This is a genomic window from Bizionia myxarmorum, assembly GCF_008086205.1.
GTDB lineage: Bacteria > Bacteroidota > Bacteroidia > Flavobacteriales > Flavobacteriaceae > Algorimicrobium > Algorimicrobium myxarmorum.
In genome coordinates, this window is the sequence record NZ_VSKK01000004.1 from 56,809 (window position 1) to 222,071 (window position 165,263).

Genomic DNA, 165,263 nt, shown 5'->3' on the forward strand with positions numbered 1-165,263 from the left:
TTAATTCGAATAAACCCGAATAACGTTTACGTTCTTTTAAAAACAAAGAGTGATCGCGATATGAATATTTGGCATCATTATACTTTCGGAAACATTCTTGATCTGCATCGTCGTCATGATAAATTTTAGCACCCGTCCATTCATGACATTTTATCCCAAAATGATTATTAGCCTCTACAGACAATCGTCCCTTTCCAGAACTAGATTCCAAAATCCCTTGTGCCAATGTAATACTAGCCGGAATATGATACAAACGCATTTCTTCTTGAGCAATACCGCTGTAAGTAGCAATGTAAGCATCTATGGGATTGCTATGAACTACAACGGGTTCCTTAACGGGTTTATCCGTTTTTGTTTCCAATATAGGTGCTTTTACCTCTGGTCTTTTTACAACACGTTCCGTTTTATCGCGTTTTTTAGCTTTAGAAGCCGCTCGTTTTTTAGAACCGCAACTAACCACTATTAATACCATACAAATTAATACTACTACTCGCTTCATGATTACTGAATTTTTGCCCTATTTTTCTTTTCCAAAAACTGATTCATCCCGGCAATACCTTGTAAACCTCCGGTGTGAATCATCAATATTTTTGCGTCTTTTGGAAAATACCCATTTTTTAATAAATCGAAAACTCCAAACACCATTTTCCCTGTGTAAACGGGATCTAATGGCATTTGAAATTGTCGTTTAAACTCATTAATAAAACTGATTAACTCCGTATTTATTTTAGCATAGCCACCAAAATGATAATCCGTAATTAAATCCCAGTTGTCATTTCGTGCAAATTTACTAATATCTTTCCATAAAAAATCACCTTTCAGTGCGGGAAAACCAAGAATCTTTTGGTGACTTTTAGAAGCGTTTATTAATCCTGAAATAGTTCCGCCGGTTCCTACGGGACAGGTTATAAAATCGAATTCGGCATCCTGCTCGGTTAAAATCTCTTCGCAGCCTTTAATGGCTAAATCATTCGTTCCACCTTCGGGAATGAGATAAAAATCACCAAATTGGTTTTTTAAATTTTCTATGAATGTAACTGACTCTTTTAAGCGATACGTTTCGCGGGAAACAAAATGAAATTGCATGCCTTGATTTTGGGCATATAACAAGGTAGGATTTTCGGTTATTTTATCAGCTAATTCTTCACCACGAATAATGCCAATAGTTTGAAAACCGAACCGATTTCCCGCAGCTGCAACAGCGGCTATATGATTGGAATACGCGCCACCAAAGGTTAAAAGCAATTTACAACCTTGCTTTTTAGCTTCAAATATGTTGTATTTTAATTTTCGGTATTTGTTTCCAGAAATGAAAGGATCTATCAAATAATCAGGTTTTATAGACAACTGATTATCAATCTGAATATTTAATTTTTCTGCTATAACGAACATGAATAATATTTAATAAATATTTATGATATTAATTTTGGTAGACTATAATTTTTACTATATTTCCCAATAATATATGGAATTATCGACAATTTAACATTTAAACGACTAATTCCGTTATTTAAACCCCAATACCTACCCTACATAGCCTATTTGCAATGGTGAAAATACAACATGTATTTAACAACCTCTAATAGCGACGTATGATTAGAAAATTACTCCTACTGACAAGCATCCTATGCTTTTCAGTTTTTACAGATATTTTTGCTCAAGCACCAATAAATGATAATCCTTGTAATGCTGTAGGTTTAACTGTAAATTCAGATTTTAATTGTGGCGTAATTACAGCAGGAACTACTATTAACGCAACAGCTTCTGCACATCCAGATGATGTTTCAGGAGCACCTAATAATGATGTATGGTACTCTTTCGTTGCAACTAGTACTCAACATAGAGTTCAACTTCGTAATATTATAAATCAGGGTGGAGGAACATCAACAAGTACTGACATGGGAATTGGTGTTTATGATGGTACTTCTGGTTGTAGCTCATTAATTCTTGAAGGTTCTAGTGATCCAGAAACATATGATATTGGTGGATTGACAATTGGCACATTATATTATGTAAGAGTTTATGGTTGGTATTCTTCCATTCAAAATAACAATTTTAATATTTGTATTGGAACTCCTCCTCCACCTCAAGGAAACGATGATCCTTGTGGTGCAGTTAGTTTAACAGTAAACTCCGACTTATCTTGTACAAACACAACTTCTAGTACAGTAGTAGGAGCTACTAACTCTGGCATCAATGCTTGTTTAGGTACTGAAAACAATGATGTTTGGTTTAGTTTTGTAGCTACTAATACAAACCATTCAATAAACCTATTAAATATTACTGGAAGTACTACAGATATGGTTCATGCTGTTTATGGGGGATTTATTGATCCTGATTGCAGTGTAGCTGTTGGTGATAATATTAGTTGTTCTGATCCTAATAGTAGCGCTATTGGTGGATTAACTGTTGGTCAAACTTATTTTGTCCAAGTATATACCTATTACACTGGATCTGCAACTACAACTTTTGATATATGTATTGGTACACCTCCTCCAGGACCCGCAAATGATGATCCATGTGGAGCCGTAAGTTTAACAGTTAATCCAGATTATTCGTGTGCAAATACTACATCAGGAACCGTTGCTAGTGCAACAAATTCTGGACTAAACCCATGTTATGGAACAGCTAATAATGACGTTTGGTATAGTTTCGTTGCTACTAATACTAGTCATACAGTAGATATATTAAATGTCTCTGGTTTTACAGATATGTATCATGCAGTTTATGGTGGCTTTATTACACCAGATTGCTCTGTTGATGCTTCAGATAACATTGGTTGTTCTGATGCTAATAGTAGTTCTATTGGCGGTTTAACTGTAGGTCAAACTTATTTTGTTCAAGTATACACCTATTCTAATGGGGCTTCAACCGCTACTTTTGATATATGCATCGGAACCCCTCCTCCACCTCCAGCTAACGATGACCCTTGTGGTTCTATAGCTTTAACAGTTAATCCAAATTATTCGTGTGCAAGCACAACCCCTGGAACTATTGCTAGCGCTACAAATTCTGGTGTTAATGTCTGTGGTGGAACTGAAGATGATGATGTATGGTATCATTTTGTTGCTACTGGCCCAAGTCATACCGTTGATTTAATAAATATTGCAGGAAGTACAACCGATTTATACCATGCTTTATATGGTCCATTTACCAATGCTAATCCACCAAACTGTACGAATGCTGCGGTTGCTGGTTCAAATATTAGTTGTTCAGACCCGAACTCTAGTACACTAACTGGATTAATAGCTGGTAGAACCTATTTTGTGCAAGCATATTCTTGGACCTCTACTCCTGGTCAAACTACAACTTTTGATATTTGCATAGGAACCCCTCCTCCTCCTCCAAGTAATGATGAACCTTGCGAAGCAATTTCATTAACACCAAATTCAATATGTAATTATTCTTTTTATACGAATGCATCTGCTACAGCCAGTACTGGAGTTACTGCTCCAGGTTGTGGTAGTTACTCTGGTGGTGATGTCTGGTTTTCAGTTTTAGTAGATTCGACTGGCGAAATGACAATTGACACAGAAACAGCAGCCATAACAGATAGTGGGATGGCTGCTTATTCAGGAACCTGCGGCGCATTAACTTTGATAGAATGTGATGATGACGATAGTGCCAATGGCGCCATGTCTCAAATCATTCTAACAGGTCGTACACCCGGCGAGACCATATATATTCGTTTTTGGGAATATGGAAATGATAATCAAGGTACTTTCGGCATATGTGCTACATCTCCTATTCCTCCAGATGTATATGGAGTGTATTTGCCTTGTCCTGGCGAGCCAAGCGAGCCATTAACATCCACCATTGAATGTCAGGGAGCTTTAAGTATTGGTAACACCATTAATGGTAATCTTAATGCCGCAACTAACAATGTCGCTTTGCAACCATTAATCTTTATTTCAAGTGCAGACCCTTGCCAGTTTGACGCTACAGATACCTCAAATTATACCTCAGTTAATTTCACTGTTGATGCCACAGGAACATATGTATTTGCAGCAGAAACCCCTATTCCTTATTTTGATTCTATGGGTTATATCTATGAAACAGCCTCTGGGTTTACACCTGGAACATGTTCCCCAGGATATATTGCAGGTGATGATGATGATGGCCCTAATCTAGATCCATTAATAACAGCAAATCTGACTGTTGGTGTGACCTATACTTTAGTAACTACTAAATTTGCATTTGGTAGCACGACACATACAGGTGCATTCACATGGAATGTTACTGGTCCACCAAGGGGTATAGACTGGTATACAACTCCTACTGGAGGCACACCTATTGGTTCTGGCTCAACTTTTGACCCTGTTGGCGTAGCTGGATCACCTTTGGCAGATACTAATACGGCTGGATTATATTCATTTTGGGGCGCATGTCCAAGTACGCCTGGAGTTAGATTTCAAGCAGATTACATTATAGGGAAAATGTGGAACGGCTCTCAAAGCACAGATTGGTATAACGCAAACAACTGGACTCCATTAGGAATTCCTACATCTGCAGATTGCGTAGTTATTCCTAACATTACTAATTCAAACAATTTATCTCCAATAGTTTTAGGTTTAACCCCACCAATCCCGCCACTTCCTGGATTAGGAAAATCCTTGCGTGTAGATAATAATGGCCACTTGGAACTGCTCCAATATGCCAACTTAATAATTGCAGATGGCATTGACGTGGCTAACAATGGGAGAATTGTTTTAAGAAGCGGTTCTAATCTTATTCAAGTTACCAATACAGGCATTACCAATTCGGGTACAATAAACATGCAAAGAACCGTTAACAATCTTCTACCACAAGATTATGTGTATTGGTCTTCGCCCGTAGATGGCTTTAATATTACGCAAGTTTCACCAAACTCTAACTTAAGATATAAATGGATACCTACTATTTCAGGAAATGGCGCTGGTAATTACGGTAATTGGGAAGCCACTTCTGAAATCATGCAATCAGGAAAAGGCTACATTGTTCGTGGAGTTTCAGGAGCTTTAACATTTCCTACAACACCTGCAAATACAGTTGAATTTAGAGGAACTCCTAGAAATGGCGCCACTCAAATTCCAGTTTCTCGTGGAACTTACACTGGAGGGCCTTATACTGGAGCGGGAAATACGCAAGCAACCGCATTGGACGACAACTGGAACCTTATAGGCAACCCCTATCCCTCTGCTATTTCAGCCGATGCCTTTATTGCACAAAACGCAGGTAATATGAGCTCACCAATTATTGCGGGTACCGTTTATTTATGGACTCACGTTTCTGCACCAATTTCGGCAACGGATCCTTTTTACGGTAATTATGTTTATAATTATAACGCTAATGATTATATAGCATATAATGGCACGGGCTCCAATCCTCCTAATTTTAATGGAAATATTGGAGCTGGTCAAGCATTTTTTGTCCTCATGAATGATGGTGCATCCACACCTTCTAACGTTGAGTTTAATAATTCCATGCGCTTTGACTCTGCACTAGCACCTTACGATAATAATGAGTTTTTTAGAGATGGCGAAAACACCAATCGGAGTCCTTTAGAAAAACACCGCATTTGGATAGATCTTGTGGCTTCAAACAATAAAGCCAATTCCATTCTAGTCGGCTATATAGAAAACGCAACCAATTATGTTGATATACTTTTTGATGGTCATGAATTAAGCGAAACAAGTAACCGTTTCTACTCGCTAGTTAGCTCGGAAGAAATGGCTATACAAGGAAGAGCATTGCCGTTTGTTGATTCCGATTTGGTACCATTAGGCGTTAAAATTGCTACTAATGGTAATTACAAAATAGCATTAAATACGCTTGACGGATTATTTTCAGAAACCGATCAAACTATATATATTGAAGATATATACACGAATACCATTCACAACATCCGTATGTCGCCTTATAGTTTCCATTCGGAAACCGGAATATTCAATGACAGATTCATTTTAAGATATACAGATAACGCATTGTCCCTTGATGATTTTAATGCCAACTCTGGCATAACAATCAGCGCGCCAAATAGCAATTATATTAAGGTGTCATCTAAAAACAGTGCTATTAAATCAGTTTATGTTTATGATATGTTAGGGCGCCAATTAATTCAGAAACTAAACATTAATTCACAAGAAATAGTTATAGATAACATGAGTTTTTCTGAAGGCACTTATATCGTTAAAGCCATCACGACTAATAATATAACGCGCATTGAAAAAGTGGTTTTAAAACATTAATCTTTTAATATAATTCTTAAAATTCCAAAACGACCTTGGTTTTAAATAATTAAGGTCGTTTTTTTATGGCATAAACTGAAATACGACATCACAAACCCACCACCCAACGATTTCAATCATTAATGTAATTAGTGTCAATCACATCCTCCCTGTAATTCGTGTCTAAATATGCAATCCCTCCGCGAAACTTTGCGTGACTCCGTAAATCTCTGTGTAACAACCAAAAAAAAACAATCTAAAACTAATACCTCACCTATAGATACCCTATAGATACCCTATGGATACCCTATGGATACCCTATGAAAAACAGAATGGATACAAAACAACCTAAAACAGGAACATATGTAACTAATTCAAACAAAAGTGGAATTTTCCGACTTCAAACAGAAAATAAGGAAATAAAGTGACATAAAAAGAAACACTAAAAATGTCATCAAAAAATAAACCAGAACTTTAAAGCAGCAAGTTTTAATATTAAAAACAACCTCAATTTAACGTTTTAGGTATCTCGCAAAACTCCAAAACGATCGGGTTTTTAAATAATTAAAATCGTTTTCATGTAAATAAGCTTCGCGCTCAAAAGATATATTACAGTAAGCCAGTTTCCAAGATCTATATTGAATGAAACGAAATAAGAATTCAAATAAATACAAAATAAAAAAAGGGAGAATCAGCAGTTCTATTTGCTGTCTAATATGAATGCGCTCATGATTTATCAAGACGACATCATCTTTTAAAAATGCATACTTTAAAAATATAAAAGGCCAAATGGTTAAACCCAAATACCGTTTAGGCATCAGATATTTCGAAACGATAATCATAACTAACTGCATTCAAAAATTAGTCCAATTTACGTTATATTTGTAAAATGAAGAAGATTATACCCATTGAAGAAGGCGATTTTTACTGGACTCCAGAAGGCTATCGCTGTTTTACAGAACAATACCACCTAAAACGTGGTTATTGCTGTGAAAGTGGTTGCCGCCATTGCCCGTATGGGTTTAATTCAAAAAAGCATTAGCCATTTAAAAAAAATACAGAGTTTAGTGTAGAGAGTAGAGAATAGAGAATATAAGAAAATAAATGCTGAGTACTGAAAACCGATTACCGAACACTGAACACTGAACACTGAACACTGAATACTGAATACTGAATACTGAACATATGACATTTCAAGAACACATACTACAAGGGATTCCAGATAATTTACCAGAACCAAAAGCATACAACCCTGATATAAATCACGCGCCAAAACGAAAATCTATTCTAACGGACGAGGAGAAAAAACTCGCCTTAAGAAATGCCTTACGCTATTTTGATTCCAAACATCATGAAACCTTGCTTGCCGAGTTTAAAAATGAATTGGAAAGCTATGGCAGAATATATATGTATCGATTCCGTCCTGATTATAAAATGTATGCGCGGTCAATAGATGACTATCCTTCGCAAACAAAACAAGCTGCTGCCATTATGCTTATGATTCAAAATAATTTGGATTATGCTGTGGCGCAACATCCACATGAACTTATTACTTATGGTGGAAACGGTGGTGTTTTTTCCAATTGGGCACAGTATTTATTAACCATGAAATATTTGGCAGAAATGACCGAGGAGCAAACGCTTGCCATGTATTCTGGGCATCCTATGGGTTTATTTCCATCTCATAAAGAGGCACCACGCGTGGTTGTAACCAATGGCATGATGATTCCTAATTATTCCAAACCGGATGATTATGAAAAATTTAACGCGCTTGGGGTTACGCAATATGGCCAAATGACGGCTGGTAGTTTTATGTATATTGGTCCTCAAGGCATTGTTCATGGCACAACGATTACCGTTTTGAATGGCTTTAGAAAAATTAATAAATCACCAAAAGGAAATCTTTTTGTTACTTCTGGATTAGGTGGCATGAGTGGCGCGCAACCAAAAGCAGGAAATATTGCGGGCTGTATTACCGTTTGCGCAGAAGTAAATCCTAAAATAACTCAAGTACGACTGGATCAAGGTTGGATTGACGAAAAAATAACCGATTTAGATGTATTAGTGTCTCGTGTTGAAAAAGCGAAAAAGAATCATGAAACCATCTCCATTGCGTATTTAGGAAATATAGTGGATGTTTGGGAAAAATTTGATGAAGCCCAAGTTAAAATCGATTTGGGAAGTGATCAAACGTCCTTACACAATCCTTGGGCTGGTGGTTATTATCCTGTAGGAATGAGTTTTGAAGAAGCTAACGACATGATGGCTAATAATCCTAAATTATTTAAAGAAAAAGTTCAGGAAACGCTTCGTCGTCACGCCAGAGCTATCAATAAACATACAGATAAAGGCACATATTTCTTTGATTATGGAAATGCATTTCTATTGGAAGCTTCACGTGCGGGCGCTGATGTTATGGCTAAAAATCCTACTATTGGACGTGAGTTTAAATTCCCTAGTTATGTACAAGATATTATGGGACCTATGTGTTTTGATTATGGTTTTGGGCCATTCCGTTGGGTTTGTGCTTCCGGAAAACCAGAAGATTTAGCTAAAACGGATGCTATTGCATGTCAGGTTTTAGAAGAAATTAAGAAGCATTCACCTGAAGAAATTCAGCAACAAATGACGGATAACATCCAATGGATTCAAGGCGCTCAAGATAATAAATTGGTTGTGGGCTCGCAGGCTAGAATATTATATGCAGATGCAGAAGGCCGGATGAAAATAGCCCAAGCTTTTAATGATGCCATTGAAGCAGGAGAAATTGGTCAAATAATTTTAGGACGTGATCATCATGATGTTTCTGGAACAGACTCACCATATCGTGAAACCAGTAATATATATGATGGATCGCGCTACACAGCAGATATGGCCATACAAAATGTAATAGGTGATAGTTTTAGAGGTGCTACTTGGGTAAGTATTCATAATGGCGGCGGTGTAGGCTGGGGTGAAGTTATAAATGGTGGTTTTGGTATGGTTCTTGATGGTACTAAAGATGCCGAAAGACGCTTAAAATCAATGCTTTTCTGGGATGTTACCAATGGTATTTCTAGGAGAAGTTGGGCTCGAAATGACGAGGCCATTTGTGCTATTAAGCGCGCTATGAAAGCTGAGCCAAATTTAAAAGTAACCCTTCCGAATTTGGTTGACGATAAATTGATAGACTCGTTATAACCTAATTTAAAATTCACACTATGAAAAAGACACTTTTAACATCCTTGTTAGCCCTAATTATTATGGTTACACTAACTTCTTGTGGTTCTGTGCAAGTTGTTGCCGATTATGACAAAGCAGTAAATTTTGACAATTTCAAAACATTTGCATTTTACAAACCTGGTATTGATAAGGCCGAAATTAATGATTTAGATAAACGTCGAATTTTGCGCGCTATAGAAAATGAACTTACATCCAAAGGTTTTATAAAATCTGAAAATCCAGATCTATTGGTAAGTATTATTGCATCTTCTCGTGAAAAGATTGATGTTTATAATAATTACTATGGTGGTTATGGAGCTGGATGGGGTTGGAATCCGTATTACTACGGAAACTACAACAATAACGTTTCCTCTACAACAGAAGGTGCCTTATACATTGATTTAATTGATGCCAAAAAAAAGGAATTGGTTTGGCAAGGTCAAGGCGTTGGCTATTTAAATTCTAACATGGAACAGAAAGAAGAACGTATAAAACAATTTGTAAAGGAAATTATGGCGGTCTATCCCCCAACTCCTAAAAAATAAAACATAAAAAAAAGGACTCAAAATTGAGTCCTTTTTTTTATTCAAAAATTCTAGTTACTTCTTTGCTTTCAAAGAAGCTTCATAAATTTCGTATTGACTTGGTGTTAAAATCTTTTTATAACCTTCAGTAATTCTAGAGTTTACAGTTTTAATACCTTCTTGTCTTAAATTATCTGTAGCATCTCTTTTCATTAATTCACCCATATTCTGTTCAGCATCAACTAAAACTTTAAAGATACCGCTTTGCTGTTCCCCTGTTAAGGTAACAAGATTGTGCAATTCTAAAGTTTTTTGTTTCGCTATAGATTCTGCGCTTTGCTGTCTGTCTGATGATTGAGCTGCTGAAAATTGCATGCCCACAAAAAACAATGCCATAAAACTAAAAAGTGAAATGTATTTTTTCATAATAAGATTAAATTAATGTGTGTGATTAATAAGGGTTCAATATACAAAATATATCTAAATATTTTAATAGTGTGTTTATTTATTCAAGGAAACAGAAACAAGAATACCCAAATTTAAACCGTAAATCATTTATTTTTCATAAATATTGAAATTAATCTATAAAAAGTCTTTGACATCCAATTTATTAAGCTATATTTGCAGCTTAATTAAATAAATTATTATTATTATGAGTACTGGTACAGTAAAATTTTTTAATGACTCTAAAGGTTTTGGATTCATCACGGAAGAAGGAAACAATAAAGAGCATTTTGTGCACATTTCTGGCTTAATCGACGAAGTAAGAGAAGGCGATCAAGTTGAATTTGATTTAACAGAAGGTAAAAAAGGATTAAACGCGATTAACGTAAAAGTTATCTAATTATATACTTTTAAAACGTCTAAAAGAGCCTATCATAACGATAGGCTCTTTTTTTTATCTTTTATTTACATATTTAAAACAAAAAAACCAGATTTAAAAATCTGGCTTTTTCTATTTGTAAAGATTACGTATTAGTTATCTTCTTTGATTTTTATTTTGGTTTCGCCGTCGTCGCTTTCTTTAATTTTGACCTTCTTATCGTCGGTTTCCATCTTGATTTTAGTATCATTAGCGCGTTCTTTCACTTCGATGTCAGCACCCTCATTTTGCATTTCCTCAATTAATTCTTCTTTTTGCGTTTTGTCCTCTTCTCTACAAGATGAAAAAGCAATCATAAAAACTAATAAGAAGGTTGCCTTGTACATTAAATTTTTCATAATATTAAATTTTAGTTTATTAGTGTTGTGTAAAACTAATCATTAACAGGCAACTAATTTAACTCGAATCAATAATTTAATAACTCATTTATCTTATCCTTCACTTTGCTGGTTGAAGGAATCATGGTTTCTTCCAAGGTTGAATTCAACGGAATAGCTGGCATATTTTCACTACCAATGGTCATGACTGGTGCATCTAAATATTTAAAACATTCCTCTTGAATTTTTCCAGATAATGCTCTGGCAAAACTATTATTACTAGGTTCCTCAGTAACTACAAGGCATTTCCCTGTTTTTTTAACCGATTTCATTATCGTTTCTTCATCCAAAGGAAATAAGGTTCTTAAATCAATTATTTCAATTTGATCTTTCATACCCATTTCCTCCGATGCATTCATGGCCCAATGCACACCCATTCCGTAGGACACGATGGTGAGCGTTTCAACGTTTTCCTGCTTCCAAATTTCTTGTAAAACCCATGCTTTTCCAAAGGGTAACACATAATCTTCAGATGGCTCAACGGATGTAGCACCTTTTGTACCGGGAACTTTAGACCAATATAATCCTTTGTGTTCTAAAATAACTACCGGATTTGGGTCATAATAAGCCGCTTTCATTAAGCCTTTTAAATCGGCTCCATTACTAGGATAAGCAATTTTTATCCCTCGAATATTGGTTATAACACTTTCAACAGATGATGAATGATAGGGACCACCACTTCCATAGGCACCAATAGGCACTCGTAAAATCATACTAACCGGCCATTTGCCATTACTTAAATAACAGCTTCTACTGACTTCCGTAAATAATTGATTTAAACCTGGCCAGATATAATCGGCAAATTGAACCTCAACAATTGGTTTTAATCCAACGGCACTCATTCCAACCGTAGAACCCACAATAAACGCCTCTTGAATGGGGGTATTAAATACACGAGCATCGCCAAATTTCTGGGCTAATGTTGCCGCTTCACGAAAAACGCCGCCTAATCTGCCACCAACATCTTGACCATATAATAAGCATTCCTTGTGTTTTCTCATCAATTCTTCAACGGCAAACAAAGCACAATCCACCATCACCACTTTTTCGGCACCTTTTGGAGAACGCTCGCCTTTTTCCTCTGTAATTGGAGTTGGTGCAAAATCGTTGGTAAATAAATCTTCAGGTTTTGGATCTTCAGCTTCTAATGCTTTTTCGAAATCGGCTTGAACATTTGCTTTAGCAGCAGCTTCAATTTCATCAATATCTTTTTGTGAAAATCCATTATCTAGCAATTGCTTTTTTAAAACTGGATAAGGATCACGTGATCGCGCTTCTTCTAAATCATCACGATACCATTCCATTCTAACACCCGAAGTATGGTGATTTAATAGAGGAACTTTGGCATGAACCAAAAATGGGCGGCGTTCTTCACGGATTGTTTTAATCACTTTTTCCAAGGCCTCATAACTTTCTGTGAAATTGGCACCATCTATAGTAATCGCTTCTAGGCCATTAAAACCTTGAGCATATTCAAAAGCATTTTGGGCGCGCGTTTCCGCAGCATTAGCCGAAATATCCCAGCCATTGTCCTGAATTAAAAACAGAATAGGTAATTGTTTTAAAGCAGCCATTTGAAAAGCTTCGGCAACTTCACCTTCCGTTACGGAGGCATCACCTAAAGAACAAACACTGATGGGTGCATTTCCGCGAAGGCGGGAATCTTCTGAATGAACAGAAGCATCATAATTGTTTGTGAAATTTTCTACCGGGTTTTGCTCATTACCCTTTGCTTTGTTCTCTTCCGCAAAGAGATTACCGCTTTCGCGATAATGGAACCCCATTGCAACCCCAGTAGCCGGAATTGCCTGCATTCCTGTTGCAGACGATTGATGCGGGATTTTAGGTTTATCAGCATCTCTTAAACTTGGATGCGCATAATAAGTTCTTCCTCCAGAAAATGGATCGTCTTTTTTTGCCAATAACTGCAGCATTAAATCGTAAGGCTTTAAACCAAATGATAATAACATGGCATCATCTCTATAATATGGAAATGCGTAATCCTGCGGTAATAACTGCATGCCTAAAGCAATTTGAATAGCTTCATGCCCTCTAGATGTAGCGTGCACATATTTAGAAACTTGCTTGAAATTCGCTTCGTACAATTCTGCCATAGACTTGGCAGTACACATGTTTAAAAATGCTTTTTTTAGTATGTCTTTATTTAAAGAACTCATATTTTATTTTTTTTTGGCGTTACCCTAAAAGGGTCGGGCTTTTCGCTATATCTTTTTTGTAAAAAACAAAAAAGGAAGTCGCTTCAATCCCTAACGCGAAATATTTTTAATGGCCTCAACAGTTTTAAAAACGTTTAAGATCTTGAGGATTACTAAATTTTCCGATTCACATCAAATTGCTCAAAATAATCAGCAACACGACGTACAAAACTACCTCCTAAAAACCCATCCACTACTCGATGGTCGAACGATAAAGACAAATACATCATACTTCTTATTGCAATTTCATCGCCTTTTTCAGTTTCAATTACTTCAGGGCGTTTTTTAATAATTCCTAATGCTAGAATGGCTACTTCAGGCTGATTAATAATTGGTGTTCCCATAACACTTCCAAAGGTTCCAACGTTGGATATTGTAAAAGTGCCTCCTTTAATATCGTCACCTCCTAAATTGTTTTCTCTAGCCTTATTTGCTAAATCATTGACGGTTTCAGCCAAAATTTTTAAATCTTTAGTATCGGCATTTTTAACAACTGGAACAATTAGATTTCCGCTAGGTAAAGCGGTTGCCATTCCAATATTTATATCCTCTTTTACTATAATATTATTACCATCAACAGATGCGTTAATATTTGGAAAATCTTTTACTGCTTTTGCTACCGCTTCCACAAACAAAGGTGTAAATGTTAGGCGCTCACCATATTTTTCCTGAAAGGCTTTTTTATGAGCGTTTCGCCAGTTAACCATATTGGTCATATCCGCTTCCACATAAGCGGTTACGTGAGGAGACGTATGTTTGGAAAACACCATATGATCTGCAATCATTTGACGCATTCTATCCATCTCTATAATTTTCCCCTTACCTTTATTAAAAGTCAATTGCGGAATTCTATATGCAGTTGGATCTTGGGTGACCGTTTGTGAATATTGATAAGGTCTGCCCTCTTCTATATAACTAAAGACATCACTTTTACGAAGTCGACCCTCATGTCCAGTAGCTGGAATTCGTGCTAACTCTTCGAAACTAATATGTTGTTCCCTAGCAATTTTGATGATTAGTGGAGAAAAGAACGTGTTTGAATTTGATGTTGAAAATGAATTCGAAGATGAAGCTACCTGAACTAGTTTTGGTTTACTAACTTTTTTCTGCTTTTGAGATTCTTCGCTAGCGCTCTGAATGACAGGCTCGCTTTTTGATGTCGTGTGAGCTTCTTCCGAAACTTCTAAAACAGCAATTACTTGTCCTACTGGAACCACATCTTTAGCTTGAAACATTGTTTTAACTAAAGTTCCTGAAGCTGGCGCAGGCACTTCATTATCTACTTTATCGGTGGCGACTTCTAGAATAATATCACCTTCTTCAAACGTGTCGCCTTCAGAAATTAGCCAATTGATGATGGTTCCTTCTGTGATACTTTCGCCCATTTTGGGCATTTTTAAATCGAATTTTGACATTTTTTTATATTTTCTACCATTGCGAGGACGAAGGACGTGGCAATCTCTTTATGAGATTCATCGCTTTGCTCTGAATGACAACTCTTATTTATTTTTAAAGGTTTCCCTTAATGTTTTGTATGCTTCTTCTTGAGTTGGTAAATTTTTTGGCACTTCTCGTAAAGGCTCCACTTCTTTTAAACTCTCATGGCAATCAGCTGGTAATTGTTGATATAATTTAGTGCCTTTGGTCTTCCAAGCAATCATATCATCAGAAACTTCCTTAATCACTTTTGCTGGATTGCCGACTACCAAACTCCGATTCGGGATTTTAGTTTCGGCTTTAATGAATGCCATAGCACCAACAATGCTTTCATCGCCAATTTCAGCATCATCCATGATAACGGAGTTCATACCAATCAAACAATTTCTTCCTAAATTGGCACCATGAATTATAGCACCATGACCAACATGAGCACTTTCTTTTAAGGTTATGGATTTACCAGGAAACATATGAACTGTACAGTTTTCTTGAACATTCACGCCATCTTCCAAGATAATTTGTCCCCAATCACCACGAATAGCAGCTCCTGGACCAATGTAGCAGTTTTTTCCAATGATAACATTTCCTGTTACTGCAGCTAGTGGATGAACAAAACTGGATTCATGAACAACTGGTGTGTAGCCTTTGAATGAATAAATCATACTTTTTTATTATGTCATTGCGAGGATAAAGGACGAGCCCATTTTTTTGTGAGATTCTTCCCTTTGCCCTGAATGACCATTTATTTATAAGTTTTTAATTTCTCCTTCGTAAAATCAGACAATACTAAACGTCCACTAGTAGCAGCGCGTTCTGCTAGCAAGGCATCCCAATCTTCAGTTCCGCTCCAGAATACTTTTTTCATTTCTATCATAGCTTCTGGATTGTAGGTGCATAAATGTTCAGCTGTTGCTTTAACGGCTTCATCTAATGCTTCAGTGTCATCATAAACTTGCGTGAATAAACCCTTTTGTTTTGCCCAATCTGCTGAATAAAATGTATTGGCATCAATCGCAATTTGCGACATAGCGCTTAAACCCATTTTACGCTCAATAGCTGGTCCGACAACAAATGGTCCAATGCCAATGTTTAATTCACTTAATTTGATAGCTGCGAATTTGGTTGCCATGCAGTAATCAGTTGAAGCGGCTAAACCAACTCCTCCTCCAACAGTTTTACCTTGAATACGACCGATTATAAATTTTGGACATTTGCGCATGGCATTAATCACATTTGCGAAACCTGAAAAGAATACTTTTCCAGTTGCAGCATCATTGATATTTATAAGTTCCTCAAAACTAGCACCTGCACAGAAGGTTCTATCGCCTCCACTTTTAAGTACGATGACTTTTATATCCTTGTTTTTACCAGCAGCAGTAATGGTTTGTGCTAATTCCGCCAACACATCACCAGGTAAGGAATTATGTGCTGGATGAAAAAACTCGATGTATGCTACCGCGTTTTCTATGTTTTGTTTTACGTATGGTTTCATGTTTTTAAATTGTCAATGCGAACTTGATACGCATTCGTTTTAATATTTAAATTTTACTTTAATGAATCTTGACAGGTTTTTTCGTTATTAAATTAATCCAAACTGTTCAAAGTGATGGCCTAAATGTTTTCTCTCTAATAAATAAGACTCATATTTATTCAATTCTCCAAAGATCAAGTTCTTCAATTTAGCATCTGGGTTTTCTTTAAAATACACCAAATACTTTTCGCGTTGTACTTTGAATTTTTCAATAGCTGTCTCTAAATCCGGATGCTTTAAAGGCGCTAATTTATCTTTTTCTAATAAAGGGAAATTGGTTCCCATTGGGAATTTCTCATAATTATAAAGACTATGATGTACTTTTTCTAAAATCTTTTCTGGGGTTGCTACTTCAAAATCCTGAATTTCTCCAGCTGCTATTTTATAAGTATACTCTAAATGTTCCAACATGTGTTGTGGTGTCATAACACCCCATTTTGGTTTGGTATTTTCTTTTAATTTTGAAAGGCATTCTGCAATTTTATCTTCAGTCATTTCTACAAAAAATTCTTGCTTCTTTTCAACCATAGTTAAAACGGTAGCAAAAGCAACTTTTTCATCTGTTAATGCATCAAAAACCTCAACATACCATTTTACAATTCCACTAGGATGCTCCGCTGTAACTACATCACGATCTGTTTTTTGCTGACAGGTTAATCGTACATAAACAGTGTCGTTATGATATAACGGACGAAGGAAACGACATTCCTCCAAGCCATAATTTGCAGCAACAGGCCCTTTATTTGGATAGACGAATAGTCCAGCTGCTGCCGAAATGATGAAATATCCATGAGCGGTTCGTTTTTCAAAAATACTACCATCTAGAGATGTAATATCAGTATGGGCATAAAAATGATCCCATGTTAGATTCGCAAAATTGATAATATCGGTATCTGTAAAAGTACGGTTGTGGGTTTTAAGCGACATTCCTGGTTGAATATCTTCCCAGTGGTATTTAAATGGATGCTGTTCTGCTTCCTTATATTCCGCATTTTGCTGATAGATTCCTGTAATTTCTGTCAAAGTCGTTGGTGAACCTTGAATAGCTGTACGTTGTAAATAGTGCTTAATTCCACGCATGCCTCCCATTTCTTCGCCTCCTCCAGCACGTCCTGGACCACCATGCACTAAATTTGGCAATGGCGAACCGTGACCTGTACTTTCTTTAGCCATATCGCGATTAATAACCAAAATACGACCATGATGACTGGCTGCATTTACGACATAATCTTTGGCAATTTTATTATCATAAGTCGCAATTGATGACACTAACGAGCCTTTACCCATTTGAGCTAACATAATCGCTTCATCTAAATTTTTATAGGGCACAATAGTACTTACAGGCCCAAAAGCTTCTGTTTCATGAACGGCTAAATTCTCAAATGGATGGTCTTCACGAAGTACAATTGGTGCTAAAAAAGCCCCTTTTTTCGAATCGGCTCCAATGGTTTCAATTTTATCTAAATCGCCATAAACAATACTTGCTGTTTTAGACAATTGCTGAACACGCTCTCTAACTTCGTTGACTTGATCTTTACTCACCAAAGCACCCATTCGTACTTCTTTTAGTCTTGGGTCACCGATTGTAATTTTATCTAAAGCTTTTCCTAGGGCCATTTGAACGTCTTCAACTAAATTTTGTGGCACAATAATTCTACGAATAGCCGTACATTTCTGTCCACATTTTACCGTCATTTCATTTCTGACTTCTTTAATAAATAAGTCGAATTCTGGTGTTCCTGGAATAGCATCTTCCCCTAATACTGATGCATTTAAAGAATCGGCTTCCATATTAAATGGCACAGATTCTTCAAGAATCCGTTTATGAGATTTTAGAAGTCTTCCCGTTGTTGCTGAACCTGTAAAAGTTACAACATCTTGAGATTCTACCGTATCCAAAATAGTTCTTGCCGAACCTGCAATTAACTGTAAAGCACCTTCCGGCAATATTTTAGATGCGATAATTTCACGAACAACTGCTTCCGTTAAAAAAGACGTATTTGTTGCTGGCTTAACAACAGCTGGAACACCAGCCATCCAATTACTTGCACATTTTTCTAACATACCCCAAACTGGAAAGTTAAAGGCGTTAATATGAACCGCTACACCACGTTTTGGCACCATAATATGATGTGCCATAAAACGACCACCACGTGATAAATCAATAGCATCACCTTCTACATGATAGGATTGATTTGGAAATAGTTTTCGTAAAGACGCATTAGCGAATAAGTTTCCGAATCCACCTTCAATATCTATCCAACTATCAATTTTGGTTGCTCCTGTACGGTAACTTAATTCGTAGAAAGATGCTTTCTTTTTCATGAGATAAAGCGCTAGACTTTTCAGCATATTTCCACGTTCTTGAAACGTCATTTTACGAAGTTTCTCGCCACCTTTGGTTCTTCCGTATTGAAGGATTTCGCCAAAATCTAACCCTTGGGTATCTGATAAAGCTACAATTTCTCCTGTAATAGCGTCAAACATAGGAACGCCTTCGCCTTTACCTTCTAGCCATTGTCCAGTGACGTAATTTTGTGTTTTTTTCATCGATAATTTTATTTATCGTTTCCGTGAAAAACGGAAAACTATTATGTTCATTTCTATAAAACTCCTACAAAATTAGATTCTTTAGAAACAACGTTAAACTTTTATTTTTTTTGGCGTTACCTAAAGGTCAGGCTTTCCGCTATATCTTTTGCGAAAAAGCAAAAGGATGCCGCTTCAATCCTTAACGCACTTGTTTGCTGACTTTATTCACTAATCCAATAATTTTTCCACTATTTACAAATAGATTCCTGCCTTCGCAGGAATTAAACTCTTTCAATTATTGCTGCATAACCTTGTCCAACGCCAATACACATGGTAATTAATGCATATTTTTTATTCTGCTCTTTTAACTCTAAAGCCGCAGAATAGGCTAATCTGGTTCCTGTAACACCCAGTGGATGACCAATGGCAATGGAACCGCCATTTGGATTCAGTCGTGGATCGTTATCGGCAATTCCCCAAGCGCGCGTGCATGCTAAGGCTTGCGCTGCAAAGGCTTCGTTGAGTTCTATTATATCCATATCAGCCATGGTTAAACCCGCTTTTTTCAAAGCTTTATTGGAAGCTTCAACGGGTCCTATACCCATTATTCTAGGTTCTACACCCACTACTGCCGAACTAACTATGCGCGCTAATGGTTTTAAATTATATTTTTTTACCGCATCTTCCGAAGCTATAATAGTTGCAGCTGCGCCATCATTTAATCCAGATGAATTACCTGCTGTAACACTGCCTCCTTCTGCTTTAAAAGCGCCTCTTAATTTTCCTAAAACTTCTAATGAGGTATTTGGTTTTACAAATTCATCTTTAATGAATTGTATTGGATCTTTTTTGCGCTGTGGAATTTCGACAGTCATAATTTCTTTAGCCAAACGACCGTTTTCTTGAGCTTTGGTAGCCTTCATCTGACTCCAATAGGCAAAGGTGTCTTGATCTTCGCGAGAGATATTATATTTTTCGACAAGATTTTCAGCAGTTTGTCCCATCCCATCCGTTCCGAACATTTTTTGCATTTTCGGATTGATAAAACGCCAGCCAAAACTAGAATCATACATTTTCGCATCGGTTCCAAATCCTTTAGAAGGTTTTGCTATTACATATGGTCCACGTGTCATGTTTTCTACTCCTCCTGAAATAAACAAATCACCATCGCCAGCTTTAATCGCTCGGTTTGCATGAATAATGGCTGATAATCCAGAACTACATAATCTATTAACGGTTTCTCCAGGAACAGTAAATGGCAATCCTGCTAAAAGTGATGCCATTCTAGCTACATTACGATTGTCTTCGCCTGCTTGATTGGCACAGCCCAAAATAACATCGTCATAAGCTTCTTTTGGAATGTTTGGATTTCGTTTTACGAGTTCTTCAATAACCATAGCAGCTAAATCGTCTGTTCTGACAGCTGATAAAGTACCTTGGTAACTTCCTATTGGTGTTCTGATTCCGTCTATTATATATGCTTCCATTTTTTGAAATTGAAATTGAAATTGAAGTCGAAAATTGAAACTCCTATTTCAAATTATTATTCTTGTTTTTTAATGATGAGTTTCCTACGTTCGTCTTCTTAACGGCAGGCAGGAATTTGGTTAATTTAACAATGCCGAGAACGTATCGCCTTGTTTAATATCACCTGTTTTAAAACCTTTCATAAACCAAAACATACGTTGTTCTGATGTTCCATGGGTAAATGAATCGGGCGTTACATTTCCTTGAATTTTTCGCTGAATAGCATCATCTCCAACTGCATTAGCGGCACTTAAAGCCTCTTGAATGTCACCTTCTTCTAAATATTTTTGGTTATAATGTGCCCAAACACCTGCGTAAAAATCGGCTTGAAGTTCTTGTGCTACTGATAATTTATTACCTTCAGTTTTATTAGATTGCTGCTGTAATTGCCTTACTTTATTGGAGGTTCCTAGCAATGTTTGAATGTGATGGCCAATTTCATGAGCCATTACGTATGCTATAGCAAAATCGCCTCCTTCAGCTCCAAAACGCGTCTTTAACTCATCAAAAAACACCATATCCATATACAATTTATGGTCGGCTGGACAATAAAACGGGCCAGATGCCGCAGTAGCATTTCCACAACCTGTACTTACTGCATCGGTAAATAAAACCATTCCAGGTTCTTCATAATTACCCAAATTATTTTCTTGGAAAATCTGACTCCATGTATCTTCGGTATAGGCTAAAAGTGTAGATGCAAATGCACCCATTTCTTTTTCTTGAGCGGTTAATTCTCGTTGCTCTCTGGGTTGCGAAGCAGATTGCGATTGGGTGACTTGCTCCAAGATTGGTGCTAATGTTTGCCCTGTATCACCGCCAAAAAGCTGCAGCAAAACTACAATTACAGCAACGATTCCACCACCTGCGGCTAATTTCCCTTTGGAACTCATTCCACGACGATCCTCCAAGTTGCTGCTTTGTCTATTACCTTTCCATTTCATAATACAGTTATTCGTTTTTATTAGATTATGTTTATTATTCTTTCCACTCTTTATGCGTTCGATATACGACACCTTTGAAAAGTGCAACTAGTTCATCACCGCGTTTGACTTCTATTATATTAAATCCTAATTTATTCTTTACGCTCTCTATAACCGATTCGGCCACAATATAATCACCTTCATTTAAAGCTTCAATATGATTGATGCTTGTTTCAATAGAAACGGCATATTTCCCATGTGAATTGGCAGCAAAACCACAAGCTGTATCCACCAATGCATAACTGATTCCGCCATGTGCTTTATTCATACAATTCAGCATATCTTTTCTAATGGTCATGCCAACTTTACAGCGCCCAACTTCACTTTCAATGATTTCTATTCCTAGCCAGGTGCTGTAGGCGTCTTGACTTAACATTCTATGTGAAATTTGCTCTCCTTTCAATTTTTCAATCTTTATTACTTCAAACCTTTCGACTGCACTCAAGGTGAACGTATATTTACAATTTATTCCAGAATTAACATTGTACAAATGCAATTCCACTCCAATTGATTACCTAGCTAAAAAATGTTTTATTTTCTACTTTTAGTTTACGAAGTAAAGGACTGCAACGGTAGCGATCTTCACGATATTCATCATACAATGCCTCCATTTGTTCTACGCACCAATCAATTCCTTTTTCGTTTGCCCAAGCTAATAATCCTTTTGGATAATTAACACCTTTGGTCATGGCATTATCTAAATCTTCTGCTGATGCAATATTTAGGAATAAGGCATCGGCTGCTTCATTGATGAGCATGATTAGGATTCTATCGAAGATTTGTTCTTTAATGGACCTTTCGACTGCGCTCAACGTGACATCTTCATTCTCTATTTTCTTTCCATTTTCATCATATTCATAGTATCCAATACCTGATTTTCGACCTAAATAACCTGCTTCAGCAAATCGTTTTTGCGTAAATGACGGCTTGTATCTGGGATCGAAATAGAAAGCTGTAAAAACGGTTTCAGTAACGGTATAATTAACATCATTACCTATAAAATCCATCAGTTCAAAAGGCCCCATTCTGAAACCTCCCAAATCTTTCATGGCGGAATCGATAGTTTCAAAATCGGCAACGCCTTCTTCATAAATACGCAACGCTTCACCATAAAAAGGACGCGCTACACGATTCACGATAAATCCGGGCGTATCTTTAGCTACTGCTACAATTTTTTTCCAACTGGCAATAATATCGATTGATTTTTCTAACGTTTCATAAGATGTTTGAATGGCTGGAATAACTTCAACCAACTTCATTAAAGGTGCTGGATTGAAAAAATGAATTCCAACACAACGTTTTGGGTTTTTTAACGATGCGGCAATGGATGCTATTGATAAGCTGGATGTGTTTGAGGCGATAATACAATCGTCAGATACATAACTTTCCAATTCTGAAAATACTTTTTTCTTGATATCTAGATTTTCAATAATCGCTTCAATTGTGAGGTTTGAATCTGATAAATCTTTTAGTTTATCAACGTATGTGATATTATTTTCGATACGATATTTTTCGGCTTCGTCTATTCGACCCTTTTCTATGAGTCGTAATAGAATTTTTTCTAAAGATGCTTTTGCTTTATCTAAAGCTGCTTGATTGGTATCGTATAATTTAACTTGACAACCTGAAGTAGCAGCTACTTGCGCAATACCGCTTCCCATTGTTCCACTTCCTATTACTCCTATATTCATATTAAATATTTCCGTATTGATGAGATTCTTCGTTTTGGTCTGAATGACAATTATCGTCCTTTAAATTCTGGTTTTCTTTTTTCCATAAACGCGGAAACACCTTCGGCATAATCTTCGGTACTTGCTGCTTCAATCTGATATTTAGATTCTAAAGCTAATTGCTGTTCTAAATTGTTAGTAAGCGATTGATTCAAACTTTTCTTGATTAATCCCAATGCCTTGGTTGGCATATTAGCCATTTTCAAAGCTAATTTATTGACTTCTTCTTCAAAATTGTCAAAAGGCAATACCTTATAAATCATTCCTATTCGTTCCGCTTCTTCGGCAGATACTTTATCGCCCAACATAGCTAATGCGGATGCTTTTTGGAATCCGATAAGTCTTGGCAAAAAGAAGGTTCCAGCACTGTCAGGAATAAGGCCGATTAAACTAAACGCTTGAATAAAACTTACTTTTTCATGGGCCACAACAACGTCGCAAGCCAATGCAATATTTGCACCTGCTCCAGCAGCAACACCATTGATAGCACCAATTACAGGTTTTTCAATATGTCGGATTCGTGTGATGATGGGATTGTAATGTTCTTCTAGAATTTTTTTAAATCCAGGGTTTAATTCTGGCGAAGTCACTTCCTTCAAATCTTGTCCTGCGCAAAATGCTTTCCCATTTCCAGTTAAAACAATGGCACGAACGCTATCATTCTTTTCACAGGCATCTAAAGTGTCTTGAAGTTGCAATGCCATTTCACGATTAAAACTATTGAAGACTTCTGGTCTGTTTAGCGTGATGGTTGCTACTTGATTTTCTATTTTGAGTTGTATACTTTTGTTCATGTTTTTTTCATTTAATGAGATTGCCAGGTCCTTCGTCCTCGCAATGACGTCTATTTGAGACACTTGAAGTAATCAAATGGTTCTTGGCAATCGTTACACTGAAATTGCGCTTTGCAAGCTGTTGATCCAAACTGACTAATCATTTTTGTATTTGTTGATCCACATTGCGGACATTTCACAAGGCGTTTTCCATGTAATAAAACGTCTTTATCGGCTTCTTCACCCAAAGGCGCTGCTATACCATAATCTTCCAAGGCTTTTCTACCTCTTGGTGTTATCCAATCGGTTGTCCAAGCTGGAGCCAGAATTAATTCAACTTCTGATTCGAATCCAGCTAATTTTAAAGCCGCTTTGATATCATCACCAATCACATCCATTGCTGGGCAACCACTGTAGGTTGGCGTTATTTGAACCTTTACAACACCGTTTTCAATAAAAGCGGAACGTACAACACCCATATCCATAATAGATAATACAGGGATTTCTGGATCGGATACTTTTTCAAGTATCGCTATCAGTTTTACGTCTATATTTTGCTCTGCTTCAATCATGATTTAATAAAATGAGATTCTTCGCTTTGCTCTGAATGACATTCTGCAAATTATATGAGATTTCATTTTCAAAGAAATTAGTTACCATTCCATATTTGGATAAGCACGTTGCATGTATTGCAATTCAGCTAAAATATAGCCCATATGTTCGGTATGAATACCTTGCTTTCCGCCTTTTTGAAAATATTTGGATTCTGGAACTTCTAATGTCGATTCTTCTAATATATCAGATACTTTTTTATAATAAGCTTCTTTCAATTTGCTAACATCTACGCCAATTCCTTCTGAAATCATTGCTTTATCAGCATCCGTTTGATGAAATAATTCATCAGTGTAAGTCCATAAATCATTTATTGCCGTTTGCATACGTTTATGACTTTCCTCGGTTCCATCACCAAGACGTTTTATCCAATCGGATGAAAAACGCTGATGGTAACTCACTTCCTTAATCGACTTATTAGCAATTGCTGACAACGTTAAATCCGTGCTTTTTTGGAGTTCTGTTAAAAACAGAAAATGATACACATCAAATAAAAACTGTCGTGCCATAGTGTAAGCAAAATCCGTATCAGGTTGCTCAACCAAAAGTACATTTAGGTATTCACGTTCTTGACGCAACATGGCGATATCATCTTCTGTGCGTTTATCTCCAGCAATTTTAGCTGCATATTGGTAATAGCTTCGCACTTGTCCGAATAAATCCAAAGAGATATTGGTGCAAGCGATATCGGTTTCTAGACTTGGCCCATGACCTGTTAATGCACCCATTCTTTGTCCAAGAATTAGTGAATTGTCGGCTATACCTAGAATGTATTTATATAGATTTTCTTTCATGTTTACTTCCCACGAAAGTGGGTATCTTTTTATTTTTCCTTAATAAACTTTTATGCTTGAAGAGCTTAAGAAAACAATTCATAAAAACTTAATGAGATTAGCTTCGCTGAATCTTCGATTTCCTGTCTTCACAGGAATTCTACATATATTTCACTTCGTCCGGTAATTCGTAAAAAGTGGGATGACGATAGACTTTATCTTGAGCTGGCTCAAACATTTCGCCATTATGTTCTGGATTTGAAGCTGTAATATTTTTTGATTCTACAACCCAAATACTTACACCTTCATTTCTTCTTGTATAAACATCACGCGCATTTTCCAGTGCCATTTCAGCATCTGCAGCATGAAGACTTCCAAAATGACGATGTTCTAATCCGTTTTTACTTCTTACGAAGACTTCCCAAAGAGGCCAGTTTTTTTTTGTTGACATGATTATTGTTGATTGTTGATTGTTGATTGTTGATTGTTGATTCTAAAATCACCACTCGTTAATCTTCAATCATAAATTATTAAATTGCTTCTTTTTCTTTACGCTCCTGTTGCTTTTCGGAATACGCCATGGCTGCATCACGCACCCATTCGCCGCCTTCCCAAGCACCAACTCGCGCTTTCATGCGCTCTTTGTTCATGGGTCCGTGACCTTTGACAACTTGCCAAAATTCATCCCAATTAATTTCACCAAAATCATGGCTTCCGCGTTCTTCATTCCATTTTAAATCCGGATCAGGAATAACCAACCCAATTAGGTCGGCTTGAGGAACCGTTTGATCAATAAATTGTTGGCGTAAATCATCATTGGATTTACGTTTCAATTTCCACTTCATAGATTGTTCGGTATGAACGGATTCAGCATCTGTTGGTCCTAACATCATTAAAGATGGCCACCACCAACGATTCAAGGCATCTTGCGCCATGTCTTTCTGCTCTTGTGTGCCATTCATTAATTTAATCATTATTTCATAGCCTTGACGTTGATGAAAACTTTCTTCTTTACAAACACGAACCATAGCGCGTGCATAAGGTCCAAAAGAGGTGTTACACAATGGCACTTGATTTATGATGGCGGCACCATCTACCAACCAGCCAATAGCGCCCATATCTGCCCAAGTTACTGTTGGGTAATTGAATATAGATGAGTATTTTGCTTTTCCTGAATGTAATTGCTCATAAAGTTCATCACGAGAAATTCCCAAAGTTTCACAAGCTGAATATAAATACAATCCGTGTCCCGCTTCATCCTGAACTTTCGCCAATAAAGCTACTTTTCTTCGTAAAGAAGGTGCTCGTGTTATCCAATTTCCTTCCGGTAACATACCAACTATTTCAGAATGTGCATGCTGAGACATTTGCCTAATATGGGTTTGTCTATATTTTTCTGGCATCCAATCTTTTGGTTCAATTTTTTCGTCACGTGCAATACGTTCTTCAAATTGTTTTTCTAGATTTTTAACTTGTTCCTCACTCATAGCTTTTTCTTTTTATTATTAAACATCAAAATCCACAACCACTTTATCAGTTGTTGGCACGGCTTGACAGCTCAATACATAATTTTGTGCCACTTCTTTTTCTTCCAGCGCATAATTGACTTTCATTTTCACAGCTCCTTCAATTACTCGGCACTTGCATGTACTACAAACGCCACCTTTACAGGCAAAAGGCAAATCAGCACCTGCAGCCAAAGCACCATCTAGGATTGTATCAAAATCATCATCCATGATGAAGTGAAATTCTTTTCCTCCATCAATAATGGTTACTTGAGTTCCATCTACTTTTTCGTCAAGTACTTCTGCAATATGTCTATTTTCTTCTTCAGAACTTCCTGAAAAGAATAATTCATAATGAATATTCTCTTTCGGCATTCCTGCAGCTTGCAATTCATCGCGGATTAAGAAAATCATATCTTGTGGTCCGCAAATAAAAGCGTGATTGGTATCTGGAATATCAATAAAGCGACTGGTTAAAACGGCTAATTTCTCTTTATCAAATCGGCCATTTAAAAATGGAATATCGCGTTGTTCTTTTGTTAAGAAATAAAATACTTGAAAACGACCAAAAAACTCATTCTTAAGTTGTTCAATTTCTTCTTTAAAGATAATGGATTTGACGGTTCTATTCAAATAAAACAATTTGAATGTACTATTAGGCTCTGTCCTTAAATGCGTTTTTATAATGGACAACATCGGAGTTATACCACTACCCGCTGCAAATGCGATGTAGTTTTTAGAATTTTCAGGTTCGCAATCTATATAAAACTCGCCATGAGGTGACATAACTTGCAACTCATCCCCTTTTTTTAAGCTATTGAAAGCATAGTTTGAAAAAACACCATCACGAATAGTTTTTACTGCAACTTTCCACTCATTATCCAACGGACTTGAGCAAAGCGAATAATTACGACGGATATCTTCGCCATTAATTTCCTTACGAAGCGTAAGATGCTGCCCTTGCTTAAATTGAAATTTGTGTTTTAAATTTTCGGGAACATCAAAAGAAATAACGACTGTATCCTTTGTTTCCTTGTATATATCTGCAACTTTTAAGTTGTAAAAATCCGCCATATTGTTTTAAATATAATCAACTAACAACTGTTAGTTTGGGATACAAATTTACAAAATAAAATGCTAACTATTTGTTAATTCCGTTGATTAACACAGTGCTTAAACTTTTAGAAAGCGTATCTGGCGTAACATCTTCTTTTTTAGGAATCCATAAGTAGAGAGATCGCAATGTAGAAAGTATAGAAAAGAGCATGACCTCCACATTAGAATTCGTTATTTCTTTGCGCTTTATACCTTCTAATAAAATACTTCTAAAATCAGATTCATAGCCACTTCTTAATGATAAATAATAGTCGCGCTTTTCCTCTAAATGCATCCAATCATTATTCAAAGAAGCCATTCCGTAGGTGTTTTGAGCGGTAATTTCCACATGAAGTTTTACAACGGCTTCCACTTTTTGAATGGTGGAACTTTCCGCTGTTTTAATTTGCTGCATTCCTTGCGTAAATGCCTCCGCTAATGAAATAATTATGTCTTTTAGTATTTCTTGTTTGGAACTAATATGATTATATAAACTGGCCGCTTTAATGCCCATAGCTGTGGCGATATCACGCATAGTAACAGCACTGTAGCCCTTTTCCTTGAATAATTTGGCTGCTGTTTTTATTATTTCTTCTTTCCTAGTTTCTGGTTTCAAAGTGCTTTTGCATTTGATTAAATAATAATAATTACTTATCTTAAATGTTGTAAATGTATATAAAAAGATAGACTATGGGGATTTTAGACTTTATATTTGGGGCAAAAAAGCGCCAAGTTCAAATGTATTTGGATAATGGCGCCACTATTCTAGATGTACGTACGCAAAGCGAATGGAATAAAGGACATATTGCCCAATCCATTCATATTCCCTTGAAAGATTTAAGAAATAGAATTGAAGAAGTTAAACTTTTAAAAAGTCCTATTGTGGTATGTTGTGAAAGCGGCGTGCGTTCTGCCAAAGCGGCTAAACACTTAAATCTAGAAAATATTGATGCTACTAATGGTGGCGGCTGGCTTGGATTGCAAAAAAAATTATAATTTAAAGACGTTTAAATCTTCCTGATTATTTATGGGCATATTATTATACTCCAAAGTCCATCCCATAGAATTGGTAAGAATATAAAATTTAGCCAACTCACTTATCAAGCGGTTTTGCGCATTCGCTACCATATCCGATTTCTCCAATTTTTTAAGCAAGGACTTTTTTACTAAATCTTTGATATTGTTATAATCTTTGGCTTCAAACGGATTTAAAAAATCGGCTTCAATATCATAATATTCCAAATCTGGACTTATTTTTATTTCTTCTTTAGGAATGCTTAAAATGGTAAGCGTTTTTGTGGTTTCATCAATTTTATATTCAATTAAACTTAAATCGTAAGAGATAAATACATCTGCATTCACTACGACAAGTGCCTTTTTCTTAAAAGAGAGATATTTCCCAAAAATGTCTTTTGATTTATTATAAGTAAAAACCTGACTGAAATGTCCTTCCGTAACAATTAACTTCCCTACATTTTTAATTTGTTCTTGAATAAGTGCTGAATTTTCTTGAAGCGTCACTTTTTGTTCATTTTTATCACCACAATATTTAAACGTGAATAGCACGATTATAGTAAGAACAACTCCTAATAACATTTTTTTCATACACGAATGTACAAAATATCACACAAATTATCCTTTCTCAAAAATAAGAAGACCGCTTTTAAATAAGGTTATTTTTTTTAGCCTTACTAACCGCTTCTAACTTATTATGAACTTGCAATTTTTTGTATATATTTTCAATATGTTTCCTAACAGTTCCGCTGGAAAGTATTAAATTTTCAGCAATGAGAATATAACTTAAACCTTTGCTTAATTGCTCTAAAACTTCCACTTCGCGTTGGGTTAACTTAATAATTTCTTGATCATTTTTACTTTCAATATCTATAGGGTTTCGGAGAAGCTTGAGCGTTTTCATGGCGATAGACGGATTCATAGCGGCACCACCATTTATGGTTTCCAAAATACCACTATATAAATCTTTCGCATTTATCTCTTTTAATAAATAACCGTCTGCTCCAGCTTTAATAGCTTTGAAAATATTTTCGTCATTATCAAAAACTGTTAGCATGATAATTTTAATATGCGGGTATTTTTGTTTAACTATTTCTGTAGCTTCAATACCATTTTTAATGGGCATTTCTATATCCATTAATATGAGATCCAAATTGTGATTATCTTCCAATTTATCCAACAAATCAGAACCTTCACAGGCTGTAAATTTCACATCTAAATCAGGAAAAAAAGATAATTTCTCCTTGACGGCATGTATTAAAAAGGAATTATCGTCTACGATTGCAATTTTAAAACCCATACATTTTTTGTTTTATTAAAAGTGATCATTTTAAAAGCATAACTACATATTACGTCAAGATTGCACGGTTTTATAGACACGGATAATAGTCCCACTTTCTTTAGAACTGATTATTTCCAACTCCGCATCCAAGTCATGAGCTCGTTTTTTAATATTGTTAAGGCCGTTTCCATATGTAACGTCTTGGCTGTTAAAACCCGCGCCATTATCAGTTATTCGCATTTCATAAACGGAATCTATTACCGAGAAATCCACATTAATTTTGGTAGCATTCGCATATTTTAAGGCATTATTTAAAGCTTCCTGAATTATTCGGTACAAATTCATACCTTGAATGGAGGTAAATAATTTATTGGTTTCTAAACCTGGATTAACTTGAAAATTAAAAGTTACAGCATCAGAACTCTTATTGGCTTTTTCAATAAAGTTTGAAATTCGAGATTGTAAATCTTCATAAGTAATTTCATTTTTATTCATGGCCCAAATGGTATCGCGCAGCTCATAAATGGTATCCGTTGTGAATTGCCCTATAGTATCTAATTTTGAATTAAGATTGTCTGGAAGTTGAAAACCGTATTTTAAATTATCTAAAGATGAAATTATAAAAGTAAGTTGCGCACCGATGTTGTCATGTAAGTCTCGGCTAATATGCAATCGCTGCTCTTGAAGTCTATTTTGAGTTTCAATTTTAGTTAAGGCTTGTTTTAATTCACCTTCCTTTTTAAGTTGTCTGTTTTTTAGTTTCTGTTGATTATAAACTAGAAAACCCAACAAGGAAATTACCGCAGCCAAACCAACTAATCCTAAAATAAAACTATTTTTCTGACTAATATCCCGCTCCTTTTCAGCTAGATCTGCACGTTGCATGAGGATTTCTTTCTCTCTTTCGTTAGCGTTATATTTTTCATGAACGTCCGCTACCTCTTTTGTAATGCGATCGTTAAAAATAGAATCCTCAATAATTTTATATTTATTCTGAAAGTAAATTACACTATCGCTATTCTTCATGTATGCATAATAATAGGACATATTATAATAACCATTGACGCGTAATTCATTTGCTTTATAAGCTTCCGCCAGCTGTAAACCTTCCTTCAAATAACTTTTTGCTTTGTTATACTGACCTGTTCTCATATATAAACCTCCCAGATTTAAGGAAGAACTTGCTATGCCTTGATTATCATTTATGGCTCTTCTTATAATTAAGGATTGATACATATTATCTATAGCTTCTTGGGTTTGTCCAGTGGATGATAAAAAGGATCCATAATTATTATACAACGCGCCCAACTCGGCATTTAAATCATATTTTTTTGCTTCAGAAATGCCTTCTTTAAAATATTTAACGCTGTTTAAGGTATCCTGAATGTGCAAATAAGCATTGGCAATATTATTATAAGAACGCGTTAGAAGCGCAAAATCTTTAATTTCATTAGCTGTTTCTGCAATTTCCAAATGCATTTTTAATGCTTTATCATATTGTTTTAAACCGCGATAAATATTGGCAATGTTTCCTTTTAAAGCACTAGCATATTTTAAGTTGTTTTTCTGCTCATAAATTTCAAGAGCTTTGGTGTTATAAATAATAGCAGAATCCAATTGAAAGGTGTTTTGATAACAAAGTCCAATTTTATTATACAAACTAGCCAAACCCAACGTATCCTTTAACTCTGAACGGATTTTAAGCGATTCATTATAAGCTTTCATAGCTTGGTTATAGTCGGCTAAACCATAATGTAGAATACCAATATCATTAAGGGCTTGCGCTTCGCCAGCTAAATTATCTGTTGATTTGGATAGTTTTAAAGCCAAGTTTCCATAGGCAAAAGCGGAATCCGTTTCAACCTTCCCATAATACCAGCACAAATCGCTGTAAGCTTTAATTTTTAAGGAATCTGGAGGGTTTTGGGAAATGACTTGCTTTAAACTATCAATAATTTTTATAGGTGTTTGAGAAAAAGCAAATAGATTTATAAATAATCCAAGAGTGATTAGTAGAAGTTTCTTCATACAAATAATTAATAGCGTTCTTCGAATATAATCTTTTTTACTAAAAATAACGCTTTGGTTATTTCAAATAATTTCGTGAGTAACAATTCGTTATACGATTTCAAGTAGTTGTTTTTCTCTTCAATTTGGCTTTGAATTATTATTTCGTTCTCAAACTGATTTTGAAGATTTACACAATTTAAGTCAGCATTTTTTTGAAAAGAACGCGTATGGGAAATAACGCTAATTGCGCTAACAATTAGTCCGAAAATGAGGCTATATATAATTGTAAGAACAATCATTTTTTATAAAATTTAGATATAAAAAAACACCAATTTGGAACGGTTTTTATACCTGTTCATTAAATTGATGTTTGTCTATTTATTTATTAATAGCATGATAAATTTACAATTAAATATCAAGCATCACGTAATTTTTCGATAAACAACATTTTAAAAAAGATTAAGCGCAACAAATTTTCATCATTGCGCCCAATCAGCAAACCTCAACAACAAGATTTAATTTGTCAAGATTTTTAGTGCTTTTTAGAAAATTTGCTTTTTAAGGTCAAAAGTTCCTTCAGTAACATTTTTCATTGTGTCATCAATTACATTTTTCGCTTTAAAGGTGAAAGTACCTTTAATTCTATCTGCCGAGTTTTCTGAAACTTTAACTTCTCCAATAAGACCAGAGTCTTGGTATGGCGCATTCCATGTTGGCATATTAGTAGGATCTGAAACATTAGGTTCTGAATACGTTGCACTTGAAAATATATTGCTGTCACTTAATTGATAGGTTCCAACACCATCAAATCCACTTAAAATTACAGAAATAGCTTTGTTGGATGTATTTCCTTGAAACGTAAGCGTTGTGCTTGGACCAGCAGTAATTTCCGAAGCCATAGACGTAATTTCTAAAGAACTGAAAGCTATGCCATCAATTTTTGCAGAGATAATTCCAGCGCCTCCAGAAGTTGTCGGATCGCCACCATCATCATCACTTTTACATGAGCTTAATGACGCAATGGCTGTTACCATCATAAATACCGTTAATAGTTTTAAAGTTGTCATTGTTGAATAGGTTTATAGTTAATAATAATCCAAAATTGCAACAATAGGTAAAGGGAATCAATACGACGAATTACGTATATTTTAAAAATGCACTTGTGATTAGAATGAAATTTCAGGGAAATCTATTTGAAGCTTTTCCTTTTTATCATTCAGGTTTTTAAGAAATTTTAGATGTGCTTCTGAATTGGGATTAAATGGCTTATGCTGAAGTCCTTTTTGAATATACGCCACTTCCTCCATGGTTATTGAAGCGCTTTCTGAAATCCAAACGGTTTTAAAAGCATTCCAAATATATTGAATAGCAGTTGCGTTTGGATGAATCATATCTTCAGCGTAAAAGCGATAATCACGAAGTTCATCCATCATAATTTCATACGATGGAAAATAATGAAGATCTCTCGACTGCGCTCGAGATGACAAAAAGGAATGAATAGCAGTTATTAAATGTGCTTTGCTTTGTGTATTCTCTATAAAACCGTCTTTAAGATGTCGAACTGGCGAGACCGTAAAAATAATCTTCACATCCTTATTGACGCTCTCAATTAAAGCAATGGTAGCCTGTAATGATTTTAAAATAGCATCAACAGAAAGCAATTCTTTTATGAAATTTTTCTGTGGCACTTTATGACAGTTAGCAACCACAGCATCGGTTTCATTACTTTTATAAACCCAAGCAGTGCCAACTGTAATAATTATATGTGATGCGCTTTTGAGTTTCTCTAATGTAAGATTAATTAGGGTATTTAAAGTATCTAAAAGTTCTTCTTTATTTGGATTACTTAATTTGGAATGGGCTTCAAAAGAATGCCATTGTTCATCTTGAAAAAAAATATCAGTTTCTGAATATACGTATCCATGAATCGCTTTTGAAACAAGATTTTCTATAGCTAATGGGTGAAATAAAATTCCGAAGGGATTTTGAGTGGTTTGGAATTTAAAATAATCGAATTTCTTACCTACGTTTTCAACAAAACAGGAGCCCAATAAAAGTACATCAGAACTATAATCTATTTGATTTTGCTCTTGCGGTTTTAGCGGGATTTTTGTTTGAAGATTCATTAGTCTCTAATTAATAACCTGTGATATACTTGATAAGGATAAATTTCGTAGTAAACATTGTCCTCATTTATAGTATTAAATCTATTTTCATAAGCCAAATTCATCCATTCTAGAGCCTTTTCATTCTTCCCAATTTTATAATAGCATCGGGCTTTATAATTCATAGCATCTCCAAAATTAGTGTACACGACTAATGACATGTCAAAACTTTTTATGGCTTCCTCATAATTGCCAAGCTCGTAGTCAACTATGCCTAAATAAAACCAATCTAGAAAATGGCAACTTTCTTCAGGCGGATTTTCAGGGAAATCTGCAAATTGTTGGGCTTTACTTTTCAAAAGAAAAGCTTTTGCGTCTTTAAATTTGTTCAATTGAAGATAATTTAGCGCTATATAGAAATTATAGGTATGGTCCATAACATAGGAATCGCCATATAATTCTTTCATCAACATAAATTCAGCGATCGATTCTTCATACTCTTTGGAAAATATACATTTCATAAATGCACTATAATCCAAATAGCGCTTTTGATTGTGCAGAACCGCTTTTTCAAGAAATGGTTTACCTAAACTATACTTCCGTGCTTTATATAAAGGCATGGCTTTTTGTTGCCATAAAAAAGCGTCATCTGGCATGATTAACAAAGCAGAATCCAAATATTTTTGGCGTTCTTGAGAATACACATCATATTCAAAAGCACGATTTTTATAGCTATCCATTTTAATAGAGTCTTCAGCTTTCAAAGCCATAGGCTTATCCAAAACGCGCACATCTTTTTGAGCACATGAAAACAAAATCAGAATAAATAAAAAGCTAAACCTCATATTATTAGTCCAAATATTTCTTTGCAGCTTCTAAAGCATCTGCAATTCCAGCAGGATTTTTACCACCAGCCGTTGCAAAAAATGGTTGTCCGCCGCCGCCGCCATTAATAAACTTTCCAAGTTCTCTAACTATTTGGCCAGCATTTAAACCTTTGCTTTCTACTAATTCTTTTGAAACATAACAGGACAGCAAGGCTTTGCCATCGTTTTCAGAACCAAATAACAAGAACAGATTGTTAAATTGACTTCCTAATTCAAAACTTAAATCTTTTATACCGCCAGCATCTAAATCTATCTTCTTGGCTAAAAATTGAATACCGTTTATTTCGATTAATTCATCCTTAAGTTCTCCTTTTAAATTTTTAGCTTTTTCCTTTAACAAAGCTTCCACTTGCTTTTTAAGACTGGAATTCTCGTCTTGTAAATTTTGAAGCGCTTTAACCGGTTCATTATTATTTAGCAGCGCTTTCATATCAATAAACGTTCTATTTATATCTACGAAATAATCTTTTAAAGCATCGTTAGTAATAGCTTCAATACGTCTGATTCCGGACGCTACAGCACCTTCTGAAGTGATTTTGAAGAACCAAATATCACCTGTGTTTTTCACATGCGTACCACCACATAATTCTATAGATTGCCCAAAGCGCACCATACGAACCGTATCTCCATATTTTTCACCAAATAATGCCATGGCTCCTGCTTCTATTGCTTTTTCCATGGGCATATTTCGTTGCTCTTGTAAAGGTAACTTCCCTGCAATACGCGCATTCACGAAAAGTTCTACATCGCGTAATTCTTCAGCTGTTAATTTAGAAAAATGCGAAAAATCAAAACGCAAGTATTTGGAATGTACTGAACTTCCCTTCTGCTCGACATGAGGTCCTAAAATTTCACGTAATGCTTGGTGCAATAAATGGGTAGCTGTATGATTACATTCCGTTCTTAAACGTTGTTTAGCATCCACGGTTGCTTGGAAAACATCTTCAACATTCCCTGGTAATTCTTTAGCAAAATGCATAACCACATTGTTCTCTTTCTTGGTATCTAGAATATAAGTGATATCGCCATTGGCATCTTCTAAATAGCCTTTATCACCCACTTGTCCGCCGCCTTCTGCATAAAAAGGGGTTAAATTGAAAACAAGCTGATACATATCGCCATCTTTTTTAGAAGTGACTTTTCGGTACCGTGTAATTTTCACTTTCGCTTCCAAAGCATCATACCCTATAAACTCTTGAACGGCGTCTTCAATTAGAATGGTCCAATCGTCTGTAGACATTTCACTAGCGGCGCGTGATCTTTTTTTCTGTTTTTCTAAATGTTCTTTAAAACCTATTTCATCTAATTTTAGGCCTTGCTCGGATAAAATTAAAGCTGTTAAATCTATTGGGAAACCATAGGTATCATATAATTCAAAAGCTTTTCCGCCTGAAACGGTATCACTCGCTGTATTTTTAACAATACCATCTAAAAGTACCAAGCCTTGATCCAACGTTCTTAAAAACGACGCTTCTTCTTCTTTTATAACATTTTCAATAAGCTGTTTTTGCGATTTTAATTCTGGGAAAGCATCTCCCATTTTTTTACTTAAAACATCCACCAATCTGTAGATAAATGGTTCTTTTTGATCCAAAAATGTAAAACTATATCGAATAGCTCGACGTAAAATTCGGCGTATTACATAACCGGCTCCTGTATTACTTGGCAATTGGCCATCTGCAATTGAAAATGCAACCGCACGAACATGATCTGATATTACACGAATGGCAACATCAATCTTATCATCTTTACCATAATCTTTATTGGTAATGGTTTCAATTTCGCGAATAATTGGCGTAAAAACATCGGTATCATAATTGGATTTTACATTTTGCAAAACCATACATAAACGCTCAAATCCCATACCGGTATCAATATGTTTATTTGGTAAAGCTTCCAAAGATCCGTTGGCTTTACGGTTGTATTGCATGAATACCAAATTCCAAATTTCCACCACATGTGGATGGTCCATATTCACTAAATCTTTTCCGGAAACTTTCGCTTTTTCTTCAGCTGAACGAATATCAACATGAATTTCACTACATGGTCCACAAGGACCTTGATCGCCCATTTCCCAAAAGTTATCCTTTTTATTTCCCATCAGGATTCTATCTTCGGAAATTAATTCTTTCCAAAAATCATAAGCTTCCTGATCCATTGGAATTCCATCGCCTTCATCACCTTCAAAAACGGTAACATATAGGATGTCTTTATCAATTCCGTAAACATCAACTAACAATTCCCAAGCCCAAGCAATAGCTTCTTTTTTAAAATAATCGCCGAAACTCCAGTTCCCTAACATTTCAAAAAGCGTATGATGATAGGTATCATAACCAACTTCTTCTAAATCGTTATGTTTACCAGAAACTCTCAAACATTTTTGCGAATCGGTAATTCGGTTATTTTTAGGTTCAGCATTTCCTAAAAAATACTCTTTAAACGGCGCCATACCTGAATTGACAAACATTAATGTCGGATCGTCCTTTAAAACCATAGATGCCGATGGAACGACACTGTGTTTCTTATCTTTAAAAAATTCTAAAAATTTTGCGCGTATTTCTTGAGATTTCATAAATGAAAATGGGTTATAAGCTTATGTTAAAATTCCACAAAGTGCTAAACAATTTATATCTTTACTATTCTAAAATCTATGAGATTTAAAATTTAGTAAGCCTACTATAAATTAACAACAAACTTAATATTGCAATAATTATGTAGGTTTGTTAGCTTGCCAAGCAGAATAATTAATATTTATATTTTAATTGACTGCAAAAATAGTAAATTTAGCCAATGAGTAAGGTAAAATATTATTACGATTCTGAAACGCTTGCATATAGAAAAATTGAGCGTAGAAAAAGGCGGACCTTTAAATTCATTGGTCTCTTTATTTTGGCGGCCGGATTATTCGGTTTTTTGACCATGTTTATTACCAGCCAATATATTGAATCGCCTAAAGAAAAAGCGCTAAAACGTGAAATGTCTAACTTGCAATTACAATATCAATTGTTGAACAAAAAAATGGATCAAGCCCAATTGGTGCTTGAAGATGTTGCAACTCGTGACAACCACATTTACCGATTATATTTTGAAGCCAACCCAATTCCTGAAGAACAACGTCGTGCTGGTTTTGGTGGTGTAAACCGTTATAAAAATTTAGAAGGATTTGATAATTCAAAACTTATTATAGAAAGTAATAAACGTATAGATATACTACAAAAACAAATTGTTGTGCAATCCAAATCTCTGGATGAAATTGCTAAATTAGCTAGTGAAAAAGAACAATTATTAACAGCAATCCCAGCAATTCAGCCTGTAAAAAATGAGGATTTAACGCGAATGGCGTCTGGTTTTGGATACCGTTCGGATCCGTTTACAAAGGCGCGTAAATTTCATCATGGCATGGATTTTACAGCACCAAGAGGAACACCTGTTTATGCCTCTGGAGACGGTGTTGTAGTTCGTGCAGACAACCAATCATCAGGTTATGGAAACCATATTCGTATAGATCATGGTTTTGGATACGTGAGTTTATATGGTCATCTTTATAAGTATAATGTGAAAAAAAATCAAAAAGTTAAACGTGGTGATTTAATCGGTTTTGTTGGAAACTCTGGCCGATCTTCTGGACCACATTTACATTATGAAATTTTTAAAGATGAAGAACGTATTAATCCATTAAACTTCTACTACGGTAACCTTTCTGCCGAAGAATTTGACGAGCTTTTAAAACATGCTTCACTTGAAAACCAATCTTTAGATTAATGCATATCAACCTACCTGAAAAACGTTATTACGGAATTGGTGAAGTCGCCAAGGCTTTTGATGTTAATACATCCTTGATTCGCTTTTGGGAAAAGGAATTCGATGTCTTACAACCTAAAAAGAATGCTAAAGGCAACAGGAAGTTTACACCTGAAGACATTCAAAATCTAAAACTAATTTACCATTTAGTTAAAGTGCGCGGTTTCACCTTAGATGGTGCAAAAACACATTTAAAAGAAGGCAAGCAGCAAATTCTTAATAATTTTGAAATAATCACTAAATTAGAACTTGTAAAAGCACAACTAACAAAAATAAAAGAACAGTTGTAACAATTTTACAAAACGCACAACTAATAATAGAAACTATACACTAAAAACAACTTATTATGAAAAAATGGTTAATTCCCGTTATAATTATTGCTGTAATTGCAATAGGACTTTATTCTTGGGCTGTAGGATTTAATAATACTGCAGTAGAACATGAAGCAGATGCAAAAACAGCTTGGGCTGATGTAGAAAGCTCATACCAACGCCGAAATGATTTAATCGGAAACTTGGTAAAAACAGTTCAAGGTGCAGCTGATTTTGAACGCACCACTTTAACAGAAGTTATTGAAGCGCGCTCTAAAGCAACTTCAACCACTATTGATGCCGGTAACTTAACAGAGGAAAACATGGCACAATTTCAACAAGCTCAAAGTGGCTTAAGCAGCGCGTTATCCCGTTTATTAGTAACTGTGGAACGCTATCCTGACCTTAAAGCCAATCAGAATTTCTTGGAATTACAATCTCAACTAGAAGGTACTGAAAACCGCATCAATGTTGCTAGAGATCGTTATAACCAAAGTGTAAACATCTATGATAAGCACATTAGAAAATTCCCAGGAACTATTTTAGCTGGTATTTTTGGTTTTGAAGCCATGCCTAGATATAAAGCGGATGCAGGAAGTGAAAATGCACCAGATGTTGATTTTGATTTTTAAGAACTATGTCTAAAATAGAAGAATTTTTAACAGCCGAAGAAGAACAAGCTATTATTGACGCTATTCGTGATGCCGAAAAAAACACCTCTGGTGAAATTCGCGTACACATGGAAAAAACGGCAAAAATAGATGTTTTTGATCGTGCAATGGAAGTTTTCCACCATTTAAAAATGGATAATACTAAACTTCAAAATGGCGTATTAATTTACGTGGCAGTAGAAGATAAAACCTTTGTTATTTTTGGCGATAAAGGCATAAATGATGTGGTTTCAGATGATTTCTGGGACACCACGCGAAATGCCATTCAATTGCAATTTAAACAAGGAAATTTTAAGCAAGGTTTGGTAGATGGCATTTTAATAGCTGGCAAGGCTTTACAGACATTTTTCCCTTGGGACAAGCATGATACTAATGAATTGCCCAACACCATTTCAAAAGGATAAAAACAATTATGCCCAATTTAATACGTCCAATTTTCACATGTTCCACTTTTAGACGGTTTGCACTCATTTGTGCCATACTATTTTTAGGTGTACAACCTGTTTTGGCCCAATTCAACATTCCTGAAATACCTAAAGAGCAGACGAGTGTTTATGATTATATTAATTTATTATCGCCTTCTGAAAAAACCAATTTAGAAACGAAACTCGTTAAATATTCTGATACCACATCCACGCAAATTGTTGTTGCTATCATTTCATCTACTAATGGTGAAAACATTAATTATTTAGGTGCTCAATGGGGCGAAAAATGGGGAATTGGTCAAAGTAAAGAAGATAATGGAATACTCATTATATTGGCTCGAGATGATAAGAAAATCGCTATAAATACCGGCTACGGCACGGAACATCTTTTAACGGATGCCATGAGTAAGCGGATTATTGAAAACGATATCATTCCTTACTTCAAAGCAAACGATTACCCAGGTGGCCTAAACCGTGGTGCAGACGCTATTTTTGAGGTCATGACAGGTGAATATCAGGGTACCCGTAAAAGTGGATCTCAAGAAGCTCCAATAGGACGGTTTTTCTTCTTGTTTATTATTTTAATTTTCATAATTATTGCCATGTCTAAAAATCGTCGTGGTGGTGGAAATTCAGGAGGAAAATCAGGTGGCTTTAATATTTTAGATGCTATTATTTTAAGCAGTTTGGGCCGTGGCGGATCCTCGGGTGGCTTTGGGGGTTCTTCGGGAGGAGGCTTTGGCGGCGGCGGATTTGGTGGCGGTTTCGGCGGCGGCGGATTTGGTGGCGGCGGTGCTTCAGGTGGCTGGTAGCTATGCTTAAGGGTTAGATGTTAGATGTTAGATGTTAGATGTTAGATGAAAATTAAAAAAGCCATTTTAGCGAAAACTAAAATGGCTTTTTTTATTCAATGCAATCTAAATTCTAAAAGATCACTAATCAAAATAGAAACCGTTGTCGTCATTGCTTTCACCTTTCTTACCCAAACTATTAAACTTCCAGCTAAAGCTTAACATAAAGTATTGTTCTAAAACGGTACTTTGAGAATCCTGAATATAGTTTTGAGTAGCCGTACGTCTGGCATTGGTATTCTGATTTAGTAAATCATATACTTTTAAGGTAACTGTTCCGGCATCTTTTAAAACCGAATAGGCTAAAGTAGAATTCCAAAACCACGCACTTTTTTGAAAGCCTTCCCCAATATTAGGGTTGTAGTTGAAATTAATATCGTTACGCCATTCAAATTTCTTTGGAAGAAATAAAGCAGTTGCAATATTTAAATCGTGATATAAAAACTTACGATCGTCAAATTCCGCTAAATCATAACTGTTGTTAGTGAATGTAACAGAATAACGTGGTCTAAATTCCATAACATCTTTCCACGTAAAACGAAGTTCTGCTGTTGGCGATAAACCACGAACTTTACTAGCATATTGAACATCGTTATTGAAATTTATGTTTCTGCTCAAATTTCCATTCAATCCAATCCCTGCTTTCAAAGTTCTCAAACTATCTAATTTAATATCTTTACTATAGTTGAAATTAGCATAGACATTATAATTTCCATCTACGTTCGCAAAAGTTGTAGTTCTTACAAAATTATCATCGACTGTGGTTTTAGCTACCACTTGATTTTCCGTGAAATTTCCACCTAAATAACTATAAAACCCAGTTCGTTTTTGCCAATCAAACGCATTATAACCTAAATTAAGTCGGTGGTTTGTAGATGGTGCTAAATTTGGGTTACCTACTATGGTGTTTAAAGGATCAGATACATTCTGAAAAGCCTGCAGCTGCGATAATCTTGGTGGTTCATTAGTCATATTATAACTAGACCAGAAAGAAGCCTTCGGGCTAAATTTATATCTTAAATATCCGCGTAATTCTGGGGCTTCAAAGCGTTTTTCAATGGTCAATTCTGGACGTAACAAGTCCATATTACCCAAGGTTCTAAAAACATAATTGAAGCTAAGACTACCAGACCACGTTTTATTACGATAGCTTAAGCTTACACCTGGCGTTGTACTTTCATCTAAATATTCAAAATCCGTACTTAAATCTTCATTGAATATAGAATAGTTCCCTTGACCATCTAAATCGTAGGTACTTTTCGTGTCCGTACTTTTATCGCGATTATACTGATATTGAAAATTTAAAAACAATTCTTTAGCAATTATTGGTAATCGGTAATTTACACTAGAACGAAAATTATTTTCGTCACCAATACCATTGGTAAACTGGTCACGCTCCGTTTGATCTATCAGCACATAATCCGGATTATTAGGATTGTTTACATCTTCACCATATACATTGGTTAAAGACGTTAAAAAATCTTCAGAATCACGTTTATTAATTTCATTGGTTAAATCCACTCTTACAAAAGCACCACGATCACCAAACTTTTTGGTCAAGTTTATATTATTTCTGAAGTTTTTTCCAGTATTTTCTACATAAGAATTCGTATTGGAATTGTTCGTTAAAACGTAAGCATCGTTTAAAGATTCTTCGTCAGAATTATAGGTGTTTGTACTTTTAAAATAACGGAATGAAGGATCAATGTTAATTAAAAAAGTTGAATCTATTTCAATATCAAAACCCATGTTTGCCGAATGACTGTTGCTGTCATTATAAGTACTAGAATTGGAATTGGTGTAATATCTAGAATTAGGTAAAATATTTTCACGTTGGGTTGCTGTCTCGTTTTCCGAGGTACTTCCGGAATAGAAATAATCGGCAGACACCTCGGTTTTTTTACCAATCTTATCCGCAAAATTTAAACCAGCATTTCTAGATTTGGTAATCCCTTCGCCTCCACCAAATGAGCGACCATCAATAGTAAAGGAACCGTTACCCGACATAGAACTAGAATAACCGCCACCAAACATTTTTCGAATTTCACCAAAACTAAACCCTGGCGAATTAATGTTATTTGTACCCGCTAAAACACTAATTCGACGATCATTGTCAAAATAATTCAGCATTCCGGCACCTTCATAACGTTCATTGGTTCCAGCGCCAGCGGCAACACGACCAAATACACCTTTATTATTTTCTTCTTTAATAGTTAAATTTATGGTTTTGCTTTCACCATCAACCGTTTCACCTGAAAAAGCTTCCGCTTTCGTTTTGGTATCTACAACTTGTATTTTTTCAATAAGTTCTTTACTTAAATTCTTGGTGGTGATAGTTGGATCGTCGCCAAAAAACGGCTTCCCGTTAACAAGGATTTTATTGACTTCCTTCCCGTTAATTTTTATTTTGCCATCTTCATCCACTTCTACACCAGGCAATTCTTTAAGAAGATCTTCAACAGACGCATCTTTTTTTGTTTTAAAAGAACTCACATTAAATTCTAAAGTATCTTTTTTAATGGTGATTGGTGCCGTTGATTTAATTAAAACCTCATCCAAGGCATTACTAACATCCAAACTTATAGCTTCTAAATTCAGTACAGGATTAGCCAAAGAAATGGTTTGAGAATAGGTTCTGTAACCTACATAAGATACATAAATTTTCAGTGATTTATCTGAAATCCGATCCTCTAAATTAAACTTACCTTCCTTATCTGTAATGGTATAGGTAATTACTGTACTATCTGATAAACGCTCCAAGTGAACAGTTGCAGATTCTAAAGGAAGTTGTTCATCTGCTGATAAAATTTTACCTGAAATTTGAATGGGTCTAGATTGGGAAAAGGCTATAGAAATAGCAAAAAAAGTGATTAAAAAGAAGAAAATCTTCATGATAGAATTGATGATTTTGGTTGGTATTTTAGCAAACGAATATAAACTCATTATCGTATGAATTTTCTTAAAAAAAGCATAAACTTTTGTTATAATATGGCTGCTTATGAGTAGGTATTCTATAAAAAAACCCATTTAAAACTAAAAATGGGTTTAACCTTAAAAAAATGCTTTTGGGTGTTATTTTATTTTTTACGTAAATAAACACTTACAGGAACGCCTCGGAAATCAAAATGTTCCCGAAGTTTATTTTCCAAAAAGCGTTTATACGGATCACGTACATATTGAGGTAAATTACAGAAAAATGCAAATTGTGGTTGCGGTGTAGGCAACTGCATGATATATTTAATTTTAACAAATTTACCTTTATAAGCTGGTGGTGGATAATTCTCTATAATTGGGAGCATTATCTCGTTTAGCTTACTTGTTTTAATCTTTTTAGTTCGGTTATTATAAACTTCAACAGCGGTTTCAATAGCTTTATAAATACGTTGTTTGTTTAAAACGGAAATAAATACGATGGGCACATCTGTAAATGGCTCACATTCTTTTCTAATATATGTTTCGAATTCTTTAGTAGTTTTAGTATCTTTTTCTACCAAATCCCACTTATTTACAAGAATTACAATTCCCTTACGGTTGCGTTCTGCTAACCAAAAGATATTTTGAACTTGACCATCAAAACCACGGGTAGCATCTAGAACAATTAAACATACATCTGCATGTTCAATAGCGCGCACACTTCGCATAACCGAGTAAAATTCTAAATCTTCTTTAACTTTCGATTTTTTACGAATACCTGCGGTATCAATTAAATTAAATTCGAAACCAAAACGGTTGTATTTCGTATCAATAGAATCACGCGTTGTACCAGCAATATCCGTTACTATATAACGATCTTCACCAATTAAGGCATTTATAAATGATGATTTTCCAGCATTTGGACGACCAACCACTGCAAAACGCGGTAATTCGTGTTCTTCTTCCTCTACTGTTTCAGGTAAGGCTTTTACTAGAGCGTCTAGCAAATCGCCAGTTCCACTACCATTTATACTAGCAATGGTGAAATATTCACCTAGACCTAATGAGTAGAATTCTACCGCATTTTCATGGCGTTTACCATTATCTACTTTATTTACGACTAAAAAAACAGGTTTCGACACTTTGCGCAATAATCTGGCAACGTCTTCATCCATTCCTGTAACACCAGATTCTACATCTACCATAAAAAGAATGGCATCAGCTTCATCAATAGCTATTTCTACTTGTTTGTCAATTTCAGCTTCAAAAACATCGTCGCTTCCTTTTATGTAGCCTCCCGTGTCAATTAAGGTAAATTCTTTGCCATTCCAGTCACTTTTACCATAATGGCGGTCTCTAGTTACACCACTTACGGCATCAACTATGGCCTCTCTACGTTGTATTAAACGGTTAAAGAGGGTTGATTTTCCTACATTTGGGCGACCAACTATAGCTACGATATTACTCATCTTATTACAAAATTTTGTGCAAATATAATGATAAGCTAATGATTTCGTTATATTTAGTGCATCTTTAAAATAGCATTGCAGAAAAAAAACTTAACGTTTCAATTCCAAATACTACCTAACAGTCAGATAATAATGAGTTTACAAAGAGAAGATATCGTTTTACGCCCGCGTTTTAAGAAGGAATTAGACCAACCTAATACGGCGGTTATTCAATTGTTTGCTGACGCCAAAAAAACACAAAAAGATTATGTTATTGCTATCATTGACGATCATATATTTCTGAAGTTACCAACAGCCAAACAGCATTTTTGGTCACCGCAATTGCATTTGGAAATAAATGAAGTTAATCATGAAACTGCCATATTACATGGACTATTTGGACCAAACCCAACAGTTTGGACCATGTTTATGTTTTTTCACTTTATTGTAGCAGGATTATTTATAGGCTTTGGAATTTGGGCCTACAGCAATTGGACTCTGAAAAACGAATATGCTATTCAAGTTGGCATTATGCTTTTAATGGTCATTATTTGGGTTGGACTCTATTTTGCTGGACGCATAGGTCGTGATTCCAGTAAAGACCAAATGCATGAATTGCATGACTTTATGAATAAAATTATAAAGGAATAGCTTTATTGATTGTATCCAAAACGCTTCAATTGGCGTTGATCACTACGCCAGTTTTTATTAACCTTTACATAAAGTTCTAGATGAACTTGCTTGCCGAAAAATTTCTCTAAATCCTTTCTAGCTTCAATTCCAACACGTTTTAAAGCGGAACCTTTATGGCCAATTATAATACCTTTTTGAGTTTCGCGCTCGACCATAATTACGGAACGCATGCGGATAATTTCTTCTTCCTCAAAAAATTCTTCCGTATCAATTTCAACAGCATACGGAATTTCCTTTTTATAATGTATCAAGATTTTCTCCCGAATAGTTTCATTTACAAAAAACCGTTCAGGCTTATCTGTTAATTGATCTTTAGGATAAAATGCTGGAGATTCTGGCAATAATTCTATAATTCTACCAAACACTTCTTTTACTTGAAAACCTTCCAAAGCAGAAATAGCAAATATTTCAGCATTTGGCACTTTTAAGGCCCAAGCTTGAACTTGTTCTTCTAGTTGTGTTTGATCAGATTTATCAATTTTATTTAGAAGTAATAAAACGGGAATTTTGGAACCGGTTATTCTATTAAAAAAGGCTTCATCTTTAAGTTCCTTTTCACCTATTTCCACCATATAAATAAGCACGTCCGCATCATCAAAAGCAGATTTCACGAAATCCATCATAGATTCCTGAAGCTCATAAGCTGGCTTGATAATTCCAGGCGTATCCGATAAAACCATCTGAAAATCGTCTCCATTTACAATCCCTAAAATACGGTGACGTGTAGTTTGTGCTTTGGATGTAATAATCGATAATTTTTCACCCACAAAAGCGTTCATCAAGGTTGACTTCCCCACATTTGGGTTCCCTATAATATTTACAAATCCGGCTTTATGGTTCATACACGTAACATTTTATCAAGGCAAAGTTACAACCTTGGTTTATTTATTCCCCTATCATACATAACAATACTTCCTGCTACGGAGACGTTGAGGCTTAATTCCGATTTAAATTTGACTAAAAAATGGCTTTTCTCAATGGCTTGTTTAGATAAACCATGATCTTCCGCACCCAGCAAATAAACACAACGTCTGGGGTGGTGAAATGTTTCTAAATTTTCGGCTTCGTCTGTTAATTCTACACCAACAATTCGGGCGCCTTTTGGAAGATTCTGAAAAAAATCATCAAAGTTTTCATAATGAAAATAAGGCATAGATTTTACCGCATTATGCGTATCACAAGCTTGTTTGGCATAACGATTTCCAATAGTAAAGATAAAACTAGCACCTAAATTTTGAGCTGAACGCCAAAGCACACCTAGATTTTCAGGTGTTTTACCATTTTGAATTCCAATGCCAAAAAATTCATTTTCAAAATTATTTATCATGGCTGCAATTTACGAAAAAAGGAAATTTAAATATGCTTTAAAATCCAAAGTTCCACTTCTTCTGAAGCGCGCCAATGCTGATCTCTTTTGGTATTACTTGAAGCGGTTTTAACAGATTTCTTAAAACATTTTTCTAGTTGAAATCTATTACCGTCGGCTAATTCCAATTCTATAGGATGCTCTTTTGTTACTTGTGTTATCTGTGCTAAATTTGAGAAAATAACCACTATTCTCCCATCAGGTAGAAGGCGCTTTTTTGCTTCAGCAAAGAAATCTGGAAATAAGTTTTTACTGTAATAAATAGCCTCATCCAACCTATCCAAACTGCGCGAACTTGGCAACCAAGGCGGATTAAAAACAATCAATTCAGTTGGTTTTTCCCATTTCCCAAATAAAGATCCGAAATCTAATTCCAGTTTTCTAGATAGCTTTGTTGTTCCCATAAACTCACGCAATCCAATAATAGCATTGGGGTTGATATCGGTAGCAAATACTTTTTGAAAACCATGCTGAAGCATCTGAAGCGATAATACGCCACAGCCTACGCCAACATCTATGGCTGTTTTTTTTGGTCCATCGTAACGTTTCAACCAATTATCAAAAAGTTCTAAATGTTCAAAACGTGTTGGGAAATAGGTTCCGTAATAAGGATGAATTTTATTCCGTAAAACAGGAATAGAAATGCCATTTTTATACCATTGCCAAGCGCTATTTAATCCTTGTACCTGCGGAAAAGTTAAAAAGAAATGATTGTTTTCTGGATAAAATTTCTCAAGCCAACCAATTTTAGGCGATTTTTTTGCGGCTAGCTTCTGATTAACCACTTCTAACAAAACTAAATTTGAAAGCTTTCTATATTCAGCTCGATATGCTTGCTGCTCCTTAAAGGATTTGTTTGGAAACTTTGATTTTAAATAATTATGGATTTCCTGTAAAAGCAACATGCCATCACCAAAAGCACCATCAATAAGCACAGTTTGCCCTTTTGTTAATTCTTTTATTATTGGTCTAGCATCTGAATCTAAATTAAAAACTAATTGATTTTCATTAAACGCCAATGGCACTGGCTTATTCACTTTTAAATCCGTATTCATAGGTGGGCTTTCATTTATAATAAGGTGATTTATTCAGTTATGGATTTTACTTTTTTTATAATTGATTTCAGTTTTAGCAGCGTATTATCTTAATGAACCTTCTGGAAACTTCACTTTTTCTGGTGCTGCATTCAACAAAGGTAAGGCATATCTTAAAATACGATTTCGTCTGTCTGTGGTATCTTTGGGTTCTACGGGATAAGAAATCACCGCTTCCATCCAAGCAAAAGAGTTGATTCTAAAGTATACGGCTGGATCCCATTGCAGGTGCTTTTTATCCGCCAAATTTGGATAACGTTCTTTAAAATCCCTTCTAGAAGCTTCTAACAAGCAATTTTCTATAAACTGTAAATCACTGGTATAAGCAACCTGAAGTGGGGTCTCATTCCAAATAAAAGGTGCTTCAAACCCAGAGTAGTTAATAATTTCTTCTCGTAAAATTAAACTATTAGGAAATCTTATTATTCGGCCACTAATGCGGTCATTTACCAAATAATCGCCACTACATTCTTGTATGGACGTATCCAAATAACCTATCTCTATAACATCACCGCGGAACCCTTTTATTTGAATCCGGTCTCCCACCAAATACGAGCGGCGAAAAATTAAATAAATCCAAGCAATAAATGAGGATATTGGAGCTTGCAGGGCAAAACCTAAAACCAAAGAAATTAAACCGAAACTTACCGCGGCTGCTACCAAGTTTTGGAATAAAAAGGCTGCGCCAACAATAAGGCTTAAAAAGATAGCTAAAAACCTAACTATGCGCAGTAGATTATAACTATCACCTTCCAAATAATCTTGTTTGGTTATAATTTTAGCAATAATTTTACTGATCAGGAAGATTAAGCAAATTAGGAATAAGCTTAACGTAAACTTTTTCATAAATGGAATGTACTCCGCCCAAGAATCGAAGATCTCCAGGTTTAATAAATAATTAACGATAATTAATAAGGCTGCTGTAACACCATAAATAATCATCCAACGTTTATTGTTTTGAATTTTCATAAAGTTCCATTTCTTCCATAAAATGTGAAAATAATACTTCTATTAAACTATTAACGCATTTTACACTGAAAAAGAGCGCTTCTAGTGAAATAAATTATCCGCATTGCAAACATTCTTATAGTTTACATTATAAAAAATTATTAGAGCAGGATATTTCTACGCAGTATTGCTTAAATTTGATACTTTAAGAAAAACAGTACGTTTTTGAAATGCAATTAAAAAGGTTTCAAAAATGAAACATGAAAAAACAAGACATGAAAAGTTTAAAAAATAAGAAAGCCATAATTACAGGCGGAAGCCGTGGTTTGGGTAAAGCTACAGCAGTTGCATTTGCACAAGAAGGCATTGATATAGCTATTACTGGCCGAAGTGAAGACGTTTTAAAAGAAACCGTTAAAGAATTAGAAGCATTAGGCGTCAAAGCTATTTACGCGGTATTTGATGTGGGTAATTATGAAGATGTAAAAACAGGTATTGCATCCATTATTGATAGGTTTGGCACCGTAGATATTTTGGTAAACAATGCTGGAATAGCCGCTTTTGGATCATTTAACGACATGGATGTGAAAGAATGGAGTCAAATTATTCAGACCAATTTAATGGGCATGTACTTTGTAACCAAAGAAGTTTTACCTCATTTAATTGATCAAAACGAAGGTGATATTATAAATGTATCCTCTACAGCCGGACTTAATGGAAATGCCAACACATCTGCCTACTCGGCATCTAAATTTGCGGTTATTGGTATGTCTGAAGCTTTAATGAAAGAAGTACGAAAACATAATATTCGCGTTTGCACATTAACGCCAAGCACCATTGCCTCCGATATGTCTATTGAATTGGGCATTGCTACTAAAGATTCTGAAGACAGCGTTTTACAACCTGAAGATTTTGCCGAATTAATTATTGCAGGCTTAAAATTACCAAGACGCGCTATGCTTAAAAGCGCCGCTTTATGGTCTACAAATCCGTAAAAAAAAAGCTAATTTCTATTAACTCATAAAGTAAAGCGCGGGTTTTTTCTGAAGAAAATTCTTTAGTAAGAATCCGCGTTTTTATATCCAAAAGCATTCAAAAAAACATTTTGTTTAATGAACTCCTTTCCAGTAACAGCTTCCACCCTATCCGAAATAGATTTGGGCATCTTTATAATGGATAGATATAGTCTGCCTGAAACTTCTCATTGCAAATTATTCCGAACAGGCATTAATCATACTTACTTTATTACGAATACCGAAGCTAAACATGTCGTTCGCGTTTATTGTTACAACTGGCGAACGCTCAGAGAAATTGAAGAAGAGCTTAAACTATTAGTTCTTCTTAAAAATGAAAATCTGTCCGTTTCATTTCCTATTGCGGATAAAAACGGTGATTTTATTCAAGAAATTAATGCACCTGAAGGCAAGCGTTATGTCGTGCTTTTTTCGTTTGCAGTTGGCGATAAAATTCGGTTTATGGATAATGAAACCTGTTTTGAAATTGGTAAGATAATGGCTAACATGCACAAAATTACAACCCATAAAAAAATTGATAGAGTTCAATATACCAACGGAGTTCTTCTAGAAAAATCTTACAACTATTTAAAATCGTTTTTCAATGAAGATTTAGAATCTATGAAATTATTTAAAAGTATGAGTGAAATTATTTCTGGAAAATTTGACAACTATTCATTGAATGAACGTCAAAAAGGGATTGTTCATTTGGACATTTGGTATGATAATTTGAGTGTTGCAAGTGATAGGGAAATTACTCTTTTCGACTTTGATAATTGTGGAAATGGACCGTTCATTTTAGATATTGGCTATTTCTGTAAACAGTTATTCTTTATTGAATCGGATAAAAATAACTATGAATTAAAAAAGTCTCATTTTTTAAATGGCTACCAATCGGAAAGAAAACTATTAGAAAGCGAAATCGCATTATTACCAGAAGCAGGTGCTTCTATATTTTTATTTTATCTGGGCGTGCAAGCCCAGCGCTTTGATTGGTCTAATATATTTTTATCAGAAAACTATTTGAATATGTTAGTTGGACGCATAAAATCTTGGATGGATTATCACGACATAAAATAGCACGTTTTCATCATTAAGTTCGCTAGCATATAGACGAGATAAAATTAGAAAAGACATTCAAAAAAGCAGTTAAAATTTCGGAAGAAATCTTAACTGCTTTTTAATTATAATGTGATATGCTAATTATTACTTTAAAACGTTAATCGATTGTTTACGACCACTAATTTTTAATTTTACTAAAAAACATTTTTTTTTAAGATTGAAAAACCTACTACTTCTTTGCTTTTAGTTTACCGATTAAACGTTAACTGCAATATATAATTATGTCTCCAAAATGGCTGATAATCGTTTCTTTTTAAGCAACCAGTTTTTCTTTCGTTATTTTATCTACAACAATAGATATGGCACCATCTCCAGTAACGTTACAGGCTGTACCAAAACTATCCATAGCAATATATAAAGCAATCATTAACCCTAACATTTCTTCGTTAAAGCCTAGCATAGATTGCAAAATACCTACAGCAGCCATTATCGCCCCTCCAGGTACGCCGGGCGCGGCAACCATGGCAATTCCCAACATAAAAATAAAACCAGCAAAAAGTGCAAAACTAAAGGGCATTCCTTCTAAAATCATTAAGGCCATCGCGCAAGCCGTTATTTTCATGATACTTCCAGATAAGTGAATAGTTGCACACAAAGGAATAACAAATCCAGCAATTTTTTCTGAAACACCATTTTTCATAGCCTGCTCTAATGTAACAGGAATAGTAGCTGCAGACGATTGCGTGCCTAAAGCAGTAAAATAGGCCGGCATCATGGTTCCTAATAATTTTAAAGGATTCTTTTTAACGAGTACTCCTGCAATGGTATATTGAAGCAATAACAATAAAATATGTAAAGCAAAAATAACACCAATAATACTTATAAAAACAGATAAAATAGAGAACACTTTTCCACTAAAAGCCATACTAGCAAAAATACCCAAAATAAACAATGGTAATAGTGGCACAATTACATTTTCAATTAATTGCATGATGATTTTCTGAAAATCTTTAACCACAAACTTTAAACTCGATTTTTCTTGATAGGATAGGCCTAATCCAATAACAAAAGCCAAAACTAAAGCCGACATAACATCCAATACAGGCGGAATGGTAATACTAAAATAGGGTAATAATTCCCGTCCAGAATCGGCAATTTGCGCCGCATCTTTTACATGAGACTGTAAAAGCTGGGGAAATATATTGGAAGTTGCAAAATACGTCATAAAGCCTGAAAAAAGGGTTGATCCATAGGCAATAACAGCCGTTACCAACAGTAATTTACCCGCACCTTTACCCAAGTCGGAAATGGCTGGCATAATTAATCCCATAATAATTAAGGGAATGGCAAAATTTAAAAATTGACCAAAAAAGGCATTAAAGGTTGTGAAAATTCTATTAAACGATTCTGGCAAATACAAACCGAAAAGAATACCTAAAACTATGGCTAAAAAAACTTTGAATAATAAGTTTGAAAATAAACGTTTCATAGGCTATTTTAATTATTACAGACTGGAAATACTTTTATGGCTTCTTTTTAAGTCCGCTAATATACAGCCAATGTCAGAAACGAAAGCCTTGCACCTATTGTTTTTTAATTGCTAGTATTCATAATCTTCAACGCTAGTGCTTTATTGGAAAACATCCAATTTCATTTCAAGAATTATTTTTAATGAAAGACCGTCATTTTTAGTAATTTAGAAAATCCAATAATTTTAAAATTCAGAGTAAAAACAGAAGTTTATGCCTATAGAAAACATACCGGAAATTTATATTTCGAATAAAAACAAACAACCTGATTTATTCGTTTACGATTTCAAAATGACACATGACGTTGTAAAAAGTAAGGTGAATTTAGGTATGAATATGTTTAGTTTTCTTCAAGTTGGAAAAAAGCACGTTCATTTTTGCTGGAACATCTGTTGCTGTTAATAAAGACCAATCCTTATTACTAAAAAAAGGAAATTGGCTTTGGACGGAGTTATTAGATACAGAAACAATTTACTACTGCAAACTATTCTTCTTTTCTGAAAAAAACTAAAAGAGTTTTTAGAAAAACACACGGGAAACAAACAATTGATTAAAGATGAAATTCCATACTTTATTATTAGGAATGACGCATATATCACTTCATATTTAAATTCATTAGCAACAATAAGTGAGGCACCTGCACTATTTATGGAGAATTTATTAGCCGTAAAATTTGAAGAATTGATGCTTTATTTAATTCAGAAATATGGCAAAAAGTTTGAACTTTTTTTACAATCCTTGGTTGTAAATGAAAAATCTGCATTTGAAAAAATTGTAGAAAGCAAAATACATTCTAACTTAAATTTGGAAGAAATCGCCTTTTTATGTCACATGAGTTTATCCACTTTCGAACGTCATTTTATAGATGAATATAAAGTTTCACCTGGAAAATGGCTGTTAGACAAACGACTTCAAAAAGCGAAAGAAACGCTGGAAATTGGTTTATTAAAACCCTCGGATATTTACTTGGATTTTGGCTATAGCAACTTATCCAATTTTAGTATTGCTTTTAAAAATAAATTTGGATTTAATCCGAGTGAAGTAGCGCTTATATTTAATGAAAATGAAAATTTGGGCTGTTTTCATAAGTCTTTGAACGATTTTAATAAGCGTTTGAATCACTTCTCTTTGTATCTTTATATCTGACCTAAAAAATAATAAAACACTATAAATATTACATTAGCAGAAGCTGGAGCAAAAAGCATCTAATTATAAAATATGATACAGTATAAAGCGGGATAATTTTCATGAATTACCCCGCTTTCTTTTTAAACAAATTTCTTAAGTTACTTCAATAGTTAAAGTCTAGCTTTAAATTAGGTAAGATGGTATTTAAGGGCTATGTTTACTTTTTACCACTATTAAAATCTATTTACAATAGTAATATGTATTACATAAAAAGAACATACTTGGATAGTTTCTACGAGACGCTAATTAACAGTTTGTTTTGTTCTTCTTTATATTTTGCTATGTCTCGAAAACGCAAAATAATCTTCCTCCATTAATCAGGTGCAACGAGTGTGCCTGATCAACTCTTTTATCATATTTCTAACGGCAGTTATTCAAATTAAAACATATTGAATACGGCTACTCGTATTTAAAATATGATAGGAATTTAGAGTTCAAGCAATGTTCATTTTATAAAAACTAAAAATAATTATATCATGGCTGTATTAAGAACAAAACTTACAAAAGCAGAATTAAACGCGAAGAAACAGGAAAAAATCCTTAAAAAGGAAGAGGATAAAAAAATGAAGAAACGCAAATCTAGGGCGTAACTTATTTAGAAGAAATAATCTTTGATTATTATTCAAAAAAAGGCTGTAAATTACTATTTACAGCCTTTTTAAATTTCAGAGAGTATACCTGTTTTTTATGATGAAGTCCGCTTTAATCCTCATAAAATTTATGCAATTGTAAAATTATTTATATCTTATAGTCTAACCATTAATTAATCGAGAATAAAAAAGACAGCATATAAATTATGAGTAGAGGTTTTGTTAAAGAAGATGATCAAGAAGAAGTACCTTTTGTAGCGCCACGAGCAGATTTGCCAGATGGTGTAACCAACTACGTAACGCAAAATGGCATGGATGAATTGTTAGCCGAAAGACAAGAGTTTGCTCATGAAAAAGAAAATTTAGATCCCACAAATGAAAAGGAACGACGCATTGCCGTGAATCATATAAATGCTAAATTACAGTTACTGAACAACCGGATATCTACAGCTAAAATTGTCGATTTAACCAAACAGCCACAAGATGAAGTCCGATTTGGCGCTTTGATTACTCTAAAAATTGAATCTGCTAAAAAATCACAGCAATATCAAATTGTTGGTGTGGATGAAGCCGATATTGCCAAAGGAAAGATTTCTTTTATTTCACCTATCGCACGTTTATTAACGGATAAAAAAGTAGGCGAACAAGCCATTTTAAAACTCGCCAAGGAAGACCGCATATTTGAAGTTTTAGCGATTGATTACCCAATTTAAAAAAACTAATTCAACCGTGGATCCGTTTTTAAAGCCATTTTTTGTGTCCAAATAATAGACACGCTACAAAAACCATATTCTTTCGTTATTTTACCATAACAAGCGTAAATTCCAATCCCGTTAACAGGATATTTTTCTACCGTATCCTGAAAATGGGCCGTATCAAAATAACAACCTTCATCATCTACAAACGTGCAAAAGCGCATCAATTTTCCCGTTGCACCTTTATGAAATCGGGTATTTACCAATTTGCCGTATAGCAACACATTTTCCCCACTATGGGTCAACATGTTTTTTGCTTTTATATGCGATTTGATAGGTTCATTAATTAAATCAAAATAATCACATAATGGGAAACCTAATAATTCCATTTGGTCATAGGCATCTTCCAACCAACTGGAGTTGAGTTTTGGTAAATTAAACGTCCTATGATTGGGTTTAAATAATTGCTTTTGAGAAGTTTTGGCTTTGCTGCTATTCACCTTAAAAATAGCATTCCAAAGTAATTCAGATTTGGTAATTCCTGTAAAATCAAAAGATCCGATTCGGATTAAAATGGTTAATTGCTCAATACTAATCACCACGCGATCAATAAAATTATCCAAGGATTTAAATTGCCCATACAATTGGCGTTCAGTAAGAATACGTTTTACCGTATAGCTTTCTAAATTTTTTAAATAACCAAAACCTAGATAAATCGTGTTGCCTTCTATCCTATTCGGATGATCACTTTTATTAATGCAAGGCGCTTTTACAATTCCTTGGCACATTTTGGTTTCATGGATATAATGTTCGGTACTGTAAAATCCGCCACCATTATTTAAAACAGCTACCATAAACTCCAACGGATAATAACATTTTAAATATAAACTCTGGTAACTTTCCACAGCATAGGAAGCCGAATGCCCTTTTGCAAACGCATAACCAGCAAAACTTTTTATTTGTTCCCACACTTCAAAAGTCAGCGTATCAGGATAGCCTTTGGCTTTACAATTGGCTAGAAATTTATCTTCAACGGCTTGAAATTCGGCTCTGGAACGGAATTTTCCACTCATTCCACGACGTAATACATCAGCTTCACCCAATGTTAATCCTGCGAATTGATTGGCCACTTTCAGCACATCTTCTTGATAGACCATAATGCCATAGGTTTCAGGCATAATTTTCAACAACATAGGATTGGCATCTTTTCTGCGTTCTGGATTCCTATGGCGTTTTATAAATTCCTGTTTCATGCCTGAACCCGAAACGCCTGGTCTAATAATAGAACTCGCAGCTACCAAACCTAAATAATCTTGGGTTTGAAGTTTGCACATCAAGCCTCTCATGGCAGGCGATTCCACATAATACGCACCTGTTGCTTTACCGTTTTTTAATAAGGCATTGACCTTGGGATCAATTTTAAATTTTTCAACATCTGTGATATCAATTTCTGGTGCTTCTGGTTGGTTGTATTTTATAATTTCCAGCGTATCTTTTATTTTTGCCAATCCACGTTGCCCTAGAATATCAAATTTGAAGATTCCAGCATCTTCGGCTATAATCATATCAAACTGAACGGTTTGAAATCCTTTTGGAGGCATATCAGTTGCGGAATAGTAATGAATGGGTTTATCTAAAATCAAAATCCCACAGGAATGGACACTTACATAATTTGGGAAACCCTGAATCAATTCGCCATATTTAATCACCAAAGCACCAATTTCATCAATTTCTGGTGTTTGATATCTACCTGTACTTATTTTATCGATGTCTTCCTTGGGCATCCCGAAAACTTTCCCCAATTCGCGCACCACAGCACGATATTTAAAGGTGTTGTAAACGGCTAATAAAGCGACATGTTTAAAACGTTTGAAAATATATTCGGTAATATCGTTACGCTCTTTCCAAGAGAAATCAATATCAAAATCGGGAGGCGATTTACGGAACGGATTGATAAAACGTTCAAAATACAAATCTAATTCTATAGGATCTACATCTGTAATTCCTATAATATACGCCACAATACTATTCGCTCCACTACCGCGTCCTACATGAATATAACCTTGACTTTTGGAGTAACTTACAATATCATAATTAATGAGAAAATAGGACACAAAATTCATCTCTTCAATCGTTTTGAGTTCAGTTTCTAGTCGCTCTCTTACTTTCTTTGAAGGATTGGAATAACGTCTGTAGATTTTCTGTTCGCAGAGATTTCTTAATAATTCGGAATCCGCTATTTCAGACTCCAAATAGATACTTTGATTTTGCGAAATTCTATCGGAACCAAAATTAAATGCAATAGAACACGCATCTAACAATTGCTTCGTATTGGTTAAAATGAAAGGAAACAGTTGAAAATAGTCTGATAATCTATCCAGTGAATACATGTTGTCCGTTTCGCTACATTCCTCGGTTTTCGATAATTTACTCAACAGCGTATTATTATCAATAGCGCGTAATAAGCGATGCGCATTGAAATCTTTTTTATTCCGAATAGTCACTTGCTGCTGAACCACCAACTTATCGATATAGTCTTTATATAACGTAAACGGTAGTTTTTTAAGATCGCTGATACTGATGCCTATAAATTCAAAATCCTCAAATTTCGTTTTTTCTAAAAGCATGACTTGTTCTAATGGATAGACCACAAAAGCATTTTTAAAATGTGGTGCCATTTCTGGAAGTGTTTTCTTCTGATGTGCATATTCCGATAAAAAATCATTAAGCTCCTGAAAACCTGCGTTGTTTTTTGCGATGCCAACAAATTGCTGTTTGGCTCCATGTCTAAAATCGATTCCTACAACGGGTTTGATGTTATAATCCTTCGCTTTTCTAATAAAGTTTAAACAAGCCGATGTATTATTAATATCTGTTAAAGCAATATGTTGCACGCCATATTCTTGAGCCATTTTCAAAAGTTCAACTTCTGAAAATGTGCCATAACGTAGAGAATAATATGAGTGACAATTAAGATACATTAGTGTTTTCGGTGTGCTAAAATTACTGGTGGTTCGCCATTAAATGGATTCTTGAAACGTCCAATAGTTTTTGCTCCCATAGAGGCTGCGCGTTGAATACTTAATTCGCCATATTTATTCCGAATGGTATCCATGGCATTGTAAAGGCTCAACATCTCTTCGGTATCATCAAACAAATTAATCTGATAATTTCCTGTTACAATATGGGTGAATTTAACACCTACCAAACGGATGAGTAAACGACGTTGGTACAGTTTATCAAACAATTCCAAAACTGCAGGAACTAAAATATGATCTGCACTCGTATAGGGAATTTTGATTTGTTTGGTATAGGTATTAAAATCTGAATAGCGGATTTTTACGGCAATACAGGCTGTTAATTTATCAGCTCGACGCAGTTGAAATGCCAAATTTTCTGCCATAGCAAAAATGGTGGTTCGGAGTTTTACCACATCAATCGTATCTTTAGTAAACGTGCGTTCCGTAGAAATAGATTTACGCTCATGAAACGGGATTAATGGCGGATTATCAATACCATTGGCACGTTTCCAGATGGTTTTCCCGTTTACACCTAAAACGCTAATCATCATTTCTAATGGCATTTGTTGAACCACGCTCACGCGATCGACACCTAAATTTCTTAAAATCTGATAGGTTTTTTCGCCAACCGATGGAATTTTCCGAATAGACAAAGGCGCTAAAAATGATTTTTCAAATCCACTATCAATCCGCAATTGGTTATTGGGTTTCGCTTCACCTGTAGCAACTTTCGACACAATTTTGTTGGCCGATAAACCAAAGGAAATAGGTAATCCTGTTTCGCTTATAATTTTCTGACGCAATTCTGAAGCATATTTATAGCTGCCAAAAAATTTATCCATGCCACTTAAATCGGCATAAAATTCGTCAATACTCGCTTTTTCAAATACTGGCACACGCTCCTTAATAATTTCGGTAACCATATGCGAATATTTGGTGTAAATAGACGAATCGCCACGAATAACCACTGCTTCTGGACACAAACGTTTGGCGACTTTCATAGACATTCCAGAATGCACACCAAAACGTCTGGTTTCGTAACTGCAAGCTGCCACCACACCTCTATCGCCAGTTCCACCGACTAATAAAGGTCGTTTTTGTAGGCGACTATCAATTAAGCGTTCGCAAGACACAAAAAAGGTATCTAAATCCAGATGTAACATTTGCTTTTTCATGGGGTTATTTCTATTGGCTTTTTTAACTGCTAGATGGTGTTCGGAATTAATAATTTCTTCACGTGAAACTATTTTTTATCAGGCACATTTTGATATGGCAAAGTTAGCTACATTATTAAGCAATTATTGCTTACATTTGTAGCATTATGAAAAATATAACTAAAAACATTCGCCACCTTCGGCACCTCAAAGGTTTAACCCAAGAAGTATTTGCAGAAGACTTAAGAGTTGCGCGCTCTAGAATTAGTTCTTATGAAGAAGGCCGCTCTACGCCTACTATCGAGATGCTAATTCAGTTATCAGATTACTTTAAAATTCCGGTGGATATTCTGATTAAAAATGATTTAACCAAGTCTAAAGACACCTCTTTTATTGAAATTGGCAGCACCCGTGTTTTATTTCCTATAACGGTGGATGCGGATAACGAAAATTTAATTGAAGTGGTTCCCATAAAAGCCTCTGCTGGTTATTTATCAGGTTATGATGATCCGGAATATATTGAGCAATTACAGAAAATTAAACTACCGTTTTTACCATCTGGAAAACATCGGGCATTTCCTATTAAAGGAGATTCCATGTTGCCACTAAAAGAAGGCTCTTATATTGTCGGGAAATTTGTTGAAGACCGAAATGATATTTCAAACAACAAAACTTATGTGTTGTTAACGTTGAATGATGGCATGGTTTACAAACGGGTTTTTAACCAGATTAAAGAATCGAACAACTTACTTTTGGTTTCCGACAATCCACTTTACCAACCCTACGAAATTCCCATTGATGAAGTGTTGGAACTTTGGGAGTTTACCTGCAGCATTAATACCCAAGAATACGATCAAGAAGAGTTAAAAATAAGCAGTATTACAACTATGTTTAATAGTCTTGGTGTGGAGTTACAAACGCTTAAAAAGAGTTTGTAAATTGTGATTTCAACCTTAAAAAAACAAGCTAATCACGGTTGTGCTTTTTAAGATTTATCTATATTTACGTAAGTATTTATCTCATTCATATTTCAAAAACAACTATTAACATGAAACATAACCTTGTTATTTTTTCCATTTTATTTCTTGTCGTATTTAGCTGTAATAATGCCAATTTGAAAGAAGAAAGAGATAGTGTTTCTACAGAGCATGAATTGGAAAATAAGTCGGCAACAGCCGATAGCGCCTATCAAACAAAAAAAGTATATGTTCCTGTATACTCTGATATTTACCAACGTACCCGAAACGACCGCACTTTATTAACGTCCACATTAAGTATTCATAACACGAGTGAAACAGACACCTTATTTATTAGTCGCATTGATTATTACAATACTCAAGGAAAATTAGTTCGAAATTACATTGAAAAATCTATCTTTTTAAACACTTTTGAAACCATAGAATATGTGGTAGATGAAGAAGATAAAACCGGCGGATCTGGCGCTAATTTTGTTATTGAATGGTATGGTAGTAGCAAATTAAACCCTATTTTCCAAGCGGTTATGATTGGTGGTTTGGGTAATAAATCATTTTCATTTACAACTAATGGCGTTGAAATTGAATAAATAGAATCCCTTTATTTATTTTGAGTGTGGATTGTTGCTTTTAAATGATTTAAAAATTATCTTCGAACGATAAGCTAAAGCATCGTGGATAAAAAACTCATTTCAAAAAAAAAACCAGCTTATCCCATCACGCCTTCATTGTCGGAATATCTGACTGCGCAGGGCCGAAATATTAAAATCCCCATTTTTTATGATGATTTACTCCGCTTTCAAGGCGCTGTAGAAATTCTAGATGAAAATGATAACGATACCCTTTGGATCAGCACCTATTTTGCTGAACATGAACGTAACGAAATAGAATACAGTTTAAAACAAATGTATTCCATCCTTCACTCTGACGGAAGTGACAGCATTATTCCCTACTTAAATATTGATAGCATTGATTTTTGCACCTTTGGAAACACCAAACCGTTTCGTATTAAGGTTAGAAATGTATTAAACGACAACTATTTATATCTGTATGTTAAAAAAGCAGATGCTTCCCGAATTTATGGGTTAGAATTGGAGCATTTACTATCGCCAAATCATATTACTTTTTTGGTACATCAAGACACTTTGGTGGAAGAACATATATCGGGAATTGCTGGAGACACCTTTATTAGTGACCATTTAGATAAATTATCTGACCAAGATAAACGCGCGCTAGCCAAAGAATTTGTAAAATTTAATGAACGTTGTTTTGTACGACTTTTGGCAGATATGCGTTCTTATAATTATGTGGTTGTAATTACTCAAGATTTTGATCGTATTCAATACCGAATTCGTGCTGTGGATTTTGACCAGCAAAGTTATGAAGGCAATCCTAAAGTTTATAAACCGCAATTTTTAAAAGAAAATAACGCACTTGTAAAATTAAGTTTGGAAGTTTTAGCACCCGAATCTATTGATCAATATGAAAAAGAAGAGCGTTCCTTACTCGCCAAACGTGCTACTGTTGAGCATGAGCGTCTGGAACACCTTTTAAGTTGTATGAAAGCAGATAAAATATCAACACCTGCAAAAATAAAACAACTTAAAACAGGATTGTTCGATCTTGTTGGCGATGTTAATTTTAAAAAATCTAAAAATATGGGCGAATTGCTAGAAAATGCAATCGATTTTATTGTTAGAAATTACAAAAATGAAAACCCATATATCATCAAATAAACTGATAAAAAATGAAAATCAAAAAGGTATTAATTGCCAACCGAGGAGAAATTGCTATTCGTATTTTACGTGCTTGTACCGAGTTAAATTTAGATACCGTTGCAATTTATACTTTTGAAGACCGGTATTCCCAGCACCGAAATAAAGCAGATGAATCCTACCAAATAGGTGAAGACAACCAACCTTTAAAACCGTATTTAAATAGTGACGAAATTATTGCACTTGCCAAATCTAAAAATGTGGATGCTATTCATCCAGGTTATGGTTTTTTATCGGAAAATTCAGAGTTTGCCAGAAAATGTGCCGCCAATGGCATTATATTTATAGGTCCAGACCCTAAAGTTATGGATGCTTTGGGCGATAAAATTAGTGCTAAAAAAATCGCTGTAAAATGTAACGTTCCTATTATTGAAAGCAATGAAATCCCATTAAGTTCTTTAAAAATCGCTATTTCTGAAGCCGAGAAAATTGGTTACCCATTGATGTTAAAAGCCGCTTCTGGTGGTGGTGGTCGCGGTATGCGAATTATTAGAAAATATCAAGATTTAGAACAAAATTTTGAATCAGCCAAAAATGAAGCCTTAAATTCCTTTGGAGATGATACGATGTTTTTGGAGAAATATGTAGAAGACCCGAAACATATAGAAGTTCAAATTGTTGCTGATAACCATGGTAATATTCGTCATTTATTTGAACGCGATTGCTCGGTACAGCGTCGTCATCAAAAAGTAGTTGAAATTGCACCATCTTTTAATGTTTCAGAAAAAGTTAAGCAATCTTTATATAAGTACGCTGTCAGTATTGCTGAAGAGGTTAATTACAACAATATTGGTACCGTTGAATTTTTAGTGGATCCAAATGATAATGTTTACTTTATTGAAGTGAATCCAAGAATTCAGGTAGAACATACCGTAACCGAAATGATTACGGGCATTGACTTGGTGAAAACACAAATATTTATTGCAGGTGGCTACAAGTTATCAGATCAACAAATTAAGATTTACGAACAAGACAGTTTAAGAACCTATGGTTTTGCTTTACAATGTCGTTTAACAACTGAAGACCCGACTAATAATTTCACGCCAGATTATGGAACCATTACCACCTACAGAAGTGCGGCTGGAATGGGAATCAGACTGGATGCCGGAAGTATTTATCAAGGGTATAGCGTGAGTCCTTTTTTCGATTCTATGCTAGTAAAAGTGTCTGCTCATGGTAGAACTTTAGATGGCGCTACCCGAAAAATGGTTCGTGCTTTAAAGGAATTTCGTGTTCGTGGCGTTAAAACAAATATTCACTTTTTACAAAATGTTATTCAACATGACACATTTAAAGCGGGTGCTGTCACTGTTAATTTCATTCAAAATACACCAGCACTTTTCAATATTAAAATACCACAGGATCGAACATCAAAAATAACCCAATTTTTAGGTGAAGTTATTGTTAATGGAAATTCGGATGTTAAAAATAAAGATGATAAAAAAGTCTTTCGAAATCCTAAAGTTCCGAAATTCAACATCAATGATCCGTATCCAAAAGGCACCAAGAACTTACTAACGGAGTTAGGCCCAGAAAAATTCTGTGAATGGCTTAAAAATGATCCAAAAATCCATTATACGGATACCACGATGCGGGATGCGCATCAATCTTTATTAGCAACCCGTATGCGAACTTTTGATATGATGAAAGTCGCAGAAAGTTATGCCAAAAATCATCCAAACACCTTTAGTATGGAAGTTTGGGGCGGTGCTACTTTTGATGTTTGTTTGCGTTTTTTACATGAAAGTCCTTGGACACGTTTACGTGAATTGCGAAAAGCGGTTCCAAATATTCTATTTCAAATGCTACTTCGTGGTAGTAATGGCGTTGGATATAAAGCTTATCCCGATAATCTTATTGAAAAATTTGTAGAGAAATCATGGGAAAATGGTGTGGATATTTTCAGGATTTTCGATTCCCTAAACTGGGTAAAAGCCATGGAACCTTCCATCAATTATGTTCGCAATAGAACAGGTGGAATTGCACAAGCAGCCATTAGTTATACCGGTGATATTTTAGATGTGAATCAAACCAAATATAATCTGAAATACTATACGCAATTAGCTAAAGATCTTGAAAATGCGGGTGCACATATGATTGCCATTAAAGATATGGCCGGTTTATTAAAGCCGTACGCAGCTACGGAATTGGTTGCAGCATTAAAAGACACGATAAAACTTCCTATTCACTTACATACACATGATACCTCATCTTTACAAACCGCAACCTATTTAAAAGCTATTGAGGCTGGCGTTGATGTTGTTGATGTGGCTTTAGGTGGTTTATCCGGCCTAACATCGCAACCCAACTTCAATTCCATTGTGGAAATGATGAAATATGAAAAACGCGCCCAAGATTTTAACATGGAAACGCTCAATCAATTTTCTAATTTCTGGGAAGATACACGAGAAATGTATTACCCTTTTGAATCCGGATTAAAAGCTGGAACAGCTGAAGTTTACCAACACGAAATCCCGGGCGGACAATACTCAAACTTACGTCCACAGGCCATTGCTTTAGGATTGGGTGATCGTTTTGAAGAGGTTAAAAAAATGTATGCCGAGGTTAATAAAATGTTTGGAAATCTTGTTAAAGTAACGCCAAGTAGTAAAGTGGTTGGTGATATGGCCATTTTTATGGTGACCAACAACTTAAAACCACAAGACGTTATGGAACGTGGTGGCGAATTATCCTTTCCAGAATCGGTTATCAGTTTCTTTAAAGGTGATTTAGGACAACCTGAAGGCGGTTTTCCAGAAAAATTACAGAAAATTATTCTTAAAAATCAAATACCGTATACAGACAGACCGAATGCCCATTTAGAACCTATAGATTTTGATTTAGAATTTGAAGATTTCAAAAATAAATTTCAAAAAGGCTTTACAAGATCGCTTGAAATAGAAGATTTCTTGTCTTATACTTTATATCCTAAAGTATTTGAACAAGCGCATGAAAACTACAAGCTTTACGGCAATTTAGCTTTATTACCAACCAAGAATTTCTTTTTCGGCATGAAGCAGCGTGAAGAAATTTTTATTGAACTAGAACCTGGAAAAACAATCATTGTTAGATTACTTTCTGTAGGAATCCCCAATGAAGAGGGCATCCGAATTGTGTTTTTTAGTGTAAATGGTGAAAATAGATTTGTTGAAGTTTTAGATAGATCTTTAAACATTACAACAGAACAAAACATGAAAATTGATCCTGAAAATGCGAAACATATAGGAGCGCCATTACAAGGTTCACTTTCTAAAGTTTTAGTAAAACGCGGTCAGGAAATAAAAGAAAATGATCCGTTATTTATTATTGAAGCCATGAAAATGGAAACAACGGTTACCGCTTTTAAAGCTGGAAAAGTAAAAACGGTAGTTTTACAAGAAGGTACTATGGTCATGCAGGATGATTTAGTTTTAACGGTAGAATAATAGTCTGAACTATTTTTTCTATTTTAAAATATTTAGTTTTTTAAATAATTAAAAAAGTCAGAAATCAATTTTCTGGCTTTTTTTTGTTTACAATTTTAAATGAAAAAATCCTCTGTTGAAATCATTTGAAAAAATATAGCGTCAACAATTATGTCATTTAAGTAAAGACAATTCAATTTATAACGGTATTTTTATTAAAATCTTTAAAACTAGATCATTATGAAAATGCAATTTAATATTTTGGCTATCCTATTATTTACGTTTGTAGTTTCTTGTAAAAATGAAACAGCTACCAAAAGTGCAGATGTTGAACCCAATCCGATGAATGAGGAGTTAACAAAAACCACCAACTACAAAGAAAGTGGTAATTTTAAAGAAGAGGAATACAGGTTAAGTTCTACGGAAGACAGTTTAGTTGTTAACTGGAATTTAGATGATCCTGAAAGAAAACAAGATTTATTTACAACCTTTAAAATGACCCAAAATCAGATGGACCGTTATGAAAAGGCTTTAAAAGATTGGAACATGGACACTGAAAATCCCTATGATAAATTATCGGCTAACGAACGCATCAAAAAAGAGGATGAAATTTTAAAAGACATTTTAGATGATTCTCAATACAAAGCATACCGAAAATGGGCGAATAGAAATGACGACCGTGGAATTTAATTATTATTATTTCTGAAGCACTTCAAACTAAAAATGACTGCGTCTTTTTAATTATACCAAACAGGCGCAGGCTTTCCTAATTCAAAACCTTGAAGTCCAAAATCGTCCATACTCAAGGCGTTTGCGGAAAATATGTTTGTTCCTTCATTTGGAATACTTGGATAATAGGTAAGTGATAATTGAATGGAATTGAAAACCAAATAGTCGTTTTTCAAAATCACACCAACGCTAAATGACGAATATATTTTGCTGGAAATAATGCGTGTGTTCTCATCACCCAATAGAGCCATATTCATGTTAAAATACGGATTAAACCTAAAGCCTATAAATTCCCAAGGTGGATATAATTGTGTTTGAAGAGATAACATAAATTTTGATGTTCCTAATAAATTACTGTCAAAATCTGGAATTCCCGTACTCGTGTTTAGCGAATTATTTGAATCATAAAAATCCTGAAAATCATTCGTTTCATCAATGGTCAATCGGTCGCCAACAGAATTTAGTCTATTCGTTCCAATTAAAATTTGCGGTTTTATAAACTGACGCATTTTCCATTTACTGCCCAAGGGAATTAAATTCGTGAAATAATTGGCCGTAAAGGAATAGGTTGTTTGTTCCAGTTTAGATTCATTTAAAAACGTACCATACTCCATACTCGCACTAAAATAACCCCATTTATAATAATTTCCGTGGGCCATTTTTGCTCCTAAATACAATCTGTTTCGCTTATTTTTATATTGATTACCAGCAGTAACGGCAAAAATATTACCAATAGGCACGTTTTCAGTTACACCATCTCTAAAAATATAGGTGTCTTCAATAAACTGTCTAGATGAAATTCCAATACTTCCTAAATAAAAAGTTTCATTTGAAAAATAGCCAATACTATCAAATTCAACGGCAGGTTTTTCCCTATAATTTATATTTAATAAGCGCCCAGCAGTAATGATATTGGTCGTTCGTTCGCGTTCAGATTCTCCTTTGAAGAGTTGCAAAGAAAAACCAGCCCAAACATCTTGCGACTGATATTTAAAATCTTGGGCAAATAAATCATCATTAGAGTCTGGTAGCCATTTCTGCATAATTTGTTCATCTACATAAAACCCCCCAGCCCACTTGGCATAAGCCGAATAAAAAGGTCTTTCTAAATCCAAATATTTACGCTTATAGCCGTCCAAATCTGTTGTATATCCAACAGCTGTACTTATATAAGTGTTTTGAAAGTTAGGCATGGAATACAGTACATCATAAGCTGTTTTACCGTCGTCAAACCGATTCTCAAAACTTACTTTAACTTGATGCCCTAGTCCTAAATAATTATAATCCCGAAGTTTTAATTTCATTTTTGATTTAGAGAGGGAACCCGTTGGAACCAAACTCCAAGAATCCAAGGTAGTAATGTAAACATCCACAGAATCCGGACTTCCAGCCACGGCTTTTGTTTCAATTTTCACATCCCGAATAAATTTCTGATCCCGAATTAATCGTTCAGATTCTATAACTAAAAGACTGTCTAAAGGTTTATTCTTTTTGAAAATTAAAAAGTTTTTAATGGCAAAATCCTTCGACTTTAAATGTGCTTTATTTCCGGCTTTCTCAAACCAGTTATTAGCAACTTCCGTCGTATCTGTAAGCGAATAGCCAAAAGGATCATGACTATCTATATGTATTTGTCTAATAATTTTTCCTTCAACCTGACTGTAATTTTGTTTTAAAGTCGGATTCGTTCGGTTAACAGTTTTCTTTTTCTTCTTAAAAATTAAACGATGCAAGAATTTGGTGGATTTTGATTTTCCCGAAAAATCCTCAATCTTTTTGTAAACTTCAGGTGTTGAATCGTTTTTTTGTTCCCGAACTTGCGAAAAACTAAAGTTGAAAAAGCTAAAAAATAGAATGACGAAAATTTTATTTATGTTCAAAAACTTTTTCATTCCTGGTGATTTTGAAGCTAGATATTAAGGGTTTTTTCGGAGTCTAAAATCAAGAAGCGACCTTAAATATTTGAAAAACTTCATTGTTTTTAGTCGGCAAATATATGCCTTTCTTTTGGAAATACAACAGGACTTAATACCCGCCAAAATGAAAATAAGCATTCTTAAATTAATTAGTATTTATGATTTTAGTCGTATTTTTGTAGTGCTTAAAATCGGAATCCTTTTTTCTTATTACCCATAAATTATTTATATGATATTTACTATTATTGACGTTGAAACATCGGGTAGCGGCAACAAAATTACTGAAATTTCAATCTTCAAATATGATGGAACTCAAGTGGTTGATGAATTTACATCTTTAGTAAATCCGCAAGCCTTGATCCCAGATTATATAACAGCTTTAACGGGTATCGATAATTTAATGGTTGCCAACGCGCCAACATTTGAAGAAGTGGCTCAAGACATCCTGAAAATTACGGAAAACACCGTTTTTGTAGCACATAATGTGAATTTCGATTATAACGTAATTAGAAATGAGTTCAAAACATTAGATTTAGATTTCAACCGAAAAAAACTTTGCACGGTTAGACTTTCTAGAAAACTTATTCCGGGTCATCCCTCCTACAGTTTAGGGAAGCTTTGTAAAACGTTAGATATTAATATTTCCGCCAGACACCGCGCAAGAGGTGATGCTGAAGCAACGGTTATTTTGTTTGAAATGCTTCTAGAAAGTGAAAATGCCCCACAGGTATTTGCCGAATTTTTAAATAAATCTTCGCGAGAATCAACCCTTCCATCTCATTTACCCACAGCTGTTTTTAATAACATTCCGAATGCTGCAGGAATTTATTATTTTAAGGACAAATTGGGTAAAATTATTTACGTTGGTAAAGCCATCGATTTAAAAAAACGGGTGTTAAGTCACTTTTACAGTAAAGCTCAAAAATCTTTGGATATGTGTCGGGAAACCAGAGATATCGATTTTGAACTATCAGGAAGCGAATTGATAGCCTTATTAATGGAGGATATTGCTATTAAAAATCACTATCCCAAATTTAACCAACAGGCCAAACGAAAGCCTAAAAGTTTCGGTGTTTTTAGTTACCAGGACCGAAGTGGCATTATGCATTTAGCTTACAATCCCATTAAATCCAGTCCTAATCCCATCATTATTTTTCATAGTATTCAAGAATGCAGATCGTTTTTGGAACAACTCTGCATGAAATATACTTTATGTCCAAAATACTGTCATTTACAAGAAGGCGTAAGTCAATGCAGCCATTACAATATTAAAACCTGTAAAGGTATTTGCATTAATGAGGAAGCTGTTTCAGACTACAATGCACGTGTTTTATTGGCTATTAAAGAAATCACAACCAATCAAGAATCCAAAGTTATTAGTAAAAAAGGGCGCACGCAAGATGAAGATGGCTTTGTATTAATTAAAGAAGGCAAATATGCGGGTTATGGTTTTATTCAGCATGAAGAACAAGTAAATTCCATAGACGAGTTGGATAATTTTTTAATTCCTCAAGAAGATAATATCGATATTCAGAAAATTTTACGACTTCACACGTAAAACCCATTTTTAAATCATAATGAATATTAGTGTAGCTTTAAAACTTTTGAGTTTTCATTTCTAGAACCGAAAATCATTTACGCTAAAAATAAAATTAATAGCATTCATTTGTAAATGAAACTTTAAAGAACTTCACTTCATAAAGCGTCACATTATTTCTTTTATTAAAATAAACAGAAATTCTGCGTTCAATTAAACCGTTTAATTATGAAAAATGAAGGTTTAGCCATCATCGGATCTGGTGCAACAGCCATTTATTGTTTAAAACATATTTTAGATAATTCAGCCACATTACTGAATCAGTTTCAGCATATTTCTATTTTTGAAAAAAGCAAAAATATAGGATACGGCATGCCTTACAACCCCGCTACAACCGACTATTATAATTTAGCAAATATCTCTTCGGAAGAAATACCGCTTTTAAATCAGTCCTTCGCTGATTGGCTTCGCGACCAAAGCAAAAAAGATTTAAAAAAATGGCATATTACGAAGTTCCCTATAGACGATTCTGAAGTATATAGTCGTATTGCTTTAGGCGCTTATTTTCATGAACAATTTTGTCTTTTATTGGAACAGCTTAAAACTGCTGGTTTTAGTATAGAAGCTTTCTCAAATCATGAAGTTTTGGATATTGAAGTTAAAGAGAAAAATAAAATACAGCTTATTCTTAAGAATGAAACTTATCATTTTTCCAGAGTTGTAATTGCCACGGGACATAATTTCACGCATCAAGACAAACCAAAGTCAGGCTATTATTCAACGCCTTGGCCCATTGAAAAAATAATTCCTAAAAAGGATGCATTTTATAATTTCGAAATCGGCCTTTTAGGAGCCTCTTTAAGTGCTTTTGATGTAGTTTCATCATTATCTCATCGTCATGGAGCATTCAGTGAAAGCGAAAATGGATTAGAATTTAAACTGCATGAAAAAGCCAAAAACTTTAAAATCACCTTGCATTCTGCTGAAGGTTGGCTGCCACATTTACAATATGAACAAGAGGAACCCTTTCGTGAAATATACCGACATACAACGCGTGAGGAACTATTTTTACTTGTAGATAAAAATGGATTTTTAAGAATTGACGATTTTTTTAATGCCATCTGTAAACCGGCTTTAAAAACCGCTTTTAAAAAAGACGCGAATAGTAAAATGGCCAAATTGCTAGCGAAATCTGCATTTACCTTTAAAAATTTCATAGATATCATGGCCGAAAATCATGAGTATGTAGATTCTTTTGAAGGCATGAAAAAAGAAATGGTTCAAGCTACAGATTCCGTGGAAAATGATAATCCCATTCATTGGATGGAAACTTTGGACGATTTAATGTACTGCCTAAATTTCCATGCGGAAATGATGCCTGCCGAAGATCATCTGTTTTTTAAAAAAGAAGTAAAGTCATTTTTAATGAGTGTTATTGCAGCGTTGCCCTTAAGTTCTGCAAAAATTCTTCTGGCACTTTATGATGCTGAAGTCATAGATTTAATTGATGGGAAAGTTGAAGTTATGAAGGATGCCAATGTAACAAATCAAACACAAATTGAAATTTCAGATCCGGACGGAACAACCACCAAAAAAAACTACACATTATTTATAAACTGTTCTGGTAACGATCAAATTAATGTGGATAATTACCCATTTCAATCGCTTGTAAAATCGGGATTGGTTAGGAAAGCGCGCGCTAAATTTGAAGCTGGAAAAAACCTTTCTGAATTAAATAATACATTCGACACCTCTGATGTTTGGCAAAATGAGAATCACTTATTTTTAGATATTGGCGGAATAGATGTGGATAGCGCCTATCATATTATTGGAGAAAAAAATACTATTTCGCCACATATTCACGATTTAGCTTTTACACATACACATGGTTGCCGTCCTTACTCTTACGGATTGCAAGCATGTCACGCTACAAGTGCTATTATGGTTAATTCTTGGTTGAATTTGAAAAATGATTCTAAAAAACCAAAATCTATTGATGTGGTTTCCAAAATATATGCTCAAGATAGCGATTTGTAAAACTCAAATATTTTCAAAAATACTTTCTGAAAATTTCTACAATCTTCTTATTTAAGCCACAAATAATTTCATTTGAGTTAATTGAAATACCTGAATATTAATATTTTAGAACTCCATTTAAAAATGGGATTTTAATTTTAAAATAGTAATACCATGGCCAAAAAGAACAAAATAGAGAATCAGAAAACTAAAGATTTAAAGCAATTTGAAACAGATGCTTCGGGAAAAGTAATGACCACCAACCAAGGATTAAAGGTGAATGACACCAATAATTCCCTAAAGTCTGGCGAAAGAGGGTCTACTTTATTAGAGGATTTTTTACTTCGCGAAAAGATAACGCATTTTGATCATGAACGTATTCCAGAACGCATTGTTCATGCTAGAGGAAGTGGTGCTCATGGCCATTTTGAATTATATAAAAGCATTCCAGAATACAGTAAAGCAGGAATTTTTAATGATACCGAACGTAAAACACCTGTATTTGTAAGGTTTTCTACGGTGGCAGGATCTAAAGGTTCACCAGATTTGGCACGAGATGTTCGCGGATTTGCTGTAAAAATGTATACAGAAGAAGGAACTTGGGATTTAGTTGGCAACAACATGCCTATTTTCTTTATTCAAGATGCTATGAAATTTCCAGATTTAGTACATTCTGTAAAACCAGAACCACATAGAGAAATTCCCCAAGCGGCTTCTGCCCATGATACTTTTTATGATTTTGTTTCCCATGCCACGGAAACACTTCACAATCAAATTTGGGCCATGAGTGATCGCGCCATTCCGCGTAGTTTACGTATGATGGAAGGTTTTGGAATTCATACATTTCGTTTAATTAATGACAAAAACGAATCGCATTTTGTAAAATTTCATTGGAAACCAAAATTAGGGGTGCATTCCGTTACTTGGGATGAAGCCGTTAAAATTAATGGCGCAGATTCGGATTTTCATAGACGTGATTTATGGGATGCCATCGATTCTGGACATTTTCCAGAATGGGAATTAGGCATTCAAGTAGTTGCCCAAGAAGATGAGCATAAATTCGAATTTGATTTATTAGATCCTACCAAACTGATTCCCGAAGAAATGGTGCCCGTTCAAATTATTGGGAAAATGCAATTAAATAGAAATCCGGAAAACTTTTTTGCTGAAACGGAACAAGTAGCTTTCCTTCCTGGTCATATAGTTCCTGGTATTGATTTCACCAATGATCCCCTGCTTCAAGGTCGCTTATTTTCTTATAGAGATACGCAATTATCACGTTTGGGAAGTCCAAATTTTCATCAAATTCCTATAAACAGACCTATTGGCGAAGTCCATAACAATCAACGCGACGGACATATGCAAATGGATATCCCAAAAGGCCAAACAGCTTATTTTCCAAATACACTTGGTGGCGGTTGTCCGCATTTAGCTAAAATGGCGGAAGGCGCTTTTCATTCGTATGAAGAGCGTATTGATGCCAAAAAAATAAGAACGCGAAGTGAAAGTTTTAGTGATCATTTTTCGCAACCAGCTTTATTTTATAGAAGTCTGGCTAGTTGGGAAAAGCAGCATGTGACGGAAGCTTATATTTTTGAACTTGGCAAATGCACTCAAAAACGTATTAAAGAACGCATGCTTTGGCTCATTGCACAAATTGACACGGATTTAGCTAAAAATGTATCCAAAGGTTTGGGTTTAAAGATTCCTAAAGAAATTGATCAACCCATCAATCAAGCTATTGGTGCTGATGCGGATGTTAAGAATCACCAACCACCAAAAAAGAAAAATTATTTAGACAGCGATCCGGCATTAAGTCAAGCTAACACAAAATTTGATAGTATTGAAACACGCCAAATTGCCGTTTTAGTAGCAGATGGCTTTTCTATGAGCGATTTTAGTGCAAAGAAAAAAGCTTTGGAAAAAGAAGGGGCTATGTTGAAACTTATTGCGCCTCATGGCGGAATGGTCGTTAGTGATGATAATACAGAGCACGAAGTTGATGCCGCCATTATGACAACGGAAAGCGTCTTGTTTGATGCTGTTTATATTCCGGGTGGTAAAAAATCCATGCAAGGGCTTATGAAAGAATCCAAATTTAAGAAATTTATAAATGAAGCTTTTAAACATTGTAAAACCATTGCAGCCGATCATGAAGGCGAAGAGTTATTAGACAAAACTTTTGTTGCAAACTATAATGATGATAAAGCTATTTTAATAAATGAGAAACCTGCCACGCTGATTAAATCTATTGCCCAACATAGAAATTGGGACAGAATGCAAATTGCGGCGCAAGTGCCGGCTTAATTTTAGGTTGGAATTCGCAAAGGAATTGAGTTAATAAAAAAGTGAAAAATGCAAAAAAAGGCAAGCCTAGAAATTGTGGCTTGCCTTTTTATTTTATTCGAAACTGAGAAAATTCATTCGATATTAACCGTAATAAATTTCATGTTATCCATTATTTTCAGCTTCTTTCTTTTTTTGTTTCTCCTGTTTTCTGAAATACCCACGGAAGAAGAAATTATGCTTTAAAGCCTCCATGTTTTCATTTAATTTCTCTGCCGCTTCTTTAATATTAATCATCGTAGAATCGATATTCTTCACTAAACCTTCATCTTGGGTAATATGATTTAAAGCACCTTTCCCAGATTTCATTTCCAAAATATAGTCATCAAGGTTTTTAGTTACAGCATTAATATGATCACTGGATTTTTCAAGATTCCCAAACACTTTCTCTATTTGATTTTTTGAAACCGTATCACTTAAAAGAAGAGCTGCTGCACTTTCATCATAATCTATTTTAGAAATAATAGTGTTTATTTCATTTATGGCTGCGGTGGCACCGGAAGTCATTTTTCGTAATTCTTCAGCAGATTGTTTGATATCTTTCGCCATGATACTATCACTAACCAAAGCACCCAATGTGCCTTTTCCCTCTACTATTTGATTCGTTATTTTTAACAAATCGGCAGATAATAAGGCTGCGTTTTCATTGGTTTTATTCAGTGTTTCCAACATTTCCTCCGTACTTGCTTTCTTTGAAATTTGAATCGTATCACCTGTAACAACTTGTCGCGAAGTCACATCTTTTCCTGGGACAATATTGACAACCATGCTGCCTACCAATCCGTCTGAACTAATAGAAGCAATAGCATCTTTTTTGATAAATTGCGAAATTTTCTCCTCCACAATCATTTGGACGGTAATATTACCTTCATTTACCATTTCTATCATACTTACCGTACCAATGTTGACGCCAGAATACCGCACATTATTACCCAGCGTCAAACCATTTACATTTGAAAACGTGGCATAAATTTCAATGTTTTTACTAAACATTTGTTGCTTGCTTCCTATAAAATAAAGGGCTACGATTAGTATAATTGTGCCAACGACTACAAAAACGCCGACTTTTACTTTTTGTGAATTTGATTTTCCCATAATTTTAATTTTTAAAGAAGGCTTGTACTTGCTCATCTTTCGAATTTGATAGTTCTTCAAAAGTACCTTCGGCATAATTAATTCCGTCCACCAATAAAATCATGCGGTTTGAAATTACCCGAGCACAATCCACATCGTGCGTAATAATGATAGAAGAGGTATTATAAGTTTCTTGAATAGTACGCATTAATTGTATAATCTCTTTAGCTGTAATAGGATCCAAACCCGTTGTTGGCTCATCATACATAATTATTTTAGGTTTCAAAATTAAGGCTCTTGCCATAGCTACCCGACGTTGCATTCCACCAGAAAGTTCAGAAGGCATTAAATCTATTGTATCTAATAATCCTACATTTTCTAAAGCTTCTTTAACTGAAAATTCCGTGCCTTGAAAATCTTCAACTTTATCTTTATGTCGTCTTAACGGAAATTCTAAATTTTCCCGAACTGTCATAGAATCATAAAGCGCGCTTCCTTGAAATAGAAAACCAATTTCCGTCCGCAATAAGTCCAGCTCTGTTTGACCCATAGTCGTGATATCCTGGTTTTTTATAGTGATACTTCCGCTATCTGGCTGGATTAAGCCCACAAGACATTTAACCATCACCGATTTTCCAGAACCTGATTTACCCATGATGACCAAGTTTTCGCCTTCATAAAGTTTCAGATTGAAACCTTTGAGCACGTCATTATCTCCAAAACTCTTTTTAAGGTTTTTTATCTCCAGTACAGGTTTTATGTTTTTTTTAGATTCCATTTATATGTCAAAAAATATATCAGTTACAAAAACGGCGATAAAGTCAATTATAAACAAGAGCATCGAGATATAAACTACTGCGGAATTAGATGCCTCTCCTACGCCTACCGTTCCTTTAGAGCAATTATACCCTTTATAACAACCAACAATGCCAATAGCGAAGCCAAAGAAAACCGATTTCACGGTTGCGGGAAGGATATCACTAAAACTTAAAGCATCAAAAACCTGATTGAAATACAATAAAAAAGAAACATCGCCTTTAAGATTCTCAATAATAGCCGAACCTAACAGCGCAATAGCATCACCCATAATAATCAATAAAGGCAACATTAAAGTTGTGGCGACCACACGCGTCACCACCAAAAATTTAAAAGGATTGGTACCAGAAACTTCCATGGCATCAATTTGTTCTGTAACGCGCATAGAACCTAGTTCCGCACCGATTCCAGAACCTATGCGTCCAGCACAGATAAGCGCTATTATAACAGGGCCAATTTCCCGAACAATAGATAAACTCACCATGGAAGCCATCCAAGACTGCGCACCAAACTCCATTAAAGTGGGCCTTGACTGTAACGTGAACACAAGGCCTAAAATAAATCCAGTAACACTCACCAATAATAAAGAACGGTTACCCATATTGTAACATTGGCGGATCAATTCCTTAAACTCAAAAGGCGGACTGAAAACTTCACGAAAAAACCGGCCAGCAAATAAAGTCATGTCGCCTATTTCAGCAAAGAATGATTTGGTTTTGGTTAAGATGCCGTTTTCTTTAGTCATTTAAAAGTATAAAAATCATAATATGCAGTTGCGTTATGGCCATGAGACTGTTCTAAATGGTCCATTTTAATTCAGATAATTAAATTCTTATTAAAAATTAAGGTACACTATTAAAAGTGGATTCTTCTTACTTTTTCAACTTAATAAAAATTAGCATAAGAACCCAAAATCATATTCTTGAAATATTCCTCACACTATTGATTATGCATACCTTAAAAGGGTGTAATAAGTCACTTAAAACCTAATAAATTCATTTAAAATCTATTAATATTTTAACAGAATCAGAGATTTTATTAAATCAAAATTGGTTACAGGGAATTAAATCACCATATTTCAAAGTTATTGGAAATTAATAAATTGGAGAATGATTTATATCATATAAAATGTTACATATAATCTATTCCTTTAACAGGAAATAAAATTGATTTTGATAGTATTTAATCACACTTTCACTTCCTTATTAGTTCCAATTAAATTCTAATTATAAAAAATCACATTCATTACTATGAAATACATTGTCCTTCTGCTCCTTTCTTTACTAATGTTAAGTTGTCAAAATAACACTAAAAAAAATAATGAGGATTCTGAAATCCAAATCGATGAAACAGAAACTAATATAAATGAAACGGTTTTAAAAAGACCGATAGAAATAGTTATGGACAAAGACGTTCCTATAAAAAACTACTTTAAATGGATGGATAGCATCGTTGCGGACCATAATGCACATAAAAATTATCTAATTGACGAGTATCTAATTGTTCATAATAATAAATGGATTATTGACACCTTGGCACATACGGACTATTATTATTTGATGGATAAAGGAATTTTTAACGAAGATTCACAAGCCTTAATCGCACTAAAAAAAGATCAGATTCTTGTAATTCCTGATTCTTTAGAAACCCAGCAATTAAAAACGGAACTTGAAAACACAAGTATAGAACTAAACATTCCAGAATTTCGACTGCGCATTATTCAAAATGAAATGGAATTGTATAAATTTCCTGTGCGTGTAGGTAAAGTTGGAAAGCGCTATTTAGCAATGGCTAAAGCTGATGTTGATATGAGAACCAAACCTGGGATAGGCGAAATTATTCGCGTTAATAAAAATCCTGTTTACAAGAATCCTCAAAACAATAAAAGATATTTTAGAACAAATCGTGACGATGGCAAAAACACCGCTCTACCAGCAATTCCTTGGATAGAACCTTCTATAAACGGCCGTAGTCTTGGTCAACTCATTCATCCAACCACTAATTTAGCAACTTTGGAAAAAGCATCCTCTAATGGCTGTGTGGGTTTACGAGAATCGGATGCGTGGATTGTATATTATTATGCGCCTTTAGGAACAAAAGTGGTTTTCAAATATGAATTACAAGGAACCAATGATTTAGGTGAAAGGGTTGAATTCAATGATATTTATCCCGGCTTTGCAAATAGAACTCAAGCTTTTTAAATGACAGCTGTTTAGATTTGAAACCTTATTGAACACCCAGTATTAATGGATGGCTATTTATATTAAAAACACCCGTTAAAATTAAATTTTATTGAGTTAAAAATTTAATTATAAAACAAAGTTGTCACGCGTTACATTTCATAATTTAGAATCTCTAAAAATTTCATGAAATTTATAGAACTCAACTAGAATCGGAACTAACTTGGTCCGTACCGTACTTTTGATGTCTAAATTAAAAGGAAAAATAATGAATAGCGCCAAACAAAATTTAAAGTTACTAATACAACATCCTGAAGAAGTAATTTCTCAATACGACCTCGTGTATGTTAACCAAGATCATTTAAGCATTCAAAGACAAAAATGTGGTAAAGGATTTACCTATCGTCTAAAAAGTAAACCTATAGATAAAGCCAAACATTTAACGAGAATTAAAAGTTTAGTCATTCCGCCAGCATGGAAAAACGTTGAAATATGTCTGTTAAGCAATGGCCATATTCAAGCGGTTGGTATTGATGATAAAAACAGGAAACAATATATTTACCATGCGAATTGGTTAAAAATTAGAAATCAGACCAAATTTTACAAAATGACAGCTTTTGGTGCGCAATTACCAAAAATCCGTGAGCAAGTGGACAAGGATTTAGATCAGAAAGGTTGGCCGAAATCTAAAATTATTGCTTTGGTTATACGGCTGATGGAAGAAACTCATATTAGAATTGGCAATGAACAATATGCCAAACGGAATCAATCTTACGGGCTTTCTACCTTCAAAAAAAGACATGTTAAGATGCATGATAAGGTGCTTAAATTTGAATTTACGGGCAAAAAAGGTGTTAAACATGCCATTACTTTAAAGAATAAAAAACTTATTAAATTAATTAGTAAATGTGAAGAAATTCCAGGCTGGGATCTTTTTAAATACCAAGATGATTCTGGTGAAAAGCATAGTATTGAAAGTGATATGATTAACAAATATGTCCAAGCCATTTCCGATGAGATATTCACAGCCAAAGATTTTAGAACTTGGGGTGCATCCATCGTCTTTTTAGAAATGTTGACTGAATTGGATATTGTTGAAACTGAAAAAGAATTAGATAAAAATATAGTAAACGCATTGGATACAACGGCAAAAGCTTTGGGAAACACAAGAAGTGTTTGCCGAGATTATTATGTGCATCCACATCTAGTAGATTCTTATAAAAAAGGGAGCTTAACCAAATCTTTTAAAAAGATAAAAGAAAATACGGAGAATACGGATTTTCTTTCGTCAACAGAACAGGAATTTCTAAAAATAATAAAAAATTACAAACCTGATAATTAGTTGTTAGTTTGAAGGATTTTATATTAATAAATTATTTGAAGAAGTTTTGGAAAATTTAAAAATATTCCAATTATTATTTATTCTACCCCATCTTCAGAAAAGTACATTAAAGATACATTTGACCTCGGCGCCAGTGTTAATATAAAAACCTAATTACTTTTCAGATTTAAAAAATGTAATATTTAATGTGTTGGGAAAATAAAGTTATGAAATTGAATAAGCATCAATTTTTATTCACGATATAAAAGCTTCTGAAATTTTTAAGAACTATTTCTTCAAAGATTATTGATGCATTAAGAAGATATAAATCGCTAAATTACAGAAATACTCATATTCCAATATATTGAAGCAACTTGTGACGCATTTAAAAAACATATTAGCATTTAGTTTAGTGACATTGGTAGTCTCCTTTATTAACGTATCATGTATTCAAGAAAAAAGTGAAGAAGTCACTACAGTGAATAATTCAAAAGGTTATACATCGTCTTTATTTAATATTGGTGAATCCTTATTCCATGAAAATTGCGGCATGTGTCATTTAGTGGAAAAACAGCCCGTAGGAAAAGCTTTAAATGCCTTTACTAAAAGCTTAAATAAAAATCAATTGTTTAAACTTTTGACTGATGGCAAGGCACATCCTGTTATGAAAATTTCCGAAAAAGAAGCTGAAGCCTTAAGTGTATTTATCAATAAAAGAGAGCCATAAATACACCAAATATTTATTTTGAAGTACTTCAAAAGTAAAATTTCCCTGCTAATTAACCTTCTAAACATCCTATCCAATTTCTTAAAATTAAACCATGTTTAAAAATTTTAAAATTGCAAGACAAATAATTGTTAATGAGGTTAAATAGTCCGAAATTAGAGTTTCAAAACTTTAATTATCATGGACAAAGATATATACCACATAAAAAAATCGCTTAACATAAACGGAAAAGAAAGCCATTATTTTAGTTTAGTAGAACTTCAAAAGCAAGGTCATCATATTTCCAAGATGCCTTTTTCTATTAGAATTTTATTAGAAAATGCCCTTCGAAATTATGACGATTTCGCCGTTACTAAAGAAAACATAGAAACCTTATTACATTGGAAACCCGAAGGATCAGATAAGGATATTCCCTTTAAACCAGCCCGTGTTTTAATGCAAGATTTCACAGGTGTTCCCGCTGTTGTGGATATTGCTGCGCTGCGTGCTGAAGTGGCACGAAAAGGTAAAAACCCAGATAGTATTAATCCGCTTATTCCTGTAGATTTGGTAATTGACCACTCGGTACAAGTGGATTATTTCGGAACAGATTACGCTTACCAGCGTAATATAGACGAAGAATACAAACGGAATCAAGAGCGCTATCAATTTTTAAAATGGGCACAAAATTCTTTTGATAATTTTACGGTTGTACCACCAGGAATGGGAATTTGTCATCAAATAAATTTAGAGTATCTATCAAAAGGTGTTATTGAACGTAATGGCGAAATTTTCCCAGATTCATTAGTCGGCACAGATAGTCACACGCCTATGGTTAACGGAATTGGTGTGGTAGCTTGGGGCGTTGGTGGAATAGAAGCTGAAGCTGCCATTTTAGGTCAGCCGCTTTATTTTATTATGCCTGAAGTTATAGGACTAAAGCTTACAGGAAAACTGCCATTAGGTTCTACGGCTACCGATTTAGTTTTAACGATTGCTAATTTGCTGCGAAAACGCGGTGTAGTTGGTAAATTTGTTGAAGTGTTTGGTCCTGGTTTAGATTATCTTTCCGTACCAGACCGTGCGACTATTGGCAATATGTCGCCAGAATTTGGAAGCACCATTACCTACTTCCCAATTGACGATAAAACTCTAGAATACATGCGCTTGAGTAATCGTTCGGAAGCGCAAATTAATTTGGTAGAAACCTATTGTAAAGCCAATATGTTGTGGCGCGAAAATGAAAGCGAAATAACCTATACTGACGTTGTGGAACTGGATGTTTCTAGCATTGTACCAACTGTTGCCGGACCAAAACGTCCGCAAGACAAAATATTATTAAAGGATTTTAAAAATAAATTTATTGATCTTTTAGATGATTCTTTCGATAGAAAATACATTTCACAAAAAGATCGGGAAATTGAAAAATCCATTACGCGTTTTGACAATGAAGGTGGCGATTTACCAGTTCCGGAACCCAAATCAAAACCACAAAAACCAGAAACTGAAACTAAAGAAAAAGATGGTTTAAAAACGGTCTGGATTACCCGTGGACAAGAAAAATTTATGTTGTCTGACGGCGCTGTAGCCATTGCTGCCATTACATCTTGCACCAATACTTCTAATCCATTTGTTATGGTTGGCGCTGGTTTAGTGGCCAAAAAAGCCAGAGAGCACGGCCTTGATGTAAAACCTTGGGTTAAAACCTCCTTGGCGCCAGGATCCAAAGTAGTGACAGATTATTTAGAAAAAGCTGATTTAATGAAGGATTTTGAGGCACTCCGATTCCATTTGGCAGGTTACGGCTGTACGTCTTGCATTGGTAATTCCGGTCCGCTTCCGCAGCAAATTTCTAAAGCTATAGATGAACATAACTTGGTGGTAACTTCTGTGCTTTCGGGTAACCGGAATTTTGAAGCGCGTATCCATCCACAGGTTAAAATGAACTTTTTAATGTCGCCTATGTTAGTCGTTGCTTATGCTATTGCTGGTCGTGTGGATATTGATTTAATTAACGAACCTATTAGTTATGACATCAATCAAGAACCCGTGTACCTTAAAGATATTTGGCCTTCAGACGATGAAATTAATGCTGTTTTAAGCCAAGTTTTATCACCTTTAGACTTTAAGAAAAATTATGATGAAATATTTGAAGGCAATGAAATTTGGAGACATTTAGAAATTCCGAAAGGCAAACTTTATGATTGGGATAAAAGCTCAACCTATATTAAAGAGATTCCATTTTTTAAAGGAATTTCTGATGAACCAGAACCACTTCAAAATATAGAAAACGCGAAAGCATTATTGGTTTTGGGCGACAGTATAACGACGGATCATATTTCGCCTGCAGGCGCTTTTAATGAAAAATCGGCAGCTGGAAAATACTTGCTTTCTAAAGGTGTAGCTAAAGCCGATTTCAACTCTTACGGATCTAGAAGAGGGAATGATGAAGTTATGGTGCGTGGCACATTTGCCAATGTAAGAATTAAGAATAAATTAGCGGAACAGGAAGGTGGCTTCACCAAATACCTTCCAACGGGCGAAGAAATGACGGTTTTTGAAGCTTCCGAAAAATACAGAGAAAGCAATACGCCTTTAGTCGTTTTAGTAGGGAAGGAATATGGAAGTGGCTCCTCACGAGATTGGGCTGCCAAAGGCACATTTTTATTGGGCGTTAAAGCAGTTTTAGCTGAAAGTTATGAACGTATTCACCGAAGCAATTTAGTGGGATTAGGTGTTCTTCCATTAGAATACAAAAATGGAGAAACGGCCGATAGTTTAGGAATTGTGGGCACTGAAAGTTTTACTATTTCTGGTATTTCGGAAAATTTGAAACCCTTGAAAGAAGTAGTAGTTACAGCAACCAATAAAGAAGGTAAACAGATTCAGTTTAATGCCATTGCGCGTTTAGATTCAGCCATAGAAATTGAATATTACCGCAATGGCGGTATTTTACAATATGTATTACGCCAGTTCTTGAAAGCATAATTTTATTTAATAACAGCAAATTAAGATTAATACTTGAGACTGAATATAATTGACTAAATATTTCAGTTTTCAAACTGCAGAAGCAATTCTTCTTATAAACAACCTCTTCTAGTTCCAGAAGAGGTTGTTTGGTTTACTATACCAACTGTTTTAACAAAATTTTAATTCGGATCGTTTTATCCTAATTAAATAAATGATTAAATTTGGTTAGAAGCAAACATCTTTAAAAGTGCATAGTTAGCATGAAATATTATTAAGTCGATATGCACTTTAAGAAATTTTCAAAACTTAAAATTTACCTATTATGAAACGTACAGCAAATGCCGTTTGGAGCGGAAATTTAAAAGAAGGCGAAGGAAACATAACCACACAAAGTGGTGTATTAAAAGATGCTCAATATTGTTTTAATAGCCGATTTGGCAAAGGGGAAAGCACAAACCCCGATGAACTTTTAGCAGCAGCGCATTCAGGATGTTTTGCTATGGCATTGAGTATGATTTTAGGTAAAGAAGGCTTTACCGCAGATTCTTTAGATGTGACGAGCACTATAAGCATGGATGTGGATAAGCTTGAAATTACAAGTTCTAACCTCGTTTTAAAGGCAAAAATCCCCAATATTAGTCAAGAAAAATTCATGGAATGTGCCCAAGCAGCAAAAAGTGGCTGCCCAGTTAGTAAAGCTTTAAGCATAAAAATAAATCTTGATGCCACTTTAATAAACTCATAAATTACAGAAAAAATGAAAGATCAAAAAAACATGTATCCGGAAGCCACACGAGAAAGTGCTGAAAAGAAAGCCGCTTTAGCGCCAAAACAAATAGAAGCTTGGCGAAACTTTAGTAATGCCGTTTTCAAAGAAGGTGTTTTAGACGAAAAAACAAAACAACTTATTGCTGTGGCTGTTGCCCACGTGACGCAATGTCCATATTGCATAAAAGCCCATACGCCACAAGCATTGCGCAAAGGTGCAAGCAAAGAGGAAATTATGGAAGCTATTTGGGTTGCTTCTGAAATGCGTGCTGGCGCCGCTTATGCTCATGCTACTTTAGCCATGGAAGAAATGGATAAGTTTTAAATTAAGATGAATTTAGAATTTAGGCGACTATAAATCAGATGGCCTTGTGCAATTTTCCAGATAAATTCTTAAATAACAAAAACATCAAAAAACTGAAATAGTATGGATATTGTAAAAACCATTGTCGCTTTTTTTTTAAAAAACCAGAAGCAGAAACCGTGAATCAGGCTCCCGAAGGTGTTTGCTCCTTATGCTGGGGATATCAAGAGTATAACGGGAAAATAAGAAAGCTATTTAAGGACAAGCAAGTGGATGTAAATAATCATAAAGATTCCTATATGCTGATTCAAAATTTCATTAAGGAACATGTGGACGGTTATCATATTAAAGATGATGTAGTTCATGTATGTCCCAATTGCAGCGAATTAGAATCTGGAAAGGATAGAATTACAAAATATCCACCACCGAAAAATCAAAATTAATTTGAAAACCGCTGTTAAGCATCTTCTTTCTAAAGCCATAAAAAAAAATCCACACAGCTTTTTACCAAAAAATAACGGGATTTATAAATCAATAAAACCCAATATTGCCTGCAATAAAATAGTTTGCAATAGGAATGCTTTTAAAAAATGGTCAAGAAAAACAAAAACGCCACTCGAGAGTATAACTTAAAAAAAAGCTACCGATTATAACTTTTCAGCCAATACTGTGTCAATAGGATCATATAATGGATAAGTGCAAATGGCTTTTAGAAGTTAATGGCATCCAAGTTTCCAATTTTTCAAAAAATGACTTATTTGAATTTTGGATTATGTCTTGGCCTGAATTTATAAAAGAAGATACATTGAACATGATCATTTCACAACAAGGAAAAAATCAAGAACTCGTTTTAACAAAAAAATAACTATATAACAGTTCAACCCAAGCGTAATCTAGACCTTAACCCTTTCAAGAAAATTCTAATTAACGTACCTTGCGGTCTATTATAAATTGACATTATGAAAGACCGCAAAACGCTAGATTATATAAAAGAGGTATTAAAAAACATGCCTACGGATTGGTTAAATCTAACTACCCACAGACTGGATATTTACGATGAAAAATTGGCTAAAACACAATTCTTAGATCAGTTTGAATCTTTATTTGATGATAATAATTATGGAACATCGGCATTAAAAAAATTACCAACTGCTTATGATTATATCCGTTTAGGGCATCCATTATCCAGCATTTTAGAATGGGGAATTGCCAATTTAAACAGTCTAAAATCAGAAAACGTTATTAGTTTTTCATCAAAAATAATTCCTGTTTTGGCCGTTTTAAGGACTAATTTATTAGAGAAAAAACAAACGCAAATTCTTTATACTGGAAGCTTACCTGAAAACTTTGATGCCGACATATTAGAACGTGTTTATGGCTATAATATTGAACTCCAGAAAATTGAGAACAGTTCAGAAATTTCAAAATTTGATGGCAGTACTATTTTCATTTCCAATGATAATTCTGATTCACCCAACCATGCAGAATTGGGCTTTTTTAATCTCAATCCAAATATTGACTTTTTCTTAAGTTTACACGATTCTTTGGGAAGCATTTTAATGGTGAATGGTGAGCAGAACGCACATTATATTTCCGATATTCAGCATGTAAGACGACGTGAAACCATTGCCATGACGCCTGCCGATTGCCTGATAGCTTTAAAACTGCTTACAGAGCAAAAGCCTTCTGAATCTGATAAGAATAAAGAAGCCAACAAAAAAAGTGTTGAAAATTCTATTCAGGATATCACGGGATCTAACACAAAAGCATTAGTAGCCTCTAGCGGATTATCTACGCAATACGCTATTATGATGGGTTTAATTGATGATGCTTTAGAAAACCATAAAGGTAAAGCCATTAAATTTATTGTGCCGCCAAACTGTTACGGTGGAACAAATGATCAGGCCAGACGCGTTGCTGATTGCCTAGATACTGTTGAAATTGTTGATTTATTAGTGGATGGCGATAATGATATGGTTCCGAGTATTGACAGCGTTTTAAACAAAATTGCACAGGAAAATGCCATTCCTTATATAATAGCCGAAATTCCAACAAACCCAAGAGTTGAAGTTCCAAATCTTCAACAATTGAAGGCTGTTTTAAGTAAAGAGCGTAAAACTTCCACAGGTGACATAGCAATTGATCCTGTTTTTATATTAGATCAAACCTTTTGTCCAAATGTGCACTTTCTTGGTGAAGGCGAAATTTTATCCGCGGTAAGAACACTTTCTTATGCTAGTGGATCAAAATTTCCAAGTGGCGGAAAATGTACAGCTGGCTATGTAGTTGGAAATGAAAAAACGAAGGATTTAATGAAAAAAATTGAGTTGCATTTAAACCTTTGCGATAATGAAGCTACGGCCCTTCAATATGATATTTTAGCCAAACAATTACCATCCATGAATCAGCGAATTGCGAATGCTTATAAGAATACGCGCGAATTTGTGAACTTTATACATGAGGTTTTGCCAACGGCAAGAATCAATTTTGTTTCAGATGAATTGGCTGAACACGGATTTACACCATCTGTTTTCTCTTTAGATCTTCCTACAAAAGGAAATACAGAAGCGGAAAAAGAGACGTATAAAAGAGCCTTAAATTTAAAGCTCATTAATTTAATGATCACTGAAATTCCAGAAGAGAGTAAATTTTGTGTCAGTTATGGTCAATTAAAAGGTTGTTACTGGACCATTCCTGCAACCTCTACGCAAGGAACAACCAAGGAAGGTGATAAAGATTATATAGTTCGCGCCTCACTTTCACCAAATTTAGATTTGGAGCGTCATAAAAAAGTATTTTTAGATTTTGTAGAAAGCATATAAGTTTTGGGAGGTGTAAAAGCCTCCCAAATTTTTTTCTGTTTGTTCTAAAATGAAATCTTTTATTATTTCAAAGGTTATAACTATATTATTAACCTAAATAAAAACCATTCCGCATTTATGCTATCTTTGCCCAACTAAATAACAAGATGGCTTTTACACTACTCTCATCACCTTTACAAGGTTTTACAGATTTCAGGTTCCGTAATGCTTTTCACCACTATTTCGGAGGAATTGACACCTTTTACGCGCCTTACATTAGATTAAATGGAAAGTTGAAAATCAAGCAATCATATCAAAATGATTTAGCACCGGAAAACAACGCGACTTTAGAGGTTATTCCGCAAGTTATTGCCAACGACCCTGACGAGTTTTTATTTGTAGCCAAATATGTTCAAAGTTTAGGCTACAAAGAATTAAACTGGAATTTAGGTTGCCCCTATCCGATGGTTACTAAATCGGGAATGGGCTCTGGTTTAATTTGCAATCCCAGCAGAATTGATGAGGTTTTACACAAAGCACATAACGAAACGGATATTATAGTTTCCATGAAAATGCGCATGGGTTATGAAAATGCAGAAGAAATTTTAAACGCTTTCCCTATTTTAGATACATATCCACTTAAAAATATCGCCATACACGCCCGAATTGGAAAGCAACTGTATAAAGGCCCTGTAGATTTAGATGCTTTTGAAAAATGCATTATCAGCACCAAGCACAAATTGTATTATAACGGTGATATTATTAGCGTTTCTGCGTTTAAAGCGATTCAAGAACGCTTTCCACAAATTGATCATTTTATGATTGGTCGTGGTTTAATTGCCGATCCATTTTTGCCAAGCATGATTAAGAATAACACCACAGAATATCCTGAAAATCGCTGGTCTATTTTTTCAGAATTTCATAATACTATTTACCAGCAATACGATGAATATTTAACGGGACCAACACCCATAAAAATGAAAATGCTTGGGTTTTGGGAGTTCTTTGCCCAATCCACCTCCAATCCGCAGAAAGCATACAAAGCCATAAAAAAGGCTGGTAATCCAGTGAAATATAAACAAGCGGTGGACCAAATAATACAGGCGGAAATTAAATCATAAATACCAGCCCTAATGAAAATCAGATTTAAGAAAAAGACACTTTATGTCAAATTAATGCTCGGTATCATTTGGACTGGACTGGGCGTTTTTTTAATATTAGAAGATGACGCTTCAAAATGGTTTGATTACGGCTATTTAGTTCTTGGAATCGCATATCTTGGAATTTACTCTTTTGATTTAACCTATCAATATTTAACCATTGAAAACGGAACCATCCGAAAAAATGGACTACACGGATTTGGAAAAAAAATTAAGCTAAATGACATTAATTGGATTAAAAAATACGCAGGAGAATATACGCTTATATCAGCAACCAAACAATTGAAAATAAACACCGAAATCCTTGATGAAAAATCACTTCAAGATTTAAATAGCGTATTAGAAAAACTTAATTTACCTTCAGATAAAACACCATTTCAACCAAGTAATCTCGTGTAATTTTAAAACAAAATATCCAAATGTTTATAATTTATTACGCGTTCTACCCTATTTTTGAAAATCCTAAATGCCCACATAAATTAGCTTCGCAACTATTTTATGAATAGAAATCAATATTAGGTAAAAACTAAAGAAGTGAATACAGAAGAAGAAGATGCTGTTTGTTGGACTATTTGTCCAGAATGCCATGGACGCGGCAAAAAAAGGCGAAGACTGCGCAAGAAAGTGCGACTCCGTTACCAAATGGATCTCGATTTATTTGAAAAATCCAATGGTCAAGGCATCGCTCCTATTCGTCCGAAAGGCCATTTAGATGCTTGCTCAAACTGCTATGGATGTGGACTCATTCAGGCTAGTAAAAATTCTATTCCTAATACAGAAGACTTCCCACATATTGCGATTATCGGCGGCGGTATTGGCGGCGTTGCTTTAGCAGTCGCTTGTTTACACCGCGGAATTCCGTTTACATTATATGAACGTGACGCGGATTTCAACGCGCGCTCCCAAGGTTACGGCCTCACCTTGCAGCAGGCTCATAAAGCTATTGAAGGCTTGGGTATTTTTTCCTTAAAAGAAGGCATTATTTCTACCAGACATGTCGTGCATACCACCGATGGGAAAATTATTGGCGAATGGGGCATGAGAAAATGGCTAGATTCTAATATAAAAACATCTCCAAAACGAACCAATGTGCATATTGCCAGACAAGCTTTACGTTTAGAGTTGTTGGAGCAACTTGGGGGCTATAATGCGGTTGAATGGGGACATCAATTAATAGATATTAATAAGAATAAAAATGAACCTGTAACATTAAAATTTCAGGTTGCTGGAGAAATCAAGTATGCCAAAGCCGATCTTGTTGTTGGAGCGGATGGTATTCGAAGCGCCGTAAGAAACCTGATGCTGGGTGATGCGGTTTCGCCTTTACGGTATTTAGAATGCATGGTTATATTAGGCATTTGTTCTTTAGCCGCTTTAGAGAATTTAGATTGTACGTTATTAGATTCAGAAACGGTATTTCAAACAGCAAATGGACACGATCGGATATACATCATGCCTTATAACGCCGATTCTGTGATGTGGCAATTAAGTTTCCCTATTTCAGAAAAAAAAGCCAAAGCATTAAGCACTAAAGGTACTGAAGCTTTAAAAAAAGAAGCCATTCGTAGAACGCAATGGCATGATCCCATTCCTCAAATTTTAGCAGCAACTCAAGAATCCCAAATTTCGGGCTATCCCGTTTATGATCGTGAATTATTAAAGCCCGAATCATTAAATACATTAGGCCCAATAACGCTTATTGGTGATGCCGCGCACCCTATGAGTCCGTTTAAAGGCCAAGGTGCAAATCAGGCGTTATTAGATGCTTTGTCTTTGGCCAGAGAAATTTTTAGTGGCTGCAAACCGTCGTCTGGATGGCGAGATGTCGGAATTCGTGAACGTGTTCTAAAAACATTTGAATCTGAAATGTTAGAACGCAGCGCTTCTAAAGTTAATGATTCTGCCGAAGCAGCTCAATTTTTACATACCGAAATTGTACTTCATGAAGGTGATGAACCGCGAGGACGTTGTTTAAAAAGAAAAGATTCATAGTTATATTATCCTTCTACAAGCTTTAGGTTTTCACAACTTTATCATTTTTAAAAGTAAAATGGGTTAAATGAAACAACCTCAAATACTTGATAATATATCTAGTAAAGCAATGCAGGCTTGAATAAATCCAACTTCGGTTATAGGATAAATTTGTATATTAGAACACTTTCGGTTGGTAACATTTATCCCGAAAATGAACGCTCATTACATGAGCATTTTAAAATAAAAACCAATTGGAAAGACGAACTTTTATAAAAATCACATCAGCATCAAGTGCTGCAATTCTGGCATCAAGTGCTTTTGGCATTAATTTACAACTCGATCATATGGAAGAAAATATTGAAAATTTAGTCATTGGTTCCGGATATGGTGGCGCTGTTGCAGCTTTGCGCCTTACCCAAGCTGGCAAAAAAGTGGTGATGCTAGAAATGGGTTTAGACTGGGAAAAAGATGATGGCAAACACAAACCATTCTCGGATTTAATTACACCAAAAAATAATTCCACCTGGTTGAAAAAATCATCTCAAGCACCCATGATGAACATTGCCCATTTTAATAGAAAATTTACAGGTGTTCTAGACCGCTTGGATTTTGAAAACATAAAAGTGTATGCTGGACGTGGCGTTGGTGGCGGTTCGCTAGTGAATGGCGGCATGGCGGTACAACCTAAAAAAGCCTACTTTCAGGAAATATTTCCAGATTTAAACGTCGATAAATTTTGGAATACCTATTTTCCTTTAGCTCAAAAAGAGCTGGACGTAAATGAAATTCCAGACGACTATTACGAGCAATCACCCTATTATAAGTTTGCACGCGTTGGAGAAAGCGAAGCACATAAAGCCGGCTTTGAAACGGTACGCGTACCGAACGTGTATTCGTTTGAGTATATGAAGAAAGAAGAAGCGGGCGAAGTGCCAAAATCCGCTTTAGGAAAAGAAGTTATTTACGGTAATAACCACGGCAAGCAAAGCCTGGAAAAAACCTATTTAAAAAAAGCGCTTAAAACAGGACTCTTAATCATACAAGACCTGCACCGTGTTGATTATGTAGAAGAAACAAAAAATGGTTATGCCGTTTATGTAGATATTATTGATACCGCAGGATTAGTTATTGCCAAGAAAACCATTAACTGCAAAAAACTTTTTCTAAATGCAGGAAGTATGGGTACTACCAAACTTTTACTGACTTCTATGCATAAAGGAAAAATGACCAATTTTGATGCTAGCGTAGGAAGTAATTGGGGAAATAACGGAAACGTTATGACAGGCAGAAATATGGTAAATACGCTTTTTAACCGCGTTGAAAATGACGCCACCGATGCTAATTTTAGTACCGGTACAGGTTCAAAACAATCCACTATTCCTGTTTCAGGAGTAGACAATTGGGAAGATAAAAAGCATGCATTCTTTGCGGAAATTTCGCCATTACCAATGGGTCTGGAAGTTTATACCGCCTTATATTTAATAATTAATAAAGTACCAGTTCCTGGCCGAATTTCTTATGATCCTTCTCTAGACGATATTCGCGTCCATTGGGAAGAAAAAAACTTTAAACATACTGTTAAAAACGCCAAATATTTTATTAAAAAAATGAATAAAGCCAATGGCGGCACACCCTCCGGATTATTATGGAAAGGTGGTTACGGACCAGATATTTGTTACCATCCACTTGGCGGCGCCGTTATAGGAAAAACAACGGATCTTTTTGGGCGTGTTAAAGGCTATAAAAATCTGTACATAACAGATGGTGCTTTAGTTCCGGCAAGTATTGGGGTAAATCCGTTTCTAACTATAACAGCCCTTGCGGAATATTGCATGGAAGAAATTATAAAAACCGATTTTTCAGAAGATTAAAACACTCGTAAATCATTGCAATATAAATAGTTATATGATGTTTCGAGCAATAAGACCATTCAACAATTCATCGTTTTTATAAAATTTAGATTTACTATCTTGGCGTTATAACATGGATATAAACAATTGTCTATATATAATTGTTGGCAACAATATGAAAACCGAAAACATTGAGATTTAAAACAATATTTTTCATATCAATATTTTTTTGCATTTTTTCCACATTTGGACAACAGTCTTTAAGCGGAAAAACTATCGACCAATTTTTCGACAGTGCAATAGGAATTACAATATTCGACCAAGACACAACCAAAATCGGGCAGTCTGACTTGAATGGGTATTTCCAAATTAAATTACCCAAAAAAACGGATAAATTAATTTTTGCTGGAGTTGGCTATGAATGGGCAACTATTACAATTTCAAAAGAATGTGAAAACCTAGAGATAATTCTGTTTTTGGATTCTACTTATGATTTTATGTCACCTAAAAAAGTTGACAGACTTCGAATGAAAGAATTTGAAAAATTAACCGAGTTACACTCTCAAGCATACCAAAAAGGACTTTTTAAAACCGAAAAACCTTGTGTTAGGCGAAAGTTTGAACCTTACTTTACGGAACTTGACGAAATTCGTCGACAACAAAAATTGACCAAGAAACACATTAAAACAAAATTTAAAGAACTAAAAATTGGAGATTCTATAAAAGTTCCAACTCAAACTTGGTCAGCTTACACAGATGGAACTGACTTTGGTTGTCTTATTTCTGGAATGGTCATTGAGAAAAATAAGAAAAAAAGTGGTTACAATTTGATTATAAAAGTAACTGACAATCTTTGTGAAAAAGACAAGGCAACTTATAACGGAAATCTAGTTGAAATTGGGGATTCGATTACACACAATATGAAATATTATAAAATAATAACTGAATAAAAATACTGTTGCCAACACCGGCTATAGTTCACTGCTAGGTAGTTTTTCCTTCGGAAAAACCACGCAAGCGTGAATGGTCAGTTTTTATTTACTAAATTTATTGCTTGACCAACGCAGCAAACCATAGCCAACAACGTTAGCTTTAATTTAACACAAAAACGGAAAATTATGAAAACAAAGAATATTTTACTAGGAATTTTATCTTTAATTACTTTTGCTACTTACGCACAAACTGAAAAGAGTCAAAAGGTAGAATCAAAAACTGCTGTAACGGAATTAAAAGTTGAAACGGAAAATCTTGACGAATTAAAAAACTTTGACTGGAATATGGTTAAGGAAATGTTTGAAGAAAACGATTCTGAACAAGAAATCACTCTTGCATTTGCGTACGTAAACAAATCTGAAATTGATAAATCGAAAGTTCGAGTTGACAACTTTGAAATGAAATTAACCGGAAAGAAAGCTGATTTAGATAAAATGACTTCAAGACTGAAAAAATCATTCGAAAAGTTAGACGAAATTGATAGACAAAAAATAAAAAACTAAAGCTAACACCAGTTAAAACTAATGGCTTGTCGTAGTTTACGCACAACAATCCGCGCTCACAAACAGGCAACTATTCTTACACCAAATGTTTAAATTTATAATAAAGTAATATTTACCAAAATTAAAAATTAAAAATATGGACGTAATACTAAATGACACTTCTTATAGTTTCATAATCTGGCAAATCACTTTAACTTTAATTATTGCCTTGTGGCTCTATTCCCTAATTGACATTTTAAAAAACAGTTTTGATAAGAACGATAAAATTATTTGGATTTTGGTGGTTATATTAATTCCCATTATCGGATCTATTCTATACTTGTTTATAGGACGAAAACTTAATTTAAGTTAAAAAACGTTCGGGGAACTTATGAAGTTGATTTGCCAGATTGTACGATTAAGGCAAATAATCATATAGAATAAAAGAAACTTCTAACAAAAAAGTCGCTAATTTTAGCTAAACTAAAGTTAGTATCCGTTACATAGCTGACGGCTGTCAAAAACATAAAAAATGATTTTAAAAATAGTAGTCAGCATTATTTCTTTTATCATGAGTCTTGGTTTTACAATTTTAATAAAACCACACATGGGTGCGTATGTAAAATCCGAAATTATTCTGAACATATTATTTGTCTTTTTCACAACGGTTGGTATGTTTGTAATATATAGGATAATCACCAAAACCATATTAAAAACAAAAACAGATGATACCAATTTATAAATTAAAAGCTAAATGATAAAAAGAAATTTAGCATCACTATTTATAATGGTACCACAAAAAATCTAAACCTATAATTCCATTGCAACCAACTTCTAACTGAATCAAATTAGACTAAATTCCACAAACTAATCAGCCTCAATTTTATACCAACTCCCAAGAGCGAAGCGAATTTTAACCAGAAAAAAGCAAGAACAAACAAGGCTTAAAAACCTAAAACACCAACACAAACAAGCTTCAAACGCCTAATAAAATAAACTTCCCACCAAAAGAAATATGCCACCCGCAATAAGAAATAAGCCTCCCGCATTAAGAAATAGACCTCCCGCATTAAGAAATAGGCCGCCCGCATTAAGAAATATGCCGCCCGCATTAAGAAATATGCCTCCCGCATTAAGAAATATGCCTCCCGCATTAAGAAATATGCCTCCCGCATTAAGAAATATACCGCCCGCATTAAGAAATATGCTTCCCGCATAAAGAATTAGCGTTACAGCGCACTAATATATCTAAACCGCATAAAAACTTATAAATTCAATCGTTAAGCAAGTAAAATTATAACGTTTCAAAAAATCAGTATTTGTGCTATAATTTTTCGCTAATGCGCACAAACCAGATTTGATTTAATACTATATTTAGGCCTAAACTTTTATACAATGAAAAATTTATTCAGAGCGCTTCTTGCAGGTTGGGGAGCAAAAAAAATAGGTGGTGGTAAGTGTGGCTGTATTGGCACCATTGTCGTTTTTATTATTCTTTATGTTCTACTAGGCCCCGTTTTCAATTTGATATAGAGTGGTATTTAAAATTGATAAGATACCATACAAAAAAAGGTGTTTCCGTATGCATTCATACTAAATAATATGAAAGAGATTGAAAACCCAAAAGTTAAAGAAAAAATTAAATGTTATAATTATATTTATATTCCAGGCTTTATTATTGCCTCAATAGTAGTAATCCGGCTTGTTGTATGGCTTTATAACACCTATTTTAAATAGTAGATTTATTTAAAAGCAAAACCTGCAAACCAAAACTTTATAAAGTTAAACGGCCTTTTTGGTTTCTACTTCAGCCAAAAAACTGTCAATAAGTCCAGCGGGTTGTGTGGTATTAGGAACTGGAAAATCAAACCATGACCTGATATCCTCTTTAAAACCTGTGCGGTTTAAGTAATTATGCAAAGCCAAGTTTAAACCTTTGGTATATTTAGGATGGTCTGCCCCTTGCGGATCTTCATGGTATAAATCATTCTGCGCAAAACCTTCAAAAACAGGTCCGGTAATATATATTCCAAAATCTTGTGGATTCTGACCAATTGGACTGTGAATAGTAGTTGTAAATTGATGCCAATATGCTGATTGAATGCAATTTCTTTCAAACAATTGCTTAACCACATCTAAAGAATCAATAGTTTCTTGCTCCGTTTGAGTCGGAAATCCATACATCAAATAGGCATGAACCATGATATTATTTTCAGAAAAATTATGAGCCACCCGCGTTACCTGCGCAATATCCACACCTTTTTTCATTTTGGCTAACAATCTATCTGAAGCAACTTCCAATCCACCCGTTACGGCAATGCAACCAGATTTGGCCATTAACTCACAAAGTTCATAGCTAAAGGTTTTTTCAAAGCGAATATTGGTCCACCATGTAATACTAACATGACGTTCAATTAATGCATTGGACAAGGCGCGCAACATTTTGGGTGGCGCCGCTTCATCCACAAAATGAAAACCTGTAATGCCTGTATCTTTTACTATTTTTTCAATTTTATCTACTAAATCAGACGCTGTTGTGTTTTGGTAAATACCAATATAATCCAAGCTCACATCACAAAAGGTGCATTGTTTCCAATAACAGCCATGTGAAATGGTCATTTTATTCCACCGGGCATCGGTCCACATTCTGTGCATGGGGTTTACCACATCTAAAAACGACACATATTTATCAAAAGGTAATCCAGAATAATTGGGTGCTGGTAAATTTTTATGATGAAAAATAGTATTTGGAAGCTTGTTTTTATAAACAACCTGATTATTTTCTAGCACATAGGTGCGTTCCAACTCATCTATTTCTACCTTCCCTTCTAAAAAATGAACTATTTTTAATAAAGGCGCTTCTCCGTCATCTAATGAAATAAAATCTACAAATTCAAAAATCCGTGGATCTTCCAGAGATCGCAATTCCGTGTTGCAATAGCCACCGCCAAAAGCCACATGAATATCAGGGAAAAGTTGTTTGGTAAATTGAGCACAGCGTAAGGCTGCAAACAAATTTCCAGGAAAAGGAATGGTAAAACACACTAAAATGGGCTGTTCTATTTCAATTTTATCAATTAAAATATCCAGCATTTTCTCTTCAATAAGCGTTGGCTGAAAGCTTAAAAATTCATCTAATTGATTAAAACTGCTTGCAGATGTAGCAATTTGCTCCGCATATTTAGTGAAGGCAAAAAACTCGTCTACATTGGCTTGAATGAAATCGCCTATTTCTTCAATAAAAAGAGTTCCAAAATGCTTGGCTTTATCAATGATACCCAATTCGCCTTCTTCCCAAGTAATTTCAGTATTTACTTTAGACAACCGGTGTCCTAAAGGCAAAAAATTAGGTTCTAAAATCTTATGTGCCGTTTTGATATCTTGTTTCTGAAGAAATGCTATAACCACATCCACACGAGAAATGTACAAAGCTTTCATTTTCCGAACTTCAGGATACTGATTATTCTTTAAAAGGTCAGCTTCTTGGAACATGGCTCGCAAAAATTCACCTGTAAAAATAGCGGTAAAAAGCTCGATACTTAAATCGCAATGCTGAACATCAATGTTGTGTTCTTCCAAAAAACCTTTTAAATAAGCCGTTGCCGGATAAGCGGTGTTTAACTGTGTAAACGGCGGCGTAATAAAAAGGATTTTAGATTGCATCATGCAAAGATATAGTTCTTTGAAATAAGTTGATAAAATTAGTACTGTTTTATAAGACTCGTTATTTAGCTGTAAAGTTTCCTAAAGAAAACCAAAAATCCAAATCACTTAAATTTTTGATTGATAGGTATATAGTTCATAATATCTACCTTCTTTAGCAATCAATTGATCATGTGTGCCACGTTCTACAATATGGCCAGCTTCTACCACTAAAATCTGATCGGCTTTACGAATGGTGCTTAAACGGTGGGCAATAACAATGGTGGTTCTATCTTTGATTAATTCCGCTAAACTTTTCTGAATTAAGGCTTCACTTTCGGTATCTAAACTTGAAGTGGCTTCATCTAAAATAATAATTTTAGGGTTGGCCAAAATAGCACGTGCAATGGCTAATCGTTGGCGTTGACCTCCAGAAAGCTTCACCCCTCTTTCGCCAATTAAAGTTTCTAAACCTTCATCAAATCTGTCGGTAAATTCGTTAACATAAGCGGCATTTACCGCGTTTTGAACTTCCACTTCAGTAGCATTTGGTCTTGGAAACATGATGTTTTCACGAATAGTTCCTTCAAATAAAAATTCATCTTGTAGCACCACACCTAAATATTGACGGTAACTACTTAATTTTATATGGGATAAATCTTGATTATCAATCGTAACTTGACCTGATTTAGGCGTTAAAAATGTAGCTGACAATCCTGCAATGGTAGATTTTCCCGAACCAGAACTTCCCACTAAAGCTGTGACAGAACCGGCTGGCGCTTTAAAACTGATGTTATGTAACACTTCTTTTCCTTCGTCGTAAGAAAAGGACACATCATTAAATTCAATATCACCATTTAGACTTTCCAATTCAATCGTTCGCGCTTGGTTATCCTCTTCGGCTGTCATGTTCATCAATTCTTCCGTTCTGTCTAAACCAGCCAAGGCTTCCGTTAATTGGCTACCAATGTTACTCATTTGTACAATTGGCGCAATCATAAAACCAAGGATTAACGTGAAAAACAGGAAGTCTCCTGTGGTCATTTCGCCAATCATCATATAATAACCACCCATTCCCATAATTCCGGTGGTGGCTACACCTATTAAAAAGGCTGAAGAACTCGTCATTAAAGCGGTTGCTGTTAAACTCTTTTTAACGTTTTGATATAATTTGTCAACGCCTTTTTCAAAAACACTATTTTCCTGTTCTTCGGCATTAAAGGCTTTAATAACCCGAACACCTGCTAAAGTTTCTGTTAATCTCCCAGTAACTTCGGCGTTAATCTTTCCACGGGATCTAAAAATGGGTCTAATATATTTAAAAGCCTTTAAGGCTATAAATCCAAAAATGGATAAAGGAACAAACACAAAAAGTGTCATCCAGGCATTTAATTTTATTAAAATAATTAAAGAAACTACGGCTGTAAAAGAACCGCCTACTAACTGTACTAATCCCGTTCCGATAAGGTTCCTGACACCTTCAACATCGGTCATGATTCTGGAAACTAAAGCGCCCGATTTGGTGTTATCGAAAAAGCTGATTGGTAAGGACAGTACTTTTTTCTGTACTTGAGATCGTAATTCACTAATTAAATATTGGGCTTGTACACTTAATATTCTAGTCAATAAAAACGATGTAGCAGCTTGTACGGTAATAGCACCAATTACAATGGCGATTAAGGTATAAAGTTGGGAGTAATCTTTATTTGGCACCACATCATCTAATAATACTTTAGATTGCCATGGAAGCACCAAACCCGATAAACTTCTAATAACTATTAAAATTAAACCAATAAAAACCAGATTCCGCCTCGGCCAAATAATGGTTTTGAAAGCCTGAACCATGGTTACTTTTGGTTGTGATTTGTCTTTATTCTTAACTGTTTCTTTTAAATGCTGCATAGGTCTTCATAAATAGTATAAAGTACAAAAATACGCATTAAGCATAGGTTAAATGATGAAACCTAATTAAAATGTTTTGACTTCAAAATTTAGGGATTGTACAGTTGAATTATTAAAAGACAAGAACATATCTCCATCTTAAAAAAAAAGCTGAAAACTGTCTTTTAGATGGTTTACAATCGAAATTATACCACCCATAAAATAATCAGATTATAATATCATCATCCACTATCAATCCAAAGTGTTTCCCTATATTTCGACTGTTATCAACCTCGTGTCAAGTTGTAAAATAGAGACCTTTGTTCGGCAATTAATAGTTTTATAAATATCATAATTTATGTGGTGGCATTATTTTTTAGTTTTTCTAGGTGCTTTAGTATTTGACATCGTTCCTTTTCCGTTTCCACCAGCCTTTACAATTATGATGTTCTTTCAAATTATTTTTGAACTGGATATGTGGATCGTGATTATTATTGGCGTAATTGGTTCAGTTTTGGGCAGATATATTCTGCTTTTATATTCGCCTTTAATTGCATCAAAATATTTAAACGAAGAGAAAAATAACGACATTCAATTTCTAGGCGAAAAAATGAAGGAGAATAAATGGAAAGGTCAAGCTATTGTACTCGCCTATTCCCTGTTACCGCTTCCTACAACACCGCTTTTTTTAGGTGCAGGAATTTCTAAATTGAAACCTATTTATGTGATACCAGCCTTTATTATTGGCAAATTCACAAGTGATACTGTTGCTATACATTTGGGTAAATACGCTTCAGAAAACATTGAAAGCATTCTTGATAATATTTATTCTTGGCAATCTATTGCTAGTATATTATTGAGTCTTTTTCTTCTGTTTTGTCTTTTTTTCATTAACTGGAGAAGACTGATTCAAACCAAAAAATTGGTTATTAATTATAAAATTTGGAATTAGAGTTCTATTAACAACAAGTCATAATCCACCACATAAATTATTGATATAACTATTTAAAAAATAGTTTCGTTATCAAGGTTTATAATAAATGCGTAATTTAGTTTTCAAGTAACAGAAAGTGCAAGTCAGATTTCCTTTATGTTTTCCTTGGTAAATCTACTAACAATCATAACATTTTAAGCGTAAAATGTAATAGGAATTAACTAGCCTGAACAGCATGATAGAAGAATTAAGCAATTGGTTTTCCACCCACATTTCGTCAGATATCATCAGCTATTTGGGTTGGATGTTTTTGATTTTTTTATTAATTTTCGGATTGCGGAAATTGGTAAAAAAACGATTTTCCAACAACCAATTAAAGTATAAATCTCAAAAAGCCATTGAAATAATTGGCTATTTCATAATCATACTCATCACTATTTCCTTTTTCTCGGGAAGTATTGAAGATTTCGGGTTAACCATCGGGTTACTTACTGCCGGAATCGCAATAACCTTGCAAGAAGTGATATTAAGTATTGCCGGCTTTTTCTATATTTTTCTTTTTAAAGTGTATAAACCTGGAGACCGAATTGAAATTAATGGTATTAAAGGTGATGTCATAGACATTGATAGCGTTTGCACAACCATGATGGAAATTGGCGCCTGGGTAACAAGCGATAATTATAGCGGTAGAATTGTAAAATTAAGTAACGCCTTTGTTTTTAAAGGTCCTGTTTATAACTATTCGCGAGATTTCCCTTTTGTTTGGGATGAATTCAATTTACCAATCCGCTATGGCTCCGATTTAGAGTTAGCTAAAGCCATCGTGATTGCAGTTGCTCAAGAAAACCTTTCAGATTATGTTAATAATTCTATTTTAGAGTGGAAAAACGTTGTTAATAAATATTACATAGAAGATGCCCAAGTTGAATCAACACTTGCCATTACAATGACCGATAATTGGATTCAATTTAATTTAAGATATATCGTTGACTATAAAAAAAGACGACATACCAAACATGGTCTTAATGAGGAAATTGGCAAACGATTTTTAGCAACTAATGGAAAAGTGATCTTGGCTTCGGCGACTTTTGAAATTGTAAAAATTCCCGCTGTTCATGATAATGCAGACCAAACAACTCATGCCAAAGGCTAGAAGCAGTTTTTTGTAAGAAAACTTATTAGATTGAAATTTAAAAACGGGAAATTGCGAGACAAAATAGACTTAAAAATGAATCTAATTATTCTTAAAAACCTCGCAATTAAAACGCTTAAAAAATGATATTTAAGGAACCACTCTAATTATTCCCTTTCCCTTTGGAGTTAATTGTCGGATTCGAAACAGCAGGCGTTAAAATATAAATGCGGTGATCTTCTACTTCGCCATTTAAGGTATTGCCTATTGGGGAAGTCGCATCTTGGTTTCTACCAAAATACCGCAAGCGCACATAGGTGCTATAAGCAAAACGAGTAGAAGGAATTGTCCATGTTAAAGTTACATTACCATCCCCATCTGAAGGTATTATTGCAGTTTTACGCTCAATCTCATCAAAAGTGCCATTTAAATCAAAATCTATCCATCCGGAAATTATATCATTTGCTAACGCTTTTTTGTAAGGAATAATAGCAATAATCTTATCGCCTGGTTTGTAGTATTCCTTATCTGCAAAGCGTCTATATAATAAAGGCCAAGCATCTTCTTCATTTGCTCCTGCCGTCCCTGAATTATCATCGCCTTTAGCATCTTCAGAAAACATATCAAGAGTATCAGGATCTGGTGGGGTGCTTCCAAGATAACGCCGTACTGAGTAAGTTAAGTTTCCTGCATTATATAATGGTGCATTTACATTAACTTGTGAGTTAGTCTTTGTTTGAGCTGAAGCATTCCAAATCACGGGATTAATACCATCTGATGTCAATTTTATATCGTCAATCAAATGAATTGGTTTCCCGTAGGATTCAGGCGCATCTCCAAAATCGTATCCTGAAGTTAACAAACCAATAGCAAAAGCTTGTTTCCCAGCTCCCTTTAATTCAATGGGTAAGGTTACGGCATTACCTTGGAGTGGATCATAGGCTATGTTATTATAGGTAAGAAAAGCGACTGCTCCTGTTCTTGTGTCATTTCCTTGATCAAATATGATACTTTGTGTGCCAGGGTATGAGGGAGCTCCGGTATTGTCTTCTTTTCTCATTAGGTACGTCCCTGCTCCACTTCTTTTTAGCACCTCCGCCACAGACCAATTCCCAAATCCTGTCGCTCGTATATACTCGCTTTGATTACCTGTACTAGAACCCAAGGTCTCAGCGTCCGCAACCACAATCCCTCTTAACCTTACAGGATCACCACCAGTGGTCGCTTTAATTCTTACAGTAAGATTAACTGTTCCACCATCATTATTGTTAATAATACCTGAAGCCATTTTGTTTTCTGGATTTCCATTGGTACCTCCTGATCCTCCTATGTTATACAATATATCTAGAAAATCTCCACCGGTCGCGTTAGGATTGTAGGTTCCAGGCATATAGGAGCTTATTGTTCCGCCAGTTAAAGTCATAATCTCTGCTTCAATGCACATAAATCTTCCTCCTCCAAGGTCTATACTTCCATATGACTTTGATCCAACAGCTAGTGCTCTATCGCGATGTCCATAGGGATGTGTTGTTGTACTTTCAGCAAAAGTTGAACCCCAAGTCAGCCAAAACACTCTATTCTTATTTAAGCTCGTACTGGTACTATTTGGTTTGTTAGCATAAGTACCGGTTACAGGTTGAGTTGAGAAACACGGTGATTGTGCCATCCCTTCTTGAAATATTCCAAAAAGGAAAACAAGCAAAGCCGCTATTTTTATATAATGTTTCATTTTAAATCTAATTTTGAAAAATAAGGTTTAAGGCTTAACAGCGAATACGATGTTCATAAAAGTCCTTTGCGATGGTTTTGGAGAGGTAACAATCTCATAAGAAAGAATGCCCGCATCAGTTACAGTAACACTTTTGAATACTGCAGCATCATAATATGTTATATAATAATTTAATTTATTTGCTGGCAAAACGGACTCATTGCTAATCATTACCGGCGCACCTGTATTCTTAATTTGAGGCGCCTCAAACTGCAATTTATATCGTTCATAAAGATCTACCCTATAAACACCAGAAACTAAAGTAAACCCCGTACCATCACCTGAAACTACATGTGTAGGATTTGTAGGCATAGCAATTGAAGGCATATAGAAATATTTAGGCTTACTTGCCTGCTTTTCCGTAATTAATCTATTCCAAGAATCTATGGACCAATAATAATATCCTGGCGTAACATCACTTATAGTTTCCGTGTTATAAACCAATAAAGAGTTTTCAGGACTGGTTATTGGGCTTGCTAAATTAGTGGCCTCCAACTTTACTCTAGGAATCAAAATACCTCTATCGCTGGAAACAACATCTAACATAGATGATTCATGAGGATGTAAATTCCCTATACCCACCTGGGCAAAAACAAAACTACATGAGAATAGGGTAAATAATTATAATAGATTTTTCATAGCTGCGGAATATATTAGAATTTGGGACTTAAAACCAATGTCCCGTTTTTCATATCCGGAACATCTATTTTATAATCTTTCAGCTTTAAGGCTGCTCTGACACCTGACCATTAGTTTATTAAAAAAGCTAACTACAAAGATATTCCTTTTAACCTTTAAAACAATCCTTTTAACGGCTATTTCAATTTAAATCATAATTTTGAAGAATCACACAGTAAGGAATTAGCAAAGACTTGGCATGGCTTCTGAAAGATTCATCGCCTTATTTTGTAAGTTAAAGTAACTAAACATCAATTTATATTAGTGCAAATTTCTAGGTTTCAATAATTGAAACAAGCCGAAAAATCACTCTTTATCTGTAATAAATTTTGGATTGATATACAATTTCCCGGTTTTTAGTTTTTCCCAGTAAACTTTCATATCCGCATTTATTTCAGGCGCCAAAATATATAAACCTATTATATTAGGAAAAGACATAGCCAAAATCATCATATCGGCGAAACTTAAAACGGCACCCAAACTTACAGAAGCTCCCAAAACCACAAAGCCTAAATACATAATTTTATAAACAAATTCTATTTTCTTACTTCTTCCAAAAAGATAACTCCAAGAGCGCATGCCGTAGTAGGACCAAGAAACCATAGTTGAAAATGCAAATAAGAATACGGCCACGGCTAAAACAGAAGGAAACCAAGAAACTACGCTTCCAAAAGCATCAGCAGTAAGTTCTACACCACCTATTCCAGTACTTGTTTCATGCATACCTGTAAATATTAAGACCAAGGCAGTCATAGTACAAACCAACATAGTGTCAATAAAAGGTTCCACTAATGATGTAAAACCGTCGGCAATAGGATGATTAGTTTTCGCCGCACTATGAGCAATTGCTGCCGACCCAACTCCGGCTTCACTAGAAAATGCAGCACGTTGTAAACCAATAATTAGCACACCAATAAAGCCACCTTTTAAAGCTTCAGCAGAAAAAGCCCCATTAAAAATAGCAGCAAAAGCGCCGCCTATAAATTCAATATGATATATTATAACTACCAAACAACCCATCACATAAAGTATAGCCATTACTGGAACTACTTTTGCAGTTACTTTAGCAATACTTTTAATTCCGCCAATAATAACCGCTCCTACTAAAACTGCAAAACCAATTCCAAACCAAAATCCTTGTCCTTGTAAAATAGGAATTTGCTCTGATACTATTTTAAATGCCTGATTGGACTGCAACATATTACCGCCACCAAAAGATGCGCCTACACCAAGAACAGCAAAAAGAATAGCCAAAAATTTACCCAATTTTTTCAAATTCTTTTTCTCTAAACCGTAACGTAAATAATTCATCGGACCACCAAATATGCGACCTTCATCATCTATAAATCTATATTTCACACCTAAAGTACATTCGGCAAATTTTAAAGACATGCCAAAAAACCCAGCAAGAAACATCCAGAATGTTGCACCCGCGCCACCTAAAGAAATAGCCACAGCAACACCTGCAATGTTTCCTAAACCAACTGTAGCCGACACTGCTGTAGCCATAGCTTGAAAATGCGTAATTAATCCTGGTGCATTGGGATCGTCATATTTTCCGCGAGCCAAATCAATAGAATGCTTGAAACCTCGAATATTTACAAATTTCAAACGTAGCGTAAAGAAAATACTCCCTAAAATAAGCCAAACAACAATAAAAGGGATGGTGTTCGTTTTAATATCACCATTAGGATGAAGAAGTGGCTTTGGGTTTTGAAAATTAATTTTCCCCAATAATGGCGCGCTAAATTCACCTGTTTCTGGCAACCTAGAAATTAATGCGTTTTGTTTGGTTACATACTCTAAAACACCTTCTGCAGAAGCGTAAATAGCTACTTCCATATTTCCAGAAGTTTTTTCCAAAATGGCAATCTTATCGCCTTGCTCCACCAAGCTTCCCTCTGCAACAACCCATTCTTTCACGAGGTATTCATCATCCCGAGTTCCATCACTTTTTGGTAAGGCTATATTTTTATGGTCCACATAAACTACGGGATCATATATTCCAAGAGTAGCAAAAGCATCCCAAAACAAAATCGCTCCCAGCACATCTACCGCCGGTTGCACTTTACTATTAAAAACTTCTGTAATGGACTTGGCAGGAATTTTAAATGTCTTCTTAACCGTTTTTCCATTTGCATCCGTAATTGTTACGGTATAAGGCATGCCTTCAATTATGCCAACGGATTCCAATGAAAATAAAGCGGTGTTTACATTACTCCATTTATACTGATAAGGTGCTTGACCGCCTTGAACCGTTAACTTGGCAACACCATCATTTATTTCAGACGAAGGGTTAAGTAACTCTAAACTTACAGTCATCTTTTCCGAAGCTTTACCTTGTGCAACTGAATTTGTAAACGAAATGAGCAACAGCGCTAAAAGCGCAAAATATTTAGATTTTATCATCAATTAAAGTAAGAATTCGTAAATTATTAGGGGAAAGTCACAATTTAGTGATAAACAGAAGGGCTCCCAAGATATTATGTTCTTTTCTGTAAAATTATTAAAACCCTAAAATCAATATCACTAAAACAAACAGGGCTTTGATAAAATAATATCAAGGAAAAATAGCGTAAAAAAAAAAGCTGTAAATTAAAACTTCTTGTAACAATGGGAATGTATGCTTGTTGAAAAAACTATCTTTATTCAGGCAACCATTTTCAAAAAAGAAGCGTCTGTATAGTACAAAGGTTTGAATCCAGTTATATTTCGATAGCAATTAAAACTTTCAAATAATTTATATATGAAGAAGAACTTACCATTATTACTAATTTTAATAGTATCATTTCAGAACCTCAACGCCCAGAAACTTATAACGTCACAAGACAGCATGCAGGTTTTTCATGACCAACTTTTTAAAGTCATGAAAAAAAATTACATCTATAAAGACAGCGTAAACTGGACAGAGTTAGAATCTAAAGTGGAGCAAAATCTAAAACAATATCCGGATTTTAAGAGTTCGCTTAAAGAAATCACCACTATTTTTGATGTTGCAAAAGCTGACCATTGCAAAGTTTATTACAATGATGATGAATTTTCAGGCACTTATAGTGGTCCTACAGAGAAAGATTTTAGTGAACAATGGCTGAAAAAATTTGTTACAAATCCAGAATTTGAAGTAAAAGTATTAGACAATCAATATGGTTATATTTTAATGCCCGCTATGAGTTTTAAGGATAGGAGCACAGAAAATCTGCACCAACAAGCTCAAGTTATGTATGATGCTATTAATACCATAAAAGCTTCAAATAACATTACAGGTTGGATTATTGATTTGCGCTTTAATTCGGGTGGAGATGATATGCCTATGATTTCAGCTTTGTATGATTTTTTAGGTGACACCGATGTTTGGAGCGAAATGAACCTAAATGGTAAGCGCGTAGGTACGGTAAAACTAAAAAAAGGAAAATACATTAACAAATCAAACACAGTTGCCTATATAAACCCTAAAGGCGCATTACTTGATAAAGCAAAAGTTGCCGTTATAACCAACATAGCAACGGCTAGTTCTGGAGAAATTACAGCCATGGCATTTAAAGGACGAGACAACACCATTTTTATTGGTGAAAAATCCAATGGAAAAACAACCACAAATTATATTAAAATGGTGGCTTTCGGAGCCTATATGACGGTATCTGCGGGATTTGATTGCGATAGAAATGGCGTATATTATGAGCATATAACTCCAGACATAGCGGTTGTAAAACAAGATAATTTTGACGATTTATTATCAGATAGAAACATTCAAGAAGCTATAAAATTTATAACGGCTACGCCATAATTTCATGAATCAGCATATAGTTGCTTAAAATATGATAATTTGGCAAGGATACATAAACACGAAATTTCCTGGCCCTAGTACCTAAAAGAGGTAAAATGAAAAGATATTTCCTATTTCTGCTAATGATAGCGGCTCCATTTAGTTGCAAGTCGAAAATCGACGAAACTAAAAACACGAAACATATCTTCTATATTCACGGACGTATCATAGAAGAACAAGGAAAAAACGCATACAGTGAAGCTTTTGGAGCCTATGAATTTGACCGTATTCTTTCAGCACTTAAGGTTGAAAATGCTGTTGTTCATTCTGAAATCAGACATGTAAATGTGGATCCAAGAACCTATGCCAAAAAAATATCAAAGCAAATAGATAGCCTAATTCATTTAGGTATTAAAACAACTTATATAACTGTTATAGGCGCATCAAAAGGTGCTATTATTGCTTCTCATATTTCATATTTAAACCTCAACCCTATTAATTATGTTTTTCTTGCTGGCAATAATGACTTCCTAGAATTAAACAATAACTGGAAATTTCACGGACAGGTTTTAGCTATTTATGAATTGACGGATAGTATTGCAGGTAAAAATTATGATCACTGGGAAAACAATGAAAATTTCACCACGAAATTTGAACAATTAGAATTGAAAACCAATTTAGGTCAGGGATTTATATATAAACCATTAGATGCTTGGGTTAAGCCAGCTAAATAATGGATATTGGAGCAAAATTTGTAAAGGGAGTCTGAAAATCGGCTTATTGATTAAATTAGCTCATGTTTTATTTAAAGTCAACCCCATAATTTATGATCAAAATCGCACAAAAAGGAATTTTATTATTATCAATTATTTCCATTATTTCCTGTGGAACTAATAAAATTTCAACTGAAAACACCAAGGTGAATACAGCGCCGAATTCAAAATACAAAAACACTATAAAAGCCTATTCTGGCACATTAAGCATTTCAGAATATAAGGAATTGATAAAAAAACTAGAGATAGAATTAAAAACAGCCATTCCTGAAAACACATCTATTCTTGTCAATTTCAACCAAAAAGCGCCTAATTGTATAGCGGTAGGATTGAGTGAAGGTACAAACCACCAAGTAATTATTAATAGATTAAGAATTTCTGAACGCATGAGTTCGGATAACAATGCAGTCGATTTCTTTGTTTATACCAAAGACGCTTATCTTAATGAAGCTTACCAAGTAAATCCTGCCTTTACATTAGATTCTGGATTTTTTTACAATGAAGTTTTTCCGGAACACCAAAATTGCGCTGGATTTTTAATCATTAAGCCCAATGGTGCCTTTTATAAGTATTATGGAGAGGACTATTTTACAGAGGTTAAAAAATTTCTTGAAAAAATTGAATAATAAGCAATAGCAAGTTATATTATTCATTTCAACTTCCTTACTAATCTATGAAAGTCTCTCGACTTTTCTTTTCGGTTTTTAATTGTACATTTATCACAGGTTATTGTCTGGATAAAATTACGGACAATATCAACAATTAAGCACCTCAAATCCTTCCACCGGAACCTTCCTTAACCAAATGAAAGAAAAACAAAACTGGAAAGCATTAACAATTTCTATCTTACTGCTCATAGGAATTTTAGTTTTTCCTTTGTTTGAAGACGCAGATGTTAATTCCGCTTTAGCCATTTTAATTTTCGCAGCTAGTTTATGGATTTCAGAAGCGATTCCCTTAGCTCTGACGGCTTTGCTAATTCCTGTAATGGCAGTAGTCCTCAATATTGCGACGCCAAAATTGGCTTTTAGTGAATTTTCAAACCCTGTAATTTATTTGTTTATGGGCGGTTTTGTATTGGCTGGCGCTTTATCTACTCATGCTTTAGACCGGTTATTGGCTCATAAACTGATGCGCTTATCCAAAGGGAATTTCTATAAATCGGCCATTTTATTAATGCTGGCAACCTCCTTAACCGCATGTTGGGTGAGCAACACATCCACTGCTGCCATGATGATTCCGTTAGCTTTAGGAATGTTGGCTATTACTGATAGTAAAAATGCGACTGCCGAAGCAAAATTTTTATTATTAGGTATTGCTTATGCCGCAAATATTGGCGGAATTGTAACCATGATTGCCAGTCCGCCAAACGCCATTGGAGCTACGTTATTAAACCTTACTTTTTCAGAATGGCTTATGTATGGCGTTCCCATTTTTCTAATAACCTTTCCAATAATGGTGGTTGTTCTTACTATATATTTCAAACCTAATAGACATATGTTAATCGCTACGGTTGCCTTGCCTGGAGAGCGCAGTACAAAAAGAACTGTTTTATTGGGCATTTTTGCGATTACTATATTACTCTGGGTTTTTGAAGGCTTGCTTTCTCCTTTACTAAATATATCTTCAGGTTTTAGTTCATTAGTAGCTATTGTTGCCATTTTAATGCTTTTTACTTTTAAGGTTTTAACGTGGAAGCAAATTCTAGAAGCCATTCGGTGGGATATTTTACTGCTTTTTGGCGGTGGCTTAACTCTTGGACTTTTAGTAGAAAACACCGGTTTAGGAACCATATTAGTAAGTGGTGTAATGGACATGAGTAAGCAAGTTCCACTAGTGGTATTTATTTGGCTTATTGTTTTCGGTTCCATAGTATTAACAGAATTCATGAGCAATACCGCGAGTGCTGCTCTTATTTTACCACTTCTTTACACATTGGCTCAAGAAGCGGAAATTAACCCTATGATTTTAGTACTTCCAGCAACCATAGCCGCTTCGTTTGGATTTATGATGCCTGTAGGAACACCGCCCAATGCTATGGTTTATTCAACAGGTTTTGTACCGCAGCGCGAAATGATGAAAGCAGGATTAGGTCTGAACTTTATATTTTCAATAGTGTTAACTTTGTTTTTTTACATCGTTTTCAGATAATACAAAAATCTAGCGAACTATTTCACTTTGGACTCAAGTGCCCTATTTTTTTAGAATTAAGCTGAAAGTCTATTGTATTCGTTTTAAAAATATTAGAAGTTAGAAGAGCGCTTTAATATGGTGAGTAGATATGACTTAATTAAAAACTCATTAAATTATAAAAATAATCCTGTATTATTAATAAAAATAAATCCAATACATTGAAGCACACATTTTACCAAAAGACTAAAAAGGAACAAAATCGAATTTTTGCAATTATCGCTATTGGGGCTATCATTGTTTTTCTGCTAGCTGTTTTTATATCCTTTAAATTCAACTTTCATTTAATCGCCATTTTAACATTTGCCAGCACCTTATCCATTATCGCACCTTTCTTTGATATGCCTTCACTAAAAAAAAGTGGAAAAATGATATATTATTCACCGCTATTTGTCACTGAAAAGCCAAAAAACGGCACCATTAAAATTCACGGTGGTACGCTGTTCGATTATTCCTTTGTGATCGATAAAAAAATGAATGGCAAACAACGCACAGACTTTATAATCCAACAGTATATGCAAGGATTACTATGCTTAATAGAAATGCACGAAAATACAAGTGACCTGAAAATTTGTGGCACGAGCTATATTATAAACCAAAGAACAGCTGAAAAATTGGGCTTTAAAGTAATTAAAACGGACTTTTTAAAAAGGTTCATTCTGATTTACAATTACTTCAATATTCTAATCTCAAATTCTATAGCTAAAAATAAACTCTCATTTCCAAAATTAAATAACACCATAACATTCGAAACTGATTTCAAACAGCTGATGGAACACAAAGTTTAAATAGAAAAGTTAAACAGCACCTTAATTAAAAGAAGCGAAAACAGCTAGCACTTGTAAATACTTTTCCAAACGAAAACGGACTTAAAATATATTTGAAGTAAAAAGAATACTCTTTGTTAATATTCAAATAAATTAAAACTTATTAATACATTTTTCACTTTAATTATAAGGGTTTTGAGAATTTTAGATTTATTGAAATAGAGAGAATGCTTTTGAAGACACTAATTTGAACATTTAATAAATATCTTTCAAATTTAAATGATCAACATGCACGGGTAGGATTGAGTTCTCTAAATTGGGATTATCATATTTAAAAACGCTTAAAGCACCAGATTGTTCATAATAAGCGTGCTCAACTTCTGAAAGATATTTAATACCAGCTTGTCTCAATAGGATTAATAATTCAATTTCATCAATTTCAAAATTATTGGTAATTAGCTTTCCAAGTTCCCTAATTTCAACACTGCTGGATGTGTTATTTTTCGAACGCGTTGATTTCTTACTCCAATATAAACATACAACTTTTGGTATGCGGCTATCAAAGTTATCACGCAAAGTGGCAAAGCTACCGGTATTTTGGGATAGAGCATAGCATCACCGACTGCGCTTCCCATGGCAATTATTATTAAAATATCTGCACTACCTAAACTCCCAACGGCGCGCTTGCCAATCCAACGAATTATAAGAATAGTGTAACTCATTATAATAATTACATGAATTAAAATTTCATAGTAAATTAATATATTAAAGTTGCCAAACAGCATATTGTAAAAATAAAAGCTGTACTCGTTTCCGTCAATCATAACAGTAAGTTTTTAGGTGTTATTCCTTTAATTACGTTGCAGTTTGCATTATAAAATTATAATAAATAAAGGCTAACAATTATCTCAAAACGTATTATTTATATCTCTAATATTTTCTTAATCTAAGCTTAATGTTCTGAAATATTTAGGAAAAATAGTAAAGGTTCACTTGTAAAATATCGAGAAAAGTAAATCATAAAAATATGATTCTTGTGATTTTGAAAACAATTAAAAGTTTATATTTTCAATATTGACATCTTTAAGTAATTCTTTAGCTACCGGTCTGCCGTCGTTATTATGAATAACAGAAACATCACCTGTGCTTTCAAAAATTACAGCTTTAACTTCACTAAAATCGTGAACATTAGCTTCTCTTAATTTGGCAAGCAAATCATCCACACCAACATTGCAGAATTTTAACTTATCATGCAGAATTTCCCCATTCCACATTACTATTTGGGGTTTATTTGTAACTATTTTTTTGAAGAAATCATGCTTTCTAACTAAATAGGAAAACAGCGTTTGGAAACCGATTATTGTTATTAAAGTGATGGCGCCTTTTAATAAAGAATAATCAGTGTTGAGAATAATAGACGCTAAAACAGAACCTACAGCAATAGTGGAAGCAAAATCAAAACTAGACATTTTAGCAAATGTTCTTAACCCAAAAATGCGAGTAATGATAATGATGATTGAAAAAATTCCTAAAACTGATAATATCAGCCAAATGCTTGCTTGAAGTGTCATAATTTTATTTTTTCTATGTACGTAAATTTAAAAAAAAGTAGAAAATCAATTTAATCCTGACGCATAAAAAAAGAACCGATATGATTTTGAGTGATGATTCTACCATTCATATTTTATATAAAATTGTTTAAATAGCGATTAAAAAAACGTTATTTTTAGCTTAAGCTTTTTTTAATTGCGCTGTTTACAAACCTCCCATTTTCTATCAGAAAACCCACATAGACACACACGAAACTTTCAATTAATGTAACTTCTAAAGCATATAAAAAAAGAACTGAAGAAGCGAAAAAGCTTTGGATTTAGACGATCTGGAGGAAGAATAAATTATAATAATCGAAACTAAAAAAAATGGGATCAAATAAAATTCAAGGTGAACTTTGGGGCGAAAATGCCGAAGATTGGGCATTGATTCAAGAGGCTACTGGCTATTCAGGTTATGAACACGTTTTAAAATTTTTGAAAACCTCTTCTACTGATAAATTATTAGAGGTAGGTTGTGGTTCGGGATTATTTAGCAATCTGGCCTTTCTAAAAGGAATGCATGTAACTGGAATTGATGCAAGTCCTTTATTAATAAATCAAGCGAAAAAGAGAAATGCAGCAGTTAATTTTTTAATTGGAGAAATGGAAGAACTTCCTTTTGCTGATAAGACCTTCGATGTAGTTTGTGCATTCAATTCCATACAATACGCCGAATGTTCTAAAAATGCCATTCTGGAATGTAAGCGCGTTTTAAAAGAAAGAGGTAAGTTAATTATAATGATATGGGGCAACAAAGAAGACTGTGAAGTCGCTTCTTTCCTCAAAGTTGTTGGAAGTTTACTCCCACCACAACCAAAGGGAGCTGGAGGTCCGTTTGCGCTTTCAGAAAATGAACTATTAGAAACTACTATTAAAGATTGTGGATTAAAGATTATTAATAATACAGATGTAAGTTCCATCTGGGATTATCCAAACGCTGATACCGCTCTAAAAGGTTTGTTATCCGCTGGCACAGCAACAAAAGCAATTCAGTATAGCGGATTTGCAACCGTTTATAAAGAATCCAGTAATGCTATAAAACCGCACATTCAAAAAAATGGACGCGTTATCTATAAAAACAAGTTTAGAGTAGTAATCTCTGAAAAATTATAGAGAAAAATCACTATCAAAACATGTATTAAAATTTTGTAGTTTTATACTTTATCCAAGCAAATGGAATGCATGCAAATTGGTAATTTGTCTTTGAAAAATCCTTGTGGAAAATTACGCATTCTATAAATATCTTTAGCATTTATAAATAAAAATAAAATCAGACTATTACGTGAAAAACAGCATACTTATAGCGTTAATTTTAATAGTGAATATGTCATTCGGACAAATAGAAAAAGCAGCAAACAAAACTGTTACAGATAATTTTGTAAAAAATTATAATTCAGGTGATTATAATGCCATTTTCTCCATGTTTTCAGCCGAAATGAGGGAAGCATTGCCGAAGAATGAAATAGTTGAATTTCTTACGGATTTAAAGACTCAAGCAGGAATTGTTACGCACCGAGAATTTATTGCATATGAAAATGAGACCTATGCTTCTTATAAAACAACTTTTGAACGTGCTGTTTTTGTTTTAAATATTTCAATTGATGGTAATTCGAAAATAAACGGATTGTTTATTGAACCTTTTGTTGAAGAGAATAATTCGCAAAACGTTATAAATAATTTATCAGTTATAGACGGTTTAATAACAAAAGAACAATCTGAATTAGTATTTGAAAACGTAAAAACTTTTCCAAATCACACACTAATTTCAATTGCAATAATAAAAGACGGAAAGGCGACTTACTATGGAATAAACAAGGAAGATAATACAGTTTTTACTATTAATAACAACAAAAGCGTTTTTGAAATAGGTTCAATATCCAAAGTTTTCAGCTCTACGCTACTTGCAGATTTTGTTATAGACGGAGAAATTAAACTGAATGATAATATAAATACCTATTTAAAAACGTCTTTGAACAATGACACAAAAATATCATTTATCAATTTAGCTAATCATACTTCTGGAGTTCCGCGTTTACCTTCAAATTTAGATTTAAATAAAGTAAATCCTGAAAATCCCTATAAAGATTATAAGGCAAAAGAATTAGAAGAATATTTGAGCAAATATCTTGAATTAGCAAATAAAGGAAACTATCAATATTCTAATTTAGGAGCAGGAATAATCGGTTACACTTTGAGTGAAATTTCAAATACTACTTACGAAAACCTGTTACAAAGCAAAATATTTTCTAAATATAATATGCAGAATTCAACAGCGGATATTAGTAAAATAAAAGGAAGTTTAGTGAAAGGATTAAATACTGAAGGAAAGGAAGTTCCTAACTGGGAGTTTTCGATTTTGGCTGGTGCTGGCGGTATATTATCAACCACAGAAGACTTGTCTAAATTCGTTATAGCACAATTAAACACTTCAGATAAAGTATTAGTATTAACTAGGCAGAAAACCTTCGAAATAAATAACCGTATGGATATTGGTTTAGGATGGCATTTGCTAAAATCTCAATCTCAAAATATTTGGTACTGGCATAATGGAGGAACAGGTGGTTATTCGTCTTCGATGGTATTTGATGAAGCGTCAAAAAATGGAATAATTATACTTTCAAATGTATCAGCATTCAATCCAGATATGGGAAATATTGATAAGCTTTGTTTTGAATTAATGAAAACTTTAGAAAAAGAATAAGAAATTGCCAGCACGGAATTTCATGTGATTAACGATTAAACAAATATAAATACCTTAATAATAGAAAGATGGAAAGTAAATTAAACGTTATAGAATTTGATAAGAAACAAAAGCTTTTGGATTACGTAAATGAGAACTCGAGAAAATTAAACATTTTAACGATAACGACTTCTCAAGAGTCTGTTTCATTCAAGCATTTTTTATGGTATTACGATAAATAGCCAGAAAGCTAGAAAAATGTATCAACCTAATAATTACTAAAAAGGATTAAAGACTCAATAAAATATTTTTTATAATTAATTTTTTGATTTTTTGACTATTTATTAAAATCCGCCTGTTTACCTTTCGGCAGACATTGATTTTCTATTTGGTTTGTATTTGCTAAATTAGTTGCTAAATAATTCCACGTAAATTAAATAAAACCGTTATTAAAAATTCACACTAAAATCTCACTATTAAATATAGAAAAGAATATGAAACATATTTTTATTTTACTAATTACCATATTTACTGCGTTTTCCTTATCAGCACAAGATATTACGGGACAATGGAATGGCGTTCTCAAAGTACAAGGAACCCAATTAAGAGTTGTTTTTAATGTGGTTAAAACGGATACTGGGTTTAGTGCAACCATGGATAGTCCTGACCAAGGCGCAAATGGCATTCCTGTAACCAATACAACTTTTGAGAACCCAAGTATCAAATTTGAAGTAGCAAATGCTCAAATTGAATATAATGGGGAATTAAAAGAACATGAAATTATTGGAACTTTTAAACAAGGTGGTTATGAGTTTCCTATGAATTTATCAAGAAAAGCCATTGAGAAAGAAGTTGTAAATCGACCTCAAGAACCAATAAAACCTTTCCCATATTATTCCGAAGATGTTAAATTTCAAAATTTAAAAGCTAATATTTCATTATCTGGAACTTTAACTTTACCAAAAAAAGAAGGGATTTTTCCAGTCGTCGTTTTAATTTCTGGAAGTGGTCCACAAAACAGAGATGAAGAACTATTAGGACATAAACCTTTTTTAGTAATTTCAGACTATTTAACCAGAAATGGTATTGCAGTTTTACGCTATGACGACAGAGGAGTAGCAGAATCTGAAGGAGATTTTGGATTGGCAACTTCAGCTGACTTTGCAACGGATGTAGAAAGTGCGATTGCTTATTTGAAAACAAGAAAAGAAATCAATAAAAAGGAAATTGGTTTAATTGGTCACAGTGAAGGTGGCTTAATCGCACCAATGATTGCTTCAAAATCAAAAGATGTTAGTTTCATAGTATTATTGGCAGGCACCGGAATACAAGGCGATAAATTGTTATTGCTTCAACAAGAACTTATAGCAAAAGTTAGCGGCGTTTCAGAAGCTGAAATTAAAGAGACAAAAGATTTGAATTCGGAGTTATTTGAAATAATTGTTCAGTCTGACCATAGTAGAAAATTAAAAACGGACTTATCAAATAAGATAAATGACATACTTACGAACCAGCCCGATTTTGAACTTCCTAATGGCATGAGCAAAGAGGAATTTGTTTCCATGCAAGTAAATCAAATAGCAACGCCTTGGATGGTGTACTTCATGAAATTTGATCCTGCTACCGCATTAGAAAACGTAAAATGTCCTGTTTTGGCTGTAAATGGCGAAAAAGATTTACAAGTGCCACCAAAGGAAAATTTATCCACTATAAAAAATGCGCTTACAAAAGGAGGAAATAAAAATGTAAAGACAATGGAGTTTCCCAATCTAAATCATTTGTTTCAAGAGTGTGAAACGGGATCGCCAGATGAATACGCAACTATTGAACAGACCTTTTCACCACTTGTATTAGAAGAAATCACCAAGTGGATAAAAATACAAACGAAATAAAATAAATATCCTTAATGCTTAAAAAATTAGGTCTGATTTTGGTAATTATCACATTATATTCTTGTGATAACAAAAAATATGTCACCGAATATTATCCAAATGGTAAACTTAAATTAAAAGTAGAAATTGATAAAGATAGTTTACAAATCGGGAGCTATGAGGACTTCTATGCATCGGGTGAATTAAAATCGAAAACTACATATTCAAACGGAAAAATTTCAGATACTTTTTATAGATTTCACAAAAACGGAAAAGTTAAAGAAAAAGGTCTTGAGAAAAATAACTTTTTAAATGGCTGGTGGTTTTATTATGATGCCGATGGCAAATTAAAAGAGAAGAGCCAATTTTTAACTATTAAAGATAGCTTGTATAAAAACCAATCTTATTATTTCAACAAAAATGGAAACATTAAATTAGAACCCAGTACATTCTTTGAAATTGAAATTTCAGATACGCTGCGTATTGGAAAAAATGCAGCAAGAATTAAAAACTATGTCACTAATTTCAACAATAGAGAAGCCAATCTTTTATCTGTAATAATAGATAATGAAAATTCTGATAACGAAATAAAAAGAGACACTTTTGGAAATGGCACTTTAAAACCATTTTTTGGTGTAACCATTTATAAAAGCGGCAAGCAGAAAATTAAAGGTAAAATTCTAGAAAAAATCCTGACTAAAACTAAAGAAAGTGAAGATTTATATAATCTTATAATTGAGGATCATTATAAATATTTTGAAATTGATGTTTTTGTAAGGGATCAAGAAAAAGAAACCAGGTTAGGCCAAAAACTTCGGGAGGAAATGATAGCGGATAAATTTAATTAAGCGCAACCACGTTTCTAAAAAAACTTGGTGATTGATCTTAATTTAAAAGAGATTAATAGACGGTGATATTAAATAATTATAGGGCATTTAAAGAAAATTCGCAACTTACCTGTAACATTTAAAAAAAAGAATTGTCTATAAAAGAAATCCGAAATATGAAAAACATATTTATAATACTTTTGACCTTTTTATCGGTGCATAGTTATTCTCAAAACAAATTGAAGTATTTGGAAAATAACCGATTTGATTTAACTTCTTCTAAATTCGATTTTCCACAAAAAGATTTTAAAATAATTGGATTTGGCGCTTATCACGGAAGTTCAAAAACGGAACAGACAGAACACGTACTTCTTAAGTCGCTAACAAAGAATGGAACAGTAAAATTTTATTTACCTGAAACAGATTTTAGCATTGCACATTATTTTAATAAGTATCTAAAAACGGGCGACACCTTATTGCTAAAAGATTTGGTACAACATTATGGGATAAGAGTACCACAAGAAAAAAGTGTTCAGACTTATAATAAATGGAAAGAAATTAAAAGTTTGAATAATAGCCTTACAAATGATAAAAAATTGACTGTTGTTGGTATTGACAAAATTGTGAGTTATAAATACACTTCTAAACACCTTCTAGAAATTATTAACTTCAAATCAAATCAAGAAGAATCGCTCAACAAAATTTTAAAAATGGTTAAAACCGACACCACAGATTTCTCGCCTTATTATGAAAGTTTTTCAAAAGGTGTATTGAAAAACTTTGTTTTAGACTATGAAAAAAATCCATCGAAATTTAATAATGACATTAATAATAAATTCGAATTTGAATATATAATTACAAATCTTAAATTATCCTTTGATGATTCTGAAAATAGAGAAACGGTAATCTTCAAAAATTACAACCATTTATCCAGTTTATATAAATTTAATAAAAATCCTCAATTTCTTCGTTTTGGATTTTTCCATTTAGAAAAAGAAAGAGAAGGCAATGATGTACCATTCTTTACTATGCTAATAGAAAATAAGATTTATAAACGTACCGAAATTATTTCCATCATTGGCTATTTGACCGAAAGCAGAGTATTATGGGATGTTATTTTTGACGATGATGGAAATTACAAATCCTTTACCACCGAAGGAGGTTTTGGAATTGGCGATTATGAAAAAGAATATTTTCTTGGAATAGATAACCTAAAAAAAACTAAAATCTCGGATATTACGCTTTTCCGAATTAATAAAAAAAATACGCCATTTAGCGATGGAAAACCAGATTTGATAGAAATAGTAATGACCGACGAAAAATCTAATGGCGACAAAGTAAAAGGAAAATCAACATCTGATTTCTTGGATTATGCAGTTCTGATTTCAAACTCAAAGGCAAGTACACCGATTCAAGAAATGGAATAAAAACGTTATAAAACACCGCATATACGCTATGGCTAGGTCAGTCCTCACTTAGAAAATCCTGCGGATTTTCTAAAGTTAGATTATTTGGAGAGGTCGGTGCTAAAACGCGCCACAGCTCATTTACATAACCGTAGTTAGCCACGTATAAACGGTTAAACTAAAATATCCTTACACTAAAATTGCCATTCTAGAAAATAGCACAAACCATCTGGAATTGCACTCTTTAATTACACACTAAAACTATTTGCACAGAAATAAATCTAATGTAATCCTGTTCTAATTATAAAAATGAAAACTGGAGATTTCTCTCCGGTCTTCTGCTATTAAATTTATTACGCAAACATGAAAAGTGCATAACAAGTATTAATCGAGGATAATAAATTCTGAACGTCTATTTTTCTGATGTTCTGCTTCCGAGCAATCTACGCCGTTACTACAGCTATTTACAAGTTTAGTTTCACCAAAGCCTTGAGCTTTTAGTCTTGAACTGACAATTCCTTCTTCAACCAAATAATTCAAAGTAGAAGTAGCACGACGTTGTAATAATGCTTTGTTATAAGCATCATTTCCACGGCTATCTGTATGCGCTCTTATTTCTAATTTTAATTTTGGATATTGGTTCAAGGCTGTTAAAACTTTTTCTAGTTCTACTTGAGCGTCTTTACGAATATTAGACTTATCAAAACCGAAGTAAATAATTGGAATGTTTAGCACTTTTGCCAAATCTATTCCTGGAACTAAAATAACTTCGTTTTGTTGCAATTGGAAGCTAATTTCCTGACGCTCCAGATTAGCTTCAGATCTCTTTTCATCGGTACCCTAACGCTCCATACTCGCTTTTACGAAATAGGTATTGAATATATGAGTTTCAGTGGTATAAAACCCTTTAGAATCTGTTGTTAGTTGTTTGTAAACAACTCCTTCAGAATCTGATAGCGTTATTTGCGCGCCTTCATTCCAAGTGTTAACTCAATGTCTTTTTCGAGAAAAAGGCAATGAACATTCCTGGAATTGATAAAGCTATTGCAAAGTACACAAGACTCATTGGCGAATATATTCCGAGTAACCATCCCGCTACTGAAGATGCAATCATTATGGATAAATTAAATACTGAAGACTGAACCGAAGTAGCCACATCTTTTGCAGTTTCTACTTGGCGACTCACGCCAGCCTGCAATAGGGTTACTAATGGCCCAAATGAAAGTCCCCATAAAAAGAAGGCAAAGTGTCCCATACCTTTTGTTCCACCGTACATTAGAAAAATAATCATAGAAATAATTAGTAAGGCAAACATTGATATGGTTAATAATCTCAAATATTTATCAGTAAATTTTATGGCTAACAATACCGAAATTAAAGATCCTATTCCAAAAAACAATAAGGCACTTTCTACACCTCCTGTAAGCTGAATTTCATCAACAAGGCTTGTGATATATACATAAACGCCATAATGAGCAACCACGCCAAGTAGTGTAAGCAATAAAATAAGTAAAACCGCAGGTATTTTTAATAGTGCAAAAGGTGATGAACTTTTAGTTAATTTTTCTCCTGGTGCAGAAGGCAAAGCAAAGATACTAACTAAGGCGATAGCAAAAATAAAAGCACCTAAACCAATAAATTCAGTTCTCCAGCCATAATTATTAGCTATGGAAGTCATTATAGGCATTCCGATACTAATTCCCAATGTGGTTCCAGCCATAATTACTGCAATGGCTTTTCCGTGATCCTTTTTATCTACCAATCGCATTCCATAAGCTGCAATCATTGGCCACATGACACCAGCACAAATTCCACCGATAACTCTAAGAACTATAATTACTGTATAATCATGAACAAGTCCTGCCATAATATTGGAAATAGCAAATCCACCTAGCAAAATCAACAATAAATATTTTCGATTGAATTGCATGGTTAGTGAAATAAGCGGGATGGCAAATATCGCAGAAGCAATCGCATAATAACCTACCAAATTACCTGTTTGCGCTTCGCTAATATTCAAATCGGCCATCATTAATGGAAGTACACCCGAAGGCATTAACTCAGACAGTATTCCGACAAAGGTTACGGACGACATTAAAATCATTATCAGCCACGGAAAAGCTTTGTTAGCTTGTTCCGAAATAGTCTGTTTACTCATAATTTTAGTTTTATAGTTGTTGAAAATAAAATCAGCGCTTTATAAGAATAATCTTTTCTTTAAATAACATAAGCGCTTTATTTCTCACGATTTATTCTATATAAAGCACTCATTAATATTTTGTTTAGATTAAAGACTCAACGGAACATCATACGCCATTTCTTTTCTTCGGAATAAAAATTCACCATTACGTACTGAAGCTAAAACATCTACTCTTTTACGCATGGCTTCATAAACTGTACTTTCGTTTAAAACAATGAAGTTTGCTGCTTTACCAACGTCTAAACCGTAACTATCTTGAATATTTAAACAACGTGCGCCATTATAGGTAATTAAATCGAAATTTGTCTTTACATCTTCCGAAGACATTATTTGAGCTAAATGAATTCCGTTATCTAAAATATTCATCATATTACCATTACCCATTGGATACCAAGGGTCATTAATGGAATCTTGTGCAAAAGCAACGTTAATTCCGTACTCGATAAACTCTTTTACGCGGGTTAATCCTCGACGCTTAGGATAGGTATCTTGACGACCCTGTAAATAAGCATTTTCTGTTGGACAAGCAATAAAATTCATCTTAGTCTTTTGAAATATGTCGAGCATCCTAAACGCATAGGAATCGTCTGCCGAACCAAACGAACAGGTATGACTTGCCGTAGTTCTGCTACCATAATCTTCCATATAGACAAGTCCATTTAATAACTCTACAAATCGGGAATGCGGATCATCGGTTTCGTCACAATGAACATCAATCATCTTGTCATATTTTAGCGCCAGTTTAACGATATCATGAATAGATTTTTCTCCAAATTCTCTTGCAGGTTCGTAATGTGGAATGCCTCCTACAACATCGGCTCCCATTTTAAGTGCTTCTTCAACCAACTCAACACCTCCTTTATACATATACATGCCTTCTTGTGGAAAAGCCACAATTTGTATATCAACTTTATCCTTTAGATCTTCTTTCATTTCCAACATCGCTTTTAATGCTGTAAAGTTTGGGTCGGTAACATCTATATGAGTTCTAATGTGCTGTACACCTTGCGAAACCTCATCTTGAATTCCCTTCATAGCCAATCTTTTTACACTTTCTACCGTTAGCGTTTTTTTGAATTGTGGCCATAATTCAATGGCTTCAAATAAGGTACCAGAACCAGCACCTTCTTGTCCTAGTTCAGATAAAGTATATACATAATCTAAATGTAAATGTGGATCTACATAAGGTGGCAAAACGAGTTTTCCGTTAAGGTCTATTTCTTCGTCACATTTTGGTAAATTTGTACCGATGTGGGTAATTTTACCATTCTCAACAATTAGTTCTGTTGCGTTGTCGTTGTGATAAATTTTCGCATTAAAAAACTTTTTTTTCATTGTCCGTTTATTTTATGTTATTATTTAAGTTTAAAGATACTTTTAAAGCTTGTGTTTTGAAATGACACAGGTAAGTTGAACAATAAATTACAAAAAAAAAAATGTTCTTAAAAAGCGTAAATAAAATAGATAATTGATTTTTAAATCAATTATCTATTTTATTAAAATTAGTGAAATTCGAAGTTTATTTCAAATACGAATTTAACATCCAAAGGGTTTTTTCCGTTTCTGTAATGTAGTTGCTCATTAAGCTTACTGTACCTTCATCATTTGTATCGGCAGCAATAGTTAGAATATGTCGCTCTTTTTCAACTAAAGTTCTAAAATTATTAACTACAACCTCTACGCCTTTTGTACCATCTGATACATTTTTTTCTTCTTTAATTTGTGTTGTTGCAAGATAATCTGTATAAGTATGTAAAGGCTCGCCTTCTAATGTAAGAATACGCTCTGCAATTTCATCAATTTTTATGAAAGCATCTTTATAAAGCTCTTCAAACTTATCGTGTAATTCAAAAAACTTTCTACCTTTAATGTTCCAATGTAAACCTCTTAAGTTTTGATAAAAGATTTCATAATCTGCCAATAAGATGTTTAATTCAACAACTAATACTTCAGCTTTTTTACTATCTAATCCTACTAAGTTTTTCATATCATTTGTGTTTTTAAATTATTATTTCAAAGATATGATAATTGTTACGTATTGGCAATGAACTTGGGCAGTTGAAGGTTAATTTTTGTTGATTATTTGGATAAAAAAAACTCATTTATTGCTTCACAACTACAGTTCTGTGTGGAAATGGAATTTCAATTCCCTCATTATGAAAACGTTTTTTTACTGTTTCAAAAACATCTCTTTTTATGGCAATAGATTTTGAATAGTTCTCAGCCCAAGCCCAGGCTCGTAATACAACGGCAGAGTCACCGAATTCTATAAGTGCTGTTCTAATCATTGGTTCTCCTTCTTGTTTTTGCTCTTCGGTTCGATTATCCAAAATAAATGGATGCTTCTCACATTCTTCTCTTAGAATCTGTTTTGCAAGGTCAACATCACTATCATACGAAATACCGATGACTATATACTCACAGCACTTTTGTTCATCTAAATCAAAATTTTCTATATTGGCCTTGTTAATTACCGCATTAGGTATAATGATTCTTCGGTTTTTCCAGGTACGGATTACAGTATGGCGCAAAGTAATATCTGTAACGCTGCCTGTTACTGAATCTCCTATAGCAACTATATCACCAACTTTAAAAGGTTTAAAAGCAATAATAAACAAGCCACCTATTACGTTAGACAAGGCTTCTTGAGAAGCAAGACCTACAACAAGCGCAGCAACACCTGCGCCACCTAAAGCGGTTTGCGCAACGCCTTTAAGTGAAGGAAACGCTAACAGACACATCATAATACCGATAAAATAAATACCGACTAAAGCTAGATACCTTAAAAATTTAAAACTGGTTGGGTCTTGTTGGGTTGCTATCCTTTTTTTTATATCATTTTGAAACCACATATTTGTTGTAGTGGCAGCAATAATGGTAAGTGATAACACGACACCTAGATACAACGCTAATTTAAAATTATCGACCAAGACAGTCTGTTTGCTCTCGTCAACAACTAAATAGGTTAATGCTATTAAACCTAGTACCAACCATAATGTATTAAGAATGCGTTTTAAAAGACTTAAAGGCTTTGATCTTTCTCCAGGAAATCGCTCCTGTTGCTCTTTTTTAAGCCAGCGATGTAGTTTGTTTGTCAAAAACCGTAAGGTGATGATTATTGCAATGACGATTACGCCAAAGATGATATCAAATTTGTAAGTGTTTAAAAATTCTATCATAGCTCTTGGTTGTTTTTAACTTTATACTAAATGTTAGTTATATATCTTAATAAAAGGCACGTTTTGATTCCTGAAATAATATTTGCAACAGGAAAAGCAGGTAAAATCAATCCGATTAACCTAATAATAATAATAATGCTGACACCTGCTTCTCCAATTATTTTTTACGCCCTTGCACACCTCCAAAACATTTAAAAATCTTCCATTAATCCATGATTTTAATCAATGTTATAAAAATGGCGATAATAATCGAACCATCCTTTCCCATAAATGAATATATTTTGGTCTATTTAACCAAACTTGGGCATCAATTAATTGAGATACTTCTAAATCGTTATTAAAAGCTTCAGTAAGTTGTGCTGCAATATTTTTGCTATATACAATGGCATTCACTTCAAAATTGAGGTCAAAACTTCTGTAATCCATGTTTGCAGAACCAACGATGGCAACATCATCATCAATTACCATTGTTTTGGCATGTACAAATCCTTTATTATATCTGTAAATTTTGGCGCCAACATCAAGCAATTCTGTATAATAAGCATTTGCCGCAGCGTTAACCATTTTAGAATCTGATATACCTGGAATTAAAATCTTAACATCTAATCCGCCTTTAATGGCAATAATTAAAGCGTCCATTAAGCTTTCATCTGGAATAAAATACGGACTCGTAATGTAGATGCTTTCTTTGGCTGAATTTATGGCTTCTAAAAGTGAGTAGAAAATAACTGGCTGCTTGCTATCTGGTCCTGAAGCTGCAATCTGTACAATTTCATCTGAAATAACTTCATGTTTAGTTTTGTCTATAAAATAGATGTCGGAATATTGAAAAGGTGTTCTGCTACAAAAATTCCAATCTCCCATAAATAGGTATTGTAAATAAGCTGTGGCTTGGCCTTTAATCATTAAATGTGTGTCTCGCCAATACAAATGGTTTTCTCTATTTAAATCGTTTCGGTATTTATCGCTCATATTAATACCACCTACAAAACCTACTATGCCGTCAATAACTATAATTTTTCTATGGTTTCTATAATTTAGTCTGTTGGCAAAGGCATACCATTTTATTTTATAAAAAGGTGCGGTTTGAACACCTGCGTCTTGCAGTTTTTTAATGAAGGAATTTCCTAAACCATGACTTCCAAAATCATCATACATAAAACGAACTTCAACACCTCCTTTTGCTTTTTTAATGAGAATATCAGCCACTTGATTTCCAGTTATGTCATCTTCATAAATATAATATTCAATATGAATATGAGATGTTGCATTTTCAAGTTCTTTTAATACTATTGGAAATTTTTCGTCTCCATTTATTAAGAGTTTTACCGCATTGCTACCTGTTAATGGACTATAACCAGCACGACGAATAAATTCTATTAACGTTTTACTTTTTTGCGGAATTAAACCTGAATTGCTTACTGCTTCAGAATACAAATTCATTCTGGTTGTAATGCGATCTCGAAGTTGTTCGTCTTCCGCTATTTTTTTTGAATATAGTTTTCGTTTTCGATAATTTACTCCAACCGAAAAATAAAATATAGTTCCAATAATAGGCAGAAAAACAATGAAAAGAATATATGCCAAAGCTTTGGTGCTACTTCGTGTATCATACAACACTCTAGAAATAACTAGAATGATAATGAGGACGTAAAATGCTTCAGCTATTAAAACCCAATTCATGTAATACTTTTATGGTCGTATAAAATAACTAGTTTTACTTTCTTTTGAATGTTGGATAAGGAATGTATTCATCGTCACCTTCTATTTTATCAAATGATTGTGATATCCATTTTTGCTTGGCTTCGCTTATTAATTCTTTATCTGAAGACACAAAATTCCAATCAATAAATCGTTCTTCGGGAAACGGTTCGCCTCCAAAAATATAAATGGTACTATTTTCTTGAATTGTAAATTCGCAAAGCGAGCTGTCTTTTGCTACTAATAATTGTTTAGGTTCATAAATATTCCCTTCGCTTTCTATCGCGCCTTTAAGAATATACAAACCAGATTCACCATAAAGTTCATTACCAATATTTACCACTTGTTTTGATGTGCTTTTTATTTCTAGCATAAATAATTTACTGAAAACTGGGACTTCTGACTTCTTTCCAAAGGCTTCACCAGCAACTAATTTAAATTGTAAATCGCCTTCTGTCCAACTTGGAATTTGGTTTTCTTCAATATGAAAAAATTGCGGCTCCATTTGCTCTAAATGTTTTGGCAAGGCCACCCAGATTTGTAAACCATGCATAAATAATGGCGAATCTCGCAAATACTCTGGTGTACGTTCAGAATGTACAATACCTTTTCCAGCTGTCATCCAATTTACTGCTCCTGGTTTTATTTCTACTTCGTTACCAAGCGTATCGCGATGCATAATACTGCCTTCAAATAAAAATGTAAGTGTCGAAAGTCCTATATGTGGATGTGGCATGACATCAAAATTTTGTCTTTCGTTTAATTTAACAGGCCCCATGTGGTCTATGTAAATAAAAGGACCTACCATTCGTTTTTGACGAAATGGTAATAAGCGGCCTACCATAAACTTCCCAATATTGGCAGCTCTTTCTTCAATAATTAGTTGAATGTTTGACATAATTGGTTTCTTAATTAATTTAAATTTAGTGTTTATATAGGCGATTTCGTCGTTTTCCAAATTTTTGGTAAATGCCAATTAAACCTAACCGATAATAATCGTAAAAGGACAACAGAAGCAAGACAAATAATTTCAATGGGCATTTTGGTCATATCTAACTTCATTAATAGAAAAAATATAATTCCTCCAAAAATACAACTTGTTGCGTAGATTTCCTGTGCGAAGATGAGCGGAATATTGCTTAAGGAAATATCGCGTATGACACCTCCAAAACATGCTGTAATAGTTCCTAATGCAATACATGAAACAGGATGAAAACCTAATGAAAGTCCTGTTTGAATACCAACCACTGTAAAAAAACCAAGCCCAATAGAATCAAAAAACAGTAGGACATTATGATAATTTTTAATCACTGTTTTAAATAATAATGCAGCTATAGTACTCAATAAAACTATTATGCCGGAACTTAAGTCCATTAACCATTTTACGGGTACTTCTCCAATTAAAATATCGCGTAACGTACCACCCCCCAAAGCGGTTATAAAAGCAATAATAAAAATGCCGAAAATGTCTAGTTTTTTTTTCATTGCAGCAAAGGTACCCGCAACACTAAAAGCTGCCGTTCCAACAATATCAATAACTGTAAGAGATTCCATATATATTTAAATTTAATAGTTCAATGTACGAATGTCGCCAACATTCCAAAAGTTTTTGTATTGTTTAATTTATGCGATTTCTGATAATGAAAAATTCGTCAGCATAAAATAGTGTATGCTCACGAATTTTTTCCAGAATTAGCACTTCCAGTATTAAGTTTTATGGAATGGCTTAAAAAAATATTTTTATTTCTCTAAATCGACAAGTATTTTTACTTCAGAAGGATCATTTACGAGCGACTCAAAACCTTTCTCAACAATATCTTCCAAGGGGATCACGCTGGTTACCAGTTTTTCTACAGGTAATCTTCCGCTTCCAATTAAGGCTATAACTTCTGGGAAAATATTACGGTAAGCTGCTGTTCCAATTATGGTTAACTCTCTTAAGGTTTGATTTAGAGCGTCATGCGTTATTTTCTTTCCAAATAGGGCAACTAATACGGCCGTTCCACCATTTCGAAGGCTGTTAATTCCCGTATCAAATGAAGCTTGAACACCTGCCGCATCAATAAAAATATCGGCGCCATGACCTGTAATTTCTCTTATTTTTTTAGAAATATCTTTATCTCTGGCGTCAAATGTATGTGTGGCACCAACTTCTTTAGCTTTTTTTAATCTGTTTTCAGAAAGGTCCGATACAAATATTTGTGAAGCACCTGAAGCTATAGCAACTTGAACCGTTAACAAACCAATAGGACCTGCGCCAGATACCATAACGGTATCGCCCATTTTCATGCCACTTCGTTGGATGGCGTATGCAGCAACAGCAGCTGGTTCCACAATAGCACCTTGTTCAAAAGTCATTTTATCTGGCATTTTATGTACCATATAATCCTCAACTACCACATATTTCGCAAAACCACCATTGGAGGTTAAACCTACAAAACCTAGTGGTTCAGACAGGTTGTATTCACCTGTAGAAATAAATGAACTTTCTGGGTTTCTAAAAATGGGTTCTACTGTTACGCGGTCTCCTTTTTTTATGTTTTTCACCTGATTACCCACTTCTTCAACAACACCCGAAAATTCGTGACCAAGCGTTGTTGTCCCTTGGTGGCCGTTTAATGCATAAGGTTTATCAACAGGTATTAATTGTGGTCCATTAGTATATTCATGTAAATCTGATCCACAAATTCCGGTAAATTTTACCGCTATCTTTACTTGATTTTCTTTTGGAGAAGGCACTTCCGTCTCTTCCACTCTTATATCCTTTGCTGCGTACCAGCGTGCTGCTTTCATCATGGTCATAAATATTTGTTTTTAAAATGCTGTTGATTCCTATTTAGATATGCCTAGTTTCAATAGGTATTAAAAGAATTCAAATTTTATTGCGATTGGCATCATATGTATACCTTTAAAATCTGAAACTACCTTAATTTGATGCGTGGTTTTTGGTGGAATTACAAAACCATCTCCCTGTTTTAATATGATATCTTCGTCATTAATTGTTAGAACGCATTCGCCTTCATGTATGAAAAGTATGGATTCTAAATCTGCACTATGTTTTGGTAACAAATCACCAGCATTGGCTTGCATCTGTTTGATTATTAAGTCTTTACCTGAAGCAATTGATTTAACGTTTGGTTTCGTTACTTTTTCCATGGTTTTTAATTTTAACGATGATTTTTTCTCTTTTTGATAAATCAAAAGTGTCCCGTTTTTTGTTTTGGTATTTTCCTTTGAGGAATTTAAAAACACTGTTGCGAGTAATACAGTTATTTAAACGTTTTTTAGTCTGTTTTTATATATCAAATTATCAATTGAAATTTTACCAGCTCCTGCTATTAAAATTACTAAATAAATTGCAGAGTAGAGCAGAGGTAATTCCTTATTTGCAAACGGATCGTTTGCATGAAATACTAAAGCTGCTACCAACATGGTGATCAATAAAGGAATTGCTGCCAAACGTGTACCAAGTCCCAAAATTAAAAGTATGGAACAAAAGACTTCAGAAAAAACTGTAAGAACTAGTGTTGTGGTAACTCCTAGCCCTATCGGGTCCGGAAACTGTATAGGTTCGCTTCCGAACAATGGTGCCATTTTACCGACACCGTGTGTTAACATTAAAGCGCCTCCAGCCATGCGGAGAATCAATAGGGAGAGGTTTATGTTTTTCGTGTAACTACATGGATTGAATATGTTTTTAATCATTATTTTATTATTCTTTAATTGACCAAATAGAACCGTTTTTCGTGCTCAATTTCTCTAAAATATTCTTGGATACAAGCGCATTTAAAATATCTTCACTTTCGTTTCTAGGCGTTCCTGAAAGTTCAGAAAATTCTTTAGCTGTGAGTGTGGGGTATATTGCAAAGAGCGTATCCCAATTTTTACTATATTCACTTTTAAGAGCATTCGGATTTAATTTTAGAATAGCCATTTCGTAAAAAGCATAAGGTCTGGTGCCATAAACAACTTCTTTATTGCCTGCATCATCTACAAAGAAGATGGTTGGAAACCCTCTAACTCCTAATTCTCTTCCTAATTTTAAATCGTCTTCAAATAAGGTTTTTGCTTTACCATCAAAGTCTATTTTTAATTGCGCTACATCTAAATCTACTTTTTCAGCTGCAATAGCCAAGTTTTCCCATTTAGCCATATTTTTCTTTTTCAAAAACATCATTTCACGCATTTCACGCATATACAAAATAGCCTTATCGTTATCCTGAAGTTGCGCAGCTTTAAATGCTATCGAGGAGGGGTATGATGAGTCCATAGGGTCTTCCAGCCATAAATCGCCATCAATAGGCATGTCGTAATGGATACTCACTTCATCCCAATGTGAGGCGACGTCTGAAGGTTTGCCAATGCCACCGCTGTTGTAATTCCAATCTGGCAATAAGCCGCCCATTCTGTAATCTATTTCAATAGCGCTGCCGTATTCTAATTTCAGTTTACGCAGTTGCGGTTCAATACCCCAACAGGACGAGCAAATGGGATCTGTGTAATAAATAAGCTTCACAGATTTTTTAGTGGCTTCAACTTTACTAGAAGTTGTATTATTTGTACTTTCTTCCGTTGTTTCACACATTCCGGTTTCTATATCGCATAAAAGCGGATTGGTTTTTAGTGTTTCGTTGTTCATCTTGTATGTTTTAATATATTTATATTATTCCTTGTCAGCGTCAATTATTTTAGAGTTAAATCATTTCAAAACGTTTATTTGCTGATCGTTACAAATATACGGAAAATAAGTGTATATTTGACATGTATTTCCTTTTTGAAAGTACTTTCCAAAAGGAAACTACCCCTATTTGATTTTGTAATTGAATGGATATTTACTAAATAATGAACTAATGAAAAAGAAAGCAGTCATCAACAATACCCCCGTTTGTCAAGTAAGAATGCAAGCTATCAGTGATACCATGAGTATCCTTTCTGGAAAATGGAAGTTTCATATTTTAGGTACGCTTATTGAAGGTGAAAAATTGGGATTCATGGATTTGCTCCGGGAAATAGACGGGATAGGCAGTAAAATGCTTTCCAAGGAACTTCAAGATTTAGAGTCGAACCATTTAGTTAGTCGCACAGTGATGGATACAAAACCTATAACTGTAAATTATGCTATTACTAAATATGGAGTAACGCTTTCGCCCATAATTAATGAGCTGGCCAAATGGGGAATAGCCTATAGAAAATCACTTCATGGTTCAAAATAAGATACGTACTGATTTTGACGAAAGTCCAAAATGGCGTTCAACTGTTATTATGACAGTTACCGGCTTTAGTTAAACATTTTGCTCTAGACTCAACACGTTTTTAACACCTGTTAGGTCTTGAATAGTTTATATTTTAGCTTAACGCACCAATCGATACCTGCTATTTTGCCTCTTCGGAAGTTGCAAATTTTTCCATTTTTACACTCAAACCATTTTCAACTGTGTATATCTGAACCTAATTTTGTTTCAACTCTCTACCTGATCGTTTTATTTTCTGATGTTCTTGACCTATTACAACTACCATAATTCCTTCAACAATACACTGTAGTGGTTCAAAGTTGATTATTTCTATTATAATGGTATAAAAAGCTGTAACACCTACTTTTTTTTCAAAGCGTCTTTTTGGGATTATTTGCGTTCCATGATAAATCCAAACGGTGTCGTCTGAAACGGTAGCTACAAATTTATCTGCATCTCCACTACTAAAAGCAGCGAACATATTTTTTACTACTTCTTTTGCAGGATTTTTCATTTTCTATTGGTTTTTATTGTTTTGCAAATTGTAAGTGAACCACTATAATTACATCTTTTCCAACACCAGAAGCGGCTGGGTCGTGATCAATATTATAATCAAATCTATTAATAGTCGTTTCTGCTTTCATACCTAATTTTTCGCCTTTTTCTCTTTTGGCTGTTCCACCATAATACACATTAAAAACCACATCTTTTGTAACATCCTTTATTGTATGCGCTCCGTATAATAAATATTCATTAGGCTTATCTGTGGCGGTCATTTTGGTGCTTTTGAAAGACATATTGGGATACTTTTCAACTTCAAAGAAATCGACACTTCTTAAGTGATTATCTCTATCGGCTACATTAGTATTTATACTTTTTATTTCAACTGTATAATTGAAACTTGCATTTTTGAGCGCTTCTCCATCTGTGGATAAACTTCCTGTATAATCCAAAAAATTTCCATTCACAATACTAATTCCAGAATGAGAAATATAGAAATTTAATGAGGAATGGTAAGGATCTACCTTCCATTGTGTTTGTGCGAAGGTGCTGATTGAAAACAAGACCAAACCAACTAATGTGATAAATTTCTTCATGTTAGGTGGTTTTAATTGTAAAAAAAAATCAACTGTAAAAGGCTATTCCGACGCGATAGTATGAACCCATTTTTCAAATGACTCCATAAAGCTCTTTAAGAAATCTTTAGTAGAATCATTTATTAGTTTACCATTCTCATCAAATAGATCTGCGCCACCTCCAATATATGCTTCAGGCTGCGCCATAGTAGGAACGTTAATAAAAGTTAGTGATAGTCTTAAATGGTGGTTTGCCCCAAAACCACTTATTGCCCCAATGGAAACACTTACAATTGCGGCAGGTTTTCCGTCCCAAGAATTTTCCCCATAAGGTCGGGAGCCTACGTCAATAGCATTTTTTAAAGCACCAGGCACCGAGCGGTTATATTCAGGCGTTAAAAATAACAGACCATCTGCATTTTGAGTTTCTTTACTTAAGGCCATCTAAGCTTCAGGTGGATTGGCTTCTAAATCTTCATTGAACATTGGAAGCCCTGAAATATCCAATAGGTCCATATAAAATGATTCCGGTGCCATTGCCATCATAGCTTTAGCCGTTTTTAAATTAAAGGATTCTTTACGAAGACTTACTACGATTACTGCAATTTTGTGTTTATTCATAATTGGATGTTTTCTGTTGCTAAAAGACGCCAATTTAGGAAGGATTAATAGGTGGTTTTACCGAACATTTAACACTTTACAGGCTGCAAATTCTAATATTTTTTTCTAGACTAGAAAAGTGTAGTTTTTTTTAATAAAATGGAATGAATTTTATGGCAAAGACTCTATGAAGCCAATTAACATTATTGGTTGTTTAAAACTTCTATCAGAGCAATTTTTGTGCTAATTAACGTCCTCAATGGATTGATTTTTTACCTTTTTAATTTTGTAATGCAGAATGATTGCTGACAACGACAAACAAATTACCGCAATAATACTCAAGGCTATAACTGGCGCATAAATATGTGAAACACTAGCGTGGTTAAGATAAAGTATACGAAACGTTTTTAAATAATGCGTCAAAGGAATTAATTCGGCTATAAATTGTACCCAATTTGGCATTTGGCTTAGAGGCCAAGTAAATCCACTAAGAATAAAACTAGGCGTGGCTACTACCATCAACACTTCAGTAGCTTTTAATTGGTTGGGTAAAATAATACTCACCAAAACACCTATGCCACATACGGCGAGAATAAAAACGAAGGTGCTCAAAGAAAATGCCCAAAAAGCACCACCTATTACCATATTGTAATATTTAGAAAAGCCCCAATACAGTAGGAGTATCCCAACAGACATAATCATATAAGGAATGATCTTTACAGCTAGCATGCCTAGAGGGTTGGGCATTTTTCTGACTAATTCCCCAAATGTTCCGTTTTCATATTCTGATGCAAATGTAAGTGCTAAACCCAATAGCAAAATTTGCTGGAAAACCGTTAAAAGCACACCGGGTAACATAAAGTATAAATAATTCCCGCTGCGTATGCTTTGCTTAATTATAGTTGTTTTAAAGGGTTCGTAATTTTGCGTTGCCACATATTCTGGAACGCCCTTTTTCTTTTGAGACTCGATTTGGATACCAGCTTTTATGGTCATTGCTACACCATTTACAGCCATTAAAGCCGTGTTAGAAGTCAAGGTGTTCGAAGCATCTACAAAAATGGTGATTTCGGGTAACTTATTTTGTTGAATTCCAGAGGTAAATCCTCTGGGAATATTCACTATTACGGAGGCGTCTTCATCAATTGCCTTGTTTTTTACATCAGTAAGATCCGGAAAAATGCCAACAACATGAATGCTTTCAGTTTCTTCAAGCATGTCAATAAATTTCTCACTCATGAGACTTTGATCCTGATCGACTACGATTATTGGCAAATCTGTTATTTTACCTTTTTCATAAACCGCACCAATTAATATTCCATACAAAATAGGAGCCCCAATAAATAGCAGTCGTAATACGTTGTTGCTAAAAAAAAGCCTGAATTCTCGTTTAATTAAGTGTGTAAATTTCTTCAAAACATATTATTTATTAAACTTTAAAGAAACTGAAGCTTTTGTTATTAGATCTTTCACCTTTTCTGGATCCGTAGGTTTTACTTCTACCTCAAATAAGGTTTGTTGCATGTCAAAGTCGGGATAAGCTGTTGCTATATTGGCATAAGAACTTAAAGCTTTAACTAGAGTTACCTCGCCATTAATAATTTCTGAATCCTTATATAGGACTTCTATTTTAACTTTTGTTCCCCGTTTAATTTCGCCTAATTTGCTTTCTGCAATGGTAAAACGAAAGTATACGGAGTCATTAATATAGCCACTTATAATAGGGTATCCTGGCAAAGCAAGTTCGCCATTTTTTAAATTGATTGTTTCAACGGACATATCTTGAGGTGCTATCACATATTTTTCACGTTCAGCAGCACCAACTTCTAAAACGGCTCCAGAGGCTTGTAATTTCTGGCCCAGGGCCATACTTTGCTGTTCTGCCCGACCACCATTTTTTGCTTCCTCTAATTCTGTTTTTGCCGCGTCATATTGATTTTTAGCACCTTGATATTTCGCGTAAACTTCATCAAACTGTTGTTGCGGTATTAGACTGTCTTGTAACATTTTATTAAGTCTATCCTTGGATTTTTTGGCAAATTCAAATTGCTCCTTTAATCCGTTAACTTTGTTCTGCAATTGTTTTAACTGCCCATCGGTGGCGCCCTTAATTGCCATTTGATATTGCGCTTCAGCTGATTTTAAAACACCTTCAGCTTGCTGCTTTTTGGCATCTACTTCTGGAATATCTAGTATAGCCAAGGTGTCACCTTTTTTAACGAAATCACCCTTTGACACCAATAGTTCTTCCACCGTTCCTGGTATTTTAGTAACTACTGAAATTTGTTCCCTTTCAATTTTCCCCATAAAAGCAGGATCCATTTTGTTATCTGAACAAGAAACTGAAACTACTAAAACAAGTAAGAGTAAAACATTTTTAATTTCCATAGCCGTTATAAATTTTGCCTAATAACTCACCTGTCGCTATTAAGAGTTCTAATGTCGCGTGTCGCTGATTTAGAATTTGGTTGTAATAATTCAAGTTTACTTTATAAAAATCATTTTCTGAAGCTAAACGTTCAGTTAAATCCACTAGACCAGAATTGTATTGCTTGGTTGCCAATTGTAAATTGTTTTCAGCTATTTGAACACGTTGTTTTGCCACTTCAACTTTTTGTTCCGCTGTTTTAAAATCAGATTTATTTTTAAACAATAGCAATTCAAATTTCTCTCGCGTATCTTTTAATTTGGTTTCAATGATTTCAACTTCAATTTCAGCCTTCTTTGCGCTTTTACTATTTTCTCCGCCTTTAAATAAATCCCATTTCATTCCAACACCAACTGCTGCTGCTGGTTTCAGCCTTATGTTTTCAGTGTTTAAGGTTACATCGCCTGCAATGGGAACGTCTTTAAGTTTTATTCGTGTGTCGAAAGCATTCAAATATATTGCGTTTCCAAAAGCAAATATCGTGGGGAAATAAGTACCCTTCTCTTTTTTATATGCAAATTCTTTAGCCTTTTTTCCCGCTTCCAAAGCTTTTAATTCTACGCGATTCTCGACATTTAACGCACCTTCATCCAATAAGAAAGCCTGTAAGTTGTAGGTAATAGCCTCTAATTCATTTGAAGGTATCCGCGTGAGATATGCTAGTTTGGCAAGTAAAACATTTCTATTGCTTAAAGCTTCTAGCTTCTTTTCTTCTAATTCTAAAACTGCTAATTTTATTTTATCACGATCATAAGGAATTGCTAAACCGTTTTCAATGGCTTTTAATACTTTTTTATGCTCTGTGTCGAGTCGTTTTTCGGAATCTTCAATGAGTTTATCTACAGCATTTAATAGCATTAATTGATCAAAAGTCTGGATAACCTCTTTTGCAATTTCTTCCTTTCCAGCTTCAGCTAAAAAACGTTCGGCTTTTTGTTTTTCCTTTAATGCTTTAATGCCGCTGTTAATTTGATTTCCTGCAAAAATAATTTGTCGGGTAGATAACCCTCCCATTAAAACATGAGTTTGATAACTGGAGGCTAAAGGGTCTTCCAAAAACGGTGTTCCGCTAATGGGTAGATATTGAGTTGGAAATTGCAAGTTTAATTGTGAGTATAAAAAACCATAGCCACCCATAAATGAAAGTGACGGTAGTCTTTTTCCTATGGCGATTTCCATATCTAATCCCGTATTACTACTGGTCATTTCTTGAATGCGTATATCTGCACTTTCAGTAATCGCTTTTCGAATAGGTTCTTTTAAAATGTCTTCTATAAAACTTTGGGCATGTAATGGCGTACTTATTAAAAAAAGTGTTCCAAATACCAAATAGAATATATTTTTAGTCATGAAAATCTTATTATAAGAGTTTACTAATTTAACGTGTTTACAATATAAATGTAACGCTATGAATTTTATGAATATTGAATTTATTTCATGTAATTCCGTTTTAATTTGTTAATGTATATCTTCAAATAAAAAGAATGATTGGTCAGTACCTGGTAGTAAATTTTACACAATACACTTGTAATTTGTAAGCGGTAATGGGTCTTAAACAATACATTTTTGCCACAACCCAAGTAGCTTGTAGTTGGTAGTGTTTTCAATTTGCCCAGAAAACCTACCACAAAAAAGGGCTGGCACTCGCCCCAATCATTCCACCTTTCGGCTTAATCTTTTAACTCTGTAAGCCAATTGAGTTCTTGAATTTTACTATCAATCTCTCTAAAAGCTCTTCCTATTTGATCCATTTCAGATTGCAACTTCTTAATATCAATGGTTGTTTTAAGATTGGCATCACCGCTGTTATTTACTTGAGCAGCATACCTAATATTTCTTAATTTTTCAGAAAGCATTTTTAATGAATCTCTTTTAGCAAGTGCCTCCATTAGTGAACCTTCTCCTTTGATTTGAGTTTCATTATTGGTTTTATTGATTCTAATAACCAAGGTTTCTAAATCTTGAATAGCGGTTCTCAATTGCGCCAAGAGCTTTGCTGGATCTTCTTGTGGTTTTTTGTCATCTGATACTATAAGAACAGGTCTTATTCTATTCTGAATATGTTCAATTTTCTTCATCAAATCTGATCGTAGCAAAAGTGCCTCTGCAAGTTTCATTTTTTTATTTTTTTCTGACATTTTATTTGTTTGAAAACGTTAATAAATTAATGCATTGGACATTTAGAAATTGGATTATTATCTGGTTTCGGTGCCCATTTATTATAAGGTGACATATCGAAGTTATTTACCTCATCCATAGATAAACCTAATGCTTTTGCCACACCCTGTCCATATTCTGGATCAGCTTTAAAACAGTTTCTTATATGACGAATTTGAATGAATTTTTCTGCACCACCTACTTGAGCTGCTGTATTATTAAATAATAAATCAGCTTTTCCATCTGCTTTTATAATGCGGAATAAATCGCCTGGTTGTGTGAAGTAATCTTCATCATCATCTCTAAAATTGTGCGCATAAGCGTCTCCATTTAATTCTAAAGGTTGATCTTTAAATTCTGGTTGTTCTTGCCATTCTCCATAACTATTTGGATTGTAATGCAATGTGCCTCCGTGATTGCCATCTACACGCATAGTGCCGTCTCTATGATTGGAATGATATGGGCACGTGGGTTTGTTCACTGGAATTTGATAATGGTTAACGCCCAATCTATATCGTTGTGCATCTCCATAAGAAAACAATCGTCCTTGTAGCATTTTGTCTGGCGAAAAACCAATTCCAGGAACCACATTCAATGGGTTAAAAGCCGCTTGCTCCACATCTTGAAAATAGTTTTCTGGATTTCTATTTAATTCGAATTCTCCAACAGGAATAAGCGGGAAATCTTTTTTAGACCATACTTTTGTTAAATCGAAAGGATGAAAACGGTATGTCTTTGCTTCCGCTTCTGTCATAATTTGAACAAACATTTTCCATTTTGGGAAATCTTTTTTATCAATAGCATCAAAAAGGTCTCTTTGTGATGATTCCCTGTCCATTCCAACTATTTTAGCTGCTTCTTCGTCCGACAGGTTTTTAATACCTTGTTGCGTCACAAAATGAAACTTCACCCAATGTCTTACATTCTCTTTATTGATAAAACTAAAGGTATGACTTCCAAAACCGTGCATATGTCTGTAACCTGTTGGTAAACCACGGTCACTCATTGTTATGGTAACTTGGTGTAAAGATTCAGGCAGTAAAGTCCAAAAATCCCAGTTGTTATTAGCACTTCTTAAATTGGTTTTAGGATCTCGCTTTACAGCACGATTTAAGTCTGGAAACTTCATCGGGTCGCGAAAGAAAAATACTGGTGTATTATTTCCTACTAAATCCCAAATACCTTCTTCGGTATAAAATTTTAATGCGAAACCTCTAATATCTCTTTCGGCATCTGCAGCTCCTCTTTCTCCAGCTACTGTAGAAAAGCGGCTGAACATTCCTGTTTTTTTACCAATTTCGCTAAAAATCTTCGCCTTAGTATATTTTGAAATGTCGTGCGTTACAGTAAATGTACCGAAAGCTCCAGAACCTTTGGCGTGCATTCTTCTTTCTGGAATGACTTCGCGATCAAAGTTTGCCATTTTCTCTAAAAACCAAGCGTCTTGCATTAACATTGGCCCTCTTGGTCCTGCAGTTTGTACGTTTTGGTTATCTCCAACGGGTGCTCCAGTTTGTCTTGTGAGTTTTGGTTTATTGTCTTCCATTTTTAGTTGTATTAATGTGATTTATATATAAATATAGGGGATTTTTTTAAAGTTGAAAAACCTGCTATATTCAGATTGTTTCGTATTTACTATCTCAATTTTATATCTCCACCATCTGCCATAAGTGTTTGACCCGTCATATACTGACTGTCTTCACTCAATAAAAAAGCTACTATAGGTGCAACGTCTTTTTGTGGGTCTCCAAAACGATGCATTGGGTTTTTACTGATAATATCTTCGTATTGTTCTGGGAAATTTTCTTTCCATTGTTTTACACCTTCTGTAAAAGCCAGCGGACAAACGATGTTTACTCTAATACCGTCAATGGCCCATTCATTTGCTGCGACACGAGATAAACCTCGAATCGCTTCTTTGGCTGCTGCATAACTTCCTTGATTTTTTTGACCTAATAATCCTGCACCCGAACCAAAATTTACGATAGACCCTTTTGTTTTTTTTAATTCTGGATAGGCAGCCTTCATAAAGTTTAAAGTCCCTTTTAGACCTGTGTTCATGGATAAATTCCAATCTTCATCGGTCAATTCTAGTAGTGGTTTTTGACGAGACGCGTGTGCATTATTAACCAGACTTGTTAATTTTCCAAATTTGGAAATTGCTAAAGCAACCGCTTCTACTGCAACCGACTCTTTTGAAATATCTCCTTTTAAAAATACAATTTGCTCCGGATTCGATGCTGCTTTTTGCTTACCTGCTTCTTGGTTTAGGTCAACAGCAACAACACAAGCTCCTCTTTGTGTTAACTCTGTGGTCATTGCCCCTCCAATGCCTGCTGCACCTCCTGTTATTATTATTACTCTATCTTTTAAATTTTTCATAAGATTCGTTTTATAATATATATAAATTACTTCGGAAAACTTCAATAGTTATTTGTTTTTAGTTTATTTAAAGTCATGTAATCTGTTCTTGGTGGAATTAGTTTTTAAATATTGTTTTTCCTTCTTTGATCAATTCAAGGTGTTCTCCTTTTCCTCTCAATTCATATAGGTCATTTTTATACCAAATTCCAGATGCTGCTTTTTCCGCTACTAAATCAATTTGTTGGCCACCATTTAAGTAAACTTTAACAGTACCATTCGTGTTGTTAAAAGTCATATTCAATGTTTGTCCTTCTTTATCTTGTAGCACAGTGTTTACAATATCGTCTTCGTGGTTAAAAATCACTTTCCCGTCTTTTTTTAATTCGATATCGTTTCCTTTACCTCTTAATTCGTACATATCATTTTTATACCAAATGCCTGAAGCTGCTCTTTCTTGTGCCAATTCAATAATTTCTCCTTTAAAATTAAGAGTTGCCGTTCCTTTTGTGTTATTAAATGACATATCTAACTTTTCTCCATCTTTGCTTGTTGATGTCATTATTTCAATATCATCATTACTACTATCATCAGTTTCGGTTTTTGTAGATTCTAAATTTTCTTTTTTTGGTGCTTCCTTACATGCATTTAAAACTAAAGCTGCAAATAGTGTAATGACTAAAATATTTTTTTTCATTTCTATAATTTTTAAAATTTTTGTTTTTTTGGCTTTGTATTAATTATCTCAAGGTAATTTTCAAAGAGTGTACCAAACTACATAAACGTTTTTTAATTATTAAAAGGTTGCAAAACATAAGAAGAGGCAGCTAATTGTTCTGCCTCTTTTATAAAATCTTTGTGTTTTTCGGACACTTTTTTTGAAGCGTCAAACTTCTTTCTGGCATAATGCCATTTCAGATTTTTATGAATTGCTTATTTAGTTTTACGACTGTTTAATAAATTGTACATCAACTACTAGTTTAACTTTGTCTGAAACTACAATGCTTCCCGCTTCTGTAATTGCACTCCAAGTTAAATTGAAGTCTTTTCTATTCAATTCTCCAGTAATTTCAAAACCTGCTTTAGTTTGACCGTAAGGATCCACTGCGACACCATTAAAATCAGCATTTAAAGTAATTTCTTTGGTTATATCTCTAATTGTTAAATCCCCAACTAAATGTTCTCCATCAAATGATTTTGATACAAACTTCATTTCAGGAAACTTTTCTGAATTGAAGAAATCATCTGATTTTAAATGTGCATCTCTGTCTTTGTTTTTGGTGTTTATTGATGCTGTTTTTGCACTAAATTCGATTACAGCATTGTTGAAATTGTCGCCATTTGTTTTTGCAGTAGCTTCAAAATCTTCAAAATGACCTGTTACTGTTGAAATCATCATGTGTTTTACTTTAAAAGCAATTTCTGAATGTGCGTTGTCTATTGACCAATTTGTGTTATTTTCCATTTTTTTAATTTTTAATTGTTAATTTATGATTGTTTTAATACGTCTTGTATTTCAGCTAATTTCTTAAACATTGCATTTGCAAATGGACATAATGGTGTGATTTTTATGTTTTTTTCTCTTGCCATTTCTACAATTTTATAAAGCAATTGTTTCCCAACACTTTTGTCTTTAAAATCAGGATTAACTTCTGTGTGGTCTATAATAATATGATTTTCTCCTGCTCTAGAGTAGGTCATTGTACCAGCTCTTTTATTATCTTCTGTAGCCATTGCAAAGCCCTTGTTATCTATTTCTTTTATTGTGATTTCCATTTTACGCTTGTTTAAAATTATCTTGACATTGGTACTTCCATTAAAAGTACTCGAGCATTTTCTGATGCTTTTACATTAATGCTTTTTGTATTCCAAATACCCATACCGTCTCTTTTAGAAAGTTTTTCGCCATCTATTTCAACTTCTCCCTCCAAGATAAAGGCATATACGCCATTTCCTTCTTTTTGTATTTTGTATTCATCTGAATTTCCTTTGGTGAAATTTCCTATATGAAACCAAGCATCTTGATTAATCCAAACACCTTGGTCATCTTTATTTGGTGAAACAACTTGATAGAATTTATTTTCTTTGGCAATTTCTCTAATAGATATTTGGTCGTATCGAGGTGTTACATTTTTCTCTTTTGGAAATACCCAAATTTGAAGAAATTTCACTTCCTTATCATTATTTTTATTTTTTTCTGAATGTGTAACTCCAGTTCCTGCACTCATAATTTGCACATCGCCTTCCTTAATTACCGTCACATTTCCGATACTATCTTTATGTTCTAAATCGCCTTCTAATGGAATTGAGATAATTTCCATATTGTCGTGAGGATGTGTTCCAAATCCCATACCTGCTTGCACTATGTCGTCATTTAAAACACGTAGTACACCAAAATTCATTCTTTCTGGATTGTGATAATTTGCAAAACTAAATGTGTGGTGTGAGTTTAACCAACCGTGATTTGCTTTTCCTCTTGTTTCTGCTTTGTGAATTACTGTATTCATAGTTTTCAAGTTTTTATTTGTTAAATGATTAACTGCGTTGCTGCCTTCGGCGGTAAATCCTACTTGTTCCATTAATGTATCGTAAGTAGATTTTGTAAAATCGTTATTTGATACTTTTAAAATTTGAGGTATAAATATTTCTTTACTTTTAATTATAGTACAAAGATATGGCAGTTTAATAAACCATAGAATATGAAAAAAAGGTATAAACTTATGAAAATCCGATATTTAAGAAGTTATCTCGGCTTTTTTGAAGTTTGAAGGCGACAATTGGGTGTGTTTTTTGAAAAATGCACTAAAATTGGCAGGCTCATTAAAGCCTAGTTCGTAACCAATTTCTTTATTAGAAAATTCTGTAAAATAGAGTAGTCTTTTCGCTTCGGTAATTATTCTTGCTTGTATGTAATCTTTGGCAGTTTTACCAATTTTTGATTTAACTGTTCTGTTTAAATGGTCTGGTGTAATATGAAGTTGATTTGCATAAAAAGTTGAAGAATGTTCTTTTTTATAATTGTTTTCTACCTCTTTTTTAAAAGCTCGTATTAAATTTTCGCCCGTATTATCTGCGTCAGATTCTATTGGATTAATGACGCAAATATTATTGCATTCGATAAGTAGTAACTTTAAATATGCTCCAATAGACAAAAACTTCATATTTGTTTCACTATTGAAAATGTTAAAAATTTGAATTGAAAACTGTTCTATCTTCTCGAATTGTTTATCAGATGGTGTAAGCGGTGGATTTTGTCCGTAATTCTGAAATAGATTTAAACTTTCTATAAATGATAATTGGATAGAATTTTCAATTAAAAAATGATTGGAAAATGTCATTGCAAAACCAAACGATTTTTCTTTTTCTATTACCTGATGTACTTGTCCTGGTGCAACAAAGTAAATTTGCTTGTTTGATAACTCATAAGAGTTGAAGTCAATTTTATGTTGTCCTTTTGCTTTATTGACAATTAAAACAGTATAATAGTTGTGTCTGTGTGGCTCGTCAACTTTTCCATTTCGTTTTGTGTATATATCTTCCATTTTTGATATGCCAAAACTGATAGAATCTATTTCATTGTTTACATTTTGATATGTTTTAACTATAGCCATTGTTTTTTTAATTCCAATATTAGATTATAAATTTTCTTCTATTCGCTTATCTGGGATTAGCCACATAATAGCTACAATAACATAAAATGCGATTCCTAACCACGTATTTAAAAATGAAAAACTAATGCCAAGCATATAACAAGCAATTGATATTTTTCCTTTTCTGTCTGGACCCACTACTTTTCTTAATGGGAAGTTATTATCGTGGGATTTTATAATTACTGATTGCAAAATAAAATAAGCTATTGCACAAAACAATAATACAACTCCGTAAGCAATTACAGGTAATTTGGCCTTATAATTCTCGCCAATCCAAGCTGTGGTAAATGGAAATAAAGATAACCAAAAAAGCAAGTGTAAATTTGCCCAAAGTATTTTACCGTTCACTTTTTGGGTAATCTGAAATAAGTGATGATGGTTATTCCAATAAATTCCTACATAAATAAAACTGAAAATATAGCTTAAAAATATAGGTGTTTTAGCAAGTAGAGAATATATATATATATATATATATATATATCTGTTTCTGTTGGTGCTGATAGTTGTAAAACCATTATGGTTATAATAATTGCTAAAACGCCATCACTAAATGCTTCTAATCTACTTGTCTTCATTTGTCTGTTCGGGTGATTGTTTTAAAAGTCTAACGACTTTGTATCTGTTTTCGTTGCTTTCTTTCTTTATCAGTTCTATTTTGTATTACACACAACTACAGTCTGTCTAATAACTCTACCATGATTTTTGTTTGGTCAACTAAACTACATAATTAGTTTTAAATTGGTGTTAGGATTTTATTTTTTATGTTTGACTTTAAAAATGGTACTAATAGACTCATAAGTATTGTTATAAGGGCTAAAATGATGCTATATAATGGTTGGAATAACTTGTTATTGGCTTTTAGTGTATTCCATATTCTTTTAAGATTATATACAATAAAGATTAATCCAACGTCTGCGCTGGCACGTTGCTTGGAGTTTTTGGTCATAATGTGATTAAAACCCCTATTTTTATGTACTTTCTTTCTTCCATTTCTGTTTTTAATTTTGTGGTTCTCTTAAATTTTAAGACATAAAACGACAGAAGCTTGAAAGGAATTTAAAATGATTTCAGAAAAAATTCAAGACAATTTAGATGCCGTCTGTTCTCAATTAAAAACTATAGATTTTGAATCTAAAAAAATATATCGGAATCCTTTAGCTATAAAAAAGAATCTGAACGCATTTAAGTTTCGATAGACCGTTTACAGACGAAGCGATTTTAAATACAGAAAACTTACGCAGTCATAAGGAAGCTCATTTAATTTGGGAACAGCTATATTGGTTGTTTTCTTTAAGTGAAAAAATGCTGAAATTGACACTAAAATTTAAGATGAATTAAATTTTTAAAATTCCGAAGCGTACTATATAAACGCTATCATTTACCATCCTAAAAAAACCATACCTATACCACATATTGCAATGGATAGTCCTGAAATAGGCACAACGTATTTTTCCAACCATTCGGTTTTTATAAAGTTAAAACCATGGTATAAGAGTGATACTACAATTATCATAGTTGAAACTGTTGTCAATAAAAAAACACCTATCAAAACTAACATATTAAACGTAGATTGTTCAACTGCTGGATAGGTTAGTAATGGGAATAGAACCTCGCAAGGCCCTAAAAGAAAGATTAAAAATAGAATCCAAGGTGTTACTTTTCTTCGTTTGGAAACGTAGGTCATTTGTTTATGGTCGTGCTCAAATACATACACTGAACCATCATCGTACACATCAAAATGTTTGTGTCTTTTTTCTTTATAAACGCCATACATACCATATATAAAATACAAAACTCCAAAGATGAATATAGCCCAACTTGCAAGACCACCTCTCACTTCGTTTAGACCATCAATTTTACTTAATGAAAATCCAATTGCTGCACCACCTAAAGCTAATAAAACAGAAGCCAATACGTGTGCAGAACCACAGATGGCTGTCCACATTACAATTTGGGGCAATCTCCATCCTTTAGATTTTCCAATCGCTATAAAAGGAATATAATGGTCTGGACCCGAAACGGTGTGCAGTACACTGACTGAAATGGCCGTAATTAATAAGATGCTTAATTCTGTTTCCATCAAATTAATTTACGTTTATCTTTTGATTAATTAAATTATCTTCTTGTATTCTAATTTCAGAAAACAGTTTAAAAAGCTGTTGTCCTTCATTTCCTAAAACTCTAAGTGCATACGCATTATCCATTATTTTAGATATTCCAAAACTGATGTCTTCTTCTTTTGAGAACATTTCGGAAATACGTTCCATTCGTTCTGTAATATCTCTTTCTGGTGCTATGAAAAATAAACTTCCTTGATGTGTGTATTCTTCATATAAACCAAATTGTTTCAGGTTTATTTCTTCTGGAACGAGGTATAAATTGTCCTTAAAAATCATCACGTCGTCTTGAAAAATTTCTGTAATGGTATGATGTTTTTTAAATTGAAATTCTTCGCCTTCTGCCACATATTTACGTCCGCAGGTTAATATTTCTCCCCAAAGTAATGTGCTACTGCCTTTAATATGAAAGGTGTTTCTCGCTTTGTAATTTGCGCCTTTGTGAGGCACAGTAGGATGAGGCGCGTGACTAAAATAGGCATTCTCACCCACGGAAATAGTCATATTTTGTTGTGTTCCATTTTCAGACACATAAATACGTTGGTAGGATTGGGTTTGTAAATTTAAGGCAGACCCATCAATCACTTCAATGGTAATATCATAAAAATCGTTATTTAAAAGTCCAGGTGATGAGGACATTAGCATCATTTCTAAAAGATGGTTTTTTTTATTCTCCCTTACTTCAACTAAATTAAATGGTGATGTAAAATAGACATCTTTCAATATCGTTTGCTCACGTAACCCAGTTTTAAGACTGTATCTTTCCATTATCTGAGTAATTGAGGTTCTTCCGTATTTTCTTCTACTAAAGCGTAACGTTTTATCCAATTTATAACACCATCTAAACCTTCATCTGTCATAAGATTTGTGAAAACAAAAGGTTGTCCGTTGCGCATTCTGCGAGCATCCTCTTCCATTGCGTCTAAACTGGCGTTTACATAAAGTGCCAAATCCATTTTATTTATAACTAATAAATCTGAACGTGTAATACCAGGACCACCTTTGCGAGGAATATCTGCGCCACCAGCAACAGAGATTACAAAAATGGTTACATCTGCAAGGTCTGGACTAAATGTGGCAGATAGGTTATCGCCACCACTTTCTATAAAAATAAGTTCTATGTCTTTGTGTCTTTTTACCAGTTCATCTACTGCTTCAAGATTCATACTTGCGTCTTCGCGTATAGCAGTATGAGGACATCCACCAGTTTCTACACCAATAATCCTATCTGCCGCTAACGTTGAGTTCTTTTCCAGATATTTTGCATCTTCTTTTGTATAGATATCATTAGTAACCACACCAATTTTATAGTCCTTGGCTATTTTTTTAGTTAACTTTTCTATTAAGGCTGTTTTTCCAGTCCCTACGGGTCCTGCAACGCCTATTTTTATATATTTTCTTTCTTCCATTTTTGTTTTTAATGTGTTGATTCTACTCGATAATCGAGATTAAAATGCTCCTAGGCTTGTCTCGAAATTATAAGGTTTCTTCTCCTACTATTGCCTCGGGACTTGACCAAAGGCAGTTTACTAATTTAAGACATATACAATCTAGAGTATAGATGTTCGTGTTGCATGCACTTAATATCTAATGCGGTATTACAAACACCATACATATCCCTTTCTAATTTCATTATTTCTAATGTTTGGTCTTCAATGAGCTGTTGTACATCATAAATGATTTGTTGACCATCAGTTTGACCTAGCGGAACCAATTTTACAGCATTAGTAACCATAGCAACTGTAGCATTATATAAAAATGCGCAAATGGCTTTTTCCTTATCTATTTTTAATAGCGCAGTAACGATACCATAAATAATCGCATAGTGACCCACCATTTTCTTTTCTGAAATGTATTTATTGATGTTATTTAAAAAGGGATTATTTAGCAACTTCCCATAAATTTTTAAAAGTCGCGTTCCTAATTTCTGGCTACCATGACGTATTTCAAAAGGTGCTTTTAATGCTTGCGTTTCTATATCTAATTTTAGTAGTGCCTCTATGTTATTATCTAAAGTAAATTCATAAGCTAACCTAACCGCTAAACCATCGTTGTAAGTGTAATTATTTCTAATCATACTCTCTACAAACTCTTGCGTAGTAGTTACGTCTTTAACTAAATTTTGTTGCACATAAGTTTCCAAACCATTAGAGTGCGAAAACCCACCTATAGGAAGTGTTGGGTCTGCAATGTGTAGTATTTCTATAAGCGAGCTTAACTTTGTTATTTCACTTGAGTTCTCTGTCATTTATATTTCTTTTATATATACTGATGTCCGAAAATTAAATTCGGACATCAGTAATTACTTTTTAACTTACTCTTTAGTGGTTAACTCAAGAATTTTTGAAAAGAGTGAACTTCCCGATTTTCCGTGTTGATGAGGCTCGACGTTTGCCTTTAACATATTTAGCAATTTGCAATGCGTTTTTTTTACCTCATAGCCAGAAGCAAGTAATAAACGCTCCAATGGTTTTTCATAAGGAATAAGCACATTATCGCCTTGAATAAAAAGGGGTAAATGTTTGTTTCCTATTTCATAACAAACGGTTCCCATTTCGTAAATAGACCTTGGTGTGACTTGTATTGCATCACAAGGCAAGATATTTACGAGCACAACTTTCTCTTCATCTTCATAAAGAATATCGCCTTCTTTAAGTCGTGTGCCTTCTTTTAAAAATTTGATAACTATTTCATCATTAGCTTCCGTTTTCTTCCGCATAATCCGTTTTGTAGTCTCAAACCATTCTAAATTTAGGATATCTCGTTTCTTGTTATCAATGGGATATACTTCAGCATTACCAATTACTTCTTTACAAATCATAAACGCTCGACTTAAAATAAGAAATATCGCTGTGCTAACGGAACAACCTCTAAAGGTTGATTAGTAATCACCTTTCCATCTACAGTTACTTCATAATTTTCTGGATTGATTTCTATGTTTGGTAAATCATCGTTATGAATCATATCTTTTTTACCTGCAGTTCTGCAACCTTTTACTGCTATTAATTTTCTATTAACTTCATATTTTTCTGCAATATTATTATCTATTGCCACCTGTGAAACAAAAGTAACCGCTGTTTTATTAACTGCTGAACCGAATGCTCCAAACATTCTTCGCATTAAAACAGGTTGCGGCGTAGGTATTGCTCCGTTAGGATCTCCCATTTTGCTTGCTGCAATCATTCCACCTTTGATAATCATTTCTGGTTTTGCACCAAAAAAAGCTGGTTTCCATAATACTAAATCTGCCATTTTACCTGCTTCAATAGAGCCTACGTGATTTGATATTCCGTGCGCAATTGCAGGGTTAATGGTGTATTTAGCAATGTATCGTTTTACTCTAAAGTTATCTGCTTCAATTTTGTCATCATCCTTTAAATAACCACGTTGTACTTTGTTTTTATGCGCTGTTTGCCAAGTTCTTGTAATTACCTCGGCAACTCTTCCCATTGCTTGAGAATCTGAACTCATCATACTAATTGAGCCCATATCGTGAAGAATATCCTCGGCAGCCATTGTTTCTTTTCTAATTCTTGAATCTGCAAAAGCAACATCTTCTGGAATGGATTTTTTTAAATGGTGTGCAACCATCAACATATCTAAATGCTCATCAACTGTGTTAACCGTAAATGGTCTTGTTGGGTTTGTTGAACTTGGAAGCACATTTGGGTGTGATGCTATTTTCATAATATCTGGCGCATGACCACCACCAGCACCTTCGGTATGAAACGTATGTATTGTCCTACCATTTATGGCATTAACTGTATCTTCTAAAAAACCTGCCTCATTCAGACTATCTGCGTGTAGAGCAACTTGTATGTCATATTCTTCAGCAACTGTAAGAGACGCATCTATTGCAGCAGGTGTAGCACCCCAATCTTCGTGTACTTTTAGACCAAGAGCTCCAGCTTCAATTTGTTCTTTTAAGGGTGCTGTTGTGCTACAGTTTCCTTTTCCAAAAAAACCAACGTTCATGGGGAAGTCCTCTGTAGCCTGAATCATTTTCTCAATGTGCCACGCACCAGAAGTTACTAGAGTGGCACTTGTACCATCCGCAGGTCCAGAACCACCGCCTATCATTGTGGTAATGCCACTAAATAAAGCGTGATCTACCTGTTGCGGACTAATAAAATGAACATGCGTGTCTATACCACCAGCAGTAAGAATATGGCCTGCACCAGAATGAACTTCTGTAGATGCGCCAATAATCATATTTTCAGTAACACCATCCATCGTATCAGGATTTCCTGCTTTACCAATGCCTACAATTTTTCCATCTTTAATACCAACATCGCCTTTCACGATTCCCCAATGGTCAATGACTACGACATTAATAATTACAAAATCCAGAACACCTTGATCTCTTGTTTTGGTCGAGGACTGTGCCATACCATCTCTTACGGTTTTACCACCACCAAAGGTCCTCTATTCTCCGTAGTGGTCTTTATTATAATCTTTTTCAATTTGAATAAACAGTTCTGTATCTCCTAAACGAATTTTATCGCCTTCTGTAGGACCGTAAATATTCGCGTATTTTAATCTATCTACTTTAAAGCTCATGATTTTGTGTTTTTAAAATTTGCAGATTCCATTTTCTTCATCGCTTTCGATAAGCTTTCTTTTGATGTTGTGTCGCCTTGTGTTAGATTGCTAGCACCATAAGATTTTCTACTTCCACCTAAATCTATTAACTGTACTTGGAAAGATTCACCAGGTTCAAAACGCATAGCAGTTCCTGCTAAAATATCCAACCGTTTTCCAAACGCTTTTTCTCGATCGAAAGACATTTCTTTATTTACTTCAAAAAAATGATAATGAGAACCAATCTGTACAGGACGGTCACCAGTATTTATCACTTTTAAATTGATACTTTCGTGGTTGGCGTTACAAATTATTTCTTCTTCTTTTAAAATATATTCTCCTGGTATCATAATTTTATATTTTTTATTAACGAATAGGGTTGTGTACAGTTACCAGTTTGGTTCCGTCTGGAAAAGTAGCTTCAATTTGTACATCTTGAATCATTTCTGGCACACCTTCCATAACGTCTTCCCTTGTAAGAAATGTAGCTCCTATTTGCATACATTCTGCCACTTTTTTGCCATCTCTTGCTAATTCGTGTAATCTAGAACTTATTAATGCTATGGATTCTGGGTGATTTAATTTTACGCCTCTGGCTAATCGTTTTTCAGCGAGTTCTCCTGCTAAAAAAAGCATCAGTTTTTCGGTTTCTCTTGAGGTTAATTTCATAACTTTATTTTAATAGTTTTAAAGGTTACAATGTCTCGTTAATTTCTTATTTTAAAGTTTTTGCACTCGTAATGCTTTTCTTTTAAAATGATTATATTCTTTAAAGATATCTAAATAAAAAATGAAATAGCATAAGGTTTATTGTGTATTACTATATTTATTTAACTGCCACAGAACTGTAATAAACCAATTGGCACGTTTAAAAATTGAAAGAAGAACAATTTCACATGTCCTGAAATATTGTTGATTTAAACTTTATCCATTACTTTTTATTTCTGGTTTCACTCCTCGAATACGCTCCAATAATGCAATATGCAAGTCGTTTTGATAAGCTACAGCTTCTAATACAATACCAATAGCTTGAAGTATAGAAATTGTTTCGCCGCTTGTAAATGGCGCGACAAGTACAGTTATAATCGGGCTTAAAAGCAATAATCCTGCTACAATGGTCGGGTCTAAATTCAAAGATCCTATTTGAACAAAAACCCTAGCTAAAGAATGACCAATAACTGCCAAACAAATCATCCACCACCAGTTAGCCATTGTAATCATATTTTTAAAATTTTATACTAGACGCTATTAGCTAATGAATTATAAAATACTTTTAAATAATTGAGTTGTCTTATTACTTGAAATTACGTGGTTATATAAGGAAAGTGTGGATTTATGTTCGAGGGTTTTCCGAAGGAAAATCGGAAGGATGCAAACGCGCTTTTACTTTTAATTAGGAACTGAACTACGCATATTTTTATACGTTGTTGGCAGTTGTTTTTTATTTTCGGTTCTATTTTTTCTTTCTCAACAGCAATATTTCTTTTTGCAGTTATGATATTTTTATACGCAGGAACAATATTTCTTTTGGCAGTAGTGAGATTTCTTTTGGCAGTAGAGATATTTATATGGGCAGTTGCAAGAATTCTAATGGCAGTTGTGAGATTTCTTTTTTAAGTGGGCATAATATAAGATATAGTTGCTCTGATTTATTTTCATGTAAGCTTCTTTAAAATGTCAGAAGTTAGATTCGAAAACACAACCTCGTTTTCCGGCTGATTTGTAGTGGCAGTATTTAAATTTTTTGCTAAAACTGTAATGAGCATACGATTGTTTTTAAAATTACTGCCAACAAAGTACTGTGTTAAAAAATTGCATATTTCTTCATTAATTTATACATTATTATATGGAGTTCAAAAGAATTTATTTTTTTGAGCTTTACTTTTTAAAATTTAAATCTGGTTTATTTTGATAATTATTTAGTGGCCAAATTATTTAATTATATTTTCAGATTCTTCAAAAAAGAAGGAGGCTGCTAATCAAAATCTATAGAAACATCCTTCGGGGTAAAAGAAAGAATTCTGAACCTTCTATAATTTTAAAAGTAATGATTAAATAGTTGGTTTGCCTATATTTGAAAAAATTATTTCCCCATGAAAAGATTTTATTTTACCATATTTTTTCTATATGTTTTTCAGTTTTTACTTGCCCAAAACCCGACAGATTTACAGTTCAAAGAAGCTGAAACTTTTCTTAATAAGGGATATATAGATGGAGATTATTCTGGGTGGAAAAAAGCAGATTCTATTTTCAATGCCTTGACAGTAAAAAATAATTTTAGTTCTGTAGAAAAACAGATTTTATCTAATTTATATAGTATCCAAATTCACCTGGGAAAAACCCCCGAAAAACATGTAACTATTCTCAATGATCTTATTGCAAAATACCACTCAAATAATTTAAATAACTCAGAATTAATAGATAAGCTGAATTATTTTAAACACCAAATGCAATTTCAATTAAAGGAACCAGGAGCTGAAGATGAACTATTAAAAATTATAAAAAAACAACTAAATTCTTCTACTCCCAATAATTATATTTTGGCAGCTGCTTATGACTTTTTAGGTAGGGAATATCACAATCAGAAAAAATTTGATAAAAGCGCAGATTTTTGCAGGAAATCTTCTATCTATTTTAGAAAAACTCCTTTTAAACATAGATATATTGCTTCTTTGCAAGCCACAGGTGCAACATATTACTATAATGATAAAATAGACAGCTCTCTTTATTTTATGAAAAAGGCCTATGTTGAAATCAAAAAAAAGAGGACTCCCGATAATGAGCGAATATCCCAATTAGCATTTAGTATTGGCATAATCAATCAAGGAAAAACAGGAGAATATATTGAAGCCGAAGATTTTTTTAAAGAAGCTATTGATTATGAAATTAAAGCAAATAGCGAAGATAGCCCTACTTTAATTACGCATTATGCCGTACTTGCAGATAATTTTTACATCCTTAAAGACATAGACCAAGCGGAATATTACGCCAGTAAAGCCTATTTTTTAGCAAATGATGTATTAAAAACCGAGAGTATTTACTTGCGTTCTTTAGCTGCCATGTCACTAACAAAAGTATATGTCTCTAAAAACAATTTTGCAAAAGCCAGAGAGCTTATAGATAAAGTACTTGTGGAAAGTGTCGAATTTTTTGGTGAAGACGACAAGTTTACATCGCAAGTTTTTAATGATAAAGCTTTTGTGGAAATGAATGCTAACAGCTATATAGAGGCAGAAAAATATCTTTTACGTTCTGTAAAAGCATCTGAAAACATTAATAGGGTTTATTCAAAAATGGCAGCTTATGCCATGCTGAATGAAATGTTTTCCGAAATAAACCAATTTGACAGAGCTTTACTATACGCCAAAAAACACAAAGAACTAATCAACCTGCATTTAAAGACAGATTATAAAATTAAAACAATAAATAACACCTGCCTTACCCGAGCATATATAGGCCTTAAGGAGTTAGATTCTGCCAAAATGGTACTGCAAGAGATTAAAGAGAGTTTAAAAACCTATGACAATAAAAAGGAATTAGAAACTCAAATTATTGCTTTGGAAAATGAGCTGTTATTAGAAAAATACAAAAAAAACCTTCAAAATAAAACACTCGATGGAGCTTATCAAAATATAGAACCTTTGATAAAAAAATTAATTTTCGGAAAAAGTGATTATAAATATCAGAACTCAAAAATATTCTACAGTAAAAGTATCATGCCGTACATAAACACTTCTTTAGAAATATGCCAACTAAAATATGCAAAGAATCAAGATCCAAACGTGTTAAATACTATTTTCAAATTAATGGAAATTAATAAATCGTCTATATTATTGGATGGAATAACTGATTTTAGAATCAAGATAGAAAAAGGAGTTCCTCAGGAAATTATGGATGAAGAAGCCATTACAAGGGCCAATCTGATGGAGATTAATGAAAAAGTTTACAAGCATAAAAAAGACAGCAATGCATTACCTAAAGATATAGGTCTGCTTATAGACAATCAACTGGTGCTCAATTCGAAATTAGATAGTATTCAAGAACTTTTAAAAAACAACTTTCCTGAATATTATAAAGTAAAAAATCTAACAGAAGCAAAATCCCTAAAGTTCTATCAAAAGGAAGTGATAAAAAAAGGACAATGTATTATAGAATATTACTTAAATGATGACAAACTATACCGATTAGTTATCAGTAAAGACGAAGTGCTATTTGATGAATTACCAAAATCTAAAACCATCATAGCACAAATAGAACAATTATATAACGCCGTACAAAGTAGAACGGATATTTCAAAATTATCCCAACAATTAGGACAGGTTCTATTACCAGAGTTTTCTTCAGAAATAAAAGAACTTATATTTATTACAGATGGCTCTTTGGGAAAAATTCCTTTTGAAATTTTAGACTATAAGCAGGCATATTTACTACAAAATTATCAAGTAAGCTATGCCGGTTCTTTACAATTATACCAAGAGCAGGTTGCCATTCATAAAAAGCAGGAAACACCTTTAAACTGGATGGGATTTGCTCCAGATTATAAAGAAAAATTACTTGCAACAAATAAGCAGGAAGTAAAAACCATTGCAAAATTGACCAATGGAACGTACAGCGTTGGCGTGAATGCAACAAAACAGAGTTTTTTAAAGACGAGCAATAACGCCTCCATATTACATCTTGCGACTCATGCCACCTTGAATAAAGAGAATCCTATGTTGAATAAAATGATTTTTTATGACAATGGAAATAATTCTTATGAGCTTACTTCCGCAGAAATATATGGATTAAGCTTACGCGCAAATTTAGCTGTCTTGAGTGCCTGTGAAACCGGAAGAGGCACCTTTGAAAATGATGGCATAATGAGTATGTCCCGAGCTTTTGCCTACGCTGGTGTGCCAAGTACCATAATGAGCTTGTGGAAGGTTCCAGATACTCAAACAACTATGATAATGGTTTTGTTTTATGAAAACCTGAAAAAAGGGCAACAAAAAAATGAAGCTTTACAAAATGCCAAACTCAACTATCTTGAGAGCGTCAGGCATCCCGAGTTAAAGCATCCATATTATTGGGCAGGTTTTGTATTAAATGGTGATATTACACCTATACAAAATACCAGTAATTTATGGTGGTATTTAGCAGCTTCGACGATTGTTTTGGCTTTGGTGTTTCTTTTATTTTGGAGAAAAAAATCAATCTAATTTTTGTAATAATTCTTTTGCTTCTTTAGTGTAAAGGCTATTAACTGAAAGTGATTCCAAAAGTTTTTTACTTTCTGAAACATCTTTTTGTTTTACCTTTACAAGTGCCAAATACCATGTAGCATGATCCTTATAACTTGAAGACCAAGGGATGTTCGCAAAAATAACAGCAGCCTGTTCCAATTGATTCAATTTCATTAATGAAATAGCCTTGTAAAATAATGCATATTCTTCTGGATTATTTTTTGATATGGTTTCAAATAACTGTGATGCCTTTGCAAAATCGCCATTCTCATAAGCTATAAAAGCTTCTGTTGTTACGGTTTTTTCGTCATTTCCGTTTCTAACAACCGGATCTACAAGGTTTGGATAAACCTCAAAATAAGAAGCATAAAGCTTGTCGTAATTGGGACCCTGGTTAGTATACCAAAATGATAAGCCTATGAGTAATAAAAAACTAGCGGCAACATACAACCATTTAAGATTTGGCTGTTTTTTACTTTCATATTTTTGAAGTCTTTCTTTCAAAAGAGCCCGTTCTTCAAGGGTGATAGCCATTTTTAGTTTTCTTTGAAAAACGACTTCTTCAGCAAATGCAGAATCTGTAAGCCTAAGATTATCAAATGCTAGGGTTTCTTCTGCGCTGAGGCTGTTCTCAAAATAATGGTTCAAAAGCTTTTCTTTATCCATTCTATTTTTTTTTGATTGTAAGATCCCTTAACTTTTTAATACATCTTGATTTCTGACTTTTAGCTACATTTTTATTTTCATAATTCATAAGCTGTGTTATTTCTTCAAGCTTTTTTTCTTCATAGTAAAAAAGAGACAATACTTTTTTGCATTGTTCACCCAAATCCCTAAATACTTCTCGCATTCTAACAAGCTGAACATTGGTTATATTTTCGTCATAATCGTCCCATTCAAAATGAAAGTTATCAATATTTTCATATGTAGTAGTTTGATTTCTCTTTTTCAGTTGGGCATAAATCATATATTTTCCTATACTAAAAAAATAGGTTTTTATAGAGCTTTTTAGCTCGTCTAGGTTCCCCTTTCGTGCATTTTCACATAAAGCAACAATGGCATCTTGATAAACATCTAGCAAATCGTCCTTACTTAAGGTGTATCTGCCTGCAAACATTAAGAAACCAGGTTTGTATTCATTATAAATAAAATGAATTGTCTTTTCATCTCCTTTTTTTAACAACTCAATTATATGCGACTCTTCATTCATTAGTGATCTTTTAGGGCCTAAGTAAGCCTTTGTACTAAAAAAAATAAAATATAGTGTTTACTTTTCAAATTGCACGACACCAACCAAGGTAATACGTAAAAAACATCTTACAAAATTCTAACAAAAAATTAATAGGAATCTATTAAAAAAATTTTGCAGAGGACTCGGAAATTAGAAGGCAAAGTTGCGTATAAATGAGGAGTTTCTGTTTATAGAAACTAAAGTTTAATTTAAAATAATGTCTATAAGTGAAGTAATAATAAGGCATATTCCGAGTTTTAGCCCCGGAATTTAGATAATCAAAGGATTTAAATTTTTAGAAATCCATGGCTAAAAAAAATTAAAAACTTTAAAACTAAAAAAAATGATGAATTTAAAAAATGTAGTAAAAGTAAACAGAAGCGTATTTTTTATCGCTTCTTTGATAGGAATGTTTGCAATCTCGTCGTGTAGTACAGACGATGAAATAAATGATGATCCAGTTCTTCAACTAGATCCGCCTATTGTATTGGATTGTGATTATTTTAATGAAGACAGGATTTTAACCAATAACCCAAATGCAGCAGTGGATTATGTTATTACATGTATTATGCTGGTTAAAGGAAATATCAAAGTGGAACCAGGTGTGGTTATTGAGTTTGAACAAGAAGCAGGAATAAATGTTTTTCAGGACGGTGCAGTTGCTAATGTTTCCTTTTCGGCAGTGGGAACCTTAAATAATCCTATTGTCTTCAGAGGTAAAAGCAATGAAAAAGGATTTTGGACAGGAATTCGCTTCAGAGCTGCTGCTAGTGTTAAAAATGAATTGAAACACGTTGTTTTAAAAGATGCCGGACATCCATGGTGGGGTGTAGATAATTCTGGTGGTGTTATAGTAGAGGCATGGAGTCCTAAATTAAAAATCACAAACTCAACTATTTCCAATTGCAAAAATTTCGGAATAAACATAGATGAGGAAAATCTAGAATTAGCCTTCAGTAACAATACCGTTACCAATAATGATATTCCAGTAAAGACACATCCCAACCATTTGGGAGCATTAGATGCTACGAACAGTTATACTGGCAATTCAAACGACTTTATATTTGTAAATGGTTATGCTACGGGAATTAACAGGGATCTTACCTGGCATAAAATTAACGTTCCTTATAAGTTAAAAGCAGACTTTACTGCGGGTGGTGGGTTTTATATAAGTGAAGACGTTGTTGTAGAAGCAGGCGTAGAAATCATAATGACAGCCAACAGCTCGATGCGGGTGAGAAGTACGGGATCACTTGCAATGAATGGAGAATCTACTGACAAAATTTTAATCAGAGGCGAACAAAATGTTGCGGGGTATTGGACAAATATTACTTATGCTTCGACCAATCCCTTAAACAAGATGTCATTTCTAGAAATCAGAAATGGCGGAAAAACAGTTACCAATCCAACTCTAGACCCTAACGGAGCACTGCTGATTGATTCTTCTTATTTAACCATCAACGACGTTGCGTTTATAAGATGTTTTGATTTTGCCATCAATTTGAGAGCATCAACTTTCACGCAATCTAATCTTACATATACCGAAACACCAAGAGAAATTGGAGACTGGGATAACGATCCAATATAGCGATGGCCAAAACAAGGTCAATATTTAAATATTAATCGAGTTTGTTTAATTTTATAATTATGTCGAAGCAAGAGTGCTGTTATATGCAGCCTCTTGCTTTTTTAGTTAATTAGAATTCTAACATTTATACTTGATTATAAAATTTACAGAAAAACTTATGATAAATATGGAATTGAACTTTATTTTTTTCTTTGTTGCCATGCTTATGGGATTTGGATTTATTGCTTGCTCCATTTTTAAACTAACAAATTATTTTTATTCTGACCAAAATGTAAAAACGGAATATCACCAAATTATTGAACGAACTTTTATACGTGGCACAACAAAATACAAAATTGGAAAAGATCAAACTGGGTTCGCTTTGCTGTTGACTATTCGAATTTTATTTGCTAAATTAAGCACCTACACAACAACGTTTTAGTGCATTATGACCCATCCTGAATAATGGCTACATAATTTTAATAATTATGTACAGAAATGACAAAGTAATTAGACGTTACAGTGAACCTCTAAAATTAAAAATTTTAGCCGCACTTAGAACTGGAAAGCACACAAAAAGTGAACTTTGCAAACTATATTCCATTGCTCCTACAATAATAAATGAATTAAAAAGTACAATCGCAAAAACTTATTGAACACCCGAGTAAAGGTAGAAACCAAAAACGAAATATCTAGAATTAAATCACTTCAAAAAGAGATTGAACAGCTTAAAAAACTGCTATTAAAAAAAGATCTCGATGCTATAGAGGAAGAATTTTATCTAAAGGTAGCTGCCGAAAAACTAGGATATAAAAATGTTTAGCAACTTAAATAAAAACTAAATATCTAGCCTTAATAAAGGCTAAAGATAAATTTAATGGATTTGCTTCTCTTTCTACTATATGTAACTGTTTTGACTTGAAACTTGAAGCTTATTACAAGTATGTATACAGTTCGGACAAGCGTAAATTAGTCCAGAAACAGATTATAAATATTGTTAAGAAACGACGCAAATCACTTCCAATAGAAGATGTACGCAAGCTTATGACATCTTTAAAACAGGACTTTGTTAATAGTCACGTAAAAGTTGGTCGAGGTACATTGTTTAATGTGCTTCGTGAACATCAAATGCTCACGTTAAGAAAGAATTCCAACTCCAGAACAACCAATTCGCATCATCGATTTTATAAGTATAATAACTTTATAAAAGATTTGAAAATTACAAGACCTAATCAGGTTTGAGCATCAGACATAACCTATATCAGAGCGGTAAAAAGGTTTTGTTATCTGGCACTTATTACAGATATGTATTCCTGGAAAATAGTTGGATATGATTTAAGTGATCTTGGAACTGGCTGGCTTTGTCAAAGCACTTAATAAGGCTATTTATCAAGCCAAAAACATTAATGGACTCATACACCACTCCGATAGAGGAGTACTGTATTGCAGTAATATAGACACACAATTACTAAATAGAAAAAAGATAGGAATAAGTATTCCTGAAGAAAATCAATGTTATGAAAATGCTATGGCAGAACGTGTAAATGGCATACTAAAAGAAGAGTTCTATATCGATCAGACCTTTGCTAACGTAGTGCACGCAAAGAATGCTACGAAAAATGCAATTAATTTATACAATCAAATAAGTTTACCTTTAACTTTAGACTTCAAAACACCATATATGGTCTGTAAATTAACAGCGTAAAATCAATTTTAACCTGTAATCATATTTCAGGACGAGACACTTTCAATTCCTTCAATAATTCAGAATTATAGGATTTATTACGTTTTGAAGTCGACTTTAGCTTCTTTAATTGCGAAACATAATTTGTTTGTAATAAATCATTATCAATAAGTATCTCAATAAATGAGCTTAAATTATTCCTTGCATTGTTTCGATTACGTGCACTCCTGTTTTGTAACACACTATTTAGATACTGTATTACGGTATTTTTATTAATTTGTTCTAGAGTGACTCTCTTCGAAATCATTCTCATAAAGCCATTTATAAAACTGATTAATACGACTTCGAAATTTTGGATAGGAGTTTTCATTTAAGACTCTCGCTTTCGTATCTAAAGCTGTTTTTTTTGCATCTTCGAGCGTAATGCTACCTTCTCCTTCTTTTTGCGAGATTGTAGAAGTGTTTTGATTTTTTATCTTTTCAACTTTGGAGAATATTGGTTCAGGTTTTTCCGCTTCTTCAACGATTGGTTTACCTGTCAAAATTGCTTTTACTTGAGAATTATCTTCTTTATAAGGATTATAACCCGTCTACAAAACATTTTGAAGTTGAAATAATAGTCGCTGCAAAACATTAAGACGTTCTTTTTTAGTAGTAAAACTGTTAGCGGAAGCCTTCATTCTTTTCTGCTGTTTTAAGTAACCCGTCTCTGGATCGCAAAAATAAAAATAGATATTCCCGTCTTTTTTAAGTCCTGCTGCCTACTGCTTTAGCGTAAGTTTTGACCAACGGTTTACATCCACTCCGCCAGTATAAATTTCAGGTTGGTTTTAGTTGGGTTTAATAGGCAAATCATGTACTGTATCATGTACCTGCAATATAAAGCTTAAAATTAAAGTCATAAAAAAAAGGGTTGTGAATACACAACCCTTTGATTTAATTAGCTTTAAGCTTTGTAGCGGGAACTGGAATCGAACCAGTGACCTTCGGGTTATGAGCCCGTTTTAAGCTACATCAGCAACACAAACACTAGGCTTGCGAGCTGTTTTATTTTGAAATCGTATGCAAAAACGTATGCACTTTTTGACTTTCTGATTAGTAATATTTGAAGGGTAAATTTATATTATTTTTTCATATAATCTTGCCATTTTATGAGAATAAATTTATCACTACCATGCTCTACTTTTTTAAGAAATCCATACTCATATACAAACAAGTAAACATCTCCTTTTTTGTTCTTCCAGTAATGTGTAAAAAAACTTGGATTAAAACCTATTTCATTTAAGACCTCTGCTCTTACAGTCACCTTTCCCCCTTTATTATATTCCTTTAATATTTTGCGATTAAGTTTCAATTGATTTCCCACTTTATCATAAAATCGTTCTGGTTGCTCCTTTGCTATTTGATATTGGTAAGCACTTTTACATTGTGGGTCGCAAAATTTCTTATCCGTTCTACCCACCAATAGCTTTTTACAGTTCAAACATTCTTTGTGAAACCTCATGTCCTTTCATTTAACCGTATTTTATACGCATCCTATTCGAATAAGATACGATTAAAACATTTATTCTTGTTATTTTTAAAATAAAAATCATGGTACTTCATAAAAGTATAACATTAAAGCATTTATTAATTGACCATAAAAAATGCATTGGACTTCAATTCAACACTAATAAAGTTACTCAAGCTTTAGTTGATACACTCCCAAATGCATCATGGAGCAAAGAATTTGACATGTTTTACGTTTTAAACAACAAAAGTAATTTAGAATTAATATTTAAAACGTTTCATGGTGTTGCATGGGTTAATGGCAATTATTTTTTTGCTGAAAAAGTTATAAATCCCGATAATCCAGAATTAAATCTGGAACGCTATAGAAACAGAAAACCAAAGGATGGCTATAAACCTTGTCCTGAAGAATATTTATTAAAACTTGAACTTAAGCGATATTCCAATAATACTGTCCGTAATTATGTATCCAGTTTTGAAGCATTCATTAATTATTACGACACCCAAGATCCTATTAATTTAAATGAAATGGATGTAAGGAAATATCTTCAAAAGCTGATTCAGGAAGGAAAATCCAATTCTTATATAAACTTGGCGGTTAACAGTATAAAATTCTTTTACGAAATTGTACATGGTATGCCTAATAGGTTTTATTCAATTGAAAGGCCGAGAAAAGAAAAGCAATTACCAGAAGTGCTTTCAAAAGAAGACATCATAAAGATTATAAAAAACACCAACAATATTAAGCACAAATGTATTGTAGGTTTGCTCTATTCTTCTGGCCTTAGAAGAAGTGAGTTATTGAATCTCGCCGTGACTGATATAGATAGCAAAAGAATGGTTGTAAAAATTAACAATGCTAAAGGGAAAAAAGACCGCATTTCTATATTAAGTCCAAGTCTATTAAAAGACCTTCAAGATTATTACCGCGAATACAGACCAAAAACATATCTATTTGAAGGACAAAAAGGCACAAAATACAGCGCTACAAGTGTCGTAAACATTGTTACTAATGCTGGTAAAAGAGCAGGAATCGCAAAAAAAATAACACCTCATATGTTAAGACATAGCTTTGCCACTCATTTATTGGAAAATGGAACTGACATCAGGCACATTCAACTTCTCTTGGGCCATAGTTCAACAAAAACAACAGAAATTTATACGCATGTAGCAAATAGATCATTTATGCAAATTAAAGATTTACTATCTTAGCGTTATAACGTGGATATAAACAATTGTCTATATCCAATTGTTAGCACCAATTAATATCCGAGACGTTTAGCGGTATTTTTGAAAATGTCAACCGTCTGTCCCGATAATTTGAAACGTTCTTTATTTATTTCGATCGACTTATAAATATTGCCATCAGCGTGTCTTTCTCCTGCTGCTTTCCAGTCCATAAACATTTCTATCAAATCGAACAAATCAAATCCATTAACACCATTTTCGTAATGTTCTGGATGGTGGCTATTGTTTTCATAATGATGGTCAAGAGCCACTTTTAACTCTTTTAAATATTCTTTGTATTCATCACTTCCATAAGTGCAGTCTTTTAATTTAGGTGTAAACTCGTCAAACAATTCCTTTTCAGGGCTTTCAAGTTTTGAACTATCGTGGACATTGGCACGTCTTATCAATTCACTTGCTGATTCTGTCAACAATTGGTTTACTCTTTTAATGTGCAGTAGAGTATCTGCTTTGCTATCGTATTTCACGATATTTATATTTAATTGTTAATAATAAAACTGGTGCTAACACGGTATAAAAGCCATTGAAAATAACGGCTCTTATACCCATTCCGTTAGCGAACATTATTCGCGATACTCAAAAAGATAAAACTGCTCGTAATTATATTAAAAGTTAGAGGTAAAAATTTTAAATAACACATTTAATAAGTGTTTAAAAACTGCATATCGGATTGAACGCGTTAGTAAATAATTATAAATATATCGGATTTACCTCGCTCGTAAATAATAATACAAAATCGGATTTACTAAACACATAAAATTATTGTAGCGGATTTACTTTCTAGCTAAATAATATTACAAATCGGATTCACTAAATATCATAAAATTGCAATAGCAAGTAATCTTTATTTGAGATAAAAATGTCTAGAAAAATAAAAAATGTAACGTTCGCTAACAGCATGTATAAAAAATGCTTATTTTAGTGCTTTACCAATGTAAGTGATTGTTTACCAGTTTCTGATTTTCCTTCGGAAAATCCTCGCTGTTAAAACCGCACATTCTATACATTTAACGTTACCTACAATAGCGTAACGCAATAAAAACCCACCACTCTTACGCAAAATTAAACGGCAAATCTGATCTCACTCAAACGAAAAAAACTTTTGATTTAGCAAAATTAATTCCCTTCTGATTTATCACTGTTGCGCTATTTATTACGACTTTCGACCTGCCACTCTAACGGAATATTACGCCGATTTGAGCACGTTTACGATTCGTTTACATAGCCGTTTTTCGCCCAGTTTATGTTCTCGTTTTTTTTGATTTTTAAATTAGAAAAATTGAAAAACTACTGTAGGTAACATGGTGTATAAAAAATGCTTACTTTGGTGCTTAACTTAATGGTAGTTGCGTGTTTACTACCTTCCGATTTTCCTGCGGAAAATCCTCGGACGCAAACCCGCACTTATCATACACAGACCGTTGGAATTCATTGAGCAGAACCGTTAAAAATGACAATTATGAGTAATTTAAAAGACATTGAATCGGAAATCGAAAAATATGCGAATGACTCAAATCTGACTGAATTACAAATCGTATAGAAACTG

At 34.1% G+C, this 165,263-nt stretch carries 149 protein-coding genes and 5 pseudogenes (1 of these 154 running past the window's edge); 59 read left to right on the plus strand and 95 right to left on the minus strand.

Annotated elements, in window-relative coordinates:
- Both ES674_RS13200 and ES674_RS13205 read right to left on the minus strand, forming a co-directional pair.
- Positions 1 to 499 carry the 5' portion of a glucosaminidase domain-containing protein gene (locus ES674_RS13200; protein ID WP_170234019.1) on the minus strand. 314 nt of this gene lie to the left of the window's left edge, so the window shows 499 of its 813 coding nt (coding positions 1-499); it begins with the start codon at positions 497 to 499; its stop codon lies off the left edge, out of view.
- Between the two features lie 2 nt (positions 500 to 501).
- A complete protein-coding gene (locus ES674_RS13205) occupies positions 502 to 1,392 on the minus strand; it encodes a 1-aminocyclopropane-1-carboxylate deaminase/D-cysteine desulfhydrase (protein ID WP_148404755.1) in 891 nt (296 codons plus the stop codon).
- Positions 1,393 to 1,592: 200 nt separating this feature from the next.
- On the opposite strand from ES674_RS13205, the gene ES674_RS13210 reads away from it, so the two are divergent.
- The gene (locus ES674_RS13210; protein WP_148404757.1) at positions 1,593 to 6,227 is read left to right on the plus strand and encodes a T9SS type A sorting domain-containing protein; all 4,635 of its coding nucleotides are present in this window, start codon (positions 1,593 to 1,595) and stop codon (positions 6,225 to 6,227) included.
- Between the two features lie 491 nt (positions 6,228 to 6,718).
- Here the strand turns inward: ES674_RS13210 and ES674_RS13215 are convergent, their stop codons facing one another.
- Positions 6,719 to 7,060, minus strand: coding sequence for a hypothetical protein (locus ES674_RS13215; protein WP_246126058.1), 342 nt, complete (start codon positions 7,058 to 7,060; stop codon positions 6,719 to 6,721).
- Between the two features lie 35 nt (positions 7,061 to 7,095).
- Here ES674_RS13215 and ES674_RS15445 point away from each other — a divergent pair, with 35 nt between their 5' ends.
- The 3 genes from ES674_RS15445 (at position 7,096) to ES674_RS13225 (ending at position 9,952) form a co-directional block, all read left to right on the plus strand.
- On the plus strand, positions 7,096 to 7,248 hold the full coding sequence (locus tag ES674_RS15445) for a DUF5522 domain-containing protein (protein ID WP_170234020.1): 153 nt from the start codon (positions 7,096 to 7,098) through the stop codon (positions 7,246 to 7,248).
- 143 nt (positions 7,249 to 7,391) lie between these two features.
- On the plus strand, positions 7,392 to 9,386 hold the full coding sequence (locus ES674_RS13220) for a urocanate hydratase (protein WP_148404759.1): 1,995 nt from the start codon (positions 7,392 to 7,394) through the stop codon (positions 9,384 to 9,386).
- Between the two features lie 20 nt (positions 9,387 to 9,406).
- Entirely contained in the window at positions 9,407 to 9,952 is a 546-nt protein-coding gene (locus ES674_RS13225) for a DUF4136 domain-containing protein (RefSeq protein ID WP_148404761.1), read from the plus strand.
- Positions 9,953 to 10,006: 54 nt separating this feature from the next.
- Here the strand turns inward: ES674_RS13225 and ES674_RS13230 are convergent, their stop codons facing one another.
- The gene (locus ES674_RS13230; protein ID WP_148404763.1) at positions 10,007 to 10,357 is read right to left on the minus strand and encodes a hypothetical protein; all 351 of its coding nucleotides are present in this window, start codon (positions 10,355 to 10,357) and stop codon (positions 10,007 to 10,009) included.
- Positions 10,358 to 10,583: 226 nt separating this feature from the next.
- Here ES674_RS13230 and ES674_RS13235 point away from each other — a divergent pair, with 226 nt between their 5' ends.
- Positions 10,584 to 10,775 carry a cold-shock protein gene (locus tag ES674_RS13235; protein ID WP_007646460.1) on the plus strand — a complete coding sequence of 64 codons (192 nt, stop codon included), beginning with the start codon at positions 10,584 to 10,586 and terminating at the stop codon, positions 10,773 to 10,775.
- A 131-nt stretch (positions 10,776 to 10,906) separates the two neighbouring features.
- Here ES674_RS13235 and ES674_RS13240 read toward each other — a convergent pair whose 3' ends face one another.
- The 17 genes from ES674_RS13240 to ES674_RS13320 form a co-directional block, all read right to left on the minus strand.
- Positions 10,907 to 11,152: a hypothetical protein gene (locus tag ES674_RS13240; protein WP_148404765.1), complete on the minus strand. Its 246-nt coding sequence runs from the start codon at positions 11,150 to 11,152 to the stop codon at positions 10,907 to 10,909.
- A gap of 68 nt (positions 11,153 to 11,220) precedes the next feature.
- Positions 11,221 to 13,368 (minus strand): alpha-ketoacid dehydrogenase subunit alpha/beta, encoded by a 2,148-nt coding sequence (locus ES674_RS13245; RefSeq protein WP_148404767.1) that lies wholly within the window; start codon positions 13,366 to 13,368, stop codon positions 11,221 to 11,223.
- A 152-nt stretch (positions 13,369 to 13,520) separates the two neighbouring features.
- Positions 13,521 to 14,822 carry a dihydrolipoamide acetyltransferase family protein gene (locus ES674_RS13250; RefSeq protein ID WP_148404769.1) on the minus strand — a complete coding sequence of 434 codons (1,302 nt, stop codon included), beginning with the start codon at positions 14,820 to 14,822 and terminating at the stop codon, positions 13,521 to 13,523.
- Positions 14,823 to 14,906: 84 nt separating this feature from the next.
- Complete coding sequence (locus ES674_RS13255) at positions 14,907 to 15,506, minus strand: acyltransferase (protein WP_148404771.1); 600 nt, start codon at positions 15,504 to 15,506, stop codon at positions 14,907 to 14,909.
- An 80-nt stretch (positions 15,507 to 15,586) separates the two neighbouring features.
- On the minus strand, positions 15,587 to 16,336 hold the full coding sequence (locus ES674_RS13260) for an enoyl-CoA hydratase/isomerase family protein (RefSeq protein ID WP_148404773.1): 750 nt from the start codon (positions 16,334 to 16,336) through the stop codon (positions 15,587 to 15,589).
- Between the two features lie 87 nt (positions 16,337 to 16,423).
- Complete coding sequence (paaZ, locus tag ES674_RS13265) at positions 16,424 to 18,925, minus strand: phenylacetic acid degradation bifunctional protein PaaZ (RefSeq protein WP_148404775.1); 2,502 nt, start codon at positions 18,923 to 18,925, stop codon at positions 16,424 to 16,426.
- A gap of 263 nt (positions 18,926 to 19,188) precedes the next feature.
- Complete coding sequence (pcaF, locus tag ES674_RS13270; RefSeq protein WP_148404777.1) at positions 19,189 to 20,394, minus strand: 3-oxoadipyl-CoA thiolase; 1,206 nt, start codon at positions 20,392 to 20,394, stop codon at positions 19,189 to 19,191.
- Between the two features lie 120 nt (positions 20,395 to 20,514).
- Positions 20,515 to 21,378: a KPN_02809 family neutral zinc metallopeptidase gene (ypfJ, locus tag ES674_RS13275; RefSeq protein WP_148404779.1), complete on the minus strand. Its 864-nt coding sequence runs from the start codon at positions 21,376 to 21,378 to the stop codon at positions 20,515 to 20,517.
- A 34-nt stretch (positions 21,379 to 21,412) separates the two neighbouring features.
- The gene (locus ES674_RS13280; protein WP_148405016.1) at positions 21,413 to 21,793 is read right to left on the minus strand and encodes a PaaI family thioesterase; all 381 of its coding nucleotides are present in this window, start codon (positions 21,791 to 21,793) and stop codon (positions 21,413 to 21,415) included.
- A 139-nt stretch (positions 21,794 to 21,932) separates the two neighbouring features.
- Complete coding sequence (locus tag ES674_RS13285) at positions 21,933 to 23,108, minus strand: 3-hydroxyacyl-CoA dehydrogenase NAD-binding domain-containing protein (protein ID WP_148404781.1); 1,176 nt, start codon at positions 23,106 to 23,108, stop codon at positions 21,933 to 21,935.
- Positions 23,109 to 23,158: 50 nt separating this feature from the next.
- Positions 23,159 to 23,941, minus strand: coding sequence for an enoyl-CoA hydratase-related protein (locus ES674_RS13290; RefSeq protein ID WP_148404783.1), 783 nt, complete (start codon positions 23,939 to 23,941; stop codon positions 23,159 to 23,161).
- Between the two features lie 50 nt (positions 23,942 to 23,991).
- Positions 23,992 to 24,492 carry a 1,2-phenylacetyl-CoA epoxidase subunit PaaD gene (paaD, locus tag ES674_RS13295; protein WP_148404785.1) on the minus strand — a complete coding sequence of 167 codons (501 nt, stop codon included), beginning with the start codon at positions 24,490 to 24,492 and terminating at the stop codon, positions 23,992 to 23,994.
- A gap of 81 nt (positions 24,493 to 24,573) precedes the next feature.
- The gene (gene paaC, locus ES674_RS13300) at positions 24,574 to 25,326 is read right to left on the minus strand and encodes a 1,2-phenylacetyl-CoA epoxidase subunit PaaC (RefSeq protein WP_148404787.1); all 753 of its coding nucleotides are present in this window, start codon (positions 25,324 to 25,326) and stop codon (positions 24,574 to 24,576) included.
- Positions 25,327 to 25,465: 139 nt separating this feature from the next.
- On the minus strand, positions 25,466 to 25,756 hold the full coding sequence (paaB, locus tag ES674_RS13305; RefSeq protein WP_148404789.1) for a 1,2-phenylacetyl-CoA epoxidase subunit PaaB: 291 nt from the start codon (positions 25,754 to 25,756) through the stop codon (positions 25,466 to 25,468).
- Positions 25,757 to 25,835: 79 nt separating this feature from the next.
- Entirely contained in the window at positions 25,836 to 26,792 is a 957-nt protein-coding gene (paaA, locus tag ES674_RS13310; protein WP_148404791.1) for a 1,2-phenylacetyl-CoA epoxidase subunit PaaA, read from the minus strand.
- 18 nt (positions 26,793 to 26,810) lie between these two features.
- Positions 26,811 to 27,884 (minus strand): 1,2-phenylacetyl-CoA epoxidase subunit PaaE, encoded by a 1,074-nt coding sequence (gene paaE, locus ES674_RS13315; RefSeq protein ID WP_148404792.1) that lies wholly within the window; start codon positions 27,882 to 27,884, stop codon positions 26,811 to 26,813.
- Between the two features lie 67 nt (positions 27,885 to 27,951).
- The gene (locus tag ES674_RS13320) at positions 27,952 to 28,521 is read right to left on the minus strand and encodes a TetR/AcrR family transcriptional regulator (protein ID WP_148404794.1); all 570 of its coding nucleotides are present in this window, start codon (positions 28,519 to 28,521) and stop codon (positions 27,952 to 27,954) included.
- 74 nt (positions 28,522 to 28,595) lie between these two features.
- On the opposite strand from ES674_RS13320, the gene ES674_RS13325 reads away from it, so the two are divergent.
- Entirely contained in the window at positions 28,596 to 28,901 is a 306-nt protein-coding gene (locus tag ES674_RS13325; RefSeq protein ID WP_148404796.1) for a rhodanese-like domain-containing protein, read from the plus strand.
- Here the strand turns inward: ES674_RS13325 and ES674_RS13330 are convergent.
- The 8 genes from ES674_RS13330 to alaS form a co-directional block, all read right to left on the minus strand.
- The gene (locus tag ES674_RS13330; protein WP_148404798.1) at positions 28,896 to 29,510 is read right to left on the minus strand and encodes a DUF4230 domain-containing protein; all 615 of its coding nucleotides are present in this window, start codon (positions 29,508 to 29,510) and stop codon (positions 28,896 to 28,898) included. The two genes, ES674_RS13325 and ES674_RS13330, sit on opposite strands and share 6 nt — an antisense overlap.
- 58 nt (positions 29,511 to 29,568) lie before the next feature.
- Positions 29,569 to 30,219 carry a response regulator gene (locus ES674_RS13335; protein WP_148404800.1) on the minus strand — a complete coding sequence of 217 codons (651 nt, stop codon included), beginning with the start codon at positions 30,217 to 30,219 and terminating at the stop codon, positions 29,569 to 29,571.
- Positions 30,220 to 30,273: 54 nt separating this feature from the next.
- The gene (locus ES674_RS13340; RefSeq protein ID WP_148404802.1) at positions 30,274 to 32,229 is read right to left on the minus strand and encodes a tetratricopeptide repeat-containing sensor histidine kinase; all 1,956 of its coding nucleotides are present in this window, start codon (positions 32,227 to 32,229) and stop codon (positions 30,274 to 30,276) included.
- Between the two features lie 8 nt (positions 32,230 to 32,237).
- Positions 32,238 to 32,510: a hypothetical protein gene (locus tag ES674_RS15490; RefSeq protein ID WP_211359293.1), complete on the minus strand. Its 273-nt coding sequence runs from the start codon at positions 32,508 to 32,510 to the stop codon at positions 32,238 to 32,240.
- A 243-nt stretch (positions 32,511 to 32,753) separates the two neighbouring features.
- Positions 32,754 to 33,278: a DUF6252 family protein gene (locus tag ES674_RS13345; RefSeq protein WP_148404804.1), complete on the minus strand. Its 525-nt coding sequence runs from the start codon at positions 33,276 to 33,278 to the stop codon at positions 32,754 to 32,756.
- A gap of 99 nt (positions 33,279 to 33,377) precedes the next feature.
- A complete protein-coding gene (locus ES674_RS13350; protein WP_148404806.1) occupies positions 33,378 to 34,337 on the minus strand; it encodes a GSCFA domain-containing protein in 960 nt (319 codons plus the stop codon).
- Positions 34,337 to 35,161: a tetratricopeptide repeat protein gene (locus ES674_RS13355; protein ID WP_148404808.1), complete on the minus strand. Its 825-nt coding sequence runs from the start codon at positions 35,159 to 35,161 to the stop codon at positions 34,337 to 34,339. Before ES674_RS13355 ends, ES674_RS13350 begins: the two co-directional genes overlap by 1 nt.
- A gap of 4 nt (positions 35,162 to 35,165) precedes the next feature.
- Positions 35,166 to 37,775 carry an alanine--tRNA ligase gene (gene alaS, locus ES674_RS13360; RefSeq protein WP_148404810.1) on the minus strand — a complete coding sequence of 870 codons (2,610 nt, stop codon included), beginning with the start codon at positions 37,773 to 37,775 and terminating at the stop codon, positions 35,166 to 35,168.
- A gap of 218 nt (positions 37,776 to 37,993) precedes the next feature.
- On the opposite strand from alaS, the gene ES674_RS13365 reads away from it, so the two are divergent.
- From ES674_RS13365 to ES674_RS13385, 5 genes are read left to right on the plus strand one after another with little or no spacing between them, the layout of a single operon-like run.
- Positions 37,994 to 38,965, plus strand: a complete 972-nt coding sequence (locus tag ES674_RS13365; RefSeq protein WP_148404812.1) for a M23 family metallopeptidase — start codon at positions 37,994 to 37,996, stop codon at positions 38,963 to 38,965.
- Positions 38,965 to 39,294, plus strand: coding sequence for a MerR family transcriptional regulator (locus tag ES674_RS13370; protein ID WP_148404814.1), 330 nt, complete (start codon positions 38,965 to 38,967; stop codon positions 39,292 to 39,294). The genes ES674_RS13365 and ES674_RS13370 overlap by 1 nt, the downstream gene beginning before the upstream one ends.
- Positions 39,295 to 39,350: 56 nt before the next feature.
- Positions 39,351 to 39,947, plus strand: coding sequence for a LemA family protein (locus ES674_RS13375; RefSeq protein WP_148404816.1), 597 nt, complete (start codon positions 39,351 to 39,353; stop codon positions 39,945 to 39,947).
- Between the two features lie 5 nt (positions 39,948 to 39,952).
- Complete coding sequence (locus ES674_RS13380; RefSeq protein ID WP_148404818.1) at positions 39,953 to 40,390, plus strand: TPM domain-containing protein; 438 nt, start codon at positions 39,953 to 39,955, stop codon at positions 40,388 to 40,390.
- Positions 40,391 to 40,398: 8 nt separating this feature from the next.
- Positions 40,399 to 41,223, plus strand: coding sequence for a TPM domain-containing protein (locus ES674_RS13385; RefSeq protein WP_148404819.1), 825 nt, complete (start codon positions 40,399 to 40,401; stop codon positions 41,221 to 41,223).
- A gap of 123 nt (positions 41,224 to 41,346) precedes the next feature.
- Here ES674_RS13385 and ES674_RS13390 read toward each other — a convergent pair whose 3' ends face one another.
- Positions 41,347 to 44,205 (minus strand): outer membrane beta-barrel protein, encoded by a 2,859-nt coding sequence (locus ES674_RS13390; RefSeq protein WP_246126059.1) that lies wholly within the window; start codon positions 44,203 to 44,205, stop codon positions 41,347 to 41,349.
- A gap of 134 nt (positions 44,206 to 44,339) precedes the next feature.
- Positions 44,340 to 45,644: a ribosome biogenesis GTPase Der gene (gene der, locus ES674_RS13395; protein WP_148404820.1), complete on the minus strand. Its 1,305-nt coding sequence runs from the start codon at positions 45,642 to 45,644 to the stop codon at positions 44,340 to 44,342.
- Between the two features lie 132 nt (positions 45,645 to 45,776).
- On the opposite strand from der, the gene ES674_RS13400 reads away from it, so the two are divergent.
- Complete coding sequence (locus ES674_RS13400; RefSeq protein WP_148404821.1) at positions 45,777 to 46,274, plus strand: GTP-binding protein; 498 nt, start codon at positions 45,777 to 45,779, stop codon at positions 46,272 to 46,274.
- Between the two features lie 2 nt (positions 46,275 to 46,276).
- Here ES674_RS13400 and era read toward each other — a convergent pair whose 3' ends face one another.
- The 4 genes from era to ES674_RS13420 all read right to left on the minus strand — a co-directional run bounded on the left by era (position 46,277) and on the right by ES674_RS13420 (position 49,745).
- Positions 46,277 to 47,158, minus strand: a complete 882-nt coding sequence (gene era / locus ES674_RS13405) for a GTPase Era (RefSeq protein ID WP_148404823.1) — start codon at positions 47,156 to 47,158, stop codon at positions 46,277 to 46,279.
- Between the two features lie 26 nt (positions 47,159 to 47,184).
- Positions 47,185 to 47,643 carry an RNA methyltransferase gene (locus ES674_RS13410; protein WP_148404825.1) on the minus strand — a complete coding sequence of 153 codons (459 nt, stop codon included), beginning with the start codon at positions 47,641 to 47,643 and terminating at the stop codon, positions 47,185 to 47,187.
- A gap of 26 nt (positions 47,644 to 47,669) precedes the next feature.
- Entirely contained in the window at positions 47,670 to 48,737 is a 1,068-nt protein-coding gene (locus tag ES674_RS13415) for a methyltransferase (RefSeq protein WP_148404827.1), read from the minus strand.
- An 84-nt stretch (positions 48,738 to 48,821) separates the two neighbouring features.
- Positions 48,822 to 49,745, minus strand: a complete 924-nt coding sequence (locus ES674_RS13420) for a mechanosensitive ion channel family protein (RefSeq protein WP_148404829.1) — start codon at positions 49,743 to 49,745, stop codon at positions 48,822 to 48,824.
- A gap of 254 nt (positions 49,746 to 49,999) precedes the next feature.
- Here ES674_RS13420 and ES674_RS13425 point away from each other — a divergent pair, with 254 nt between their 5' ends.
- Both ES674_RS13425 and ES674_RS13430 read left to right on the plus strand, forming a co-directional pair.
- Complete coding sequence (locus ES674_RS13425) at positions 50,000 to 50,719, plus strand: 3-ketoacyl-ACP reductase (protein ID WP_148405020.1); 720 nt, start codon at positions 50,000 to 50,002, stop codon at positions 50,717 to 50,719.
- Positions 50,720 to 50,836: 117 nt separating this feature from the next.
- Positions 50,837 to 51,817, plus strand: coding sequence for a phosphotransferase (locus ES674_RS13430; protein WP_148404831.1), 981 nt, complete (start codon positions 50,837 to 50,839; stop codon positions 51,815 to 51,817).
- A gap of 295 nt (positions 51,818 to 52,112) precedes the next feature.
- Here the strand turns inward: ES674_RS13430 and ES674_RS13435 are convergent, their stop codons facing one another.
- Positions 52,113 to 53,288 (minus strand): dicarboxylate/amino acid:cation symporter, encoded by a 1,176-nt coding sequence (locus ES674_RS13435; RefSeq protein WP_148404833.1) that lies wholly within the window; start codon positions 53,286 to 53,288, stop codon positions 52,113 to 52,115.
- A gap of 253 nt (positions 53,289 to 53,541) precedes the next feature.
- On the opposite strand from ES674_RS13435, the pseudogene ES674_RS15780 reads away from it, so the two are divergent.
- Together ES674_RS15780 and ES674_RS13445 are read left to right on the plus strand one after the other, a co-directional pair.
- Positions 53,542 to 54,372: pseudogene (locus ES674_RS15780) on the plus strand (helix-turn-helix domain-containing protein); the annotation flags it as partial.
- A 940-nt stretch (positions 54,373 to 55,312) separates the two neighbouring features.
- Positions 55,313 to 55,819, plus strand: coding sequence for a GreA/GreB family elongation factor (locus ES674_RS13445; RefSeq protein ID WP_148404835.1), 507 nt, complete (start codon positions 55,313 to 55,315; stop codon positions 55,817 to 55,819).
- A 5-nt stretch (positions 55,820 to 55,824) separates the two neighbouring features.
- Here the strand turns inward: ES674_RS13445 and ES674_RS13450 are convergent, their stop codons facing one another.
- The gene (locus ES674_RS13450) at positions 55,825 to 58,782 is read right to left on the minus strand and encodes a DNA polymerase III subunit alpha (RefSeq protein WP_148404837.1); all 2,958 of its coding nucleotides are present in this window, start codon (positions 58,780 to 58,782) and stop codon (positions 55,825 to 55,827) included.
- A complete protein-coding gene (gene dinB, locus ES674_RS13455; protein ID WP_148404839.1) occupies positions 58,782 to 59,996 on the minus strand; it encodes a DNA polymerase IV in 1,215 nt (404 codons plus the stop codon). Before dinB ends, ES674_RS13450 begins: the two co-directional genes overlap by 1 nt.
- A gap of 146 nt (positions 59,997 to 60,142) precedes the next feature.
- Here dinB and ES674_RS13460 point away from each other — a divergent pair, with 146 nt between their 5' ends.
- From ES674_RS13460 to ES674_RS13480, 5 genes are all read left to right on the plus strand, one after another.
- Positions 60,143 to 60,913, plus strand: coding sequence for an XRE family transcriptional regulator (locus tag ES674_RS13460; RefSeq protein WP_148404840.1), 771 nt, complete (start codon positions 60,143 to 60,145; stop codon positions 60,911 to 60,913).
- A 110-nt stretch (positions 60,914 to 61,023) separates the two neighbouring features.
- A complete protein-coding gene (locus ES674_RS13465; RefSeq protein WP_148404842.1) occupies positions 61,024 to 61,539 on the plus strand; it encodes a DUF3124 domain-containing protein in 516 nt (171 codons plus the stop codon).
- An 84-nt stretch (positions 61,540 to 61,623) separates the two neighbouring features.
- A complete protein-coding gene (locus tag ES674_RS13470) occupies positions 61,624 to 62,685 on the plus strand; it encodes a hypothetical protein (protein WP_148404844.1) in 1,062 nt (353 codons plus the stop codon).
- An 11-nt stretch (positions 62,686 to 62,696) separates the two neighbouring features.
- Positions 62,697 to 66,149: a pyruvate carboxylase gene (locus ES674_RS13475; protein WP_148404846.1), complete on the plus strand. Its 3,453-nt coding sequence runs from the start codon at positions 62,697 to 62,699 to the stop codon at positions 66,147 to 66,149.
- A 219-nt stretch (positions 66,150 to 66,368) separates the two neighbouring features.
- Positions 66,369 to 66,818, plus strand: a complete 450-nt coding sequence (locus ES674_RS13480) for a hypothetical protein (RefSeq protein WP_148404848.1) — start codon at positions 66,369 to 66,371, stop codon at positions 66,816 to 66,818.
- A gap of 47 nt (positions 66,819 to 66,865) precedes the next feature.
- Here ES674_RS13480 and ES674_RS13485 read toward each other — a convergent pair whose 3' ends face one another.
- Positions 66,866 to 68,749, minus strand: a complete 1,884-nt coding sequence (locus ES674_RS13485; RefSeq protein WP_148404850.1) for a BamA/TamA family outer membrane protein — start codon at positions 68,747 to 68,749, stop codon at positions 66,866 to 66,868.
- 253 nt (positions 68,750 to 69,002) lie between these two features.
- Between ES674_RS13485 and ES674_RS13490 the strand changes: the two genes are divergently transcribed.
- The 3 genes from ES674_RS13490 to ES674_RS13500 all read left to right on the plus strand — a co-directional run bounded on the left by ES674_RS13490 (position 69,003) and on the right by ES674_RS13500 (position 74,633).
- Positions 69,003 to 70,331 (plus strand): exonuclease domain-containing protein, encoded by a 1,329-nt coding sequence (locus ES674_RS13490; RefSeq protein ID WP_148404852.1) that lies wholly within the window; start codon positions 69,003 to 69,005, stop codon positions 70,329 to 70,331.
- Positions 70,332 to 70,538: 207 nt separating this feature from the next.
- Complete coding sequence (locus tag ES674_RS13495; protein WP_148404854.1) at positions 70,539 to 72,347, plus strand: FAD/NAD(P)-binding protein; 1,809 nt, start codon at positions 70,539 to 70,541, stop codon at positions 72,345 to 72,347.
- Positions 72,348 to 72,500: 153 nt separating this feature from the next.
- Positions 72,501 to 74,633 carry a catalase gene (locus ES674_RS13500; protein ID WP_148404856.1) on the plus strand — a complete coding sequence of 711 codons (2,133 nt, stop codon included), beginning with the start codon at positions 72,501 to 72,503 and terminating at the stop codon, positions 74,631 to 74,633.
- 144 nt (positions 74,634 to 74,777) lie between these two features.
- On the opposite strand, the gene ES674_RS13505 is transcribed toward ES674_RS13500, so the two are convergent.
- From ES674_RS13505 to ES674_RS13515, 3 genes are read right to left on the minus strand one after another with little or no spacing between them, the layout of a single operon-like run.
- Positions 74,778 to 75,767, minus strand: a complete 990-nt coding sequence (locus ES674_RS13505; RefSeq protein WP_148404858.1) for an MlaD family protein — start codon at positions 75,765 to 75,767, stop codon at positions 74,778 to 74,780.
- 4 nt (positions 75,768 to 75,771) lie between these two features.
- Positions 75,772 to 76,524, minus strand: a complete 753-nt coding sequence (locus ES674_RS13510; RefSeq protein ID WP_148404860.1) for an ABC transporter ATP-binding protein — start codon at positions 76,522 to 76,524, stop codon at positions 75,772 to 75,774.
- Positions 76,525 to 77,307 carry an MlaE family ABC transporter permease gene (locus ES674_RS13515; RefSeq protein ID WP_148404862.1) on the minus strand — a complete coding sequence of 261 codons (783 nt, stop codon included), beginning with the start codon at positions 77,305 to 77,307 and terminating at the stop codon, positions 76,525 to 76,527.
- A gap of 505 nt (positions 77,308 to 77,812) precedes the next feature.
- Between ES674_RS13515 and ES674_RS13520 the strand changes: the two genes are divergently transcribed.
- The 16 genes from ES674_RS13520 to ES674_RS13595 all read left to right on the plus strand — a co-directional run bounded on the left by ES674_RS13520 (position 77,813) and on the right by ES674_RS13595 (position 94,813).
- Positions 77,813 to 78,763: a L,D-transpeptidase gene (locus ES674_RS13520; RefSeq protein ID WP_148404864.1), complete on the plus strand. Its 951-nt coding sequence runs from the start codon at positions 77,813 to 77,815 to the stop codon at positions 78,761 to 78,763.
- Between the two features lie 247 nt (positions 78,764 to 79,010).
- Positions 79,011 to 80,084: a DNA topoisomerase IB gene (locus tag ES674_RS13525; protein WP_148404866.1), complete on the plus strand. Its 1,074-nt coding sequence runs from the start codon at positions 79,011 to 79,013 to the stop codon at positions 80,082 to 80,084.
- 343 nt (positions 80,085 to 80,427) lie between these two features.
- Positions 80,428 to 80,790, plus strand: coding sequence for a c-type cytochrome (locus ES674_RS13530; protein ID WP_211359294.1), 363 nt, complete (start codon positions 80,428 to 80,430; stop codon positions 80,788 to 80,790).
- Positions 80,791 to 80,970: 180 nt separating this feature from the next.
- Positions 80,971 to 83,757, plus strand: coding sequence for an aconitate hydratase (acnA, locus tag ES674_RS13535; protein WP_148404869.1), 2,787 nt, complete (start codon positions 80,971 to 80,973; stop codon positions 83,755 to 83,757).
- A gap of 304 nt (positions 83,758 to 84,061) precedes the next feature.
- Positions 84,062 to 84,484 carry an OsmC family protein gene (locus ES674_RS13540; protein ID WP_148404871.1) on the plus strand — a complete coding sequence of 141 codons (423 nt, stop codon included), beginning with the start codon at positions 84,062 to 84,064 and terminating at the stop codon, positions 84,482 to 84,484.
- Positions 84,485 to 84,496: 12 nt separating this feature from the next.
- Positions 84,497 to 84,832: a carboxymuconolactone decarboxylase family protein gene (locus ES674_RS13545; RefSeq protein ID WP_211359295.1), complete on the plus strand. Its 336-nt coding sequence runs from the start codon at positions 84,497 to 84,499 to the stop codon at positions 84,830 to 84,832.
- A gap of 158 nt (positions 84,833 to 84,990) precedes the next feature.
- Positions 84,991 to 85,254 carry a hypothetical protein gene (locus tag ES674_RS13550; RefSeq protein ID WP_148404873.1) on the plus strand — a complete coding sequence of 88 codons (264 nt, stop codon included), beginning with the start codon at positions 84,991 to 84,993 and terminating at the stop codon, positions 85,252 to 85,254.
- A gap of 516 nt (positions 85,255 to 85,770) precedes the next feature.
- Positions 85,771 to 87,633 (plus strand): PLP-dependent aminotransferase family protein, encoded by a 1,863-nt coding sequence (locus tag ES674_RS13555; RefSeq protein ID WP_148404875.1) that lies wholly within the window; start codon positions 85,771 to 85,773, stop codon positions 87,631 to 87,633.
- A gap of 146 nt (positions 87,634 to 87,779) precedes the next feature.
- A complete protein-coding gene (locus ES674_RS13560; RefSeq protein WP_148404877.1) occupies positions 87,780 to 88,733 on the plus strand; it encodes a tRNA dihydrouridine synthase in 954 nt (317 codons plus the stop codon).
- 12 nt (positions 88,734 to 88,745) lie between these two features.
- Positions 88,746 to 89,171, plus strand: coding sequence for a hypothetical protein (locus ES674_RS13565; protein ID WP_148404879.1), 426 nt, complete (start codon positions 88,746 to 88,748; stop codon positions 89,169 to 89,171).
- 135 nt (positions 89,172 to 89,306) lie between these two features.
- The gene (locus ES674_RS13570; RefSeq protein WP_246126060.1) at positions 89,307 to 90,764 is read left to right on the plus strand and encodes an FAD-dependent oxidoreductase; all 1,458 of its coding nucleotides are present in this window, start codon (positions 89,307 to 89,309) and stop codon (positions 90,762 to 90,764) included.
- Positions 90,765 to 90,997: 233 nt separating this feature from the next.
- The gene (locus ES674_RS13575; protein WP_148404881.1) at positions 90,998 to 92,617 is read left to right on the plus strand and encodes a GMC family oxidoreductase N-terminal domain-containing protein; all 1,620 of its coding nucleotides are present in this window, start codon (positions 90,998 to 91,000) and stop codon (positions 92,615 to 92,617) included.
- Positions 92,618 to 92,787: 170 nt separating this feature from the next.
- Positions 92,788 to 93,546 (plus strand): carboxypeptidase-like regulatory domain-containing protein, encoded by a 759-nt coding sequence (locus tag ES674_RS13580; RefSeq protein WP_148404883.1) that lies wholly within the window; start codon positions 92,788 to 92,790, stop codon positions 93,544 to 93,546.
- A gap of 168 nt (positions 93,547 to 93,714) precedes the next feature.
- The gene (locus tag ES674_RS13585) at positions 93,715 to 94,092 is read left to right on the plus strand and encodes a hypothetical protein (RefSeq protein ID WP_148404885.1); all 378 of its coding nucleotides are present in this window, start codon (positions 93,715 to 93,717) and stop codon (positions 94,090 to 94,092) included.
- Positions 94,093 to 94,228: 136 nt separating this feature from the next.
- Positions 94,229 to 94,444 (plus strand): PLDc N-terminal domain-containing protein, encoded by a 216-nt coding sequence (locus ES674_RS13590; protein WP_148404886.1) that lies wholly within the window; start codon positions 94,229 to 94,231, stop codon positions 94,442 to 94,444.
- Between the two features lie 159 nt (positions 94,445 to 94,603).
- Positions 94,604 to 94,813, plus strand: a complete 210-nt coding sequence (locus tag ES674_RS13595) for a hypothetical protein (RefSeq protein WP_148404888.1) — start codon at positions 94,604 to 94,606, stop codon at positions 94,811 to 94,813.
- A 242-nt stretch (positions 94,814 to 95,055) separates the two neighbouring features.
- Here ES674_RS13595 and ES674_RS15785 read toward each other — a convergent pair whose 3' ends face one another.
- On the minus strand, positions 95,056 to 95,295 hold the full coding sequence (locus ES674_RS15785) for a hypothetical protein (RefSeq protein ID WP_148405026.1): 240 nt from the start codon (positions 95,293 to 95,295) through the stop codon (positions 95,056 to 95,058).
- Positions 95,296 to 95,466: 171 nt separating this feature from the next.
- Here ES674_RS15785 and ES674_RS15450 point away from each other — a divergent pair, with 171 nt between their 5' ends.
- Positions 95,467 to 95,604 (plus strand): hypothetical protein, encoded by a 138-nt coding sequence (locus ES674_RS15450; protein WP_170234021.1) that lies wholly within the window; start codon positions 95,467 to 95,469, stop codon positions 95,602 to 95,604.
- Between the two features lie 249 nt (positions 95,605 to 95,853).
- Here ES674_RS15450 and ES674_RS13605 read toward each other — a convergent pair whose 3' ends face one another.
- Both ES674_RS13605 and ES674_RS13610 read right to left on the minus strand, forming a co-directional pair.
- The gene (locus ES674_RS13605; protein WP_246126061.1) at positions 95,854 to 97,737 is read right to left on the minus strand and encodes a B12-binding domain-containing radical SAM protein; all 1,884 of its coding nucleotides are present in this window, start codon (positions 97,735 to 97,737) and stop codon (positions 95,854 to 95,856) included.
- 105 nt (positions 97,738 to 97,842) lie between these two features.
- Positions 97,843 to 99,615, minus strand: a complete 1,773-nt coding sequence (locus ES674_RS13610; RefSeq protein ID WP_148404890.1) for an ABC transporter ATP-binding protein — start codon at positions 99,613 to 99,615, stop codon at positions 97,843 to 97,845.
- 337 nt (positions 99,616 to 99,952) lie between these two features.
- On the opposite strand from ES674_RS13610, the gene ES674_RS13615 reads away from it, so the two are divergent.
- Positions 99,953 to 100,546: a hypothetical protein gene (locus ES674_RS13615; RefSeq protein ID WP_148404892.1), complete on the plus strand. Its 594-nt coding sequence runs from the start codon at positions 99,953 to 99,955 to the stop codon at positions 100,544 to 100,546.
- Positions 100,547 to 100,763: 217 nt separating this feature from the next.
- Positions 100,764 to 101,681: a mechanosensitive ion channel domain-containing protein gene (locus ES674_RS13620; protein ID WP_148404894.1), complete on the plus strand. Its 918-nt coding sequence runs from the start codon at positions 100,764 to 100,766 to the stop codon at positions 101,679 to 101,681.
- Positions 101,682 to 101,823: 142 nt separating this feature from the next.
- Here the strand turns inward: ES674_RS13620 and ES674_RS13625 are convergent, their stop codons facing one another.
- The 3 genes from ES674_RS13625 to ES674_RS13635 form a co-directional block, all read right to left on the minus strand.
- Positions 101,824 to 103,389: a CshA/CshB family fibrillar adhesin-related protein gene (locus ES674_RS13625; protein WP_148404896.1), complete on the minus strand. Its 1,566-nt coding sequence runs from the start codon at positions 103,387 to 103,389 to the stop codon at positions 101,824 to 101,826.
- A 27-nt stretch (positions 103,390 to 103,416) separates the two neighbouring features.
- Complete coding sequence (locus ES674_RS13630) at positions 103,417 to 103,974, minus strand: hypothetical protein (protein WP_148404898.1); 558 nt, start codon at positions 103,972 to 103,974, stop codon at positions 103,417 to 103,419.
- A gap of 438 nt (positions 103,975 to 104,412) precedes the next feature.
- Positions 104,413 to 106,515 (minus strand): amino acid carrier protein, encoded by a 2,103-nt coding sequence (locus ES674_RS13635; protein ID WP_148404900.1) that lies wholly within the window; start codon positions 106,513 to 106,515, stop codon positions 104,413 to 104,415.
- 337 nt (positions 106,516 to 106,852) lie between these two features.
- Between ES674_RS13635 and ES674_RS13640 the strand changes: the two genes are divergently transcribed.
- From ES674_RS13640 to ES674_RS13660, 5 genes are all read left to right on the plus strand, one after another.
- Positions 106,853 to 107,890, plus strand: coding sequence for a S41 family peptidase (locus ES674_RS13640; protein WP_148404902.1), 1,038 nt, complete (start codon positions 106,853 to 106,855; stop codon positions 107,888 to 107,890).
- A 95-nt stretch (positions 107,891 to 107,985) separates the two neighbouring features.
- Positions 107,986 to 108,603 carry a hypothetical protein gene (locus ES674_RS13645; RefSeq protein ID WP_148404904.1) on the plus strand — a complete coding sequence of 206 codons (618 nt, stop codon included), beginning with the start codon at positions 107,986 to 107,988 and terminating at the stop codon, positions 108,601 to 108,603.
- A gap of 92 nt (positions 108,604 to 108,695) precedes the next feature.
- Positions 108,696 to 109,268: a hypothetical protein gene (locus tag ES674_RS13650; protein WP_148404906.1), complete on the plus strand. Its 573-nt coding sequence runs from the start codon at positions 108,696 to 108,698 to the stop codon at positions 109,266 to 109,268.
- 178 nt (positions 109,269 to 109,446) lie between these two features.
- A complete protein-coding gene (locus tag ES674_RS13655; RefSeq protein WP_148404908.1) occupies positions 109,447 to 110,793 on the plus strand; it encodes an SLC13 family permease in 1,347 nt (448 codons plus the stop codon).
- Between the two features lie 200 nt (positions 110,794 to 110,993).
- Entirely contained in the window at positions 110,994 to 111,620 is a 627-nt protein-coding gene (locus ES674_RS13660; protein ID WP_148404910.1) for a hypothetical protein, read from the plus strand.
- Positions 111,621 to 111,854: 234 nt separating this feature from the next.
- Here the strand turns inward: ES674_RS13660 and ES674_RS15790 are convergent, their stop codons facing one another.
- The 3 genes from ES674_RS15790 to ES674_RS13670 form a co-directional block, all read right to left on the minus strand.
- Entirely contained in the window at positions 111,855 to 112,151 is a 297-nt protein-coding gene (locus ES674_RS15790; RefSeq protein WP_394348524.1) for a YetF domain-containing protein, read from the minus strand.
- Positions 112,055 to 112,423, minus strand: coding sequence for a DUF421 domain-containing protein (locus ES674_RS15460; RefSeq protein WP_170234023.1), 369 nt, complete (start codon positions 112,421 to 112,423; stop codon positions 112,055 to 112,057). Before ES674_RS15460 ends, ES674_RS15790 begins: the two co-directional genes overlap by 97 nt.
- A gap of 228 nt (positions 112,424 to 112,651) precedes the next feature.
- Positions 112,652 to 113,170 (minus strand): DUF421 domain-containing protein, encoded by a 519-nt coding sequence (locus ES674_RS13670; protein ID WP_148404914.1) that lies wholly within the window; start codon positions 113,168 to 113,170, stop codon positions 112,652 to 112,654.
- A 348-nt stretch (positions 113,171 to 113,518) separates the two neighbouring features.
- On the opposite strand from ES674_RS13670, the gene ES674_RS13675 reads away from it, so the two are divergent.
- The 5 genes from ES674_RS13675 to ES674_RS13695 all read left to right on the plus strand — a co-directional run bounded on the left by ES674_RS13675 (position 113,519) and on the right by ES674_RS13695 (position 119,996).
- A complete protein-coding gene (locus ES674_RS13675; protein WP_148404917.1) occupies positions 113,519 to 114,304 on the plus strand; it encodes a class I SAM-dependent methyltransferase in 786 nt (261 codons plus the stop codon).
- Between the two features lie 211 nt (positions 114,305 to 114,515).
- Entirely contained in the window at positions 114,516 to 115,892 is a 1,377-nt protein-coding gene (locus ES674_RS13680) for a serine hydrolase (RefSeq protein WP_148405030.1), read from the plus strand.
- 473 nt (positions 115,893 to 116,365) lie between these two features.
- Positions 116,366 to 117,763: an alpha/beta hydrolase family protein gene (locus ES674_RS13685; protein WP_148404919.1), complete on the plus strand. Its 1,398-nt coding sequence runs from the start codon at positions 116,366 to 116,368 to the stop codon at positions 117,761 to 117,763.
- Positions 117,764 to 117,777: 14 nt separating this feature from the next.
- On the plus strand, positions 117,778 to 118,590 hold the full coding sequence (locus ES674_RS13690) for a toxin-antitoxin system YwqK family antitoxin (protein ID WP_148404921.1): 813 nt from the start codon (positions 117,778 to 117,780) through the stop codon (positions 118,588 to 118,590).
- Between the two features lie 155 nt (positions 118,591 to 118,745).
- Positions 118,746 to 119,996 (plus strand): hypothetical protein, encoded by a 1,251-nt coding sequence (locus ES674_RS13695; RefSeq protein ID WP_148404923.1) that lies wholly within the window; start codon positions 118,746 to 118,748, stop codon positions 119,994 to 119,996.
- Positions 119,997 to 120,359: 363 nt separating this feature from the next.
- Here the strand turns inward: ES674_RS13695 and ES674_RS13700 are convergent, their stop codons facing one another.
- The 12 genes from ES674_RS13700 to ES674_RS13755 form a co-directional block, all read right to left on the minus strand.
- Positions 120,360 to 120,758, minus strand: a complete 399-nt coding sequence (locus ES674_RS13700) for an OmpA family protein (RefSeq protein WP_317132060.1) — start codon at positions 120,756 to 120,758, stop codon at positions 120,360 to 120,362.
- Between the two features lie 202 nt (positions 120,759 to 120,960).
- Positions 120,961 to 122,133: an MFS transporter gene (locus ES674_RS13705; RefSeq protein ID WP_148404926.1), complete on the minus strand. Its 1,173-nt coding sequence runs from the start codon at positions 122,131 to 122,133 to the stop codon at positions 120,961 to 120,963.
- A gap of 129 nt (positions 122,134 to 122,262) precedes the next feature.
- The gene (locus tag ES674_RS13710) at positions 122,263 to 123,510 is read right to left on the minus strand and encodes an amidohydrolase family protein (RefSeq protein WP_148404928.1); all 1,248 of its coding nucleotides are present in this window, start codon (positions 123,508 to 123,510) and stop codon (positions 122,263 to 122,265) included.
- Between the two features lie 184 nt (positions 123,511 to 123,694).
- On the minus strand, positions 123,695 to 124,162 hold the full coding sequence (locus tag ES674_RS13715) for a Dps family protein (protein WP_148404930.1): 468 nt from the start codon (positions 124,160 to 124,162) through the stop codon (positions 123,695 to 123,697).
- 115 nt (positions 124,163 to 124,277) lie between these two features.
- Positions 124,278 to 125,354 carry a mechanosensitive ion channel family protein gene (locus ES674_RS13720; RefSeq protein ID WP_148404932.1) on the minus strand — a complete coding sequence of 359 codons (1,077 nt, stop codon included), beginning with the start codon at positions 125,352 to 125,354 and terminating at the stop codon, positions 124,278 to 124,280.
- Positions 125,355 to 125,582: 228 nt separating this feature from the next.
- The gene (cls, locus tag ES674_RS13725) at positions 125,583 to 127,037 is read right to left on the minus strand and encodes a cardiolipin synthase (protein WP_148404934.1); all 1,455 of its coding nucleotides are present in this window, start codon (positions 127,035 to 127,037) and stop codon (positions 125,583 to 125,585) included.
- A 34-nt stretch (positions 127,038 to 127,071) separates the two neighbouring features.
- Entirely contained in the window at positions 127,072 to 127,953 is an 882-nt protein-coding gene (locus ES674_RS13730) for a pirin family protein (RefSeq protein WP_148404936.1), read from the minus strand.
- Between the two features lie 32 nt (positions 127,954 to 127,985).
- Positions 127,986 to 128,609, minus strand: coding sequence for a trimeric intracellular cation channel family protein (locus ES674_RS13735; protein WP_148404938.1), 624 nt, complete (start codon positions 128,607 to 128,609; stop codon positions 127,986 to 127,988).
- A gap of 186 nt (positions 128,610 to 128,795) precedes the next feature.
- Positions 128,796 to 129,851, minus strand: a complete 1,056-nt coding sequence (locus ES674_RS13740) for a 2,3-butanediol dehydrogenase (protein ID WP_246126063.1) — start codon at positions 129,849 to 129,851, stop codon at positions 128,796 to 128,798.
- 66 nt (positions 129,852 to 129,917) lie between these two features.
- The gene (locus ES674_RS13745) at positions 129,918 to 130,211 is read right to left on the minus strand and encodes a cupin domain-containing protein (protein WP_246126064.1); all 294 of its coding nucleotides are present in this window, start codon (positions 130,209 to 130,211) and stop codon (positions 129,918 to 129,920) included.
- Positions 130,212 to 130,328: 117 nt separating this feature from the next.
- A complete protein-coding gene (locus ES674_RS13750) occupies positions 130,329 to 130,760 on the minus strand; it encodes a DoxX family protein (RefSeq protein WP_148404942.1) in 432 nt (143 codons plus the stop codon).
- 7 nt (positions 130,761 to 130,767) lie between these two features.
- Positions 130,768 to 131,694 carry a DsbA family protein gene (locus tag ES674_RS13755; protein WP_148404943.1) on the minus strand — a complete coding sequence of 309 codons (927 nt, stop codon included), beginning with the start codon at positions 131,692 to 131,694 and terminating at the stop codon, positions 130,768 to 130,770.
- 211 nt (positions 131,695 to 131,905) lie between these two features.
- Here ES674_RS13755 and ES674_RS13760 point away from each other — a divergent pair, with 211 nt between their 5' ends.
- Positions 131,906 to 132,268 carry a winged helix-turn-helix transcriptional regulator gene (locus ES674_RS13760; RefSeq protein ID WP_148404945.1) on the plus strand — a complete coding sequence of 121 codons (363 nt, stop codon included), beginning with the start codon at positions 131,906 to 131,908 and terminating at the stop codon, positions 132,266 to 132,268.
- A 235-nt stretch (positions 132,269 to 132,503) separates the two neighbouring features.
- Here ES674_RS13760 and ES674_RS13765 read toward each other — a convergent pair whose 3' ends face one another.
- From ES674_RS13765 to ES674_RS13885, 27 genes and pseudogenes are all read right to left on the minus strand, one after another.
- Positions 132,504 to 132,800 carry a nuclear transport factor 2 family protein gene (locus tag ES674_RS13765; RefSeq protein ID WP_148404947.1) on the minus strand — a complete coding sequence of 99 codons (297 nt, stop codon included), beginning with the start codon at positions 132,798 to 132,800 and terminating at the stop codon, positions 132,504 to 132,506.
- Between the two features lie 13 nt (positions 132,801 to 132,813).
- Entirely contained in the window at positions 132,814 to 133,383 is a 570-nt protein-coding gene (locus tag ES674_RS13770; protein ID WP_148404949.1) for a YceI family protein, read from the minus strand.
- A 42-nt stretch (positions 133,384 to 133,425) separates the two neighbouring features.
- Positions 133,426 to 133,983 (minus strand): annotated as a pseudogene (locus ES674_RS13775) (NADPH-dependent FMN reductase).
- A gap of 222 nt (positions 133,984 to 134,205) precedes the next feature.
- The gene (locus tag ES674_RS13780; protein ID WP_148404951.1) at positions 134,206 to 135,378 is read right to left on the minus strand and encodes an ABC transporter permease; all 1,173 of its coding nucleotides are present in this window, start codon (positions 135,376 to 135,378) and stop codon (positions 134,206 to 134,208) included.
- Positions 135,379 to 135,384: 6 nt separating this feature from the next.
- Entirely contained in the window at positions 135,385 to 136,350 is a 966-nt protein-coding gene (locus tag ES674_RS13785; protein ID WP_148404953.1) for an HlyD family secretion protein, read from the minus strand.
- The gene (locus ES674_RS13790) at positions 136,340 to 137,740 is read right to left on the minus strand and encodes a TolC family protein (protein ID WP_148404955.1); all 1,401 of its coding nucleotides are present in this window, start codon (positions 137,738 to 137,740) and stop codon (positions 136,340 to 136,342) included. Before ES674_RS13790 ends, ES674_RS13785 begins: the two co-directional genes overlap by 11 nt.
- 320 nt (positions 137,741 to 138,060) lie before the next feature.
- Positions 138,061 to 138,528, minus strand: coding sequence for a DIP1984 family protein (locus ES674_RS13795; RefSeq protein WP_148404957.1), 468 nt, complete (start codon positions 138,526 to 138,528; stop codon positions 138,061 to 138,063).
- A 26-nt stretch (positions 138,529 to 138,554) separates the two neighbouring features.
- Positions 138,555 to 140,093, minus strand: a complete 1,539-nt coding sequence (locus ES674_RS13800) for a catalase (protein WP_148404959.1) — start codon at positions 140,091 to 140,093, stop codon at positions 138,555 to 138,557.
- Positions 140,094 to 140,182: 89 nt separating this feature from the next.
- Positions 140,183 to 140,929, minus strand: coding sequence for an SDR family NAD(P)-dependent oxidoreductase (locus ES674_RS13805; protein WP_148404961.1), 747 nt, complete (start codon positions 140,927 to 140,929; stop codon positions 140,183 to 140,185).
- Between the two features lie 97 nt (positions 140,930 to 141,026).
- Positions 141,027 to 141,605, minus strand: a complete 579-nt coding sequence (locus ES674_RS13810) for an MliC family protein (protein WP_148404963.1) — start codon at positions 141,603 to 141,605, stop codon at positions 141,027 to 141,029.
- A gap of 246 nt (positions 141,606 to 141,851) precedes the next feature.
- On the minus strand, positions 141,852 to 142,373 hold the full coding sequence (locus tag ES674_RS13815; protein WP_148404965.1) for a YceI family protein: 522 nt from the start codon (positions 142,371 to 142,373) through the stop codon (positions 141,852 to 141,854).
- Between the two features lie 23 nt (positions 142,374 to 142,396).
- Entirely contained in the window at positions 142,397 to 142,684 is a 288-nt protein-coding gene (locus tag ES674_RS13820; protein ID WP_148404967.1) for a GNAT family N-acetyltransferase, read from the minus strand.
- 17 nt (positions 142,685 to 142,701) lie between these two features.
- On the minus strand, positions 142,702 to 143,415 hold the full coding sequence (locus ES674_RS13825; RefSeq protein ID WP_148404969.1) for a pirin family protein: 714 nt from the start codon (positions 143,413 to 143,415) through the stop codon (positions 142,702 to 142,704).
- 228 nt (positions 143,416 to 143,643) lie between these two features.
- On the minus strand, positions 143,644 to 144,519 hold the full coding sequence (locus ES674_RS13830; protein ID WP_148404971.1) for an AraC family transcriptional regulator: 876 nt from the start codon (positions 144,517 to 144,519) through the stop codon (positions 143,644 to 143,646).
- Between the two features lie 24 nt (positions 144,520 to 144,543).
- Positions 144,544 to 144,906 (minus strand): TMEM175 family protein, encoded by a 363-nt coding sequence (locus ES674_RS15735; RefSeq protein ID WP_317132061.1) that lies wholly within the window; start codon positions 144,904 to 144,906, stop codon positions 144,544 to 144,546.
- Positions 144,907 to 145,035 (minus strand): annotated as a pseudogene (locus ES674_RS15740) (TMEM175 family protein); the annotation flags it as partial. It lies immediately after the preceding gene.
- Entirely contained in the window at positions 144,981 to 145,133 is a 153-nt protein-coding gene (locus tag ES674_RS15745; RefSeq protein ID WP_317132062.1) for a TMEM175 family protein, read from the minus strand. The gene ES674_RS15745 and the pseudogene ES674_RS15740, both read right to left, overlap by 55 nt.
- Before the next feature lie 158 nt (positions 145,134 to 145,291).
- Positions 145,292 to 145,519: pseudogene (locus ES674_RS15820) on the minus strand (IS1182 family transposase); the annotation flags it as partial.
- 417 nt (positions 145,520 to 145,936) lie between these two features.
- Positions 145,937 to 146,638, minus strand: coding sequence for a hypothetical protein (locus ES674_RS13845; RefSeq protein ID WP_148404973.1), 702 nt, complete (start codon positions 146,636 to 146,638; stop codon positions 145,937 to 145,939).
- 4 nt (positions 146,639 to 146,642) lie between these two features.
- Complete coding sequence (locus ES674_RS13850) at positions 146,643 to 147,443, minus strand: urease accessory protein UreD (RefSeq protein WP_148404975.1); 801 nt, start codon at positions 147,441 to 147,443, stop codon at positions 146,643 to 146,645.
- Positions 147,443 to 148,084 (minus strand): urease accessory protein UreG, encoded by a 642-nt coding sequence (gene ureG / locus ES674_RS13855; RefSeq protein WP_148404977.1) that lies wholly within the window; start codon positions 148,082 to 148,084, stop codon positions 147,443 to 147,445. The genes ES674_RS13850 and ureG overlap by 1 nt, the downstream gene beginning before the upstream one ends.
- Before the next feature lie 125 nt (positions 148,085 to 148,209).
- Complete coding sequence (locus ES674_RS13860; RefSeq protein WP_148404979.1) at positions 148,210 to 148,923, minus strand: urease accessory protein UreF; 714 nt, start codon at positions 148,921 to 148,923, stop codon at positions 148,210 to 148,212.
- 66 nt (positions 148,924 to 148,989) lie between these two features.
- On the minus strand, positions 148,990 to 149,496 hold the full coding sequence (gene ureE, locus ES674_RS13865) for an urease accessory protein UreE (protein ID WP_148404981.1): 507 nt from the start codon (positions 149,494 to 149,496) through the stop codon (positions 148,990 to 148,992).
- An 11-nt stretch (positions 149,497 to 149,507) separates the two neighbouring features.
- Positions 149,508 to 151,235 (minus strand): annotated as a pseudogene (ureC, locus tag ES674_RS13870) (urease subunit alpha).
- A complete protein-coding gene (locus tag ES674_RS13875) occupies positions 151,232 to 151,606 on the minus strand; it encodes an urease subunit beta (RefSeq protein ID WP_148404983.1) in 375 nt (124 codons plus the stop codon). The pseudogene ureC and the gene ES674_RS13875 overlap by 4 nt, the downstream one beginning before the upstream one ends.
- A gap of 16 nt (positions 151,607 to 151,622) precedes the next feature.
- Complete coding sequence (gene ureA, locus ES674_RS13880; protein ID WP_148404985.1) at positions 151,623 to 151,925, minus strand: urease subunit gamma; 303 nt, start codon at positions 151,923 to 151,925, stop codon at positions 151,623 to 151,625.
- A 255-nt stretch (positions 151,926 to 152,180) separates the two neighbouring features.
- Complete coding sequence (locus ES674_RS13885) at positions 152,181 to 152,477, minus strand: hypothetical protein (protein ID WP_211359297.1); 297 nt, start codon at positions 152,475 to 152,477, stop codon at positions 152,181 to 152,183.
- Between the two features lie 872 nt (positions 152,478 to 153,349).
- On the opposite strand from ES674_RS13885, the gene ES674_RS13890 reads away from it, so the two are divergent.
- Positions 153,350 to 156,454 carry a CHAT domain-containing protein gene (locus ES674_RS13890; protein ID WP_148404987.1) on the plus strand — a complete coding sequence of 1,035 codons (3,105 nt, stop codon included), beginning with the start codon at positions 153,350 to 153,352 and terminating at the stop codon, positions 156,452 to 156,454.
- Here the strand turns inward: ES674_RS13890 and ES674_RS13895 are convergent.
- Together ES674_RS13895 and ES674_RS13900 are read right to left on the minus strand one after the other, a co-directional pair.
- A complete protein-coding gene (locus ES674_RS13895) occupies positions 156,446 to 157,144 on the minus strand; it encodes a hypothetical protein (protein ID WP_148404989.1) in 699 nt (232 codons plus the stop codon). The two genes, ES674_RS13890 and ES674_RS13895, sit on opposite strands and share 9 nt — an antisense overlap.
- Before the next feature lies 1 nt (position 157,145).
- Complete coding sequence (locus ES674_RS13900) at positions 157,146 to 157,688, minus strand: RNA polymerase sigma factor (protein WP_148404991.1); 543 nt, start codon at positions 157,686 to 157,688, stop codon at positions 157,146 to 157,148.
- 364 nt (positions 157,689 to 158,052) lie between these two features.
- Here ES674_RS13900 and ES674_RS13905 point away from each other — a divergent pair, with 364 nt between their 5' ends.
- The 3 genes from ES674_RS13905 (at position 158,053) to ES674_RS13920 (ending at position 160,981) form a co-directional block, all read left to right on the plus strand.
- Positions 158,053 to 159,297, plus strand: a complete 1,245-nt coding sequence (locus tag ES674_RS13905) for a hypothetical protein (RefSeq protein WP_148404992.1) — start codon at positions 158,053 to 158,055, stop codon at positions 159,295 to 159,297.
- An 897-nt stretch (positions 159,298 to 160,194) separates the two neighbouring features.
- A complete protein-coding gene (locus ES674_RS13915) occupies positions 160,195 to 160,518 on the plus strand; it encodes a hypothetical protein (RefSeq protein ID WP_148404994.1) in 324 nt (107 codons plus the stop codon).
- A gap of 103 nt (positions 160,519 to 160,621) precedes the next feature.
- On the plus strand, positions 160,622 to 160,981 hold the full coding sequence (locus ES674_RS13920; protein ID WP_170234024.1) for an integrase core domain-containing protein: 360 nt from the start codon (positions 160,622 to 160,624) through the stop codon (positions 160,979 to 160,981).
- Positions 160,982 to 161,232: 251 nt separating this feature from the next.
- Here the strand turns inward: ES674_RS13920 and ES674_RS13925 are convergent, their stop codons facing one another.
- Positions 161,233 to 161,502, minus strand: a complete 270-nt coding sequence (locus ES674_RS13925) for a hypothetical protein (protein ID WP_148404998.1) — start codon at positions 161,500 to 161,502, stop codon at positions 161,233 to 161,235.
- A gap of 581 nt (positions 161,503 to 162,083) precedes the next feature.
- On the minus strand, positions 162,084 to 162,464 hold the full coding sequence (locus ES674_RS13930) for a hypothetical protein (protein WP_148405000.1): 381 nt from the start codon (positions 162,462 to 162,464) through the stop codon (positions 162,084 to 162,086).
- Positions 162,465 to 162,553: 89 nt separating this feature from the next.
- On the opposite strand from ES674_RS13930, the gene xerA reads away from it, so the two are divergent.
- A complete protein-coding gene (gene xerA / locus ES674_RS13935; RefSeq protein ID WP_148405002.1) occupies positions 162,554 to 163,681 on the plus strand; it encodes a site-specific tyrosine recombinase/integron integrase in 1,128 nt (375 codons plus the stop codon).
- 50 nt (positions 163,682 to 163,731) lie between these two features.
- Here the strand turns inward: xerA and ES674_RS13940 are convergent, their stop codons facing one another.
- Entirely contained in the window at positions 163,732 to 164,184 is a 453-nt protein-coding gene (locus ES674_RS13940; protein WP_148405004.1) for a DUF5662 family protein, read from the minus strand.
- Positions 164,185 to 165,263: the final 1,079 nt, after the last annotated feature.

Bases quoted from the DNA above. Each gene is read 5' to 3' on its own strand.
- ES674_RS13500 (WP_148404856.1), top strand. From the start codon at position 72,501: ATGGCCAAAAAGAACAAAATAGAGAATCAGAAAACTAAAGATTTAAAG.
- der (WP_148404820.1), bottom strand. From the start codon at position 45,644: ATGAGTAATATCGTAGCTATAGTTGGTCGCCCAAATGTAGGAAAATCA.
- ES674_RS13515 (WP_148404862.1), bottom strand. From the start codon at position 77,307: ATGACTAAAGAAAACGGCATCTTAACCAAAACCAAATCATTCTTTGCT.
- ES674_RS13615 (WP_148404892.1), top strand. From the start codon at position 99,953: ATGTGGTGGCATTATTTTTTAGTTTTTCTAGGTGCTTTAGTATTTGAC.
- ureE (WP_148404981.1), bottom strand. From the start codon at position 149,496: ATGATTTGTAAAGAAGTAATTGGTAATGCTGAAGTATATCCCATTGAT.
- ES674_RS13240 (WP_148404765.1), bottom strand. From the start codon at position 11,152: ATGAAAAATTTAATGTACAAGGCAACCTTCTTATTAGTTTTTATGATT.
- ES674_RS13680 (WP_148405030.1), top strand. From the start codon at position 114,516: ATGTCATTCGGACAAATAGAAAAAGCAGCAAACAAAACTGTTACAGAT.
- ES674_RS13545 (WP_211359295.1), top strand. From the start codon at position 84,497: ATGAAAGATCAAAAAAACATGTATCCGGAAGCCACACGAGAAAGTGCT.
- ES674_RS13490 (WP_148404852.1), top strand. From the start codon at position 69,003: ATGATATTTACTATTATTGACGTTGAAACATCGGGTAGCGGCAACAAA.
- ES674_RS13250 (WP_148404769.1), bottom strand. From the start codon at position 14,822: ATGTCAAAATTCGATTTAAAAATGCCCAAAATGGGCGAAAGTATCACA.
- ES674_RS13640 (WP_148404902.1), top strand. From the start codon at position 106,853: ATGAAGAAGAACTTACCATTATTACTAATTTTAATAGTATCATTTCAG.
- ES674_RS13380 (WP_148404818.1), top strand. From the start codon at position 39,953: ATGTCTAAAATAGAAGAATTTTTAACAGCCGAAGAAGAACAAGCTATT.
- xerA (WP_148405002.1), top strand. From the start codon at position 162,554: ATGGTACTTCATAAAAGTATAACATTAAAGCATTTATTAATTGACCAT.
- ES674_RS13485 (WP_148404850.1), bottom strand. From the start codon at position 68,749: ATGAAAAAGTTTTTGAACATAAATAAAATTTTCGTCATTCTATTTTTT.
- ES674_RS13750 (WP_148404942.1), bottom strand. From the start codon at position 130,760: ATGATTAAAAACATATTCAATCCATGTAGTTACACGAAAAACATAAAC.
- ES674_RS13735 (WP_148404938.1), bottom strand. From the start codon at position 128,609: ATGGAATCTCTTACAGTTATTGATATTGTTGGAACGGCAGCTTTTAGT.
- ES674_RS13800 (WP_148404959.1), bottom strand. From the start codon at position 140,093: ATGGAAGACAATAAACCAAAACTCACAAGACAAACTGGAGCACCCGTT.
- ES674_RS13675 (WP_148404917.1), top strand. From the start codon at position 113,519: ATGGGATCAAATAAAATTCAAGGTGAACTTTGGGGCGAAAATGCCGAA.
- ES674_RS13740 (WP_246126063.1), bottom strand. From the start codon at position 129,851: ATGATGAAAGCAGCACGCTGGTACGCAGCAAAGGATATAAGAGTGGAA.
- ES674_RS13370 (WP_148404814.1), top strand. From the start codon at position 38,965: ATGCATATCAACCTACCTGAAAAACGTTATTACGGAATTGGTGAAGTC.
- ES674_RS13565 (WP_148404879.1), top strand. From the start codon at position 88,746: ATGAAAATCAGATTTAAGAAAAAGACACTTTATGTCAAATTAATGCTC.
- ES674_RS13765 (WP_148404947.1), bottom strand. From the start codon at position 132,800: ATGAAAAATCCTGCAAAAGAAGTAGTAAAAAATATGTTCGCTGCTTTT.
- ES674_RS13245 (WP_148404767.1), bottom strand. From the start codon at position 13,368: ATGAGTTCTTTAAATAAAGACATACTAAAAAAAGCATTTTTAAACATG.
- ES674_RS13710 (WP_148404928.1), bottom strand. From the start codon at position 123,510: ATGAAAAAAAAGTTTTTTAATGCGAAAATTTATCACAACGACAACGCA.
- ES674_RS15460 (WP_170234023.1), bottom strand. From the start codon at position 112,423: ATGATTGACGGAAACGAGTACAGCTTTTATTTTTACAATATGCTGTTT.
- ES674_RS13335 (WP_148404800.1), bottom strand. From the start codon at position 30,219: ATGGGTTTTAAAATTGCAATCGTAGACGATAATTCCTTTTTAATACAT.
- ES674_RS15445 (WP_170234020.1), top strand. From the start codon at position 7,096: ATGAAGAAGATTATACCCATTGAAGAAGGCGATTTTTACTGGACTCCA.
- era (WP_148404823.1), bottom strand. From the start codon at position 47,158: ATGAACCATAAAGCCGGATTTGTAAATATTATAGGGAACCCAAATGTG.
- ES674_RS13905 (WP_148404992.1), top strand. From the start codon at position 158,053: ATGATGAATTTAAAAAATGTAGTAAAAGTAAACAGAAGCGTATTTTTT.
- ES674_RS13230 (WP_148404763.1), bottom strand. From the start codon at position 10,357: ATGAAAAAATACATTTCACTTTTTAGTTTTATGGCATTGTTTTTTGTG.
- ES674_RS13785 (WP_148404953.1), bottom strand. From the start codon at position 136,350: ATGGAAATTAAAAATGTTTTACTCTTACTTGTTTTAGTAGTTTCAGTT.
- ES674_RS13625 (WP_148404896.1), bottom strand. From the start codon at position 103,389: ATGAAACATTATATAAAAATAGCGGCTTTGCTTGTTTTCCTTTTTGGA.
- ES674_RS13610 (WP_148404890.1), bottom strand. From the start codon at position 99,615: ATGCAGCATTTAAAAGAAACAGTTAAGAATAAAGACAAATCACAACCA.
- ES674_RS13595 (WP_148404888.1), top strand. From the start codon at position 94,604: ATGATTTTAAAAATAGTAGTCAGCATTATTTCTTTTATCATGAGTCTT.
- ES674_RS13690 (WP_148404921.1), top strand. From the start codon at position 117,778: ATGCTTAAAAAATTAGGTCTGATTTTGGTAATTATCACATTATATTCT.
- ES674_RS13930 (WP_148405000.1), bottom strand. From the start codon at position 162,464: ATGAGGTTTCACAAAGAATGTTTGAACTGTAAAAAGCTATTGGTGGGT.
- ES674_RS13505 (WP_148404858.1), bottom strand. From the start codon at position 75,767: ATGGGAAAATCAAATTCACAAAAAGTAAAAGTCGGCGTTTTTGTAGTC.
- ES674_RS13410 (WP_148404825.1), bottom strand. From the start codon at position 47,643: ATGATAAATAATTTTGAAAATGAATTTTTTGGCATTGGAATTCAAAAT.
- cls (WP_148404934.1), bottom strand. From the start codon at position 127,037: ATGAATTGGGTTTTAATAGCTGAAGCATTTTACGTCCTCATTATCATT.
- ES674_RS13630 (WP_148404898.1), bottom strand. From the start codon at position 103,974: ATGTTAGATGTTGTTTCCAGCGATAGAGGTATTTTGATTCCTAGAGTA.
- ES674_RS15450 (WP_170234021.1), top strand. From the start codon at position 95,467: ATGAAAAATTTATTCAGAGCGCTTCTTGCAGGTTGGGGAGCAAAAAAA.
- ES674_RS13400 (WP_148404821.1), top strand. From the start codon at position 45,777: ATGAGTTTACAAAGAGAAGATATCGTTTTACGCCCGCGTTTTAAGAAG.
- ES674_RS15745 (WP_317132062.1), bottom strand. From the start codon at position 145,133: ATGAAGACAAGTAGATTAGAAGCATTTAGTGATGGCGTTTTAGCAATT.
- paaD (WP_148404785.1), bottom strand. From the start codon at position 24,492: ATGATTGAAGCAGAGCAAAATATAGACGTAAAACTGATAGCGATACTT.
- ES674_RS13585 (WP_148404885.1), top strand. From the start codon at position 93,715: ATGAAAACAAAGAATATTTTACTAGGAATTTTATCTTTAATTACTTTT.
- ES674_RS13695 (WP_148404923.1), top strand. From the start codon at position 118,746: ATGAAAAACATATTTATAATACTTTTGACCTTTTTATCGGTGCATAGT.
- ES674_RS13715 (WP_148404930.1), bottom strand. From the start codon at position 124,162: ATGAAAAACTTAGTAGGATTAGATAGTAAAAAAGCTGAAGTATTAGTT.
- ES674_RS13450 (WP_148404837.1), bottom strand. From the start codon at position 58,782: ATGTATCTTAATTGTCACTCATATTATTCTCTACGTTATGGCACATTT.
- ES674_RS13475 (WP_148404846.1), top strand. From the start codon at position 62,697: ATGAAAATCAAAAAGGTATTAATTGCCAACCGAGGAGAAATTGCTATT.
- ES674_RS13815 (WP_148404965.1), bottom strand. From the start codon at position 142,373: ATGGAAAATAACACAAATTGGTCAATAGACAACGCACATTCAGAAATT.
- ypfJ (WP_148404779.1), bottom strand. From the start codon at position 21,378: ATGAAATGGAAAGGTAATAGACAAAGCAGCAACTTGGAGGATCGTCGT.
- ES674_RS13830 (WP_148404971.1), bottom strand. From the start codon at position 144,519: ATGGCTATAGTTAAAACATATCAAAATGTAAACAATGAAATAGATTCT.
- ES674_RS13420 (WP_148404829.1), bottom strand. From the start codon at position 49,745: ATGAAAATTCAAAACAATAAACGTTGGATGATTATTTATGGTGTTACA.
- ES674_RS13430 (WP_148404831.1), top strand. From the start codon at position 50,837: ATGAACTCCTTTCCAGTAACAGCTTCCACCCTATCCGAAATAGATTTG.
- ES674_RS13255 (WP_148404771.1), bottom strand. From the start codon at position 15,506: ATGATTTATTCATTCAAAGGCTACACACCAGTTGTTCATGAATCCAGT.
- ES674_RS13860 (WP_148404979.1), bottom strand. From the start codon at position 148,923: ATGACAGAGAACTCAAGTGAAATAACAAAGTTAAGCTCGCTTATAGAA.
- ES674_RS13215 (WP_246126058.1), bottom strand. From the start codon at position 7,060: ATGCAGTTAGTTATGATTATCGTTTCGAAATATCTGATGCCTAAACGG.
- ES674_RS13235 (WP_007646460.1), top strand. From the start codon at position 10,584: ATGAGTACTGGTACAGTAAAATTTTTTAATGACTCTAAAGGTTTTGGA.
- ES674_RS13280 (WP_148405016.1), bottom strand. From the start codon at position 21,793: ATGTTAAGTCAAGACGCCTACAGCACCTGGCTAGGAATAGAAATCATT.
- ES674_RS13720 (WP_148404932.1), bottom strand. From the start codon at position 125,354: ATGATAGAATTTTTAAACACTTACAAATTTGATATCATCTTTGGCGTA.
- ES674_RS13205 (WP_148404755.1), bottom strand. From the start codon at position 1,392: ATGTTCGTTATAGCAGAAAAATTAAATATTCAGATTGATAATCAGTTG.
- ES674_RS13540 (WP_148404871.1), top strand. From the start codon at position 84,062: ATGAAACGTACAGCAAATGCCGTTTGGAGCGGAAATTTAAAAGAAGGC.
- ES674_RS13445 (WP_148404835.1), top strand. From the start codon at position 55,313: ATGAGTAGAGGTTTTGTTAAAGAAGATGATCAAGAAGAAGTACCTTTT.
- ureA (WP_148404985.1), bottom strand. From the start codon at position 151,925: ATGAAATTAACCTCAAGAGAAACCGAAAAACTGATGCTTTTTTTAGCA.
- paaB (WP_148404789.1), bottom strand. From the start codon at position 25,756: ATGTCAACAAAAAAAAACTGGCCTCTTTGGGAAGTCTTCGTAAGAAGT.
- ES674_RS13460 (WP_148404840.1), top strand. From the start codon at position 60,143: ATGAAAAATATAACTAAAAACATTCGCCACCTTCGGCACCTCAAAGGT.
- ES674_RS13755 (WP_148404943.1), bottom strand. From the start codon at position 131,694: ATGAACAACGAAACACTAAAAACCAATCCGCTTTTATGCGATATAGAA.
- ES674_RS13560 (WP_148404877.1), top strand. From the start codon at position 87,780: ATGGCTTTTACACTACTCTCATCACCTTTACAAGGTTTTACAGATTTC.
- ES674_RS13415 (WP_148404827.1), bottom strand. From the start codon at position 48,737: ATGAATACGGATTTAAAAGTGAATAAGCCAGTGCCATTGGCGTTTAAT.
- ES674_RS13510 (WP_148404860.1), bottom strand. From the start codon at position 76,524: ATGGAATCTAAAAAAAACATAAAACCTGTACTGGAGATAAAAAACCTT.
- paaE (WP_148404792.1), bottom strand. From the start codon at position 27,884: ATGGCGGATTTTTACAACTTAAAAGTTGCAGATATATACAAGGAAACA.
- acnA (WP_148404869.1), top strand. From the start codon at position 80,971: ATGGACAAAGATATATACCACATAAAAAAATCGCTTAACATAAACGGA.
- ES674_RS13520 (WP_148404864.1), top strand. From the start codon at position 77,813: ATGAAATACATTGTCCTTCTGCTCCTTTCTTTACTAATGTTAAGTTGT.
- paaZ (WP_148404775.1), bottom strand. From the start codon at position 18,925: ATGAAAAAAACACAAAATTACGTCACTGGACAATGGCTAGAAGGTAAA.
- ES674_RS13805 (WP_148404961.1), bottom strand. From the start codon at position 140,929: ATGAAAAATTTAAAAGATAGAGTAATAATAATAACAGGAGGTGCAGCA.
- ES674_RS13225 (WP_148404761.1), top strand. From the start codon at position 9,407: ATGAAAAAGACACTTTTAACATCCTTGTTAGCCCTAATTATTATGGTT.
- ES674_RS13620 (WP_148404894.1), top strand. From the start codon at position 100,764: ATGATAGAAGAATTAAGCAATTGGTTTTCCACCCACATTTCGTCAGAT.
- ES674_RS13845 (WP_148404973.1), bottom strand. From the start codon at position 146,638: ATGGAAACAGAATTAAGCATCTTATTAATTACGGCCATTTCAGTCAGT.
- ES674_RS13825 (WP_148404969.1), bottom strand. From the start codon at position 143,415: ATGAATACAGTAATTCACAAAGCAGAAACAAGAGGAAAAGCAAATCAC.
- alaS (WP_148404810.1), bottom strand. From the start codon at position 37,775: ATGAAATCTCAAGAAATACGCGCAAAATTTTTAGAATTTTTTAAAGAT.
- ES674_RS13285 (WP_148404781.1), bottom strand. From the start codon at position 23,108: ATGAATATAGGAGTAATAGGAAGTGGAACAATGGGAAGCGGTATTGCG.
- ES674_RS13325 (WP_148404796.1), top strand. From the start codon at position 28,596: ATGGGGATTTTAGACTTTATATTTGGGGCAAAAAAGCGCCAAGTTCAA.
- ES674_RS13895 (WP_148404989.1), bottom strand. From the start codon at position 157,144: ATGGATAAAGAAAAGCTTTTGAACCATTATTTTGAGAACAGCCTCAGC.
- ES674_RS13875 (WP_148404983.1), bottom strand. From the start codon at position 151,606: ATGATACCAGGAGAATATATTTTAAAAGAAGAAGAAATAATTTGTAAC.
- ES674_RS13210 (WP_148404757.1), top strand. From the start codon at position 1,593: ATGATTAGAAAATTACTCCTACTGACAAGCATCCTATGCTTTTCAGTT.
- dinB (WP_148404839.1), bottom strand. From the start codon at position 59,996: ATGAAAAAGCAAATGTTACATCTGGATTTAGATACCTTTTTTGTGTCT.
- ES674_RS13435 (WP_148404833.1), bottom strand. From the start codon at position 53,288: ATGAAACGTTTATTTTCAAACTTATTATTCAAAGTTTTTTTAGCCATA.
- ES674_RS13425 (WP_148405020.1), top strand. From the start codon at position 50,000: ATGAAAAGTTTAAAAAATAAGAAAGCCATAATTACAGGCGGAAGCCGT.
- ES674_RS13350 (WP_148404806.1), bottom strand. From the start codon at position 34,337: ATGAATCTTCAAACAAAAATCCCGCTAAAACCGCAAGAGCAAAATCAA.
- ES674_RS13705 (WP_148404926.1), bottom strand. From the start codon at position 122,133: ATGAGTAAACAGACTATTTCGGAACAAGCTAACAAAGCTTTTCCGTGG.
- ES674_RS13605 (WP_246126061.1), bottom strand. From the start codon at position 97,737: ATGATGCAATCTAAAATCCTTTTTATTACGCCGCCGTTTACACAGTTA.
- ES674_RS13590 (WP_148404886.1), top strand. From the start codon at position 94,229: ATGGACGTAATACTAAATGACACTTCTTATAGTTTCATAATCTGGCAA.
- ES674_RS13555 (WP_148404875.1), top strand. From the start codon at position 85,771: ATGAAAGACCGCAAAACGCTAGATTATATAAAAGAGGTATTAAAAAAC.
- ES674_RS13685 (WP_148404919.1), top strand. From the start codon at position 116,366: ATGAAACATATTTTTATTTTACTAATTACCATATTTACTGCGTTTTCC.
- ES674_RS13375 (WP_148404816.1), top strand. From the start codon at position 39,351: ATGAAAAAATGGTTAATTCCCGTTATAATTATTGCTGTAATTGCAATA.
- ES674_RS13810 (WP_148404963.1), bottom strand. From the start codon at position 141,605: ATGAAAAAAAATATTTTAGTCATTACACTATTTGCAGCTTTAGTTTTA.
- ES674_RS13885 (WP_211359297.1), bottom strand. From the start codon at position 152,477: ATGATTACAATGGCTAACTGGTGGTGGATGATTTGTTTGGCAGTTATT.
- ES674_RS13390 (WP_246126059.1), bottom strand. From the start codon at position 44,205: ATGAGTTTATATTCGTTTGCTAAAATACCAACCAAAATCATCAATTCT.
- ES674_RS13900 (WP_148404991.1), bottom strand. From the start codon at position 157,688: ATGAATGAAGAGTCGCATATAATTGAGTTGTTAAAAAAAGGAGATGAA.
- ES674_RS13385 (WP_148404819.1), top strand. From the start codon at position 40,399: ATGCCCAATTTAATACGTCCAATTTTCACATGTTCCACTTTTAGACGG.
- ES674_RS13340 (WP_148404802.1), bottom strand. From the start codon at position 32,229: ATGAAGAAACTTCTACTAATCACTCTTGGATTATTTATAAATCTATTT.
- ES674_RS13365 (WP_148404812.1), top strand. From the start codon at position 37,994: ATGAGTAAGGTAAAATATTATTACGATTCTGAAACGCTTGCATATAGA.
- paaC (WP_148404787.1), bottom strand. From the start codon at position 25,326: ATGAAAGAAAATCTATATAAATACATTCTAGGTATAGCCGACAATTCA.
- ES674_RS13670 (WP_148404914.1), bottom strand. From the start codon at position 113,170: ATGACACTTCAAGCAAGCATTTGGCTGATATTATCAGTTTTAGGAATT.
- ES674_RS13730 (WP_148404936.1), bottom strand. From the start codon at position 127,953: ATGTCAAACATTCAACTAATTATTGAAGAAAGAGCTGCCAATATTGGG.
- ES674_RS13220 (WP_148404759.1), top strand. From the start codon at position 7,392: ATGACATTTCAAGAACACATACTACAAGGGATTCCAGATAATTTACCA.
- ES674_RS13760 (WP_148404945.1), top strand. From the start codon at position 131,906: ATGAAAAAGAAAGCAGTCATCAACAATACCCCCGTTTGTCAAGTAAGA.
- ES674_RS13795 (WP_148404957.1), bottom strand. From the start codon at position 138,528: ATGTCAGAAAAAAATAAAAAAATGAAACTTGCAGAGGCACTTTTGCTA.
- ES674_RS13465 (WP_148404842.1), top strand. From the start codon at position 61,024: ATGAAACATAACCTTGTTATTTTTTCCATTTTATTTCTTGTCGTATTT.
- ES674_RS15490 (WP_211359293.1), bottom strand. From the start codon at position 32,510: ATGATTGTTCTTACAATTATATATAGCCTCATTTTCGGACTAATTGTT.
- ES674_RS13645 (WP_148404904.1), top strand. From the start codon at position 107,986: ATGAAAAGATATTTCCTATTTCTGCTAATGATAGCGGCTCCATTTAGT.
- ES674_RS13290 (WP_148404783.1), bottom strand. From the start codon at position 23,941: ATGAACAAAAGTATACAACTCAAAATAGAAAATCAAGTAGCAACCATC.
- ES674_RS13820 (WP_148404967.1), bottom strand. From the start codon at position 142,684: ATGGAAATCACAATAAAAGAAATAGATAACAAGGGCTTTGCAATGGCT.
- paaA (WP_148404791.1), bottom strand. From the start codon at position 26,792: ATGAGTGAGGAACAAGTTAAAAATCTAGAAAAACAATTTGAAGAACGT.
- ES674_RS13790 (WP_148404955.1), bottom strand. From the start codon at position 137,740: ATGACTAAAAATATATTCTATTTGGTATTTGGAACACTTTTTTTAATA.
- ES674_RS13355 (WP_148404808.1), bottom strand. From the start codon at position 35,161: ATGAGGTTTAGCTTTTTATTTATTCTGATTTTGTTTTCATGTGCTCAA.
- ES674_RS13525 (WP_148404866.1), top strand. From the start codon at position 79,011: ATGAATAGCGCCAAACAAAATTTAAAGTTACTAATACAACATCCTGAA.
- ureG (WP_148404977.1), bottom strand. From the start codon at position 148,084: ATGGAAGAAAGAAAATATATAAAAATAGGCGTTGCAGGACCCGTAGGG.
- ES674_RS13745 (WP_246126064.1), bottom strand. From the start codon at position 130,211: ATGGAAAAAGTAACGAAACCAAACGTTAAATCAATTGCTTCAGGTAAA.
- ES674_RS13260 (WP_148404773.1), bottom strand. From the start codon at position 16,336: ATGAAACCATACGTAAAACAAAACATAGAAAACGCGGTAGCATACATC.
- ES674_RS13345 (WP_148404804.1), bottom strand. From the start codon at position 33,278: ATGACAACTTTAAAACTATTAACGGTATTTATGATGGTAACAGCCATT.
- ES674_RS13655 (WP_148404908.1), top strand. From the start codon at position 109,447: ATGAAAGAAAAACAAAACTGGAAAGCATTAACAATTTCTATCTTACTG.
- ES674_RS13770 (WP_148404949.1), bottom strand. From the start codon at position 133,383: ATGAAGAAATTTATCACATTAGTTGGTTTGGTCTTGTTTTCAATCAGC.
- ES674_RS13480 (WP_148404848.1), top strand. From the start codon at position 66,369: ATGAAAATGCAATTTAATATTTTGGCTATCCTATTATTTACGTTTGTA.
- ES674_RS13495 (WP_148404854.1), top strand. From the start codon at position 70,539: ATGAAAAATGAAGGTTTAGCCATCATCGGATCTGGTGCAACAGCCATT.
- ES674_RS13890 (WP_148404987.1), top strand. From the start codon at position 153,350: ATGAAAAGATTTTATTTTACCATATTTTTTCTATATGTTTTTCAGTTT.
- ES674_RS13330 (WP_148404798.1), bottom strand. From the start codon at position 29,510: ATGAAAAAAATGTTATTAGGAGTTGTTCTTACTATAATCGTGCTATTC.
- ES674_RS13850 (WP_148404975.1), bottom strand. From the start codon at position 147,443: ATGGAAAGATACAGTCTTAAAACTGGGTTACGTGAGCAAACGATATTG.
- ES674_RS13635 (WP_148404900.1), bottom strand. From the start codon at position 106,515: ATGATAAAATCTAAATATTTTGCGCTTTTAGCGCTGTTGCTCATTTCG.
- pcaF (WP_148404777.1), bottom strand. From the start codon at position 20,394: ATGGAAGCATATATAATAGACGGAATCAGAACACCAATAGGAAGTTAC.
- ES674_RS13650 (WP_148404906.1), top strand. From the start codon at position 108,696: ATGATCAAAATCGCACAAAAAGGAATTTTATTATTATCAATTATTTCC.